Origin of the sequence: Sphingomonas sp. SAFR-052 (assembly GCF_051965015.1) — a bacterium.
Classification (GTDB): Bacteria; Pseudomonadota; Alphaproteobacteria; order Sphingomonadales; family Sphingomonadaceae; genus Sphingomonas.
The window spans coordinates 226,382-434,421 of sequence record NZ_JBQCMO010000004.1 but is presented as its reverse complement, the minus strand read 5'-3'; the positions used below and the strand labels follow the sequence as shown (position 1 = coordinate 434,421).

Annotated in this window: 177 protein-coding genes (1 of these 177 cut by a window edge); 96 read left to right on the top strand and 81 right to left on the bottom strand. The window is 66.9% G+C overall.

Annotated features, from left to right (window positions below; genetic code table 11):
* Positions 1-295 precede the first annotated feature (295 nt).
* Positions 296-1,192 (bottom strand): AraC family transcriptional regulator, encoded by an 897-nt coding sequence (locus ACTHQV_RS09790; RefSeq protein WP_440489958.1) that lies wholly within the window; start codon positions 1,190-1,192, stop codon positions 296-298.
* A 149-nt stretch (positions 1,193-1,341) separates the two neighbouring features.
* On the opposite strand from ACTHQV_RS09790, the gene ACTHQV_RS09785 reads away from it, so the two are divergent.
* Complete coding sequence (locus ACTHQV_RS09785) at positions 1,342-2,067, top strand: SDR family oxidoreductase (protein ID WP_440489934.1); 726 nt, start codon at positions 1,342-1,344, stop codon at positions 2,065-2,067.
* 46 nt (positions 2,068-2,113) lie between these two features.
* Here ACTHQV_RS09785 and ACTHQV_RS09780 read toward each other — a convergent pair whose 3' ends face one another.
* Positions 2,114-2,848 (bottom strand): SDR family oxidoreductase, encoded by a 735-nt coding sequence (locus ACTHQV_RS09780; protein ID WP_440489956.1) that lies wholly within the window; start codon positions 2,846-2,848, stop codon positions 2,114-2,116.
* A 131-nt stretch (positions 2,849-2,979) separates the two neighbouring features.
* Between ACTHQV_RS09780 and ACTHQV_RS09775 the strand changes: the two genes are divergently transcribed.
* Positions 2,980-3,291, top strand: a complete 312-nt coding sequence (locus ACTHQV_RS09775; RefSeq protein ID WP_440489933.1) for an ArsR/SmtB family transcription factor — start codon at positions 2,980-2,982, stop codon at positions 3,289-3,291.
* Here the strand turns inward: ACTHQV_RS09775 and ACTHQV_RS09770 are convergent, their stop codons facing one another.
* Entirely contained in the window at positions 3,292-4,155 is an 864-nt protein-coding gene (locus ACTHQV_RS09770) for an aldo/keto reductase family oxidoreductase (protein WP_440489932.1), read from the bottom strand.
* Between the two features lie 91 nt (positions 4,156-4,246).
* Between ACTHQV_RS09770 and ACTHQV_RS09765 the strand changes: the two genes are divergently transcribed.
* Positions 4,247-5,143 (top strand): LysR family transcriptional regulator, encoded by an 897-nt coding sequence (locus ACTHQV_RS09765; RefSeq protein WP_440489930.1) that lies wholly within the window; start codon positions 4,247-4,249, stop codon positions 5,141-5,143.
* On the opposite strand, the gene ACTHQV_RS09760 is transcribed toward ACTHQV_RS09765, so the two are convergent.
* The gene (locus ACTHQV_RS09760) at positions 5,140-5,970 is read right to left on the bottom strand and encodes an aldo/keto reductase (protein WP_440489928.1); all 831 of its coding nucleotides are present in this window, start codon (positions 5,968-5,970) and stop codon (positions 5,140-5,142) included. The genes ACTHQV_RS09765 and ACTHQV_RS09760 overlap by 4 nt on opposite strands.
* A gap of 72 nt (positions 5,971-6,042) precedes the next feature.
* Between ACTHQV_RS09760 and ACTHQV_RS09755 the strand changes: the two genes are divergently transcribed.
* Genes ACTHQV_RS09755 through ACTHQV_RS09745 form a run of 3 tightly spaced genes read left to right on the top strand, consistent with a single transcriptional unit; the run spans position 6,043 to position 7,213 of the window.
* A complete protein-coding gene (locus ACTHQV_RS09755) occupies positions 6,043-6,534 on the top strand; it encodes a nucleoside deaminase (RefSeq protein ID WP_440489926.1) in 492 nt (163 codons plus the stop codon).
* 11 nt (positions 6,535-6,545) lie between these two features.
* Complete coding sequence (locus tag ACTHQV_RS09750; protein ID WP_440489925.1) at positions 6,546-7,031, top strand: cupin domain-containing protein; 486 nt, start codon at positions 6,546-6,548, stop codon at positions 7,029-7,031.
* Positions 7,028-7,213, top strand: coding sequence for a helix-hairpin-helix domain-containing protein (locus ACTHQV_RS09745; RefSeq protein ID WP_440489923.1), 186 nt, complete (start codon positions 7,028-7,030; stop codon positions 7,211-7,213). Before ACTHQV_RS09750 ends, ACTHQV_RS09745 begins: the two co-directional genes overlap by 4 nt.
* 865 nt (positions 7,214-8,078) lie before the next feature.
* Here the strand turns inward: ACTHQV_RS09745 and ACTHQV_RS09740 are convergent.
* The 4 genes from ACTHQV_RS09740 to ACTHQV_RS09725 all read right to left on the bottom strand — a co-directional run bounded on the left by ACTHQV_RS09740 (position 8,079) and on the right by ACTHQV_RS09725 (position 15,306).
* Positions 8,079-9,671 carry an amidohydrolase gene (locus tag ACTHQV_RS09740; protein ID WP_440489921.1) on the bottom strand — a complete coding sequence of 531 codons (1,593 nt, stop codon included), beginning with the start codon at positions 9,669-9,671 and terminating at the stop codon, positions 8,079-8,081.
* A gap of 21 nt (positions 9,672-9,692) precedes the next feature.
* On the bottom strand, positions 9,693-12,452 hold the full coding sequence (locus tag ACTHQV_RS09735; protein WP_440489954.1) for a TonB-dependent receptor plug domain-containing protein: 2,760 nt from the start codon (positions 12,450-12,452) through the stop codon (positions 9,693-9,695).
* A 521-nt stretch (positions 12,453-12,973) separates the two neighbouring features.
* Positions 12,974-13,459: an Lrp/AsnC family transcriptional regulator gene (locus ACTHQV_RS09730; RefSeq protein ID WP_440489920.1), complete on the bottom strand. Its 486-nt coding sequence runs from the start codon at positions 13,457-13,459 to the stop codon at positions 12,974-12,976.
* Between the two features lie 125 nt (positions 13,460-13,584).
* Positions 13,585-15,306 (bottom strand): tetratricopeptide repeat protein, encoded by a 1,722-nt coding sequence (locus ACTHQV_RS09725; RefSeq protein WP_440489918.1) that lies wholly within the window; start codon positions 15,304-15,306, stop codon positions 13,585-13,587.
* A 305-nt stretch (positions 15,307-15,611) separates the two neighbouring features.
* On the opposite strand from ACTHQV_RS09725, the gene ACTHQV_RS09720 reads away from it, so the two are divergent.
* The 14 genes from ACTHQV_RS09720 to ACTHQV_RS09655 all read left to right on the top strand — a co-directional run bounded on the left by ACTHQV_RS09720 (position 15,612) and on the right by ACTHQV_RS09655 (position 35,517).
* Positions 15,612-17,441, top strand: coding sequence for a hypothetical protein (locus ACTHQV_RS09720; RefSeq protein ID WP_440489917.1), 1,830 nt, complete (start codon positions 15,612-15,614; stop codon positions 17,439-17,441).
* A 469-nt stretch (positions 17,442-17,910) separates the two neighbouring features.
* Complete coding sequence (locus tag ACTHQV_RS09715; RefSeq protein WP_440489915.1) at positions 17,911-18,597, top strand: TetR/AcrR family transcriptional regulator; 687 nt, start codon at positions 17,911-17,913, stop codon at positions 18,595-18,597.
* A 142-nt stretch (positions 18,598-18,739) separates the two neighbouring features.
* The gene (locus tag ACTHQV_RS09710; protein WP_440489914.1) at positions 18,740-21,046 is read left to right on the top strand and encodes a TonB-dependent receptor; all 2,307 of its coding nucleotides are present in this window, start codon (positions 18,740-18,742) and stop codon (positions 21,044-21,046) included.
* A 3-nt stretch (positions 21,047-21,049) separates the two neighbouring features.
* Positions 21,050-22,360, top strand: a complete 1,311-nt coding sequence (locus ACTHQV_RS09705; RefSeq protein ID WP_440489912.1) for a spinster family MFS transporter — start codon at positions 21,050-21,052, stop codon at positions 22,358-22,360.
* Entirely contained in the window at positions 22,357-23,988 is a 1,632-nt protein-coding gene (locus ACTHQV_RS09700; RefSeq protein WP_440489910.1) for a carboxylesterase/lipase family protein, read from the top strand. Before ACTHQV_RS09705 ends, ACTHQV_RS09700 begins: the two co-directional genes overlap by 4 nt.
* Positions 23,985-25,553 carry an AMP-binding protein gene (locus tag ACTHQV_RS09695; protein WP_440489908.1) on the top strand — a complete coding sequence of 523 codons (1,569 nt, stop codon included), beginning with the start codon at positions 23,985-23,987 and terminating at the stop codon, positions 25,551-25,553. Before ACTHQV_RS09700 ends, ACTHQV_RS09695 begins: the two co-directional genes overlap by 4 nt.
* Before the next feature lie 20 nt (positions 25,554-25,573).
* On the top strand, positions 25,574-26,476 hold the full coding sequence (locus ACTHQV_RS09690; RefSeq protein ID WP_440489907.1) for an SDR family NAD(P)-dependent oxidoreductase: 903 nt from the start codon (positions 25,574-25,576) through the stop codon (positions 26,474-26,476).
* A gap of 303 nt (positions 26,477-26,779) precedes the next feature.
* A complete protein-coding gene (locus ACTHQV_RS09685) occupies positions 26,780-27,634 on the top strand; it encodes a TorF family putative porin (RefSeq protein ID WP_440489905.1) in 855 nt (284 codons plus the stop codon).
* Between the two features lie 108 nt (positions 27,635-27,742).
* A complete protein-coding gene (kdpF, locus tag ACTHQV_RS09680; protein WP_440489903.1) occupies positions 27,743-27,832 on the top strand; it encodes a K(+)-transporting ATPase subunit F in 90 nt (29 codons plus the stop codon).
* Between the two features lie 13 nt (positions 27,833-27,845).
* Entirely contained in the window at positions 27,846-29,549 is a 1,704-nt protein-coding gene (gene kdpA / locus ACTHQV_RS09675) for a potassium-transporting ATPase subunit KdpA (RefSeq protein ID WP_440489902.1), read from the top strand.
* 11 nt (positions 29,550-29,560) lie between these two features.
* The gene (gene kdpB, locus ACTHQV_RS09670) at positions 29,561-31,591 is read left to right on the top strand and encodes a potassium-transporting ATPase subunit KdpB (protein ID WP_440489900.1); all 2,031 of its coding nucleotides are present in this window, start codon (positions 29,561-29,563) and stop codon (positions 31,589-31,591) included.
* Positions 31,592-31,604: 13 nt separating this feature from the next.
* The gene (gene kdpC / locus ACTHQV_RS09665; RefSeq protein ID WP_440489898.1) at positions 31,605-32,177 is read left to right on the top strand and encodes a potassium-transporting ATPase subunit KdpC; all 573 of its coding nucleotides are present in this window, start codon (positions 31,605-31,607) and stop codon (positions 32,175-32,177) included.
* The gene (locus ACTHQV_RS09660) at positions 32,177-34,843 is read left to right on the top strand and encodes a DUF4118 domain-containing protein (protein WP_440489896.1); all 2,667 of its coding nucleotides are present in this window, start codon (positions 32,177-32,179) and stop codon (positions 34,841-34,843) included. Before kdpC ends, ACTHQV_RS09660 begins: the two co-directional genes overlap by 1 nt.
* A complete protein-coding gene (locus ACTHQV_RS09655; RefSeq protein ID WP_440489895.1) occupies positions 34,843-35,517 on the top strand; it encodes a response regulator transcription factor in 675 nt (224 codons plus the stop codon). The genes ACTHQV_RS09660 and ACTHQV_RS09655 overlap by 1 nt, the downstream gene beginning before the upstream one ends.
* Here ACTHQV_RS09655 and cobA read toward each other — a convergent pair.
* The 10 genes from cobA to ACTHQV_RS09605 form a co-directional block, all read right to left on the bottom strand.
* Positions 35,496-36,275 carry a uroporphyrinogen-III C-methyltransferase gene (cobA, locus tag ACTHQV_RS09650; RefSeq protein ID WP_440489893.1) on the bottom strand — a complete coding sequence of 260 codons (780 nt, stop codon included), beginning with the start codon at positions 36,273-36,275 and terminating at the stop codon, positions 35,496-35,498. The two genes, ACTHQV_RS09655 and cobA, sit on opposite strands and share 22 nt — an antisense overlap.
* On the bottom strand, positions 36,265-38,853 hold the full coding sequence (locus ACTHQV_RS09645) for a molybdopterin-dependent oxidoreductase (protein WP_440489892.1): 2,589 nt from the start codon (positions 38,851-38,853) through the stop codon (positions 36,265-36,267). The genes cobA and ACTHQV_RS09645 overlap by 11 nt, the downstream gene beginning before the upstream one ends.
* A gap of 109 nt (positions 38,854-38,962) precedes the next feature.
* Positions 38,963-39,301 (bottom strand): nitrite reductase small subunit NirD, encoded by a 339-nt coding sequence (gene nirD / locus ACTHQV_RS09640; protein ID WP_440489890.1) that lies wholly within the window; start codon positions 39,299-39,301, stop codon positions 38,963-38,965.
* Positions 39,298-41,778, bottom strand: a complete 2,481-nt coding sequence (gene nirB / locus ACTHQV_RS09635; RefSeq protein ID WP_440489888.1) for a nitrite reductase large subunit NirB — start codon at positions 41,776-41,778, stop codon at positions 39,298-39,300. Before nirB ends, nirD begins: the two co-directional genes overlap by 4 nt.
* A gap of 29 nt (positions 41,779-41,807) precedes the next feature.
* On the bottom strand, positions 41,808-43,049 hold the full coding sequence (locus ACTHQV_RS09630; protein WP_440489886.1) for a nitrate/nitrite transporter: 1,242 nt from the start codon (positions 43,047-43,049) through the stop codon (positions 41,808-41,810).
* Between the two features lie 313 nt (positions 43,050-43,362).
* Positions 43,363-43,719: a hypothetical protein gene (locus tag ACTHQV_RS09625; protein ID WP_440489885.1), complete on the bottom strand. Its 357-nt coding sequence runs from the start codon at positions 43,717-43,719 to the stop codon at positions 43,363-43,365.
* Positions 43,720-43,760: 41 nt separating this feature from the next.
* Positions 43,761-44,972: a CmpA/NrtA family ABC transporter substrate-binding protein gene (locus tag ACTHQV_RS09620; RefSeq protein ID WP_440489883.1), complete on the bottom strand. Its 1,212-nt coding sequence runs from the start codon at positions 44,970-44,972 to the stop codon at positions 43,761-43,763.
* On the bottom strand, positions 44,972-45,550 hold the full coding sequence (locus ACTHQV_RS09615; RefSeq protein WP_440489881.1) for an ANTAR domain-containing response regulator: 579 nt from the start codon (positions 45,548-45,550) through the stop codon (positions 44,972-44,974). The genes ACTHQV_RS09620 and ACTHQV_RS09615 overlap by 1 nt, the downstream gene beginning before the upstream one ends.
* A 65-nt stretch (positions 45,551-45,615) precedes the next feature.
* Positions 45,616-47,175, bottom strand: a complete 1,560-nt coding sequence (locus ACTHQV_RS09610; protein WP_440489952.1) for a family 43 glycosylhydrolase — start codon at positions 47,173-47,175, stop codon at positions 45,616-45,618.
* A 23-nt stretch (positions 47,176-47,198) separates the two neighbouring features.
* Entirely contained in the window at positions 47,199-50,042 is a 2,844-nt protein-coding gene (locus ACTHQV_RS09605) for a TonB-dependent receptor (RefSeq protein WP_440489879.1), read from the bottom strand.
* A 230-nt stretch (positions 50,043-50,272) separates the two neighbouring features.
* Here ACTHQV_RS09605 and ACTHQV_RS09600 point away from each other — a divergent pair, with 230 nt between their 5' ends.
* Both ACTHQV_RS09600 and ACTHQV_RS09595 read left to right on the top strand, forming a co-directional pair.
* Positions 50,273-51,652 (top strand): pectate lyase family protein, encoded by a 1,380-nt coding sequence (locus ACTHQV_RS09600; protein WP_440489877.1) that lies wholly within the window; start codon positions 50,273-50,275, stop codon positions 51,650-51,652.
* The gene (locus tag ACTHQV_RS09595; protein WP_440489876.1) at positions 51,649-52,737 is read left to right on the top strand and encodes a ThuA domain-containing protein; all 1,089 of its coding nucleotides are present in this window, start codon (positions 51,649-51,651) and stop codon (positions 52,735-52,737) included. The genes ACTHQV_RS09600 and ACTHQV_RS09595 overlap by 4 nt, the downstream gene beginning before the upstream one ends.
* On the opposite strand, the gene ACTHQV_RS09590 is transcribed toward ACTHQV_RS09595, so the two are convergent.
* The gene (locus ACTHQV_RS09590; protein WP_440489874.1) at positions 52,734-54,278 is read right to left on the bottom strand and encodes a carboxylesterase/lipase family protein; all 1,545 of its coding nucleotides are present in this window, start codon (positions 54,276-54,278) and stop codon (positions 52,734-52,736) included. The two genes, ACTHQV_RS09595 and ACTHQV_RS09590, sit on opposite strands and share 4 nt — an antisense overlap.
* A gap of 141 nt (positions 54,279-54,419) precedes the next feature.
* Positions 54,420-55,451, bottom strand: a complete 1,032-nt coding sequence (locus tag ACTHQV_RS09585; RefSeq protein ID WP_440489872.1) for a LacI family DNA-binding transcriptional regulator — start codon at positions 55,449-55,451, stop codon at positions 54,420-54,422.
* A 118-nt stretch (positions 55,452-55,569) separates the two neighbouring features.
* On the opposite strand from ACTHQV_RS09585, the gene ACTHQV_RS09580 reads away from it, so the two are divergent.
* Both ACTHQV_RS09580 and ACTHQV_RS09575 read left to right on the top strand, forming a co-directional pair.
* Positions 55,570-56,361 carry a 2-keto-4-pentenoate hydratase gene (locus tag ACTHQV_RS09580; RefSeq protein WP_440489871.1) on the top strand — a complete coding sequence of 264 codons (792 nt, stop codon included), beginning with the start codon at positions 55,570-55,572 and terminating at the stop codon, positions 56,359-56,361.
* A 336-nt stretch (positions 56,362-56,697) separates the two neighbouring features.
* On the top strand, positions 56,698-57,975 hold the full coding sequence (locus ACTHQV_RS09575) for an MFS transporter (protein WP_440489870.1): 1,278 nt from the start codon (positions 56,698-56,700) through the stop codon (positions 57,973-57,975).
* Positions 57,976-58,146: 171 nt separating this feature from the next.
* Here ACTHQV_RS09575 and ACTHQV_RS09570 read toward each other — a convergent pair whose 3' ends face one another.
* On the bottom strand, positions 58,147-58,545 hold the full coding sequence (locus ACTHQV_RS09570) for an EVE domain-containing protein (RefSeq protein WP_440489950.1): 399 nt from the start codon (positions 58,543-58,545) through the stop codon (positions 58,147-58,149).
* A gap of 144 nt (positions 58,546-58,689) precedes the next feature.
* On the opposite strand from ACTHQV_RS09570, the gene ACTHQV_RS09565 reads away from it, so the two are divergent.
* Both ACTHQV_RS09565 and ACTHQV_RS09560 read left to right on the top strand, forming a co-directional pair.
* The gene (locus ACTHQV_RS09565; protein ID WP_440489869.1) at positions 58,690-59,121 is read left to right on the top strand and encodes a hypothetical protein; all 432 of its coding nucleotides are present in this window, start codon (positions 58,690-58,692) and stop codon (positions 59,119-59,121) included.
* Positions 59,122-59,195: 74 nt separating this feature from the next.
* Entirely contained in the window at positions 59,196-59,483 is a 288-nt protein-coding gene (locus ACTHQV_RS09560) for a DUF3297 family protein (RefSeq protein ID WP_440489868.1), read from the top strand.
* Positions 59,484-59,582: 99 nt separating this feature from the next.
* Here the strand turns inward: ACTHQV_RS09560 and trhO are convergent, their stop codons facing one another.
* From trhO to ACTHQV_RS09530, 6 genes are all read right to left on the bottom strand, one after another.
* Complete coding sequence (trhO, locus tag ACTHQV_RS09555) at positions 59,583-60,518, bottom strand: oxygen-dependent tRNA uridine(34) hydroxylase TrhO (RefSeq protein ID WP_440489866.1); 936 nt, start codon at positions 60,516-60,518, stop codon at positions 59,583-59,585.
* A complete protein-coding gene (locus ACTHQV_RS09550; protein WP_056506582.1) occupies positions 60,518-61,330 on the bottom strand; it encodes a LytR/AlgR family response regulator transcription factor in 813 nt (270 codons plus the stop codon). Before ACTHQV_RS09550 ends, trhO begins: the two co-directional genes overlap by 1 nt.
* Complete coding sequence (locus ACTHQV_RS09545) at positions 61,327-62,427, bottom strand: sensor histidine kinase (RefSeq protein ID WP_440489865.1); 1,101 nt, start codon at positions 62,425-62,427, stop codon at positions 61,327-61,329. Before ACTHQV_RS09545 ends, ACTHQV_RS09550 begins: the two co-directional genes overlap by 4 nt.
* Before the next feature lie 148 nt (positions 62,428-62,575).
* Positions 62,576-65,077: a TonB-dependent receptor gene (locus ACTHQV_RS09540; RefSeq protein WP_440489864.1), complete on the bottom strand. Its 2,502-nt coding sequence runs from the start codon at positions 65,075-65,077 to the stop codon at positions 62,576-62,578.
* A gap of 152 nt (positions 65,078-65,229) precedes the next feature.
* Entirely contained in the window at positions 65,230-67,368 is a 2,139-nt protein-coding gene (gene ligA / locus ACTHQV_RS09535; protein WP_440489863.1) for an NAD-dependent DNA ligase LigA, read from the bottom strand.
* 45 nt (positions 67,369-67,413) lie between these two features.
* The gene (locus tag ACTHQV_RS09530; protein WP_440489861.1) at positions 67,414-69,462 is read right to left on the bottom strand and encodes an EAL domain-containing protein; all 2,049 of its coding nucleotides are present in this window, start codon (positions 69,460-69,462) and stop codon (positions 67,414-67,416) included.
* Between the two features lie 117 nt (positions 69,463-69,579).
* Here ACTHQV_RS09530 and ACTHQV_RS09525 point away from each other — a divergent pair, with 117 nt between their 5' ends.
* The gene (locus ACTHQV_RS09525; RefSeq protein ID WP_440489949.1) at positions 69,580-71,100 is read left to right on the top strand and encodes a fumarate hydratase; all 1,521 of its coding nucleotides are present in this window, start codon (positions 69,580-69,582) and stop codon (positions 71,098-71,100) included.
* Positions 71,101-71,360: 260 nt separating this feature from the next.
* Here ACTHQV_RS09525 and ACTHQV_RS09520 read toward each other — a convergent pair whose 3' ends face one another.
* The 3 genes from ACTHQV_RS09520 to otsB are packed head-to-tail and all read right to left on the bottom strand — an operon-like array spanning position 71,361 to position 75,276.
* On the bottom strand, positions 71,361-72,743 hold the full coding sequence (locus ACTHQV_RS09520; protein WP_440489859.1) for an alpha,alpha-trehalose-phosphate synthase (UDP-forming): 1,383 nt from the start codon (positions 72,741-72,743) through the stop codon (positions 71,361-71,363).
* The gene (locus ACTHQV_RS09515) at positions 72,740-74,536 is read right to left on the bottom strand and encodes a glycoside hydrolase family 15 protein (RefSeq protein WP_440489857.1); all 1,797 of its coding nucleotides are present in this window, start codon (positions 74,534-74,536) and stop codon (positions 72,740-72,742) included. The genes ACTHQV_RS09520 and ACTHQV_RS09515 overlap by 4 nt, the downstream gene beginning before the upstream one ends.
* Entirely contained in the window at positions 74,533-75,276 is a 744-nt protein-coding gene (gene otsB / locus ACTHQV_RS09510; protein ID WP_440489856.1) for a trehalose-phosphatase, read from the bottom strand. Before otsB ends, ACTHQV_RS09515 begins: the two co-directional genes overlap by 4 nt.
* 195 nt (positions 75,277-75,471) lie before the next feature.
* On the opposite strand from otsB, the gene folD reads away from it, so the two are divergent.
* From folD to ACTHQV_RS09490, 4 genes are all read left to right on the top strand, one after another.
* Positions 75,472-76,347, top strand: coding sequence for a bifunctional methylenetetrahydrofolate dehydrogenase/methenyltetrahydrofolate cyclohydrolase FolD (gene folD / locus ACTHQV_RS09505; RefSeq protein WP_440489855.1), 876 nt, complete (start codon positions 75,472-75,474; stop codon positions 76,345-76,347).
* On the top strand, positions 76,344-76,964 hold the full coding sequence (locus ACTHQV_RS09500; RefSeq protein WP_440489853.1) for a MarC family protein: 621 nt from the start codon (positions 76,344-76,346) through the stop codon (positions 76,962-76,964). Before folD ends, ACTHQV_RS09500 begins: the two co-directional genes overlap by 4 nt.
* Positions 76,965-77,135: 171 nt before the next feature.
* Entirely contained in the window at positions 77,136-80,144 is a 3,009-nt protein-coding gene (locus ACTHQV_RS09495) for a TonB-dependent receptor domain-containing protein (RefSeq protein ID WP_440489852.1), read from the top strand.
* 451 nt (positions 80,145-80,595) lie between these two features.
* Positions 80,596-83,553, top strand: coding sequence for a TonB-dependent receptor plug domain-containing protein (locus ACTHQV_RS09490; protein ID WP_440489850.1), 2,958 nt, complete (start codon positions 80,596-80,598; stop codon positions 83,551-83,553).
* 59 nt (positions 83,554-83,612) lie between these two features.
* Here the strand turns inward: ACTHQV_RS09490 and clpB are convergent, their stop codons facing one another.
* Entirely contained in the window at positions 83,613-86,189 is a 2,577-nt protein-coding gene (gene clpB, locus ACTHQV_RS09485) for an ATP-dependent chaperone ClpB (RefSeq protein WP_440489849.1), read from the bottom strand.
* Positions 86,190-86,284: 95 nt separating this feature from the next.
* Here clpB and ACTHQV_RS09480 point away from each other — a divergent pair, with 95 nt between their 5' ends.
* The 7 genes from ACTHQV_RS09480 to ACTHQV_RS09450 all read left to right on the top strand — a co-directional run bounded on the left by ACTHQV_RS09480 (position 86,285) and on the right by ACTHQV_RS09450 (position 94,788).
* Positions 86,285-87,478, top strand: coding sequence for an MBL fold metallo-hydrolase (locus ACTHQV_RS09480; RefSeq protein ID WP_440489847.1), 1,194 nt, complete (start codon positions 86,285-86,287; stop codon positions 87,476-87,478).
* Positions 87,479-87,743: 265 nt separating this feature from the next.
* Positions 87,744-88,904 (top strand): acyl-CoA dehydrogenase family protein, encoded by a 1,161-nt coding sequence (locus ACTHQV_RS09475; protein WP_440489846.1) that lies wholly within the window; start codon positions 87,744-87,746, stop codon positions 88,902-88,904.
* Positions 88,901-90,496, top strand: a complete 1,596-nt coding sequence (locus ACTHQV_RS09470) for a carboxyl transferase domain-containing protein (protein ID WP_440489844.1) — start codon at positions 88,901-88,903, stop codon at positions 90,494-90,496. The genes ACTHQV_RS09475 and ACTHQV_RS09470 overlap by 4 nt, the downstream gene beginning before the upstream one ends.
* 135 nt (positions 90,497-90,631) lie before the next feature.
* Complete coding sequence (locus ACTHQV_RS09465) at positions 90,632-91,534, top strand: DUF3088 family protein (protein WP_440489843.1); 903 nt, start codon at positions 90,632-90,634, stop codon at positions 91,532-91,534.
* 112 nt (positions 91,535-91,646) lie between these two features.
* A complete protein-coding gene (locus ACTHQV_RS09460) occupies positions 91,647-93,506 on the top strand; it encodes an acetyl/propionyl/methylcrotonyl-CoA carboxylase subunit alpha (protein ID WP_440489841.1) in 1,860 nt (619 codons plus the stop codon).
* On the top strand, positions 93,503-93,952 hold the full coding sequence (locus ACTHQV_RS09455) for a MaoC family dehydratase (RefSeq protein WP_440489839.1): 450 nt from the start codon (positions 93,503-93,505) through the stop codon (positions 93,950-93,952). The genes ACTHQV_RS09460 and ACTHQV_RS09455 overlap by 4 nt, the downstream gene beginning before the upstream one ends.
* Positions 93,949-94,788: an HpcH/HpaI aldolase/citrate lyase family protein gene (locus ACTHQV_RS09450; RefSeq protein WP_440489838.1), complete on the top strand. Its 840-nt coding sequence runs from the start codon at positions 93,949-93,951 to the stop codon at positions 94,786-94,788. The genes ACTHQV_RS09455 and ACTHQV_RS09450 overlap by 4 nt, the downstream gene beginning before the upstream one ends.
* Positions 94,789-94,795: 7 nt before the next feature.
* Here ACTHQV_RS09450 and ACTHQV_RS09445 read toward each other — a convergent pair whose 3' ends face one another.
* The 8 genes from ACTHQV_RS09445 to ACTHQV_RS09410 all read right to left on the bottom strand — a co-directional run bounded on the left by ACTHQV_RS09445 (position 94,796) and on the right by ACTHQV_RS09410 (position 103,282).
* Positions 94,796-95,464, bottom strand: coding sequence for a hypothetical protein (locus tag ACTHQV_RS09445; RefSeq protein WP_440489836.1), 669 nt, complete (start codon positions 95,462-95,464; stop codon positions 94,796-94,798).
* Between the two features lie 70 nt (positions 95,465-95,534).
* A complete protein-coding gene (locus ACTHQV_RS09440; RefSeq protein WP_440489834.1) occupies positions 95,535-97,304 on the bottom strand; it encodes a diguanylate cyclase in 1,770 nt (589 codons plus the stop codon).
* A 47-nt stretch (positions 97,305-97,351) separates the two neighbouring features.
* On the bottom strand, positions 97,352-98,245 hold the full coding sequence (locus ACTHQV_RS09435; protein WP_440489832.1) for an RDD family protein: 894 nt from the start codon (positions 98,243-98,245) through the stop codon (positions 97,352-97,354).
* Positions 98,238-99,224, bottom strand: a complete 987-nt coding sequence (locus ACTHQV_RS09430; protein WP_440489830.1) for a stage II sporulation protein M — start codon at positions 99,222-99,224, stop codon at positions 98,238-98,240. Before ACTHQV_RS09430 ends, ACTHQV_RS09435 begins: the two co-directional genes overlap by 8 nt.
* Positions 99,221-100,450: a DUF58 domain-containing protein gene (locus ACTHQV_RS09425; protein ID WP_440489829.1), complete on the bottom strand. Its 1,230-nt coding sequence runs from the start codon at positions 100,448-100,450 to the stop codon at positions 99,221-99,223. The genes ACTHQV_RS09430 and ACTHQV_RS09425 overlap by 4 nt, the downstream gene beginning before the upstream one ends.
* On the bottom strand, positions 100,447-101,403 hold the full coding sequence (locus tag ACTHQV_RS09420; RefSeq protein ID WP_440489828.1) for an AAA family ATPase: 957 nt from the start codon (positions 101,401-101,403) through the stop codon (positions 100,447-100,449). Before ACTHQV_RS09420 ends, ACTHQV_RS09425 begins: the two co-directional genes overlap by 4 nt.
* Positions 101,400-102,611: a hypothetical protein gene (locus ACTHQV_RS09415; protein ID WP_440489826.1), complete on the bottom strand. Its 1,212-nt coding sequence runs from the start codon at positions 102,609-102,611 to the stop codon at positions 101,400-101,402. The genes ACTHQV_RS09420 and ACTHQV_RS09415 overlap by 4 nt, the downstream gene beginning before the upstream one ends.
* On the bottom strand, positions 102,608-103,282 hold the full coding sequence (locus tag ACTHQV_RS09410; protein ID WP_440489824.1) for a DUF4129 domain-containing protein: 675 nt from the start codon (positions 103,280-103,282) through the stop codon (positions 102,608-102,610). The genes ACTHQV_RS09415 and ACTHQV_RS09410 overlap by 4 nt, the downstream gene beginning before the upstream one ends.
* A 123-nt stretch (positions 103,283-103,405) precedes the next feature.
* Between ACTHQV_RS09410 and ACTHQV_RS09405 the strand changes: the two genes are divergently transcribed.
* The 27 genes from ACTHQV_RS09405 (at position 103,406) to ACTHQV_RS09275 (ending at position 123,860) form a co-directional block, all read left to right on the top strand.
* Positions 103,406-104,236: a hypothetical protein gene (locus ACTHQV_RS09405; protein ID WP_440489823.1), complete on the top strand. Its 831-nt coding sequence runs from the start codon at positions 103,406-103,408 to the stop codon at positions 104,234-104,236.
* 42 nt (positions 104,237-104,278) lie between these two features.
* Positions 104,279-105,682, top strand: coding sequence for an amidohydrolase (locus ACTHQV_RS09400; RefSeq protein WP_440489948.1), 1,404 nt, complete (start codon positions 104,279-104,281; stop codon positions 105,680-105,682).
* On the top strand, positions 105,679-106,980 hold the full coding sequence (locus ACTHQV_RS09395; protein WP_440489822.1) for an amidohydrolase family protein: 1,302 nt from the start codon (positions 105,679-105,681) through the stop codon (positions 106,978-106,980). The genes ACTHQV_RS09400 and ACTHQV_RS09395 overlap by 4 nt, the downstream gene beginning before the upstream one ends.
* A gap of 80 nt (positions 106,981-107,060) precedes the next feature.
* The gene (locus ACTHQV_RS09390; protein WP_440489821.1) at positions 107,061-107,411 is read left to right on the top strand and encodes a hypothetical protein; all 351 of its coding nucleotides are present in this window, start codon (positions 107,061-107,063) and stop codon (positions 107,409-107,411) included.
* Positions 107,412-107,738: 327 nt separating this feature from the next.
* Positions 107,739-108,386 (top strand): flagellar hook-basal body protein, encoded by a 648-nt coding sequence (locus tag ACTHQV_RS09385; protein WP_440489820.1) that lies wholly within the window; start codon positions 107,739-107,741, stop codon positions 108,384-108,386.
* Complete coding sequence (locus tag ACTHQV_RS09380) at positions 108,383-109,156, top strand: flagellar hook-basal body protein (RefSeq protein WP_440489819.1); 774 nt, start codon at positions 108,383-108,385, stop codon at positions 109,154-109,156. The genes ACTHQV_RS09385 and ACTHQV_RS09380 overlap by 4 nt, the downstream gene beginning before the upstream one ends.
* Positions 109,157-109,178: 22 nt before the next feature.
* Positions 109,179-110,123 (top strand): flagellar basal body L-ring protein FlgH, encoded by a 945-nt coding sequence (locus ACTHQV_RS09375; protein ID WP_440489818.1) that lies wholly within the window; start codon positions 109,179-109,181, stop codon positions 110,121-110,123.
* A complete protein-coding gene (gene flgI, locus ACTHQV_RS09370; RefSeq protein WP_440489817.1) occupies positions 110,123-111,244 on the top strand; it encodes a flagellar basal body P-ring protein FlgI in 1,122 nt (373 codons plus the stop codon). The genes ACTHQV_RS09375 and flgI overlap by 1 nt, the downstream gene beginning before the upstream one ends.
* 10 nt (positions 111,245-111,254) lie before the next feature.
* Positions 111,255-111,599, top strand: coding sequence for a flagellar basal body protein (locus tag ACTHQV_RS09365; protein WP_440489816.1), 345 nt, complete (start codon positions 111,255-111,257; stop codon positions 111,597-111,599).
* Positions 111,599-111,985: a flagellar basal body rod protein FlgC gene (locus ACTHQV_RS09360; protein WP_440489815.1), complete on the top strand. Its 387-nt coding sequence runs from the start codon at positions 111,599-111,601 to the stop codon at positions 111,983-111,985. The genes ACTHQV_RS09365 and ACTHQV_RS09360 overlap by 1 nt, the downstream gene beginning before the upstream one ends.
* Positions 111,982-112,287 (top strand): flagellar hook-basal body complex protein FliE, encoded by a 306-nt coding sequence (locus tag ACTHQV_RS09355; RefSeq protein ID WP_440489814.1) that lies wholly within the window; start codon positions 111,982-111,984, stop codon positions 112,285-112,287. Before ACTHQV_RS09360 ends, ACTHQV_RS09355 begins: the two co-directional genes overlap by 4 nt.
* On the top strand, positions 112,284-113,471 hold the full coding sequence (gene fliF, locus ACTHQV_RS09350) for a flagellar basal-body MS-ring/collar protein FliF (protein ID WP_440489813.1): 1,188 nt from the start codon (positions 112,284-112,286) through the stop codon (positions 113,469-113,471). The genes ACTHQV_RS09355 and fliF overlap by 4 nt, the downstream gene beginning before the upstream one ends.
* Complete coding sequence (locus tag ACTHQV_RS09345; RefSeq protein ID WP_056454483.1) at positions 113,458-113,748, top strand: hypothetical protein; 291 nt, start codon at positions 113,458-113,460, stop codon at positions 113,746-113,748. The genes fliF and ACTHQV_RS09345 overlap by 14 nt, the downstream gene beginning before the upstream one ends.
* A gap of 1 nt (position 113,749) precedes the next feature.
* Positions 113,750-114,364 (top strand): hypothetical protein, encoded by a 615-nt coding sequence (locus ACTHQV_RS09340; protein WP_440489811.1) that lies wholly within the window; start codon positions 113,750-113,752, stop codon positions 114,362-114,364.
* Positions 114,361-115,656, top strand: coding sequence for a FliI/YscN family ATPase (locus ACTHQV_RS09335; RefSeq protein ID WP_440489810.1), 1,296 nt, complete (start codon positions 114,361-114,363; stop codon positions 115,654-115,656). Before ACTHQV_RS09340 ends, ACTHQV_RS09335 begins: the two co-directional genes overlap by 4 nt.
* A complete protein-coding gene (locus ACTHQV_RS09330; protein ID WP_440489809.1) occupies positions 115,649-116,092 on the top strand; it encodes a hypothetical protein in 444 nt (147 codons plus the stop codon). Before ACTHQV_RS09335 ends, ACTHQV_RS09330 begins: the two co-directional genes overlap by 8 nt.
* Positions 116,089-116,781, top strand: coding sequence for a hypothetical protein (locus ACTHQV_RS09325; RefSeq protein ID WP_440489808.1), 693 nt, complete (start codon positions 116,089-116,091; stop codon positions 116,779-116,781). The genes ACTHQV_RS09330 and ACTHQV_RS09325 overlap by 4 nt, the downstream gene beginning before the upstream one ends.
* Positions 116,781-117,215 (top strand): flagellar hook assembly protein FlgD, encoded by a 435-nt coding sequence (locus ACTHQV_RS09320; protein WP_440489806.1) that lies wholly within the window; start codon positions 116,781-116,783, stop codon positions 117,213-117,215. Before ACTHQV_RS09325 ends, ACTHQV_RS09320 begins: the two co-directional genes overlap by 1 nt.
* A complete protein-coding gene (locus ACTHQV_RS09315) occupies positions 117,215-118,381 on the top strand; it encodes a flagellar hook protein FlgE (RefSeq protein ID WP_440489804.1) in 1,167 nt (388 codons plus the stop codon). Before ACTHQV_RS09320 ends, ACTHQV_RS09315 begins: the two co-directional genes overlap by 1 nt.
* Positions 118,382-118,386: 5 nt before the next feature.
* Positions 118,387-119,085: a FliM/FliN family flagellar motor switch protein gene (locus ACTHQV_RS09310; RefSeq protein WP_440489802.1), complete on the top strand. Its 699-nt coding sequence runs from the start codon at positions 118,387-118,389 to the stop codon at positions 119,083-119,085.
* Between the two features lie 8 nt (positions 119,086-119,093).
* Entirely contained in the window at positions 119,094-119,357 is a 264-nt protein-coding gene (locus tag ACTHQV_RS09305; RefSeq protein ID WP_440489800.1) for a FliM/FliN family flagellar motor switch protein, read from the top strand.
* Positions 119,345-119,710, top strand: coding sequence for a hypothetical protein (locus ACTHQV_RS09300; protein ID WP_440489799.1), 366 nt, complete (start codon positions 119,345-119,347; stop codon positions 119,708-119,710). Before ACTHQV_RS09305 ends, ACTHQV_RS09300 begins: the two co-directional genes overlap by 13 nt.
* A complete protein-coding gene (gene fliP / locus ACTHQV_RS09295; protein WP_440489797.1) occupies positions 119,653-120,306 on the top strand; it encodes a flagellar type III secretion system pore protein FliP in 654 nt (217 codons plus the stop codon). The genes ACTHQV_RS09300 and fliP overlap by 58 nt, the downstream gene beginning before the upstream one ends.
* Entirely contained in the window at positions 120,303-121,034 is a 732-nt protein-coding gene (locus ACTHQV_RS09290; RefSeq protein WP_440489795.1) for a sigma-70 family RNA polymerase sigma factor, read from the top strand. The genes fliP and ACTHQV_RS09290 overlap by 4 nt, the downstream gene beginning before the upstream one ends.
* A 4-nt stretch (positions 121,035-121,038) precedes the next feature.
* Entirely contained in the window at positions 121,039-121,581 is a 543-nt protein-coding gene (locus ACTHQV_RS09285) for a tetratricopeptide repeat protein (RefSeq protein WP_440489793.1), read from the top strand.
* The gene (locus ACTHQV_RS09280) at positions 121,578-121,922 is read left to right on the top strand and encodes a hypothetical protein (protein WP_440489791.1); all 345 of its coding nucleotides are present in this window, start codon (positions 121,578-121,580) and stop codon (positions 121,920-121,922) included. Before ACTHQV_RS09285 ends, ACTHQV_RS09280 begins: the two co-directional genes overlap by 4 nt.
* Positions 121,923-122,120: 198 nt before the next feature.
* A complete protein-coding gene (locus ACTHQV_RS09275) occupies positions 122,121-123,860 on the top strand; it encodes a hypothetical protein (protein ID WP_440489789.1) in 1,740 nt (579 codons plus the stop codon).
* A 3-nt stretch (positions 123,861-123,863) separates the two neighbouring features.
* Here the strand turns inward: ACTHQV_RS09275 and ACTHQV_RS09270 are convergent, their stop codons facing one another.
* Genes ACTHQV_RS09270 through fliQ form a run of 5 tightly spaced genes read right to left on the bottom strand, consistent with a single transcriptional unit; the run spans position 123,864 to position 129,104 of the window.
* Positions 123,864-124,964: a tetratricopeptide repeat protein gene (locus tag ACTHQV_RS09270; RefSeq protein WP_440489788.1), complete on the bottom strand. Its 1,101-nt coding sequence runs from the start codon at positions 124,962-124,964 to the stop codon at positions 123,864-123,866.
* Positions 124,964-127,009 carry a flagellar biosynthesis protein FlhA gene (locus ACTHQV_RS09265; protein WP_440489786.1) on the bottom strand — a complete coding sequence of 682 codons (2,046 nt, stop codon included), beginning with the start codon at positions 127,007-127,009 and terminating at the stop codon, positions 124,964-124,966. The genes ACTHQV_RS09270 and ACTHQV_RS09265 overlap by 1 nt, the downstream gene beginning before the upstream one ends.
* Before the next feature lie 6 nt (positions 127,010-127,015).
* On the bottom strand, positions 127,016-128,080 hold the full coding sequence (locus tag ACTHQV_RS09260; protein ID WP_440489784.1) for an EscU/YscU/HrcU family type III secretion system export apparatus switch protein: 1,065 nt from the start codon (positions 128,078-128,080) through the stop codon (positions 127,016-127,018).
* Positions 128,080-128,835: a flagellar biosynthetic protein FliR gene (locus tag ACTHQV_RS09255; protein WP_440489782.1), complete on the bottom strand. Its 756-nt coding sequence runs from the start codon at positions 128,833-128,835 to the stop codon at positions 128,080-128,082. The genes ACTHQV_RS09260 and ACTHQV_RS09255 overlap by 1 nt, the downstream gene beginning before the upstream one ends.
* The gene (fliQ, locus tag ACTHQV_RS09250; protein WP_440489781.1) at positions 128,835-129,104 is read right to left on the bottom strand and encodes a flagellar biosynthesis protein FliQ; all 270 of its coding nucleotides are present in this window, start codon (positions 129,102-129,104) and stop codon (positions 128,835-128,837) included. The genes ACTHQV_RS09255 and fliQ overlap by 1 nt, the downstream gene beginning before the upstream one ends.
* Before the next feature lie 176 nt (positions 129,105-129,280).
* Here fliQ and ACTHQV_RS09245 point away from each other — a divergent pair, with 176 nt between their 5' ends.
* The gene (locus ACTHQV_RS09245; RefSeq protein ID WP_440489779.1) at positions 129,281-140,578 is read left to right on the top strand and encodes a LysM peptidoglycan-binding domain-containing protein; all 11,298 of its coding nucleotides are present in this window, start codon (positions 129,281-129,283) and stop codon (positions 140,576-140,578) included.
* On the top strand, positions 140,575-141,285 hold the full coding sequence (locus tag ACTHQV_RS09240; protein ID WP_440489777.1) for a hypothetical protein: 711 nt from the start codon (positions 140,575-140,577) through the stop codon (positions 141,283-141,285). The genes ACTHQV_RS09245 and ACTHQV_RS09240 overlap by 4 nt, the downstream gene beginning before the upstream one ends.
* Before the next feature lie 211 nt (positions 141,286-141,496).
* Here ACTHQV_RS09240 and mutS read toward each other — a convergent pair whose 3' ends face one another.
* On the bottom strand, positions 141,497-144,067 hold the full coding sequence (gene mutS, locus ACTHQV_RS09235) for a DNA mismatch repair protein MutS (RefSeq protein WP_440489946.1): 2,571 nt from the start codon (positions 144,065-144,067) through the stop codon (positions 141,497-141,499).
* A gap of 169 nt (positions 144,068-144,236) precedes the next feature.
* On the opposite strand from mutS, the gene ACTHQV_RS09230 reads away from it, so the two are divergent.
* Complete coding sequence (locus ACTHQV_RS09230) at positions 144,237-146,492, top strand: NADP-dependent malic enzyme (protein ID WP_440489775.1); 2,256 nt, start codon at positions 144,237-144,239, stop codon at positions 146,490-146,492.
* Positions 146,493-146,709: 217 nt separating this feature from the next.
* Here ACTHQV_RS09230 and ACTHQV_RS09225 read toward each other — a convergent pair whose 3' ends face one another.
* Positions 146,710-147,429, bottom strand: a complete 720-nt coding sequence (locus tag ACTHQV_RS09225) for a hypothetical protein (protein ID WP_440489773.1) — start codon at positions 147,427-147,429, stop codon at positions 146,710-146,712.
* Between the two features lie 150 nt (positions 147,430-147,579).
* Here ACTHQV_RS09225 and ACTHQV_RS09220 point away from each other — a divergent pair, with 150 nt between their 5' ends.
* Positions 147,580-148,290, top strand: coding sequence for an SDR family NAD(P)-dependent oxidoreductase (locus tag ACTHQV_RS09220; protein ID WP_440489771.1), 711 nt, complete (start codon positions 147,580-147,582; stop codon positions 148,288-148,290).
* A gap of 1 nt (position 148,291) precedes the next feature.
* Here ACTHQV_RS09220 and ACTHQV_RS09215 read toward each other — a convergent pair whose 3' ends face one another.
* From ACTHQV_RS09215 to aceA, 3 genes are all read right to left on the bottom strand, one after another.
* On the bottom strand, positions 148,292-149,074 hold the full coding sequence (locus ACTHQV_RS09215) for an SDR family oxidoreductase (RefSeq protein ID WP_440489770.1): 783 nt from the start codon (positions 149,072-149,074) through the stop codon (positions 148,292-148,294).
* A gap of 126 nt (positions 149,075-149,200) precedes the next feature.
* Positions 149,201-149,350 (bottom strand): hypothetical protein, encoded by a 150-nt coding sequence (locus ACTHQV_RS09210; protein WP_200909444.1) that lies wholly within the window; start codon positions 149,348-149,350, stop codon positions 149,201-149,203.
* 22 nt (positions 149,351-149,372) lie between these two features.
* Positions 149,373-150,647: an isocitrate lyase gene (gene aceA / locus ACTHQV_RS09205; protein ID WP_440489768.1), complete on the bottom strand. Its 1,275-nt coding sequence runs from the start codon at positions 150,645-150,647 to the stop codon at positions 149,373-149,375.
* 152 nt (positions 150,648-150,799) lie between these two features.
* Here aceA and ACTHQV_RS09200 point away from each other — a divergent pair, with 152 nt between their 5' ends.
* Genes ACTHQV_RS09200 through ACTHQV_RS09190 form a run of 3 tightly spaced genes read left to right on the top strand, consistent with a single transcriptional unit; the run spans position 150,800 to position 154,401 of the window.
* Positions 150,800-152,176 carry a helix-turn-helix domain-containing protein gene (locus ACTHQV_RS09200; protein WP_440489767.1) on the top strand — a complete coding sequence of 459 codons (1,377 nt, stop codon included), beginning with the start codon at positions 150,800-150,802 and terminating at the stop codon, positions 152,174-152,176.
* A gap of 51 nt (positions 152,177-152,227) precedes the next feature.
* Positions 152,228-153,469, top strand: a complete 1,242-nt coding sequence (locus tag ACTHQV_RS09195; RefSeq protein WP_440489766.1) for a TIGR04063 family PEP-CTERM/XrtA system glycosyltransferase — start codon at positions 152,228-152,230, stop codon at positions 153,467-153,469.
* Positions 153,466-154,401 (top strand): hypothetical protein, encoded by a 936-nt coding sequence (locus ACTHQV_RS09190; protein ID WP_440489765.1) that lies wholly within the window; start codon positions 153,466-153,468, stop codon positions 154,399-154,401. Before ACTHQV_RS09195 ends, ACTHQV_RS09190 begins: the two co-directional genes overlap by 4 nt.
* A gap of 131 nt (positions 154,402-154,532) precedes the next feature.
* On the opposite strand, the gene ACTHQV_RS09185 is transcribed toward ACTHQV_RS09190, so the two are convergent.
* Both ACTHQV_RS09185 and ACTHQV_RS09180 read right to left on the bottom strand, forming a co-directional pair.
* Complete coding sequence (locus tag ACTHQV_RS09185) at positions 154,533-154,832, bottom strand: hypothetical protein (protein WP_440489764.1); 300 nt, start codon at positions 154,830-154,832, stop codon at positions 154,533-154,535.
* Positions 154,829-155,014 carry a hypothetical protein gene (locus ACTHQV_RS09180; RefSeq protein ID WP_440489763.1) on the bottom strand — a complete coding sequence of 62 codons (186 nt, stop codon included), beginning with the start codon at positions 155,012-155,014 and terminating at the stop codon, positions 154,829-154,831. Before ACTHQV_RS09180 ends, ACTHQV_RS09185 begins: the two co-directional genes overlap by 4 nt.
* 98 nt (positions 155,015-155,112) lie before the next feature.
* Between ACTHQV_RS09180 and ACTHQV_RS09175 the strand changes: the two genes are divergently transcribed.
* The gene (locus ACTHQV_RS09175) at positions 155,113-155,727 is read left to right on the top strand and encodes a S24 family peptidase (protein WP_440489761.1); all 615 of its coding nucleotides are present in this window, start codon (positions 155,113-155,115) and stop codon (positions 155,725-155,727) included.
* A gap of 169 nt (positions 155,728-155,896) precedes the next feature.
* On the opposite strand, the gene ACTHQV_RS09170 is transcribed toward ACTHQV_RS09175, so the two are convergent.
* The gene (locus ACTHQV_RS09170) at positions 155,897-156,067 is read right to left on the bottom strand and encodes a hypothetical protein (RefSeq protein WP_440489760.1); all 171 of its coding nucleotides are present in this window, start codon (positions 156,065-156,067) and stop codon (positions 155,897-155,899) included.
* Positions 156,068-156,236: 169 nt separating this feature from the next.
* Between ACTHQV_RS09170 and ACTHQV_RS09165 the strand changes: the two genes are divergently transcribed.
* From ACTHQV_RS09165 to ACTHQV_RS09155, 3 genes are read left to right on the top strand one after another with little or no spacing between them, the layout of a single operon-like run.
* Positions 156,237-156,461: a hypothetical protein gene (locus tag ACTHQV_RS09165; protein WP_440489759.1), complete on the top strand. Its 225-nt coding sequence runs from the start codon at positions 156,237-156,239 to the stop codon at positions 156,459-156,461.
* Positions 156,462-156,507: 46 nt separating this feature from the next.
* Positions 156,508-158,427 carry an autotransporter assembly complex protein TamA gene (locus ACTHQV_RS09160; RefSeq protein WP_440489757.1) on the top strand — a complete coding sequence of 640 codons (1,920 nt, stop codon included), beginning with the start codon at positions 156,508-156,510 and terminating at the stop codon, positions 158,425-158,427.
* The gene (locus ACTHQV_RS09155; RefSeq protein ID WP_440489756.1) at positions 158,424-162,578 is read left to right on the top strand and encodes a translocation/assembly module TamB domain-containing protein; all 4,155 of its coding nucleotides are present in this window, start codon (positions 158,424-158,426) and stop codon (positions 162,576-162,578) included. The genes ACTHQV_RS09160 and ACTHQV_RS09155 overlap by 4 nt, the downstream gene beginning before the upstream one ends.
* A 259-nt stretch (positions 162,579-162,837) precedes the next feature.
* Here ACTHQV_RS09155 and ACTHQV_RS09150 read toward each other — a convergent pair whose 3' ends face one another.
* From ACTHQV_RS09150 to map, 4 genes are all read right to left on the bottom strand, one after another.
* Positions 162,838-163,791 (bottom strand): metallophosphoesterase, encoded by a 954-nt coding sequence (locus ACTHQV_RS09150; protein WP_440489754.1) that lies wholly within the window; start codon positions 163,789-163,791, stop codon positions 162,838-162,840.
* A gap of 369 nt (positions 163,792-164,160) precedes the next feature.
* Positions 164,161-165,573, bottom strand: a complete 1,413-nt coding sequence (gene glnA / locus ACTHQV_RS09145; RefSeq protein WP_440489752.1) for a type I glutamate--ammonia ligase — start codon at positions 165,571-165,573, stop codon at positions 164,161-164,163.
* 89 nt (positions 165,574-165,662) lie between these two features.
* The gene (locus ACTHQV_RS09140) at positions 165,663-166,001 is read right to left on the bottom strand and encodes a P-II family nitrogen regulator (protein ID WP_440489750.1); all 339 of its coding nucleotides are present in this window, start codon (positions 165,999-166,001) and stop codon (positions 165,663-165,665) included.
* 307 nt (positions 166,002-166,308) lie between these two features.
* Positions 166,309-167,136: a type I methionyl aminopeptidase gene (map, locus tag ACTHQV_RS09135; RefSeq protein ID WP_440489748.1), complete on the bottom strand. Its 828-nt coding sequence runs from the start codon at positions 167,134-167,136 to the stop codon at positions 166,309-166,311.
* A gap of 64 nt (positions 167,137-167,200) precedes the next feature.
* Between map and ACTHQV_RS09130 the strand changes: the two genes are divergently transcribed.
* From ACTHQV_RS09130 to ACTHQV_RS09120, 3 genes are all read left to right on the top strand, one after another.
* Positions 167,201-167,956, top strand: a complete 756-nt coding sequence (locus ACTHQV_RS09130; protein WP_440489747.1) for a competence/damage-inducible protein A — start codon at positions 167,201-167,203, stop codon at positions 167,954-167,956.
* 68 nt (positions 167,957-168,024) lie between these two features.
* Complete coding sequence (locus tag ACTHQV_RS09125; protein WP_440489746.1) at positions 168,025-168,954, top strand: Gfo/Idh/MocA family protein; 930 nt, start codon at positions 168,025-168,027, stop codon at positions 168,952-168,954.
* Between the two features lie 39 nt (positions 168,955-168,993).
* Positions 168,994-169,452 carry a hypothetical protein gene (locus tag ACTHQV_RS09120; RefSeq protein WP_440489745.1) on the top strand — a complete coding sequence of 153 codons (459 nt, stop codon included), beginning with the start codon at positions 168,994-168,996 and terminating at the stop codon, positions 169,450-169,452.
* On the opposite strand, the gene ACTHQV_RS09115 is transcribed toward ACTHQV_RS09120, so the two are convergent.
* The 7 genes from ACTHQV_RS09115 to ACTHQV_RS09085 form a co-directional block, all read right to left on the bottom strand.
* Positions 169,437-170,171 carry a lysophospholipid acyltransferase family protein gene (locus ACTHQV_RS09115; protein WP_440489744.1) on the bottom strand — a complete coding sequence of 245 codons (735 nt, stop codon included), beginning with the start codon at positions 170,169-170,171 and terminating at the stop codon, positions 169,437-169,439. The two genes, ACTHQV_RS09120 and ACTHQV_RS09115, sit on opposite strands and share 16 nt — an antisense overlap.
* A 4-nt stretch (positions 170,172-170,175) precedes the next feature.
* On the bottom strand, positions 170,176-170,598 hold the full coding sequence (locus ACTHQV_RS09110) for a Fur family transcriptional regulator (RefSeq protein ID WP_056004519.1): 423 nt from the start codon (positions 170,596-170,598) through the stop codon (positions 170,176-170,178).
* Between the two features lie 116 nt (positions 170,599-170,714).
* Positions 170,715-171,128, bottom strand: a complete 414-nt coding sequence (locus ACTHQV_RS09105) for a MucR family transcriptional regulator (protein ID WP_440489742.1) — start codon at positions 171,126-171,128, stop codon at positions 170,715-170,717.
* A 104-nt stretch (positions 171,129-171,232) separates the two neighbouring features.
* Positions 171,233-171,745 carry a GNAT family N-acetyltransferase gene (locus ACTHQV_RS09100; protein WP_440489741.1) on the bottom strand — a complete coding sequence of 171 codons (513 nt, stop codon included), beginning with the start codon at positions 171,743-171,745 and terminating at the stop codon, positions 171,233-171,235.
* Positions 171,742-172,359 (bottom strand): tRNA (adenosine(37)-N6)-threonylcarbamoyltransferase complex dimerization subunit type 1 TsaB, encoded by a 618-nt coding sequence (gene tsaB, locus ACTHQV_RS09095; RefSeq protein WP_440489740.1) that lies wholly within the window; start codon positions 172,357-172,359, stop codon positions 171,742-171,744. The genes ACTHQV_RS09100 and tsaB overlap by 4 nt, the downstream gene beginning before the upstream one ends.
* 7 nt (positions 172,360-172,366) lie before the next feature.
* On the bottom strand, positions 172,367-172,957 hold the full coding sequence (locus tag ACTHQV_RS09090) for a malonic semialdehyde reductase (RefSeq protein WP_440489738.1): 591 nt from the start codon (positions 172,955-172,957) through the stop codon (positions 172,367-172,369).
* Positions 172,957-173,532 (bottom strand): NifU family protein, encoded by a 576-nt coding sequence (locus tag ACTHQV_RS09085; RefSeq protein ID WP_440489736.1) that lies wholly within the window; start codon positions 173,530-173,532, stop codon positions 172,957-172,959. The genes ACTHQV_RS09090 and ACTHQV_RS09085 overlap by 1 nt, the downstream gene beginning before the upstream one ends.
* A 135-nt stretch (positions 173,533-173,667) precedes the next feature.
* On the opposite strand from ACTHQV_RS09085, the gene ACTHQV_RS09080 reads away from it, so the two are divergent.
* Both ACTHQV_RS09080 and ACTHQV_RS09075 read left to right on the top strand, forming a co-directional pair.
* Positions 173,668-174,387 carry a Crp/Fnr family transcriptional regulator gene (locus ACTHQV_RS09080; protein WP_440489734.1) on the top strand — a complete coding sequence of 240 codons (720 nt, stop codon included), beginning with the start codon at positions 173,668-173,670 and terminating at the stop codon, positions 174,385-174,387.
* A 104-nt stretch (positions 174,388-174,491) separates the two neighbouring features.
* Positions 174,492-177,395 (top strand): M16 family metallopeptidase, encoded by a 2,904-nt coding sequence (locus tag ACTHQV_RS09075; RefSeq protein ID WP_440489732.1) that lies wholly within the window; start codon positions 174,492-174,494, stop codon positions 177,393-177,395.
* Positions 177,396-177,525: 130 nt separating this feature from the next.
* Here ACTHQV_RS09075 and ACTHQV_RS09070 read toward each other — a convergent pair whose 3' ends face one another.
* The 3 genes from ACTHQV_RS09070 to ACTHQV_RS09060 all read right to left on the bottom strand — a co-directional run bounded on the left by ACTHQV_RS09070 (position 177,526) and on the right by ACTHQV_RS09060 (position 181,488).
* Positions 177,526-178,740, bottom strand: a complete 1,215-nt coding sequence (locus ACTHQV_RS09070; RefSeq protein ID WP_440489731.1) for an MFS transporter — start codon at positions 178,738-178,740, stop codon at positions 177,526-177,528.
* 54 nt (positions 178,741-178,794) lie between these two features.
* The gene (locus ACTHQV_RS09065) at positions 178,795-179,121 is read right to left on the bottom strand and encodes a hypothetical protein (RefSeq protein WP_440489729.1); all 327 of its coding nucleotides are present in this window, start codon (positions 179,119-179,121) and stop codon (positions 178,795-178,797) included.
* A gap of 576 nt (positions 179,122-179,697) precedes the next feature.
* Positions 179,698-181,488 carry an AMP-dependent synthetase/ligase gene (locus tag ACTHQV_RS09060; RefSeq protein WP_440489728.1) on the bottom strand — a complete coding sequence of 597 codons (1,791 nt, stop codon included), beginning with the start codon at positions 181,486-181,488 and terminating at the stop codon, positions 179,698-179,700.
* A 114-nt stretch (positions 181,489-181,602) separates the two neighbouring features.
* Here ACTHQV_RS09060 and ACTHQV_RS09055 point away from each other — a divergent pair, with 114 nt between their 5' ends.
* A complete protein-coding gene (locus ACTHQV_RS09055) occupies positions 181,603-183,336 on the top strand; it encodes a gamma-glutamyltransferase family protein (protein WP_440489727.1) in 1,734 nt (577 codons plus the stop codon).
* A 32-nt stretch (positions 183,337-183,368) separates the two neighbouring features.
* On the opposite strand, the gene ACTHQV_RS09050 is transcribed toward ACTHQV_RS09055, so the two are convergent.
* Together ACTHQV_RS09050 and ACTHQV_RS09045 are read right to left on the bottom strand one after the other, a co-directional pair.
* Entirely contained in the window at positions 183,369-184,046 is a 678-nt protein-coding gene (locus ACTHQV_RS09050) for an HPP family protein (RefSeq protein ID WP_440489944.1), read from the bottom strand.
* Positions 184,046-185,032, bottom strand: a complete 987-nt coding sequence (locus ACTHQV_RS09045) for a quinone-dependent dihydroorotate dehydrogenase (RefSeq protein ID WP_440489726.1) — start codon at positions 185,030-185,032, stop codon at positions 184,046-184,048. Before ACTHQV_RS09045 ends, ACTHQV_RS09050 begins: the two co-directional genes overlap by 1 nt.
* Positions 185,033-185,491: 459 nt before the next feature.
* Here ACTHQV_RS09045 and ACTHQV_RS09040 point away from each other — a divergent pair, with 459 nt between their 5' ends.
* The 9 genes from ACTHQV_RS09040 to ACTHQV_RS09000 are packed head-to-tail and all read left to right on the top strand — an operon-like array spanning position 185,492 to position 193,603.
* The gene (locus tag ACTHQV_RS09040) at positions 185,492-185,920 is read left to right on the top strand and encodes an RrF2 family transcriptional regulator (protein WP_440489724.1); all 429 of its coding nucleotides are present in this window, start codon (positions 185,492-185,494) and stop codon (positions 185,918-185,920) included.
* Positions 185,920-187,383 (top strand): Fe-S cluster assembly protein SufB, encoded by a 1,464-nt coding sequence (gene sufB, locus ACTHQV_RS09035; protein WP_242116085.1) that lies wholly within the window; start codon positions 185,920-185,922, stop codon positions 187,381-187,383. Before ACTHQV_RS09040 ends, sufB begins: the two co-directional genes overlap by 1 nt.
* Entirely contained in the window at positions 187,380-187,676 is a 297-nt protein-coding gene (locus ACTHQV_RS09030; protein ID WP_440489722.1) for a hypothetical protein, read from the top strand. The genes sufB and ACTHQV_RS09030 overlap by 4 nt, the downstream gene beginning before the upstream one ends.
* 45 nt (positions 187,677-187,721) lie before the next feature.
* Positions 187,722-188,465, top strand: coding sequence for a Fe-S cluster assembly ATPase SufC (sufC, locus tag ACTHQV_RS09025; RefSeq protein WP_440489721.1), 744 nt, complete (start codon positions 187,722-187,724; stop codon positions 188,463-188,465).
* Positions 188,465-189,541, top strand: a complete 1,077-nt coding sequence (locus ACTHQV_RS09020) for a SufD family Fe-S cluster assembly protein (protein ID WP_440489719.1) — start codon at positions 188,465-188,467, stop codon at positions 189,539-189,541. The genes sufC and ACTHQV_RS09020 overlap by 1 nt, the downstream gene beginning before the upstream one ends.
* The gene (locus ACTHQV_RS09015; protein WP_440489717.1) at positions 189,520-190,743 is read left to right on the top strand and encodes a cysteine desulfurase; all 1,224 of its coding nucleotides are present in this window, start codon (positions 189,520-189,522) and stop codon (positions 190,741-190,743) included. The genes ACTHQV_RS09020 and ACTHQV_RS09015 overlap by 22 nt, the downstream gene beginning before the upstream one ends.
* Complete coding sequence (locus ACTHQV_RS09010) at positions 190,740-191,204, top strand: SUF system Fe-S cluster assembly protein (RefSeq protein WP_440489715.1); 465 nt, start codon at positions 190,740-190,742, stop codon at positions 191,202-191,204. The genes ACTHQV_RS09015 and ACTHQV_RS09010 overlap by 4 nt, the downstream gene beginning before the upstream one ends.
* On the top strand, positions 191,204-191,551 hold the full coding sequence (locus ACTHQV_RS09005; protein ID WP_440489714.1) for a HesB/IscA family protein: 348 nt from the start codon (positions 191,204-191,206) through the stop codon (positions 191,549-191,551). The genes ACTHQV_RS09010 and ACTHQV_RS09005 overlap by 1 nt, the downstream gene beginning before the upstream one ends.
* Before the next feature lie 21 nt (positions 191,552-191,572).
* The gene (locus tag ACTHQV_RS09000; RefSeq protein WP_440489712.1) at positions 191,573-193,603 is read left to right on the top strand and encodes a TonB-dependent receptor plug domain-containing protein; all 2,031 of its coding nucleotides are present in this window, start codon (positions 191,573-191,575) and stop codon (positions 193,601-193,603) included.
* Between the two features lie 3 nt (positions 193,604-193,606).
* On the opposite strand, the gene ACTHQV_RS08995 is transcribed toward ACTHQV_RS09000, so the two are convergent.
* The 9 genes from ACTHQV_RS08995 to ACTHQV_RS08955 all read right to left on the bottom strand — a co-directional run bounded on the left by ACTHQV_RS08995 (position 193,607) and on the right by ACTHQV_RS08955 (position 199,998).
* On the bottom strand, positions 193,607-193,891 hold the full coding sequence (locus tag ACTHQV_RS08995; RefSeq protein WP_440489711.1) for a hypothetical protein: 285 nt from the start codon (positions 193,889-193,891) through the stop codon (positions 193,607-193,609).
* 97 nt (positions 193,892-193,988) lie between these two features.
* The gene (locus tag ACTHQV_RS08990) at positions 193,989-194,198 is read right to left on the bottom strand and encodes a hypothetical protein (RefSeq protein WP_440489710.1); all 210 of its coding nucleotides are present in this window, start codon (positions 194,196-194,198) and stop codon (positions 193,989-193,991) included.
* A gap of 62 nt (positions 194,199-194,260) precedes the next feature.
* Complete coding sequence (locus ACTHQV_RS08985; RefSeq protein WP_242194904.1) at positions 194,261-194,473, bottom strand: cold-shock protein; 213 nt, start codon at positions 194,471-194,473, stop codon at positions 194,261-194,263.
* A gap of 182 nt (positions 194,474-194,655) precedes the next feature.
* Positions 194,656-195,072 (bottom strand): hypothetical protein, encoded by a 417-nt coding sequence (locus ACTHQV_RS08980; RefSeq protein ID WP_440489708.1) that lies wholly within the window; start codon positions 195,070-195,072, stop codon positions 194,656-194,658.
* Between the two features lie 85 nt (positions 195,073-195,157).
* Entirely contained in the window at positions 195,158-195,340 is a 183-nt protein-coding gene (locus ACTHQV_RS08975) for a hypothetical protein (protein WP_440489707.1), read from the bottom strand.
* Positions 195,341-195,478: 138 nt separating this feature from the next.
* Positions 195,479-195,850, bottom strand: coding sequence for a hypothetical protein (locus ACTHQV_RS08970; RefSeq protein WP_440489705.1), 372 nt, complete (start codon positions 195,848-195,850; stop codon positions 195,479-195,481).
* Positions 195,851-195,866: 16 nt separating this feature from the next.
* Positions 195,867-198,830: an excinuclease ABC subunit UvrA gene (gene uvrA / locus ACTHQV_RS08965; protein WP_440489704.1), complete on the bottom strand. Its 2,964-nt coding sequence runs from the start codon at positions 198,828-198,830 to the stop codon at positions 195,867-195,869.
* Entirely contained in the window at positions 198,827-199,195 is a 369-nt protein-coding gene (locus ACTHQV_RS08960; RefSeq protein WP_440489702.1) for a GCN5-related N-acetyltransferase, read from the bottom strand. Before ACTHQV_RS08960 ends, uvrA begins: the two co-directional genes overlap by 4 nt.
* Complete coding sequence (locus ACTHQV_RS08955; RefSeq protein ID WP_440489701.1) at positions 199,192-199,998, bottom strand: DUF1206 domain-containing protein; 807 nt, start codon at positions 199,996-199,998, stop codon at positions 199,192-199,194. Before ACTHQV_RS08955 ends, ACTHQV_RS08960 begins: the two co-directional genes overlap by 4 nt.
* A gap of 129 nt (positions 199,999-200,127) precedes the next feature.
* On the opposite strand from ACTHQV_RS08955, the gene ACTHQV_RS08950 reads away from it, so the two are divergent.
* Positions 200,128-200,940 (top strand): energy transducer TonB, encoded by an 813-nt coding sequence (locus ACTHQV_RS08950; RefSeq protein ID WP_440489699.1) that lies wholly within the window; start codon positions 200,128-200,130, stop codon positions 200,938-200,940.
* Positions 200,941-200,943: 3 nt separating this feature from the next.
* Here ACTHQV_RS08950 and ACTHQV_RS08945 read toward each other — a convergent pair whose 3' ends face one another.
* Together ACTHQV_RS08945 and ACTHQV_RS08940 are read right to left on the bottom strand one after the other, a co-directional pair.
* Positions 200,944-201,402 (bottom strand): vgr related protein, encoded by a 459-nt coding sequence (locus tag ACTHQV_RS08945; protein WP_440489697.1) that lies wholly within the window; start codon positions 201,400-201,402, stop codon positions 200,944-200,946.
* Positions 201,399-201,830, bottom strand: a complete 432-nt coding sequence (locus tag ACTHQV_RS08940) for a copper chaperone PCu(A)C (protein ID WP_440489696.1) — start codon at positions 201,828-201,830, stop codon at positions 201,399-201,401. Before ACTHQV_RS08940 ends, ACTHQV_RS08945 begins: the two co-directional genes overlap by 4 nt.
* Positions 201,831-201,984: 154 nt before the next feature.
* Here ACTHQV_RS08940 and dnaK point away from each other — a divergent pair, with 154 nt between their 5' ends.
* The 3 genes from dnaK to ACTHQV_RS08925 all read left to right on the top strand — a co-directional run bounded on the left by dnaK (position 201,985) and on the right by ACTHQV_RS08925 (position 205,621).
* Positions 201,985-203,895, top strand: coding sequence for a molecular chaperone DnaK (gene dnaK / locus ACTHQV_RS08935; RefSeq protein WP_440489695.1), 1,911 nt, complete (start codon positions 201,985-201,987; stop codon positions 203,893-203,895).
* Between the two features lie 120 nt (positions 203,896-204,015).
* Positions 204,016-205,140, top strand: a complete 1,125-nt coding sequence (dnaJ, locus tag ACTHQV_RS08930; RefSeq protein WP_440489694.1) for a molecular chaperone DnaJ — start codon at positions 204,016-204,018, stop codon at positions 205,138-205,140.
* Entirely contained in the window at positions 205,133-205,621 is a 489-nt protein-coding gene (locus tag ACTHQV_RS08925; protein ID WP_440489693.1) for a GNAT family N-acetyltransferase, read from the top strand. Before dnaJ ends, ACTHQV_RS08925 begins: the two co-directional genes overlap by 8 nt.
* Before the next feature lie 96 nt (positions 205,622-205,717).
* Here the strand turns inward: ACTHQV_RS08925 and purB are convergent, their stop codons facing one another.
* Entirely contained in the window at positions 205,718-207,028 is a 1,311-nt protein-coding gene (gene purB, locus ACTHQV_RS08920; RefSeq protein ID WP_440489691.1) for an adenylosuccinate lyase, read from the bottom strand.
* 211 nt (positions 207,029-207,239) lie between these two features.
* Between purB and ACTHQV_RS08915 the strand changes: the two genes are divergently transcribed.
* Positions 207,240-207,707, top strand: a complete 468-nt coding sequence (locus tag ACTHQV_RS08915) for an EF-hand domain-containing protein (RefSeq protein ID WP_440489690.1) — start codon at positions 207,240-207,242, stop codon at positions 207,705-207,707.
* 266 nt (positions 207,708-207,973) lie between these two features.
* Here ACTHQV_RS08915 and ACTHQV_RS08910 read toward each other — a convergent pair whose 3' ends face one another.
* Positions 207,974-208,040, bottom strand: the 3' end of a protein-coding gene (locus ACTHQV_RS08910) for a sugar O-acetyltransferase (RefSeq protein ID WP_440489688.1). Its footprint extends 479 nt past the window's final position; 67 of the gene's 546 nt are visible here — the last part of the coding sequence; the start codon falls outside the window, past its right edge; it ends in the stop codon at positions 207,974-207,976.

Sequence of the window (208,040 nt, the reverse complement as noted above, 5' to 3'; positions counted from 1 at the left end):
TCACCAAGATCTGGACGTCAGAGCCAGACCGGTTCATCGTAAATCCGATCCACCAGATGCCGGGACTGAACACCTAGGCGACCATAACCGATTGTCCATGATGGATTTCTGCTGTGGCGCATGATCCGTCAAACATGCACATCGATATATCCGAACGAACGTCCGAAAATGGAGTTTGCCGCGCTCGCGCTGAGGGGCGGCTTATGGGTCATTCTGCTTGTGCGGTGACAAACGCCAGCGGAGCGCCTCATTCGGCGCAACCACCGCGATGAATCATTGCTAGCGTCGGTCAACATCAGAGGGCGATCCCCGCCGAAGGGACGGCGTGCAGCCGTTCGATGTCCTGACGCGGCGGTGCGCCGAACAGGCGGCGATATTCGCGGCTGAACTGCGACGGGCTTTCATAGCCGACCGCGAACCCCGCTGTGCCCGCCGTCGCGCCGCCGACCAGCATCAGCCTGCGCGCTTCCTGCAAGCGCAACTGCTTTTGATATTCGAGCGGCGTCATACGCGTGATCGCCTTGAAATGCGCATGGAGCGAGGAGGGGCTCATGCCCGCCTCGGCGGCGACCTCGTCGATGCGGATCGGCGCGTCGAACCGGCGGCGGATCGCGGCGATAGCGCGGCTGATCTGGTTGAGGTGACTACCTGCTGTCACGAGGTGGCGAAGCATCGGTCCGTGCGGCCCCGTGAGCAGCCGGTAGAGGATTTCCCGCTCGATCAGGGGCGCCAGGGCGCGGATCGTGTCCGGCCGGTCGAGCAGTCCGACCAGCCGGCATGCGGCGTCGATCAGGTTGGGGTCGCTGGGATAGACGCCTAGGACCGGCAGGTCGGTGTGTGGCACAGCGCCGCCCTCCGCCACCATCAGGTCGGACAGCATCGCGGGATCGAGGTCGATCTTGCAGCAGAGATACGGTCGGTCGGGGCTGGCATCGATCACATGGCCGACCAGCGGGAGGTCGACGGAGACCAGGAGATAATGCGCGGCGTCGTAGACGACGCTATGGTCGCCGATCGAGACGCGCTTCGATCCCTGGGCTATCAGGCAAAGCGATGCCTCGTAGACGGCCGGCGTCGGGGTGCTCGGTTGATCGGCCCGGATCAGGGACACATGCGGCATCGCGGTCGTGCAAATGCCTGAGCTGGTGACATGGCGATCGATGACGGCAGCAAGTTCGGTGATCCGGTCCATGCCGATCGTCATCCGTCAGCCCATCGACATGCGCAAGCGAGTAGAGCGGGTTCTGGAGGATCGTGCAAAGCGTTAGGACGATCGCTTTACCGCTGCCCGACGCTGCGGCATCATCTTGCTGGCTGTCACTTCAAGGCAAGGATAGCATCATGACAGCCAGCATCGACAAGGTCGTCCTCATCACCGGGGCTTCCAGCGGAATCGGCGAGGCGACGGCGCGCGAACTGACCGCGGCCGGGGCGCGCCTCTTCATCGGCGCGCGGCGCGGGGATCGTTTGCAGGCACTGGCCGAGGAACTGGGCGAAACCGTCGCGTGGCGCACGCTCGACGTGACGGACGGCGCCGACTTCGACGCCTTCGTGGAAGCCGCCGAAGCGCGGTTCGGGCGCGTCGACGTGCTGGTTAACAACGCCGGCGTGATGCCGCTGTCGCCGCTCGCCGCGCTGAAGCGGGACGAGTGGAAACGGATGGTCGACGTCAATATTCACGGCGTCCTCAACGGCATCGCCGCCGTATTGCCCCGGTTTGTGGCGCAGAAGGGCGGCCATATCGTCAACGTCGCTTCGGTCGCCGCGCACATGGTGATGCCGACCGCCGCGGTCTATTGCGGCACCAAGCATGCGGTGCGCGCCATCACCGAGGGGTTGCGGCAGGAGCATGACGAGATCCGGTCGACGCTGATCTCTCCGGGTGTCGTCGCAACCGAACTGGGCCACGACATCACCGATCCGGCAGTGGCCACGGCGCTGACGGGATGGCGGAAGAAGGCGCTGACCCCGGATGCGATCGCGCGGGCGGTCCGCTACGCGTTGGAGCAGCCCGAGGGCGTCGACATCAACGAGGTGATCGTCCGCCCGACCGCAGCGGACATGTAACGCCGTCGGCGTGCCGGCTCTTGCGGCCGGCACGCCCTCGCTGTCGTCAGGCCGTCGCGCCGCCATCGATGTTGAGCGTGGTGCCGGTGATGTAGCTCGCATCGGGGCCAGCGAGGAACGCCACTGCCCCCGCAATCTCCTCGACCTTGCCGTAGCGGCCGAGCGGGATCGCTTGCAGCACCTGTCCGGCGAATTCGCTATCCGCGGGGTTCATGTCGGTGTCGATCGGCCCCGGCTGGACGGTGTTCACCAGGATATTGCGCGAGGCGAGATCCTTGGCCCAGCCTCGCGCCAACGCTGCCACGGCGGCCTTAGTCGCGCTGTAGACCGTGGTCGCCGGGAAGGCCGTCTCCCCCGAGATGCTGCCGATCAGGATGATCCGCCCGCCGTCGCGGAGATGCGGCAGGGCGGCGCGGGTGCCGACGTGGAGCCCCTTCACGTTGACGCCGAACTGGCGATCGTAGGTGTCGTCGGTATCCTCAGAGAGCGTGGAGAATTCGGCCACCCCGGCATTGTGGACCAGGATGTCGATCCCGCCCAGGGCAGCGGCGGCCTGTTCGACGCCCGCGCGCTGCGAGGCGGGATCGGCAGCATCGGCCTGGAAGGCGAAGGCGGTGCCGCCGGCGCTCTCGATCGCTGCCACGGTGGCGTCGGCGGCGGCCTTATTGCCGGCATAGGTGATCGCCACCGCCGAGCCATCGGCCGCCAGCCGCTTGGCGATGGCCGAGCCGATGCCGCGCGATCCGCCGGTGACGAGCGCTGTCTTGCCCTGAACTGACATGTGCATTCTCCAAAAATCAGGCCCGCGATCACGGCATCGTGCGCTGTCGGCAGACGGGGAGATGGGAGCACGGTTCGATAGTTCAACAATTCCGAACTATTAAATTTACTGTGAAGCCCTATATGTGTCGCATGCCTCGCTTCACCCATCCCCGGTTGGAGGACGTTCCGCTCGATCTGGCGCTGCACGCGCTGGCCGATCCCAATCGGCTGGCCATGGTGGCGCGGCTCGCCGCGACCGAGCGGCTGAGCTGCACCGATGCCGCGCCGTGCGAGTCCATTCCGAAGAGCACGCTGTCCAACCATTTGAAGCTGTTGCGCGCGGCCGGGCTGATCGAGACCACGCAGGCCGGCCGCGAGATGATCAACACGCTGCGCCGCGCCGAATTCGACCAGCGCTTTCCCGGCCTGCTCGACGCGGTGCTTGCCAACCGGACGGCCTGATTACCCGCCGATCGCGTCGAGCTCGGCCACGGCGCCGTCAGACAGTGTCAGCGAGGCTGCGGCGAGGTTTTCGTGGAGGTGCGCGACCGACGAGGTGCCGGGGATCAACAGGATGTTGGGCGATCGCTGGAGCAGCCAGGCGAGCGCCACCTGCATCGGCGTCGCGTCCAGCCGTGTCGCCACGTCAGACAGCGCCGCGGACTGGAGCGGGCTGAACCCGCCGAGCGGGAAGAAGGGGACGTAGGCGATGCCCTCCGCCGCCAGCGTGTCGATGAAGGCATCGTCGTCGCGGTGGGCGAGGTTATACTGGTTCTGGACGCAGACGATCTCGGCGATGTCGCGGGCTTCCTCGAACTGGGTCGGCGTCACGTTGCTGAGCCCGATGTGGCGCACCAGCCCCTGCCGCTGCAGGCCCGCCACCGCCGTCAGCGGCGCGGCGAGCGATCCTTCCGCCGGGCCGTGCACGTCGAACATCAGCCGCAGGTTGACGACGTCGAGCGTCTCCAGCCCGAGGTTCGTCAGATTGTCCTCGACCGCGCGGGCCAGCTCGTCCACCGCGAACGCGGGCAGCCAAGATGCATCGTCACCGCGCCGCGCGCCGATCTTGGTCACGATCAACAGGTCGTCGGGGTAGGGGGCCAGCGCTTCGCGGATCAGCCGGTTGGTGACGTGCGGGCCGTAAAAGTCGCTGGTGTCGATGTGGTTGACGCCCGCCTCGACAGCGGCGCGCAGGACGGCGAGCGCCGCATCATGGTCGCGCGGCTCGCCGAACACGCCGGGGCCGGCGAGTTGCATCGCGCCATAGCCGAGCCGCTTCACGGCGCGTCCAGCGAAGGAATAGGTGCCTGCCTGATCGATCGTCATCGTCATTCTCCTGAGCTGGCCCCGAGATACGGCTTGCCGATCATCGCGATAAGCCGGAGTGATCCGTACGGGTTGTACGGAAAACCGAACGATGAAGGCTGATCTTGCCGATCTGAACGCGTTCCTGGCGGTCGCGCAGGCACGCGGGTTTCGCGATGCGGCGCGCACCGTCGGGTCGAGCGCCTCGACGCTCAGCGAAGCGGTACGGCGGTTGGAAGCGCGGCTGGGCGTCCGGCTGCTTCATCGCACCACCCGCAGCGTTGTGCCGACCGAGGCGGGGACGCGGCTGATAGAGCGGCTGGCGCCCGCGCTGGTCGAGGTGGAGGCGGCGCTCGACGTCGTGAACCTGTTCCGGGACACACCGGCGGGCACGCTCAAGCTCAATGTGCCGGTCAGCGCGGCGCGGCTGGTGCTGCCAGCGATCCTGCCCGGCTTCCTCGCCGCCTATCCCGATATCCAGGTCGAGATCGTCGCCGAAGACGGCTTTGTGGATATGGTGGCGTCGGGCTGTGACGCGGGCATCCGTTATGACGAGCGGCTGGAGCAGGACATGATCGCGGTGCCGATCGGCCCGCGCATCCAGTGCTTCGCAACGGCCGCGTCGCCGGCCTATCTCGACGCACGCGGACGGCCCGACCATCCGCGCGACCTGCTCGACCACGCCTGTCTACGCGGCCGGTTCACCAGTGGCGCGCTCACCAGCCCTTGGGAGTTCGAGCGTTCGGGCGAGATCGTGCGGATCGAGCCACAGGGGCCGCTGATCGCCAGCGTGTCCGGTGCGGCGGACCTGCTGGTCGATATCGCCGTCGCGGGCGGCGGGATCATCCACCTGTTCGAGGATTGGCTCCGGCCGATGCTCGCCAGCGGCGCGCTGGAATCGGTGCTGCCCGACTGGTGGCAGTCCTTCTCCGGCCCGTTCCTCTATTATTCTGGCCGCCGTCTGGTGCCGCCGCCGCTGCGCGCGTTCGTCGATTACATTCGCGCCTAAAGCATCGCGAGCGGCTCGAGGCCGCGTGGCGGCGAAAACAGGTCGTCGAGGCGTCGTAGCTCGGCTTCGGACAGCGTGAGGTCCAACGCCGCCCGGTTGTCTCGAACATGGGCAATAGACCCGGCCTTGGGGATGGGGAGGATGCCGTCTCGCGCCAGCAACCAAGCGAGAGCGAGTTGCGCGGGCGTGGCGTCGCGTTCGGCAGCCATCTGGGTAAGGCCGCGATGCGCGACCAGGCGGCCTTGCTCGACTGGGCTGTAGGCCATGACCGGCACCCGATGACGCACAAGCCACGGTATCAGATCGTATTCAGGGCCACGCCGGGTCAGGTTGTAGAGGATCTGGTCGGTCTGACAGCCTTCGCCGCCGCTCGCGACGAGTTCCTCCATGTCGTCGGTGTCGAGATTGCTGACGCCCCAGCGCAGGATCTTGCCCGCCACGACCAGCCGCTCCATCGCCTCGACCGTCTCGGCGAGCGGAACATTGCCGCGCCAATGCAGCAGGTACAGGTCGAGCCGGTCGGTGCCGAGCCGTTTGAGGCTCGCCTCGCACGCCCGCGGCAGCCGGTCGCGCGAGGCATTCTGGGGATAGGCCTTGCTGACGAGGAACACCTCATCGCGGACACCCGCGATCGCCTCGCCGACGAGCCGCTCGGACTCGCCATCGGCATACATCTCGGCGGTATCGATCAGGGTCAGCCCGAGCGACAGCCCTTCGCGCAGCGCGGCTATCTCGTCCGATCGGCGGGCAGGGTCTTCCGCCATCATCCAAGTGCCCTGGCCGAGCGCGGGGACGGTCGTGCCGTCGGGAAAGCGGATCGTCTTCATGCGGCGGTCAACGCCCGACGCCGCGGATCGGCACAAGTCCGGCTCGGTGGCGTTGAGCCGCCGGAGGTATGAATGACCGAAGACGATGAACGCTGGATGCGCCGCGCGATCGAGGTGGCGCGATCGAAGGGAACGGACCCCTCGACGTCGCCGCTTGGGTCGGTGATCGTGCTCGGCGGCAAGGAGATCGCGGCCGAGCGCAACCAGACCGAAGAATTGCCCGACGCGACCGCCCATGCCGAGATGATGGCGATCCGCCGCGCGTGCGAAGGGATCGGCGAACTGGAGCTGCGGGGGGCAACGCTCTACTCGACGCTTCAGCCGTGCGGCATGTGCACCATGGCCTCGATCTGGTCCAAGGTCGGCCGGGTCGTCTATGGTGCCGAGCGCGAAGATGTGCACCCGATGTATTTCGAGGCACGCCATGTTGATACGCTGGCGTTCATCGCCGACGCCTATCGCGACGACATCGTGATCGAGGGCGGCTGCCTGCGCGCGGAATGCGCCAGCCTCTATTACCCGCCCGACGCCGATCTGCCGCGCGAAGAGCAGGCGAACCTGTGACGGAACCCGAGATGTTGACACTCGGCCCGAACGGCGGGATGCCCAACAACCCGGCATTGCCGGTGCTGATGTATCGCGGCGTCGTCCCCAAGGGCGACCCTGACGCGATCGAGGGCACACTCCGTGGGAATGGCTGGCGCCCGGATTGGCGCGATAGCGTCTATCCGTATCACCATTATCATTCGTCCGCGCATGAGGCGCTCGCCTGTGTCGACGGCTCGGCCGACGTGATGCTGGGCGGGGAAGATGGGCACATGGTGCCCATCGCCGCGGGCGATCTGCTCGTGCTGCCGGCGGGGACCGGGCATTGCCGGATCACCGCCAGCACCGACTTCCTGCTGGTCGGTGCCTATCCTGATGGGCAGGTGTGGGATGTCTGCCGCGAAGCCGCCGATGCGCCGACACTGGCGCGCATCGCCGCCGTACCGGTTCCCGCCGCCGATCCGATCGGGGGCCGAGACGGTCTTCTTCCTCATCGGTGGAGCGACAAGTCATGATCGACATCAACACGGCATCGGCGGACGAGATCGACGCCGTGCCGCAGCTCAAGGGACATGGGTTCGAGATCGTCCGCTACCGCGAGGAGCGCGGTCGTTTCGAAGCCGTCCGGCAACTCGAAGAAGTGCCGGGCCTCGCCGGTAAGATCGACGGCCTGAATGGGTCCGTGCGCGCCGGCTGATCGCAAATCGTCGGTATCGGTCCAAGTGCGAAGTGCATCATCTCCGCACGCGGAAAGGACAGCCCAAACACGCGTTGCAAATTGTGCCAATGCACTGTAGCAACGTGCTGTGCAGGCGGTACCTGCACGCTAGTGGAATCAAGTACTTAGCTAGCAGCTTTGCTGGGATGGGAATCCTGCCGCCCCAGCCAATTTTATGAAGTTGAGTAATAACAACATTTAGGCTGCGAAAGTTCGCCTTAGTGGCGAAGGTCTGGGTTCTCCGGCATTTAAAGTGGGTGACGTCTACGCGGCTATCTTTGGTACCGGCCGGGGTCTTGACGATTGCTGTCGTCTTCGCGTTGGAAGGGTGACCTGTAATTCTTCCGCAGTCTTATACCTAAGAGGGCGTTCGAGGTTGCTCGAAAGCGCCTAATGACGTCCGATACGTCGACCGCTGACGACATTAACCAAATTAATTGATCTGAAGCGGGTCGACATTCACCGTAGCCAGATCATGGCAGCGGCGAAGCGGCGGAAGTGCGTGGGGTGGCTGAAGCATCGCTCGATCTGGTTGGGGGGCTTTTAGATGCGGCCCTTGTGCGGGACGGCGGGCTTGCGGTTGCACCTAGACGGAATCACTGCTTCCGCGTGCCTCGCAGCGATCTAGCTGCGTACGTCGATGCCGTCATATGCTTTGTCGGCGAGTGCTGCTCCGCCGGGGCTGACCTTCGAGCAGACCGGGTGTCGAAGCGATGCCGCTGGCTTGCCTAGGCGTCTTGCTCAGCCGCAAGGGGCGACCGAACCGCCGTCACCGCCCTCCGGACGGGCCGTCGAGCGGGGGTGGGGGGCCGTCCTTCGGTGAACCGGCGATGGCCCCGCCGGATCATTTCGAAGGAGCGGCGCCGGGATAGGCGATGCCGAGTTGCTGGAGATAGGTCGGGTATTTGCCGGCGTCGTAGTAATATTTCTCCATCTCGGGACGCATTTCGCGCATCAGCTTTTCGTTCAGCCAGATGGCGGGTTTGTCGTCCGGGCCGATTAACGGCGCGTAGCGGTCGGTCTTGAGCTGGACGTCGCGGAAATAGGTCTTGGCGGCGCTCACCAGCTTTGGCGTGGTCATCAGGTCGAGAACGGTCATCGCCACCGCCTTGGCACCCGCCTCGACACCCTTGTGTGCGATCGGTGTCGCCATCGCCATCGCCGAGGTGATGTGGTGGCCGATCATGTTGGGAATGTTCGACGGGAAGCGGATGGTAATGGTCGGCACGGTCCACATGATGTCGCCGATATCGTCCGACCCGCCCCCGAACACGGCGGTGCGGTTCTCCGGCGTGCTGAGCGGGGCGGGGACGCTGCGCAGCGGCTCGACCTTGCGGCCGTTGGCTTCCTGTACCGCCTTGGCGAAGCTCTGGTCGGCGGGGGTCCATTTAGGCATGCCGACCGCGGTGATGTTGGCATAGGCGACCTCGGCCAACGGCTTGTTGCCGAAATTGGGGGCGGCATAGCCGAGGATCTGGCGGGTAACCGTCGTGCCGCTGGCGCGCGCGGCGCCCTCGGCGATCTCGTTGCCGGTGTCGAACAGCGTCTTGACCCCGGCAAAGGTGCGGTCGCGGAAATAATACCATACCGACGCGGTGTCGGGGACGATATTGGGTTGCCCGCTGCCATTGGTGATGACGTAATGCGACCGCTGCGTGACCGGCAGATGCTCGCGCCGGAAATTCCACGCCGTATCCATCAGTTCGACGCCGTCGAGCGCCGAGCGGCCCTCCCACGGCATGCCGCCGGCATGGGCGGTCTTGCCATGGAACGTATATTCGACCGACACCATGCCGTTCATTCCGAGTTCGCCGTACGCGGTGCCGAAATCGCTGCTGACGTGCGAGAAGATCGAGGCGTCGACATCCTTGAACACGCCGGCGCGGACATAATAGGCCTTCGTCGCCAGCAATTCCTCGGCGACGCCGGGCCACAGCATCAGCCGGCCGGGGATCTTGTTCTTTTCCATCACCTGCTTGGCAGCAATGGCGGCGGCGATCATCATCGGCATGCCCGAATTATGGCCCTCGCCATGGCCAGGCGCTCCTGCCACCAGCGGCTTCTGCTGCGCCACGCCGGGCGTCTGCGACAGGCCAAGCAAGCCGTCGATATCGCTGCCGAGCGCGATCAGCGGCCCGCCCGAACCCCAGGTCGCGACGAAGGCGGTCGGCATGCCCGCCACGCCGCGTTCGACCTTGAACCCGTTCTTTTCGAGGATATCGGCCAGATAGGCCGAGGTCCGCACCTCCTGAAAACCCGGTTCGGCAAAGCTGAACACGGTGTCGACCATCACCTGAATATCCTTGGCCTGCGCGTCGACGGCGGCGGCGGCCTCGGTCTTCAACGGCTTGGACGCCTGTGCCATGGCCGGGGTCAGGGCGGTGCCGGCCATGGCGGCGATCATCAGCGCGGCCGCGCCCTTGTGCAGATAGGTCATGTCGTCATTCCCCTGTGAAATTTAGAATTTGATGGTGAAGGCGACGCGGAACGTCCGTCCGATCACGTCGTACATCGACCGTGCGGTCTGCGGATAAGCGGGCACGTTGTTGCCGTCCGGCCCGTTGCCGACCAGAACCGGATCGCGGTTGGTCAGATTGTTGACGATGAAGTTCAGGCTGCCCTGATGTCCGGCGGCGTTCAGCTTCACCCCGACCGAAGCGTCGAGGTACAGCATGCCGGGAATGTTATTCTCGTTGATCGTCCGCGCGCGCGTCGTCGAGGTCGGACAGCCGCTGGTGCATTCGACATAGTCGTTGCCATAGACGCCGTTGCCGAAGCCGCGCGCGACGAGGTTCAGACTGACCGGATCGAGTTCGTAGAAGGCGCCGACCCGGTAGCGCCATTTGGGCACCGAGAAGCCGCCCGATAGGCTGCCGCCATTCACCCCGGCATAGTCGATCGGGAAGATCCCGTTGTCGATCACGTTCGAGATGTAATGCGTCGCCGCGCCATGGATACTGATCCGGCCGGGCAACGATCCGCTGATCGCCGACAAGTCGGTGCGATAGCTCGCCTCGATATCGAAGCCGCGCTCATGCTGGCTGGCGAAGTTGAACGGCTGGATGATGATCCGCTGCAACGTGCCGCCGGTATAGACGATGTTGCTGCAATATTGGTTCGACCCGGTATAGCAGAAATCGACCGTATTCTGCGACGTGATCGATCCGATCGCATCGTCGATGGTGATGTCGAAATAGTCGAACGAGGCGGTGAAGCCGGGCATGAAGCCGGGGCTGACTACCGCGCCCAGCGTCCAGGTCTTGGCCCGTTCGGGGTCGAGGCTGGTATTGCCGATCGTGGTTTCGAGGAATTGCTGCGACCCGGTCAGCGGCGCGTTCGACGGCAGGATGACCGTATTCGTCCGTGCCGTGCCGGCGGCGAACAGTTCCTGAAGATTGGGGGCGCGGATGTCGCGGCTATAGGTGCCACGCAGCTTGATGTCGGGGATCGGCTGCCATGTCGCGCCCGCTTTCCATGTCTGGACGGTGCCAGAGGTGGAATAATCGGTATAGCGCCCGGCGGCGTTCAGGTTCAGCCCCGGCAGCACCGGCAGGTCGACTTCGAGAAAGCCTTCCTTCACCGAATATTCGCCGCGATTGACCAGATAGTTGCCGTACAGCCAGCCCGAAGAGAATTGCGGGTCGACGGTACCGTCAATCTGTTCCTTGCGCCATTCGCCGCCGAACGCGATCGCCGCGACCCCGCCGGGCAGTTTGAACAGTGCGCCGTTGACGCTGGCGGCGGCGACATCCTGTTGGATCGTCTGGTCGCGTTGTGGCTGCGCGGCGCCATAGATATAATTGAGTGCCGCCGCCGACACGCCGCCAGTGCCCAGCCGATCGATCGGTACGCAGCCATTGGTCGGGTTGGTCAGCGTCGAGCGGCAGACGATCTGGCCGCCTGACAGCACCGCATCCTGCGCCAGCGCCATGCGGGCGTTGTTCCAGGTATTGGTCAGTTCCTCGTGCGACTTGGTGGCGCCATGCTGATAATAGCTGTCCCACGTCCATCGTTGCCCGAACAGCTCGAACTTGCCCTTGGCACCCAGCACGTAACGATAGACTTCGCGGGTATTGTCGCTACCCGGTACCGGCAGGCCGAAGTTCGACGTGCCGATCGCGATCGAGGCGAGCCCGTTGGCGCGCATCGCCGCGGCGACGGTCGGATATTGGGTCAGCAAATACGCGTTGTCGGCACGGATGGTGACGCCGGTGCTGGGCGTCTGCTGGTAGAAGCTCTGCCCGCGATAGCGGTTGTACGACGCCTGCCCATAGACCTGCAGCGCGTCGCTGACGTCGAAGGCGATCCGGTCGAAGAAGCTGATCCGTTCCTCGTGCGGGATCAGCGAGTTGGTGCCGACATGCCCCTCCAGCGTCGTGCGCCAGTCGCCGCCGATCATCCATGGCGACGAGGTGGCGTTGGTCGTGCCGAACGCCAGTTGCGCCGTCTGTCCGTCGCCGAGGAAATAGGTGCCTCGCAGCGGCCCGGCGGTGATAAGGCCGCCCTTGGTATAGCCCGCCGGCCCGAAGCCCGCGCCGACCAGCCGCTGCGGCAGGCCGTTGGTCGCGGTATAAGCGGGGTTGTTGATCTGGAAATAGCCATTGTCGTTCCAGTCGCGCGCGATCGTGTCGACGCCCTCCTGCCGGAAATATTCGCCGCTCAGCAGGACGTGCAGGCGGTCGTCGAACCCCGAGACGCCGACCGTCGCAGCCAACCGATAGTTGCGCCCGTCGCCATAGGTAGAGATGCCCTGATCGGCCGAAAGCTTCAGTCCCTTGAACCGTTCGTCGAGGATGAAGTTGACGACGCCGCCGACGGCGTCCGAACCATATTGCGCCGATGCGCCGCCGGTGACGACCTCGACCCGCTCGACCAGGTCCTGGGGAAAGGTGTTGATGTCGACCACGCCGTTGACCGCCGACGCGACCGAGCGCTGCCCATTGAGCAGCACCAGCGTGCGCCCAGCGCCCAGCCCGCGCAGATTGACCGAAGCGATCCCGGCGATGCCGTTCGACAGCGATCCCGAACTATTGCCCGACGTGCTGCCCTGTCCGATGGCGGGCAACTGATTGACGAAGTCGGAGATGTTGGCGGGTTTCTGCGCCTGGATATCGGCGGCGCCGAGCACCGTTACCGGCGTGGGCGCGCTGTAGCCGTCGCGGACGATGCGGCTGCCGGTGACGACGATGTCGTTGTCGCCCCCTTCCTCGTCCGCCATGTCCTGCGGCGGGTCCGATGCCTCTATGGGCGTGGCGGAGGTAGCGGGCGGTGCCGTCCCGGTGGTGTCGGCAACCTGCGTCACCTGTCGCGCCAGCCCTGGCGTCGGTGCGACCAGCGCCGCCGCGACCGTTGCCAGCAATGCCGCGCGCAGGCTGAGGGCATGGCCCGCATCCCGCCCGTTCGCGTCCGTAAGCGTCTGTGTCCCCGCCATGTCGACTCCCCGAAGCTCTTTCAAAAGCCTTCGGGCATCGCTCTCCCCGACATTTTTCGGCGGCGTCTGCGAAAGGGTCGAACGTCGGCATCGACGTCCGACTGATTTCACGAAGTCCGCTGCCTAAGACAGGATGTTTCCCCCTGATCCATCTCGTGAAGCGAATATTGCACGAACCGGCACGCATGATCTTCGCAAAATGTCACGCATATTGCACCAAAGCCGACGATAAGCTGCGTCGATCGTCGCTACTGCGCTGGATTCCGTCGTACCATCTGGGCAGGTTTGGTGTGATCCGGCGTTCATCCCTACTGATTCGCGAAGACGACCGGCGGTGCGTTGCGGTCCGCGACCTGCCGCATCACGAAACTGCTGCGGATGCGCGCGACGTGCGGCAGCTTCGATAGCTCGCTGCGATAGACGCGGTCGTAATCGCCGAACGATCGGACATGGACCATCATCACGAAATCGGTGTCGCCTGACACGAAACTGCAAAAGCTCATCGAGGGGCAGCGCACCACCGCTTCCTCGAACTCGTTCAATACGTCCTCCGCCTGTGACCGCAGCTCGATCGAAACCAGCACGGTGACGCCGAAGCCCAGCCGTTCCATATGGAGATTGGCGGTATAGCGTTCGATCGCGCCGCGCTCCTCGAGGAACTTGCGACGGCGCGCCGCCGCCGTGCTCGACAGGTGAACCCGTTCGCCCAGCGCGACGTCGGATATGCGTCCGTCGGCGACGATTTCCTGCAGCAGCCGATAATCGGTCTGATCGAGCGAGAGTGATTCCTCCATCGTGCAAACGGCCTCCGGCTGGGTTGTTGTGCAACGCACAAGAATCTGCGCAGACCGTCAATCCGGAAAATGCAGCCGATCGTCGGGGACGGACGGCGTGGCATGCGCCGCCGTGCGATCGCGCCTTACGGCAGGTTCAGCTGGGTGAGGATCTGCTGAAAGCGTGGCAGCGACCGCAGCGGCGCGAACAACGGATCGGCCTTGATCGCCGGGATATCGGGGCTGCGCCGCGCCAGCACGGTTTCGATGATCGCCATCGCCTTGTCGCGCTCGCCGCGCTGCGCGTGGACGGCGCCGATCACGATCGCCTGATCGTCTGCCACCTTCAGCGCTTCCTGCAACTCCGCGTCGGATGTCGCACGATCGCCGCGGCGTGCGGCGAGCACCGCCTCGCCCACGTTGCGGAACATGTCGTCGGCCGGCATCGCCTGAAACTCGGCCAGCGCCGCATCGGTTCGCCCCAGCCACATGAGCGAAAGGCCGATGTAATAGCGCGCGTAGAACCGCTCGGGTGCCGCCCGCAGCATACGCCGCAGCGCCGTGATCGCCGCTTCATAGTCGCCACCCAGATAATAGGCATTGCCCTGCGCGGATATGGCGCTGGCGTTGAGCGGGTCGAGCGCAACCGCCTGGTTGGCCTTTGCAAGCGCGTCGCGCGCATGGCCAATTTCGGCAAGGAAGAAGCTGTAGCCGATCAGTGCCCCGGCATCGCCACCAAGGGCATTGGCGCGGCGATAGGCGGTAAGGGCGTCGGTGAAGCGAAGCTGGTTTTTGAGCAGGAATCCGAGCACCCGGTACGCGCTCGGCAGGTCCGGGTTCAGGGCGATCGCGCGGCGCGCCACGGCGATCGCCGCGTTCATCGCCGCCGGCTGCTTTTCGGCGGTGGTGTAGAAGGTGGCGATATTGGCCATCGCCCCCGCTTTGGCGGCGAGCGCCTCGGCATAGTCGGGGTCCAGCGCCAGCGCGGCGTCGAGCAGGCCGCGCACCTTGCGAGACACCGCCTCGCCGTCCTGATTCCTGCCCAGTTCGTTGGCCCGCAGCACCAGGTCGTGCGCCTTGACGTTGGTCGTGCCGACATTGGCGACCGCCGCCAGTTGGGCGGGGGCCAGCGAATTGCGCAGCGCCGTCGCGACCCGCGTGGCGATATCCGACTGCACCGACAGGACGTCCTGATTCTGACGGTCGTAGCTTTCCGACCAGCGTTCGACTCCGGTACGGCCGTTGATGAGCTGCGCCGTCACGCGCACGACGTCCGCCGATCGCCGGATGCTGCCCGCCAGGATGTCGCTGACGTCCAGCCGGGCCGCCGCCGCCCCGGCGTCGAGGTCGCGGACGGTTTCGGACGACAGTCGTGATACGATCTGGAAACCGGGAATGCGCGACAGCGCAGTGCGCACCTCCTCTGCCATCCCGTCGCCCAGATACGCCTGCGCCGGATCGCCCGACAGGTTGGCGAAGGGCAGTACCGCCATCCGGTTGTCCCCGGCATCGGTGCCGCGCATCCACCACCAGCCGCCCGCACCGGCCGCCGCCACCGCAGCCGTGCCACCGCCGATCAGCAGGCGGCGGTCGATCCCGCGTCTGGGCAGCTGTACCGGCGGGGCGGGCCGTTCCCTGCCAGCGAGCACCGCCTGCACCGCCGCCAGCACCGCGACATAGCGCGGATCGTTGCGATTGCCCTTCCACCCGATCAGCGGCAGCGCCTGGGTTTCGCCGAAGCCGAGCGGGGGTTCCACCGGATCGATGCAGACCGGCATATACGCCCCGCGCCGGAGCGCGCGCGTCGCCTCGTCACGGACGAAGCTGCCCTCCGGTCCGGTCGAACGGTTGCTCCACACCACCAGCACGCACCGCGCGGCGGCCAGTTCGCGTCCGATCGTCTCGCGCCATTCGGTGCCGCCGCCGATATGTGCGTCCTACCACACGCCGATCCCGTCGGCTTCGAGCGCCGCGACCAAGGGCGCGACCCGCGGCCGGTCTTCCGACTTGTACGACACGAACAGATCGGTCACGGCCTGAACCCCCAAATGCCCCGCACATCTTTTACCGGTATATTTCGTTAAGCATAAGCGTCTTGTTGTACACGCGTACTTGGCGGGTGTCGGGAACAACTCTACCATTCTGCGACGGGCATGGACGTAAGGGGCGGCGGATGAATGGCCAGGACGTACGAACGCGCGTGGTGCCGGAGCCTGCCGGCGGCGCGCCGATCGATCGACATCCGCGATCCGATGCCACGTCCGGCATCGAAACCATCGACGGCGCGCCGATCGCGGTCGGCGTTACCGGGCATCGTCCGGGCCGACTGAGCGGGGTCGACCCCGCCATGTTGCGCGCCCGGATCGACGCGACACTGGCGGCGCTGGCCGCCGCCGCGCCGAACGATCGTTTCCGCCTGGTCGGCAGCCTTGCCGAAGGGGCCGACACGCTGGCCGCCGATGCCGCGCTTGCCCTGGGGTGGCAGCTCGACACGGTCCTGCCCTTCGCGCACGAGGAATATGCGCAGGACTTCGCCGGAGCCAAGGCGAGCGAACTGACCGCGCGGATCGATCGTTCGGCCAATGTGCTGGAACTGCCCGGACGGCGCGACGGTCCGGGCGGCGCGGCTGCCGCCTATGAACGGGCGGGCCGGGTCGTTCTCACGCAAAGCGATATCCTGCTGGCGATATGGGACGGCGAACCGGCGCGCGGACGCGGCGGCGCGGCGCAGATCGTTGCCGAGGCCGTCGCCCATTCGATCCCGGTCGTGGTGCTCGATCCCGATGCGTCCCGGTCGCCGGTGCTGCTGTGGAGCGGCCTGAACGACCATGATGCGGGACCGGAGGCGGTGGACAGCGTCGCGCGCGGCGGGCTGGACGACCTGCCGCGGCTGATGGTCCGGCTGGCTTCGAGCCCGCCGAACGGCGAGGGGGATCGGCGACGGCGTACCGGGGGAAGGACGCCGCCGCTGTTCGCGATCGCCTATCCGCTGCTGCTGGCCTGCACCGGCGTCCGCAAGTTTCGCTTGGCCGATCTGCGCCGGCCTTGCCCGCTACCCCGCGCAGCGCAGGACGGCCCGGCGACGACGTTGCGGATGCGGATCGATGGCCTGCTATGGCCGCGTTTCGATCAGGCGGATTGCGAAGCGAGCCTTGCCGCGCAACTGTTTCGCAGCGCCTTCGTCAGCAGCTTTGCGCTAACGGCGCTGGCCGTCGTGCTGGCGCTGTTCGCCCTGATCGTGCCGGTTGCGGTCAAACCGCTGCTGGCGGCGGGCGAATTCGTGTCGATCGCCACGATCCTGTTCGTCATCCGCTGGGGATCGCGGGCGGGGTGGCACAATCGCTGGCTCAGTCAGCGGACGCTTGCCGAGGAACTGCGCTGCCTTGCGGTATCGGCATCGCTCGGCGACCTGTTCCTGCGCGGGGTGCGCGCGGAGAATGGTGATGTCGCCGGACGCGAGCGGCGCGACCTCGCACGTCGCATTGGTTTGCCCTCGACACGGATCGATGCCGCCTACCTCGCCGAAACTCATGCGAACCTCGTCGCGCTGCTCGACGACCAGATCGGCTATGTCCGCCGCGAGGCCGGTCGGATGCACAAGCTCGAACACCGGTTGCACCGCGTGGGCGGCGCCTTGTTCGCGATCACCGCCATCGTCTGCGCCGGTGTGCTCGGGATCGAACTGGTCTGGACGTTCCTCTCGCATGGGGAGGGCGGCGGCGATCATCACATGCCGGTCGGCGTGACGATCGTCAGCGCCGCGCTGCCGGCGATTGGTGCCGCCATCTACGGCATCCGCATGCAGGGCGACTTTGCGGGCTCGGCTGAGCGCAACGGCGCGCTTGCCCTCCACCTGACCGAACTGCGCCGGATCGTGCAGGACGAGGCGCCGGGGTTCGACGGATTGCGCCGCCTGATCCGACGCACCGCGGAACTGCTCACCAGCGACGTTTCGCAATGGTCGAGGGCCACGCGCGCGCGTCCGTTGAGCCTGCCGGGGTGACGCCGGCACGCAGCGATCAGCGGGCTCGCCGTTTCACGGTCTGACCCTGGTTGCGGAGCGATGCGGCGGATCGGCACCACAGTCAGTCGATAATGCTTCTCCGGCTGCGGGAACCGACAGCGGATCGTCTGTCCGCCGAACGCGCGCCCGCGGAGCGGATGCCTGATCGCCGCCTGGTTTGACAGGCACTGATGGTAGGCTCCGCCGAGCCAGCTTTCATGTCGACCCTGCAATACACGCCGTCCAAGACGATCCGGTCGTGGCACACGGCCGCGGCCTGAAGTTCCGGTACCCGTCGCGACGTTCAGCATGAATGAACGTCCGAAGTCGGTAAGCGAGTAACGAGCTTCGAATGACCGTAGGTGGCTCGAGGCCTTCACCAGCATTGATGTACATCTGCTCCACGGCGTATCGATTTTCGACTGTGCCTCGCTTGACGCGGGATTAGGGAAGCTGACAGGACAAGGGCGTGACGACCGCCAAACCGACCAAACGCGCTTCTCGCAAGGCCGAGCAACGCGCCGATATGATCGAACAGATCCTCGATGTCGCCGAGGCACTGTTCTCGAAGCATGGCTTGTACGGCGTGACGTTGGCCGATGTCGCGCAGCAGGTGGGCGTTCACCGCACGTTGCTGAGCTATTATTTCCGCGACAAGAAGGAACTGTTCGATCAAGTGTTCGCCCGCCGTGCTGTCGTAACCAGTGAAACGCGGATGCGCGCGCTCGACGATTACGAACGCGCCGCTGGCGACGCCCCGACCGTCGAGGGTGTGTTGCAGGCGTTTCTCGACACCGACCTCGATCTCTACATTCAGGGTGGGGAGGGCTGGAAAAACTATGCGGCGCTCGGCGCGCAGGTTGCCAATACCCCCGAATGGGGCGCGGAGATGATGGACGATTATTTCGATCCGGTCGTGCTGCGGCTGATCGACATCCTGCAACGCGCCATGCCCGAATGCAGTCGGACCGATATCTTCTGGGGATATCACTTCGTTACCGGCGCGCTGATGCTGACGCTGGCGCGGACCGGGCGAATCGACAAATTGTCGGGCGGATTGTGCCGGTCCGAGGATTTCGTTGCGGTGAAGCAGCGCATGGCGCGGTTCATGGCGGCAGGGTTTCGTTCGATTTGCGATGAACACAAGGCACTTTAAATAAGCGTAAAAACGACCCATCCCGCTGCCTTGGAATAATACTAACGGTCGCGATAGTGAATGTTGACTTTGGCGTGGGACCTGCGATGATTGACTGATCGAGGACCGGCGCGAACAGCCGGCTTCGCTCAGGAGAGTGAGCATGCGGGTTGCCCTGTATGCGTCGGCGTGTGCCGGCGCCCTTGCGGTTATGTCTGTATCGTCGGCTTTTGCGCAGGAGGCGGCGCCGCCGGCCGAACAGACGTCCGACCAGTCGGGACAGGTCGCTCGTAGCGACCGCGCCGAAGCAGACGACTCCTCTGCCGAGATCGTCGTCACCGCGACCCGCCGCGAGGAACGCATCCAGGACGTGCCGATCAGCGTCACCGCGTTCCAGCAGGGCGAACTGACCCGCGAAGGGATCGTCGGGTTCGAAGGGATTGCGCGTGAAACGCCGGGCGTGGTGCTCAATCGCCCGACCCAGAATTTCAACAACTTCACGGTGCGCGGCATCGCCACCAACGGCTATGGCGCGAACCTGCAAAGCACGGTCGCGGTCTATATCGACGAATTGCCGGTCTCGACGATCGGCAACACCACGGTCGTCGACCCCAATCTGTTCGACGTCGAGCGCGTCGAGTTCCTGCGTGGGCCACAGGGGACGCTGTTCGGATCGGGTTCGCTGTCTGGCGCGATGCGCATCCTGACCAAGAGCCCCGACCTGAACGACGTCCGGACCGCCGCCGTGGTCGATCTGGGGCTGACCGGCAAGGACAGTTTCCGTCAGCGCTATAACGCGATGGTCAACGTGCCGATCGTCGAGGACAAGTTGGCGCTGCGGGCGGTCGGTTTCTATCGCAACGAGGAAGGTTATCTCGACAATGTCGGGACGGGCGTGAAGAATTCGAACACGCTGATCGATTATGGCGGCCGCGCAATACTGCTGGCCAAGCCGACCAACCGCTTGTCGGTGCGGTTGCTGGCGTCGTACGAGAACAGCGATCCCAAGGATTCGTCGCTGACCAGCCCGTCGCTGGGCCGCGAAAAGCGCGTGTCGGATCAGCCCGATCGCTTCACCGGCAAGCAGACGATCCTGAACGCGACGATCGATTACGACTTCGATTTCGCGCGGCTGACCAGCAGCAGCACCTATTCGGATTTCGACCAGCGCTTCTATGCCGATCTCGCCAACACCTTTGGCGGGGCGATCGCCTTCGGGCTGGATGCCGATGCGTTCGACAAGGTGTTCGTGCAGGAAACGCGCCTCGCCTCGACGTTCGACGGACCGCTCCAGTTCGTGGTCGGCGGCTTCTATCTCGACCGGCGGCGCGACGTGGACTTCAAATACCGCTCGTCGCTGCCGTTCCTGCAGGCGCGCGGGATCACCGGGCTGCCCGACCAATATTATCAGAAGCAGTTCACCCACCAGTATAACCGCGAACTGGCCGGGTTCGGCGAGGTCACTTATCGCTTCTCGCCGCAATTCTGGCTGACCGGCGGTTTGCGCTACGGCCGGATCACCGCGCAGGCGTTCACCGAGGCGGGCGGGTATAACAGCAACTATTTCGTCGCGGCGCTGACCGGGCGGCGTGGGCCCCTGACGCTGACCCCCTATGCCGCCGCCGAAGGGCGCGAGGCGCGCGGGTCGAAACCGTCGTACAAGGCGAGCGCGAGCTTCAAGCCGGTCGATCACATCACGACCTATGCGACGTTTGCGACCGGCTATCGCGGACCCGTGGTCAACGCCTTTGCGGGCCGGGTCAGCACGGTCAATCCGGCCGATCTGGTGATCCCCGACGGGGCATCGTCGGACGATCTGAAAAGTTACGAAGTTGGCGCGAAGGGGCGTTGGCTGGATGGGCGGGTGACGATCAATGCCGCCGCCTATGTAATCGATTGGAGCAACATCCAGGTCCAGGCCAATCGCATATCGGATTCGGTGCAGTTCGCGACCAATGTTGGCGCGGCGCGCAGCAAGGGGTTCGAGGTCGAGATGGCGGTCATCCCGACCACCGGCCTCGTCCTCGGCCTCAACGCCGCCTATAACGATGCCAAGATCACCGAACTGACCGCGGCGGAGGCGGCGATTTCGGGGGCGGTGCTCGGCCACCGGCTGTCGGCGCCGCGGTTGCAGGGATCGACGTCGATCACCTATGGCTTCGATCTGAAGCCCGACTGGAACGCCAACTTCGCGGTCAACGCGCAATATGTCGGGTCGTACAACAGCTCGTTCCCCAACGTTCCCGGCAATCCGCGCGCGCGCCTGCCGACCTTTGGCGAGACCGACGAATATGTGAACCTGAACGCCAGTGTCGGGCTGCGCCATGGCGAGTGGTTCGGGCAGTTATATGTCGAGAACCTGACCGATGATCATTCGATCACCTACATCCACCCCGAAGCATTCTTCGCCAGCCGGTTCGGGACGCTGCGTCCGCGGACGATCGGCATCCGCCTGGCCAAGGGGATCTGAGGCGTGGCGACGATCGCCCCGGTCGGCGTCGGCGCCGCCCATCCATCCGCGAGCCGCCGTGCGTGGTTCGTCCTCGCCATCCTCTGCTTCGTCTATGTCCTGAACTTCCTCGACCGGCAGCTGCTGGCGATCCTCGCCAAGCCGATCCGCGACGAACTGGGCCTGACTCATGGCCAGATCGGGCTAATCAGCGGCCTGTATTTCGCGCTGTTCTACTGTGTGTTGTCGGTGCCGGTCGCGTGGTTCGCCGATCGCAGCAACCGGGTGCGGGTCGTCGCCTTTGCCTGTGGATTGTGGAGCGCGGCGACCGCCGCCTGCGGGCTTGCCGGCAATTACGGGCAGTTGGCCGGCGCGCGGATGATGGTCGGGGTCGGGGAGGCGGGCGGCGTGCCGCCATCCTATGCGATCATCTCCGATTACTTCCGTCCCGGCACACGCGGTACCGCGCTCGGCCTTTACAATCTGGGGCCACCGATCGGCAACGCGCTGGGCGTGGCGTTCGGCGCGTCGATCGCCGCTGCCTATAGCTGGCGCGACGCGTTCATGGCGCTTGGGCTAGTCGGTGTCGCGACCGCGGTCATCGTGTTCGTGACGGTGCGTGAGCCCAAGCGCGGCGGTCTGGATGTCGCCGACCCCGGTGCGGTCGCAGCACCCGTCGAGCGCGCGCCGTTCTGGCCGACCTTCCGCATGTTCTTCACGCGTCGGGTCCTGTTGCTGACCGCGCTGGCGACCGGTGCGAACCAGTTCATCACCTATGCCGCCGCCAATTTCACCACCCTGTTCCTGATGGAGGAAAAGGGGATGACGCTGAACCAGGTCGCGATCTGGTATGCGCTGCTGGTGCTGGTTTCGATGGGCGGCGGCATCTTCATTGCCGGGCGGATGGTCGATCGCTTCGTACCGCGCGACCGGCGCGCCTATGCCTATATCCCCGCCTTCGCCCTGATCGCAGCCGCGCCGTTCTTCGCCGGGTTCATCGCCGCGCCGGGCTGGCAATTGGCGATGGTGTTGCTGGTGCTGCCGATGGGGCTGAATTACTTCTACCTCTCGCCCGCCGTCGCGCTGGTGCAGGAGGCGGTGCCGCCCGCACAACGGGTGATGGCTGGCGCGTTGCTGCTGCTGGTCATGAACCTGATCGGGCTGGGCCTGGGTCCGACCTATCTGGGCGCGGCGAGCGACTGGTTCGCGAGCGCCGGCCATACCCGGCCGCTGCAAATGGCGTTCTACACGCTGCTGCCCTTCTATGTGGTCGCGGTGCTGCTGTTCCTGGCGCTCGCCCGTGCGATCGCCAAGGAAGCGGGAGAAAGGCAATGAATCGCGCTTTGGCGTTCAGCGCGGCACTGGCGGTGCTCTCGGCGGGCGCGGCACATGCTGCCCCTGGCCCGGTAGCGACGCTGCCGGTCGGCAAGGTCGAGGGTGTCCGGCTGGGCAAGACCGATGTGTTTCGGGGCATTCCCTTTGCCCAGGCGCCGGTCGGCGATCTGCGCTGGAAACCGCCGGTCCCGGCCGCCGACTGGACCGATACCCGCAAGGCGACCGAGTTCGCCGATGCCTGTGTCCAGCCGGCGCCGCGCGCGGGCAGCATCTATGCCGATCCGCCGCGCCGGATGAGCGAGGATTGTCTTGCACTCAACGTCTGGCGGCCGCGCAAGCCGGGTAGCTATCCGGTGTTCGTGTGGGTGCATGGCGGATCGCTGATCGCCGGGTACGGCCATGAATCGATGTTCGACGGGCGGCGGCTGGCCGAACAGGGGATGGTGGTCGTGTCGATCAACTATCGCCTCGGCGTGCTTGGTTACCTCGCGCATCCGGCATTGAGTGCCGAGAACGACCAGCGCGTCTCCGGCAATTACGGGCTGATGGATCAGGTCGCGGCGCTGCGCTGGGTCCAGCGCAACATTGCCGGCTTCGGCGGCGATCCGGGCAATGTGACGCTGGCGGGTGAATCGGCGGGGGCGCTCAGCACCGTGTATCTGATGGCGTCGCCGCAAGCCCGCGGCCTGTTCCACAAGGCGATTGCGCAGAGCGCCTATATGATCTCCACCCCCGAACTGCGCACGACCGCCCATGGCACGCCGTCGGCCGAAGCGGAGGGCGTGCGGGTCGCGGCGGCGGTCGGTGCCGGCGACGTGGCGGCACTACGGGCGATGCCGGCGGCGACGCTGGTGCAGAAGGCGGCGGCATCGGGCTATATCCCGTGGGGTAGCGTCGACGGGGTGTGGTTGCGGCGGCAACTGGTCGACACCTTCGATCGCGGCGAACAGGCGCGGGTGCCGATCCTGACCGGGTTCAATGCCGGCGAGATCCGCTCGCTGCGCTTCCTGTTGCCGCCGGCGCCCGCCGACGCGCAAAGCTATGTCGCGACGATCAGCGCGCGTTATGGCGACCTCGCCCCGACCTTCCTGAAACTTTATCCCGCGGAGATGATGGCGGAATCGATGCTCGCGACCACGCGCGACGCAATGTATGGCTGGACATCGACCCGTTTGGCGCTGCGCCAGACGGCGGTTGGGCAGAATGCCTATCTCTATTATTTCGACCATGGTTATCCAGCGGCGGACGACAAGGGCTTGCACGCCTTCCACGCCGCCGAAATTCCCTATGTCTTCGGCACCGCGCGCGACATGCCGCCGGCCTGGCCGACCGTCCCCGACAGCCAGCGCGAACGGGCGCTGTCGGAGGCGATGATCGGATATTGGGCGTCGTTCGCCAAGACCGGGGTGCCGCGTGCGAAGGGCGCACCAGCATGGCCGGCATATGGCGAGGACGCGCATTACATGGCCTTTGCCGGCACGCCGCGGCCCGGCACCTATTTGCTGCCCAACATGTATGCGCTGCACGAGGCCGCGACCTGTCGTCGTCGCGCGGCAGGCGATGAGCCATGGAACTGGAATGTCGGCGTCGCTTCGCCGGTGCTCGCCAAGCGGGGAGGGTGCCAATGAGCAACGACGTGATCCCCGGCGCGATGCAGGATTTCGCGCTGACGCTCGACCGGTTCCTGACTCATGCCGGCAAATGGCACCCGATGGTGGGGGTGGTGACCGCCATGCCCGACGGCACGACGCAGCGGATCGGCTATGCCGAACTGGAGGCGCGGGCGCGGGCGATATCTGCGGCGTTGGTCGCGCAGGGTATCGGCGTCGGCGATCATGTCGCAACGCTGGCATGGAACAGCCAGGCGCATGTCGAAACCTGGTATGCGATCATGGGAATTGGCGCGGCGTGCCATACGCTCAACCCGCGACTGACGGCCGCGCAACTGGCCGACATGCTGGCGCAGTCGCGGGCGCGGATCGTGGTGGCGAGTGCCGATCTGGTGCCGTTGGCGCAGGACGTGCTGGTGCTGCTCGATCAGCCGCCGTTGCTGCTGGCGATCGACGGGGCGGCGGGGGTCGAAGCGCTCGATACGCTGGTCGAACCGGGCGCCTTTGCGGCATGGGGCGGGTTCGACGAACGCACGCCGTCGGGGCTGTGCTTCACCTCCGGCACGACCGGACGGCCCAAGGGGGTGACCTATACCCATCGCGCCTGTTTCCTCCACACGTTGCGCAGTTTGCAGGCGGATGTGATGGCGATCACGGCCAGCGACCGGGTGCTGGCGGCGGTGCCGATGTTCCATGCCAATGCGTGGGGGCTGCCGTTCGCGGTGCCGGCGGCCGGGGCGACGCTGGTGCTGCCCGGACGCAGCACCGACGGCGCGAGCCTTGCCCGGTTGATCGCGGACGAAGGGGTAACGATCGCGGTCGGCGTGCCGACGGTGTGGCTGGGGCTGGTCGAATATCTCGATCAGACCGGCGGCGAGGTGCCGAGCCTGCAGCGGATCATCGTCGGCGGGGCGCCGATGCCGCCGGCATTGATGGAGCGCCTCGAACGGCGGCTCGGCGTGACGGTGCAGACTAGCTGGGGCATGACCGAGCTGTCGCCCGCCGGGACGTTTGCCCCGCCGGGCCTGCGCGATCAGCCGGCGTCGTCTTCGGGACGCCCGGCGATCGGCATCGACCTGCTGCTGACCGACGCCGATGGCACCCCGCTTCCCGAACAGCACGAGGTCGAGGGGCATTTGCGGGTGCGCGGCGCGGCGGTGGTCGAACGCTATTTCGGACAGACGGAGCCGGCGACCGATACGGCGGGATGGTTCGCGACCGGCGATCTGGCGCGGATCGGCCGTGATGGCAGCCTGTCGATTACCGGCCGCGCCAAGGACCTCATCAAGTCGGGCGGCGAATGGATCAACCCGGCGGAGATCGAAGGGGTGGTCGGCGCACTGCCGCAGGTATCGATGGCAGCGGTGATCGGGCGCAGCGACGTCAAATGGGGCGAACGGCCGATCCTGGTCGTCGAACTGCGCGATGGCGAGGATATCCGCGACGAAGCGCTGCTGGCGGCGCTCTGTGGGCGGGTGGCGCCGTGGTGGATTCCCGATGCGGTCGTGCGCCTGCCCGCCATGCCGCTCGCCGCGACGGGCAAGATCGACAAGCTGCGGCTGCGCGCCGAGCATGGACAATGAGTTTCAGGAAGGAAGAACGCATGCAGCTACAGGATCGGGTCGCGATCGTTACCGGGGCCGGCGGGGGATTGGGGCGGACCCACGCACTGTTCCTTGCGAGCCATGGCGCGCGGGTCGTCGTCAATGACGTTTCGGCGGCGCAGGCGGAGGCGGTTGCGCAGGAAATTCGCGACGCTGGCGGCGTGGCGATGACGCTGCCCGGATCGGTGACCGACGAGGGGGCGATCGGTGCGGGCGTGGCGGCGGTGCTGTCGGAATGGGGACGGGTCGACATTCTCATCAACAATGCCGGCATCCTGCGCGACAAGAGCTTTGCCAAGATGACGATGGCGGATTTCCGGACCGTGGTCGACGTGCATCTGATGGGGGCGGCGATCTGTTCGCATGCGGTTTGGGAACCGATGCGCGAACAGCGCCATGGTCGGATCGTGATGACGACGTCCTCGTCGGGTCTGTACGGCAATTTCGGGCAGGCCAATTACGGCGCGGCGAAGATGGCGCTGGTCGGGCTGATGCAGACGTTGGCGATCGAGGGCGCGAAATACGGCATCCGCGTCAATGCGCTGGCCCCGACCGCCGCGACGCAGATGACCCACGGCGTGCTCCCCGACGACAGCCTGTCGCGGCTCGACCCGGCACTGGTCAGCAACGGGTTGCTGGCGCTGACCGGCGATGCGGCACCGACCCGCGCGATCCTGTGCGCCGGGGGCGGGCATTTCGCCGTCGCGAACGTGACGCTGACCGAGGGCACCTATATCGGCGACGGGACGGATGCGGCCGAGCGGTTGATCGAGCGATGGGATGATGTTTGCGACCGGCGTGGCGACGTGGTGCCCGAATACGGGTTCTTCCAGGCGGAGCGGGAGGTAACGAGCGCGCAGCATGCGGCGCGGCGGGACGAAGCAGCGAAGTCGGCTGCCTGATCTGGGCTGCATCGAGGTGAAGGCATGGCCGGTTAGCGCGCGGATCATCGGTGCGACGGCAGAGCCGCAAGCCTGACGACCGGAATCTTCCGCAGGGTGATGCAGGGGATGCTCGGGAAGCCACGATGCTGCGGCGCGAACCCGAATAGCCGCCGCCGGGCATGGAGGAATGTCCAACTCTATGCCAGCACTATGCGAAACCCCGAAACCGCTCTCGAATCGCTACGCCATCCGCGCCTAATCGCACGTCCCTGAAAGGCACCCCGACGCTCGGCGGTCGCCTGTCCGACAAGGGGACTTGGGATGAAGTGGTTGGGTCCGGCGGTTGCCGGGATGCTGTCGGCATTGCCGGTGACCGCGCACGCGCAGGACGGTACGAGCGGGAACGACCCCGCGCCGGCGGTGACGGTCGGCGGATCGGCAGCGGTCGTGTCCGATTACCGGTTTCGCGGCGTATCGCAATCGGACGGCAACGTCGCGGTGCAGGGCGGCGTGACGGTGGCGCAGGACAGCGGCATCTATGCCGGCTTCTGGGGATCGAACCTGGCCGGATGGGGAACGTTCGGCGGCGCAAACCTCGAACTCGATCTGATCGGCGGCTATCGCACGCCGGTCGCCGGCGGCACGCTCGATGTCGGGCTGACCTGGTACATGTATCCGGGCGGCGCCGACCGGACCGATTTCGCCGAACCCTATGCCAAGCTGTCGGGCACCGCCGGTTCGGCCAGCCTGACCGCCGGCGTCGCCTATGCGCCGCGGCAGCAGGCGCTCGGCCGCTGGTACCGCACCGGTGCCGATGCCGCCGCCGGCGTCTATACCGGGCCGGGGGCGAAGGGCGACAATCTGTATCTCTGGGGTGACGGGGCGCTGGCCATCGCCGGCACGCCGCTGACCGCCAAGGCCCATATCGGGCACAGCCGGGGACAGGACGGGCTCGGCCCGAACGCCACCGCGGTCGCTCCCACCGGCAGCTATTGGGACTGGTCGCTGGGCGCGGATGCGACGTGGCACGGCCTGACGCTCGGCATCGCCTATGTCGACACCGACATTTCCGATCGCGACGCCGCCTATCTGCGGCCGTCCTTCAGCAAGGGGCAGGACGGCACCGGCAACATCGCCGGCGGCACGGTTCTGGTCTCGCTGACCGCCGCATTCTGAAGGAAGTTCCGATGGAAGACCTGTTGTGGATTACCGTCCTGCTCGGGCTGGTCGCGCTGACGCTCGCCTATGCTCGCCTGTGCGACGCGGCGTGAGAGGGGGCGCACGATGACCATCGACCTCGTGCTCGCCGCGATCGCCGCGCTCGGGCTGCTTGTCTATCTGGTGGCGGTGCTGATCCGCCCCGAACGTTTCTGAAGGGGGTGTCGTCATGACCGTACAGGGCTGGATGCTGATCCTCCTGTTCGTCGGCGTGCTGATCGCGCTGACCAAACCCGTCGGCCTGTGGCTGTTCGCGCTGTATGAAGGACGGCGGACGCCGCTGCACGGCGTGCTCGGCCCCGTCGAACGCGGTTTCTATCGCCTCGCCGGGATCGATCCGGCGGTTGAGCAGGGGTGGCGGCGCTATGCGTTGCAGATGCTGATGTTCAACGTGGCGCTGCTGGCGCTGACCTATGCGGTGCTGCGCCTGCAAGGCATGCTGCCGGGCAATCCGCAGGGTTTGCCGGGACTTGCGCCGCATCTGGCGTTCGATACCGCGATCAGTTTCACCACCAACACCAACTGGCAGAGCTATGGCGGGGAATCGACCATGTCGAACCTCAGCCAGATGCTGGGGCTGACCATCCACAATTTCCTGTCGGCCGCGACCGGCATCGCGCTCGCCTTCGCCCTGTTCCGCGGGTTCGCGCGGCGCGAGGCGAAGGCGATCGGCAATTTCTGGGCCGATGTCACGCGCGTCACGCTGTACCTGCTGCTGCCGGTATCGATCGTCTATGCCGTGTTCTTGATCGCGAGCGGCGTGCCGCAGACCATGGCCGGCGTCGTCGACGTCTCGACGCTGGAGGGCGCACGCCAGTCGATCCTGCTGGGACCGGTCGCCAGCCAGGAAGCGATCAAGATGCTGGGCACCAATGGCGGCGGCTTCTACAACGCCAATTCGGCACACCCGTTCGAAAACCCGACCGCGCTGACGAACTTCGTGCAGATGCTGTCGATCTTCGTCATCGGCTTCGGCCTGACATGGACCTTCGGCAAGGCGGTCGGCAACCCGCGACAGGGCTGGGCGATCCTCGCCGCCATGCTGCTGCTGTTCGTGGGCGGCGTGGCCGTGACCTATGCACAGGAAGCCGCGGGCAATCCGCTGCTCCACAGCCTGGGCGTCGCCGGCGGCAACATGGAGGGCAAGGAGGTCCGCTTCGGCATCGCCGCTTCCGCGCTGTTCTCGGTCGTGACCACGGCCGCATCATGCGGCGCGGTCAATGCGATGCATGATAGCTTCACGCCGCTGGGCGGCATGATCCCGCTGTTCAACATGCAATTGGGCGAGGTCGTGATCGGCGGCGTGGGCGCGGGTATCTATGGTTTCCTGCTGTTCGCGATCCTTGCCGTATTCGTCGCTGGGCTGATGGTCGGCCGCACCCCCGAATATGTCGGCAAGAAGATCGAGGCGCGCGAGGTCAAGCTGGCGGTGCTCGCCATCGCGGTGCTGCCGCTCGCGATCCTCGGCATGACCGCGCTGTCGGCGGTCCTCGAACCGGGGCTGGCCGGGCCGTTGAACAAGGGGCCGCACGGCTTTTCCGAAATCCTCTATGCCTTCACCAGCGCGGTCGGGAACAACGGGTCGGCCTTTGCCGGGCTTACCGCCAACACCCCCTATTATAACGGGCTGCTGGGGGTCGCGATGTGGCTGGGTCGGTTCTTCGTGATCGTGCCGATGCTGGCGATCGCCGGCTCGCTCGCCGCCAAGAAGGTCGTGCCCGCCAGTGCCGGGTCGTTCCCGACGACCGGCGCGCTGTGGATCGGCCTGCTGGTCGGGATCATCCTGATCCTGGGCGGCCTCACCTTCCTGCCGAGCCTCGCGCTCGGTCCCATCGCCGATCATCTCGCGATGATCCGCGGCCAGACCTTCTGACGGGGGCCATCATGGCAAAGACCCACAATAACAGCCTGTTCACCGCCGAGCTGATCGTACCGGCGATCCGCGAATCGTTCGTAAAGCTCGACCCGCGCGCGCTGGTCCGCAATCCGGTGATGTTCGTGACCGCGGTGGTCGCCGCGCTGCTGACGATCCTGCTGATCGTCGGACAGGACCCGATCGGCATCGCGTTCAAGGCGCAACTGGCCCTGTGGCTGTGGCTGACGGTGCTGTTCGGCACCTTTGCCGAAGCGCTGGCGGAGGGGCGGGGCAAGGCGCAGGCGGCATCGCTGCGCGCGACCAAGGCGGAACTGACCGCCAAGCGCATGACCGAGGGTGGCCGCACGCAACAGGTCGCCGCCAGCGAATTGCGCGCGGGCGATCTGGTGCTGGTCGAGACCGGTGACCTGATCCCGGCCGATGGCGAGGTGATCGCCGGCGTCGCATCGGTCAACGAAGCCGCGATCACCGGCGAAAGCGCGCCGGTGATCCGCGAGGCCGGCGGCGACCGGTCGGCGGTGACCGCCGGCACCCGCGTCATTTCCGACCAAATCCGCGTGCGGGTGACCGCCGATCCGGGGCAGGGGTTCCTCGACCGGATGATCGCGCTGGTCGAAGGGGCCGAGCGGCAGAAGACGCCGAACGAGGTCGCGCTGACCATCCTGCTGGTCGGTCTGACCGTCATCTTCCTGATCGCGGTCGCCACCATTCCGGGGTTCGCCGCCTATGCGGGCGGCGGCATTCCGGTGGCGATCCTCGCGGCGCTGCTCATCACACTGATCCCGACGACGATCGCGGCGCTGCTGTCGGCGATCGGCATCGCCGGCATGGACCGGCTGATGCGGTTCAACGTCCTCGCCAAATCGGGCCGCGCGGTGGAGGCGGCGGGCGATGTCGACGTGCTGCTGCTCGACAAGACCGGTACGATCACCATCGGCGACCGGCAGGCGAGCGAGTTTCGCAGCGTCGGCGGGGCGAGCGCCGCCGAACTGGCCGAAGCCGCGCTGCTCGTTAGCCTGGCCGACGAAACGCCCGAGGGACGTTCGATCGTGGTGCTGGCCCGCGATCGGCACGGCCTGACCCAGACCCTGCCGCCGGGGGCGGAGGTGATCCCGTTCACCGCCCAGACGCGCGTATCGGGCATCCGCTTCGGTGCGACGCTGATCCAGAAGGGCGCGGTCGATTCGATCCTGCGCGCCAATGCCGGATCGGGCGAGACCGCGGCGGCAACCGAACTGCGCCGCATCACCGACGAGATCGCCCGCGCCGGCGGCACCCCGCTAGCGGTGGCGAAGGACGGGCGGCTGCTCGGCGCGATCTTCCTGAAGGACGTGGTGAAGGCCGGGATACGCGAGCGGTTCGGCGAATTGCGGGCAATGGGTATCCGCACGGTGATGATTACCGGCGACAACCCGCTGACCGCCGCCGCGATCGCCGCCGAAGCCGGGGTCGACGATTTCCTGGCGCAGGCCACGCCCGAGGACAAGTTGGCGCTGATCCGCAAGGAACAGGCGGGCGGCAAGCTGGTCGCGATGTGCGGCGACGGCACCAACGATGCGCCCGCGCTGGCCCAGGCCGATGTCGGCGTCGCGATGAATACCGGCACGCAGGCCGCGCGCGAGGCGGGCAACATGGTCGATCTCGACAGCGATCCGACCAAGCTGATCGAGGTAGTGGGTCTAGGCAAGCAATTGCTGATGACGCGGGGCAGCCTAACGACCTTTTCGGTGGCCAACGACGTCGCCAAATATTTCGCGATCATCCCGGCGATGTTCGTAGCGCTCTATCCGGGGCTGGGCGTGCTGAACGTCATGGGGCTGGCGACGCCCGAAAGCGCGATCCTGTCGGCGATCATCTTCAACGCGCTCATCATCCCGCTGCTGGTGCCGCTGGCGCTGAAGGGCGTGGCGTATCGGCCGATGCCCGCCGGCCAGCTGCTGGCGCGCAACCTCGGCATCTATGGCCTTGGCGGCCTGATCGCGCCGTTCATCGGCATCAAGGCGATCGACCTGTTGGTCGCCGGCCTCAACCTCGCCTAAAGGAAGTTCGACCATGGGCAATGACCTGACCTCCGCGCTGCGCCCGGCATTGGTGCTGACCATCCTGTTCGCACTGCTGCTCGGCCTCGCCTATCCGCTGGCGGTCACCGGCATCGGGCAGGCGCTGTTCCCGGCCCAGGCCAATGGTAGCCTGATCCGCGATGGCGGCGGCCGCGTGATCGGTTCGACCGTCGTCGGACAGGCGTTCACCAGCGCGCGTTATTTCCAGACGCGCCCGTCGGCGGCGGGCAAGGGCTATGACGGCCTCGCTTCGTCGGGATCGAACCTCGGCCCGACGTCGCAGGCGCTGATCGACCGGGTGAAGGACGATGTCGCCGTACGGCATTCGGACGGCCTTGCCGGGGCGGTCCCCGCCGATCTGGTCACCGCCAGCGGATCGGGCCTCGACCCCGATCTGTCGCCGGCCGCCGCGCTGGCGCAGGTGGCGCGGATCGCCCGCGTGCGGAACCTGCCCGAAGCGCGGCTGCGCACGCTGGTCGCGGCCGAGACCGAAACCTCGCCGTTCGGCGACCCGCACGTCAACGTGCTGGCGCTCAACCGCGCGCTGGACGCCCTGCCGCGCTGATGGCGGCGGCGCGACCCGATCCCGACGCCCTGCTGCGCGCCGCCGCGCAGGAAGGGCGCGGCCGGCTGAAGATATTCCTCGGCGCCGCGCCCGGCGTCGGCAAGACGTTCGAGATGCTGTCCGAGGGACTGGCGCGGCGGCGCGACGGCGTCGACACCGTCGTCGGTGTGGTCGAGACGCATGGCCGCGCCGAGACCGAGGCGCTGACGCGCGGGCACGAGATCGTGCCGCGCCGTACCGTCGCCTATGAAGGGCGCACGCTGCACGAAATGGACCTCGACGCGGTGCTGGCGCGCGCGCCGCGACTGGTGCTGGTCGACGAACTCGCCCATACCAACGCCCCCGGCAGCCGCCATCCCAAACGCTATCAGGATGTCGAGGAACTGCTGGGCGCCGGGATCGACGTCTACTCGACGGTCAATATTCAGCACGTCGAAAGCCTGAACGACGTCGTCGCCAGCTTCACCCGCGTCCGCGTGCGCGAGACGGTGCCCGACAGCATCCTCGAAGCGGCCGAGATCGAAGTCGTCGACATTCCGCCCGACGAACTGATCGAGCGGCTGAAGGCGGGCAAGGTCTATCTGCCCGACGAAGCGACGCGCGCGCTCGACCATTTCTTTTCCCGATCCAACCTGTCGGCGTTGCGCGAACTGGCACTTCGCCGTGCGGCGCAGGCGGTCGATGCGCGGATGCTGGAGGATGTCCGCGCGCTGGGGCTGGGCGGTACCTGGGCGGGCAGCGACCGGATCGTCGTCGCGATCAACGAACTGCCCGGCTGCGACGCGCTGGTCCGTGCCGCCAAGCGTGTCGCCGACGGGCTGCGCGCGCCCTGGACCGCGCTGTTCGTCGAAACCCCGCGGGCCGCGACGTTCGGCGATGCCCAGCATGGGCGGGTGGCGGCGGCGATGACGCTGGCGACGCAGCTGGGCGGCATGGTCGCGACCGTGCCCGCGCGCAACGTGGTCGAGGGCATCCGCTCGTTCCTGGCCGATGCCCGCGCGACGCAGCTGGTGGTCGGCAAGTCGCGCCGATCGCGCTGGTTCGAACTGTGGCACGGATCGATCGTCGACCGGTTGGTGCGCGACACCCCCGACGTCACCGTCCACGTCCTGCCGATGCCGTCCGCGCCGCAGGGCGAGCGGCGCGGCGGGCGCCCGGCCGGGTCGTGGGGATCGCCGGTCGGCTATGCGATGACGACGGCGCTGGTCGCGGCGGTGACCGCGCTTGCGACCGCGCTGTTCCAGATACTGAACCTCGGCAATGTCGCGCTGCTCTACCTGTTGCCGGTGATGGCTGCGGCCAGCCTGTTCGGACTGCGCACCGGGCTCTATGCCGGGATCGCGTCGAGCCTCGCCTACAACTTCTTCTTCCTGCCGCCGACCGGCACGCTGACCGTCAGCGACCCCGAAAACCTGGTGTCGATCGTCGTCCTGCTGGGCATCGCGGTCGCCACCAGCCAGTTGACCGCGCGGGTTCGGGCGCAGGCCGATCTCGCCGCGCACAGCGCGCGGACCAACGCGACGCTCGCGGGCTTCCTGCGCCAGATCGCGGGGGTGACCGATCCGAATGTCGCGGCGCAGATGATCTGCGACGATGTCCGCCGGTTGCTCGACGTCGACGTCGTACTACTGGCGCCGGGCGCGGGGACGCAGATGGCGATCCTGTCGGCCAGCGATCCCGATTACCGGCTGGAGACGATGGACCTCGCCGCCGCACGCTGGGCGGCGGATACCGGTGCGGCGGCGGGCAAGGGGTCGGGCACGCTGACCGCGTCCGAATGGCTGTTCCAGCCGCTGCGCACCGGCGATCGGGTGCTGGCCGTCCTGGGCGTCGCCAGCGAACGGCCGGGCAATCCGGTGCGGGCCGATCAGTTGCCGTTGCTCAGCAGCCTGATCGATCAGGCGGCGCTGGTGCTCGAACGCCTGCGGCTGCAGGCGGAGATGCGCGACATCGATGCGGTGCGCACGCGCGACCGGCTGCGCAGCGCATTGCTCTCGTCGGTCAGCCACGACCTGCGCACGCCGTTGACCGCGGTCATCGCCGCCGCCGCGCAACTGCACCATGGCGCCACCCCCGACCTGATCGCGACGATTGAGGGGGAGGCGGCGCGACTGAACCGCTTCGTCGCCAACCTGCTCGACATGGCGCGGGTGGAGGCGGGGGCGCTGAAACTCGCGATCGAGCCGATCGACCTGAGCGATGCGGTCGCCGGTGCGGCGCAGGATGCGCGCCGCGCGCTGGAGGGGCATGCGGTGCAACTGGACGTGCCGCCCGACCTGCCGCTGGTGCGCGCCGATCCGCAGTTGCTGCATCACTGCCTGCTCAACCTGCTCGACAATGCCGGCCGCTATGGCGCAGCGGGCAGCGCGGTGGTGGTGACCGGGCGCAACCATTATGGCGAGATCCGCCTGTCGGTGATCGATCACGGTACCGGCCTGCCCCCGGGGCGCGAGGCGGAGGTGTTCGAAACCTTTCGCCGGCTGGCGGGATCGGACCGGGTCGCGGGCGGAACCGGCCTCGGCCTCGCGATCGTGAAGGCCTTTGCCGAGGCGATGGGCATGGCGGTGACCGCCGCCAACCGCCCCGATGGCAACGGTGCGATGTTCACCCTGACCTTTCCCCCCGCGCTGGTCGTGCGCGACCCGTCGCCCGAAAGCCTGATGTGATGCCGAAGATACTGGTCGTCGACGACGATGCCGCCATCCGCCGCCTGCTGCGCAACACACTGGTCCGCGCCGACTATGCGGTGGTCGAGGCGGCGAACGGGCGCGAGGCGCTGGCACAGGCGGGGGCGGAGCATCCCGATGCGGTGCTGCTCGACCTGGGCCTGCCCGACCGCGACGGCCTTGCGCTGATCCCGTTGCTCGCGGCCGGGCGGGTGATCCTGGTCGTATCGGCGCGCGATGCGACCGATGAAAAGGTCGCGGCGCTCGATCTGGGTGCCGACGATTATGTCACGAAACCGTTCGACAGCGAGGAACTGCTCGCCCGGCTGCGGGTGGCGCTGCGCCATCGCCGCGATGCGGACGCGGTGCAAAGCGTCGTGACGCGCGGCGACCTGACCATCGATCTCGACCGGCGAAGCGTGCGGCGCGGCGACGCGGAGGTGCACCTGACCCGCAAGGAATATGAGGTACTGGCCGTACTCGCGCGGCAGCAGGGGCGGGTGGTGCTGCACAAGCAGATGATCGCCGCCGCCTGGTCGGGCGACGAGGATCCGCGCATCGAATATCTGCGCATCCTGATCCGCAACCTGCGCCAGAAGCTCGAGGCGCCCGGCCCGATCGGCAGCGTGATCGCCAACGAACTGGGGGTGGGTTACAGGCTGCTCGGCGCATAGCGATCGACACGGGCGGCGACGGGCATCGGGGCCGCCACCGCTTCGCCGATTAGCAGCAGCGCGGGATCGCTGTCGCTGATCGCCTCGACCAGAAAGGCGAGTGCCGACAGGCGACCACGGATGATCCGCTCGCTCGGCAGCGACACGTTGACCGCGACCATCACCGGCGTGTCGGCGGCGCGGCCGGCGGCGATCAGTTCGCGCGCGACCTCCTGCGCGGCGGCACGGCCCATATAGACGGCCAGCGTCGCGTCGGGCGCGGCGAGGGTGTGCCAGTCGAGGTCGAGCGCTTCGCCCGCGCGCGCATGGGCGGTGACGAAGGTCAGCTTGCGGGCGAGGCCGCGCAGCGTCAGCGAAACGCCGCCCGATGCCGCCGCTGCGCTGGCGGCGGTGATGCCGGGACAGATGCGGGTGACGACGCCGTGTGCCGCCAGATGCTCGATCTCTTCGGTCGACCGGCCGAAGATCGATGCGTCGCCGCCCTTCAAGCGGACCACACGCTTGCCGGCCAGCGCGGCGTCGGCGAGCAGATCGTTGATCGATCGCTGCTCCTTCGAATGCCGGCCCGATCGCTTGCCGACCGATATCCGTTCGGTCTGGGGGCTGATCAGGTCGAGCACGCCGGGGCCGACCAGCGCGTCGTAGAAGACGATGTCGGCGGCGGCGATCAGCCGTTCGGCCTTGCGGGTCAGCAGGTCGGGATCGCCGGGACCGGCCCCGACCAGCCAGACCATGCCGGGCGTGAAATCATGCGGCATGGGTCGTTCCTTTCGTGGCGAGGAGTTTGGCAAGCGCCGGGCGGCACGACCCGCAATTGGTGCCGGCGCCGATCGCCTTGCCGATCGCAGCGACGTCGGTCAGCCGTTGGTCGGCGATGGTGCTCAGGATGGTGTTGAGGCCGATATCGAAACAGGCGCAGACGATCGGGCCGCGATCGACCTGCACCCCCGGCGCGCGACCGGCGAGCAGGGTCGGCGCCGCGCTCGCCTCGGCCAATTGCGCGACCAGCCAGTCGCGCGGTGGCAGCGATCCGTCGCGGGTGACGAACAGCGCGGCGGCCAGTCTCCCTTCACGGAGGATCGCGATGCGGCGGGTGCCGCGCGCGGCGTCGATGGCCTCGATCCGCTCGCCGCGTGGCAGGAGCGCGTCGAGCTTCGCCGCATCGCCGTTACCCGCCAGATCCCAGACGGTGCCGCACGGCACCGCCACGCGCGTCGCCCACAGGCAGTTAGGACGAGGGGTTTCGTCGCGCACGATCAGGAAGCCGCGCCAGTCGCTCGCCACCGCTGCAATCCGCGCCGGGGTCGCCTTGAAGCCCGGCTGGCCCGATATCGGGTCGGTCAGCGGGCGGGGCAGGCGGCCCGAGCGGCCACCGGTCGCATTGCGGTCGGTCCAGTGGATCGGCACGAACAATTCGCCCGGCCGCTGGGTCGGCGTGACCCGCGCCCGGTACAGGCTGTCACCCTGCGGCGTCGCGACGCGGGCAAGGCCGCTATCGGTTATGCCCAGACGGGCGGCGTCGTCGGGATGGACCTCGACCAGCGGTTCCTCGCGGTGGCGGGCCAATTTGGGGCTCAGGCCGGTGCGGGTCATGGTGTGCCACTGATCGCGATAGCGCCCGGTGTTGAGCGTCATCGGCCAGGCGTCGAGCGTGCCCGCGACCGGCTTTTGCGTAACCGACACCATGCGCGCGCGGCCATCGGGAGTCGAGAAACGGTCATCGGCGAACGGCGTCTCGTCCCAGCGGAACGGCTGCATCGCATCATATTCGGCGTTGCCACGCGCGGCGTGCCCCGGCAGCGCGAAGCGCCGCGCGCCGTCATTCTGATAGGTCGACAGCCGGCAATGCTCGCGCCAGATATCGGCCGGCCGGTCATAGGCGAAGGCGCTGCGCCAGCCCATGCGCTGCGCGACTTGGGCGATAATCCACCAGTCGGGTTTGGCTTCGCCGGGCAGGGCCATGAAGGCGCGCTGGCGGCTGATGACGCGTTCCGAATTAGTCACCGTGCCGTCCTTTTCCCCCCATGCGGCGGCGGGCAGGCGGACATGCGCGTAAGCCGACGTGTCGGTGTCGGCGATCACGTCGGACACGACGACGAACGGACAATCGGCCAGCGCGGCGCGGACGCGGTCGGCATCGGGCATCGACACGGCGGGGTTGGTCGCCATGATCCACACCGCCTTGACCCGGCCTTCGCCGACGGCGCGAAACAGGTCGACCGCCTTCAGCCCCGGTGCGGACGCCATGGTCGGTGCGGCCCAGAAACGGCCAACCCGTGCCACGTCGTCGGGCGCGAACCCCATATGCGCGGCGAGCGTGGTGGCAAGGCCGCCGACCTCGCGCCCGCCCATCGCATTGGGCTGGCCGGTGATCGAGAAGGGCGCGGCGCCAGGCTTGCCGATGCGACCGGTGGCGAGGTGGACGTTGACGATCGCATTGACCTGATCGGTGCCGGTCAGCGACTGGTTGATGCCCTGGCTGAACATGGTGACGGTGCGGGGCGTTGTGGCGAACAGTTCGTAGAAGCGGCGCAGATCGGCAACGGGCAGGTCGCAGGTCTTGGCAACCGACCACAGGTCATAGCCCTCGGCCAGATGGTCCCAAAAGCCTTCGGGCGCCGCGACATGCGCGTCCAGATAGGCCTGGTCCAGCGCACCGGCGTCGCGGCACCACGCCAGCAACCCGTTCATCAGCGCGACGTCGGTACCGGGCTTTACGGGCAGATGCAGGTCGGCTTCGTCGGCGGTCTCGGTGCGGCGTGGATCGATCACGACCAGCTTCGCCCCGGCGTCGCAGCGGGCCCGGATGCGCTGGTAGACGATCGGATGGCACCATGCGGTGTTCGACCCGACCAGCACGATCAGGTCGGCGGCGTCGAGGTCGCTGTAATTGGCGGGCACGACATCCTCACCGAACGCGCGCAGATGCCCCGCGACCGCGCTCGACATGCACAGGCGCGAATTGGTGTCGATGTTCGCCGATCCGATGAACCCCTTCATCAGCTTGTTGGCGACATAATAGTCCTCGGTCAGCAACTGGCCGGAGACGTAGAAGGCGACGCTGTCGGGGCCGTGCTGGGCGATGGTGTCGCGGAAGCGTTTGGCGACGAGGTCGAGTGCCTTGTCCCACGTCGCCTGCTTGCGGCCGATCATGGGGTGGAGCAGGCGGCCGTCGAGGCCGATCGTTTCGCCGAGATGGGTGCCTTTCGAGCAGAGGCGGCCGTTGTTGGCGGGGTGGTCGGGGTCGCCGGCGATGGTCGCGGTGCGCGGGCCGGTCGGGGTGGCGACGATGCCGCACCCGACCCCGCAATAAGCGCAGGTGGTTTTAACACTCATAGCCCTCTCCCCCCTGGGGGAGAGGGTTGGGAGAGGGGGAGTACGAGACGACCGCGATTAAGCGACTCCCCCTCTCCCCGACCCTCTCCCCCAAGGGGGAGAGGGAGATTCATGCCGCCACCTTCAGCGCGCCGGCGCGGCAGATCAGGACGCGGCCGGCGTCGATCTTGACCGGCACCGTCGGGGTGCAGCCCTTGTCTTCGCCCATCGCCTCGCCGGTCGCGAGCGCGATGCGCCAGTTGTGCAGCGGGCAGGCGACCGCGCGGCCATGGACGATGCCCTGGCTCAATCGCCCGCCCTTGTGCGGGCAGCGATCGGCCAGCGCGAACACCGCACCCTCGCCGGTGCGGAACACGGCGATGTCGTCGCCGCCGGTGACCTGTACCGTGCGGCTGCCGCGCAACGGGATTTCATCGACCCAGCCGATGTCGAGCCATTCGCCGGTCATGCCAGCACCTCCTGCTTCGGGGTGAAAGTCGCCATCGGCGCGTGCTGTTCACGGTCGGCCCCCGCGACCCGTGCTGCCCAGGGATCGTCCTGCATGAATTGCTGCGAGAACAGGAAGCGTTCGGCCAGCGCGTCGCGGCCCGCCGCATCGTCGACGATCCGCGACCGGACATAGTCGACGCCGACGCGTTCGATCCATGGCGCGGTCCGCTCGAGATAGCGCGCTTCCTCGCGGTACAACTGGATGAAGGCGGCGCAGTAGTGCATCGCCTCTTCCTCGGTCGCGACCTTGCAGAGGAAATCGGTGGCGCGGACCTTGATACCGCCATTGCCGCCGACCGACAGTTCGTATCCGCTGTCGACGCAGACCACGCCGAAGTCCTTGATGGTCGCCTCGGCGCAATTGCGGGGGCAGCCGCTGACCGCAATCTTGAACTTGTGGGGCATCCACGATCCCCAGGTCATGCGTTCGACCTTGACCCCCAACCCGGTTGAATCCTGCGTGCCGAAGCGGCACCATTCGGACCCGACACAGGTTTTCACCGTGCGGAGCGACTTGCCATAGGCGTGGCCGCTGACCATGCCGGCGGCGTTCAGATCGGCCCAGACGGCGGGCAAATCCTCGCGCTTGATGCCGAAGATGTCGAGCCGCTGGCCGCCGGTGACCTTCACCATCGGCGCGTCGTACTTCTCGACGACATCGGCGATCGCACGCAGCTCGCGGGGGTTGGTCAGGCCGCCCCACATGCGCGGCACGACCGAATAGGTGCCGTCCTTCTGGATGTTGGCGTGGAGGCGTTCGTTGACGAAGCGGCTCTGCTGGTCGTCCGTGTACACGCCGGGCAGCGCGCAGAGCAGATAATAGTTGAGCGCGGGGCGGCACGACGAACAGCCATCGGGCGTCGACCAGTGCAGCTTCTGCATGACCTCGGGGATCGAGCGCATGTCCTGGGCCACGATCTCGCGGCGGACATCGTCGTGGCCGAAGCTGGTGCACTTGCACATCGTCTTAGGCCCGGCCTCGACCTCGCCGCCCAGCCGCAGCGCGAGCAGCGTCTCGACGATGCCGGTGCATGACCCGCAACTCGCCGACGCCTTGCAGCCCGACCGGACCGCATCGAGGCTGTGCGCCCCGCCGTCGATGCACGCCAACACCTTGCCCTTGGTCACGCCGTTGCAGCCGCAAATCTCCGCATCGTCGGAGAGCGCCGCAACGGCGGACTTAGGGTCCGCCTGGGCCCCTCCCGAAGCGAAGGCCTGTCCGAAGATCAGCAGGTCGCGAATGTCGGCGACGCTTTCGCCCTTCTTGAGCAGGTCGAAATACCAGTTGCCGTCGGCGGTATCGCCGTACAGCACCGCGCCGACGATGCGGTCGTCCTTGACCACGACGCGCTTGTAGATGCCGCGGCTGGCGTCGCGCAGAACGATGTCCTCCGCGCCGTCGCCGCCGGAGAAATCGCCGGCCGAAAAGACGTCGAGCCCGGCGACCTTCAATTTGGTCGAGGTGACCGATCCGCGATAGCCGGTGTGTGCGTCGGTCAGCCCATCGGCCAGCGCACGGCACATGTCCCAGAGCGGTGCTACGAGGCCATAGACATTGCCGTCATGCTCGACGCATTCGCCGACCGCGAGGATGGCGGGATCGCTGGTGACCATATGATCGTCGACCTGGATGCCGCGCCCGACCGCAAGGCCGGCGTCGCGCGCCAGTGCCACCGACGGGCGGATGCCGACCGCCATCACCACCAGCGACGCGGGGATCAGCGTCCCGTCCTTCAGCCGCACGCCCTCGACATGCTCGCTGCCGACGATCTCGGCGGTATCGGCGCCGGTCAGGATCGTCTGTCCGCGCGCTTCGAGTGCCGACTTGAGCAGCCAGCCCGCCGCTTCGTCCAACTGCCGCTCCATCAGCGTCGGCATGATGTGCAGCACGGTGACCTTCATGCCGCGCAGCGACAGGCCATGCGCCGCCTCCAGCCCCAGCAGGCCGCCACCGATCACCACCGCATCGCCACCGCGCTCGGCGGCGGCGAGCATATGGTCGACATCCTTCATGTCGCGGAACCCGATCACGCCCGGCAGGTCCTTGCCCGGCACCGGGATGATGAACGGATCGGACCCGGTTGCGATCAGCAGCCGGTCATAGCCGGTGACCCAGCCCGACCGCGCGGTGACAGTCCTGGCCGCGCGGTCGATGGCGACGACCGGATCGCCGGACACCAGCTCGATCGCGTTCTGCGCGTACCAGTCGGCGTCGTTGATGACGATCTGTTCGAACGTCTTCTCTCCGGCAAGTACCGGCGACAGCATGATCCGGTTATAGTTCACATGCGGTTCGGCGCCGAAGATGGTGACCCGGTACCGATGGGGATCGCGCGCCAGCAGTTCCTCGACCGCGCGGCACCCGGCCATGCCGTTGCCGATCACGACCAGATGGTCGCGGGTGTCGACGCCGGGGGTGAGAGGTTCGTGTTTCATGGCTAGGGTCCGTGACAGGGGGATGGGGTTCAGATCCGGACGCCGTCGGCGGCGGTCCATTCGCGGCGCCAGCGGCCCTTGACGACGGTCAGCGCGGCGAAGGCGATCAGCGCGAGGCTGGCGAAGATCAGGAACCCGCTCTGGAAGCTGCCGGTCAGCTGCTTGGCGAGGCCGAGCGAGGAGGCGAGGTAGAAGCCGCCGATGCCGCCGGCCATGCCGACCAGCCCGGTCATCACCCCGATTTCCGCCGAGAAACGCTGCGGCACCAGCTGGAACACTGCGCCGTTGCCGGTGCCGAGCGCCAGCATGGCGAGGACGAACAGGGTCAGCGCCGCCTCGACGCTGTTCGCCTGTCCGACGCCGGCAAGGGCTGCCGCGGCGACCACGAACACCGCCGACAGCGCCTTCACGCCGCCGATCTTGTCGGCGAGCGCCCCGCCCATCGGCCGCACCAGCGACCCGGCGAACACGCAGGCGGCGGTGCAGTAACCGGCGGTGATGGTCGTCAGCCCGAACCGGTCGGTGAAGTAGATCGGCAGCGACGCGGCCAACCCCACGAACCCGCCGAAGGTGACGGCATAGAAGCCCATCAGCCACCACGCGTCGCCCTGCTTGAGCGGGCTGAAATATTCGGTCAGCTTGCGCGCCGGCGGTGCGTTCGGCGCGTCCTTGGCCATCACCATATAGGCGAGGAAGACCAGCGTCAGCGGGATGCAAGCGAGGCCCAGCACCGCGTTCCAGCCGAACAGCTTCGCCAGCGTCGGCGCGAACAGCGCGGCCAGCACCGTGCCTGAATTGCCCATGCCGGCAAGGCCCATCGCCTTGCCCTGATGCTCGGGCGGATACCAGCGGCTGGCAAGCGGCAATGCGATCGCGAAGCTGGCTCCGGCGAACCCCAGGATGACGCCCAGCGCCAGCGTGCCGGCAAAGCTGTTCACCCCCAGCGCCCATGCGCAGAACAGCCCGGCGATGACGATGATCTGACTGATCGCGCCGGCCCGCTTCGGTCCGATGCGGTCGACCAGCAGGCCGTTGACCACGCGCAGCAGCGCGCCTGCCAGCGTCGGCACCGCGACCATCAGTCCCTTTTGCGCCGGCGTCAGGCTCAGCGTCGCGGCGATATCGGGCGCGAGCGGCCCGAGCAGCACCCACACCATGAAGGCGAGGTCGAAATACAGGAATGCCGCGATCAGCGTCGGCGTATGGCCGCTCGACCAGAAGCTGTCCGGTTTGGCGGCGGCGGTATCGTCTTTCCAATAGGCGGTAGCCATGGCAGTTCCCCGAATGCGATGGACAAAGAAAAAGCCGCCCCGACGCGGCCCTGTTCGGGCGCATCGGGGCGGCTTCGTTGCCGTGTGGCGATCATCGATCGCCCGACGCTATCGGTCCCGCCGTTGGAACCGCATCGCGCTTATCTCGTGCCCGACGCCATTGCCGGACACAGGGAAGATGACTGATTCGCAGCCGCCGTGCAAGATGGTTTCGCAGTGCAGCACATTTTGCGACGAATGGAGTGGCCGGAGAACCGTTCGATCGCCCCGCCGGGTGTTCGACAGGCTACCCCCCACTGTGCATCAAGGTACATCAACGTGATGTAATCCAGTAGGCGTCGTCAGCAACAGCGTCGGCCACGACTCTGACACCGTTGCGGGTAGCTTCTTCGTAGCTTTTGCCGTCAACGCGCCGAAAATTACCGGTGACGCAAATACGGCCGGCGATGATGTCCGGATCGACATCAGGCGATATGATTACCGCAACTTCGCCATAAGGATTTTTGTCGAAGAGAAGTATTCTTCCGTTGTATGTACTTAGCTTTTCGCCACAGGCACGGACCGCCATCCCGATATGATTTTCGGGCATACTCCGGAGGGTGCTCACGCTCGGTTCCGTAATCTGCGTCGCGAACATAACTGCTACAATCATGCCCGTCGATATCTTCACGGCCATCCTCCTTCGACTCAAAGACAGTCGGGCAGTTGCGTTTATGGCCGCCCTGCCAGATACCCGGCAATATCATCGGGATCGAACGACCGTCCATCGAAGAATGGATCGCTGCCTAGCAACAGCCGCCCCTGCGTTGAACCGGCCGCCACTGTCCCGCCGATCGCGCCTTCCAGCTTCGAACTGGCGCCGGGCAGGGGCGCGTCCGATCCGGCCAGCGCCGCGCGGTACAGGTCGGGGCGGAACGTCGCTTGCGCGATGCGGGCCGCTTCGGCGTCGAACGGGGTCCCGTCCCAGCGGACCATCTGTGAATAGAGCCATGCCGCCTGGCTGCGCCATGGGAAGTTGGCGGCCTCGCGATACTGGAACATGAAGTCGGGGACGTGGAGCGGTTCGGCACCCGGAACGATCCGCACCCGGTCGCCGATCGCACGGGCGATCGGGTCGACCGGCGCGTCGAGATAGTCGGGGCGGGCGAGGATCGCGGCGCTGGCATCGCGTGTCGCGGGATCGATGAAATGCGCAGCGGCGGCGTGCAGCGCGCGGATCAGCCGCTGCACGACGTCGCCGCGCTCGACCACCGTTTGCTCACGCAGCACCAGCACCTTCTCGACGCCGCGCCGCCAGATCTGCGCGGTGACCAGTGCGATCCGCCCGACACCGCGATCGACCGCGACGCTGTTCCATGGTTCGCCGACGCAGATGCCGTCGACCTCGCCCACCGCCAGTGCATCGGCGGCGAAGGTCGGGCTGGTCGTTACGATCTCCACGTCATGGTCGGGACGGATGCCGACCGCCGCCAGCCAGTAGCGCAGCATATAATTGTGGCTCGAATAGCGATGGACGACGCCGAAGCGCAGCGGTCGCCCCGCCGCTGCCCGTGCCTGCGCCACCGCCTTTAAACGCGCGCCGAGCGTCACCGGATCGCCGAGGCCCTCGCCGTCGAGCACCTGTTGCGCCAGCGGCAGTGCCAGCGTGATCGCATTGCCGTTCAGTCCCAGTACGAACGGCACTGCGATCGGCACCGCCGGCCGTCCGCGACCTAGCGCGGTGGCGATGGCGAGCGGGGCGACCATGTGCGCGGCGTCGGTATGGCCATAAAGCAGCCGGTCGCGCACCGTCGCCCAGGTCATGTCGCGGACCAGTTCGATCTCCAGCCCCTCGGCCTCCGCAAATCCCTGTTCGCGGGCGAGGATGGGCAGGGCGGCATCGACCAGCGGCAGGAAACCGATGCGGACCTTGTCGTTGGCCATCACAGCCCTCCCATCAATGCGTCACTGGTCAGGATCGCATCGGCGATCTCGACGATCCGCCGGTTCGACCGCATCGCCTGTGCGCGCAGCAGCGCATAGGCGGCGGGTTCGTCGATCCCGCGCCTTTTCATCAGGATCGCCTTCGCCTTGTCGATCGTGGTGCGGTCGGCCAGCGCGCTCTTCGCCTCGACCAGTTCGGCCTGCAGCCGGGCGAATGCCTGAAACCGGCGGATGGCCAGGTCGAGGACCGGCTTGATCCGCTGTTTGGCGAGGCCGTCGACGATATAGGCCGAGACGCCGGCATCGACGGCGGCGGCGGTCGCCTCGGCATCGCTCTGATCGACGAACATCGCGATCGGGCGGGCGAGCGCGCGCGATACGGCGAAGAATTCCTCCAGCTCGTCGCGACTGGGATTTTCGAGGTTGATCAGGATCACCTCGGGCGCGGCCGCCTCGACATCGGCGACCAGCCGGCGGGTGCCGTCGATAACGACGATATCGTCGAGCCCCGCCTCGCGCAGCCCGTCCGAAATGATCGCGGCGCGTGTGGTGCTGGTGTCGATGATCGCGATCCGCATGATCCCGCTACCCCCCGGCTGTCGGTCCGATACGGCTGTGCCCCGCCATGCTGCGGTGCGTCAAGCTATAGCGCGGTGAAGCGGAAATCGCGGAAGCGCGCGGTGCCCTGTCCCGCCGAATATAGGCCGGGACGAAGCATCAGGAACCCGCCGCGGACATTGTGGTGATAGCCCGACACCTCCATCCCGCGATCGAAGCGCTGCCACGTCCGCCCGTCATCGCCGCTGGTGTGGTACGACACGATATGCCGGTCGTTCGTGACGCGCATCCGCATCCGAATTCCATGCGGATTAACGGGACGCCCGCGTTCGATGCCATATTGATGGGTGACGAAGCGCTGCGCGTCGAACCCCAGCCCGCAGTAGAGCTTGTCGTCGTAGAACAGGATAAGCCCTGCGGTCCCGCCGGGCGCGATTTCTATATCGCATTCGAAGCGATAGCCGGTATCGCCCGCGATCAGCAGCAGCGGCGCACCGTCCGACGGCGCCTTGCCCTTCGCATCCAGCAGCAGCGCGCCGTCCCGCACGCGCACCCGCGCCCGGTCGTCGGGCGCGGGGCGGAAGAAATTCCATTTGGTGCCGAGCGCCAGCGTCGTGAAATCGTCCGACAGTGCCTGCCCATGCCGCAGCGCCTGTCCGCCCTTCGGCTTGGCGATCGGTTGCGACAAGTCGCCGCCGGTCATGCGGAACCAGCCATCGGGCGTCCATTCGACGGGGTCGAGCAACGCCTGTCGCCCCAGCGTCCAAAAGCCATTCTCATAGCCATGATAGACCGACCACCAGCTGCCATCCGGTCCCTCGACCAAAGTCGCATGGCCGCGCGACCACCATCTTTCGGCGAGCGAGGTGGTGCGGACGATCGGGTTACCGGGATGATGCTGCCACGGGCCGTGGATCGATTTCGACCGCGCGGCGATTACCATATGCCCGGTCGGCGGTCCCGCGGTGCCGCCCACCGCGGTGACCAGATAGAAATAGTCGCCGTGGCGCGTGACCTTCGGTCCCTCGGGGCTGAACCCCTCGACATCCCAGCTGTCGGGATAGCGCCATGGATCATAAACATGCTCGACCTTGCCGACCGTTCTCAGTCCGTCGTCGGACAGGCGGATCCGGTCGCCGCCCGACAGGAACAGCCAGCGCGATCCGTCCTCGCCGACCGCATGGCCCGGATCGATATGGTCGGGCAGTTTCAGGTCGATCGGTTCCGACCATGGCCCGTCGATATGATCGGCCCAGATCACCCAGCTGGTCGTCGGGTTCTTGGTCGGGATGTATAGGTAATAGCGCCCCTTGTGCTTCGTCAGTTCGGGCGCCCACACCGCCCCGATATTTGTCGTCAGTGCGGCGGTGCGCGGCGTCCAGTTCACCAGATCGCGCGAATGCCAAATGACCAGCCCCGGATAGGAATCGAAGGTCGAGAAGGTCATGTAGTAATCGCGACCATCCTTCAGGATCGTCGGATCGGGATGATCCCCCGCCATCAGCGGGTTGAGGAACCGCCCGTCGCCCAGATCGGCAACACGCTGGTTGTCATAGCCGCGCCGATAGGACGGGGCGGGGGCAGATGCCGGAGCACCCGCTACGGGCAGGGCGGCGAGCGCGCCACCCAGCGCCGCGCCCGCCATCACCCCCCGCCGCGAGACGCCGCTCACATCTTCACCCGCGCGCCGACCAGCAGCGTGCGCCCGAAATGATTGTTCTCGTAATTGCGCCGCGCATCGACGTCGACGATGCGGCGGCGATAGGCGTCGGTCAGGTTCGTCCCCTCCAGCGACAGTTCGAGGAAGTCGGTCAGCTTGTAGCGGATCGACGCATCGACGTTCGCGATCGAGTCATAGCCTTCGAAGATATTGCCGGTCCCCGACCCGCCATCGACATAGGGTCCGCGATAGGCGACCGAGGTGCGCGCGCTGAACCGGTCGTCCTCGTAATAGAGCGTCGCGTTGAACTGGCGCTTCGACACATTGTAGAGCGTCTCGGTCCGCGTGACGGTCGGCAGCGCGCCGCCGGGCGTCGTCGCCGGACCCTGTTGCGTATAATCGGCTTCCGACCGGACGAAGGTCGCGTTCACAATCCCGCCGAAATTGCGCAGCATGCCCGGCAGGAAGCGGAACGGCGCCTGCAACGCGATTTCAATCCCGTCGAGCGACGCGCCCTGCCCGTTGCCGGTGGTCGAGATCGTCCAGATATCCTGCGATTGCAGCGCGGGGTTCAGTGCGGCGGGCGACGACGACACCAGCACCGATGGCGACAGACCGGTTTCGGTGAAGGTCCCGCTGCGCGCGACCGCGACCGGGAAGCTCGCGACGTCCTTGCGGAACAGCGCGACCGAGAAGGCCGATTGCGGGGCGAAATACCATTCGGCGGCCAGATCGTAATTGGTCGCGCGGAACGGGTCGAGGAACGGGTTGCCGGTCGTAACCCGGAAATTGAAGCCGTCCGCCGATCCCCCCGGCGTCAGATTGCCGAGCGACGGGCGGGTGATGACCTTCGCGATCGCACCGCGCACGATGATGTCGTTGGTCGGATACAGCGCGACGTTCATCGAGGGCAACCAATCCTCGTAATTGCGCTTCACCGTCACGTTGACGCCGCTGTTGATGCCGTAGGACGACTGGTTGGTGCGGACGTAGCGGATACCGGCATTGGCGGCATATTCGAGACCGAACACAGTGCCCTTGGCATCGAATTGCAGATAGCCGCCCTTCGTCTCCTCGACCACGCCGCGATTATTGCCGACGTCGAGCGCGAGCGGGCGGTCGTATAGGCCGGTAAAGTCGGTCACCGCATCGAAATTGGGAATCAGCCATTGCAGCGAGGTGCCCGATGGTGCGTTCGATCCCTTGAGGGTGAACAGTTCCGACAGCGCGTTGGTCGCCTGGAAGCCATAGATGGCGGTCGGGCCGAAGGCGGTGCTCGCCGAACAGGTGATGGTGCCGAGTACCAGATCGCGCCCGCCATTGCCGCACACCGCCGTGTCGCGGGTGAAGGCGGTGATATCATAGTCGTAGCGCCGCCACATGCCGCCGGCACGGACCTGGAACCCCTCTGCCACGTCCCATTCGGTGCGTAGCTGTGCCGTCTTGAACTGGTTCACCACGTCCGAGGGCCGGTCGCGGATTTCCGCGAGCTGGAAATTGGCGGGATCGGTGACGCTGGTGCCAAACGCTAGCAGCGGTGAGTTCTTGTCGCTGTAGTCGTAGCGATAGCCCTGCGCATCGCGATCGTCGAACACCAACGTCGTTTCGACCGGCACGCTGGCATCCGATTTGGAAACACCGCCGAGCAGGGTAAAACGGAACTTGTCGCTGACGTCCTGATCCCAGGTACCGCCGATCTGGTAGAATTCGGTCTGCGACTGGCGGAAATAATGTTCGGTGCGGACCCAGGCATCGTTCAGCGTCGCCGACACCATGTTGTTATTGTCGTCATAGGTCGGGTTGAGCACGTCGATCTGCCGCTCGTTCGATCGCAGCAGCACCTCGCCCCATTTCTCGCGACGATCGGCGCGGAAGCGCGAATAGAGACCGTCGATCGACACCTTGGTCGCATCGGTCGGCGACCATTGCACGCTGCCGGTCAGGCCCAGCCGTTCGCGGCTGTGCTCGACCTCGCCATAGCGCGGGATGCGCGGGTGGAAGGATAGGGCGGCTTGGTCGCAAGCGGCGCTGGCAATATAGGTGCCGCCCCGGTTCGGTGCGGTCCAACAGCGGGTGCCGTCGACCGAATCGAAGCGCGCCTGTGCCCAGCGGACGGTGTTGTTGCCGATCTCCTTGGTACGTGTGTCCTGATAGGCGGCCGAGATCGACGCGCCGAGCGTGCCGTCGGGCGACTTCCACCCGATCAGCCCGGCGAAGCGCGGACCGACCGTTTTCGACAGGTCGTTGTAATTGGCGACGGCGGACGCGGCGACGGTCAGGCCGGTCTTGCCCGCCAGCGGATTGCCGGTGTTGAGGTCGACGACCGCCCCCAGCGATCCTTCGTCCAGATCGGCCGACGCCGTCTTGTGCACGACGATCGAGCTGAACAGTTCGGATGCGAATACGTTGAAATCGAACGACCGGTCGCGATTGGCCGAGGCGCCATCGCTCGATGTCGTGACGGTTTCCAGCCCGTTGACCCGGACGCGGGTGAATTGCGCGCCGAGACCGCGCACGGTGATCGCGCGCCCTTCGCCGCCATCGCGCTGGATGGCGATGCCGGGAATGCGTTGCAGCGATTCGGCAAGGTTCTGGTCGGGGAACTTTGCGATATCTTCGGCGACGATCGCGTCGACCGCACCGACCGACTGGCGCTTCACGTTGAGCGCGGCGTTGAGCGACGCGCGAAAGCCGGTGACGACGATCTCCGCCTCGGCATCCTCGGTGGCCGTCGGTGCCGGATCGGTCCCGGTCGGCGCGGCGTCCTGCGCGTGGGCGGTGCCGGCCAGCGTGACCAGCGACGTGGCAGCCAGCAGTACGCAGACGATATGGCGGCGGTGACGAAATTGCATTGCAAACCCTCTCCCTGTCATGATGACACCGGGCGCATTCTGCTGGCGCCTGACCCCATCAACTGGTCGGCAAGGCGGAGAAAACCCCCCGCGCCACCGTCGAACCTTCTCCAGAACCACATTTCGGTCCCAAGAATCCGGTTTTGCCGTTTTCGGCTTGAGAAACCGGTGTCAAAGCGACATTGTGCCGTCACGACGAAGCTGTCAAGAAGCGCGCGGAGAGGAAATTTATGAACCGACTGACCTGCTTGGCCGTAATTGGCCTGCTGTCGATCGCGGGCACCGTGCTGTCGGCGTCGGCGCAGACGGCCCCGACTTCCACCACCGCAACCGCCTTCCCCGGCGCACAGGGCTGGGCGGCGGTGACGCCTGGCGGACGCGGCGGGCGCATCCTTCGCGTGACGACGCTGGCCGCTGATGGCGCCGGATCGCTCAAGGCCGCGCTGGAGGCGAAGGGGCCGCGCATCGTCGTGTTCGAGGTCGGTGGGGTGATCGATCTCGGTCGATCGACGCTGACCATCACCGAACCGTTCCTGACCATCGCCGGGCAGACCGCGCCGTCGCCCGGCATCACCCTGATCCGCGGTGGCATCGACATTCGCGCGCATGACGTGATCGTCCGCCACTTGCGCGTGCGCCCGGGCCTCGACGGGCAACCCAAGCGATCGGGGTGGGAGGTCGATGCGATGAACACCGTTTCGGCCCACAATGTCATCGTCGACCATTGCACGATGACGTGGGCGCTCGACGAAAACCTGTCCGCTTCCGGCCCGCGTTTCGACGGGGCGACGCCCGACGACTGGAGGCGCGGCACCAGCCACGACATCACCTTCAGCTACAATCTGCTGGCGGAAGGGTTGGCCGATGCCAGCCATCCCAAGGGCGAACATAGCAAGGGGTCGCTGATCCACGACAACGCGACCGGCATCCTGATCTGGCGCAACGTCTACGCGCATAATGTCGAGCGCAGCCCGTTGCTGAAGGGCGGGGTGCAGGCGGCGGTGGTCAACAACCTGATCTACGATCCGGCCAAGCGCGCGGTGCACTACAACCTGATGGCGCTCGAATGGGCGGGGCATGAATATCAGGAAGGCAAGCTGTCGGCGGTCGGCAACGTCATGCGCGGCGGGCCGTCAACCGATGCCGGGCTGCCGTTCCTGATGCTCGGCGGTGATGGCGACCTGCGCTATCACGGGCGCGACAATGTCGCGGTCGACCAGCATGGCAATCCGCTGCCGATGTTCGGGCGTTATGGCGTGACCCGCGCGAAATTGATCGAAGCGAAGACGCCGCCGGTCTGGCCGACGGGGCTGCCGGTGCTGCCAACGCAGGATGTCGAAACGCACGTGCTGGCCAATGCCGGGGCGCGGCCATGGGACCGCGACGCCGACGATATCCGCGTGCTGTTTTTCGTGGCCGAGGGTCGCGGAAAGGTGATCGACGACGAGCGCGAAGTAAGTGAATATCCGCATCCGGTGCCGACCACGGCACCTTTTGTCGATGCGGAATGGGATCTTACCACGATGGAGCCGAAATCGGGACGCTATCCGGGACAGAAGGGGCCGATCCAGGAATCGCTGTCGGCGCGCGACCGGGCGATGCGGCAATGATCCGGCGGATCGTCGTCGCGCTGGTGGCGCTGCTGTGTGCGGTGCCGGCGGTCGCAGCGCCGCGGGTGCTGCTGTTCCACCGCGCGACCGGGTTCGTACATGACTCGATTCCGACCGCCGTGGCGGCGCTTGACCGGTTGGCACGCGAGCGCGGGCTGGAACCGGTGGCGAGCGACGATCCGGCGGTGTTCGACGAGCCGATGGACTATGCCGCGATCGTGCTGGTGTCGACGACGACCGATCCCAAACGTGCCGAGAGTGAATGGTTCGTGGGGCCGCGCCGGGACGCGCTGCAACGCTATGTCGAGGGCGGCGGCGGGGTGGTCGCGATCCACGCGGCGGCGGACTCGCATTACAACTGGCCATGGTATGCGAAGATGATCGGCGGCCGCTTCGCCCAGCATCCCCCGGGCGTGCCGGAGGCGGAGGTGACGCGGTCGGCTGAGCGCCATCCGGCGATCGACACGCTGCCTGACAAGTTTCGTATCCCCGACGAATGGTATGGCTTTCGCGACCTGTCGACCGGTCTAGATTCGCTGCTAACCTTTGACCCACAGTCGATCGGGGCGAGCGACGTGAACCCCAAGCCGCTGGCGTGGGCGCACCGTGTCGGACAGGGGCGCGTCTTCTATACCGGGCTGGGCCATCGTAAGGAGAATTGGGCCGATCCGCGGCTGTTGGCGCATGTCGGCGGGGCGCTCGACTGGGCGACGGGACGGGCGAAGGCGCCGGCGATGGTCGTGATCGATGAGGCATCGACGCGGGTGGCGGAAGCGCCGCCGCATGGGCAGATCGGTTCGGGGACGGCGTGGCGGATCACCGACCGGGTGCCGGGCCGGACGATGGAGTTCCGCCGCCGGACGCTCGACCGGGGTGCCGCGATCGGGCTGCACCGGATCGACCATGACGAGGTGTATCAGGTCGTGGCCGGCGAGGGCGAGGTGACCAGCGACGGCGCCACCCGGCGCATCGGCGCGGGGACGACGGTGTATCTGTACAGCGGCGCCACGGTCGGGATCGCGCAGCGGGGGACGAAGCCGCTGGCGCTGGTCGTCGCCTACCCGATGGCCGCACCGGTGCGTTAGGTCCCGGGCTGGATATAGGGGAAGCGGGCGAAGAGTTCGCGTTCCCAGCCGCGGGGGTTGTCGGCGACGCGGCTGACGGTGTCGAAGAGCATCGTCTGGCGGCGGGGCAGGGTGTAGCGCGGCCAGTTTCCGCCGGGATTGCCGTGCCTTGCCAGCGAGACGAAGGCGGCCTGCATACGCTGCGACACTGCGCGGGCGGCGGGGCCGGTGCCGCAGACGGCGCCGGGGGCGTCGAGCGTGCCGAAGACCAGCGGGATGTCGTCGGTATGCGCGGCGCCGCCGCCGGGACGGATGGGCGAGCTGTAGTCGAGCTGATAGACCCAGGCGGGGACACCGGCGTCGGCACGCTGCTCCGCCTCGATCACCTGCCCCCGCCAGCTGCGCGCGGCTGTGGTCGCGGCGTAGAACAGGTCGTTGGGGGACAGGGTCGGGAAGCGTTGGCGATACTGGGCGACGACCCATTCGGGCGGGGCGTCGATCCGCAGCTGCGGGGCCATGCGGACGGCGAGATTGTCCCAGTTCAGCCCGCGCAGCACCGGGCCGTCGAGGGGGAGGAAGGCGCGGGTTTCGTCGCGGGTATTGCCGAGAATCAGCGGAATTGCGCGGCCTTGCGGGTGTGCGTCGGGCCAAAAGGGATGGCGATCGAGCGACCGCATGTCGAGGACCGGACCCATATAGACGCCGCCGCCGAGGATCGGGTCTTCGGCGTCGAGCGCGTCGATCAGGCGGGCGACGGGGAGGGTGGCGGCTTCGGCCGGGGTCGCTTTCAGGCGGGTCAGGAAGGCCTCTGCGCGGCGGGTGGCGTTTAGGGGGCCGGAAGCGGTGACCTGTTGGCCGCTCATCGTCGCGGCGGCGTGGAACAGCCCGCGGGCGGCGGGCATGGCCATGAGGGTCGCGATCTTCGCGCCGCCGCCCGATTGGCCGAACAGCATGATGCGGTTCGGGTCGCCGCCGAAGTTGACGATGTTACCACGTATCCATGCCAGTGCGAGCAGTTGATCGCGTTGTCCGACATTGCCGCTGTCGGGAAAGCGCGGGTCGAGCCGGGCGAGATAGAGATAGCCGAGCGCGTTCAGCCGGTGGTTGACGGTCACCACCACGACATCGCCCGAGGCGGCGAGATGATGGCCGAAAACCTGCGGTTCGACGACGGTGCCGTTCGAGTAGGCGCCGCCATGGAGATAGACCATGACCGGGCGGTCGGCCCCGGCGCGGGCCTCGGGCGTCCAGACGTTGAGGAACAGGCAGTCCTCGTCCTGGTTGCCGATGTTGGCACGTTGCGGACAGGAGGGGCCGAATTCGGTCGCAGCCTGTATCTCGCGCGATGGGGCGGGAGCGCCAACCGGTTGAAAACGCTGGCGGCTGGGGTCGGTGCCGTAGCGGATGCCGCGAAAGACGTGGATGCCAGCTTCGGTGGTGCCCCGCCAGCGGCCGGCAGGCGCGGTGACGACCGGGTCGGCGGGCGCGGCGCGGGCGGGGCGGACCAGCGCGAGGGCGGCGGCGCCGGCGATCACGTCGCGGCGGGTGGTCGATGGGGTCATGGGGCCTCTCCCTTACGTCCGAAGCCCGCGACCGATCGTGGGTGCTTCGATACGGGTCTTCGACTGCGCTCAGCCCCTACTCAGCACGAACGGGGGGTGGCGTTTGGGAGAAGGGTAATCGGTGTCATCCGCGCCCGCAAGTCATGCCTGCGGCTTGGCGACCGAGGCTCTGCGGATCAATGTCGAGACGAACATCGTCGGTTCGGCGGGCTCGGTGGCGTCGTCGTCATCCTCCTCGCCGATCAGTTTCAGCGCGGCGGCGCGGGCCATGGTCGCGATCGGCCAGCGGACGGTGGTGAGCGGCGGCCACAGGTGCGAGGCGATCGAGGTGTCGTCGAAGCCGACGATCGAGAGGTCCTCGGGCACGTCGAGCCCGCGCTGGCGGGCGATGTGCAACGCGCCCGCCGCCATTTCGTCGTTCGAGGAAAAGATCGCGGTCGGGCGCGGTGACAGGTCGAGCAGGCGTTCGGCGGCGCGCATCCCCGATTCGAACTGGTAATTGCCCTGCGCGATCCACGTCCGCTGCACGCCGAGACCGGCGGCCTCCATCGCCTCCTCATAGCCCTGTTGCCGTTCGAACGCCGAGCGAAAGCCGTGCGGGCCGGCGATCATGCAGATGCGGCGATGCCCGGCGGCGAGCAGATGGTCGATCGCGCCGCGCACCGCCTCGCGATCGTTCGACGATACCATGTGGGCGGGATCGTCGAACGCGGCCGAGCCCATGCGGACGTAGCGACAGCCGATCTGCGCACACAGATCGGCGAGCAGGTCGTTTTCGGAGATCGGCGGCAACAGCATGACGCCGTAGGGTCGCTGGCGTTCGAGGAAGCGGCGGATTTCGTCGCGCATGTCGGGCGCGCCGCGATCGACCGGGTGGACCAGCAGTTCGAATTCGGTGTCGCGCAATACCTCCAGCAAGCCCTGCTGCACGCGCAAGACCATCTGCGCATTGGGATTGTCGTGGATCAGCGCGATCAGGAAGTTGCGGCGCAACGCCAGTGCCCGCGCTTGCGGATTGGGGATATAGCCCAGCTCGGCGATGACCGCCTGTACCTTTTCCCGGGTGTCGTTGTTCAGCAACGGCGACTGGTTGATGACGCGGCTGACCGTCTTTTTCGAGACGCCGGCAAGTCGGGCGACGTCGTTGATCGTCGGTTGGCCGCTTTTCTTCATGGATCAGCGATAGCTTGGGGCGCGGCATCCGCCAATGTCCCACCCGGACGATTTTGTACCCTTGTTACTGACACCGGTTTCCGTTAGCCAATGCAGGACTATGGAGCGAGGCAGGGGCATGGATAATCGCGATCGGATCGCGCACGCATTCGTCGGTGCGCGGCAGCAGGCACGCGGACTGCCGGCCTATCCGGGCGAGCCGCCGACGACACTCACGGAAGCCTATGCGATTCAGGACCGGGCGATCGCGATCGACGGCCGGCAGGTGGTCGGGTGGAAGGTCGGGCGGATCAACGCACCGCTGGACGCTACGCTCGGCAGCAACCGGCTGGCCGGGCCGATCTTCGTCGATCAGGTCGTCGGGGTCGAGACCGAGGACTTGCCGGTGATCGCCGACGGGTTCGCCGCGGCCGAGGCGGAATATTGCGTACGGATCGGGCGGTCGTCGGGCGGGCTGTCCTCCCTGACGCTCGATCAGGCACTTGACCTGGTCGATGCGGTGCATGTCGGGGTCGAGATCGCCAGTTCGCCCTATCCGGGGATCAACGCCGACGGGCCGGTGGTGACGATCAGCGATTACGGCAATAATTTCGGGTTGTTGATCGGTGAGGAAGTGCCGGGTTGGCGCGACCTGACGTTCCTGGACTGGCCGGTGGAGGCGCGGATCGACGGCTCGGTCGTCGGCCGGGCAAGCGCACGGACGATGCTCGACGGGCCGATCGGCGCGGTGGCGTTTCTGGTCGATTGTCTGGCGGTGCGCGGGCGGACGCTGGAGCCGGGGCAGTGGGTGTCGTCGGGCGCGGTGACGGGGGTGCACCAGATCGCGCCGGGGCAGCGGTTCGAGGCGGAGTTCGGGGATATGCGGGTCGCGTGCGGGATCGTGGCGGCGGGGGAGCGGGTTGCGGGGTGAGGTTGGTTGGTTTTGTCCCGAACGAAAAGCGTGCCGATTTAGGCCCTGTCCGTTCGTGCTGAGTAGGGGCTGAGCGAAGTCGAAGACCCGTATCGAAGCACTCGTGGCGGTCCTTCGATACGCCCTTTCGACTTCGCTCAATGGCTACTCAGGACGAACGGTTACCTGCTCCATCGCGCTTGGGTGGCTCCTGATGCGCCGGACCAGGCAAGTTCCCGGTCTTCGCCGGACGATGCGAGGCGGGATGGGAAGGAAGACACACGAGATCCCCGGCCAACGGGGGCGCGAAAGAAGCGATCGGTAATCGTCCGATCGCAACGCAAGTGGAGGCGAGGCATGGAAGGTGACGGGATCGAGCGCGCGGCAGGCCGGGCGGGGCGGTATCGCTGGGGGATCGTCGCGCTGCTGTTCATGGCGACGGTCATCAACTACGTCGACCGCCAGATGATTGGCGTGCTGAAACCCACGCTGTCCAAGGATCTCGGCTGGACCGAGACCGACTTCGCCAACGTCATCTTCTTTTTCCAGCTGGCCTATGCGATCGGCTATATCGGGTTCGGGCGGATCGTCGACGTGATCGGCGCGCGCATGGGCTATGCGGTCGCCTTCGTCATCTGGCAGGTCGCGCATATCGCCCATGGCGGCGCGTATAGCGTGACGCAGTTCGCGCTGGCGCGCTTTGGCCTGGGCATCGGTGAGGCGGGCAATTTCCCGGCCGGCATCAAGGCGGTGACCGAATGGTTTCCGGCCAAGGAGCGGGCGTTCGCGATCGGCGTGTTCAATGCCGGGGCCAATGTCGGTGCGATCATCACGCCGCTGGCGGTGCCGTTGCTGACCGTCGCCTATGGCTGGCGGATGGCGTTCGTGGTGACGGGCGTGGTCAGCCTCGTGTGGCTGGTCGCGTGGCTGATCTTCTATCGTAGCCCACGCGAGCATCGGAAGGTGTCGTCGGGTGAGCTGGCGTGGATCGAACAGGACCCCGCCGATCCGGTGCAGCCGCTGCCGTGGCGGCGGCTGATCGCGAAGCGCGAGACCTGGGCCTATGCGCTCGGCAAATTCTGTATCGATCCGATCTGGTGGTTCTTCCTGTTCTGGCTGCCGGGCTATCTGGGCGACCGTTATGATCTCGACCTGTTGAGTTTCGGGCCGCCGTTGGTCGTGATCTATCTGTTGTCCGATCTGGGCAGCGTCGCCGGCGGGTGGCTGTCGTCGCGGCTGATCGCGCGGGGGCGGACCGTCAATTATGCGCGCAAGGTAACGATGCTGGTCTGCGCGATCGCGGTGCTGCCGGTGTTGTTCGCGCAGTCGATCGACAATCTGTGGGTGGCGGTGCTGGTGATCGGGATCGCGACCGCGGCGCATCAGGCATTTTCGGCGAACCTTTATACGTTGCCGTCGGACCTGTTCCCGCGCGCGGCGGTGGGATCGGTGGTCGGGATCGGCGGGACGGTCGGTGCGGTCGGCGGCATGTTGATGGCGAAATATGCCGGCTATGTGCTGGATAGCATCGGCAGTTACGCGCCGTTGTTCTTTGTCGCGGGGTCGGCGTATTTCGTGGCGTTGGCGTTGGTGCATGTGTTGTCGCCGCGGTTGGCGCGGGTGGAGGGGGCGTAAGGCCGTCCAGTATCATTCCGTTCGGTTCGAGCAGCTTCGAGCGAAGTCGAGAAGTGACCGTCGAGAACGGGTTGCCCCAAACGGCGGGTTCTCGACAGACGCTTCTCGACAGGCTCGAAGCTGCTCGAACCGAACGGGGTTGTCCGGGGAATGGGTTGGAAAATGGCGCGGTCAGCCCTTTGCCAACCCCATCACCACGTCCCATTCCGCTTCCGTCACCGGCGACACCGACAGCCGCGACTGGCGGAGCATTGCCATGTCTTGCAACCCGTCCGCGTCCTTCATAGCCTTGAGCGTCACCGGGCGGGGCAAAGGCCGGTCGGGTTCGACGCGGACCGATACCCAGCCTTCGTCGCCATCCGCCTGCGCCGTTCGCGCGATGCGGGCGATGCCGACCGCGGCCTTGTCCTTGCCCGAATGATAGAAGAGCGCGCGGTCGCCGGCCGCCATTGCGCGCAGGTGCTTGGCGGCGGCATGGTTGCGTACGCCGTCCCATTCGGTGCCGCCGTCGCGGACCAGATCGTCCCAGCCATAGCTGTCGGGTTCCGATTTCAGCAGCCAGTACGCCATTGCCATGCCCCTCCACGATAAACCGCCGGTGAATATAGCATTCCGCGTGCGTTCAGTCGCTTCCTGCCATCACCCGACCATCGGCGCAGGTGCGTCGACGTGAGACGGGGCGGCACGGCCCCCACGCATGTTGAGGAGATTGGCATGAAGACCTTGCTGACCAAGGCGGGTTTGGGGCTGTCGCTGGCGGCGACCGCGCTGACCGCCGCCGCCCCGGCCGAGGCGCAGTGGCGTCGCGGTTATGACCGTGGCTGGGACCGGGGCTATGATCGCGGTTGGGACCGCGGCTGGCACCGCAATCGCGGCAATGGCGGCGCGGCCGTCGTGGCGGGCATCGCCGGCCTGGCGATCGGTGCGGCGCTGGCGTCGAGCGCGAACGACCGGCGCTATCGCGACCGCTATTATCGCGATCGCGGCTACGCCTATGATTATGACGATCGTTTCTATCGCCAGCGCGGCTTCTATCCGAACGACGGCTATTACGCCTATCGCTACAATGATTACCGGCGTTGCTGGGTCGAACGGCGCTACGATCCCTATTACGACCAGACGGTGCGCGTCCGGGTGTGTAATTGATAGCTGGGGCGGGGGACGGTTCCCCCGCCCTTTGCACTTGGCGGGCGGGCCGTTTTGCGGCATGGGCCGCGCCCATGACTGATACGCCCCCCGATCGCCTCTCGATCAATCCGCGCAGCCCGCATTTCGACCAGCCCGTGCTGGAACGCGGCATCGGCATCCGCTTCAAGGGTGTCGAGCGCAACGATGTCGAGGAATATTCGATCTCCGAAGGCTGGATCCGCGTCGCGCTCGGCAAGAAGGTCGACCGCAAGGGGCAGCCGCTGACCATCAAGCTGACCGGGCCGGTCGAGGCCTATTTCCAGACGCCGGCCGAAGGTGCGGAAGCTGCCGACGAGGCGAAGGCGGACGACGCCGAGTAAGCCGCTTCGGTAGGGGCGTCGCCCCAGCGCAGGCTGGGGCCTCGTGCGGCTTGGAGCGCGCTCAATTACCGGGAGATCCCAGCCTGCGCTGGGATGACGCTATTTTTCTTCCCGCTCCATCCGCTTGCCGACATGTTGTTCGCCGCGTTTGGCGGCGAGCGTGACCTGCCGGTGGCGCTCCGCCTTTGCCGCGAGCGTTGCTGCGTCGCGGGTACCGGCGCAGGCGGGGCATTGGACGCCCTCTTCGAACAACGGCGAGGCGCGGTCGTTGCCGTTGATCGGCATGCGACAGCCGCGGCACAGATCGTGGGTGCCCTGCGCCAGCCCATGACCGATGGCGACGCGTTCGTCGAACACGAAACATTCGCCCTGCCACGCGCTTTGCTCGGCCGGCACTTCCTCCAGATATTTCAGGATGCCGCCGTCGAGGTGGTAGACCGCGTCGACGCCCTCGCTCTTCAGGAAGGCGGTCGATTTTTCGCAGCGTATGCCGCCAGTGCAGAACATCGCGACCTGTTTCTTGCCGGCGAGCAGGGTTTCGCGGTTGGCGCGGAACCAGTCGGGAAAGTCGCGGAAGCTGTCGGTCTGCGGATCGACCGCGCCCGCGAAGGTACCGACCTTCACTTCATACGCATTGCGGGTGTCGATCACGACGGTCTCCGGATCGGCGATCAGCGCGTTCCAGTCGGCGGGCGCGACATAGGTGCCGACGATCGCCGTCGGATCGGTGCCGGGCACGCCCATCGTCACGATCTCGCGCTTCACCCGCACCTTCAGCCGGTGGAACGGCATGGTGTCGGCGGTGCTGAACTTCGGCGTCAGGTCTTCGCAGCCGGGCAGGGCGCGGATCGCGGCCAGCGCGGTGGCGATGCCGTCGGCGCTGCCGGCGATGGTGCCGTTGATCCCTTCGGAGGCGATCAGCAGCGTGCCGCGAATGCCGGCGCGAACAAGAACCGCCTCCATCGCGTCGCGAATGTCCTGCGGATCGGCTACGCCCGTGAAGCGGTATAGCGCCGCGACTTGAATGTCGGTCATCAGTGGACGAAGCGCGCCACCACGTCGCGATACGAGCGGCTGACCTTCACCTGCGCGCCCGATTCGAGGATCAGGAAACATTCGCCATTGGTGTGCGGCTTGACCTGCTTGACGAGGTCGAGGTTGACGATGGTCGAGCGATGGACGCGCTGGAACCGGCGCGGATCGAGGCGCTTTTCGAGGTCCTTCATGGTTTCGCGCAGCACCAGCGAATTGTCGCCGGTGTTGATTACCATGTAATCGCCCGCCGCCTCGATCATCTCGATCGTGTCGACGTCGACACGGAAGATCTGGCCGCGATCCTTGATGTTGATGAGCTTTTCGAAGCGGTTGGCGCCGTGCGCGTCGTCGCCGCCGCCATCAGCCGCCTCCATCTCCGCCGCGGTGTCGGGGGCGACCTCGGCGAGCACTTCCTTAAGCTTCTCGACCTCGGCCTGCCCCCGCTTTTCGGACAGGCGCTGACGTACGCGGTCGAGCGTGTCGGCGAGGCGCGATTCCTCAACCGGCTTCATCAGATAATCGACCGCCTGCGCCTCGAACGCGCGGATCGCGTGGTCGCTGTACGCGGTCACGAACACCACCAGCGGCGGTTCGACCTCCATCAGTCCCTGCACGACCGAGAAGCCGTCGAACCCGGGCATCTGGATGTCGAGGAAGACGAGGTCGGGCTTGTGGGTCTTGATCGAACGGATCGCTTCGCGGCCGTTCTGGCATTTGTCGATGATCTCGACATCCTCATGCGCCTGCAACCGCAGTTCGAGGCCCTGAATCGCCAACGATTCGTCGTCGACAAGGATGGTACGGATGGTCATGCAGCCTCTTTGGTAACGTCTTGCGTCTGGAACGGCAGTTCGATCTCGACCACGAACCCACCCCCGCTGCCCGAACGGGTGTCGAACCGATGGTCGGGGCCATAGGCCTGCGCCAGCCGGTCCCGGATATTCTGAATGCCGACACCGGTGGAAAGCGTCGGCCGCTTCGGTCCGTCGATCAAGCCGGGGCCGGTATCGGACACGGCGATCTGCACCCGATCCCCGGCCAGTCGAGCGGTGATCGCGATATCGGCGCCATCCTCCTGCGGCGTCACCGCATATTTGATCGCGTTTTCGACCAAGGGCTGGAGCAGGAGCGAGGGCAGCCGCGCATGCGCGACGCGGGCGTCGATATCGAAACTGGTACGCAGGCGATCTTCGAACCGCATCTTTTCGATATCGAGATACAGTTTCAGCGTTTCAACCTCCTGCTCGAGCGTGACGTGCGCGGTCGGTTCGTTGGCGAGGGTATAGCGCAGGAACGACGACAGGCGGCTGAGCATCACATTCGCCTTCTCGGTCTGTTTGAGCAGTACCAAGGTCGAGATCGAATTGAGCGTGTTGAACAGGAAATGGGGGTTCAACTGATAGCGCAGCATGGCGAGCTGCGCGGTCGATGCCTGCATCTCCAGCATCCGCATCTCGTCGACCTGTTGTTCGACGACCAGATAGAAATTGATGCCGAAATAGGCCGCCGACCAGCCGGCCAGCACGGTGAAGTTGATGAACAGCGTGCCGAGCACCAGCGAGAAGCTGACATCGGGCGATACGTTGCGGATGAAGGTGAAGACGAACGCGTCGATCAGCGAATAGGCGAAGGTCGCCGCCGACAGGGTGCACAGCGTCAGGAAGATCGCCGGCACGCGCGGCAGCGAGCGGTAATAGCCGTAGAGCACGCTCATCAGCAGCGTCAGGCAATAGCCGACGATGACCTCGACGATATTGGCCAGCACGCTCTTGAGCGACGCGGCATTCGACAGCGTCGAGACGGAGCGCAGGATCAGATAGCCGGTCCAGCCGGCGGCCTGCAGCAGCCAGAAGGCGCGGTTCTTCTGTTCGAAGAAGGGGCGCGAGAAAATGGCGGGCTTAAGCGTCATGCGCTCCGTCGCAAGTGTGGCCCCCGGCTGCCGTCATATCGCGGCGGGGGCGGGATGGGAACCGGGCTTTAGCGGAAGCGCCCCCGAAACGAAAACCGCCGCCCCGTTGCCGGGACGGCGGTTTCGCGTCGATTGGTTCGGGTAGGGCTTAGAAGCCGAACTTGACCGAACCGATGACGGTACGCGGGAAGCCGACCGAGAAGTTCGGGTTGCCCGAGCGCGCATCGACCTGCGTGCTGATGTTGCCGAAATAGCGTTCGTCGAACAGGTTGCGGACGTTCAGCGCAAGGCTGGTCTTCGGCAGGCCATAGTCTTCGAGGCTGAAGCGGGCGTCGAGGTCGACCAGCGTATAGGCGCCGACTACGACGTCGTTCAGGTCGGTGGCGAAGCGTTCGTCGACCCACTTGCCCTGCACGCCGAGGTTCACCGGACCGTAGTTGAACTCGGCACGACCGCCGAACTGCCATTCGGGAGTTTCGGTGACCTTCTTGCCCCGGGTCGCGACGACCGTGGTGCCGGTGGTCTGCACGTTCGAGAGCAGTTCGGTGTGGGTGTACGACGCGATCGCCGTCAGCCCGACCCAGCTCGCCGGACGCACGGTGACGGTGCCGTCGAAGCCATAGCTTTCCACCGCACCGATGTTGCGGTCGAACGAAATGCCCTGTTCGAAGTCGAACGAGGTCACGATGCGGTTCTTGTACCCGATGTACCAGCCCGTCAGCTGCGACTGCACGACGCGGCTGTTGTAGCGGAGGCCGAGGTCGAACGAGTCGGTCTTTTCCGGCTGCACGTCGATGAACGGCGCGCGGTACAGGTTGTCGGTACGCGGCGCCGAGAGACCCTTGGCGTAGCTGCCGAACATGCTGAGGTTGGTGTCGACGAAATTGTAGGTGAAGCCGACGTTCGGCAGGATCGCGTCGTACTTATAGTTCTGCGCATAGGGTGCGTAGAGCGGCTGCGGATTGCCCGTGCTGGTGAACGTGCTGCCCGGCTGAATAATGACATAGGGCTGCGTGCCGGTGACGGTCGGGTTCGGAATCGGCTGGCTGGAGCAATAGGCGAAGCCGTCGCGTGCCTGGATCGGGCAATAGGTTTCCAGATCACGCTTGAAGAACGGCACGCGCACACCGGCCTGGATGGTAAAGGCGCGATCGAAGAAGCGGCCGATATATTCGCCCGAAATCTGGTTCAGCAGGGCGACCGACTTGCGGTCGCGCTGGGTGATCTGGAACCCGTCGGCGGCGAGCACCGGGCGACCGTTCCGACCCGAGAACGGGTTTTCCGGCATACCGTTCGAATAGAGATAGCCCCATTCGCCGGTCTGACGATGCTGGGCATTGTCATAGGTATAGGCGACGCGGACGCGCTGATCTTCGGTAATGTCGTACCGCAGCGACGCGATGCCGGTATAGCGGTTGGTGTTGGTGATGTTCGGCGAGAAGAAGCGCACGGTGTCGCGGAAATCGCCGTCTCCGTTGAAGTCGACGCCCTGCGAGCCGGTCAGGCTACCCTTGGCGCGCGCATCGTTTTCGGCCAGCGTCGACGTACCGCCGCCATGGGCGAGGACATACTGGTACGACCCGTCGAGGGTCAGCGTCAGCCGGTCGGTCAGCGAGAAGCGCGAATTGGCGCGGACGTTGCCGGTGTTCGACGGGTTGATGCGGACGCCGTAATAGTTCGAACAGTTCGCGGCGGCCTGCGCCGTGCCGTTCACCGGGGTCGGTACCGTGCAGAACGCATCGTTTTCGATATTGTTGACCGTTTCGAACTGGCTGTTGTTCAGGTCGAGGCGGATCGGGTTGTCCGGGGTCGCCGCTGCGTTGGCGGCGATGACACCGGCGGGTAGGGCGTTGCGGATATCGCTGAGCGTCGGGTTGCGATACTGGTTGTTCCGGTTCTCGTTATAGTGACCCGAGACGCGGATGAAGTCGCCGTTGTCGCCCAGCGGCTGATAGATGCCGGCGTTGAACTGCTGCTTGCGGATTTCGCCCGGACCGCGGAACTTGTCGTTCGACGCCTTCGACGCCGACAGGAAGGCGCGGGTGCCGAACGAGGTCAGGTTGCCGGTTTCGATCAGGCCGAACACGCGGTGGAAATCGAAATCGCCGTACGATGCGACCATCGTCGCCGACAGCTTTTCCGACGGGATCAGCGTGCGATAGTTGATCGTGCCGCCCGACGACGACGCGGTCGGGCTGTCGATGTCGGTGGCGCCGAGATTGACGTTGATCTCGTCGACCAGCTCGGGGTCGAGCTGCTGGTTCGAATAGATGGCATAGTTGCCCGAATCGTTCAGCGGGAAACCGTCGAACGTCAGCGAGACGCGGTTGCCGTCGAAGCCGCGGATACGGATGTTGCCGCCCGACGAACCGAACGGATCGCTCTGGGTGAAGTTGACGCCGGGAACGATGTTCAGCGCGTCGAGGACCGTGTTGCCCGGTGCCTGCTTGGCGAGGAATTCCTGATCCAGCACGACCCGTGCCTTCGGACCGTCAGGGATCTTGATGCCGTCGACGCCATTGTCGGCGCGCGTGCCGGTGACGACGATATCTTCCGATTCGAAATCGGTCGAACCGGTCGACTGCGCAAAGGCCGAGGCCGGGAGCAGGAGCGCGGCAAAGGCCACGCCGGCATAGAGCTTGGTGTTCATAGGTCCCCTTGGGTCGCTAATGGGTGGCGCGACTCGGTACGCTGGTTCAGGCGGTGTCGTTCACCGTCCCGGCGCCAATGGACGCCCCATATTTCTATTTTGCGACAACCGGAAGCGGGGGCGTCAGTCTCTTTTGATGCGTTGCAAAAACGTCACGTCGTCGCGGCGGATACGATCTGCGCCCATGCCGCTTCGTCGATGACGCGGATGCCCAGTTCCTCGGCCTTCGCCCGTTTCGAACCGGCATCGGCACCGACCACGACGAGGTCGGTCTTCTTCGATACCGACCCGGCAACGCGGGCGCCGAGCGCGTCGGCCTGCGCTTTCGCCTCGTCGCGGCTGAGCGTTTCGAGCTTGCCGGTGAAGACCACGGTCTTGCCGGTCAGTTCGCTCTGCGTGGTCGTGTGGACGATGTCTTCCGGCCTTACCTCGCGCAGCAGGTCGGCGACGACGTCGCGATTGTGCTTTTCGGCGAAGAAGGCGAGCAGCGCGTCGGCGACTTCGGGGCCGATGCCCGCCGTCTCGACCGCCGCGACCAGCGCGCGGCCGCGCCGCAGCGCGAACTTGCGGTCGTCCTCGCCGATGGCGGGCAGGGTCGTGCGGCGGACGTGCAGCGCGCGGCGGATCATCGCCGCGAAGTCCCTGGCCGAGGTCCAGCGGCGGGCGAGGTCGCGCGCGGTCACTTCGCCGACATGGCGGATGCCGAGCGCGAACAGGAAGCGGTCGAGACCGATGGTGCGGCGGGCATCGATCGCCGCCAGCAACTTGTCGACGACGAGGTCGGACATGCGCTCGCGTTGGACCAGCGCCGTGCGGTGGGTGTGCAGGCGGAAGATGTCGGCGGGCGAGCCGATCAGTCCGTCGCGAAAGAATTCCTCGACCCGCACCAGCCCCAGCCCGGCAATGTCGAAGGCGTGGCGCGAGACGAAATGGATCAGCCGCTCGACCCGCTGCGCCGGGCAGACGAGCCCGCCGGTACAGCGCACCACGACTTCGCCTTCGCCGCGTTCGGCGAGCGAGCCGCAGTCGGGGCATTCGGTCGGGAAGGTCCAGGGCGCGCGGGCTTCGTCGCGGGTCAGGTTGTCGACGATCTGCGGGATGACGTCGCCGGCGCGCTGCACGACGACGCGGTCGCCGGGACGCACGCCGAGCCGCTCGATCTCGTCGGCATTGTGCAGCGTGGCGTTGGTGACGACGACGCCGCCGACCGTCACCGGCTCCAGCCGTGCGACCGGGGTGAGGGCGCCGGTGCGGCCGACCTGAATGTCGATCGCCTTCAGTGTCGTCTGGGCGCGTTCGGCGGGGAATTTGTGGGCGATCGCCCAGCGCGGCGCACGACCGACAAAGCCGAGCCGCTCCTGCCAGTCGAGCCGGTCGAGCTTGTAGACGACGCCGTCGATATCGAAGGGCAGGTCGGCGCGTGCCGCCTCGATCGTGCGATAGACGGCGAGCGCCTCGGCCGTACCGTCGCAGCGTTGAAAGGCGTCGGCGATCGGGAAGCCCCAGTCCTTCAGCGCGGCGACGACGCCGCCCTGGGTATCGGCGGGGAGCGCCGCGACCTCGCCCCAGCCATGCGCCAGGAATTTGAGCGGGCGCGACGCGGTGACGGCGGCGTCCTTCTGTCGCAGCGAGCCGGCGGCGGCGTTGCGCGGGTTGGCGAACTGGCGCGCCTTGGCCGGGTCGACGGCGTCGGTGAGCAGCCGGGCGTTCAAGGCAGCGAAATCGTCCTTCGCCATATAGACCTCGCCGCGGACCTCGAACACGTCAGGCGCGGCGGCGGGCAGGGTCTGAGGAATGTCGGCGATGGTCGCGACATTGGCGGTGACGTCCTCGCCCACCGCGCCGTCGCCGCGGGTCAGCGCGCGGACCAGCCGGCGCCCTTCATAGCGGAGCGAACAGGACAGGCCGTCGATCTTCGGCTCGGCGGTCAGCGCCACCGCCGCGTCGTCGGACAGGCGCAGGAAGCGGCGGATGCTGGCGACGAATTCGGCGACATCCTCGTCGGCGAAGGCGTTGTTGAGGCTGAGCATCGGCCGGGCATGCGCGACCTTCGCCAGATGCCCCGACGGGGCGGTGCCGACGCGCAGTGAGGGGGAGTCGGTGCGGACCAGCGCCGGAAACGCCGCCTCGACCGCGCGATTGCGGCGGACCAGCGCGTCATAGTCGGCATCGGTCAGGACCGGCGCATCCGCCCCGTGATAGGCGGCATCGGCCTCGGCGATCCGTTCGGCCAGTTCAGCCAGTTCGGCGGCGGCTTCGGCGTCGGTGGCGGGCAGGGGCGCGGTGGTCATGGCCGATCGCTACCCGCTGTGCGGGCGGGCGATCAAGGGGAAGGGCTATTCCTTGCGGCGGATGGTCATGCGCCGTTCGACGACGATCGGGCGGTCGAAATGCAGCCCGGCGCGGCCGTCCTCCGCCCAGCGGACGGTGGCGGCGGTCCAGTGGCCGCCGCCGGTGTCGATGCGGATGACCGATCCGATCGCGCTCTCGCCAAAATCGACGAGGTCGATCAGCGCGCCGGTGGTCGACAGATCGCGGATACGCGCCGGGCGGCGGCGGCCATCGACCTCGATCGTGGTCGAGCGCAGCATCCGCGTCCGCGCGGCGCGTTCGGCCTTGGGCCCCTGCGGGCTGAGCGCGCCGCCCTCGCCCAGCAGCCGTGCGGCGGCGGCCGCCCCGTCGAGCGGTGCGCCATAGACCGGTCCGGCGACGTCGGTGCAGCCCAGATCGCGCAGCACCGCCAGTTCGTCATGATATTCGACGCCCTTGGCCGTGGTTGCGATGCCGAGCAGGTCGGCGAGCGTCACGATCGATCGGACCACGGCGGCGTTGCGCCCCTCGGGATCGCTGACCCCGCGCACGAACGAGCGGTCGAGCTTGATCCGGTCGAAGGGCAGGCGGCGCAGGCACGACATCGACGCCTGTCCCGCCCCGAAATCGTCGAGTGCCAGGCCGACTCCGACCCCCTGCAACGCGGCGAAGGTCGCGACGGCGCCGCGCATGTCGCGCAGCACGCTCGCCTCGGCGATGCTCAGTTCCAGCCGCCCGGCGGGCAGGCCCGAGCGCGCGACGGCATTGGTCAGGATCGCGGGCAGCGCCGGATTGGCGAGTTGCGCCCCCGACAGATGGATCGACAGCCGCGTATCGCCGGCCCATTTCGCCGCATCGTGACAGGCGGTGCGCAGGACCCATTCGCCGATCGCCTCGATCAGCTTGCATTCCTCCGCTACGCCGAGGAACGCGTGCGCCGGCAACGTGCCGCGCGTCGGATGTTCCCAGCGGACCAGTGCCTCGAACCCGGTGATCCGGCCGCCGTCAAGCGTCACGACCGGTTGGTAGACGAGGCGCAACTGGTCGAGTGATAGAGCGAGGCGCAGGTCCTCCTCCATCTGCTGGCGCGAACGTGCACCCTCCAGCAGCGTGTCGTGAAAGAAGCGGTGGACGCCGCGCCCGGCATCCTTGGCGGCATAGAGCGCGAGGTCGGCATGGCTGACCAGCACGTCGGGCGTTGCGCCGTCGTCGGGCGCCACAGCGATGCCGACCGAACAGCCGATCGACACGGTATTGCCGTCGATGAAATAGGGTTGCGACAGCGACGCGATGATCCCTTGCGCCAGCGATGCCATCTGCGTCCGGTTGCCCATGCGCGGCAGGATTACCTGAAACTCGTCGCCGCCCAGCCGCCCGACCAGCCCGGCATTATCGACGATGCGCAGCAACCGCTCGGCAACCTGTTTGAGCAGCGCGTCGCCGACCGGATGGCCGAGCGTGTCGTTCACCGCCTTGAACCGGTCGAGGTCGAGCAGGAACAGCCCGGCGCCGTCATAGCCCAACTGGGCCAGCGTCTGGTCGAGCGAAATGCGCATCCGCTGCCGGTTGGCGAGTCCGGTCAGGCTGTCGAACAGCGCAAGGCGGGTGATTTCCGCGTCCGACTGGCGCACCGCCGCCATGTCGGTGCCGGTGCCGACGAACCCCTCGAACCGGCCATACGGGTCGGTGAACGGGCTGCCGGACACGCTCCAGCTGCGCTCCTGCTCGCCGGCGATGGCGGGGGTGACCGCATAATCGGTGAAGGCGGTACGCGCCGAAAGGTGAAAGGCGATGGTACGTTCCGAATCATCGGGTCCAGGTTCGGCCCCGGCGATGCGCAGCAGATCGGTCAGCGCGGCACCGAGCGGATCGACGTCGCCGGCGACGAATATGTCGGCGATCTTGTCGCTGAGATAGACGACCCGGCCATGGCGATCGGTCTGCCAGAACCAGTTGGGGCCGTGATCCTCCGCCTCGCGGATCAGCCGCGCGGCGCGGTCGTCGGGCAGGCGCACCGAATCGTCGGGGCGCTGAACCCACGATCGCAACGCCGCCTTCATTCCACCGATCGCCAACTGCCCGCCCCTTCGCTTGTGGGGTGTAGGATAGCGGCGCATCGTGAACGAATTCTTTGCATGGCGCGGCTTCCTGCCTGTAGGGCAGTACGGAAAATGACCGATATGGACCCGCAGATGACCGTCACCATCACCGAAGCCGATCTGATCGACAGCGTCGCCGATGCGCTGCAATTCATCAGCTATTACCACCCGATGGATTATATCCGCGCGCTGGGCGAAGCCTATGCTGCCGAAACTTCACCGGCGGCCAAGGACGCGATTGCGCAAATTCTGACGAACAGCCGGATGTGTGCCGAGGGGCATCGCCCGATCTGTCAGGACACCGGCATCGTCACGGTGTTCGTGAAGTGGGGCCAGAATTGCCGCCTCGACAGCGAGCGGTCGTTGCAGGAGGTCGTCGACGAGGGTGTGCGCCGCGCGTACCTGCACCCCGAAAACAAGCTGCGCGCCTCGATCCTCGCCGATCCGGCGTTCACCCGTCGCAATACCAAGGACAATACGCCGTCGGTGCTGCACGTCGAAATGGTGCCCGGCGACAAGGTGCATGTCGATGTCGCGGCCAAGGGCGGCGGGTCGGAGAACAAGTCGAAGTTCAAGATGATGAACCCCAGCGATTCGATCGTCGACTGGGTGCTGGAGATGATCCCGCAAATGGGCGCCGGCTGGTGCCCGCCGGGCATGATCGGCATCGGCATCGGCGGCACCGCCGAAAAGGCGATGCTGCTCGCCAAGGAATCGCTGATGGCGCCGATCGACATGGGCCAGTTGAAGGCGCGCGGGCCCCAGACCGATGTCGAGGCGCTGCGCATCGAACTGATGGACAAGGTCAATGCGCTCGGCATCGGTGCCCAGGGCTTGGGCGGGCTGTCGACCGTGCTCGACGTGAAGATCCTCGACTGGCCGACCCATGCCGCGTCGAAGCCGGTGGCGATGATCCCGAACTGCGCCGCGACCCGCCACGCACATTTCACCCTCGACGGCTCCGGTCCGGCCTATCTCGAACAGCCGAACCTTGCCGACTGGCCCGAGGTCCACTGGACGCCGGACAAGGCGGCGATCCGCGTCGATCTCGACACGCTGACGCCCGAGGTTGTCGCGACGTGGAAGCATGGCGACCGGCTGCTGCTCAACGGCAAGATGCTGACCGGCCGTGACGCCGCGCACAAGCGGATCGCCGACATGCTGTCGAAGGGCGAGGAACTGCCCGTCGATTTCCGCGGCCGTGTGATCTATTATGTCGGGCCGGTCGATCCGGTGGGCGAGGAAGTGGTCGGGCCGGCCGGCCCCACCACCGCTACTCGCATGGACAAGTTCACGCGCATGATGCTCGATCAGGGCCTGCTGGCGATGGTCGGCAAGGCCGAACGCGGCGCGGATGCGACGAAGGCGATCGCCGACGCCAAATCGGCCTATCTGATGGCGGTCGGCGGCGCGGCGTATCTCGTCGCGCGGGCGATCAAGGGCTCGAAGGTCGTCGGCTTCGAAGATCTCGGCATGGAAGCGATCTACGAGTTCGAGGTGCAGGACTTCCCCGTAACCGTTGCGGTCGACAGCGAAGGGCAGAATGTCCACCACCTCGCGCCCTTGGTGTGGCGCGAGAAGATCGCGAAGGAACGGTTGCTCGAGGGGGCATGAGGCTCGCCGTCGTCCTTCCCGCCGGTGCGAGAAGGACGATGGGGCAGGGGTGCGCCTGCCCCGGCGAAGGCGAGACTTGCCCAAGAAGCCAATCCGCCGTGTCCCCGCGAAGGCGGGGACCCAGGGCCACATTCGCAAGCCGTTGTTTTGCTCGGCTCTGGACCCCCGCTTCCGCGGGGGTACGGCGGACTCGGCAGTATAGGTAGCGAACGTCCGCAAAGGGCTCGCCTCCGCTGGAGGGCGCCTCTGTCGGCCGGGCGCTACACCGGGTTCGTCTCCGCCGTCAGCGCATCGATGAACCGCTTGCGCCACCAGATCACGTCCTCGTCGACGACATTGTCGATCATCGCCTGCCAGCGCTCGATCCGTTCGGCGCGCGGCATGCGCAATGCCTTGTCGATCGCGTCGGCCATGTCCTCGGCACTGTACGGGTTCACCATCAGGGCGCCGACCGACAACTGTTGCGCCGCCCCGGCGAAGCGCGACAGGATCAGCACGCCCGGATCGCGCGGGTCCTGTGCCGCGACATATTCCTTCGCGACCAGGTTCATGCCGTCGCGTAAGGGAGTCACCAACCCGATCCGCGCCGCGCGGTAGATGCCGGCCAGCACCTCGCGCGGATAGCCCTTGTTCACATAGCGGATCGGCACCCAGTCGGTATCGGCGTACGCGCCGTTGATCCGGCCCGACAGCTGCTCCAGCGTGTTGCGGATGTCGCGGTACGTCTGCACCGCAGTGCGCGACGGCGGCGCGATCTGCAACAGATAGACCAGCGCCCGCCGGTCGGGATGGTTCTGCAGGAAGCGTTCGTAGCCGGCGAAGCGTTCGGGCAGCCCCTTCGAATAATCCAGCCGGTCGACGCCGACGATCAGACTGCGGCCGACCGCGCTTTCGAGCTGGTTGAGCTGTGCCGCGCGCGCGACCGGACCGGCGGCCCCGGCGATGAAGTCCTTCGCCTCGATCCCGATCGGGCAGCTGATCGCGCAGATGGTGCGACCGCCGACGGTGACCGAATTGCCGTCGATCGTCCCGTCCATCTCTTCGCGGACATAGTTGAAGAAGCTGTCGAGCCATTCCTCGTTCTGGAACCCGACCACGTCATAGGCGAACAGCGCCTCCACCATGCGGCGGTGATCGGGCAGCGCGGTCAGCAGCCGGCGCGGCGGCCACGGAATGTGCAGGAAGAAGCCGATGCGGTTGGTGATCCCCTGTTGCCGGAGCACCCAGCCGAGCGGGATCATGTGATAGTCATGGACCCAGATCAGGTCGTCGGGTTCGATATGCGGGCCGATGCGTTCGCCGAACACCCGGTTGACGCGCTCATAGCCGCCCTGGAAATCGCGTTCGAACTCGGTCAGGTCGAGCCGGTAGTGGAAAAGCGGCCACAAGGTGCGGTTGGCGTACCCGTCATAATATTCCTCGACGTCCTGTTCGGACAGATCCATCACCGCGCTGGTGACGCCGCCATAGGTCTGGAACCGGAGGTCGCGATTGTCGCCGGTCTCGCCCGACCAGCCGAACCAGATACCGTCCTCTTCCGCCAGCGCGGCGTTGAGTGCGACGGCCAGCCCACCCTGCGCCCCGCCGCCGGTGCCGGGCTGGGGAGCCTGCACCCGGTTCGAGATGACGATCAATCGACTCATCGTACGACATTCCATGACTTGCTCAGCAGGACGGCGGAATTGATCATGCCGACCAGCGAGTAGGTTTGGGGATAATTGCCCCAGAGTTCCCCGGTTTCGGGGTCGATATCCTCGGACAGAAGCCCGGCGGGCGTGCAGCGCGACAGCATCTCCTCGAGCAATTCGCGCGCATCCTCGTCGCGGCCGGTCGCGTGCAGCGCCTCGATCAGCCAGAAGGTGCAGACGTTGAACGCGGTATGCGGCAGTCCGAAATCATCCTCGATCGCATAGCGCAGCATGTGGCTGCCGCGCCGCAGCCCCTTTTCCACCGCATCGAGCGTGCCGATGAAGCGCGGGTCGTCGGGGTCGAGGAAGCGCAGGTCGAGCAGCTGGATGATGCTTGCGTCGAGATCGTCGCCGCCGAAGGTCGCCGACATCCGGTTGGTCTCCGGCCGCCACGCCTCGCGCTCGATCTTGGTGCGCATCGCGGTCGCCCGGTCGCGCCAGAAGGTCTCGCGCTCGGTGAGGCCGAGCGTGCCGGCGACATTGGCCAGCCGGTCGCACGCCGCCCAGCACATCGCCGCGCTATAGGTATGGACATGGCTCTTGGTGCGCAATTCCCACAGGCCGGCATCGGGCTTGTCATATGCCTGCCAGGCCCGCTCGCCGATCGGCTCCAGCGCCTCGAAATCGGCCTGCTTGCCGACACGGAACAGCCGCTGGTCGAAGAAGCCCTGCGCATTGGACAGGATGATCTGGCCGTACGCGTCGTGCTGGACCTGTTCATACGCCTGGTTGCCGACGCGCACCGGGCCCATGCCGCGATATCCGTCGAGCCCCTCCGCCTCGCGCTCAACCAGCGTCGCCTCGCCACCGACGCCATAGAGCGGCTGGATCTGCCCATCGGCGGCATTGTCGACGATGTTGCGGAGATATTCGAGATACCCCTCCAGCACGTCGAGCGCGCCCAAGCGGTTCAGCGCCTGCACCGTATAATAGGCGTCACGAATCCAGCAGTAGCGATAGTCCCAGTTGCGCCCGCTATCGGCATGTTCGGGGATCGAGGTGGTCAGTGCGGCGACGATCGCGCCGGTTTCCTCATGCTGGCACAGCTTCAGCGTGATCGCGCTGCGGATCACCGCCTGCTGCCATTCGACCGGCGTGGCGAGGCCGCGAACCCAGTGACGCCACTCGTCGATCGTGTTCTTCAGCATCCGTTCGATCGATGCCGGAATTTCGTCCGAAAAACTCTCGTCCGGTCCGAGAAAGAAATGCAGCGTGCGTTCGACCCGGAACAGCCGCTCGTCCTCGATCCAGCCGACCGGTGCGCTGGTCGAAAGGCGGATCGCCTCGCCATCCAGCAGATAGCGGATATGGTTCGACCCGCGGGTGCGCGGGGCGGGGGCGCTGCCCCAGTCGATCGACGGGCGCAGCCGCATGCGGATGCGCGGGGAACCGGACAGCGGCCGGACGATCCGGCAGAACGCGACCGGTCGATACATGCGGTCGTGCCGTTTGAAGCGCGGGCAGAAGTCGACGACCTCGATCGCATTGCCCGCGGCATCGACATGGCGCGTGACCAGCACCGGCGTGTTGCGGATATAGCTTTGCTGCGTCTCGACACAGCCGTCGAGGTCGATCTCCCAGAAGCCATAGGCGCCGTCCGAACCGCGCCGCCGGTCGTCGAGCAGCGACGAAAACGCCGGGTCGCCATCGACCCGCGGCAGGCATCCCCACACGAACCGGCCGTTGCGGTCGACCAAAGCCGACACTTGGCAATTCCCGATCGGCCACAGGTCCATCGTCGCGGTCATGCGTTCGTCTCCAGCCAGCCCAGAAAGGATGCGACATCGTCGAGGCGATAGGTCGCAGCGGTATCGCGCATCGGCCCGATCAATATGCCGGCCCCGCCATGATGCGCCGCAACGATCATGCCCGGTTCGTCGGTCAGATCATCGCCGACGAAGATCGGCGGATGCCCGGCAAAGGGGGCGCTTTCGCACAGCGTCGCGATCGCCGTGCCCTTGTCATGGCCGTCCATGCGCAACTCGATCATCATCTTGCCAGCCTGCGTCGTCAGCCCGTCGCGCTGCGCGAAGGCATCGACCAGGGCGTGCGCCTCCTGTTCGACCTCAGGAGCGCCGCGATAATGGATCGCGACGCCCAATGTCTTGATCTCGATCACAATGCGCGGATCGTCGCCGAACCGGTCCTCGAACGCGCGTTCGGCGGCGGTCAGGCTGGCGGGGCGATCGGGCAGCAGCGTGGTACCCCCGGCAGGGCGGATCTCCGCGCCATGGCTGCCGACCACTGCGTAACCAGCGATCGTCTGTCCCAGGAACCCGTCAATCTGTTCGATCGACCGCCCGCTGACGATCGCCACCCGCCCGTCCAGTCGCTCCGCCAGCCGATGCAGCAGCGAGCGCAATGCGTCGCCGACCACCACGCCATCGGGGCGTTCGGCCAGTTCGACCAGCGTGCCGTCGAAATCGAGGAACAGGCCGGCATCGTCGAGCAGGCCGGCGGGCGGAGCGGGAAGGTCTGGGTACGCCATCGGTCCGATGAACGCGGCGCGGGTCGGAATCGTTTCGCAGGTGCAGTGTATTTTGGTGAACGGTCTTCGGCGCGTACGGTCGCTCGAGGGTTTTGATCCGGGGACCTGCTGTCTGACCGAAGGACCAGCCGAAGACGTAGGTGACCGCCAATCCGGGGGTGGCGAACCCGGCGTGCAGCCAGTATGCACGGGCGCATGACAGCCCGGATCATCGACGGAAAAGCCTTTGCCGCCCGATTGCGCGCGCGGGTCGCCACCCACGCCGCCGCCTTTGCCGAAGCCGCCGGCCGTCCTGCCGGCCTCGCCGTCGTGCTGGTCGGCGAGGATGCTGCGTCGGCGGTCTATGTCCGGTCGAAGGGGAAGGCGACGCGCGAGGCCGGCATGGCCAGCTTCGAACATCGCCTGTCGGCCGACGTGTCGCAGGACGTGCTGATCGCGCTGGTCGAGCAGTTGAACGCCGATCCCGCGGTCGACGGCATCCTCGTGCAACTGCCGCTGCCGAACCATCTCGACAGCGATGCGGTGCTGCTGACCATCGATCCCGACAAGGATGTCGACGGCTTCCACCCGGTCAATGCCGGGCGGCTGGCGACCGGGCTGCCGGGGATGGTGCCGTGCACGCCCTATGGCTGCCTGTTGCTGCTGCGCGACGAACTTGGCGACCTGTCGGGCAAGGATGCGGTGGTGGTTGGCCGCTCGAACATCGTCGGCAAGCCGATGGCGGCATTGTTGACCGCCGAGAGCTGCACCGTCACCATCGCCCATTCGCGGACCCACGACCTGCCCGGCCATGTCGTGCGTGCCGATATCGTCGTCGCCGCGGTCGGGCGGGCGAATTTCGTGAAGGGCGAATGGCTGAAGCCCGGCGCGACCGTCATCGATGTCGGCATCAACCGTACCGATGTCGGGCTGGTCGGCGATGTCGATTTCGCCTCCGCCGTGCCGGTCGCGGGCGCAATCACCCCGGTGCCGGGCGGGGTCGGGCCGATGACCATCGCCTGCCTGCTGCGCAACACGCTGGTCGCGGCGCATCGGCGCGAAGGACTCTCGTTCGACGATAGCGCGCTGTGATCGAGCTGTTCGTCTCGTCGCTCATCACCTTCTTCGTGGTGATCGATCCGCCGGGCTGCGCGCCGATTTATGCCGGGTTGACGACCGGCGCGTCCGACGTGCAGCGTCGGTCGATGGCGATCCGCGCGGTCGGCATCGCCACCGCTATCCTCGTCGTCTTCGCGCTGTTCGGGCAGGCGCTGCTCAAGGCGCTGGGCATCAGTCTCGACAGTTTCCGCATCGCCGGCGGCATCATGCTGTTCCTGATCGCGCTCGAAATGGTGTTCGAAAAGCGCACCCAGCGCCGCGAGGATCGCGCGCAGAAGATCATCGAGACGCATGAGGTCGAGGACGTGTCGACCTTTCCGATGGCGATGCCGATGATCGCCGGGCCGGGATCGATCGCATCGGTGATGCTGCTCATGAGCCAGGTCGGCGACTGGAGCGCGCGTGCCGTGGTGCTGGGCGCGCTGGCGTCGATCCTGCTGCTGACGCTGCTCGCACTCCTCGCGGCGGGGCCGCTGATGAAACTGCTCGGTGCGCGGATCGAGGCGGTGATTACCCGCCTGCTCGGCGTGCTGCTGGCGGCATTGGCGGCGCAGTTCGTGATCGACGGGCTGCGCGCGAGTTTTCTCTAGACATTGCGATGTGTTGCTGATTGGTTACAGCCAGCAGGTAATTTTAATAATACGTTCACCCGTATTTACAAATCCCCTTGTATCGACGGATACTTGCCGCCGTTCGAGCCGCCCGATGCGCGGCCCGACTGCTTGGAACGCCCGCCAGGGTTAAAGGGGATTGCTGCTTCCATGATTGCTTTCTCGATGCGCACGTCGTTGCGCCGCGGAACCGCTTTGTCCGCGCTTGCCGCAGCCAGCACCGGTCTGTTCGCCGTGCCGGTATCGGCGCAGGAAGTCGCGCCGGCCGGCACCACCGTGCCCGTGCCCGCGACCCCGGCAGACGATACGTCGCAGGACATCATCGTCACCGGATCGATTTTGCGCGGCACCGATAGCGGCATCTCGCCGGTCACGACGCTGACCGCCGAAAATCTCGACGCGCGCGGCATCAACACGGTGCAGGACGCGATCCAGCTGCTGTCGTCAAACAACGGCCCGGCGCTGACCAACTCGTTCACCGCCAACGGCGCGTTCGCCGGCGGTGCGTCGGCGGTGTCGCTGCGCGGCCTGTCGACCAGCTCGACGCTGGTGCTGTTCGACGGCCTGCGCGCCGCCTATTATCCGCTTGCCGATGACGGTTCGCGCAACTTCGTCGACCTGAACACCATCCCCGACGACATCGTCGAGCGCGTCGATGTGCTGCGCGACGGCGCCTCGTCGAGCTACGGCGCCGATGCGATCGCGGGCGTGGTCAACATCATCACCAAGCGTTCGTTCAAGGGCATTGGCGGCCGGGTCGAAGCCGGCATTTCGGAAGACGGCGTCGCCGCCAACCAGCGCCTGACGCTGACCGCCGGCACCGGCGATCTCGATGAGCAGGGCTACAACGCGTACATCAGCGGCTTCTATTTCCGCAGCGAAGGCGTCGCCAACAAGGACCTGCCCGGTATCTTCGCCACCGATGACCAGCGCAGCATCGGCGGTCCGAACGGCATTCTGAACGGTCAGAATGCCGCCGGTGAAATCAACGGTTTCAACGTTGGCAGCACCTTTTACGTGCGCCCGGGCACGACCGGCCGCTATCAGATCCTGAACCCGACGGCTGGCTGCTACGCTGGTCCTTCCGTCACGCCGACCCAGGCCGATCTGACACGGACCAACTCGAATGGGCAGCTCGTCAACGGAACGCTGCCGGTTTCGAACGTCTGTCAGGAGGACCTGACCTACAATTACGGCAACGTGACCCCGGACATCGAACGCTTCGGCGGTTCGGCCCGCTTCACCGCGAAGGTGGGCGATACGTCGGAAGCGTATCTGTCGGTCAACTTCCAGCAGACGCGGTCGAGCTATTACGGCCTGACCGGCGTGATCCGCGGCAATGCCCCGACCGGCATCCTGTTCCCGCAATTCTCGACCTCGTCGGGCGCGGCGACCTTTGCACCGGGTTCGGCGGTTCTGACGCTGCCGGTCTATGTCTGCGCGGCACGCGTCAATTGCACCGCGGCCAACGGCACGCTCAACCCGAACAACCCGTTCGCGGCGTCGGGCCAGACCGCGCAGATCCTCGGCCGCAACCAGGAGCGTACCTATAACGAGACGCGCAGCCGCGTATATCGTGCGGCGTTCGGCCTGAACGGCACGATCTTCGACGATATCGACTATAACTTCAGTGCGACCGCGATGCACACCGACCTGCGTCGTCTGCAGGATGGCTATGTCTATATCCAGAACCTGCTGAACGTCATCGCTGACGGTTCGTACAACTTCGTGAACCCCGGCCAGAACACGCAGGCGGTTCGCGACTATCTGACTCCGGTCAACATCACCGACACCTCGTCGGATCTGTACCAGACGCAGGTCACCTTCTCGAAGGAACTGTTCAACCTGCCGGGTGGTCCGGTCCAGCTCGGCGTCGGCGGCTCGATCTTCTACGAAGCGGTCAACGCGCCCAGCGCCAATCCGGACAACAACGGCCCGACGCAGCGTTACTTCACGATCAACGCGTTCGGCACCGAAGGCAACCGTACCGTCAGCTCGGCCTTTGCCGAAATCCAGGCGCCGGTCTTCGATCAGTTGGACGTCAACGTGTCGGGCCGTTACGATCACTATTCGACCGGGCAGAGCAACTTCTCGCCGAAGGTCGGTGCGCGCTTCACCCCGATCCGGCAGCTGTCGGTACGTGGTACCTGGTCGCGCGGTTTCCGTATCCCGAGCTTTGCGGAAGCCAATGCGCTGCCGACGACTGGCTATGTCAGCCAGTCGATCACCAACGTGCCGGCCAGCTTCCGTGCGCAATATGGCGCGGCCTGCGCCGACGACGCGACGGCAGCCACTGCCTGCCCGACCTATCTGACCAGCTATTCGATCGGGTCGACCACGCTCGCCTCGCCGAACCTGCAGCCCGAAAAGTCGCGCAGCTACACCGCCGGTATCCAGTTCTCGCCGGTGCCGAACTTCACCTTCACCGCCGACTATTTCAACATCAAGAAGACCGGCGCGATCACTTCGCCGTCGAACGCCGCCGCGATCGCCGCCTATTATGCGGGCCAGCCGATCCCGGCCGGGTTTAACGTCATTCCGGACGCGCCCGACGTCAACCTGCAGAACGGCCGCCCGCGCATCGGCTTCGTCGAATCGCAGCTCATCAACTCCGACACGATCTTCTCGGAAGGTATCGATTTCGGTCTGACGGGTCGCGTCGATTTCGGCGGCTTCCAGTGGCGCACCGCCGCCAATGTCAGCTGGCTGATCGAACTGAGCACGACCTTCCCGGACGGTACGAAGGAAACCTATGTCGACACGCTCGGCAACTTCAACCTGACGGCGGGCAACGGCACCTTCCGCTGGCGCGGCAACTGGTCGAACACCTTCTCGTTCGACAAGGTCGACGTGACCGGCACCGTCAACTACGTGTCGGGCTACGACCTGTCGGCCGAGGACCAGGGCGGCGATTACGGCGACTGCTCGCTCAACCCCGGCTATGTCGATTGCCGTGTGAAGAGCTATCTGACTGCCGATCTGAACGTCAGCTTCAACGTCAACGACAACGTCACCTTCTACGTCAACGCGCTGAACGTGTTCGATCGCCTGCCGCCGATCGACCCGGTCACCTATGGCGCCCACCTCTACAACCCGGTGCAGGGCGGCAACGGCATCTTCGGCCGCAGCTTCCGTGCGGGTGCGAAGTTCGGCTTCTAGTCGCTTCGACAGATACACAGCCTGCGGAAAGGGCCGCTTCCCGATGGGAGGCGGCCCTTTTTGCGTTCCAGTTCGATCAAGGTCGAGCTCTGCTGCGCCGGGCTATGTTGCTGGGCGGCGCCACGCGCAGTGCCGTAACACCAGCGCGAATTACAGTTGTAATACAGTAATTCTCCAAAAGTCGAAGGTTTGGTACTTATCGATCTTCGATCAATGGTCCTGAGCTACCAGAGAAATAAATACATAAGGATTTCTTATCGGCATTATTTTTCAACGGCTTGAATGTCCGTGGACCGAAACTCCCTTCAAACGTAGCGACTGTTACCAAAAAACCACGTGGGCGTGATTTCTATTCTAGGACTGCGTTGCCAGATTGCGCCAAAACTTAAACGCCTCCTAATCTTCATATGTTGCATCGTGTTGACGATGTGCGGAAGCAACAGGGGTAAATATGAAGACAAACATGCGGACGGCGTTGCTCGCATCCACGCTGTTGATGGGGGTCGCGGCACCCGCGGCGGCACAGGTTGCGCAGGGTCCGGAGAGCCCGACCAGCCAGACGACCGGCGAACCGGAAGCCGATGCCGACGTCATCACCGTTACCGGTTCGCGCATCGCGCGCCCCGACCTTGACGCACCCAGCCCAGTGACCACCGTCACGGCCGAACAGTTCAATCTGACCGGCACCGTCACCGTTGAAACGCTGCTCAACGAACTGCCGCAGTTGATCCCGGGCAACACCCGCGTGTCGAACAACCAGGGCGGTGAAAGCTTCTCGACGCTCGATCTGCGCGGCCTCGGTCCGCAGCGCACGCTGATCCTGATCGACGGCGAACGCGTTTCGGCTTCGTCGGTCAGCGGCGTCGTCGACATCAACAGCATCCCGACCGGCCTGATCGAACGCGTGGACGTCGTTACCGGCGGTGCCTCGGCGGTCTATGGTTCGGACGCGATCGCCGGCGTCGTCAACTTCGTGCTCAAGGATCGCTACGACGGCGCGGAACTGACCGCGCAATACGGCATCAACGAACAGGGCGATGGCGCGACCTTCAACATCCAGGGTCTGATCGGCGGTAACTTCAACGACGATCGCGGTAACCTGACGCTGTTCGGCGGCTATTCGACCCGTGCGGCGATCGGGCAGGGTTCGCGCCGCATCACGACGCCTGCTTCGGTTCTGATCTATAACGATGCCGGCACCGACAGCGAGGAAGACGATCGCATCCGCGTCGCCAATCCGCTCGAGCTGATTTCTGCGGGCAACAACGACTCGCTCTACGCCAATGGCGGTTCGGCTACCCCGCCCTGGGGTCAGGTGTCGAACAACGCCAGCAACCCGTTCCGGAACCTTTCGACGCTGCTGCCCGGCACGTTCGCAGGGGCGAATACCGATTGTAATCCGGCGACGGCAGGCGTGAACGTCAACAGCGGCACGCTGTCGTTCAACGATGCGGGCCAGCTCTCGCCTTACTTCGGCAGCGGTCTGTGCGGCTATGCCGTCCGCTCGACGGGTTCGAGCCGTTACAACTTCAACCCGGCTAACCTGTTGCAGACGCCGCTCAACCGCCTGCTGCTATCGTCGACCGCACGGTACGAAGTCACCGATGATATCGTACTGAAGGTGCTGGCGAACTATGTCGATACGCAGCAGACCGTGAATCTGGCGCCGACCCCGGCGACCGGCATCAGCGTGCCGTATAACAGCCCGCTGCTGCCCGCCGATCTGCGCACCGCGCTCGCCAGCCGACCGAACCCGACCGCGCCCTTCACCTATGCGCGTCGGTTCAGCGAAACCGGTCCGCGTGTCGGCATCTACGATTCGACCACGTTCAACATCCGCGGCACGCTGTCGGGCAAGATCGACGACAATTTCCGCTGGGATGCGACGCTCAGCTACGGCAAGGTCGATTCGCTGGCGACCTCGCTCGGCAACATCAACCGGACGGCGGTTGCGCAGGGCCTGAACGGCTGCCCCACGGGCTCGCTGCCGGGCTGCGTACCGGTCAACATCTTCGGGGCGAACACGCTGACCCCGGCGATGCTGTCGTTCGTGCGCATCGATACGAAGGAAGCGCGGACCTTCGAACAGGTTCGTGCGGCCGCCAACGTCTCGGGTTCGCTGTTCAAGCTGCCCTATGGCGACGTGCAGATCGCGCTGGGCGGCGAAGTCCGCACCGATCGTGGCGCTATCAACGTCGATGATGCGCAGCGGACCGGCAACATCTACGGCTTCAACGCGGTGCAGAGCCAGGCCGGTACGATCAACGTGAAGGAAGGCTACGGCGAAATCCGCGTGCCGCTGCTCGCAGAAATCCCGTTCTTCCACGACTTGTCGCTCGAAGCGGGTGCGCGCTACTCGGACTATTCGACGATCGGCAACCTCTTCAACTGGAAGGCCGGCGCGCAATGGGCCCCGATCAGCTGGATGCGGTTCCGCGGTATCTATAACAAGGCGGCGCGCGCTCCGGCGATCGTCGAACTGTTCCAGAACGGCGACCAGGGCTTTCCGAGCTATGTCGATCCCTGCAACGCCGGCGCCAGCCGGACCGCGCAGGCGCTCGCCATCTGTCAGGGCCAGACCCCGGCCTTCGCTGCGGCGGGCGGCTATGCCGACTTCCAGCAGCTCAACAGCCAGGTCGAAGCCTTCGCGTTCGGCAACCCGAACCTGCGCGAGGAACGTGCCGAGACCTATACGCTGGGTACGGTGCTGACCCCGAAGATCGGCTTCGGTACGCTGTCGATGACCGTCGACTATTACAACATCAAGATCGAGAACCTCATCACCACGCTCGGTGCCGGGTTCTTTATCAACCAGTGCTATGTGCAGAATGTCTCGACGGCGTGCGACCGCATCCGTCGTAACACCGGTACCGGCCAGATCGACGCGATCAACACGGCGACCGGCAACCAGGGCACCCGCCGTACCGATGGTATCGACACGGCCGTCAACCTGACGCTGCCGTTCGATCAGTTCGGTGCGGACGGCCGTCTGCGCGTGCAGGAGGTCTTCTCCTGGACCCGCAGCTACAAGCTCGACGATACCGAGTTTGCCGGTCGTTCGAGCGGCGGTAACGGCGGGGCGATCCCGGCGTACAAGTCGACGCTGACCGTTGGCTACGACCTTGATCGGTTCTCGATTCAGGGTCGCTGGAACTTCGTGTCGCGCGTGATCGAAGACTTCGGTCTGCCGGTGAACCCGGTGACACCGACGCTCAGCTACTATGACATGACCATTCGTCAGGGCATCAATGACAAGTTCGACCTGACGCTGATCGTCAACAACCTGCTCGATGCCAAGGCGAAGCGTACGCCGAACGGCTATTTCGATCAGGGTGGTGTCGACACCACTTGGTATGGCCCGATCATCTTCGGCCGGTCGTACACGGTACAGGCGCGCGTCGTCTTCTAAACGCGCGTTCCGGTTCGGACGCACAGGGCGGCGGGGAGCGATCCCCGCCGCCTTTTCGTTTACCCTACGCTGAGCGTCAGCGCGCCATCGCCCTCATCGACCCGCACCGTCGACCCGTCCTTCACGCTGCCGCGCAGGATCAGGTCGGCCAGCGGATCTTGTAGATATCGCTGAACCGCGCGCTTCAATGGCCGGGCGCCATAGACCGGGTCGTAGCCGACGCGACCGAGCCAAGCCCGAGCGGCGTCGGTCAGTTCGACCTTCACTTTGCGATCCGCCAGCAACCGCCCGACGCGGCCGACCTGGATGTCGACGATCGGCGCCATGTGATCCGCCGCCAGCCGGTGGAACAGGATGATCTCGTCCAGCCGGTTGAGGAATTCCGGGCGGAAATGGGCACGGACCACGTCCATCACCTGCGGCTCGACCGTCTCGACGCCTGCGCCATCGGGCAGGTTGGTCAGATATTGCGAGCCGAGGTTCGACGTCAGGATCACGATCGTGTTCGAGAAATCGACCGTGCGCCCCTGTCCATCGGTCAGGCGACCGTCGTCGAGTACCTGGAGCAGGATGTTGAAGACGTCGCCATGCGCCTTCTCCACCTCGTCGAACAGCACGACCTGATAGGGGCGGCGGCGCACCGCTTCGGTCAGCTTGCCGCCTTCCTCATAGCCGACATAGCCGGGGGGGGCGCCGATCAGCCGTGCGACCGCGTGCTTTTCCATGAACTCGCTCATGTCGATGCGCACCATGGCGTTGGGATCGTCGAACAGGAATTCGGCGAGCGCCTTGGTCAGCTCGGTCTTGCCCACACCCGTCGGCCCGAGGAACAGGAAGCTGCCCAGCGGCCGGTTCGGGTCCTGCAGCCCGGCACGCGAACGGCGGACAGCGGTGGCGACGGCGCGCACCGCCTCGCTCTGGCCGATCACCCGCTTGCCGAGCGCATCCTCCATATTCAGCAGCTTCTCGCGCTCGCCCTCCAGCATCCGATCGACCGGCACCCCGGTCCAGCGGCTGACGACGCCGGCGATATCGTCGGCGGTCACTTCCTCGCGCAGCATCGCACCGCCGGCATCCTGTTGCGCCTCGACCAACCGCTTTTCGAGCGTCGGGATCGTGCCATAAGTCAGTTCGGACATGCGGGCGAGGTCGCCAGAGCGCTGCGCCTGTTCGAGCGCGACGCGCGCGGCGTCGAGCTGTTCCTTGAGCTTGGCTTCCGACGCGATCTTGTCGCGCTCGCCCTGCCAGCGGGTGGTCAGTTCGGACAATTGCTGTTCGAGATTGGCCAGTTCCTCCTCCAGCGTGTCGAGCCGGTCGATGCTCGCCGCGTCGCTCTCGCGGCGCAGCGCCTCGCGCTCGATCTTCATGCGCAGGATGCGGCGGTCGAGGCTTTCGATTTCCTCGGGCTTGCTCTCCACCTCCATGCGGATGCGGCTGGCGGCCTCGTCCATCAGGTCGATCGCCTTGTCGGGCAGGAAGCGGTCGGTGATGTAGCGGTTCGACAGCGTCGCCGCCGATACCAGCGCACCATCGGTGATCCGCACGCCGTGATGGAGTTCGTATTTCTCCTTCAGGCCGCGCAGGATGCTGATCGTATCCTCGACGGTCGGCTCGCCGACGAACACCGGCTGGAACCGCCGCTGGAGCGCCGGGTCCTTTTCGACATGCTTGCGATATTCGTCGAGCGTCGTCGCGCCGATGCAGTGCAGCTCGCCGCGGGCCAGCGCAGGTTTCAGCAGATTGCCGGCATCCATCGCCCCTTCGGATTTGCCCGCACCGATCAGCGTGTGCATCTCGTCGATGAACAGGATGATCTGCCCGTCGCCGGCCTTCACTTCGTCGAGCACGCCCTTCAGCCGCTCCTCGAACTCGCCGCGATATTTCGCGCCCGCGATCAGCGAGCCCATGTCGAGCGACATCAGGCTGCGGTCCTTCAGGCCGTCGGGCACGTCGCCATTGGCGATGCGCAGCGCGAGGCCTTCGGCGATCGCGGTCTTGCCGACGCCCGGCTCGCCGATCAGCACCGGATTGTTCTTGGTCCGACGCGCAAGGATCTGGATCGTGCGGCGGATTTCCTCGTCGCGGCCGATGACGGGGTCGAGCTTGCCGTCGCGCGCCGCCGCGGTCAGGTCGCGGGCGAATTTCTTGAGCGCGTCATAGCGGTCCTCGGCCCCGGCGGTATCGGCGGTGCGGCCGCCGCGCAGCTTGTCGATCGCGGCGTTCAGATTCTGCGGCGTGACGCCGGCAGCGGTCAGCGCCTTGCCCGCCGGCCCCTGCGACATGGCGAGTGCCAGCAGCATGCGCTCGACGGTGACGAAGCTGTCGCCCGCCTTGGTCGCGATCTGTTCGGCCTGGTCGAGCAGGCGGACGCTGTCATTGTCGAGGCCGGGATTCTGCTGTGCGCCCGACCCGGATACCGCCGGCATCTTGGCCAGCGCCGCATCGACATCGGCGATCGCGCGGCGCGCATCGCCGCCCGCGGTGGTGATAAGGCCCGCAGCCATGCCCTGCTCGTCGTCGAGCAGCGCCTTCAGGATATGTTCGGGCGTGATCCGCTGGTGCGAATTGCGGATCGCCACCGTCTGTGCCGCCTGCAAAAAGCCCTTTGCGCGGTCGGTGAATTTTTCGAGGTTCATGTTGCTCCCCTGTGGTGTTGCCGGCGATATGGTGTGGTAAAAGGGCAACACAAGAGGGCGTGCATCGTTTGGCACGGCACGGCGTTGGAGGCGCGATGGCACGTGGCGTTCGCATCCTTGGCTGGGCATTGGTGTGGATCGGCGCGGTCCTGTGCCTTGCCGTGACGGTCGTGCCGCGCTTCCTCGACCGTATCTATTATCGCGGCGTCGCGGGCGACCATTTCGACGGCGCGCGCTTCTTCAACCCCGATGGCGACGATACCTCGGCCCCGCCGGGTGGCAGCCGCAGCGGCTTTTTTTGGCGACAGGCGACGGGCAGCGACGGCCGCCCGCCCTGGCCCACACAGGTGCCGGTCCAGCCCGCACGGCCCGCCGAACTGCTGCCCGCCGCGACGCCCCCGGCGAGCGATCCCGCGCAGACGCCGTTGCGGGTGACATGGGTCGGCCATGCATCGGTGCTGGTGCAGACGCCCGGCCTCAACATCCTGACCGATCCGGTGTGGAGCGAGCGCGCCGGTCCGTTCGGCTTCGGCCCGAAACGGGTCGCGGCTCCCGGCATCGCGCTCAACGACCTGCCGAAGATCGACCTGATCGTCATCAGCCACAATCATTACGACCACCTCGACCTCGCGACGCTCAAGACGCTGGTCGACCGCGACCGTCCGGCGATCGTCACGTCGCTCGGCAACGATGCGATTCTGCGCAGCGCCGGTATCGCCGCGACCGCGCTCGATTGGCGACAGGTGCAGCGGGTGGCGGGCGCCAACGTTCATGTCGTGCGCAACCATCACTGGTCGAGCCGCTGGTTCGTCGACCGCAACCGCGCGTTGTGGTCGGCGTTCGTCGTCGAATTGCCCGGCGGCAATCTGTTCTTCGCGGGCGATACCGGCATGGGCGACGGCGCATGGGTGGAGGAGGCAAGGGCGCTTGGCCCGATCCGCCTTGCCCTGATCCCCATCGGCGCCTTCCGTTTCCAGCCCGGACAGATGGCCAGCGGCGCGCATATCGGACCAGTCGATGCGCTCGACGTGTTCCGGCGGCTGGGCGCGTCGCACGGGGCGGCGATCCATTGGGGCACGTTCCGCCTGTCGTACGAAGGCTATGCGACCCCGCCGAAACTGCTGAGCGCGGCGAAGGGCTGTGCGGGGATCACCGATCGCCGCTTCGGAGCGATATTGATCGGCCGCCCGGTCGATATCGCGCCGATGCGCGCGCCAACGGCGGCGTCGTTCGACCGGGCGGCCGTGCTGCGCTGTCTGGAAGGCCCGGCGGGCAACGGCTTGCGGTGATCGGAGAAGCCCAGCGGCAACGCACTGAACCAGTAGCGTACCCCCGCGCAGGCGGGGGTCCAGGGTCCCAAGTGCAAACCGTTGTTTTGCTTGGCTCTGGGCCCCCGCCTGCGCGGGGGTGCGGTGTGTTCGTGGCGCGGCTCGCGACGTTCGCCGAAGCCGCGCCAGTCGACGGCGACGAACCCCAGCTTGCGCTGACGACCCCATCCGCCCTATTGGTCACAACAGATACGATCCGGCACAGACCGGACCACAGGAGAGAGACATGCTCGATTTCGCGCTCGGCGAGATGGCCGACGCCATTCGCGAGACTACGCAGCGCTTCGCCGCCGACCGCATCGCGCCGATCGCCGCGGCGGTCGATGCCGAGGATCGCTTTCCGCAAGAGCTCTGGCCCGAAATGGGCGCGCTCGGCCTGCACGGCATCACCGTCAGCGAGGAAGATGGCGGCCTGGGTCTCGGCTATCTCGAACATGTCGTCGCCTGCGAGGAAGTGGCGCGCGCCTCCGCCTCGGTCGGCCTGTCCTATGGCGCCCACTCCAACCTGTGCGTCAACCAGATCGCGCGCTGGGGATCGCCTGAGCAGAAGGCGAAGTATCTCCCCAAACTCATCAGCGGCGACCATGTCGGCTCGCTCGCCATGTCGGAGGCGGGGGCGGGGTCCGACGTCGTCTCGATGAAGCTGCGCGCCGACAAGGTCGATGGCGGCTACCGCCTGAACGGTACGAAGTTCTGGATCACCAACGCCCCCTATGCCGCGACTTTGGTCGTCTATGCTAAGACCGATCCGCAAGCGGGATCGAAGGGGATCACCGCCTTCCTGATCGAACGCGATTTCGCCGGTTTCTCGATCGGGCAGAAGATCGACAAGATGGGCATGCGCGGATCGCCCACCGCCGAGCTGGTCTTCGACGACTGTTTCGTGCCGGACGATAACGTCATGGGTCCGCTGAACGGTGGCGTCGGCGTGCTGATGTCGGGCCTCGATTACGAGCGCGTCGTGCTGTCGGGCATCCAACTCGGCATCATGCAGGCGTGCCTCGAGACCGTCCTGCCGTACGTCGCCGAGCGCAAGCAGTTCGGCAAGCCGATCGGTGCGTTCCAGCTGATGCAGGGCAAGATCGCCGACATGTCGGTCGCCCTCAACAGCGCGCGGGCCTATGTCTATGCGGTCGCCCGTGCCTGCGACGCCGGCCGCACCACGCGGCATGACGCGGCGGGCGCGATCCTGCTGGCGTCGGAAAATGCGGTGAAGGTCGCCAATGACGCGATCCAGGCGCTGGGCGGCGCGGGCTATACGAAGGACTGGCCGGTCGAACGCTATTTCCGCGATGCGAAGCTGCTCGACATCGGCGCGGGGACCAACGAAGTTCGCCGGATGCTGATCGGCCGCGAATTGCTGGGTGAGGGAACGCGCGCACAATGACGGTGCTGCCGACACTGGTCGATCGCGGCTCCGAAGCGTTCGCCGCCAATGCTGCGCATAACGAAGCGTTGGCCGACGAACTGCGCACCCGGACGGCCACTACCGCACGCGGCGGACCCGAGCGCAGCCGTGAACGCCATGTCGCGCGCGGCAAGCTGTTGCCGCGCGACCGCATCCACCGCCTGCTCGACGCCGGATCGCCCTTCCTCGAAATCGGCGCGCTGGCAGCGGGCGGCATGTATGATGACGAGGCCCCGGCGGCAGGCGTGATCGCCGGCATCGGTCGGGTGCATGGCCGGCAGGTGATGGTCGTCGCCAACGACCCGACCGTAAAGGGCGGCGCGTACTTCCCGATGACGGTCAAGAAGCATCTCCGCGCACAGGAGATCGCATCGGAAAACCATCTACCGTGCATCTATCTGGTCGACAGCGGCGGCGCGAACCTGCCGCACCAGGCGGAGGTGTTCCCCGACCGCGACCATTTCGGCCGCATCTTCTTCAACCAGGCGCAGATGTCGGCCAAGGGCATTGCCCAGATCGCTTGTGTGCTCGGCAGTTGCACCGCCGGCGGCGCATACGTCCCCGCCATGTCCGACGAAACGGTCATCGTGCGCGGGCAGGGGACGATCTTCCTCGCTGGCCCGCCCCTCGTGAAAGCCGCGACCGGCGAGGTCATCAGCGCCGAGGAACTGGGCGGCGCCGACACCCATGGCCGCAAATCGGGCGTGGTCGATCATGTCGCGGAGGATGATGAGCAGGCGCTGCTGATCGTCCGCGACATCGTCGCGACCTTGCCCCCGCCGCGTCGTGCGGAACTGGCGCTGGCCGAACCGCGTGCCCCGCTCCACGATCCCGCCGACCTGGCGGGGATCGTCCCCACCGACGTCCGCGCGCCGTACGATGTGCGCGAGGTGATCGGCCGCATCGTCGACGGCTCGGAACTGCACGAATTCAAGCCGCTCTACGGCACGACGTTGGTCTGCGGTTTCGCCCGCATCTGGGGCATGCCGGTCGCTATCCTCGCCAACAACGGCGTGCTGTTCTCCGAAAGCGCGCAGAAGGGCGCGCATTTCATCGAACTCGCCTGTCAGCGGCGCACGCCCTTGCTGTTCCTCCAGAACATCTCGGGCTTCATGGTCGGCGGCAAGTACGAGGCGGAGGGGATCGCCAAGCATGGCGCGAAGCTGGTCACTGCCGTCGCCACCGCACAGGTGCCGAAGCTGACCGTGCTGATCGGCGGCAGCTTCGGTGCCGGCAATTACGGCATGTGCGGCCGCGCCTATTCGCCCCGCTTCCTGTTCACCTGGCCCAACAGCCGCATCTCGGTGATGGGCGGTGAACAGGCAGCGAGCGTGCTGGCGACCGTCCACCGCGATGCGGAAACGTGGACGCCGGAGGAAGCCGAAGCGTTCAAGACCCCGATCCGCGAACGCTACGAGGCGGAGGGAAGTCCGTATTACGCCACCGCCCGGCTATGGGACGACGGCGTGATCCTACCCGAACAGACCCGCGACGTGCTCGGCCTCGCCTTGTCGGCGACGCTGAACGCGCCTATCGCCGACCGTGCGCAGTTCGGCATCTTCCGGATGTGATGAGGTGCGATCCGCCCCCCATCCGTATCCCCGCGCAGGCGGGGATCCAGAGCCAAGCCGACGGACGTCGGTTACGGGTAACCCTGGACCCCCGCCTGCGCGGAGGTGCAACCATAAGTGGATGGGGCGGACCGCATGACCACCATCTCCAACCTCTCCCCGATCCGCCCGACCAAACTCACCGAACCGGCCTTCACCCCGGCCAAGACCCCGGCCGGCCCGGCACCCGGCTTCACCCCCGGCCCCAATACCGGGCTCGACAGCGTTGCCTATGACGCGATCCTCGCCATGGTCACCCGCGCCATCGCCAGCCTGCCGCCCGGCACCGCGCTGTCGAGCTTTCTCCACACCGTCGCCCGCGTGACGGCGGAGGTCGAGGCGCAACTCGCCGCGTCCCCCGCGGCGCGCGACGGCGGCACCCTGTCGCCCGAAGCGCGCACGACCACCGCCCAGGCCGAGGCGATCGCCCAGCGCCTCGCCGCCGCCTTCGCCCCCGATCCGGTCACCGCCCGCGCCGCGATCGCCGATGCGTTTCGGCCCGATGTTCACACCGGCCCGGAAGTCAGCGCCCGCGATCTCGCACTTGCCGCCGCGGCGATGCTCGGCACCCGCGCCGACTTCACGCCACAGCCGCCCGCCTCCTCCCCGACCGCGGTCGATCCCGACACCGACCCCATGCCCCCGGAACAGCCCATGCGCGACCGCCTTTATCTGCTCGACCCGCAGTTCGACGACCCTGCCTATCCCGGCCGCAGCTTCTATTGCCGCGACTGTGTCACCATCGACGGCCTGCTCGCCCGTTTCCCCGCCAAGGCGTCGGAGCTGGAGGTGATCCGCATCCCCTATCCGCGCCCGCGCGACGCCGTGATCGCATTGGTCGGGGAGGCGCACCAGAACCTGCCGCTGCTGGTACTCGCGCCCCATGCCGATGCGTCGCTGGCGGACGGCCGCCATGGCGGCACCCGCTTCGTCAGCGACTTCAAGGGGCTGCTCCACGCGCTCCATATCCGCCACGGTTTCCCGGAGGCGCATCCATGACGCTTTCCTATCCGATCCACGCGACCTATCCTGTCCCGCCCGCCGGGCGCATTGCCGCCGGGCTCCGCGAAACGCTTATACGTGGCACCTTCGCCAACTTCGGGGCGGGCAAATGATCGAATCGCTCCTGATCGCGAATCGCGGCGAAATCGCCCGCCGCATCCTGCGGACCGCCCGCCGCCTGGGCATCCGCACCATCGCCGTCCATAGCGACGTCGACGCCAACCTGCCCTTCGTCACCGAAGCCGACCAGGCCGTCTGCATCGGCCCGGCCCCGGCGCGCGAAAGCTATCTCGACGGCGCCAAAATCCTTGCGGCCGCCCGCCAAACCGGCGCAGCGGCGATCCATCCCGGCTATGGCTTCCTGTCCGAAAATGCCGTGTTTGCCGAAGCCGTTACCGCCGCCGGCCTGATCTGGGTCGGCGCCCCTGCCTCCGCCATCCGGGCAATGGGCCTAAAGGACGCGGCCAAGTCGCGGATGATCGCCGCCGGCGTCCCCGTCACCCCCGGCTATCTCGGCGAGGACCAGTCGCCCGACCGGTTGCGGGCGGAGGCCGACGCGATCGGCTATCCCGTGCTCATCAAGGCGGTAGCCGGCGGCGGCGGCAAGGGCATGCGCCGCGTCGACGCCCCCGCCGCCTTCCTCGAAGCGCTCGACAGTTGCCGCCGCGAAGCCGCCGCCGCGTTCGGCGACGACCGGGTGCTGATCGAGAAATACATTCTTTCTCCGCGGCATATCGAGGTGCAGGTCTTCGGCGACACGCATGGCAACGCCGTCCACCTGTTCGAACGCGACTGCTCGCTGCAACGCCGCCACCAGAAGGTGATCGAGGAAGCCCCCGCGCCCGGCATGGACGCGGCGACCCGTGCCGCCGTCTGCGACGCCGCCGTCCGCGCCGCCCGCGCGGTCGACTATGTTGGGGCGGGGACGATCGAATTCATCGCCGACGGATCGCAGGGACTTAGCGCCGACCGCATCTGGTTCATGGAAATGAACACCCGGCTGCAGGTCGAACACCCGGTGACCGAGGCGATTACCGGCACCGACCTCGTCGAATGGCAGCTCCGCGTCGCATCGGGCGAACCACTGCCGCTGCGGCAGGACCAACTGTCGATCAATGGCTGGGCGATGGAGGCGCGCCTCTATGCCGAAAACCCGACGACCGGCTTCCTGCCCTCTACGGGCACGCTGACCCACCTCAAGCTCCCCGACGATATCCGCGTCGATGCCGGGGTGCGGCAGGGCGATGCGGTGACGCCGCATTACGACCCGATGATCGCCAAGCTGATCGTCCACCGCCCGACCCGCACCGCCGCCGCCGCCGCGCTGGCGAAGGCCGCCGCATCGGTGCAGGTCTGGCCGGTCCGCACCAACGCCGCCTTTCTCGCCCGCTGTGCCGGCCATGCGGATTTCGTCGCCGCGCGGATCGATACCGGCTTCATCGAACGCCATCTGGACGCGCTGGTCCCGACCGGCACTCCGCCCGAAACGGTAATCGGTGGCGCAGCGGCGGCGCTGGTCGCGACCGATCGTGGCGACCCGTGGCAGGCGCTGGCCGGCTTCCGCCTCAACGCCGCCGCCGACCGGAATGTCGCGGTGGCGATTGGCGGCACGACTCATCTCGCCGAAGCCAATCCGGCGGGCGAGATCGCGCAGGTCGCCCATGAACGCGTCCTGTTCGCCGACGGCGAAGCCTTCCCCTTCGCCGCGCCGGTCGCGGGGCAGGGCGGGGCGGCGAGTGCCGGTGACGGCGCGATCCTCTCCCCCATGCCCGGCCGCATCGTCGCGGTTGCGGTTTCCGCCGGCGACCGCGTCACCGCCGGGCAGCGGCTGGTGGTACTGGAGGCGATGAAGATGGAGCAAGCCCTGCTCAGCCCGTTCGACGGCACCGTCGCCGACCTGTCCGCCCGCGAAGGGGCGCAGGTCGCCGAAGGAATTTTGCTCGCCCGAATCGTGAAGGACGACGCATGACCGGCCGCTTCTACGACGAATGGCGGATCGGCGAACGGATCGAGCATCCGATCCGCCGCACGGTAACCGAAACCGACAATCTGCTGTTCTCGGCGATGACCCACAACCCGCAGCCGCTGCACATCGATGCCGAGGCGGCGAGGGCGTCGGAGTTCGGGCAGATCCTCGTCAACGGCACCTTTACCTTCGCGTTGATGGTCGGGCTGTCGGTGGGCGAAACGACACTCGGCACGCTGGTCGCCAATCTAGGCTACGACCAGTTGGTGATGCCCAGGCCGGTCTTTCTCGGCGACACGCTGCGTGCCACGACCGAGGTCACTGCGCTCAAAGACAGCCGCTCGCGCTCCGATGCCGGGATCGTGACCTTCACCCACGAACTGCACAATCAGCGGGACGAAATCGTCTGTCGCTGCCTGCGCAGTGCCTTGCTGAAGCGCCGGACATGACGCTGCGTTCGCTGCTGTTCGTGCCGGGCGATCGGCCCGACCGCTTCGCCAAGGCGGCGGCGAGCGGGGCGGACGCGCTGATCCTCGATCTGGAGGACGCGGTTGCTGCTGCGAACAAGGACGTTGCCCGCGCCGCGGTCGCCGATTGGCTCCGCGAACCGGCGGCGGTCCCACGTTTCGTGCGGATCAATCCGGTCGGCGGTCCGCTCGCGATCGGCGATCTCGACGCGCTGGCCGGTACCCGCCCCGACGGCATCATGGTGCCCAAGGCCGAGGGGGCGGCCACGATCGGCCGTATCGATGCGCTGCTTGCCGAGCGTGGCCTCGGGCATATCCGGCTACTGCCGATCGCGACCGAGACTCCCTCGGCGATCTTCCAGATCGGCAGCTATGCAACGGTCGCAAACCGGCTCGTCGGTCTGACCTGGGGGGCGGAGGACCTGCCCGCGTCGATCGGTGCAGCAAGCTCGCGCGAGGCGGACGGCGGCTATACCGCGCCCTATGAACTCGCCCGCTCGCTGACCCTGTTCGGCGCGCATGCCGCCGGGGTGGCGGCGATCGACACCGTCTATCCGGCGATCCGCGACGAAGCCGGGCTAGCCGCCTATGCCGCCCGCGCCGCGCGCGACGGTTTCACGGCGATGATGGCGATCCACCCGGCACAGGTCGCCGCGATCAACGCCGCCTTCACGCCGACGGCGGAGGCGGTGGCGCGGGCGCAGGCGATTATCGACGCCTTCGCCGCGCAGCCCGATGCCGGCGCGTTGCAGGTCGATGGCCGGATGGTCGACGCGCCGCACCTGAAACAGGCGCGGCGGGTCCTGGGGTTGGGGTAACAGGTCCTTATTCGAACGGGATCGCGGGCGGCGGCGCGGCCAGCTTGCGAAGCGCCGCGCGCCGCTCGCGCTCGACCAGCGCCCGGTCGGCGGTCAGCCGCTTGCGGACCGCCAGATAATGGAGCGCGGCGCGGCGGTCGTCCTCCGACAGCGGCGTCGCCGGCAGATCGGCGGCGGCTTCCTCCAGCGCGGTCGCGCTCGGCGTCGGCGTGGCATGGGGCAGGCCGGCATGGCCCTGCGACGCGATGTCGTACCAATAGGCGGCCGAGCGGGAGAAACCGGGCAGCGCCTCCGCCACGGCGGTAAACTGCTCGACCGCCATCGCATGTCGGACTAGTTCGGCCTCGATCGGGATCAGCGCGCGTTCGGCCAGCAACATGCGCAGCATCGTCGCGTCGCGATCGAATCGGCCCCATGCCGCCTGGTTGAAATTCTGTTGCGCATTCTGCAGCGTCAGCGCCTGCAGGATCTCACGCCGGTCGGGGCGCCGCCACAGCCAGCCGATGCCCTGGATCGCGAACCAGCCCCAACCGATCAGCGCGAACCCGGCCATCGCCAGCAACAGCACGCGCCACAGCGGTTCGGCGGTCGATCCGGCCGCGATGCCGACCGCGACGGCCGCGATCGTCGCCAGCGCCAGGCCCAATCGCGGGTCGCGATACCATGTCTCGCGCAAACCGCGCCTCCTCTGCTCACCCAAGGTCGTCGAGTCTAGCATCAATCGCGCCGCCATCGCCACCGGGCCGTCATGCCGCCAGTTGCAGCCGGTCGCGGCCCTCCGCCTTTGCGGCGTATAGCGCACGGTCGGCCGCGCGCAGCACCGCGGCAGCGCTGCCCCCGGAATCGATCGACGCGATGCCGGCGCTGACGGTCAGCAGGACCGTCGCCTCCCCATGGCGCAGCTGCGTTGCCGCCAGCGTCGCGCGCAGCCGCTCGCCCAGATGTCGGGCCTGTTCGACGGTGGCGCCGGGGAACAGGATGCCGAATTCCTCGCCGCCCAACCGCGCGACGACGTCCTCCTCGCGCACCACTCTGCGCGCGATCCGGGCGAAGGATTGCAGGACATGATCGCCGACCGCATGGCCGAACCGGTCGTTGACCGCCTTGAAATGGTCGAGGTCGAATACGGCGACGCTGCCGGCCCGCCCGCCCTCGGCCGCGACCGCGATCCGGGCGGCAAGCGCCGCGTCGAACACCCGCCGGTTGGCGAGGCCGGTCAACGGATCGGTCGAAGCGGCACGCGACAATTCGGCCTCCAGCGACTTGCGATGCGAAACGTCGCGGATCATCGATACGGTGCCGGTGACCGCGCCGTCCTCATCGGTCACCGCACGGGTATGTGCTTCGAACCAGCTGAGCGCCCCGCCGGCGACGCGAGCGCGATATTCGACGATCTGAGTGCCGGTCGGTGCACGAATGGCGTCGCGGTGCGCCACCAGCACGAGATCGCGGTCGGTCGGATGCACCAGTTCGAGTGCGCGGCTGCCGAGCAACTGGCTCGGCGACTTGCCAATGACCGGTTCGATCGATGGCGACAGATAGACGATGCGCCCGCCCCGGTCGATGCTGAGGACGATGTCGCTCGAATGATCGGCCAGCAGGCGATAGCGGGCCTCGCTCTCGCGCAACCGGCGGTAGAGCGATTGCCGCCGGCTGAGATCGGCAGCGACCGGAAAGGCGGTCAGCACGGTACTGGCGATATAGAGTTGCAGGAATTCGAGCCGGATATGGACGTCGCCGCCGAGGAAATTGGCCGGTCCCATGCCGTGCAGTGTCGCATAGCTGCCGACGGCGGCCAGCACCATCGTCGACGTTGCGGCGCCGATCAGTCCTAGCCGGAAGGTGGTGAGCATGACGGGCAGGATCGGCAAGAACAGCAGCGGCAGGCGATCCTGCCCGAATACGCCGGCCGCAACGATCGTGGTCGTGACGAGCAGGACCGTGCCTTCGACCCGCGTCGGCCCAGCGGCGCTCCGCCACCACCGGGGGATCACGCCGGAGAACAGCATCGCGAACAGTGGCGTCAGCGCGATCATCCCCAGCCCATGGCCGACGAACCATGTCCGCCACTGCCCGGTAAAGGGCTGGTCGTATTGCAGCGCGGCGACGGTGGCCGCGATCGTCGCGCCCAGCGCCGGTGCGACGATCCCGATCGCCACGACATAGCGGCCGATCCGCGCCAGCGTGCCAAGGAAACCGCGGCGCATCTTCATACGGTGAAACAGCCACATGGCGACCACGACCTCGCCGATCTTGGCGATGGCCATCGGCACGGCGGCCACCATGGCGAAATCGAGCACGACCGAAGCCGCCAGGCTGGCGATCGTCGCGCCGATCAGGATCGCCGCCCATTCCCGGCGCGACCGCACGATCAGCAGCGCGAGGAGGGCAGGGGAGGCGAGCCACATCGTCGCGACGCCCTTGTTCAGCACCGGGTCGATCGCCAGCATTGCCGACAAGAAATAGACCAGTCCCGAAAACAGCCCGATCCCGATCCTGCGATTTCGCTTCGACATGGTGCCGATCGTGACGAGGATCGGTTAATTCGCCGTATAAACTATGGTCAATTCAATCCATTACGGTCAAATTTGTCACGTTTGCGCTGGCCGAACAGTAATTTGCGCTCGAGATGGCGGCGAAGGTCGCCATAATAGGCTTCGAGGAAGGCGAGGTCGGCGCCGTCGTCGGCCCGGCCCAGCTTGCGCCGGATCGCGCCGGCGACCGCGAACAGGTCGGCACGATCGTTGCGGCGGAGCACGTCCTCCAGCCGCTGCAATTCGAACGCGCCATAGGCGTCGAGTTCGGCGGCGGTGAACGGCACGATCCGGGCACGGTCCTTTTCGTGCGCGGTCTGGATCAGCAGGTCCTCGCCCAGCTTGCGCACTTCGCGCTCGACGACCCAGGTGCCGGCGATCAGGTCGCCGGCGCGCAGCCGGTCGCGATTGAACAGCGGCAGAAACAACAGGATCAGCGCCCAGCCGAGCGCCAGCACTGCCGTCCATCGCGACGCCATCCCCTCGGCAAAGGCGAAGCCGAGAAAGGCAAGCGGCAGGAACACTTCTATCTCGCGCATCAGGTTGCGGGCCAGCACCGCCGCGCCGGTCAGCCGCGCGCCGTCACGCGACACGACGCGCAGCTTCATCAGCCGCTTGCCCGGCGTCGCCGCCCGCCGTCCGGCTTCGTGTAGGACGAAATAGAAGTTGCGCAGCACGAAGAAGCCGAGCAGCCAGACGATCGCATAGAGCGATTGCGCTCCCTTCGGCCCGCCGATCGCCAGTGCGGCGATCAGCAGCGTGGTGCCGATCAGGATGGCGAGCATGATGATCGCATCGATCGTGAACGCGCCCGCGCGTGCCCCGGCCGAACCGAGCCGCAGGTTGAGCGGCACCCCTTCGGGCGTCACCAGTTGCCGGTCGAGCGTGCGCGGCGCGCGGGGCTTGCGCGCTCGCCTAGCCACGCCGGCCGCCGAAGCTGAAATAGGCGATCCACAGCGCGAGCATCCCGCCGCCGATCGCGAGGCGCGCGCTGTCGTCGTTGACCAGTTGCCGCGCGAACCCTTCGAGCAACCCTGCGATCAACAGCATCAGGATGACGCCGATCATCACGATCGCGCCGCGCCGCCCGGCCTGCGCCGCCGCGGCCATGCGCGATCGGTCGCCGGGAAAGGCGACGGCCCGGCCGATATGGATGCCGGCGGCGCTGGCGATGGCGATCGCGGCGATCTCGGTCGTGCCGTGGATCATCAGCCAGGCGAACAGCCCCCAGCCAAGGCCGTGCGGCACGAAGGCGGCAAACATCGCGCCGCCCATCGCGCCATTCTGTACGGCGAGGATGATCGTCGGGATGGCGAACAGGAAGCCGAGGGCGAAGGCGAGGATCGCGACTTGCGAATTATGGGTGAACAGCGAGGTCGCGAAGATTTCCAGCGGCGTCTCGCCCGGCTTGCCGTAGAGCGATTCGCGCAGCGTCGCGGGCGTCGCGTTCATATCGCGGCCGTTGGCGAGTTCGGGGGAGATCATCGCCGAATACCATGCCGGATCGGTGCGGACGAGGTGGTAGGCGGCGACCGCGCTGAGCAGGAGCAGCGCCGTCGACAGCAGCAATTCCCACGCGATCGCGCGGACGGCGCGTGGCCAATGCGTTGTGAAAAAAGCCTTTACCTGCCGGCCCCAGGGTTCGCGGGCGGAATAGAGCGCGAAATAGGCGCGGGTCGACAGCGCCTCGAGATAGCCGACCAGCGACGCGTCGAGTGAGGTGGCGCGGGCGATCGAAAGTGACGAAAGTGTCGCGCGGTAGAGTCTTGGGAGGTCGATCAGGTCGTCATCGGACAGGCGGCGGGGGGACTTTGCCTCTAGCTTGTCGAGGAGTTCCTCCAGACGCGCCCAGTCGGCCTCGCGTTCGTGGCGGAAATGATGGGCGCCGAAGTTGACACTCATCGGCCGCGCTCCCGGTGGTTTACATAGCGTTCGACCAGCGCGAGCGGCATCGCGTCCGCCGCGGCCTCGATCACGTCGATGCCCATGCGCCGCAGCCGTTCGACGACGATCGCCCGCTCGCGCAACAACATTTGGGCGACATTGGCGCGGACCAGATCGTCGGCGGTATCGGGCACGGCATCGCGCAGCCCCTCCAGTTCGAGGTCGCGGAAGAGGACGAACAGCACGCGGTGCCGCTTCAACATCCGCTGCGCCGCCGCCAGCAGCAGCTCGGCGCTGGTCGTGTCGGTAAATTCGGTGAACAGCACCACCAGCGCGCGCCGGTCGAGCTTCTGGTCGAGCGTGACGAGGCCGAGCGTGTAATTGCTCTCCTCCACGCCGTAATCGATGTCGGCGGCGGCGTGGTGCAACCGGGCGAAGCCGCGCGTGCCGCCCGATATGCTGCCGCTGTCGACCTGCGGCCGGGCGGCAAAGGAATAGAGCCGCACCCGGTCGCCCGATTTCAGCGCGACGAACGCCGCGAGCAGCGCCGACGACACCGCGCGGTCGATGCGCGGCACATCGCCGACCGGATCGGTCATCGCGCGGCCGGCATCGACCGCGAACACGATCATATTGTCGCGTTCGGTATGGAATTCGCGCGCCAGAAGCGATGCGTGGCGGGCCGATGCCTTCCAGTCGATCGAGCGGCGCTCCATGCCCGCCTGGAAATCGGTCAGGACCTGGAAATCCTGCCCGTCGCCATGGTCGCGGCGCAGGCGGTTACCCGCCGACACGCTGTTGAGATACTGGCGCATCCCCTGATCGCGGACCGGGCGGATGTCGGGCAGGATGGCGATGGTGCGGTCGGTTTTGCGGCTGGCCTGTCGCCAAGCCAGCCCCAAGGGACCGATGCTGCGCGTCCACAGCCGGTGCAGCCGCGCCCGGCCGCGCCGGACCGCGCGATATTCGCCGGGGGCGGAGCGTTCGACCGGACCGTCGATCGCGGCGGCGAGGTCGGCGCCACCCAGCCGGAAGGTCTCGCCGATGTTGAGCGTCGGTGGAAGGTTGGGCAGCGCGGTCGCCGGCTGCTTCGCCAGCATGGCATCGGCGACGATCAGCGCCACCATGCCTGCGATCCAGATCGGCGCGGCGATCCACGCCGCCGGGGCCAGCACCCCCAGCGCGAGCCCGACCGGCGCGGCGAGCGCGGTCAGCTGGATCGCACGGGGGCTGGGAACGATCATCGCGGTGCTTCGACCGATGCGATCAGACCGGCGACGACATCGTCGATGCGGCGGCCATCGATCTCCGCGCTGGGCGACAGGATCAGCCGGTGGCGCAGCAGCGCGGGGACGAGCGCTTTCACATCGTCGGGCAGGACATAATCGCGTCCGTCGAGCGCCGCGCCGGCCCGCGCCGCCGCCGCCAGCGCCGATGCCGCGCGCGGCGAGGCACCCGAGGACAGGTCGCCATGTTCGCGGGTCGCGCGGATCAGGCGGACGATATAGTCGATGACCTCGTCGACCAGCCGCACCTGTCCGACCGCGTCGATCGCGGCGGCGATCGCACCGGCATCGGCGACCTGTTCCACGCCCGAATCCTGCGGGGCGGGGGTGCCGGTGCGGGTGCCATATTGCGCGACGATGGCGCGTTCGGCGTCGAGATCGGGCCAGCCGATCGCGATCTTGAACAGGAACCGGTCGAGCTGCGCCTCAGGCAGGGGATAGACGCCCTGTTGTTCGATCGGGTTCTGCGTCGCAACGACGGTGAAGCGGTCCGACAGTTGTTCGGTGCGGCCGTCGATGGTGATGCGGCGTTCCTGCATCGCCTCCAGCAGCGCCGCCTGCGTCTTGGGCGGGGTGCGGTTGATTTCGTCGGCCAGCAGCAATTCGCAGAACACCGGCCCGCGGGTCAGCGCGAATTGCGACGTTTGGAAATTGAACAGGTTGGAGCCGATGATGTCCCCGGGCATCAGGTCGGGCGTGAACTGAATGCGCCCGAAATCGAGGCCCAGGGTCCGGGCGAAGCTCTGCGCGAGCAGCGTCTTGGCGGTGCCCGGCGGTCCTTCGAGCAGGACGTGACCGGCCGAGAACAAGGCGATGGTGAGCAGCCGGACGGCGTCCGCCTGTCCCACCACCGCCTTGCTGATCTCCCGGTCGATCGCCGATCCCAGCGACCGTACCTCGTCGAGCGTCATGCGCCTGTTTCCTTCTTCCATGCGTGCAGGTCTTTCGCCGCGGCCAATGCCTCGCTTTCGGTGTCGGCATTGCGCAGGCGGCGGTCGATGTCGGAATAGCCGGGATGGATGCGGTCGAGCCGTTCGGGCGAGGGGACCTCCCCCGCCAGCAGCCGCCGCGACGTCACCTCCAGCATCGTATCGGCATAGCGTTCACCGGATCGCGCCGTGCGCCGCGCCAGCCGGGTCAGCGCGACGATGTTGTCGATCAGCGCGCGCTTGCCGAGCGCCACCCCGCGCGGATCGGCGACCGGCGGGCCGAAGCGCCCGGCGGCGGCGATGCCGGCAAGGATGGCGGCGGCGATCAGCGCGAGCGTCACGCCGAGGAACGGCGGCAGGAACAGCAGCTTGACCAGATTGCGGTCGCCGCGCGTGTAATGGAGCGAGCGGTCGAATACCGCGCGCCCGTCATGTTCGGGATCGATCGCGCGCAGCATGGCCAGCGCAGCCTTCGCATTGCGTTCGTCCGCCATGGCGCGGTTGTTGGCCAGATCGGGGTCGACCAGGACGAACGTGTCGCTGCTGCCGATCTGTCCCAGCACCGCCGCACCGTCGCGGGCGACGATCAGCGGTTCGACGGTATCGCCCTTCACCGCATAGAGTGGCCGGTCGGGGACGGCGAAGGGGCGGATTTCGGGATAATCGGCGCTGACGCCGACATTCTCGCGATCTTCGTGATGCCATTCGACGTCGGCGGGGACCAGTTTCTCGACACGATTGAGGTTCACGACGCCGGTACGGCGGACCTTTCCCCCTCCCAGCGGAATTGCCTCGGTCTGCCATTTGGGCAGGATGATGAGGGTAGGATAGCGGTCGGACTTCGCGTCGTCCTGCCCATCCTGCATCGCTTCGTTGGCGAGCGAGATGCGACGTGCGACGATCGCCTTGACGTCCTCGGGCCGGGTGGTTTCGGTCGGGGTGAGGATGACGATCGCCGGATTGTCCAGCGTATCCTTGTCGTTGCGCTCGGGCGGCTGCACCGCATCGACCAGCCGGCGCAAGGCGTGATAGCCCGACCCGTCCTTGCGATCGGCAGCGGGCGCGTCGCCAACGGCGCGCGACAGTTCGTCGCCGAACCCCGACATCAGGATCGAGGCGAGCAGCAGCAGCGCCCCGCCGATCACGAGAATGAAGACGGTGCGGACCGCAAAGGGAGAGGACTGGTTCACCGCCCGCCCTTCAGCGCGAAACCGGCATAATCGGCGCGCGCGCGTTGCCAGTCGCCGTCGTCGAGCGCCCGCCGGCCGAACAGGCTGCGTTCGACCGCAGCGACGATGCCGGCGAATACGCCGCGCGCCGTCGGCGGCAGCGCGTCAGCGCGGGCGATGTCGCGGCTGGTATCGGCCGGGCGGACCACGTCGCCGCGCCATGCGACGATGTCGTCGATGCTGCGGAACAGCAGCAGATGGACCGCTTCGTCAAACCGCCCGGCGGCGGCGAGCGCGTCGGCATCCTCGAGCAGCGCGCGGGCGCGGGTTTCGGTCGGCGCCCATTGCGGTTCTTCGGTCGGGGTCTTGCCGGCGAAGCGTTCGCGCAGCCACTCGCGCAGGCCCGGGAAGAGCGCGAACAGGAGCGCGGCGGCGATGCCGATGCCGACGATCCACAGGATCAACTGCCATCCGCCACCGACCCACTGGATGAAGCTGCCGATCGCGCGCAGCACCGGTTCGAGCCAGCCGGGCGGCGGTTCACGGGGTTCGATCGGTTTGGGCGGCAGGTTGAACTGGATCGACGGATCGGCACGGATCGTCTTCCATGCGGCGGCCACGCGGTCGGAATCGAGTCCGGGTGCTGCCGACGCGGCATCGTTCACGCTGTCCGCGATCTGCCCCCGCGCCACGTCCGTCCCTTCGGTACGCCCCCGCGGCGTGTTGCCTGCTTGGAGCAAATCGCCGATTTACATGCAACGCTTTTCCACCCAGACTTTCGGCCGATGCCGGGGCAGGCATCGGGGGGAAGGGTTATGCTGGCAACGGCGTTCATGTTCGTGTTCCTGCTGGTGCCGCTGTTGTTGCTGGCGATCGCCTTAAGCGGGGCATGGATGGAGGGTCGCCGGTCGCCGTACAGTTTCGGGATCGGACGGGTCATCTCGAACGCATTCGGTGCGATCGGTGGCGCCCCGCTCGCCTTGCTGGCGGGCAGCGCGGTGCTGAACGCGCCGGCCCAGTTCGCGCTGCCGATCATGGTGCAGCGCATGGGCGACACGTCGCGGATGGAGGGGCTGATCTATTTGCTGGCGCCGCTCTGGCTGATCGGGCTGTTCCTCTATCCGTTCGTGAAGCTGTTCATGATGGGGATCGCGCTCGATACGCTTGCCGGGCGGCCGATCGAATTGGGTGCGACGCTGCGCATGGCATTGCGGCGGACACTGCCCGCGCTGGCACTGCTCATCCTGTTCGGCATTGCGCTGGTCGTCGGCTTCGCCCTGCTCGTGGTACCGGGCATCATCCTCGCGCTGACATGGTTCATCGTCCTGCCGGTGATGGTCGGCGAGGGGCGCGGCATCTTCGACTGTTTCGGGCGGAGCGCCGACTTGCTGCGCGGGATGCGGTGGCGGCTGTTGCTGCTGATCCTGATCGCGGTCGTCCTGTGGATGATGGCCAGCGGCCTGATGCAGGGGATCGCGCTGGCGGCCGGGGGCGCGCAGAATCTGTGGCTGGTGGCCGGCGTGCAGGCGGTGTTCGCCACGTTGATCGGCGTACTGACGACGACCGGCACCGCCGCCGTCTATCAAGAGGCGCGCACCGCGAAGGAGGGCATGGGCAGCCATGACCTAGAGGCGGTGTTCGCCTGAACGATATAACGAAGGGAGTAAGGCGTGATCCGAACATTGACGATGGTGGCGCTCGCCGCCGGGCTGGTCGCCTGTACCGGCGACAACAAGGAGGTTCGGTCGGCCTCGGCCGATGCGCCGAGGGGCAAGGGGCCGGGGGCGGGCAAGGGCTATGACCATGACCCGTACCCGTCGACCTATCGCGCCTATCCGGGGCGGGCGACGCTGGTGACCAACGTCACCATCTATGATGGCGAGGGCGGGCGGATCGATCGCGGATCGGTGCTGTTCCGCGACGGCAAGATCGTCGAGGTCGGACAGTCGATCGCGCCGGCCGACGGCGTGACGGTGATCGACGGGCAGGGCAAATGGGTGACGCCCGGCATCATCGACGTGCACAGCCATTTGGGCGACTATCCCAGCCCCGGCGTCGAGGCGCATAGCGACGGCAACGAGATGACCGGGCCGGTCACGGCGGACGTCTGGGCCGAACACAGCGTCTGGCCGCAGGACCCCGGTTTCTCGCGCGCGTTGACCAATGGCGGGGTGACGACGCTGCAGATTTTGCCGGGGTCGGCCAACCTGATGGGCGGACGGTCGGTGACGCTCAAGAACGTCTATGGCCGCACGATGCAGGCGATGAAGTTCCCGGGCGCGCCCTATGGCCTGAAGATGGCGTGCGGTGAGAATCCCAAGCGGGTCTATGGGTCGAAGGGGCGGATGCCCTCGACCCGGATGGGCAACCTCGCGGTCGATCGCGCGACATGGCTGCGCGCGAAGGACTATGACCGCAAGTGGGACAAGTATGAGGCCGATGGCGGGGAGGCGCCGGCGCGCGACCTCGCCATGGATACGCTGCGCGGGGTGCTCGACGGCGAGATCCTCGTCCACAACCATTGCTACCGCGCCGACGAAATGGCCATCGTCATGGATATGGCCAAGGAGATGGGGTATAAGGTCACCGCGTTCCATCACGCGGTCGAGAGCTACAAGATCGCCGACCTGCTGAAGGCGCAGGGCGTGTGTTCGGCGGTGTGGGCCGACTGGTACGGCTTCAAGATGGAAAGCTATGACGGGATCGGCGAGAACCTGCCGATCCTCGACAAGCAGGGCGCCTGCGCGATGATCCATTCGGACGACGCGAACGGTATCCAGCGGCTCAACCAGGAAGTGGCGAAGGTCATGGCTTCCGCCAAACGTGCCGGCATGCCGGTCACGCCCGAACATGCCTGGACATGGCTCGGCATCAATCCGGCGCGCGCGCTGGGCATCGACAAGGTCACGGGATCGCTCAAGGCCGGCAAGATGGCCGATGTCGTGCTGTGGAACGGCGATCCGTTCAGCGTCTATACCCGCCCGCAAATGGTGTGGGTCGATGGCGCGCTGCTCTACGACGCGAACAACCCGCGGCTGCGGCCGGTGTCCGATTTCGAACTTGGCCAGCCCGGCGAAGGGGATGTGAAGTGAAGCGCCTGATCCTTGCCGCACTGCTTGCCGGCAGCACCGCTCTTCCCGCCGCTGCGCAGGATGTGACCATCACCAATGCCCGGCTGGTGCTGGGTGACGGATCGGCACCGGTCGAGGGCGGCACCGTCGTCATTCGCGGCGGGCGGGTCGTATCCGCCGGGCGCGGCGGCGCCTCCACCGGCGGAAAGACGATCGATGCGGGCGGGCGCTATGTCACGCCGGGCATCGTCGCGGGCTTCACCCGCCTCGGCATCGTCGAGGTCGATGGCGTGGGCCCCACCAACGACGCTTCCGCGCGCGACAGCGTGTTCAATGCCGGGCTGGACGTCACCGCCGGCCTGAACCCGCGCGCGACGCCAATCGCGATCAACCGCACCGACGGCGTCACCCGCGCCGTGGTCGCGCCCGACAATGGCGGGTCGATCTTTGCCGGGCGGGGCGCGGTCATCGATCTGGGCAACGACATGGATGCGGTCACCCGCCCGCACGCCTTCCAGTTCATGGAATGGGGCGAGGCGGGCGCGCGGGCCGCGGGCGGCAGCCGTCCGGCGGCGATGGCGATGTTCCGCAACGCGCTGTTCGAGGCACAGGCCTATGGCCGCAACCCGGCGAGCTTCGCCAATCGCGGCAAGGAAGCGCTGCTGACCCGCACCGATGCACAGGCGTTGCAGGGCGTGCTGTCCGGACAGGTTCCGCTGCTGATCCATGTCGAACGCGCGTCGGACATTCTGGGCGTGCTGGCCCTGAAGCGCGAGTTTCCGGGGCTGAAGCCGGTGCTGGTCGGCGCGGCCGAGGGCTGGACCGTGGCACAGCAGATCGCGGCGGCGGGGGTGCCGGTGCTCGCCAGCGCGCTGGCCGACCTGCCCGCCAGCTTCGAGCAACTGGCCGCGACCCAGTCCAATATCGGGCGGATGAAGGCGGCGGGCGTGACCGTCGGCATCGGCATGATCGGCGACGACGAGGCGCGGCAAGCACGGCTGGTGCGGCAATATGCCGGCAATCTGGTCGCGCTGTCGAAGATTCCGGGTGCGGCCGGGCTGGATTGGGGGGCGGCGTTCGCGACGATCACCTCGCTGCCCGCCCGCGCGATCGGCATGGAAAGCGAGATCGGGACGCTCGCCGCCGGGCGGCGCGGCGACGTGGTAATCTGGGACGGCGATCCGCTGGAGATCGGATCGGTGCCGACGCAATTGTTCATCGACGGCGTCGAACAGCCGCTGACCAACCGCCAGACGCGGCTGCGCGACCGCTATCTCGTGCCCGAGGAACAGGGGCTGCCCAAGGCGTATCAGCGCTGACCTCGGGAACCGTCGGCGCGGTCGTTGATTGTCCGAAACGGATGACGGCCGCGCCGGCGGTGTTTTTGGGAGAAGGAAGCATGCGTGCGTTGCTGGTGGTGCTGGGTGGATCGCTGATGCTGGCGGCCTGCGGGCCGAGCGCCGAGCAGCAGGCGGCCGCCAATCAGGCGGCAATGGCAAATGCGCAGCAAGCGTCGGAGATGGCGGCAAAGGTCGATGCGCTGGCACCCGGACAGCGCGAGGCGGTGTTCATCCGCGCGATCCGCGATGCCGGCCTGCCGTGCCAGGGCGTGACCTCGGCCGAACGCGGCGACCAGCCGGGCAGCTGGGTCGCGACATGTCAGGAAGGATCGCGGCATGTCATCACGTTCGGGGCAAACGGCATGGCGAACGTGACCAGCTTCACACCGCAGCCGGCGGCGCAGCGGTAAGGTCGCGCGGGAGATAGCGTCCCCCCGGACCTGATCCGGGGTCACGCAAAATTCGCTTCCTCCAATGGAACGACGCCGGAACCGCGAAGGGGTGACGCGGTCCAACTCTTGGGCCTAGCGCGACGTCCCGCGACGTCGTCACCGGGATATGCCGGCCTTCGCTGGCACGGACGTTTGCGGCGTCTTCTGACCTGCTCAATTGCTTCCGCAACCCTCGATCCCATCCGCTTCGGAGGAAACGCCGCTCCGAACCGGATTCGCTTCTCCTGTTCGTTCGCTAAACACTGCGGCATCAGCGTCGCATCGCGGGGTTGGCGGGGTTGGGGCATGACGGGGTTGGTGGATTCGGCGACGGCGGTGATGCGCATGGCGCAGGCACGGCTCGATGTCGCGGCGCATAATATCGCGAACGTGGCGACGCCGGGGTATAAGCGACGGGTCGGATTTGCCGATACGGTCGCGGCGCGCAGCGAGGTTGCGCTGGCAACGCGGATCGATGCGGCGCAGGCGTCGCTGACCGAGACCGGCAATCCGTTCGACATGGCGATCAGCGGCGACGGATATTTCCGCGTCCGGGATGGCGAGCAGACGCTGTACACGCGGCAGGGACAGTTCCGCCGCGACGCCGATGGCGCACTGGTCACGCCGCAGGGCTATGTACTGCAACAGGTGGGCGGCGGCGATCTGGTGCTCGACGGCGCGACGATCGACAAGGCGCGCATCGCCATCGAACGCTGTGACGACCCCGCGGGCATGACCGCGGTCGGCGAGAGTTTCTTCGTCGGGCAGGCGATGGTCGATACCGACGCGGCCGAGGTGCGGACCGGCATGCTCGAAGCGTCGAACGTGACGCTGGGCGACGAGATGACCCAGACGATGGTCGCGATGCGGCAGGCGGAAAGCGGCGCGCGGCTGATCCAGCTGTACGACGAACTGATCGGCCGTGCCGCCGCCACCTTCGGAGGCAAGGCATGAGCGACGCCTATCAGATCGGCGCGATCGGGCTGCGTACGCAGCAACTGGCGCTGGACGCGATCGCCAACAACATCTCGAACATCAACACCGCCGGTTTCAAGCGGTCGGAGATACGCTTCGCCGACGTCGTTGCCAGCCGGCCTGATGCGACGTTGCTGCCCGCCGACCTGCAATCGGCGGCACCGACCTTGGCCGGGGTGGCGCTCGACCTTCAGTTCATGGTGAACGATCCCGGCGAGTTGCAGCGGACCGGGGCGGCGATGGACGTGGCGATCGACGGCGCGGGCTTCATCGAATTGATGGGACCGGATGGACAGAGCGTGCTGTGGCGCGGCGGTCGGTTGCTGGTCGGCGACGATGGCTTGCTGACCGGGGCGGGCGGCTTTGCGCTGAAGGCCAATATCACCGTGCCCGACGACGTGACCGCGCTGACGATCGCCGCCGATGGCGCGGTCCGGGCGCAGGGAGCCGATGGCACGGCGTCGGTCGAACTGGGGCAGATCCGGCTGGTGCGGCTGAACGATGCGGCGGAGGTGACCCGGATGGACGGTGGGCTGTACCGGGTAGCGGACGCCACGCGGCTGGAGGAACTGGTGCCCGGCGAGGACGGCACGGGCCAAGTGATTCAGGGCGCGGTCGAGCGGTCGAACGTGCAACTGACCGAGGAAATGGTGCGCATGATGCTGGTCCAGCGCGCCTATGCGGCGAATGCGCAGATATTGCAGGCGGCCGACCAGATGATGGGGATCGCGAACACGCTGCGGCGCTGACGCGGACACGGGGAAACGGACAATGCTGATGACGGTGGCGGCCGGGCTGATGCTCGTGGCCGAAGCGAAGGTGCGCGTGCGCGAGGTGACGCTGGCCGATCTGGTGCCGGGCGCGGGTGCGGCAGGTGAGCGGGTCGTGCTGCGACTGCCGGCCGGGCGGCGGCAGGTGACGTTGCCGGCGGCGACGGTCGCGGCGATGGTGCGGCGGGCGACCGGCGTGGAGGTCGGCGGGACCGGCACCGTCGCCATCACCTTCCTCGCCCCCGCGCCGGTGCGCCGCGAGTGGACGCCCGCGCCGGTGCTGCCCGGCGGTAGCGAACTGACGCTGCGCTCGGTGGCGGGTCCGGTCATGATCGAGCGGCCGGTGACGACGCTGCAACCCGGCCGGTCGGGGCGGTCGGTGTTCGTGCGCGATGGGCAGGGACAGGTGTTCGCCGTGCCGCTGGCCGTTGGCGACGACCTGTACCGGCCGGGCGGCTGGGGAGCGCTCGCCACCGATCAGCGCGCGGCGCAGGTCGGCGATGCGCTGACCATCGTCGTCTATCAAAGCGCCGATGCGAGCAATTCGGCGCAGAATGCGACGCGTAAGGCAACCGATGTGTCGGCGTCGATCGATGCCGGATCAGTCAATGAAGGCGGTCGTGCGACGCTGGGCGGCGGGTTCAGCGGGCGGGGCGAGGCACGACGCAGCGAGCGGTTGGTCACGCGGCTGAGCGCGACGGTCAGCGCGGTGCTGCCCAATGGCGACCTGATCGTAACCGGGCGGCAGCGTATGGCGATCAATGGCGAGCGGACCGAGGTCGGTGTGCGCGGACGCATTCGCGTGGCGGACATCGGACCGGACAACAGTGTGTTGTCGTCGCGCATCGCCGATGCCGAGATCGATTATGGCGGGCGTGGCTTCGTATCGCGCGGCAGCCGGCCGGGGCTGCTCAATCGCCTGTTCGGCGCGCTGGGGCTCGGCTGATGCGGTTCCTGTGTCTTCTTGCGCTGCTGCTGCTGGCCGCGCCGGCGGGGGCGCAATCGGTGCCGATCAAGGCGCTCGGCCGGTTCGACGGCTGGCGGCAGAATGCGCTGGTCGGATACGGGCTGGTCGTCGGCCTGTCGGGATCGGGCGATACGCGGCGCAGCGTGGTGACGCGGCAGGCGCTGCGCAACGTGCTCAATCGCCTCGGCACCAATGTCGCCGAGGCGGAGATCAGCAGCCGCAACGTCGCGGTGGTGATGGTAACCGGCATGTTGCCACCATCGGCCAATGTCGGCGACCGGATCGACGCCACGATCGCCTCCATCGGCGATGCGCGCAGTCTGGCCGGGGGTACGCTAGTCATGACGCCGCTCATGGGGCCGGATGGCAAGCCCTATGCGCTGGCGCAGGGGCCGCTGCTGGTCGGCGGGCATCGCTTCGACAGCGATCTGAACCGCGAGCAGCGCAACTATCCGACCTCGGCGATCCTCGAAGGCGGGGCGACGATCGAGACGGCGGTCGACAGCAACATCCTGAAACCCGGCGGGGAATTGTCGTTCCTGTTGTCCGATCCGAGTTTCGAGACTGCCGAGCGCGTCGCGGCCGGGATCGTGCGGCGCTTCGGTGCGGGCATCGCATGGGCGCGCAATGCCGATGAGGTGCGGGTGCGCTATGGCGGGGGCGCCGCGGGGCTGACCGGGTTTTTGGCGGCTCTGGAGAATGTCGGGGTCGAACCGGCCGCGACGCGGCGCGTGGTCATCAACGAACGCACCGGCACCGTCGTGGCGGGGGGCGACGTGACGCTGTCGTCGGTCGTGATCGCGCAGGGCGATATCAAAGTGTCGGTCGTCGCCGACAATTTCGCGTCGCAGCCCGATTTCTATGCCGGCTTCGCGAGCGACATCGAAGCGGGGGCGGGGGTACGCAGCCTGGTCGTCACCAATACCAAATTGGATGTGCGGCAGGGCAGCGGCGACGCGACGATCCGCTTCGGCAACACCACCATCGCCGATCTGGTGCAGGGCCTGTCGCGCGCGCGCGTCGATACCCAGCGGATGATCGGCATTTTGCAGGCCATCAAGGCTGCCGGCGCTTTGCACGCCGACCTGATCGTAAAGTGAGGAAGCTCGAATGGATGCGCTGACATCGGTCGTCATCGCCAAGGCGCTCGACGGGCTGACCGCCCGGGCCGAGGCGACCGCGGCGAATATCGCCAATGCCAATTCGCCCGGTTATCGCCCGATGCGGGTCGATTTCGAGGAAGCTCTGCGCAGCGCCGCCGGGCGCAGTGCCGCTGCGGTCGCGGGCGTCCGGCCGGCAACGTCGTGGGGCGTGACGCCTGCGTTCGGGACCGAGGCGCGGCTTGACCTCGAACTCGCGACCGCATCGGAAACCTCGCTGCGTTTCGCCGCGCTGATCGACGTGCTGGGCCGCGAAATGGGGCTGATGCGCGCCGCGATCGCGGGAGGGCGCTGATGGACGCCGCCAGGATCAGCCGTACCGGCCTCGACGTCGAATGGCAGCGGTTGCAGGTGATCGCCGCCAATATCGCAAACGCCAATACCACCGGATATCGCGCGCAGCGGCTGTTGACCCGACCGGTGGCGGGCTTCGGGTCGCTGGTGCGATCGGGTGTCGGGGTGATGGGCCTGCAACCCGTCGCGAACGGGGTGCGCCGCGTCCACGAACCCGGCCATCCGCAGGCCGATGCCGAGGGGTTCGTTGAATATCCCGACATCGACCAAGCGGGCGAAATGGCACTGATGATCCGCACCGCCCGCGCCTATGAGGCGAACCTGACCGCGATGGGGATCGCCCACCAGCTGTACGCGCGTGCGCTGGAACTGGGGAAGCAGTCGTGAGCGGCGCTATCCCGCCGCTGGCCGGCGTGACCGCCGCGCCGCTCGCGCTGCAACTGGGGCCGGTCGCGGCGCCGCCGCCCGTGCAGGGGTTCGGCGCGCTGCTGCTGTCGGGACTGCATGGGCTGGATGCGAAGCTCGATCAGGCCGATGCGCTGGTGCGGCGCTTCGCGGTCGATGACGGCATCCCCGTCCATCAGGTGACGATGGCGCTGGAGGAAGCGCGGCTGTCGGTCGAACTGGCGATGCAGGTGCGCGCCCGGCTGGTCGAAGGGTACCGCGACCTGATGAACATGCAGCTATGAGCGACGCCGTCCCTTCGCCGCGCCGGCAATGGTTGTTGATCGGCGGTGTGTTCGTGGTCGTGCTGGGGCTGCTTGGCGGGGCGTATTGGGCGTTTTTGCGCGACGGATATTCAACCTTGGCCGATCATGTCCGGCCGGGGGAGGCGGCGGCGATCGTCGCCGAACTCGACAAGCGCGGGACCCCCTATGAACTGCGCGACGGGGGCACCACGGTGCTGGTGCCGAGCGGCGAGGCGGATGCGACGCGGCTGGCGATGGTCCGGGCCGATGTGGGCGAGGTCGGGTTCGAACTGTTCAACAAGTCTGACATGGGCCTGACCAACTTCGCCCAGAAGATCAATTACCAGCGCGCGTTGCAGGGGGAACTGGTCCGCACCATCGCGCTGATGGACGGCGTGGAAAGCGCGCGCGTCCACCTCGCGCTGCCCGAACGCACGCTGTTCCGCGACGACCGGATCGAACCAAGCGCGGCGGTGACGGTGCAGATGCGGGGGGCTGCGGCGCCCGATGCGGCGAAGGTGGCCGGGATCCAGCGACTGGTCGCAGCTGCCGTGCCCGACCTGCCCGCCCAACGGGTGGTGGTGCTCGACGCCGACGGCCGGGTCGTCAGCGCCGATGCCGCACCGCAGCCGGTCGAGGGCGATGCGACGACGGCGGTCGAGAATTATTACAAGGCCCGTGCCCGCGCCGCGATCGAAGGCATCCGGCCCGGCCTGCGCCACGAACTGCGCGTCAAGGTGCTGGCGCAGGGCGATGCGATCGTCGATCCGGCGAACTGGACGCCGGGCGAGGCGGACGACGCACGCAATTTCCGGCTGCGCATCGCGCTGGTGACGCCGAAGCCGCTGGATGCGGGCGAGCAGGCGGCACTGGCGGCGGCGATCCGGCCGGCGGTCGGTCTGGACGATGCGCAGGGCGACATGCTGTCGTTCCAAACGGGCATGTCCGCGCCACCGGTCGCGCCGACGGTGCCGACCTATGTGCCACCGATCGAGGCGAGCGAGCCGGTGGCGGCGCCGGCATGGTGGCCATGGGCGCTGGCGGCATTGGGTATCTTTGCCCTGATCGCCGTGGCGCTGCGTCGGGTGCGGGCGACGCGGTTGTCGGGTGCCGAACAGGAAGCGTTCGCGGCTTTGCTGCGGCGGCGGATCGAGCCGGAGGGGGGCGAGCATGTCGCCGGCTGACGATCCGATCGCACGGTTGCGCGCGTTGCCGCCGGCCGATCGGCGCGCGGTGCTGGCGCGGCTGACTCCGGCCGAGCGGCTGCGGGTCGAGGCGGTGCCGCTGGCGACGCCGTTTGCTGCCGATATCGCGGCGCGGCTGGCCGATCCGGGCGAAGCGATGACGGCCGCCGGGCGGGTAGCGCTGGCCAAGGCGGCGGAAGCGTTCGCCACGCCGGTTCTGCCGGGACCGGGGCCGTCGCTGCTCGGCCGGTTGCGCGGCGCGATCGGGGGGCGCTGACATGGCGGTGCTCAAACCGACCGATGCTACCTCGGTTCGCGCACTCGTTGCGCCGCCGACGGTGGCGATCGACGAAGCCGAGCGTCTGCGCGCCGAACTCGCGGCATTGCGCGCGGATGCGGTCCGGGCGGCGGAGGCGGCCAGGGTCGCCATCGCCAAGGCGCGCGAGGAGGGTCTGGCGGAAGGGCGCAAGGCCGGAATCGCGTCGGTCGAACGTAGCGAGCGCGAGCGGGTCGACCTGCTGGCCAAGGGACTGGCGGCGGAAGCGAAGCGTCTGTCCGAACGGTTGCAGGCGCTCGATGGTCTCGCAGCGGCACTGGCGCGCGCCTGTCTCGACCGGGTGTTCGCCCGGCCCGAGGCGATGGCGGCAATGGTCGGAGATGCGCTCGATCACCGGCTGGCGATGTTGCGCGACCGGACCGGGCTGACGGTGCGGGTGAGCGGCAAGGATTTCACCGACGCGGCGGCACTGACGGGGCACGGCGAGGTGACGATCGATCCCGACCTGCCATCGGGTGCGTGCCGGATCGGCGTGCGGCTGGGGCAGATCGATCTCGACGTGCCCCAGCAATGGGCGGCGATCGCGCGGGCGCTGGATGAGATGGCCGGGACATGACCGTGCATCCTTACCTGACCCGGATCGCCGAACTCGACCCCGCCTTGCCCTATGGCGAGGTGCGGCGGGTGATGCCCGGCCGGATCGAGGCGAGCGGACCGATGGCGACGGTCGGCGACCTGTGTCGGGTTGGCCGGCAATTGGCCGAGGTGGCGGCGGTCGATGCCGATTCGCTGGTGCTGGTGCCCGTCGAGGACGGGATGGCGGTACCGATCGGTACACGCATCGAGCCGGTACCGCATAACGGCGTCGGGGTCGGCGACGGCTATGGCGGCCGCGCGATCGATGCGCTGGGGCGGCCGATCGACGGCGGTGCCGCGATCCGCCCCGATACGCGCGTCGCCCTGCGCGGGGTCGCGCCGGGGCCGCTCGACCGCATCGCGCCGACCACGCTGCTGGAAACCGGGGTGCGCGCGATCGACGGGCTGCTGACGCTGGGACAGGGGCAGCGCATCGGGGTGTTCGCGGCGAGCGGGGTCGGCAAGACCAGCTTGATCGAACAGATCGTCGCGCAGACCGCGGCGACGCGGCGCATCGTCTGCCTGGTCGGCGAGCGCGGGCGCGAGGTGTCGGGTTTCTGGCAGGCGCTGTCGTCGCGGGGCGAGGCGGCGACGCTGGTCGCTGCGACGTCGGACGAGAGTGCGGCGATGCGCGCGCGGGCGGTGTCGACTGCTTTGTGCTTGGCCGAATATTGGCGCGATCGGGGCGAGCATGTCCTTCTGGTCGTCGATTCGATCACCCGGTTGGCGATGGCGCTGCGCGAAATCGGGCTGGCGGCCGGCGAGCCGCCGACGGTGCGGGCCTATACGCCCAATGTCTTTGCCGCCCTGCCGCGCATCGTCGAACGGTGCGGCGCGGTGCGGGGTGGTGGCGCGATCACCGCGATCCTGACCGTGCTCAGCGAAACCGACGAGATCGACGACCCGATCGTCGAGACGATGAAGGCGTTGCTCGACGGACATATCCTGTTGTCGCGGACGCTGGCGGATCGCGGGCATTTCCCGGCGATCGATCCGATCCGCAGCATCAGCCGACAGGCAGCGCGGCTGATGAAGCCCGACCATGCGCAGGCGGCCCGGGCGGTGACGGCGCACCTCGCCACCTATGACGAAGCGCGGGTGATGGTCGACAGCGGGCTGTATCAGGCAGGCGCGAACCCCGCGATCGATGCGGCAATCGCCGCGCGCGACGGGATCAACGCGTTTCTGCGGCAGGAGCAGGGGGTGGCCGTGCCCTTTGCCGAAACGCTGCGGCATCTGTCCAGGCTAGCGCCGGGGAAACGGCATGGCTGATCGGATGGGACGCGCGTGGCAAGCGCTGCGGACGATCGCGGCATTGCGGGCCGACCGGGCACAGGCCGAGCATCGCCGGACGGTGCTGGCCGAGCGTGATGCCGCGCGGGAATTGGCGGAGGCCGATACCGCGTTGGTCGAGGCGGCGGATGCATGGCAGCGGCAGGTGGTCGAGCGGTTCGATCCGGCGCTGCGCGGTGCGTATGCCCGCGTGCTGACAGCCCGAGCCGAAGCACAGATGGCGGCAACGGATGCGCAGAGAACTGCAGCGCAGGCGGTCGAAGCGGCGGCGGCGACGACGCGGCGGGAACAGGCGCGCGCCGAGGCGGTCGCGATGCAGGCTGACGTCGCTCTCCGTCAAGCGCGACGCCATGCCGACGAACGCGTGCTGATGGCGATCGCCGATCGCGCGGCGCTGAAGTGGATGCAGCGATGATCCCGCCGTTGACCGATCTGCCGACCGGATCGAGCGGCGAGACGCCGATGGTCGCGGGCGTGCCCGTTGTCGCGGCGCCGACGCTGCGCTTTGCCGACCTGCTGGTGGCCGACCCGGCGTCGCCGGCGAAAGTCGAGGTGCAGGCCGAGCGGTTCAATCTGGACGGGTTCTTCGGCACGTCGGTCGCGATGCCGGTGGCGGCGGGGGTTGCAGTTATGCAGCCGGTGGCGCCGGTGGAGCCGGCTGGCGAGGTTTCGGTCGCGGCTCCGGTCGAGGGAACAGCCGCGTCCGTTGCTTCATCGGCCCGCATTGCCAAAGCGGCAGCGCCGGTTGTGCCGCCCATGTCGCCCGGTTTCCCGAAACCGGCCGTCTCGCAGCTGATCGCGTCCACGCCAACGACTGCGCCCATGACTGCACCGCGCGGGCCATCGTCCTGTTCGACCCCCGCCGGGCCGGTTCAGCCGCGGCCGCCGATCCGTCAGCGTCCGCTTCCGACCGGATCTTTCGTGGCGGTCGCGGTGCAGGCGGTCGCGCACGGGATCGAGGTCGTGGCGCAGGTCGCCGGCCTCGACGAACGCGACCGTGCCGCGCTGGCTGACGAGGTCGCCGCGCTGCTTGCCGCGCATGGTTACACACCCGCGCACATCATCATCACCGCCACGTCCGGCACCCGACAGGAAGCCCGCTGATGCAGACCGCCCCCGTTTCGTCCGTCACGCCCGCTAGCGAGACGAGCGCCGCCCAGACCGCGACCAGTGCCTTCGGCCTCGGCTTCGATGCGCTGCTGAAGATCATCCTGACGCAGCTGACGTATCAGGATCCGTTGAAGCCGATGGACAATTTTCAGTTCGTCTCGCAGCTCGCGCAATTCTCGCAGGTCCAGCAGGGGCAGACCGCGAACGAGCGGTTGCAGGCGCTGACGGCGATGCAGGCGACCAATCAGGCGACCGGACTGCTCGGCAAGCGGGTCGATATCGCCGCTGGTGCGGCAACGCTGTCGGGCATGGTCACCGCCATCGCGCTGTCGGGCGGGGCGCCCAGCATCACCATCGAAACCGACGACAAACGCACCATCGCCGGGCTCGCCATCGGCAATATCGTCCAGATCCGGGAGAAGAATTGATGTTCGGCGCGATCTATATCGGCCTGAGCGGCCTCAACGCCTATTCGAAGGGGTTGCAGCAGGTCAGCAACAACGTGTCGAACCTGAACACGACCGGGTTCAAGGGGTCGACGGTCAGCTTCCACAATCTGTACGCGACGCCCGATCGCGGCGGCATGTCGCTAACCGGACAGGGCGGCAGCGACGGCTATGGCGTCGAGGTCGATGACGGTACGCTGAACTTCAAACAGGGCGAGTTGCGCAGCACCGACCGCGATCTCGACCTGTCGGTCGATGGCAATGGCTTTCTCGTGCTGCTCGACGGCGATCGGACGCTGTACGCGCGGACCGGCAGTTTCGAGGTCGATCCGGCCGGGTTCATCGTGCTGAGCGGGACGAATTACCGGCTGGCGACGCTGGATGCCAACGGACGCGCGGTCAGCCTGTCGGTCGATGCGCGCCGGACCAGCGCGCCCAAGGCGACGACCGCCGTGACCTTTGCCGACAATCTGTCGTCGACCGCGACCAGCTATACCGTCAGCGACATCCGCGTGTTCGACGCGAGTGGCGCTGCGCATGTGTGGAAGGCCGGTTTTGCCAAGAGTGCCGACGGGTGGACGGTGGCGGTCACCGACGACAAGGGCGCTACTGTCGGCACGCAGATGCTCAAGTTCAACGCCGGCATCGTCGATCCGGCGACGGCGAAGCTCGACTTCACCGATGCCGCATCGGGGCTGACGGTGCAGTTCGACTTTTCGAGCGGCGTCACGTCGTTTTCGGGGGGCGAAGTGTCGACGCTGCGCGCGGCGAAGGTCGATGGCTATGCGGCGGGCACGATCACCGGCATCGCCGCCGATGGCGCGGGCAAGCTGCAACTGACCTATTCGAACGGGCAACGGCACGATGGCGGCGCGATCGCGCTGGCCGATTTCCGCGATCCGACCCGGCTGGAACAGCGCGACGGGCTGTTCGCCGAGCGTGAGCCGGGCCAGTCGATGCTGCTCGCCAGCGACGATCCGCGCGTGGGGCAGGTGCGCTCGAAACGGCTCGAGGCATCGAACGTCGACCTGTCGCAGCAATTCGGCGACCTGATCCTGATCCAGCGCGGCTTTCAGGCTTCGTCGCAGATCGTCAGCGTGTCGAACGACATGATCCAGCAGCTCTTCGGCATTCGGGGGCAGGGATGAGCGCGGTGGCGTGGCTGCCCGCCGATACGCAGCCGCCCGCGGCGCTCGACGCGCTGTTCGCGGGCGTCGTGGCGGCGTGGGAGGTGCAGTGGTTCGTGGGTGCCGCGGCGCAGGCGCCCCGGTTGCGGCGGGGTGGCGGATCGGGCTGGCGATGCAATGTGGCCGGGCTGGCGATCGGCACCGCGCCCGATACGGCGCTGCGGATCGGGGCGCGGATCGTCGGGGTGTCGGCGGAGGCGCGTGACGGTGTCGACCGGGCCGTGCTGGAAGCCGTGGCCGAACCGTGCCTGCTCGACCTGCGCGCCCGACTGATCGCCGTCGCCGGCGGCGATGACGGGTTCGTTGCCGCGGCTGGAGCGGACTGGGTCGCGACGCTCGGCGACGGGCTGGCGTTCGGCCTGTCCGATGCGCTGTTCGCGGCGCTGGTGCGGCGGGTATTGCCGGCAGTGGCGTTGCCGCGGCTGGGGTCGGGGGCACCGGCGTTGGCGGCGATCCCGGTCGCGGTCGGCGCGGCGGTGGGACGGGCGGCGATGCGGCTGGCCGACCTGCGCGCGCTGGAGGTCGGCGACGTCGTCGTGCTCGACCGGGCACTAAGCGACCCAGTGCCGATCGAACTCGACGGGCGGCCCTCGCCGCGCGGGCGGGTGCGGATCGTGCCGGCCGAGCCGATCCCGTCGCTGCAAATCGTCGATGTCGCTGCGTGAGTATGTCCATGTCCGAAACCAAAGCCGCGCGCGTCAGCACGACGTTGATCGACAGCGTCGCGGTCGAACTCGACGCCCATCTGGGGCAGGCGAAGATGACCGTAGGCGTGCTGACTGCGCTCAAACCCGGCGCCGTCGTTCCGTTGGAAGCGGCGCTGAACCGTCCGGTCGAATTGCGGCTGGGCGAAGCGATCGTCGCGCGTGGCGAGCTGGTCGCGGTCGACGACAGGTTCGGCGTGCGGCTGACGGAGATCGCGGCGTGGCCGGAATGATCCTGGCGGCCGCGCCTGCGCGGCTCGGCGGTGGTGCGGCGCTCGACATATCGCTGACGCGAATCGTCGTCGCGCTGCTGGTCTGTCTCACACTGGCCGGACTGGCGGCGCTGCTCATCAAGCGTGGCGGCGGGCGGCTGGCGCTGCCCAGTCGGGCGGAACGGCGGATCGCGGTGATCGAGAGCCGGCGGATCAGCCCGCATGCCGATCTGTGCCTGCTGCGCTGCGACGGGCAGGAATATGTGATCCTGTCGTCCGCCACCGGGCAGCAGGTGCTGCGCGAGGGGCCGGCGGCATGGACGAGATGCTGGCCGGCGGCGCGATCGGCAACGACGTCGTGCGCACCGCGCTGATCCTGACGCTGCTGGCGGTGATCCCGGCGGTGGTCATCAGCATGACCAGTTTCGTGCGCACCGTCATCGTGCTGTCGATGGTGCGCCACGCGTTCGGCATGCCCGAAACGCCGCCGACGCCGGTGCTGGTCGCGCTGTCGATGATTCTGACCGCGTTCACCATGGCGCCGACCGCGACGCGGATCAACGCCGATGCGCTGCAACCGCTGCTCGCCGGGCGGATCGGGGTGGAGGCGGCGATGAGTGCCGGCGCCGCGCCGCTCCGCCGGTTCATGCTGGCGCAGACGCGCGATGCCGATCTGGAATCGATCTACGCGATCAGCCGTACGCCGCTGCCACGCCGGGCCGAGGACGTCGAAACGCTGAAGCTCGCCCCCGCCTTCATCCTCAACGAGCTGCGCGTGTCGTTCACCATCGGCTTCGTCATCCTGCTGCCGTTCCTGCTGATCGACCTGGTGGTGGCCAGCATCCTGCTGGCGCTGGGCATGATGATGGTGCCGCCCGCGACGATCGCGCTGCCGATCAAGATATTGATGTTCGTGCTGATCGACGGCTGGGGACTGGTGCTGCAAGGGGTGCTCGGTAGTTTCCGATGATGCGGCGCGTTGGTTTCGACCTGTTGCTGGTGCCGCCGCGCGTCGAGGCGTCGCTGTGGCGGCGGCTGCGCTTCGAGAACGAGAAAAGGTGTCGCGAACAGATCTTCACCCGCTACCGCCTGCTCGCCCGCGCCATCGCCCGGCGCCAGCATGGCCGTCGCCCGAAACATGGCGCGGACTTGGGCGACATGGAGCATTTCGCGTACGAAGGGCTGTTGCAGGCGATCGACCGCTACGATCCGCTGCGCGGCATCCCGTTCGGCGCCTATGCACGGCGGCGGATCGTCGGCAGCATTGCCGACGGATCGGCCCGGATGAGCGAGAGCGACGCGACCTGGTCGCAGCGCCGCCGGGCGGAGACCGACCGTGCGCGATCGCTGTGCCATGGTGAGGAGGAGGACCCGGTCGCGGCGCTGGCGGCGTTGGTGTCGGGCCTTGCCATCGGGTTGATGCTGGAGGAAAGCGCGCTGGTGGTCGGCGCCGACGGCATCGATCCGCGTCCCAATGCGTATCAGAGCCTCGAATGGCGCGAACTTCATGCGGTGCTGGCCGGCGGCATCGCCGCATTGCCCGAGCGTGAGGCGATGATTATCCGCCAGCATTATGAGGCGGGCGTCAGTTTCGCCCAGATCGCAGACCTGCTGAACCTGTCGAAAGGGCGGGTGTCGCAACTGCATGCCGCAGCACTCGGCCGGTTGCGGCGGCGGCTGCACGGATATCGGAGATAGGATCATGTGCGACGACGATGACATCCGCCAGTTGCTGGCGGTGGCGGAAGCTTCCCCGAACGACGCGCTGCCGATGGCAGAGCGGCTGATCGCGGCGCATCCGGACGATGCGCGCCTGCATTTCTTTCGCGGGTCGCTGCTGGCCGGCAGCGCTCGCCCGATCGAGGCGCATGCATCGCTGTCGCGCGCGGTAACGCTGGCCCCGGACTTTGCGCTGGCGCGGTTCCAGCTCGGCTTTTTCGAGCTGACCTCCGGCGAGCCGGCACGGGCGCAGGCGACGTGGGAACCGTTGTCGACGCTGCCGGACGACCATTATCTGCGGCAGTTCGTGACCGGGCTGATCCACCTGATCCACGATCGTTTCGCCGACACGATCGCCGCGCTGGAAAGCGGGATCGCCGCGAATGACGAGGCGCCGCCGCTCAACCACGACATGCTGCTCATCATCGATCAGTGCCGGCCATTGCTCGACCCGGCGGTCGAGACCGAGGAGGCATCTCCGACCTCGTTCCTGTTGGGGCAGTGGGGGCGGGGCAGTCTGCATTGAAGGTTGCCGGTACCGACCATGTCCTGTTGCTGTTGCGCGCGAAGCTGGCGCGCCTGTCGCGCGAACGGGCGGACAAGGCGGGTCGGACGGCACGGAGCGGCGATCCGCGCCCGGTCGACCGGTTGCGGGCGATGGCGGGGTTCGATGCGCTCGGCGACGACGAACGCCGTCGCGCGGTGGTGCACGGGCTGTTGACCGAGGAACTGGGCGAAGCGGTCGCCAACGATGCGGCGTTCGCGGCGGTGCTCGACGAGGTACTGCGGATCGTGGGCGAGATGCCGGGGGGTGTTGCGTTGATCGACCGCGCCGCGGCGGCAATGCGGGGAGGGTTAAGTAGCTGACGAAGAATGTCCGCTTTCGTTCTATTGTGCGATGCCACAATAGATTTTGAGCGACATTTTATTTGAACAGTCATCCGAGGGATAGTGATCGGTTCTATTCGTTAGCGTTGCCGATGAATATTTGCGGGCTCCACTTGCTTTGATCGATGGCGCAGTGTTTGATGTCGATCAAAGCTGTCGAAGGCGGAGCCCCGAGCCATGTTGCGATCCCTGGTTTGCGTCCTGACCCTTGCGATTAGTCTGCCGGCGCAGGCCCAGCTTACCGGCCCGGTCAAGAATGGGGATCAGACGATCACGGTCACCGGTGCCCGCACTCGCGCAAACAAGGTCGAGTTGAGCGATTGGCGCATGGCGGAAACGCCGCATGTCGTCGTGTTCAGCCAGGGCGGCGAGAAGGAATTGCGTGAGACGGCGCATAATCTGGAAAAGCTGCACTTCCTGTTGTCAGCTCTGTTCGACCGCGTCGATAAGCCTGATGATACGATCAAGATTGCAGTGACGATGATCGGTGATGTCGGCGAGTTCGAGCAACTGCGGCTGACCGACCGGCGCTGGCAGTATGGGCCGTTCCCGGCCGCATTCACCAAATCGATCTACTACGACCCGCGCAAGGATGGATCGGTACTTGCGACGACCGAGGAAGGGGTCAACCTTATCCTACAACCCTCCGATGGTCGGCCGACGAGACGAAATTGTACCGAAAATGATGGCCCGTTGGTCGATAATTTTCTTGTAGCCGGCCCGAGCGGTGAATTGACCGCAGAAGACTTTGCCGCGCAAATACGGAAAAACGAAATCGCCGTCTGCCAGTCGGCCCAATCCCGCCTCTATGCCGGCTTCGCGCAAAACTATCTGATGACCTACTTTCCGGCGGCCTACCCTCGCTGGTTCGTGCAGGGGTTCGGCGAACTGTTCGCGCCATTGGTCGCCGACAAGGATTTCGTCGACTACGGCCAACGCCCCGAAGGCTATTTCAAGGTCCTCGACCGCTATGGCGATTATCCAGTCAAGGATGTGCTGAACGGCCGCTATCTGTCGGGCGAGGGCAAGGCATGGACGCCGTTCCACGCATGGCGGCTGGTCCATTTCTTCTACTTTTCCGATACGTGGAAACCGAAGCTAGAGAAATATCTCGCGGATATTGCGGCCGGGGTCGATCCGAAGCGCGCCGCCGCCGCTTTTGGTGACCCGCGCGCCTTGCAGCGGGCAGTCACGTTGTTTCGGGGCAGCAAGGCGCCGTATGACCGACTGAGCTTCCCCGCCGAACGGGCCCCCGAACCCAGCATCCGCCGCTTGACCCGAGCCGAAGCAGGATTGATCCGCGGTCGCCTTGAACTCGGGGCGCGGATCGAGGTGCCCGATGCCGGTCCCGATCGTGCCGCGGCACTTGCCCGGCGGACGGCATGGCTCGACCGCCTGCGTAGCAATGCGACGCGCTTTCCCGACCTGATCGAGAACCAGTTGCTGCTGGCGGAGGCCGAATGCCGCGCCGACCAGCCCGAGCAATGCCTCGCCGCCGCCGACCGGGCGCTGGCGCAGGCCCCGACCGATACCCGCGCTCTGGTGTGGAAGGGCAGCGCGTTGACCCGGTTGGCGGCACGCGCGCCTGTCGCCGAACGGCCCGCGAAACTGGCCGAGGCGCGCGGCTATCTGGTCAAGGCCAATCGGCTCGACCCCGAGGGGGTCCTGCCGCTGATCGCTTATTATGACAGCTTTGAACTGGCCGGGGACCGGGCGACCGATGCCGCGGTCGGTGGGCTGTACAAGGTGGTCCAGTCGGCGCCGGCCGCGCCGACGTCGCGGCTGTCGCTGGGCAAGGAACTGATCGCGCGCGATCTTCGCGAGGACGCGCGCGATACGCTGCTGCCGGTTGCCAGGGGCGCGTTCGACACGCCCGAGCAACCGGTCGCGGCGGCGCTGCTGCCCAAGGCGGGATAGCCGCTACCCCCGCGCACCCATCCGGGCCAGCGCCTGCGCGATGGTGGTGCCGCTATCGTCGAGCGGGGTGGACAGCGCCAGCGTCACGATCCGCTCGGCCTTGGCGGCGTCGCCGTCGCCCGCCGCCAGCATCGCCGCTGCCAGCCCGCCGGCGAAGCTTTCGCGGTCGAGCCGCAGCGCCACCGCCGTGCGTCGCCGCGCGGCGTCGAGGTCGCCGGCGAGCAGGTCGAGCACCGCCAGCGATCCATGCGCCTCGGCGAACGTGTCGTCGATCGCCAGCGCCCGCTCGAACCGCAGCCGCGCCGTCGCCGCGTCGCCGGCAAGCAGATGCGCCCAGCCGGCGGCGATCCACGATCCCAGATGCGAACCGAACCCCTCCGCCCCGCGATCGAGATCGGCGGTCGCGGCGGCGGCATCCTGTGCCGACAGCGCCAGCAGCCCGCGCCCGACCCGCGCGCGCGGATTGTCCGACTGCACTGCCAGCACCCGGTCGAACAGCGGCCCCGCCGCCGGATCGGCCGCCTCCATCGCCAGCGTCGCCTGCGTCACCAATCCCTCCGGATGATCTCCGGCGCGATCGGCAGCGGCACGGGCGAGGGCAAGGTCTTCGAGATCGATCGCCAGCGTCGAGATGGCGGCATTGACGCCGGCATGGTCGGGAAAGCGGTCGAATGCCGCGCGGGCGACCGTCTCGGCACGGTCCATCTCGCCGCGATCGTGGAGCAGGGCGATCAGCAACTGCGCCGCCTGCGGCAAATGCGCCGCGAGCTCGTCGTCGAGCAACGCCAGCGCTTCGTCGGCCTCGCCTTGCATCGTCAGCGATCGCGCCAGATTGTAGCGGACGCCGGGGGCATCGACCCCCGCCTCGGTCAGCGCGCGGAACGCGGCGGTGGCCTCCGTCCAATCCTGCGCTGCCATCGCCGCCAGCCCGGTCAGATGATCGATCGCCGGCGATGGCCCCTCGATCTCGCGCAGTCGTTCGATCAACGCCCGCGCCTCGGCCGGACGACCGGCGGCGATCGCGGCGTGCGCGGTGTCGGTCAGCAGCGCGACATTGGCGGGATCGACGGCAAGGAAGCCGGCAAGCTGGTCGTAATCGGTCATCATGTCCCCTGGTCCAACCGGACGATATCGAAGGATTTGAGCGTGATCCGCATCGGAATTTCGGCGACCGACAGGACCGACAGCGTCGGCAGGCTGCGCCTGGTCAACGCCTTCAGATGGCGGCGCAGTTCCGACCCGCACAGCAACACCGGCGCGCGACCCTGCTGGAACATCGCCTCGGTCAGCGGCATCAGCCGGCGGATAAGCTGTTCGGCGAGGCGCGGCTCGACCGCCATCGATCCGCCGCCGCTCGCCGCACCGATGCTGGCGGCCAGCTGGTTTTCGAGGCGGGGATCGAGGCTCAGCACCGCCAGATCGGCATGGCGGCCGCGCAACTGGTGGCAGATCGCGTAGCTCATCCGCTGGCGGATCAGCTCGGTCAGTTCGATCGGGTCCTTCTGCGTGCGGGCCAGGTCGGTCAGATGCTCGACGATCAGGTCGAGATTGGCAATCGACACACCCTCGGCCAGCAATGCCTGCAACACGCGCTGCACGTCGGATACCGACAGCGTCTGCGGTACCAGTTCCTCGACCAGCCCCGGCTGCCGCCGCCGGACGCCGTCGAGCAGGCCGACGACGGTGGCGCGGGTCAGCAGCGTGCCGACTTCGCCGCGCACGATCTCGCCGAAATGGGTGGCCAGCACGGTCAGCGGATCGATGATCGTGCAGCCGGCGGCCTTGGCGGCATCGGCTTGTTCGGGCGCGATCCACCACGCCGGCAAGCCAAAGGCGGGGTCGGTGGTGGCGATGCCGTCGATCGCCGGTTTCTGCCCCTGTCCGGCCGCGGCCAGCACCCGATCGGGGTGGATCTCGCTGGCGCCATAGCGGGCGCCGAACAGGCGTATTTCATAGCCGTGGCTGCCGAGGCCGGCCCCGTCCTCCAGCCGCACGGCGGGGAAGGGCAGGCCGAACTGTTCCTCATGGACCCGGCGCAGCCCCGCGATGCGGTCCATGACCAGCGCGCCTTCGCCGGCCCAGGCGCCCGACAGCGCCTCGCCCAGCCGGATTTCGAGCGGCGGCGCGGCGGTCGATTCCGCCGCGACTTCTTCGTCGACCGGTTCCGCCGGAGCGTCCGCCGCCGACTTGCGGATGCGTCGCCATGCGACGAAGGCGATGGTGCCGATCACGACGATCGGCCATTTCGGCATGCCCGGCAGCAACAACAGCGCGCCGAGCACGGCGGCGACGATCAGCGGGATGCGCGGCACCGACCCCAGCTGACGGAACACCTCGGTCGACAATTCGCGGTCGGAGGCGGAGCGGGTGACGATGATGCCGGTCGCGATCGAGATGATGAGCGCCGGCAGCTGCGTTGCGATGCCGTCGCCGATCGTCAGGAGGGTGAAGTGGCCGAGCGCCTCGCCCCATTCCATGCCCATCTGCGTCACGCCGACGATCCAGCCGGCGATGATGTTGATGAGCAGGATGATGATCCCGGCGATCGCGTCGCCCTTTACGAATTTGGACGCGCCATCCATCGCGCCGTAGAAGGATGCTTCCTTTTCCAATCCCTTTCGCCGCGCGACCGCTTCGTCGCGGTCGATCAGTCCCATGTTCAGGTCGGCGTCGATGCTCATCTGCTGACCCGGCATCGAATCCAGCGTGAATCGCGCGGCGACTTCGGACACGCGCTGCGCGCCGCTGGTGATGACGACATATTGCACGACGACGAGGATCGCGAACACGACCAGCCCGACGACGAAATTGCCCCGCACCGCAAACGCACCGATCGATCCGATCACCGCCCCGGCATCGCCGCCGGTCAGGATCAGGCGCGTGGCGGCGACGTTCAGCGACAGCCGGTACAGCGTCGCCACCAGCAACAGTGAGGGAAAGGTCGAGAATTCGACCGGCTTGCCGACATAGAAGGTCAGCAGCATGATCGTCAGCGCGAGCCCGAAATTGGCGATGATCGCGAGGTCGAGCAGCGCCGGCGGGATCGGGGCAAACAGGATGACGAGGATGCCGATCGTCGCGGCGACGAGCGCCAGATCGCGATTGGCGGCGGGAAGCGCGGAAAGGCACGGCAGGATGCCGGTCGACATGGCGGATCAATCCAGTGGAACCGCGCGGGCGCGGCGAAGGTCGATATAGAGGTCGGCGACCGCCGCATAGCGGTCGGGCGGAATGGCGCTGCCAACCGTACAGGCGCGGAACAGCGCACGGGCGAGCGGCGGGTCGGCAATGATCGGCACGCCGCGCTGCACCGCGTCCTCGCGCAGACGCAGCGCTTGGAGATTGCGGCCCTTCGCGGCGACTTCGGGCGCGATCATCGCCGCGTCGTCATAGCGCAGCGCGACCGCGAAATGTTCGGGGTTCACGACCAGCAGGTCGGCATCGTCGAGGCTGCCCTTGCCCTGCGCCGCCATTTCGCGGTGCAGCTCCTTGCGGCGCTGCTTCTGACGCGGCTCGCCCTCGCGTTCGCGCGCCTCGCGGGTGACTTCGCGACGGCTCATCCGCATCTGGCGGGTGAATTCGCCGCGGGCGAGAATCTGGTCGAGGATGGCGATGGCGACCGCGACGATCAGGAACGCGAACACCAGCCGCAGCCCGGCGGCCTGCATCGTCGCGACCAGCCGTTCGCCGTCGGTCGCGTTCTCGGCCAGATGCGTCACCGCCCAGCGGACCACCATCCAGGTCGCCGCGGCGTAGAGCGCGAATTTCAGGATGCTCTTAAGCGTCTGTTTGAGCATGAGAAGCGAGAACAACCGCTTGATGCCCTTGGCCGGGTTGAGCCGGCTCCAGTCGGGTTTGAGCGGGTGAAAGGTCAGCAGGAAGCCGCGCAACTGAATCAGTTCGAGCAGGATGACGATCCCCGCCATCGTGCCCCCCAGCAACGCGACCGGCGCGATCGCGCGGCGACCGAGCGTGCCGAGCAACTCCGCCGCACCGCCCGGCTCGCTCGCCGCCGCAAAGCCGCCCGCCAGCGCCATGCGCATCGCCTGCGCCAAAGTCGCCATCAGCGCGGGTCCGGCGATCAGCACATAGGCGGCGATCGTCAGCAGGCTGGCGAGGAAGCCCAGTTCCATGCTGCGCGCGACATTGCCCTTCTCACGCGCCTTTTGCAGCTTGAACGGGGTCGGCGCCTCGCCGCGATTCTGATCCTGTTCGGCCATCAGCCGATCCGCGCCATGGTATCGAACGCACTCGACAGGATGGTGACGAACAGCGACCCCGACAGCGCGAGTGCGATCGGCAGCACGATCATCGTCGCCAGCGTCTTCACCTGAAACCCCAGCAGCAACACGTTCATCTGCGGCAGGGTGCGCGACATGAACGCGATGGCGAGGTCGAGCACTAGGAGCACGACCAGCAACAGCCCGGCCAGCCCCAGCGCGATCAGGAAGACGCCCGACACATAGCCGATCAGCACCTGCGGATCGGTCGCGGTCAGCGCGCTGCCCATCGGCGCGCGTTCCAATGACGTGGCCCAGATCGCCAACAGCCGTGCTGGCCCCTCGGTCGCGAAGAAGATCGCGCCGCCGGCATAGGCCAGGATCGTGCCGACCAGCGGCAACTGCGCGCGCGTCGCCGGATCGACCAGCACGGCAAGGCCATAGCCCGCCTGGATATCGATCGTCCGCCCCGCCACTAGCAACGCCGCGAACGCCAGCTGCAATGCCAGCGCGAGCGCGGTGCCGAGCAGCAGCTCACCGGCCGCCAGCGCGACCCAGCCGCCGGCCGGCGGCGGCGCGGCCCAAGTCGCCGCCGGATTGCCCGCGACGAGCCATGCGGCCAGCGCGATGGCAAGGCCGACGCGGACAATCGCGGGAATGCGGATCAGCGTGAACGGCTGCGCGAACGCGAGCGTCGGCACGATGCGCAGCGACAACAGCAACGTCGCCACCGCCTGCGAAACCAGCGGCTCCATTAGTGCACCAGCGCCGGGATGGCGAGGTACAGACCGCGCGCGAAATCGGTCATCCGCGTCATCATCCAGGGTCCGAGCAGGATCAGCAGTCCCGCCGCCACCAGCAGTTTCGGCACATAGCTAAGCGTCGCTTCCTGAATCTGGGTCGCGACCTGGAACACGCTGATGACGATGCCGATCGCCAGCGTCGCGATCAGGATCGGCGCGGCGACCATCAGCGACTGCCACAGCATGTCGTCGAGCAGATTGAGCGCCCGGTCGGCTTCCATCGATCATCCCGCTGCCTGCGAAGCCCCGGCTCCGCCCCTGCCGTCCCTCTACCGTGCCGCGCCCGATCACGCCCGTCGAACTTAGTCCTAAACGAACGAAAAACCTCCCCGACAAGGATCAGGAGAGCGGCAGGGCGCAGGCGCCGGCCGCGGGATTTCTTGGGGGATATTGGACCATGGTGGCCATTTTCACGGGCGCGGGAACGGGGTTCGAGCGCGGGTCGGGCAATGTGCTGGGCGGGGCGGGAACGCTGGGGCAGGCGGCACTCGGCCGCTCGGGCGAACAGCTGTTGCTGAACGCCGCCAACGGCAATCTGATGCTGATGCAGCAGGACGAATTGCTGCTCGGCCGCGGCCCTGATGCGGCGATCAGCCGGACCTATAACAGCCAGGGCGATCTTTCCGACGAAAATGGAGACAATTGGCGCCAAAGCACCGATCGGCGGCTGTTTTCGCTTGTCGGCACCGCGAACACGTTCGGTTCGACCATCAAGCGGGTATCGTCCGACGGATCGGTCGTCACCTATGCCTATAACGGCACCAATTACCGCACCACCGACGGCGCGGGCGCGCATGACAGCCTTACCTATGCTGACGGGACCGGCTGGACTTGGACCGACGGCGATAGCCAGGTCGTTGAGCGCTATGGCTATCAATTCGCCGGGCAATCCTACATCACCGAACAGCGCGACCCGAGCGGCAATGCGCTGACCTTCACCTATGCCAATGGCAAGCTGACCGAGCTTCGCACCGCGAACGGCGAACGCATCCAATATGGATGGAGTGGCAGTGCGATCACCGACATCCGCACCTTCACGCTGCAAGGCGGTGCGGAGCGGATGCAGACGCGGACCCGCTATGCCTATGACAGTCTCGGCCGGTTGAGCCATGCAACCGTCGACCTGACGCCCGCCGACAACAGCATCGCCGATGGCAAGAGCTATGGCAGCGCCTACACCTATGTCGGCGACACCCGCCTGATCGCGTCGGTCGCGCAGACCGACGGCACGCGCGTCGATTTCGAATATGACGCGCACAACCGGGTGACCTCGGTCACTCAGACGGTCGACGGGTCGACGACGCGGGTGACGCGGCTGAGCTATGGCGCTGACTTTACGTCGATCACCGATCCGGCAGGACAGGTAACACGGCTGGATTTCGCGCCCGGCGATTTCGCGATCGATGAGAAGGCGTGGGGCAGCGCCAATCTTGCCCGACAGGCTGCGACGATCAACGGCGCAGCGGCGGTCCGCTATACCGTGCAGACCGGGGGCAGCTGGGCAGGCTCCTCCCAAACCTTTGCCGTGACGGCCGGCGAGACGATCAGCTTCGGCATCGATCTGCAAGCGGTCGGCGACCTAACCACGCAGGACCTTGGCCTGTATTCGGAACAGACCGGCTGGGGCGGGCCCGGCGTCTCGACGGCGCGGATCGTGTCGGGTCCGGGGACCATCGAACATCTGGGCGGCGGCTTCTGGCGTGTCGTCGGTCTCTCGACGACCACCGGTACGCGCGTCGAGATCACCCGCACCTATGACAAGACCGGTTCGGGCGGCGCCTATTTCTACGTCGATCAGGGCAGCAACTTCCGCGCCGGCACTTCGCTGATCGCCGGCGGACAGACGCTGGTCCGCAGCAGCGACGCATCGTCGCTCGACCGGATGAACGCGACCAAGTGGAGCGCGAGCAACCTGAACCGCGCGACCGACAGCGCGATCGGCGGCGTGCCCGCCTATAAATTCACGGTCAAGACCGCGAACACCGCCGCGAACCTGCAACGCACCTTCACCGCCAGGGCGGGCGAGACCTACAGCTTCCTCATCACGCTGAAGGCGACCGGCTTCGACCAGGGCCACCATCTGGGGCTGGGCGGTTCGGCATCGGGCTGGGGCCCGGACGACCTGGCCAGTGCGCGGGTCCTGTCGGGGCCGGGCGCCATCGATCCGCTGTCGGGCGGCTTCTATTCGGTACGCGGCCTGTCGACGACCGAGGCGACCACCATCCTCGTTACCCGCACCTATGCCCGCGACGATTCCGCCTTTGCGCGGCTGTTCGTAGCGCTGGGCGCCGACGAACCGGCCGGGGCGGGCGTCATCGTCGCCGGCATGAACCTGATCGGTCCGGTCGACGAACCCGAAACGTCGCGGCTGCTGACCAAGATCACCGCGCCCGCAAGCGAGGCGGGCGGCGTGCAGCAGGTGACGCAATTCACCTACAGCACCACCGGCAACGTCGCGACCGTCACCGACCCGACCGGCGGCGTGACGAAGATGACCTATGACTCGGCCGGCAACCTGCTGACCACGACCGACCGGCTCGGCAACGTCGTCACCCGCACCTATGATGCGAAGAACCAGTTGCTGCGCACCTCCGCCACCGCGGTATCGACGGGTGCTGCCGAGACGATTGCCAGCAACAATATCTACGACAGCGCCGGCCGCCTGCGCTACGCAATCTCCGCCGACCGGCGGGTGACGCGCTACACCTACAACGCCAACGGCCTGCTGGTCCGAACCGACAGCTTCACCGCCGATACGCTCGGCACCTCGGTATCGCTGACCGAAACCGCGCTGAACAACTGGGTCGGCGGACTGGCCGACAAATCGGCGCGGATGATCGTCCGCTACGAATATGATGCCCGCGGCGAAGTCTCGCGCATCCTGCGCGACGGGGCGGCGGATGCCAGCGGCGAGCCTTCGACGGCGCAGGGCTATGCCGAGACCGTGTTCGTCCGCGACGCATCGGGCCGGTTGCTCGAACGGGTGACCGGCGGGCAGCGCGAGTTGTTCGTCTATGACGGCATGGGCCGGATGATCGGGTCGACCGACGTGCGCGGCGGCCAGACGACGATCGCCTTCAACGACACGGGTGCGCAGACGGTGGTGACGCTGGCCAGCGGCGCCGTGCAGACCTCGACCTACAACCGCGCCGGCGATCTGGTGTCGAGCAGCGAGGCAGGCAGCTATAGCGGCACCGGCAGCGCCAGCTATCGCTACGACCGGGTCGGCCGCGTCCGCATCGCCACCGACAGCTTCGGCAAGAACCGCTATGTCGTCTACGACCCGACCGGACGAAAGACCGGCGAGGTCGATCCACTCGGCCGGCTGACCGAATATCGCTACGACCGCAACGACCGGCTGGTCGCGACGATCGGTTGGAGCACGGCGTTGTCCGCCGAACAGATGACGCGACTGGGCGACCCGGCGGTCGATATCGATATCGCCACGCTGCGCCCGGCCGCGTCGGCGGCCGACCGCTGGAACTGGACCGTCTATGACCGCGAAGGCCGCGTCGTGCAGCGGATCGACGCGACCGGCGCCAGCGTCACCTACGACTATGACGCGTCCGGCCGCCTACTGAAGGAAACCGCCTATGCCAACCGGCTGGCGGTGGAGGGGCTGAAGACGACGCTGCCGACCGCCGTCACTCGTCCGACGGTCGACAGCGCCCGCGACAATGTCAGCCGCAGCTTCTACGACCGCGACGGCAATCTGGTCGGCATGCTCGACGGGGAGGGGTATCTCAGCCGGTCGGCCTATGACGCGGCGGGCAACCGCGTGTCGGCGACCAGCTTCGCCAAGCGCACCACCGATACGTTGCCCGCCTCGGCCAGCTTCGCCGCGCTGCTGTCCGACGTCGGCAGCAGCGCGAACGATCGCATCGTCCGCTCGGTCTATGACGGGCAGGGGTTGCTGCGCTTCACCATCGATACCGTCAACCGCGTCACCGAATATGTCTATGCCGGGCCGCGGGCCGGCGATGCGACCGGCACGGTGCGCCAGACGATCGCCTATGCCCGCCCGATCGCGGCGCTCGGCAGCTACAATGTCGCCACCGTCACGCAGGGGTTGGCCAATGCCGGCGCGACGAACGATCCGGCCAACCGTCGCAGCTTCGCGGTGTATGATGGCAAGGGCAATCTGACCTTCGCGATCGACGCCGCCGGTTCGGTCACCGGTTACGGCTATGACGCCGCCGGCAATGTCGTGAAGACGACGCGCTTCGCCACCGCCTATGCGACCACCGTCCTGCCGACGCACGAGACGATGGCGGCATGGGGCAGCGCCAATGGCGGCCATGCCGACAACCGCATCACCCGCAGCTATTATGCGGCCCGCGGCGAACTGCGCTTCACCATCGACCCGATGGGTTATGTCAGCCGCTATGATTACGACGCCGCCGGGCGGGTCGTCGCGGTCGTCCGGTTCGATACGGCGATGGCCAATGCCAGCGACGCCACCACCATCGCCGGCGTCGCCGCATGGCAGACCGGCAGCTCCGTCACCACCGCGACCAGCTATGACGCCGCCGGGCGGGTGTTCGAGACCACCGACCCCGCCGGCACCGTCACCCGCTACAGCTACAACGTCAACGGCACCGTCCAGTCGACGACGGTCGCCTTTGACACCGTCGATCAGGTCCGCACCCAACTCGGCTATGATGCCGCCGGTCGCGTCGTTACCCGGATCGAGGATGCCGACGGGCTCCAGTCGACTACCCGCTACAGCTATGACGGCCTCGGCAATCTGCTGAGCCAGATCGCGCCCGACGGTACCAGCACGACCCGCTTCACCTATGACCGCGAAGGGCGGATGCTGACGCGCACCGATGCGCTCGGGCAGGTCCAGTCCTACGACTATGACTCGTTCGGACAGCGGGTGCGGATCGTCGACGAGGCCGGTCGCGCGACCTACAGCCATTATGACGCCGCCGGTCGCGTCATCGCCGTGCGCGATGCCGAGGATTACGTCACCGAAACCAGCTATACCGCGTTCGACCAGATCGCGACCGTCACCCGGCGCAGCCAGCGCGCGACCAACGCCGCCGCGATCGGGACCCTGCCGACCGTCACAGCGGGTCCGAAGGACGCCGTCACCCAGTTTTTCTACGACAAGCTCGGCCGCGTCGTGCGCACCGTCGATGCCGAAGGCCATAGCGAGAACAGCCGCTACAACAGCTTCGGCGAAGTTGCGCAGGCGACCAACAAGCTGGGCGGCGTCACCAGCCGCCGCTATGACCGCCGGGGGCAGGTGGTTGCCGAAACGGTCGCCAAATCGGTCTTCAACGCCGCCGGCGACCGCATCGTCGCGCCGGTCGCGGTCGGCAGCTTTGACCCGGTCTATTATGCCGCGACCTATTCCGACCTTGCCAGCAAGGCCGGCGATACCGTGTGGCTCACCTGGCATTGGGAGAATTACGGCTGGCGCGAACGCCGCAATCCCAATGCGGTATTCGATACCAATTTCTACCTGTCGGCCTATTCCGACATCGTCGCCGCCGACGTCAATCCACTCAACCACTACGCCACCTGGGGATGGAGCGAGGGGCGCAGCGTTAACGCCCAGACCGTCGACGGCGCGACCGAGACCGGCGGCGTCAGCACCCGGTACGAATATGACGCGCGCGGCAACCGTACCCGCATGGTCGAAGCTGCCGGCCTGACCGAACAGCGGGTCACCGACTATAGCTATGACGCGCTCAACCGGCTGGTCGAAAAGCGGGGCGAGGCGATCGATTACGGCGTTCCCGGCTCCAGCGTGAACGCGGGCAATGCGCAACCGACCGAGAAATATCTCTACGATCGCCACGGCAACCTGACCCGGCGCACCGACGCCAATGGTCGTCACACCTGGTATTATTACGACGCGCTCGACCGCAAGAATGGCGAGGTCGATGCGACCGGCGCCTATGTCACCTATGGCTATGACAAGAACGGCGGCCTGATCCGCAGCCGCGCCTATGCGACCGCGGTCAGCACATCGCAGCTGACGACCGACAGCCGTCCGGCCGCCACCGGCGACTATCGCGAAACGACCTACGTCAACGACGCGCTCGGTCGCCGCGTGTCGACCAGCATCGCCGGAATCCGTACCGGCGGGTGGGACGTGGCGAGCAGCAGCTATGTCTATGGCACCGGCACGCTGACCGACAGCGTCGCCTATGACGCGGTCGGCAATGTCATACGCACCACCGATGCCACCGGCGCGTCGGTCCTGTCCTATTACGACAAGCTGGGCCGAAAGGTCGCGCAGGTCGATCAGGAAGGATTTCTGACCGACTGGACCCGCGACGCCGAAGGCAACGCCTTGACCGAGCGTCGCTATGCGCTTGCGGTCGCCAATGCGACCGCCGGCGAACGCCCGGCCGGCACTGCCCATGCCGATGATCGGGTGACCGACTTCACCTATGACCGCAACGGCCGCCGCCTGACTGAAACACGCCGCGACGTGGTCGCGTGGAGCGTCGATCCGACCAGCGGCGCGCTGACCAACGTGACCGGCGATGCGCGCATCACCTACACCTATAACGGCCTTGGCCTCGTCACCTCGAAGCGGGAAGCGACCGGCGATACCACGCTCTATGCTTATGACCGCGCCGGACGGCTGGTCGGCGAACAGCGCCCGAACCTGATCAACAGCACCACCGACGATGCGATCCCGCAGGTCGCCTATCAGTATGACGGCAACGACAATCTGGTCCGTACCGTCGAGGGCGCCGACCGCGTCACAACCCATCGCTATGACGAACTGGGTCGCAAGGTCGCGATGACCGATGCGATGGGCTCGACCCGTTTCTACTTCTACGACCGCGTCGGCAACATGGTGGCGGAGGCGTATTCACGCCGCAACAGCGCCAATACGACCGTGCGCGAAGGCGCGATCTATCGCTACGACCCGGTCGGGCGACTGCGCGGACAAACCTCCGCCACGAACTGGACGCAGTCGAACGGCAAGCTCACCAGCCTCACCACCTCCGGCGCACCGCCTGAAGTTGCCTTCACCTACAACGTCTTCGGCGAGCTTGTTTCCCGTTCGATCGGCGGGCTGGTGCAGGAACAGCATGAATATGACGATACCGGCCGCATGTGGCGCAGCACCGGCGGCGACGGGACGTGGCGCTATTTCCTGTATGACGGAGCCGGTCGCCAGACGCTGACGCTCGAGAGCGATGGCGCCACCAACGTCCAGAACTCCTCGCTCGGCAACGTCCTGCGCCTTGCCACGCTCGACGGGCGGGTGCTCGGCGATCCCGCCAACGGCATCGCCGTCACCGCCACCCAATATGACCGCCGCGGACAGGTCACGCGCGTCCACAGCCTGCAACGCGAATTGGCCAGCGGCGTAACCGGGGGCAGCGACCTGCGCACGTCGCGGAGCTACACCGCCTTTGGCGAGGTCGCGACCGAAACCGATGCGCGCGGTGCCACCACCTACTACGCCTACAACCGGATGGGCCGGGTGACGTCGATCGCGCGACCCGTGGTGCTGGGTGCCGATATCGGCGAGACCGGCATCGCCGAAACCCGCTATTACGATATTTCGGGACGGTTGGCCGGGACCAAGGACGGGAACGGCAATATCACCACCCGGCGGCTGGCGGGCGGTACCGGCTATGGCGGGGCGGCCGAACTGGTCACCGCCGAATATCATGCTGATGGCGGCCGCGTGTTCCAGCGCTACGACGATGCCGGCAATCTGGTGACGCGCACCGACGAACTCGGCCGCGCCACCTATTCGACCTATGACAAGCTCGGCCGGCTGCTGACCACCAGCAACGTCAACAGCCGCGACGTCGCGCACAGCTACACCTATGACTCGCTCGGCCGGCGGCTGACCCATAGCCAGACCGGGCGCGCCGCGACCGACCGCGAGACCACCGACTACGATGTCGCCGGCCGCGTCACGACCAGCCGTGCCTTCGGTGGCGAGGTGACAACCAATGCCTATGCCTGGGACAGCGCCATCAACAGCGGCCTCGGCGCCACCGGGGGCTGGCGGCAGACCACGACCTACGCCAATGGCAAGCAGACGGTGGAGGCCAAGGACACGTTCGGCCGCCTGACCAGCCGCACCGACATGGGCGGCAACGTCGCCACCACCAGCTATGACCAGGCGGGGCGGGTGGCGACCATCGCCGGCCTCGAAACCCAGAACTTCACCTGGCTGAACTCCGGCCTGCTCGCGACCCAGACCAGCGACCTCGGCTCGGGCACGGTCCGTTCGGTCGCGACCTTCGGCTATGACCAGGTCGGCAACCGCACGACCGAGACCTTCACCCGCGACGGCGTTGTCTATCGTCGTACCGAAGCGGTCTTCGACATGCAGAACCGGATGCGCACCTGGGCCGATACCGGCGATGCGGTACCCGCCGCGTCGATGGGTTGGACCTATGACGCCAACGGCAACATCACTCGGACGATCGCGACCCGCGCCTCGCTGACCGCCGCCGGCGGCGTCGCATCGACCAACACCGAGGAACGCTGGTTCCGCTACGATTCGATGAATCGGGTAACGCTCGACGGTGGTCGCATGGGCGCCAACGGGGTCGAGCGCGGCAGTGGTACGGAAATCACCTATCGCGTCGACGGCAGCCGGGCGAGGGCGCTGACCAGCTTTACGGCCTATGCATGGGTCGAGAACCCGAACTACGGCGATGGTGAGATCAATCCCCGCTTCCGGCCATCGGCAGCGCCCGACGATGGCGCCGGCGAAGGGTCGACCCGACCCTCCGCACCCGGGAACGGCGATCGGATGATTCAAGTTGCCTATGCCGCCGAACGTCGGGAAACCTATGCATGGCGCGACGACGGCCAGCTTTCGACCGTCCTGTCCGAACAGACCGGCTATTACGACAATTACGACGGCACGGTCATATCGGACGGGATCTTTGCCGTCGTGGGATCGGGCACTTACGAATATGACGCGCTCGGCCGGGTAACCCGTCAGACCGACCGGGATAGTGGCAACGCGGCGGTCTACGACCGTGTCGTTACCTATGACGGCAATGGCCGGGGCCAGATCGTCGCCGAAACGACCGTGACCAAGCAGGGCACGGACACGATCAACACGACGACCACCAACGACTACGGCACCGGCACCGACTATGCGCTGGGCGCGGTTAGGAAGGTGACGTCGACCACCACCGTCAACGGCGGCAGCAGCACGACGACCACCAGCACCAACAGCTATGAATGGCGCGACGCCGCGCAGCTGACCGGTACGGTGACGACGAAGACGAACGCCAACACCGCCTACACCAATTACTATTACAGCGGCGTCGGCCAGCTCGATAGCGTATCGATCGGCGGCGATCGGCCGCGGACCGTGACCTTCATCAACGACCTGTCCGGTCAAGTCATTCGCCGTGACGAGGCGGACAACAAATACGATACCGGCGATCCGCACGAAATCTGGTACCGCCATGGCGGTCGCGAGATCGGCTATGTCGGCAATAACGGCAGCGCATCGGACAGCTATGCCGAATCGATCCGCCGCCGCGCGACCAAGCCCAGCGACACATCGACCTTCGCGCCGCTCGGCGGCCAATCGCGCGGATCGCATTTCGCCGAGACGATCGATCGCATCAACAGCTTCGAAACCGGCAGCGCCGGGCGCAGCTACACCGTGCAGGCCGGCGACACGTTGAGCGGTATCGCCGAGCAAGTCTGGGGCGACGCCTCGCTCTGGTACAAGCTCGCGACCGCCAACGGCCTCGGCGCCGACAGCATGTTGGCGGCGGGCCAGGTCCTGACCATACCCGCCGGCGTCGTCCGCTCGACCTACAATGCCGACACGTACAAACCCTATGACCCGACCGACGTCCTCGGCGACGTCAACCCGAACCCGAAGGCGAAGCGCGGGAACAAGTGCGGCGGGTTTGGGCGGATATTGGTAGCCGCGGTGGCGATCGCGGTAGCCGCCGTCGCTACCGCCGGTATCGGCGCGCTTGCGACGGGTGCTTCGTTCGCCGGCTCGTTGAGCGCGCTCGGTACCGGCAGTCTGGCCACGTTCGCTGCGTCGAGTGGCGCGACGCTGGGGGTGACCGGTACCATCGCTGCCGGCGTAGCGGGGGCGATGGTCGGCTCGGCGGCGAGCCAGGGCCTCGCCATCGGCATGGGAATGCAGGACAAGTTCAGCTGGGGCGGGGTCGCCATGGCTGGCTTGAGCGCAGCGGTCGGCGGCACGCTGGGCACGCTTCCACTCGGAAGCGGGGTGCAGGGGGCGGTCGTTCGGGGCGTCCTGGGCAACGTCGTAACGCAGGGCGTTGCCATCGCGACGAAGCAGCAAAGCCGGTTCGACTGGGCCGGGCTTGCAGCGGCGGCAGTAACTGCCGGGGTCGGCCAGGCGGTTGCGGGTAACGGTACGTCGGGTTGGCGACAGGAGGCTGCGGGCTTTGCGTCCGGGCTTGCTGGCGCAGCAACGCGTAGCATCCTTACCCGAACGAGCTTCGGCGATAACCTCCTGGCGGTATTGCCTGACGTGATCGGCGCCACGGTCGGCCGAATGGTGGCGAGGGGCATAGAAACTGCAACGTCGCCGCAGCTTTCGATCGACGTCGGGGCGCTACTCGCAGATGACAACGTGACCGGTGGCGGCTCCGGTTCGCCGGTCCGGCCGGCAAGTCCGGCGACCGTGGCAATACTGTCTTCAGCGACTCCGATGGGTACCAGCGCCGCGATGGAAAATGAGGCCGCCGCCAAGCCTAGTATCTTACCCCGCGGAAGAGTGACCGTTCAGGAAGTGCCAACGTACCAGGGCGGTCCAGCGAGCGGAAACGCGGCGATCAATGCCGGTTATGTCGATCATTACGATCCTTACGTCGCAACTGACCCAGCAGGTCGGATGCTGTTTGGGCGGTACGAAGGTTTGCCAAACCAGGATCCTGTTTGGCGCGATTACGGCAGTCCTGAACAGTATAACACGCTGCTTCGCGAACGGGCGATCACAACGGCGGTCGACGGCTACGTAAACCTCGGTACGGATATCGCAGGCGGCCTGAAAGATTTGGTCATGGCACCGTTTGCGGCGGGGCTTTACGTCTCTGACATCGTGCATGGAGGTCAGGCTACTGCTGACCGGATAGCGCAGGCCGTACGGTTCCAGCGGGCCGTATCCAACGATCCAATGTTGTTAGTGCGCGGCGCGCTCGAGCCTCTCAGACAAATGTTTGATGAGGGCAGTGTCAGGGGCATTACCACTTATGTTTCCGGCGCAGCTGTTGCCGGTGGCGCAAGTACGATAGCTTCTTTAGCGAAGAATTTTGGAAGGATATCCGCCCCAGAAAGTATGGTAGCGGGGCCGATCAACACTCGGCTCGCTCTGCAGGGCGTCACCGATCGGGCTGTGGCGGATCTAGCGGCCAACCCTGGGCTGGCTCGCGACTTGATGAGTCCGGGCAGCTATCAGCATCTTGTTGATGGAACCAGCCTAGCACCGGCAAGCTACGGCAAAGCCATAGAGCGGTTGTCAGCGCGCTACATCCAGGCCGATCCTGAGCTTAGCCAAATTCTTTCTTATCAATCTCGTCCCTTCGTTTCGACGCCGGACTTCTTCGGGTATGAAGGTTATAATCTCAGGGTTCTCGACATCACCACCGAGGCGTCGCGAGCGAGCCATTCGGCAAGGCGGTATGGAGCATACACAGAGTATGCTATACATCCTGGTCTGCCTTCTAATTTGGTGTTCCCACGATGAAAGAGTTCAAAAACGAGACGTTCTCTCGACTGTTCGATCGCGGTGATCGCCGTCGGATAGAGGACATGGCTTTCCACGAATGCCAATTCGAAAACTGCGCGCTCTCGCTGACCGAGGATATTGCGCAGATGTCCGAGGTGCGCAGAGTGGAGATGGTGGATTGTGCTATAAACGGCTGCCATACGGGGCCGATGGTCGCATCAGAGGTAACGATATCTGGCCTTAAAACGAATGACCTACTTATTTTCTGGAGTCCGTTTCTAGATCGCGTCGTATTGTCCGGCGAGATTGGAAAAATAAAAATCAATGCTAATGGGGGAACATCTACCGTCAGTCGTAGGCAGCAACAGTTTTTTGATGAATATAGGGCCAAGTTTTACGCAGGAGTCGAATGGGCGCTTGACATCAGCAAGGCGAGTTTCAAGGAATTTGATATTCGTGGTGTTCCAGGGAAGTTGATCCGCCGCGATCCTGAGTCGCAAATACTAATCACCCGGGAGCGTGCTCTAGAATTTGCTACTCGAGGTTGGGAAAAACAGCTCGATTCGTCAAACAAAATTTGGCCATTCATGGTCAACCTCTTTCTCAGTGACGGCGATGCGGACACGGTCTTCGTTGCACCGCTTGGTGCCGCGAAGGCTAAGCGTGATGTCATGTTGAACGGGTTGCATGAGTTAAGGCGGATCGGACTTGCTGAGCCGGACTGAATCAAGCCAGCCCTACGTGGAGTCCATTCCGTTATGCCTGCCGATCGGTTGGCGGACCGTATGGTTTTGCGAATTATCTAGGGGAATATGATAAGAATCCGGGCAAGGCGATGATGTCGGCGTCATGAATTCCGAAGAATCACTTAAACGCCATCGGCTGCCTCAATGTATCGGTGCTGACGCAGATTGAGCCGGTGTTCTCTTTAAACTCTCAAACCAACCCCTTCAACCGATACAACGCCTCCATCGCCTCCCGCGGCGACATCGCATCGACGTCCATCCCCCCCAACACCTCGCGCAGCGTATCGACCGGCGTTTCCTCCACCTGCGCGACGGCGGCGAAGAGCGGCAGGTCGTCGAGGCCTGCCGCAATCCCGCCGGTCTTCGCCTTGCCGGCCTCCAGCTTCGCCAGCACCGCCTTGGCGCGCTGTAGCGTGGCGGGGGGCAGGCCCGCCAACCGCGCGACGGCGATGCCGTAGCTGCGATCCGCCGGTCCGTCGGCCAGTTCGTGGAGCAGGACCAGATCGCCCTTCCATTCGCGCGCGCGGACATGGTGGAGCGACAGCGCGTCGCAGCGCTCGGCCAGACGGGTCAGTTCGTGATAATGCGTCGCGAACAGGCAGCGGCAGCGATTATCCTCGTGGATCGCCTCGACCACTGCCCACGCGATGGCGAGCCCGTCATAGGTCGAGGTGCCGCGCCCGACCTCGTCGAGGATCACGAACGATCGCGCTGTCGCCTGCGCCAGGATCGCCGCCGTCTCGACCATTTCGACCATGAAGGTCGACCGGCCGCGCGCGAGATTGTCCGACGCGCCGACCCGGCTGAACAACCGATCGACCAGCCCCAGCGTCGCCGAGGTCGCCGGCACGAAACTACCCGCCTGCGCCAGCACGACGATCAACGCATTCTGCCGCAGGAAGGTCGATTTGCCGCCCATGTTCGGACCCGTGACCAGCCAGAGCCGCGAGCTTTCCGACAGGCGGCAGTCATTGGCCACGAACCGCCCGCCGCTCTTGGCGACCGCGCTCTCGACCACCGGGTGCCGCCCGCCGACGATCTCCAGACAGCTATGATCGACCAGGGTCGGCCGCGACCAGCCGCCCTCGGCCGCGCGTTCGGCGAGCGCCGTCGTCGCGTCGATCCGGGCCAGCGCGTCGGCGGTGGCGGCGATGCCCTCGCGATTGGCCAATGCGGCTTCGGTGAACGCCTCGAGATGCGCGGCCTCGGCGGCTAGCGCATGGGCGCCGGCCTGCGTGACCTTGAGCGCCGCTTCGTGCAGGTCGGGGGCGTTGAAGCGCACCACCCCGGCCAGCGTCTGGCGATGGGTGAAGCCGCTGTCGGCCGCCATCAGTCTGTCGGCGGAGCGCGCCGGCACTTCGACATGATAGCCGAGCACGCCGTTATGCCGGATCTTCAGCGCGGCGATGCCGGTCCGTTCGCGATATTCCGCCTCCAGCGCGGCGATCGCCCGCCGTCCGCCGGCCCCCGTATCGCGCAAGGCATCGAGTGCGGCATCGAAGCCGCTGGCGACATAGCCGCCCGCGCTCGCATCGATCGGCGGCATCGGTACGAGGCCGCGCGTCAGCAGGTCGATCAGCTCGCCATGCCCGCGCAGCCGGGGTGCCAGATCGGCGATCAGCGCCGGCACCGCCGTCAGCTTGTCGAGCCGCTGCCCCAGCGCCAAGGCCGCGCCCAACCCGTCGCGCAATTGCCCCAGATCGCGCGGGGATCCGCGCCCCGCCGCGATCCGCCCCAGCGCCCGCCCGATATCTGGCAGCGCGCGCAGCGTGGTGCGCAATTCGTCGCGCAGCCCGGGATCGTCATGCGCCCAGTTCACGGCTGCCAGCCGCGCCTCGATCGCCGCCCGGTCCATCAGCGGCGCGGCGATATCGCCCGCCAGCAACCGCGCGCCCGCGCCGGTCACCGTCCGGTCGACCTCGGCCAACAGGCTCCCGGCACGTGCTCCTGCCGCCGTCCGCGTCAGCTCGAGGCTCTCGCGCGTCGCCGCATCGATCGCCATGCACTGGCCATCGGCGGCGCAGACCGGCGGCCGCAGGAACGGCAACTGCCCGCGCGCGGTATGGTCGAGATAGGCGATCAGCCCGCCCGCCGCCGCCAGCGCCGCGCGCGAAAACTGGCCGAACCCGTCGAGCGTGGCGACGCCGTGCAGCGCCTTCAGCCGCGCCTCGCCCGCCGAACTGTCGAAGTCGCCCCGCCCACGCAGGCAGGTCGCAACCTCGGCGAAACCGCCGGCGTCGGCCGCGACGACCTCGACCGGCTGCAACCGGGCGAGCGCGGCGGTAAGCCCTGCGGCGTCGGTCTCGATCACCTCGAACTTGCCCGTAGAGACGTCGGCGGCGGCGATGGCGACCCCGCCCGCCGCCTCGCCGATGGCGACGCACCAATTGGCGGCCCGAGCGTCGAGCAGCGCTTCCTCGGTCAGCGTCCCCGCCGTCACCACCCGCACGATCGCGCGCGCGACCAGCGCCTTCGATCCGCGCGCCTTCTTGGCTTCCTCGGGGCTTTCGACCTGTTCGGCGATGGCGACGCGGTGCCCCGCCTTGATGAGCCGCGCCAGATAGCCTTCGGCCGAATGGACCGGCACGCCGCACATCGGGATCTTGGCCCCCTCATGCTCGCCCCGCGCGGTCAGCGCGATGTCGAGACAGGCGGCGGCGATCTTCGCATCGTCATGGAACAGCTCGAAGAAATCGCCCATGCGATAGAACAGCAGGCAATCGTCCGCCTCCGCCTTCAACGCCAGATATTGCTGCATCATCGGGGTGGGGGCGGGGGAATCGGTTCCCGGAGCCTTGGTTGCCATCGCGCGGCGATACCGTCCCGGCGCTCCCGCACGCAAGCGTATCAAAGCGTATTCGCTCCGAGCTTCACCCTTGCCCGATCCGCCTTCCCCTGCGTAAAGCCCCAGACAAACGGGAGAAGCGCCAGTGTCCGAAGCCACCGACCAGTTTTCCGAGCGCGAGGCGCTGCTGTTCCATTCGGAAGGGCGTCCGGGCAAGATCGAGATCATCGCATCCAAGCCGATGGCGACGCAGCGCGACCTCGCGCTCGCCTATTCGCCGGGCGTCGCGGTGCCGGTCCGCGCCATCCACGAAGATCCCGCCACCGCCTATGACTATACCGCCAAGGGCAATCTGGTCGCGGTCATCTCCAACGGCACCGCCATTCTGGGCCTCGGCAATCTCGGTGCGCTGGCGTCAAAGCCGGTGATGGAGGGCAAGGCGGTGCTATTCAAGCGCTTCGCCGACGTCGATTCGATCGATATCGAGCTGAAGACCGAGGATGTCGACCGCTTTATCGACGCGGTCGAACTGATGGAACCGAGCTTCGGCGGCATCAACCTCGAAGACATCAAGTCGCCCGAATGCTTCATCATCGAGCAGACGCTGCGCGAACGCATGAACATTCCGGTGTTCCATGACGACCAGCACGGCACCGCGATCATCTGCGCCGCCGGCCTCATCAACGCCTGCCTGCTGACCAAACGCAAGCTGTCGGAAGTGAAGGTCGTGGTCAACGGCGCAGGCGCCGCCGCCATCGCCTGCACCGAACTGATGAAGGCAATGGGCGTCGCCCACGACAATGTCATCATGTGCGACCGCACCGGCGTCATCTATCAGGGCCGCGACGATGTGAACCAGTGGCAGTCGGCGCATGCCGCCGCCACCGACCGCCGCACCCTGACCGAAGCGTTGCACGGCGCCGACGTGTTCCTGGGGCTCTCGGCCGCAGGGGCGCTGAAGCCCGAAATGGTCAAGGACATGGCCCCGTCGCCGATCATCTTCGCCATGGCGAACCCGGAGCCGGAAATCCGCCCCGAACTGGCCAAGGCCGCGCGTCCCGACGCGATCGTCGCGACCGGTCGTTCGGACTATCCGAACCAGGTCAACAACGTCATCGGCTTCCCCTTCATCTTCCGCGGGGCGCTCGATGTGCGCGCGACCGGCATCAACGACGAGATGAAGATCGCCGCCGCCACCGCCATTGCCGAACTGGCGCGCCAGCGCGTGCCGGAGGAAGTGGCGCTGGCCTATGGCACGCAGCACAGCTTCGGCCCCGAATACATCATCCCCGCGCCGTTCGATCCGCGCCTGATGGAACTGGTGCCGTCGGCGGTCGCCAAGGCGGCGATGGATTCGGGCGTGGCGACGCGCCCGATCCTCGACATGGACGCCTATCGCCAGCAGCTGCGCGCACGGCTCAATCCGACCACCTCGGTTCTGACCATGGCCTATGAGGGCGCCCGCGCGCATCCCAAGCGCGTCCTGTTCGCCGAAGGCGAAGAGGAAGTCGTGCTGCGCGCCGCGATCGCGTTCAAGGAGGGCGGTTACGGCATCCCGGTGCTGGTCGGCCGCGACGACGTCCATGACCGGCTGCGCGCGCTGGGCGTCGCCAATCCGGAGGAATATGAGGTCCACAACAGCCGCACCAGCGAGATGGTGCCGCAGATGGTCGACTTCCTCTACCAGCGCCTGCAACGCCGCGGCTTCCTGAAGCGCGATGCCGAACGGATGATCAACCAGGACCGTAACACCTTCGGCGCGGTGCTGCTGCAGCTGGGCGTCGCCGATGCGATGATTACCGGCATCACCCGCACCTATGCGCAGACCTTCCGCGACGTGCGCCGGGTGATCGATCCGGTCGGGGGCAAGGTGCCGTTCGGCATCCACCTGCTGGTCGGGCAGAGCCATACCGTGTTCATGGCCGACACCACGATCAACGAACGCCCGAGCGCCGAGGAACTGGCCGACATCGCCGAACGCACCGCCGCCGTCGCCCGCCGCATGGGCCACGAACCGCGCGTGGCGTTCCTAAGCTATTCGACCTTCGGCAATCCCTCGGGCCAGTGGATCGACAATGTCCGCGACGGCGTGGCCGCGCTCGATAAGCGGCAGGTCGGCTTCGAATATGAAGGCGAAATGGCCCCCGACGTCGCGCTCAATCCGCGCCAGATGGCGAACTTCCCCTTCGCCCGCCTGTCGGGTCCGGCCAATGTGCTGGTCATGCCGGGGCTGCAATCGGCCAATATCTCGGCCAAGCTGCTGCGCGAACTGGGCGGCGACGACGTGATCGGCCCGATGCTGATCGGCATGGAAAAGCCGGTCCAGATCGCACCGATGACCAGCACCGCCAACGAACTGGTGACGCTGGCGGTGCTGGCGGCGGGCGGCATGGTGGGGTGAGGGTAGGGGCGCTCGCCGGCCGAGCGCCCCTACCGCCGCATTGTCGTGAACCGTCGACTACACCGTATCCCCACGCAGGCGGGGATTTACGGCCTCACCCGCAAGCCGTTGTTTTGTTCGGCCTTGGCCCCCCACCTACGCGGGGTGCGGAGAGGGCCGGGGTAGGACGAAGACGTTTGCCGAGGTCCCACGACCATAAGAACCGCGAAACCGCCCGTCAAAACTCCTTAATCAGCCGCACCCCGCCGACCGGCCGCGCCGGTTCACCGCGCTGACGATCCACGCCGGCACCCAGTTGCACATTCACCTTGTCGGCCAGCGGCGCATGGAATTGCGGGATCAGCGCGATGCCGCCGTCGCGATGCGACTTGTAATTGACCTCCAGCCCGACGACCCGGTCGCGGGTAAGGTCGTAAAAGGTCGAATGATTGACCAGCAGCCCGGCATCGCTTTCCGACTGCCCCAGCCGCACGTCGCCAACCCCGACCATCGTCATCGTGCTCAACCGTTCATTGTGCCGCCGCCCCAGCATATAAAGCAGCGCTTGCGACGTCCGCCTGCTCTCGCGTTCGTATATGCCGAGAAACTGGACGCCGTGGACGATCCGCCCCTGGTCCATCGTACCGAACGTCGCCTGCGCCCCCATCTTCAGTTCCGCCAGCCGCGTCCCTTCGAACGGCAATTCGAACTCCAGCGCGAAACCATCGGCGATCGTATATTCGACCTCCGGTGCCCATTCGAGCGCGCGCTCCTGTCCCGACAGCGGAGACAGCGCGAGCACATTGGTCTCCAGCTCCCCGCGCCGTGCGCCCATCGGGCGAACCATGTCGAACACCATCGGTTCGGGAATGTCGGGATAGGCATTTGCCTCGGCACCGAATGCCGGGGCGGCGGTGGCAATGGCGAGCGTAAGCGCAGCGAGACGGCGACTAAACATCGATAGATCAAACCCTTTTCGTGAGCGGGCGGTGTAGCGCAGGATCACGGGGCCGCAAACCGCAGCGGTCCCGAACGCCGCTCGCCCGGCCGCAGGGACATCTGCGGCGCTATCGAACGTTCGTGCGATGGATCGACAGGGGAGAGGCCAATGACGACCGCGATGGTGATCGGCGCGAATGGCGGGATCGGCGCGGCATTGGTCGCGGCGCTCGCAGCCTCCGGGCGCTATGATCATGTCATTGCCGCCGCGCGACGCGAACCGGCGACGCTGCCCGCCGGGGTGACTTATGCCGCGATCGATGTCGCCGATCCGGCCTCGATAGCTGCCGCGGCCGCGCGGATCGACACGCCGCTGACCCGAGTGATCGTCGCCACCGGTATCCTGCACGACGAAGCGGGCGGACCGGAGCGCTCGCTGCGCGATCTCGACGCCGCACGCCTCGCGCATCTGTTCGCGGTCAACGCCATCGGCCCGGCGCTGGTGCTGAAGCATTTCGTGCCGCTGCTGCCCCGGGATGCGCCCGCCGCCATCGGCTGCATCTCGGCCCGGATCGGCAGCATCTCCGACAATCGCCTCGGCGGCTGGTACGGCTATCGCGCGTCGAAGGCGGCGCTCAACCAGATCGTCCGCACCGCAGCGATCGAACTCGCGCGCAGCCGGCCGCAGGCCGTATGCGTCGCGCTCCACCCCGGCACCGTCGACACGGGCCTGAGCAAACCGTTCCAGCGCGGCGTGCCGGCGCAGAAGCTGTTCACCCCCGCTTATAGTGCCGAGCAGCTCCTCGCCGTGCTCGACGGCTTGACCCCGGCACAGAGCGGTCGCATCTTCGCCTGGGACGGCAGCGAAATCGCACCATGACCTATCCGTCGATCGACCCGCCCAGCGATGCGTTCACCAATCCGCCATCGACGGTGATCGTCTCGCCCACCACATAGTCCCCGCCGCGCGACGCGAGGTAGATCGCCGCCGCCGCCATATCCTCATCGACCCCGATCCGCCCGGCAGGAATACGCTTCGCCACTCCGTCGCCATGGTCGCGCGCGGCCTTGTTCATGTCGCTGGCAAACGCCCCCGGCGCGATCGAGCTGACATGGATCGCATCGGCCACCAGCCGCGCCGCCATCCGCCGGGTCAGGTGGATCAGCGCCGCCTTCGACGCCTGATAGCTGTACGTCTCCCACGGATTGACCCGCTGTCCGTCGATCGAGGTGATGTTGATGACCTTGGCCGGCCGCGCGCGCGATGCCGCGGCCTTCAGCATCGGGTGCAGCGCCTGCGTCAGGAAGAAGGGCGATTTCACGTTCAGGTCCATGACCTTGTCCCAGCCGTTTTCGGGGAACGTCTCGAACGCCTCGCCCCATGCTGCGCCGGCATTGTTGACGAGGATGTCGAGCCGGTCGGTCTGCGCCGCCAACCGGTCGGCGAGCGCACGGCATCCCTCGACGCTCGACACGTCCTGCGGCAGCGCGGTCGCGCCGATCGCCTCCGCGGTCTCGATGCAGGCATCGGCCTTGCGCGCGGAGATGAACACGCGTGCCCCCTGCGCCACGAACCCCGCCGCGATCATCCGCCCGATGCCGCGCGATCCCCCGGTGACCAGCGCGACACGTCCGTCGAGGCGGAACAGGCTGGCAGTGTCCATAAACGCTCCTGTGGCAAACCGGATCTTCGAATCGTCCGGTTCGTCAGGATGGCAGGCGATACCCGATCACGCAATCGGGCGCGCCGCCCGCAAGCGACGCGCCCGTCCGCGCTTAGGTGGCGTGGATCAGATCCGACCGAGCCGGTGGTACAGATGGGCGAATTTGCTCGATTGCGGCTGGTCGGCGATCGTCTGGATATGCGTCGCCAGCGCTTCCTTGAGCAACCGGAAATCCTCGGTCGAGAACACGGCGCGGCTGCGGGTCGGTTCGGGCATCGTACTTCTCCTCTCTGATGGTTCAGGCGGCCCTGTCGAACTGGGCCGTTTCGGTGGATTCTTTCAGCGCAGTGGTCGAGCTGCTCCCTCCGGCCAGCGTCGTCGCGACCAGATCGAAATAGCCGGTGCCTACCTCGCGCTGGTGACGGGTCGCGGTATAGCCATTGGCCTCAGCGGCGAATTCGGCCTGTTGCAGCTCGCTATACGCCGCCATCCCCCGGTCGCGATAACCGCGCGCCAGTTCGAACATGCCGTAGTTGAGCTGGTGGAAGCCGGCCAGCGTCACGAACTGGAACTTGTACCCCATCGCCCCGATCTCGCGCTGGAAGCGGGCGATGTCGTCGCGGTCGAGATTCTTCTCCCAGTTGAACGACGGCGAACAATTATAGGCGAGCAGCTTGTTCGGATATTGCGCCCGGATCGCCTCGGCAAAGCGCCGCGCATCGGCGAGGTTCGGCTTGCTCGTCTCCCACCACAACAGGTCGGCATGTTCGGCAAAGGCGAGGCCGCGTGCGATGCAATGATCGACCCCGGTCCTGTCCTTCAGCCGGAAGAACCCCTCGGGCGTCCGCTCGCCGGTCAGGAACGGATGATCGCGCTCGTCGATGTCCGAGGTAATCAGCCGTGCGCTCTCCGCATCGGTCCGCGCACAGATGATCGTCGGCACGCCCGCCACATCCGCCGCCAGCCGCGCCGCATCGAGGTTGCGGATATGCGCCTGGGTCGGGATCAGCACCTTGCCGCCGAGGTGCCCGCACTTCTTTTCCGATGCCAGCTGGTCCTCATAATGCACGCCCGCGACGCCGGCGGCGATATAGGCCTTCATGATCTCGAAACAGTTGAGTGGTCCGCCAAAGCCAGCCTCGGCATCGGCGACGATCGGCGCATACCAGTCGCGCGTCGCACCGCCCTCCATATGCTCGATCTGGTCGGCGCGCGCGAGCGTCGCGTTGATCCGCTTCGCCAGTTCCGGCCCGGCGTTCGACGGATAGAGCGACTGGTCGGGATACATCTGCCCGGCGGTGTTGGCATCGGCCGCCACCTGCCAGCCCGACAGGTAGATCGCCTTCAGCCCCGCGCGCACCATCTGCATCGCCTGATTGCCCGACAGCGCGCCCAGCGCATGGACATAGTCCTCGCTGTGCAGCAATTCCCACAACCGGTTCGCGCCACGCCGCGCCAGCGTATGCTCGACCGCGACCGACCCGCGCAGCTTCGCGACGTCGGCGGCCGTGTAAGGGCGGGTGATCCCGTCGAAGCGGCCGGGCGGGGCGGGGACCAGATCGGCGATGTCCATTGTCATGTCCTTTACAGCGCAGGTTTTCGTTGACACCGATATGCCGCTGGCGAACCTGGTCTGTCAGTCGTGACGCACCGAAATTCCGGTTGCACTGTCGCGCACGCTGGTGTTGCTGTTGTCATAATGTAAATTCATGACAGGGGCGGCCCATGGAAACCAAGCTCTTCGCCGGCCACGCCGTCCGCCGCTTGCGCCGCGGACAGGCGCTGACGCAGGCGGCAATGGCCGACCTGCTCGGCGTCTCGCCCAGTTATCTCAACCTGATCGAGCGCAATCAGCGTCCGTTGACCGCGACGTTGCTGGTGGCGCTCGCCGAACGCTTCGGCTTCGACGCGCGCACGCTGGCTGCCAGCGAACCGGCAGGGGGCGCCGATGCGCTGCGCCGCCGCCTCGCCGACCCGATGTTCGCCGACCTCGCGCTCGACCGTGGCGACATCGCCGAGTGGCTGGCCAGCGCTCCGGGCGGTGCCGAAGCCTTTGCCCGCGCCTTCGACCGGTTGGGCGGCGGGGCAGGGGAGACGATCACCGCCGACCCCGCCGTCGAAGCCCGCGCCGCGATCGAGCGCTGGCGCAACCACTTCCCCGACCTCGACGCACAGGCCGAAGCACTCGCCGACGAGCTGCGCCAGAGCGGCGGCGATGCGGCGGCGGCGATGGCCGATCGCCTGCGCGTCCGCCATCACCTGTCGGTCCGCCTGCTGCCGGTCGAGGCGATGCCCGACCGCCTGCACCGCACCGACCTGCACGCCCGCCAGTTGCAATTGTCCGAACGCCTCGACCCCGCCTCGCGCAGCTTCGCGCTCGCCCGCGCGTTGGGTCATGCCGAGGCCCGCGCCGAAGTCGATGCGGTGGTGCGCGGTGCCGGCCTGACCGATCGTACCGCCGAACTCTGGCTGCGCCGCCATCTCCACGGCTATTTCGCCGCCGCGGTCATGATGCCCTATGCCCGCTTCCTGCGCGCGTGCGAGGCGACCGGCTACGACATCGCGCTGCTCGGCCGCCGCTTCGGGGCGGGGTTCGAACATGTCGCCCATCGCCTAACCACGCTCCACCGCGTCGGCGCGCGGGGCCTGTCCTTCTGCCTGCTCCGCCTCGACCGCGCCGGCCAGATCTCGAAGCGTTTCGCCGGCGCCAGCCAGTCGCCGCTGGTCGAAGGCGCGCCATGCCCGCTGCTCGGCGCGTTCGACGCCTTTGCCAGAAGCGGGGAAGCGATCGTGCAACTGGTCGAACCCGAAGCCGGTGGCCGCTGGCTGACCATCGCCCGCACCGTCACCCCGCCCGGTGCGCTGGCCGGCGAAGTCCGCGCGCGCTTCGTCGTCATGCTCGGCATCGCCGCCGAACAAGCCGCAGGCCTCGCCGCCGCGCGTGGCCTCGACCTGACCGCGCGCGGCGTACCCGTCGGGGCGGGGTGCCGCGCCTGCACCCGTGGCGACTGTCCGCAACGCTCCGCTCCGCCCGTCGGCCGCGCCATGCGCCTCGACGATCGCGATGGCGGCCTGACCCCCTTCGCCTTTGCCGGCGATTAGGATTATCGTGCGTTTACATCTCCGTTAACCAAGTTCTGGCAGGAACAGGCCATGCGAGTCCTCCATATCCTCGATCATGGTCTGCCGCTGCACAGTGGGTACAGCTTCCGCACCCGCGCGATCCTGACCGCGCAGATGGCGCGCGGCTGGAGCGTCGCCGCCGTCACCGGCGCACGGCAGGGCGCGCGCGACCGCGCGGCCGAGACGATCGACGGCATCGACTTCCACCGCACCGTGCCGCCGCGCAGCCTGCCGGCACCCTTGGCCGAACTCGCCGAAATCCGCGCCTTCGCCGCACGCATCGACGACGTGGTCGCGCAATTCCGCCCCGACATCCTCCACGCCCATTCGCCCGTCCTCGACGCACTCGCCGCACTGAAGGTCGCCCGCAAGCGCGCTCTGCCTTTGGTCTATGAGATCCGCGCATTTTGGGAAGACGCCGCGGTCGGCAACGGCACCGGCACCGAAGGCTCGTCCCGCTACCGCGCGACTCGCGCGCTCGAGACCTGGGCGGTGCGCCGCGCCGATGGCGTCGCGGTCATCTGCGAAGGATTGCGCGGCGACCTGATCGCGCGCGGCATCGATCCGGCCAAGATCATGGTCTCGCCCAATGGCGTCGACCTGACCCTGTTCGGCGATCCGCCCGTGCCCGACGCCGCGCTCGCCGCCGAGCTCGATCTGACGGGCAAGGAGGTGCTGGGGTATCTCGGCAGCTTCTACGATTACGAAGGGCTCGACACGCTGATCGCGGCGATGCCCGCGCTGGTCGCCACGCGCCCGAACGTCCGCCTGCTGCTGGTCGGCGGCGGCCCGATGGAATCGGCCCTGCGCGCCCAGGCCGCAGCGTCCGACGCCGCGCACGCGATCCGCTTCATCGGCCGCGTCCCGCATCACGAAGTCGAACGCTACTATGGACTCGTCGATCTACTCGTATATCCCCGTAAAGCGATGCGCCTGACCGATCTCGTCACCCCGCTCAAACCGCTCGAGGCGATGGCACAGCGCCGGCTGGTCGCCGCGTCCGATGTCGGCGGCCATCGCGAACTGATCCGCGACGGGGACACCGGCACGCTCTTCGCCCCCGACGATCCCGCCGCGCTCGCCGCCCGCGTCGCGGCACTGCTCGCCGACCGGTCGGGTTGGGAGCCGATGCGCGACCGCGCGCGCGCCTTCGTCGAATCGGAACGCAACTGGGCGGCGAACGTCGCCCGCTACCAGCCGCTCTATCAGCGGCTGATCGGTCCTACCGCCGACGCTGCCGTCACCACCGCCCGCCCGCTGGTCGACGCATGAAGCGCGCGCAGGTCCCCGTCGTCGCGATCTTCACCGCGCTCACTGTCGCGCTGGTCATCGCGCTGCTGCCGGTCTGGCGGATCGAGGCTGCGGTGGAGGCAAGCGGCCTGCCGGCGCTGCTCCCCGCCGCCGCGCCGCCGCTGGGCATGACCGCGCGGGTCGTGCTGATGCTCGCCGCCGCGACGCTGATCGCCGGGCCGCTATGGATCGGGCTGTGGCTGTTGCTGCCCGTCAAGCGCAAGCGCCGCCCCGCCACGGCCGAACCCAGCGTCCGCCGTGCCGACGCCCATCCCGACGCCCCGCCGCGCCCGCCGGTCCGCGCGACTCGCGACCTCGGCAAGCCGTTCCTCGATCCGCTCGACCCGGTCGAGACCGAAATGGACCTGCCGCGCGACCTGAACGTGCCGATGGCGATCTTCGACCCTGCCGCCGTGCCGCCGGTCCCCGCCGCCCCGGCCCAGGCGGTCCGCCCGCTGTTCCGCCCGACGCCGGTACCTGCCGAAGAAACCACTATCGACACCGACGCCGTCTCCGCGCCCCCCGAACCGGAGGCGTCGATGCCGCCGACCCCGCTCGAAGCGCCGCCCGCCGAACCGATCGCGGCAACGCCAGAGCCTGAGCCGGAGCCCGAGGAGGTCGTGCCGCTGCTCGCCCCCGAACCGCCGGTCGCACCGGTCGTGACCGAAGCCGTCGCCGCCCCCGAAGCCGACGAACCGCCGGTCGAGGCAGCGGCCCAACCCGACATCCCGCCCGCCGAACCGGTCATCGAACCCGCGCCCTTGCCCAGCCTCGACGCGCTGCTCGACCGCCTCGACCACGGCCTGCAACGCCGCCGCTCCGCCGAGATCGAGCGTCAGGAAGCCGCCAAGGCCCAATCCACCGGCCTAGCGTCCGCCCTCGGCGCCCTCCGCCGAATGGCCGGCGGAGAGTAACGAAAGGCCCTCTCCCCGAACAGGGGAGAGGGATACCGAAGCTTGCCGGCTAAGCTGGCTAGCGCAGGTTGGGAGAGGGGCGAGCGAGCCTACCGACTCGCGCGCTCGCCCAAGCGAGCGCCCACCAACCCTCACCGCTCCTCGACCGTCAACACCTCCACCACGACCCTATCCCCCGACCGCGCCACCACCGCGACATCGGCGACCAGATGCCCGCGCAACGGCAGTTCCGCCTCGGCCAGCGCCGCGACCCACGCATCGAACGCGACGCCCGAACCGCCGATCGGCACGCGATGCCGCGCCCCGACAAAGGTCGCGCTCGCCCAGCGCGTCCAATCCGACTCGCCGACCGTCGCCGCGACCCCCGCTGCCTCCGCCGCGATCCGCAGCCGCCGTTCGAGCAGCGTCGCCGCATCTGGCCCCCGGCTCAATGCCGCTGCTCCTGCGCGTCGATATACGCCTCGATCTTCGCGATCAGCGGCGGGCGCGGCTGCCGCCCGTTGCGCAGGTCGCCGACCAGTCGCGGATCGCCCGCCGCGCGCCGCCCGAACAGCGTTTCCGGTGTACCCGTCGCCTGCAAATGCTGGCTGATCCGCTGCAATATCGTGTGCATCCATGCCTCCCGTCCGTCACTCCAACTCTGTTCCCGTTCTTGATCTGTTCCTTGAAATCCAACTTGTCTAGGAAAAATCCTATGGGTAGGATTGCACCATGGAATCGAACGATATTCGTGCCGCGATTGCGCGGCTGGCCGGGGAACGGGGCGTCAGCCTTGCCGAACTGTCGCGCGTGCTCGGCCGCAACCCGGCCTATCTCCAGCAATTCATCGAACGCGGATCGCCGCGCCGGCTGGCGGAGCGGGACCGAGCGACGCTCGCCCGCTATCTGGGCGTTGCCGAATCGCTGCTCGGCGGTCCGCCCGACAATCCGCTGATCGCAATTCCCCGTATCGACGCTGCCGCTTCGGCCGGGCCGGGGGGACTGGTCGAGGACGATCGCGGTGACGGCGCGCTCCGCATCGACGGCGCGCTGCTGCGCCAGTTGCGGGTGCGCCCCGACAACGCCTCGATGATCACCGTCGCCGGCGATTCGATGCAGCCGACCCTATCCGATGGCGACGCGATCCTAGTCGACCGCGGCGACCGGCGCGGCGTGTCGGGCGCGATCCATGTCGTGCGCCATGACGGCGTCCTGCTCGTCAAACGCCTCGCCCGCACCCGCGACGGCGTCGAACTGGTCAGCGACAACCCGGCCTATCCGCCGATCGCGGTCGCCGGCCAGCCCGATATCGTCGGCCGCGTGGTCTGGCTGGCGCGCACGCTGTAGCATTTCCTACAGCCCCGCCCTTTGCGATGGTCGCCGCGTTCCTTGAAATGTCCCGAACCGCCAGGACACCCCCGTGTCACCTTATCCGCCGAAAAATGCGCCTAAATCATTACAAAACAACAAATAATACCGCCGAACAATCTTGACGCAGTGTCAACTTCGTCAACTTTCAGACCCGGTCGCGCCGCCAGATAATCACGGCAATTCCGACGCCTAGCGCCAGCCCGACCAGCAACCCGATCGTCGCCTCGCCGAACATCGCGCCGATGATGGCACCGCCCAGCGTGCCGAGCGCGATCGGCATCCCGCCGGCCTTGGGGCTTTGCGAAGGTCTGTTCATGCCCGATCCCTTGCCACACCCGCCGCGCCCGCGCCACCGCGTCCCGTCCGTGCCACCCCGGCACGCCCCGCCGTCCCGCATCGGGATAGTCGGGGAGGCGGTAACCATCGTCTCCCGCGGCAAACGCGGTCGGTACGGTTCCGGCACGAACCGTGTTACAAGCGCCGCCATGCTCGATTCGATCGCCCTGCCGCCGTACATCTCCGACGCTTCCGATCTGGCGACGGCGCATGAGCTGATCTCCGATTTCGGCGCGCGCGCCGCCGACGAAGCCGTCGCCCGCGCCGCCGATGCCCGCGACAACGACAATGTCATCCAGTTCTGCCGCTGGCGACAGGTCGCTCGGCTCGTCAATCTGCTCGCACGGCCCGGCGTCTGGGGCACGATTCACTGACCTTGGCCCTTGGCGGGGGGCGGGCTGCTCCGCTAGGACCGCTGTCATGTCGAGCTGCCGGCTTGCCGTGCTGTTGAGCGCCGGATGGCTCGCCTTTGCGGGCCCGGCGGCGTTCGCGCAGGAAACGCCGCTCGATCCCAATGCGCCGATGGCCGATCTGCCCGACATCGGCGTCGCCTGGCCCGACCTGTCGACCGCGCCAACCGATCCCGATGCGACCGCCGGACCGCAGCGCGCCGGCGGCGAATTCCGCTATAATTACCGCATCACCGGCATCGACAGCATCAATACCGACCTGTTCCGCCAGCGGTTCAACGAACTCTCGACACTGCGCGCCAACGAAGGCGAACCCGCCAACGCCGCGCAGATCGACCGCCGCGCGCGCGAGGATGCGCGGCTGCTCGACGAACTGCTTCGCAACGAAGGCTATTTCGACGCGCGCATTTCGACCAGTGTCCGTCCCGAAGGCGAGCGGCTGATCGTCTATCTCGAGGTCGAACCCGGTCAGCTCTACCGCTTCGCGCAGGTCCGCACCCCCGGCATCGCCGCCGCGGGCGACAAGGCGCCGGAGTTGCGCGACGCTTTCCCGATCAAGCCCGAAACCCCCGTACAGGGCGACAGCGTCGTCGCCGCGCAGGACCAGCTGACCCAGACGATCGGTCGCGAAGGCTTTCCCTTCGCCAAGGTGGGCGCGCCCGAGATCACCGTCGACCATGCCACCCGCACCGCGACGCTCGACATCGCGGTCGCGCCGGGTGGCGAGCGTCGCTTCGGCCGGATCGTCACCGCGCCCAACCGCATTTTCGACGGCGACCATGCGCAGGACATCGCCCGCTTCAAACCCGGCGAGACCTATGACTCGACGCTGGTCGACGATCTACGCCGAGCCATCGTCCAGACCAGCCTCGTGTCGCAGGTCCGCCTGACCCCGGTCGAGGGGGCGACGCCCGGCACCGTCGACCTCGACCTCGCCATGGAGCCTGCCCCGCCGCGGACCATCGCCGGCGAGATCGGCTATGGCACCGGCGAAGGCGCGCGGATCGAGGCGAGCTGGACCCATCGCAACCTGTTCCCGCCCGAAGGCGCGCTGACGCTACGCGGCGTGCTCGGCACGCTCGAACAGGTCGCGGCGGTCACGTTCCGCCGCAACAATTTCCATGGCCGCGACCGGGTGCTGACCGCGCAGGTCGCTGCGACCCATCTCGTCCGCAACGCCTTCGAAGCGAACACCGTCTCGCTGTCGGCCGGGTTGGAGCGGCAGACCAATATCTTCTTTCAAAAGACCTGGACCTGGTCGCTCGGCGGCGAACTGGTCGCGACCGACGAACGCGACGTGATCGTCGCCACCGGCGAACCGCGCCGCCGCACCTATTTCATCGGCGCGCTGCCCAGCAGCCTGAATTACGACGGCTCCGACGACCTGCTCAACCCGACGAAAGGCTTCCGGCTGGGCGGGCGGATCAGCCCCGAATTGTCGCTGCAGGGGCAGGTGTTCGGCTATACCCGCGCCCAGATCGACGCGAGCGTCTACCGCCCGGTCACCGGCCGCGTCGTGCTGGCCGGGCGCACCCGCATCGGATCGATCCTCGGCGCCCCGCGCGATGCCGTCGCGCCGTCGCGGCGTTTCTATGCCGGTGGCGGCGCATCGGTGCGCGGCTATGGGTTTCAGGACATCGGCCCCCGCGATCCGAACAACGATCCGATCGGCGGCCGCAGCCTCGCCGAGTTTTCGCTCGAGGCCCGCGTCCGTGCCTTCGGCAATTTCGGGGTCGTGCCGTTCCTCGACGCCGGCAATATCTACACCTCGACGCTGCCGCGCTTCACCGGCATGCGCTTCGGCACCGGCATCGGGGTCCGCTACTACAGCAATTTTGGGCCGATCCGCGTAGATGTCGGCACCCCGATCAACCCGCAGCGCGGCGACCCGCGCGTCGCCGTCTATGTCTCGCTGGGGCAGGCCTTTTGACCGAGGCGCTAGCCGACACCGCACCTGCGCCGAAGCGCCGGATCGGTTGGGGGCGTCGCCTCGCGCAGTTGGTGGCGGCGATCGTCATCGCCATTGCCGGGCTGCTGGTCGTCATCGATACCGGCCCCGGCCACCGGCTGATCGCGAACAAGATCGCGACGCTGAAACCCGCCAACGGCATGCGCTATCGCATCGGCCGCATCGACGGGTCGATCTACACCCGCGCGCGGCTGATCGACGTGCGCATCTACGATCCCAAGGGGCTGGTGCTGCGCGCGCCGGCGGCCGATCTCGACTGGCGGCCTTGGGAATTCTGGTCGAACCGGCTGGCGATCACCAGCCTGACCATCCCGCGCGCCATCCTCGCCAAGCTCCCGCAACCCAACCCGACCGGACGCAAGGGCCCGATCCTGCCCGGTTTCGACATCCGTATCGGCCGGCTGAGCGTCGAGCGCCTCGAACTCGGCAAGGGCGTGACCGGCACCGCCCGCATCGGTCGCCTTGCCGGACAGGCCGATATCCGCTCGGGCCGGGCGCTGGTCGATCTGGCGCTCGACATCGCCAATAGCGACCGGCTGCGCCTGCGCCTCGATGCCGAACCCGATCGCGACCGGTTCGATGTCGATCTGCGCGCCCGCGGCGTCGCCGACGGCCTGCTCGCCACCGCCAGCGGTATCCGCCGGCCCCTGTCGGTCGAGGTGTCGGGTGACGGCCGCTGGTCGGCATGGGACGGTCGCGCCGTGGCCGATGCCGGCCGCGCCCGTCTGATCGACTTGACGCTCGGCGTCCGCGCCGGCCGCTATACGCTCGGCGGCACGCTCGCCCCCTCGACGCTGTTGCAGGGCAAGCTGCAACGCCTGACCGCGCCGCAGGTCCGCGTCACCGGCAGCGCGACCTTCGCCAATCGGCGCATCGGCGGCGTCCTCGCGCTGCGCAGTCCGGCGCTGGCGCTGGAAGCCGATGGCATCGTCGACCTCGGCACCAGCGCTTTCCGCGATCTGCGCCTACGCGCGCGCCTGCTGCGCCCCGCCGCGCTGTTCCCCAACATGACCGGCCGCGACATCGAACTCCGCGCGATCCTCGATGGCGAATTTTCGACCGCGCGCTTCGACTATCGCCTGCGCGCCGCCCGGCTCGCTTTCGACCAGACCGGCTTCGAGAGCGTCGTGGCCGCAGGGCAGGGGCGTTTCTCCAAGGCACCGGTGATCGTCCCGATCCGGCTGGCGGCGGCGCGGGTGACCGGGGTCGGCGATGTCGGGGGCGGCATCCTGCGCAACCTGTCGGTCACGGGCAGGCTCGCGGTCGGCACGCGTACGCTAGTCGGCAACGACCTGATCGTCCGGTCGGACAAGCTCAACGGGCGCATCATGCTGACCCTCGATCTGGCGACCGGCCGCTATGAGGTCGGGATCAGCGGCGCGCTGCAACGCTATCTGATCCCCGGCCTCGGGCTGGTCGATGTCCAGACCCGGCTGACCGCGGTGCCGATCCCCGGGGGCGGTACCCGTATCGTCGGGCGCGGACTGGCGCAGGTCCGCCGGCTCGACAACGGCTTCTTCCGTTCGCTGACGCAAGGGTTGCCGCGGATCGAAACCGCGCTGGAACGCGGCAATGACGGCATCCTCTATCTGCGCGGTCTGCGGCTGACCTCGCCCGGCCTGACCCTTAGCGGCAACGGTTATCGCCGCCGCGACGGCACCTTCCATTTCGAAGGCAGCGGGCGGCAGGCGACCTATGGTCCCGTCCAGCTTGTCCTCGACGGCAATATTTCGAAACCGACGCTCGACCTGCGTTTCGCGTCGCCCAACGTCATGCTCGGCCTTGCCGATGTCGTCGCGCATCTCGACCCGACGCCCGAAGGCTTCGCCTATCGCGCCGCCGGCGGATCGCGGCTGGGGCCGTTCACCGCCAATGGCCGCATCCTGTTGCCAAGCGGCGGCACCGCCCGCATCGCCGTCGACGAACTGGAGGTCAGCGGCACCCGCGCCAACGGCGCCGTCGATATCGTCGAGGACGGCTTTCTCGGGCAACTGAACGTCGATGGCGGCGGCATCGCCGGCACCATCGCCTTCCGTCCGCAGGGCAGCGACCAGCGCATCGACATCGCGCTCGATGTCGCCCGCGCCCGGCTGGGGGCTGCGGGCATGGTCCGGCGCGGGCGGCTGGAGGCGGGGATCGTGCTGGCGGAGGGCGGCACGACCCTCGACGCGACCGTCACCGCGCAAGGGTTCCGCCGCGGCCAATTGTCGATCGCGCGGTTGGCCGGCAGCGCGAAGCTGGTGAACGGCGTCGGCGAAGTCCGCGCAGCCATCGCCGGATCGCGCGGTCGCGCCTTCTCGATCCAAAGCGTGACGCAGGTCGCAACCGACAGCTATACGATCTCCGCCGAAGGTACGCTCGACCGCCGCCCGCTCAAACTCGAAACCCCGGCGGTCCTGCGCCGCGAAGGGGAGGGCTGGCGCCTTGCCCCGACTCGCTTCAGCTTCGCCGGCGGCACCGCCACGGTCGGCGGCGCGTTCGGCGCGACCGCCGGCGAACTGACCCTCGACGTCGCGCGCATGCCGCTGGCGGTACTCGATATCGGCTATCCGGGACTGGGCCTGGGCGGCACCGCGTCGGGCAGGATCGCCTATGCGCTGAGTGGCGATACGCCCAGCGGCCGGGTCGACATGACCGTGCGCGGCCTCAGCCGGTCGGGACTGGTCCTGTCATCGACCCCGATCGATGTCGGCATCGCCGCCGTGCTCGACGCCAACCGCGCCGGGGTGCGCGCGGTGATGGCCAGCGGCGGCAAGACGATCGGTCGCGCCCAGGCCCGCTTGGCGCCGCTGGGGCAGGGCGACCTCGCCACCCGTATCGCCAACGCGCCGCTGATCGCGCAGCTTCGCTATGGGGGCCCCGCCGATACGCTGTGGCGGCTGACCGGCATCGAATTGTTCGACCTGTCCGGCCCGGTCGCGGTCGGTGCCGACGTGTCCGGGCGCCTTGCCGACCCGCGCATCCGTGGCGTCGTCCGCTCCAGCGGCGCGCGCATCGAAAGCGCGATCACCGGCACCGTGCTGACCGGGGTCGAGGCGCAGGGCCGCTTCGACGGATCGCGGCTGGTCATCGATCGCTTCGCCGCCAGTGACGGGCGACAGGGGCGGGTGACCGGCACCGGCGCGTTCGAATTCGCATCGGTGCGCGGCTTCGGCATCGACCTGTCGCTCAACGCCGATCGCGCACGGCTCATCAATACCGATTCGATCGGCGCGACCGTTACCGGCCCGATCGCGATCCGCAGCGACGGGGCGGGCGGCACCATTTCCGGACAGGTGCGGATGGATGGCAGCCGCTATCGCCTCGGCCGTGCTACCGCCACCGCGCCGCTGCCGCGCCTCAATATCCGCGAGATCAACCGTCCCGATGGCGACGACGAAACCGCCGCTGCCGTCGTGCCGTGGAAGCTCGACCTGAAGGCGCGCGCGCCGGGCGGGCTGATCGTCACCGGCCTTGGCCTCACCAGCGAATGGTCCGCCGACCTCGCCATCACCGGCGAACCGACCAACCCGATCATCAACGGTCGTGCCGATCTGGTCCGCGGCGATTACGAATTTGCCGGCCGCGAATTCCGCGTCGATCGCGGTGTGTTGCGCTTCAACGGCGAAAGCCCTGCCGACCCCGCGCTCGATATCGTCGCCGCCGCCGACACCCAGGGGCTGAACGCCACGATCCGCGTCGCCGGCACCGCAACCCGCCCCGAAATCAGCTTCCAGAGCGTACCCGCGCTGCCCGAGGACGAATTGCTGTCGCGGCTGTTGTTCGGCACCTCGATCACCAACCTTTCGGCCCCGGAGGCGCTGCAACTCGCCGCCGCCGTCGCCGCGCTCCAAAATGGCGAGGGCGGCCTCAACCCGATCAACGCCGTCCGCCGCGCCGCCGGCCTCGACCGGCTGCGCATCCTCCCCGCCGATCCGCAGACGGGGCAGGGGACGTCGGTCGCGGCCGGCAAATATCTGACGCGGCGCTTCTATGCGGAGATCGTTACCGACGGGCAGGGCTATTCCGCCACCCGCATCGAGTTCCAGGTGACCCGCTGGCTGTCGCTGCTCGCCTCGATCTCGACGCTCGGCCGCCAGAGCACCAACGTCCGCATCTCCCGTGACTATTGACCTCCTCGGCTTACCCCGTTCGGTTCGAGCAGCTTCGAGCTTGTCGAGAAGCGTCTGTCGAGAACACGCCCCCGCCCTTTCCTACAAACCGGAAGATGGTCAGAGTGCCCGCGCTCTTTGACACGTCCAGCCCATCAACGCCTTCTCGACGGACGCTTCTCGAATTCTCTTGAAGCAAACGGGGGGTAATTGCTTACTCAGCAAAGCCACCCACCGCGCAAGACGCGAGCAAGTATGAACTTAGTGAACTTTGACCCGATCAAGCCAACGCGCGCACCGGCACGGATGCGCTGTACAGGCTCTTGCCCGCCTCGTCGCGCAGGTCGAACGACAGCAGGTCGCCCGCCACCTGCACCATGCCGAACCCCGCCGCCGCGCGGCAGAAGCGGGTGCCCTCGACCGGCGAAACCGGCCGCGCCTCCATGCCGCCGCCGCACTGGATCATGTCGATCCCGTCGCGGCGGATATGCTGCAGATCGTGGTCGTGCCCGGCGATATAGGCCTGCACCCCGTGTCGGTTTAGGATCGGCAGCACCTGCGCGATGATCTCCGGCTGATCGCCATGGCCGCTGCCGCCCGACCGGATCGGATGGTGGCCGGTGACCAGCTTCCACTTGGCGCGCGACTGCGACAGCGCGTGGTCGAGCCATGCCAGTTGCGCCTTGGTATCCTGCGACCGGGTATTGCTGCCGATCGGGCCATCGTTGCTGCGATAGCGTTCGACGAAGGGCGAGGTGTCGATCGCGAACAGATCGGCATCGGCGCGCACCAGCGCCGCATCGGCGACCTGATAATAACGCGCCGGCATCCGCCACCGCTTGCTGCGCGCCGCATAGTCGAGCTGCGCCTGCGGATTGCCGCGATAGTCGTGATTGCCAAGCAGCGCATACCACGGCACCTGCAACGCCGGGTGGGTATAGACTCCCTCGAACACCGACTGCCACAGCGGGTCATCGACCGACGCCACCCCGTCGCTGTAGAAATTGTCGCCGATCGCCAGCACGAAATCGCTCCGCGCCGCCGCCGCCGCCCGGCCCATCGCCGCCGCGACATGATGCTGTTCGGGCGTATCGCGCCCCCAGTCGCCCAGCACCGCGAAGGTGCAGCCTTTCGACGGCTTCTCCCGCGCAGCTGCCGCCGGCGGCACGGTCAGCCCGGCGGCCCCGACGGCGAACCCGCTTAGCAAGGTGCGACGGTCGAGGAGGATGGTCATGCGGGCTGGTCCTGCTGGCGGGTTGCTGGAAAGCGATAAGACACGGAGATGTGACGTTTCTGTGGCAGGCGGAGTGGTTGACGGGGGCGCCCGCTTTCTCTCTCGCGGCGGGAGAGGGACGGAGCGGCGCAGGCGCGGAAGGGCGAGGGTGCTTCTTCAGCGGCTGCCGCCGATCCCCGACCGCGAACCCGTCCGCCCCGCAAGGCCAACCTCGTGGGCTATGAAAAGGGCGCCGGGATCGCTCCCGACGCCTCCTCTCAACCCAAGCGCGACGTGGCGAAGCCAAGTCGTCGGTCCTCGCCCGTGGGCGAGGCCGGCCGACAGCGCCTGTGGTACGCTTGCGTGCCACCGGTTGCCGGCACGGCAACCTCAGGCGCTGTAGTACATATCATATTCGACCGGGCTCGGGGTCATTTCCCAGCGAGCCACTTCGCCACGCTTGATCTCGATATAGGCTTCGATCTGGTCCTTCGAGAACACGTCGCCCTTCAGCAGATAGTCGTAATCGGCTTCGAGGCTGTCGAGCGCTTCGCGCAAGCTACCGCACACGGTCGGGACCTGCGCGAGTTCTGCCGGCGGCAGGTCGTACAGGTTCTTGTCCATGGCCTCGCCCGGATGGATCTTGTTCTGGATGCCGTCGAGGCCGGCCATCATCAGCGCCGCATAGGCGAGATACGGGTTGGCCATCGCGTCGGGGAAGCGGACTTCGACGCGCTTCGACTTCGGGCCCGTGCCATACGGGATGCGGCACGATGCCGACCGGTTGCGCGCCGAATAGGCGAGCAGCACCGGCGCTTCGTAACCGGGAACCAGGCGCTTGTAGCTGTTGGTCGTCGGGTTGGTGAAGGCGTTCACCGACTTCGCATGCTTGATGATGCCGCCGATGAAATACAGGCACATGTCCGACAGGCCGGCATAGCCGTCACCCGCGAACAGCGGCGAACCACCGTTCCAGATCGAGAAGTGGGTGTGCATGCCCGAGCCGTTATCTTCCTTGATCGGCTTCGGCATGAACGTCGCGGTCTTGCCATAGGCATGGGCGACCTGATGCACGACATACTTGTAGATCTGCATGCGATCGGCAGTCGTGGTCAGCGTGCCGAAGGTCAGGCCCAGTTCGTGCTGCGCGGCGGCGACTTCGTGGTGATGCTTGTCGCAGGGCAGGCCCATTTCGAGCATGGTGCTGACCATCTCGCCACGGATGTCGACGGCGCTGTCGACCGGGGCGACCGGGAAATAGCCGCCCTTGGCACGCGGGCGGTGACCCATATTGCCGGCTTCGTACTCGCGACCCGAATTGCCCGGCAGTTCGATGTCGTCGATCTTGTAATAGCTGGTCGAATAGGTGTTTTCGAACCGGACGTCGTCGAACATGAAGAATTCGGCTTCCGGTCCGACATAGACGGTGTCGCCGATGCCGGTGGTCTTCAGATACGCCTCGGCGCGCTTCGCAGTCGAGCGCGGGTCGCGGGCATAGAGTTCACCGGTCGACGGCTCGACCACGTCGCAGAAGATGACCAGCATCGGCGTCGCCGAGAACGGATCGGTATAGACCGCGTCCAGATCGGGCTTGAGCACCATGTCGGACTCGTTGATCGCCTTCCAGCCCTCGATCGACGAACCGTCGAACATCAGGCCGTCGGTCAGCTCGTCCTCGCCCAGGATCGACGCGACCATGGTCAGGTGCTGCCACTTGCCCTTGGGATCGGTGAAGCGAAGATCGATCCATTCGATCTCCTCGTCCTTCACGCGCTTCAGGATGGTGCTGGCGGAAGTAGCCATCGAAAACTGCCCTTTCTGATTAAACCCCGCATTCCGACGCAACGTATCGTGCCGGAACGCCCCTCGATTCGAAACTTTGCTGCGTTGCGTCAGATCGCGTCGTCGTTGCGCTCACCGGTGCGGATGCGCAAGGCGGTCTCGACCGGAATGACGAAAATCTTTCCGTCGCCGATGCGGCCGGTCTGCGCGGCCGCCGCGACCGCCTCCACCACGCGCTCGGCCAGCCCGTCCTCGACCACGACTTCCAGCTTCACCTTGGGTAGGAAGTCGACGACATATTCGGCGCCGCGATACAGTTCGGTATGGCCCTTCTGCCGGCCGAAGCCCTTGGCCTCAGTCACGGTGATGCCGCTCACGCCGACTTCGTGCAGCGCCTCCTTCACCTCATCCAGCTTGAACGGCTTGATGATGGCCTCGATCTTCTTCATGCGCCTTGCCGATCCCCTCGGACACCGGCCGGTGTGGCCGTTTACGTCCCGTTAAACAAAGATTGTGCCAACCGGCGATTCGCCTCGGATACGATCATCGGGGATTTGGTCGGGGGTGTCGATATTGCCCGCAGAAGGGGCAGGGTGCCGGTTTTTCGGGCAGTAGATTTCCTCCCCGGCACGGGTAGGGCAACCGCCGCGAAGCGGTGGTGGAGAGGGGTGTCCTCCTCCACGAAGGACGCGGTTGGGGACATGCCCCTCCACCAGCCTGCGGCTGGTCCCCCTCCCCGCGAGCGGGGAGGATTTCTTACAGATACGGCGGCTTCGTGAAGCCCTTCGGACTAAGCGTAAAGATCTCGCAGCCATCCTCGGTGATGCCGATCGAATGCTCGAACTGCGCCGACAGCGACCGGTCGCGGGTCACTGCTGTCCAGCCATCGTCGAGCATCTTCACGTCGGGCCGGCCGATATTGATCATTGGCTCGATCGTGAAGAACATGCCCGGCCGCAGCTCCGGCCCGGTCCCCGGACGCCCGGCATGGATCACCTCGGGCGCGTCGTGGAACAGCCGCCCCAGCCCATGGCCGCAGAAATCGCGGACGACGCCGTAACGATGCGCCTCGGCATGGCGCTGGATCGCATGCGCCACATCGCCCATGCGGTTGCCGGGCTTCGCCTGTTCGATGCCGATCATCAGGCATTCATAGGTCACGTCGACCAGCTTGCGCGCCTTGATTGGCACATTGCCGACCAGATAGGTGCGGCTGCTGTCGCCATGCCAGCCATCGAGCAGTGGCGTGACGTCGATATTGGCGATGTCGCCGTCCTTCAGCGTCCGGTCCGACGGGATGCCGTGGCACACGACATGGTTGATCGAAATGCAGGTCGAATGGGCATAGCCGCGATAGCCGAGCGTCGCCGGCACCGCGCCGCCCTCACGCATCAGGCGATAGATGATCGCGTCGAGCTCAGCGGTGGTGACGCCGGGCACGACATGCGGCGTGATTTCGTCGAGGATGTGCGCGGCCAGCCGCCCGGCGCGACGCATCCCTTCGAATCCGGCGGCGTCGTGCAGCTTGATCGCGCCGGTCCGGGCCAGCGGCATGTCGGTGGTGACGGTCTGATATTCGGTCATGCCCCACATATAAGCGAGGAAGTGGTGCTAGGCGAGGGCGGGCGCCCACGCTATGTCCGCGCGCATGACCGACCGCATCTGGACCGCCGCTTTGATCGTCATCGGTGACGAGATCCTGTCGGGCCGGACGCAGGACCGGAATATCGCGCAACTCGCCACCTGGCTGAACGTGCAGGGCATCCGGCTGGGCGAGGTCCGGGTGGTCGCCGATCACGAGGAAGCGATCGTCGAGGCGGTCAACACCTTACGCGCACGCAACGACTATGTCTTCACCACCGGTGGCATCGGCCCGACCCATGACGACATCACCGTCGATTCGATCGCGGCGGCGCTGGGCGTGCCCGTCATCGTTCATCCCAAAGCGCGCGCGATCCTTGAATCCTATTACGAGACGCGCGGCGGCCTCACCGACGCCCGGTTGCGCATGGCCCGCGTGCCCGAGGGCGGCGATCTGATCGAGAACCGCATGTCGGGCGCCCCGGGCATCCGCATCGGCAACATCTTCATCATGGCCGGCGTGCCCCACATCGCCGCGGCGATGCTCGACAGCCTGACCGGCACGCTGGAGGGCGGGCGACCGGTCGTCTCGGCAACGCTCGGCTGCTGGGTGGGCGAAAGCGAGGTCGCCGAACTGTTGCGCGACGTCGAACGCGCCCATGATGGCGTAGCGATCGGCAGCTACCCGTTCTTCCGCGAGGGCCGCACCGGCGCGAACTTCGTCGTCCGCGCGACCGATCCGGGCGTGGTCGACGCCTGCATCGCCGATTTGGCCGATAGATTGCGCGCCGCCGGACGCGAACCGGTGACCGGCGGAATCTGAGCAAAGCGCAGTTGCAAGGCCGCGGTCCTCCCGATATGTCGGACTAATAACCTATCAGGAGAGTGACGTTGGCTAACGCCCCGACCCGCATCGCGTTGGCCGGTATCGGCAAGATCGCGCGCGACCAGCATATCCCGCACATTGCCGCCAGCCCCGATTTCGAACTCGTCGCCGCCGTCACCGGCCACACCCCGCCCGACGGCGTCCCCGGCTTCAAGACCATTGACGAGATGATGGCGGCGATGCCCGACGTGCAGGCGATCTCGATCTGCACCCCGCCGCGCGGCCGGCTGAACCTGATCCAGCAGGCGCTCGACCACGGCCTCGACGTCATGATCGAAAAGCCGCCCGCCGCGACCCTGTCCGAAGCGCAGGCGTTCGCCAAGGCCGCCGAAACCGCCGGCAAATTGCTCTTCGCCACCTGGCACTCGCGCGAAGCCGCTGCCGTCGAACCGGCCCGCGCATGGCTCGCCGAGCGCAATATCCGCCGGGTCGAGGTCAATTGGAAGGAAGACGTCCGCGTCTGGCATCCGGGACAGGCATGGATTTGGGAACCGGGCATCGGCGTGTTCGATCCGGGCATCAACGCGCTGTCGGTCATCACCCGCATCCTGCCGCGCCCGCTGCTGCTCGACACCGCCGAACTGCGTTTCCCCTCGAACCGCGACGCGCCGATCGCCGCGGATCTCGACTTCACCGACACCGCCGGGGTGCCGGTGCGCGTCGAATTCGACTTCGACCAGACCGGGCCGCAGACCTGGGACATCGATGTCGAAACCGACAACGGTCATCTGAAGCTGTCGATGGGTGCCTCGCAGATGGCGGTCGATGGCGTCGCGGTCGATGTCGGTGACGAACCCGAATATGCCCGCCTGTATCGCCGCTTCGCCGAATGCCTGCGCGACCGGGTCAGCGACGTCGACCTGTCGCCCTTCGTCCATGTCAACGACGCGTTCCTGCTGGGCCGCCGCGTGACGGTCGGCGAATTCAGCGAGTAATCTTGCCAAGCTGCCATGGTCGTGGAAGACTTCGCGACCATGGCAGCGATAACGTCCTTCCTGACGGCGGCGAGCGCGCCGCACCGTTGGGGCGGGCTCGCGCTGGCGTTGCTGGCCCATTGGCTATTCTATTGGTTCACGATCGAACCACGCTATCGTTATGTCTGCAAATGCGCCGAGGACCTGCTCGTTTTCGACGTGCCCTTGTCGAAGGACTCGGTGGCGCCGGCAATCGCTGGACGTGGCGACACGACAGTGACCGCGCCCCGTCCACTCGCTTCGAATGCATCAGCGGCCGCGCATATCCTGTCGACGCTTTCGGCCCTCGAATCCGTGAGCTTCGTCGTCGATGCGGAAGGACGCGTCCGCGACTGTACCATCGATGGCCGGACGCCGAGCGCCAACGATCGCCATTCGATCTGTCGCCGCATCCGTCCGCAGCGGTTCAGCCCGGCCTTGAATGCGGACGGCCAACCAGTGGCCTATATCTTCCCCTGAGCCATTGCCGCCGCGATCGCCTCGCGCGCGCACATCGCCACCGCCTTGCGCCCCATTCCCGCCGGATCGAACGGCGGCAGGAAATGGATGGTCAGCCCGATTTGCCCCCTCCGCGCCAGGACACGCGCGGCATTGGTCGTGCCCGGCTCGTCACCGATCCACGCGACCTCGTGCGCATCGCCATAATCGAGATAGACCGGCTGCACGCGCAATCCCGGCGGCGGCGGGTCGATCGCACCGAGCAGCGCCGCCTTGAACGGCAGCAATTCGCCCGGCCGCGCCGTGGTCCCCTCCGGAAACACCGTCACCGGGTGATCGGCGAGCAACGCCTGTCGCAGCGTATCGATCTGCCGCGCCACCCCCAGCCGATCGCCGCGATCGACGAACAGCGTGTGGTTGAGCGTGCACAGCCACCCGACCAGCGGCGCATCGCGCAACTCGCCCTTGGCGACGAACGCGCTGCCACTTGCTCCGGCAATGGCGAGGATGTCGATCCAGCTCTGATGGTTGGCGAGGTACAGCACGTCGCGCGTGACCGGCGTGCCGACCACGCTAGTCCGCACGCCCACTACCCGCGCGATCGCGCCGAGGAAGCGCGGCGGCCAGGGCGAACGCAACCGCAACAGCCGCCAACTGCCATGCAGCAGCAAATAGAAAAGCAACGTCGCCAGCATCGCCGCCGCGCGCGCCGTCAGTCGCAGGCGCGCGGCAAGCGGCATCGGCTCAGCCCTTGCGTTCGAGGCTGACGCCGTAGAGTTCCATGCGATGGTCGACAAGGCGGAAGCCGAGCCGCTCGGCAATCTGCTTCTGCAGCAGTTCCAGTTCGGGATCGACGAATTCGATTACCCGCCCGCTTTCGACATCGATCAGGTGATCGTGATGCGCCTCGGGCGCGGGCTCGTAGCGGGCGCGACCGTCGCCGAAATCATGGCGATCTAGAATGCCGGCCTCTTCGAACAGGCGCACGGTGCGATACACGGTCGCGATCGAGATGCCCGGATCGATCGCCGATGCCCGCTCATAGACCTTCTCGACATCGGGATGGTCATCGGCTTCGGACAGCACACGCGCGATCACGCGGCGCTGTTCGGTGATGCGCAGCCCTTTTTGTTGGCACAATGCTTCGAGGTCGATCTTGCGGGGCATGCGGTCCTGTACGTCCAAAGAAGGTGCGCCGACACTAACGCGCCGCGCCGCCGAGCGAAAGCCGCTAAGTGGCGCCGGGCCGCCATCGGTGCGAACCGATGCAGCCCGGTGCAGGATCAGCGCGTGCGGCGTTGCGTGCCGAGGCCGATCTTCTTGGCCAGCGTCCGGCGCTGCTCGGCATAGTTGGGCGCGACCATCGGATAGTCGGCGGGCAGGTTCCACTTGGCGCGATACTGTTCGGGCGTCAGGTTGTAATGCGTCATCAGGTGACGCTTGAGCATCTTGAGCTTCCGCCCATCCTCCAGACAGACGATGTAATCGGGCTTGACCGACGCGCGCACCGGTACTGCCGGCTCGGCGGGCGGGGCCGCGGGTTCGGCGGCGGTGCCGAGGTCGTTCAATGCGTCATGTACGCTGCGGATCAGGACGGCGATATCGCCGACTTCGACATGATTATTCCCGACATGGGCGGCCACGATATCCGCCGTCAGGGCAATGAGCGTGTCGTCGCGCTCCGCATGGATGTCCATTCTCTTCCCTCGTTACTCAACCGCACCGGCGGTTCCCGACCGCTATCGGACCAGAATGGAGGTGGTGCAACAATATTCCCGACTTTTTTGGAATGTCGCCGACGTCATTCAGCCTGTGTTTGGTTTCTGGTCAAAACGGGATTGGAAAGCGATCGGACATAGGTATGGGCGTCAAATCGCTCGCCGCCGCGACCGCCATAATAGTTGCGACGCTCGCCGCGTTTTTCGAAACCTTCACTGACATATAGCCGGGTTGCATCGTTTCCGGCCCGCATCTCCAGGCACAGGCGCACCGCACCGCGCGCCTGCGCTTCGTCGGCCGCGTGTTGCAGCAGCGCGCGTCCGATGCCGCGCCCGCGCCGCTCGGGCCGTACTGCCAACAGCAACAGTTCGGCATCGTCGGCAACCGTCCGGGTCAGCGCGAAGCCGGTGAGTCCGTCCGCATCGCGCGCCAGGGTCAGCCAGACGCCGGGCAGCGACAACATGCCCAGGCATTGCGACGCGGTCCACGCTTCGCCGAAGCGCGGATCGAACGCCGCTTGCATCACCCGGTCGACCGCATCGACATCGGCGACGCTGCCCGTCGCCAGCGCGATATCGCCGCGCACGTCGCTCATGCCCGCACGCTCGGCACCGCATCAGGGGCGCGGCCGTAGAGCGGGGCGGGGGGCAGACTGCGCTGTTCGCTGCCCAGCAGCACCGCGTCGGCGGCATCGGGCAGCCGATCGCACGCCGGAAGCGAAGGCTGAACGGTGCGCAATCGAGCCAGCCCCTGACCGACGACCCGCCGCCCCTGCAACGCCGCCACCGCGTCGGCGGGCTTGCGCGAGACGGCGGGGCCATCTGCGTTGAGCGCGGCGTCGAACCCTTGCTGGAACACCTCGCCATGGCCGCCGTCGAGCACCGCGACGATCGCGTCGCCCGGCTGTTCGGTCAGCGCGGCGGCGGCGATCGACGCCAGCGACGAATAGCCATGCACCGGCACGCCCCAGCCGATGCCGAGCCCGCGCGCTGCCGCCAGCCCGACGCGCACGCCGGTGAAGCTGCCAGGTCCGCAATCGACGAGGATCGCGTCGGCACGGCCCTGATCCGGCAGCGCGGCGATCATCGGTACCAGCCGTTCGGCATGGCCGCGCCCGACCACGACATGGTCGTGCGCAATTACCACGCCGTCCTCGATCAGCGCGACCGAACAGGCGGCGGTGGCGGTTTCGATGACCAGCGTGCGCACGTGCCGGTCAGGCGATCCGATTGAACTTGGCGAAGTCGGGACGCGGCGACCGCGGGTGCAGCGTACTGGTGTCGCCATAGCCCAGCGTCGTGATGAAATTGGCGTGGACTGCCGGTGTGTCGGCAAAGAACGCCTTGTCGACTGCCCCGGCATCGAAGCCCGACATCGGCCCGGCATCCAGTCCCAATGCCCGCGCGGCGAGGATCAGATAGGCGCCCTGCAACGACGAATTGCGGAATGCCGATGCCTGCCGCAACTCGGCATTGCCGTCGAACCACGATTTGGCGTCGGTATGCGGGAACAGCTCGGGCAGATGCTCGTGGAACTCGGTGTCCATGCCGATGATCGCGGTCACCGGCGCCGCACGGATCTTGTCCGGATTGGTGCCGCTGGCGCACGCCGCCAGCTTTTCCTTGGCCTCCGCGCTGGTGCACCAGATGATCCGCGCCGGCAGCTGGTTGGCGCTGGTCGGACCCCATTTCATCAGGTCCCAGATCGCCGTCAGGTCGGCCTCGGTGACCGGCTGGTCGGTATAGTGGTTGAAGGTGCGCGCGCTGCGGAACAGCGTGTCGAGCGCCTGATTGTCGAGCTTGGCCATCAGACTGCACGAACCTCCGTAACTTCGGGGACATAATATTTGAGCAGCTGCTCGATCCCGTTCTTCAACGTCGCGCTCGACGACGGGCATCCCGAACAGGCGCCCTGCAACTGCAGATACACCTTGCCCTGGTCGAAGCCGCGATAGACGATGTCGCCACCGTCATTGGCGACCGCGGGACGGACGCGGGTCTCGATCAGTTCCTTTATCTGTTCGACGATGTCGGCATCGGCCGGATCGTCGGCAAAACTCGTCTCTTCCGAAGGAACCAAGAAGCCGGCACTTCCGGTCGGGTTGAACAACGGCATCCGCCCGCCGAAATGATCCAGCATCAACGCCAGCACATCGGGCTTCAGATCGGCCCACTCGCTGCCCGGCGCCTTGGTCACCGATACGAAGTCGCGACCGAAGAACACGCCGACGACATCGCCCAGTGCGAACAGCTGCGTCGCGAGCGGCGATGCCTCGGCCTCTTCGGGGCTGGCGAAATCGCGTGTGCCCGCGTCCATCACGACCTGCCCCGGCAGGAACTTCAGCGTCGCCGGGTTGGGCGTGGATTCGGTTTCGATCAACATGGCGCCCATTTGGCGTCCGCCGGACCGGGGATCAAGGGCGTGGCGGGAAACGGTCCGTTCGCACCGGCAGGCCGCGCGTTGCCTCGATTGTTACGCTCCTGTACGAGCCGGCAACTGCAAGAGGGGAAAGTGCCCGTGATCGAGACGCACCTGGCGAAACTGCGCGCACGCGACACGATTTCGGCGGAGGAGGAACGGGTGATCCGCGACTCGCTGGGCGAAGTGCGGTCGCTGCCCGCCCACAACACCTGCATCCGCGCGGGCGAGCGGCTCCATGCCAGCACGTTGCTGCTCGAGGGAGTCATGTGCCGGTACAAGGATCTGCCTGGCGGCGACCGGCAGATCACCGAGCTTCATGTCGCGGGAGATTTCCTCGACCTGCACAGCTTTTCGCTGAAACAGCTCGACCATAATGTCATGACGCTCACCCCGTGCCGGGTGGTACTGGTCCCGCATGCGAAGCTGAAGGACATTACCGAACAACAGCCGCACCTCGCCCGCGTCTACTGGTTCATCACCGCGCTCGATGCCGCAATCCACCGCGAATGGGAATTGTCGCTCGGCCGACGCAACGCGATCCAGCGTATCGCTCATCTGATCTGCGAGCTGCGCGTCCGGCTGGGGCTGATCGGGGAAGCCGACGATACCGGCTTCGCGCTGCCGTTGACTCAGGCCGATCTGTCCGACTGTACCGGGCTGACCCCGGTGCACGTCAACCGGACGCTGCGCGACCTGCGCGAGCGGGGCCTGATGGATTTCCGCAGCAAGCGCGTGACCATCACCGACCTCGCGGGACTGAAGGCGGTCGCCGATTTCGACGATTCATATTTGTATCTCCGCCGCGAAGACCGCTGATACAAAGATGAGCGGAGGCTGAACGGCGAAGGTCCGACAGCTTTATATTTCGCGTCGGTTGTCGATGCTGGTCGGGGCGTTGCAACGACGCTACACCTTGGCGCATGGCATTTCCGTTCCGCTTGGTCACGGGCGCGTTCTCGACCCTGGCCCTGATCGCCGCGCCGCTCGCTGCGCAGACCCCGCCCGCTTCGCCGGCGCCCTCCCGCCAGCTTCCACCGCTCGAACCGGTGGCACAGGGACCCGACACGCCGTGGCTGTTCAAGGGCAGCGACATTCCGCCCGACCGGTCGTGGACGTACGGCGTGCTGTCCAACGGCCTGAAATATGCGGTGCGCAAAAATGGCGTGCCGCCGGGGCAGATCGCGATCCGCGTCGCGATCGGTGCGGGCTCGTTGATGGAAACCGACAGCGAACGCGGTTTCGCCCACCTGATCGAGCATCTCTCGTTCCGCGGCTCGGCCTATGTCCCGGACGGCGAATCGAAACGGGTATGGCAACGGCTCGGCGTCACCTTCGGCTCCGACAGCAACGCATCGACCAGTTTCACCCAGACGGTCTACAAGCTCGACCTGCCCTCGGCGACGCCCGCCGGCCTCGACGAGAGCATGAAGATCCTGTCGGGCATGATGACCGAACCGACGCTCAGCCAGGCGGCGCTCGACGCCGAACGGCCGGTCGTCCTGTCCGAACAGCGCGAACAGCCCGGGCCCCAGGTACGGCTGGGCGATGCGACCCGCGCGCTGTTCTTCGCCGGACAGCCGCTCGCCGACCGCTCGCCGATCGGCAACGTGGAGACGCTCCAGGCCGCCACCGCCGCCAGCGTGAAGGCGTTCCACGACCGCTGGTATCGCCCCGACCGTGCGATCATCGTCATCGCCGGCGACGCCGACCCGGCGATCCTCGAAGCGATGGTGAAGAAGCATTTCTCCGCCTGGACCGGCACCGGCCCGGCACCCGCCGAACCGAAATTCGGATCGCCCAAGGCGAATGAGCCGGTCGCGGCGACGGTCAGCGAACCGACCATCCCGACGCTGTTGCAGATGGCGGTGCTGCGGCCATGGACGGTCGGCGACGACACGATCCTGTTTAATCAGGAGCGGATGGTGGACCAGATTGGGTTGCGGATACTCAACCGGCGGCTGGAGAGCCGGGCGCGCAGCGGAGGAAGTTTCATCTCCGCGGGCGCCAATCTCGACGACGTATCGCGATCGGCGAACATCACGCAGGTGTCGATCCTGCCGCTGGGCGACGACTGGGCGGCGGCGCTGCGCGACGTGCGACAGGCGATTGCCGACGCGATCAGCACCCCCCCGACCCAGGCCGAGATCGACCGCGAAGTCGCCGAGATCCGCGCCGGCATGGAAAACGAGGTCCGCACCGCGCCGGTGACGGCGGGCGCGCTGCTCGCCGACAATCTGATCGCCGCGACCGATATCCGCGAGACGGTCGCCGGGCCGGAGACGTCGCTGCGTATCTTCGAAGGGGCGGTGACCAAGAAGTTCTTCACCCCGGCACGCGTCCAGGCGGCGACGAAGAAGGTGTTCGAGGGCACCGCCACCCGCGCGCTGGTCAACACCCGCACCCCCGATCCGACGACGCTGGCGAAACTGACTGCCGCGCTCAATGAAAAGGTCACCGGCACCAACGCCAAGCGCAGCGGGCAGGCGGCGATCGGCTTCGATCGCCTTCCGTCGCTCGGCAAGCCTGGCACGATCACCACGCGCAGCATGGCGCTGGCCGATCCGCCGGTCGAGCGCGTCGATTTCGCCAATGGATCGTCGCTGCTGCTGTTCCCCAATGAATCGGAGACGGGCAAGGTCTATGTCCGCGTCCGTTTCGGCCGGGGGCTGAACGCGTTGCCGACCGACCGCCGTACCCCGGCCTTCGCCGCCGATCTCGCGCTGGTCGCATCGGGCATCCAGACGCCGAAGGGCGTGCTGGGGCAGGAGGAGCTCGACCGGCTGACCGGCGGGCGGCAGATCGGGCTGTCGTTCGGAATCGACGACGACGCGTTCATCATGGCCGGGACCACCACCGCCGCCGACCTGACCGACCAGCTGAAGCTGATCGCCGCCAAGCTGCAATCGCCCGCCTGGGACCCCAAGCCGGTGGCACGCGCGCGAGCGGTGATGCTGGCGAGCTATGACGCATTGGGCGCTTCGCCCGATGGCGTCATGGGCCGCGATCTCGAAGGACTGCTCCACGCCGGCGACGCGCGCTGGGTCAGCCCCGACCGCAAGGATATCGAGGCGTTGACCCCGGCCAGCTTCAAGGCGTTCTGGGCGCCCCTGCTCGCCACCGGCCCGGTCGAGGTGCAGGTGTTCGGCGACGTGACCCAACAGGCGGCGATCGATGCGGTCGCCGCGACGATCGGGGCGATGGCCAAGCGCACGGCGGACACCAGCCCGCCACCGCCGGTCCGCTTCCCCGCGCATGTCGCCCAGCCGGTGACGCGCACGCATAGCGGCCAGCCCAACCAGGCGGCAGCGGCGATCGCTTGGCCCACCGGCGGCGGCAGCGCCGGCCTAACCGAAAGCCGCAAGCTGGAGGTGCTGGCGGCGGTGTTCCGCGACCGGCTGCTCGACCGGCTGCGCAGCCAGGCGGGGGTCAGCTATTCGCCGAACGTCGACAATAACTGGCCGGTCGGCCTGCCCGGTGGCGGGCGGATCATGGCGATCGGCATGGTGCCGCCCGATCGGACCGGCTTCTTCTTCGACCTCGCCCGCGAACTGGCCGCCGATCTGGTCAAGACGCCCGTACCGGCCGACGAACTCGACCGCGCCAAGCTGCCGGTGATCCAGCTGATCGCGCGCATGTCGAGCGGCAACATGTTCTGGATGAACCAGACGCAGGGCGGCACACGCGATCCGGCGCGGCTGGCGGCGATCCCCGGCATCATCAACGACATCCGCGGCACGACGCCCGAGGAACTGCAGGCGCTAGCCGCGAAATATCTGGTGCCGTCGAAGGACTGGTCGATGGCGGTGGTCCCGGAGAAGAAATAATCCTCCCCGGCACGGGGAGGGGGACCGCCGCGAAGCGGTGGTGGAGGGGGGCTTCAACAATCGCATCGCCTGCGGACACCCCCCTCCACCATCCTGCGGATGGTCCCCCTCCCCGTGCCGGGGAGGAGCTTCAGGCCGTCGCCCGCGGCCGAACCGGCGCCCCGGCCATCACTGCCAGTCCCCAGATTGCAAACCCGCCCAGCGCCAGCCCGGCCCCGACCACCCCGGTCGACGTCCAGCCATAGCCAGCGGCGATCGCCAGCCCGCCGGCCCATGGCCCGATCGCATTGGCGGTGTTGAACGCCGAATGATTGAGCGACGCGGCAAGGCTCTGGCCGTGCTCGGCAATATCCATCAGCCGCGTCTGAAGCACGGTGCCGAGCGCCCCGCCGATGCCAATCAGGAACACGATCACCAGCATCGACCACAACTGCCCCGCCGCCAGCGGATAGAGCGCCAGCGTCACCGCGCTCCACAGCAACAGCGCCCCGGCGGTCGGCATCAGCGCGCGGTCGGCGAAACGCGGCACGACCAGATTGCCGACGGTCATGCCGATGCCGAACACCGCCAGCACGACCGGCACCATCGCCGCCCCCGCGCCGGTCACCTCGATCAGCGTCGAGGCGAGATAGGTATAGACCGCGAACATCCCGCCGAAGCCGATCGCGCCGATGCCGAGCGTCAGCCACAACTGGCCCGAACGCAGCACACCCAATTCGGCCAGCGGACTGGCGGTGCGGTCGGGCCGGTCGTGCGGCGCGGCCCAGGCGACCATCGCCATCGTCGCCGCCGCCAGCACCGCCACCACGCCGAAGCCCCAGCGCCACCCGATCGCCTGTCCCAGCGCATTGGCCAGCGGCACGCCGACGATCGTCGCCGTCGTCAGCCCGAGCATGACCCGCCCGACCGCCTGCGTCCGCTTCTCCGCCGGCACCAGCGACGCCGCGACCAGCGCCGCGATCCCGAAATAGGCACCATGCGGCAACCCGCTGAAGAACCGCGCGACCAGCATCGCCTCATAGGTCGGCGCCAGTGCGCTTGCCGCATTGGCGATCCCGAAACATGCCATCAGCACGATCAGCACCGTCCGCCGCGCCATCCGCGCGGTCAGCACCGCCAGCAGCGGCGCGCCGACCACCACGCCCAGCGCATAGGCACTGATGACATGCCCCGCGGTCGGTTCATCGATGCCGAGCCCCGGCGCGAAGAACGGGACGAGGCTCATCGTCGCGAACTCGGTCGTCCCGATCGCGAAGCCGCCAAGTGCGAGCGCGAGATGGACGAGGGCAGGGTTACGGGTCACGGGCACGCTCCTTGCTGCGACGCAGCATTTCGAGCGGGCCATATGGTAGGGGATGGCGATCGATCAACCGGTCAAACGGCTATCCATACGTATTCGTCATTTTAGGGCCTTGAGGATGCCTCGGGCGGCTTCGCCGTAGAAGGAGCTAATATCGAACCACAATTCGCGACCTTTGCCATCGGCATCGGTACCCATCAGCATGTCGAACATCCTCCCATCCTGTTCGATCAGCGCCTGCCCATGGGTTCGCACGCCGAGCTTGCGGGCGATCCGATATTCTTCAGCGACGCTGTCGACTTTGTAGGCGGTTGCCGCCGACGCGCCATCACGACCGACATTCACCTTTTCCAGCCGACGCGGCAGTCGCGGATCGACCAGTTCGGCCGGCGTTCCGGTGAACGCGAGAAGGAGAGCCAGCAGCATGATCTTTTTCCCCGGTTTTTGCGAAGGCTGTCGCAAGCGGGTCTTGCCGTCAATCGGAAAGGGTGATGCTGCCGCGAGTTATTCTATTTGAATCGATGGGGTATGGCGGGGCGCGTTTGAACGTTGACCCAGCGGGGCCTTTGCAAAGTGCCTACGCCGATCGCAGAACCCTTCGATACCCCGGTAAAGGCGAGACCCCTTCGAACGTCCACTACCTGTCCCCGGACCCTTGCGTACCCCCGCGGAGGCGGGGGTCCAGCGCCACGCACAACAAAGGCTTGCGAATGTGGTCCTGGGTCCCCGCCTCCGCGGGGACACGGGGTAGCGGACCTTCGGCAGGGCTTCGCAAGGGCGGGACCCGGGATGGAGCCCGGCGTGACGATCTGGCTGCTGGGTAGCGTCTAAGACCTTCCGAGCGCCACCGGCCTGCAAACGCCTTTCCTACAGCCCGGATCGCATGCGATGCGCGAGGCGCGCTCTCTCTCACCGTCGATCCCGCATATCCCGCCGTCGCCAGCCGAGCGCGCGCCGCGCAACATGTGCGCGAGTGTGAACCTCGTGAACTTTGGCGCTCCGTCACCCCCGGTACAGCGCGTCGAGCCGCTCGCCATACACCTGTTTCAACACATGCCGCCGGATCTTCAAACTCGGCGTAAGTTGCTGATTCTCGATCGTGAACGGTTCGTCGGCGATGATGAAGCGGCGGATGCGTTCGGTGACCGACAGGTCCTTGTTGACCCGCTCGACCGCCGCACCCAGCAACGCGCGATAGTCGCTGTCCTCGCGCAGCCGGGCGAAGTCGCAGCGGGCGCCGCCCTTCGCGCAGAATTGCTGCGTCCATTCGGCGTCGGGCACGATCACCGCGACCATGTACGGCCGCCGGTCGCCGGCAATCATCGCCTGCGCGATCTCGTCCTGCAGGGTCAGCATCCCCTCGACCTTTTGCGGCGCGACATTGTCGCCCTTGTCGTTGACGATGATGTCCTTCTTGCGATCGGTGATGCGGATGCGGCCCTTGTCGTCAATCTCGCCGATATCGCCGGTGTGCAGCCATCCGTCCTTCAGCACGCGCGCGGTCTCCGCCTCGTTGCGCCAATAGCCGTGCATGACCAGCTCGCCGCGCACCAGGATCTCGCCGTCTTCGGCGATGCGGACCTCGGTTTCGGCGAGCGGCGGGCCGACCGTGTCCATCTTGACCCCCGCCGCCGGGCGGTTGCACGAAATGACCGGCGCGGCTTCGGTCTGGCCATAGCCCTGGAGCAGGCACAGTCCCATCGAGTCGAAGAAATTGCCGATATCGGGGTTGAGCGGTGCGCCGCCCGATACCATCGCCTTCAGCCGTCCGCCGAACCGCTTGGCGACCTTGGGCTTGAGCAGCGTGTCGACCAGCAGCTTGGCAGGACGGTCGGTCAGGCGCGGGCCGCCCTCGCGACCGCCGATCTCGATCGCTTGGTCGAGCAGCCACGCCGATAGCCGCCCCTGTTTCTGCACGCCCTTCGTGATCCGCGTGCGCAGCACCTCGAACAGGCGCGGGACCACGACCATCAGCGTCGGGCGCACTTCCTCGATATTGCTCGCCAGCTTGTCGAGCCCTTCGCTGTAATAGATTTGCCCGCCGACCCCGATCGGGAAATACTGCCCGCCGGTATGTTCGTATGCGTGGCTGAGCGGCAGGAACGACAGGAACACTTCGTCGCCCCAGCCGAAATCCTCGGCAATGACGACGCAACAGCCATTGACGTTGTGCAGGATCGCACCGTGATGCTGCATCACCCCGCGCGGGGACCCGCCGGTGCCGGAGGTGTAGATGATGCAGGCAAGGTCGTCGCGGGTGAAGTCGGCCTGCGCCGCGACCTGCGTCGGATCGGCCGGGTGCCGCGCGATCAGGTCGTGCCAGTCGTGGAATTCGAGGCTGCCCTGCTGCGCGGTCTTCATCGGCTCGATCGTAATGATCTTTTCCGACGAATTGGTCGCGCGCAGCGCGGCGGGCAGGACGGTGCGCGCCAGCTTCTCGGTCGATACGATGATCGCGCAGGCGCCCGAATTCTCGATGATATGGCCGTGGTCGCGCACGGTATTGGTGACATAGGTCGGCACGGTCACGCACCCCGCCGCCATGATGGCGAGGTCGGAGATGCACCATTCGGGCCGGTTCTCGCTGACCAGCATCACCCGGTCGCCGCGTTTCAGCCCGATCGCCTTCAGCGCGGTCGCGAGCGATGCGACTTGTCGTGCCGCCTCGGCCCAGCTGATCGACACCCACTCACCGCCGGTCTTGCTCCACAGGAACGGCGCGTCGCCGCGCTCGATGGCGCGGGTAAAGAACATCGTGACCAGATTGGGGAATCGTTCGAGTTGCCGGGCCATTCGTCGTCCTTCTCCTGGCTACAGGGTGTAGGCAGACGCTACGGCCTCGGCAATGTCCGAACGTGGCCCGAACGCGGGTGACGGGGCGGATCGTCTTGGGTAGACACGGCGGCCATGAGGAAACTGACGATCGCCGCCGCCCTGCTCGCCACCTTGTCGCTGGGGGGCTGCAACCTGCTGCCGTTCGGCAAGCGCGATATCGCGACCCCCGTCGCCCCGGCCGCGCCGGTCGCGGGACAGCAGCAGAAGTTCGTGGTGTCGGCCAATCCGCTGGCGAGCGAGGCGGGCATGGCGGTGCTGCGCCGCGGCGGCAGCGCGGTCGACGCGGCGATCGCGGTGCAGGCGATGCTGTCGCTGGTCGAACCGCAGAGCTCGGGCATGGGCGGCGGCGCGTTCATGACCTATTTCAATGCGAAGACCGGCAAGGTCGAAATCTATGACGGGCGCGAGGTCGCCCCGGCGGGTGCCACGCCGACGATGCTGATGGGGCAGGACGGCAAGCCGCTGCCCTTTGCCGAGGCGGTGCTGGGTGGTCGTGCCACGGGCGTGCCCGGCGCGGTGCGGATGCTGGGACAGGCGCATGCCGATCATGGCGCGCTGGCGTGGGGCCAGCTGTTCGACGATGCCGAGCGGACCGCGCGCAAGGGCTTCGTCATCTCGCCGCGGCTCGGCCGGTTCCTGACCGGGCGCTTCCCGCAGTTGCAGGCGGAGGATGTCCGCCGCTATTTCCGGGGGAAGGGCGGGGCGCTGGCCGCGACCGGCGACGAGATCAGGAACGGCGCCTATGCCGATTTCCTGAAGCGGCTGGCGAAACAGGGGCCGGACGCGCTCTATACCGGCGAGACCGCGAAACGCATCGTCGCGCGCACGACGACAGGTACGCTGCCCGGTACGATGACGCTCGCCGACCTCGCCGGCTATCGTGCGATCAAGCGCGATCCGCTGTGTGCCAACTGGCGTGTCTATATCGTCTGCACCCCGCCGCCGCCCTCCAGCGGGGTCGGGCTGATCGAGCTGCTCGGCATTCTCGGCCGCACCGATATCGACCGGCGCGGACCGAACGACCCGCAAAGCTGGTATCTCTTCGCCGAAGCGAGCCGGCTGATGTACGCTGATCGCGACCTGTATGTCGGCGATCCGAAGTTCGTGAACGTGCCGGTCGCCGGGCTCTTGGCGCCCGCCTATCTGTCGGAACGCGCGAAGCTGATCGGCGCGACCGCCGGTCCGGCCCCGGCGGCGGGTGTCCCGGCTGGCGCGGTGACCGCGGCAGCGGACACGACCCGCGAACCGGCGGGGACGTCGCACTTCATCGTCGGCGATGCGGCGGGCAATGTCGTGTCGATGACGACCACGGTCGAAAGCATCTTCGGCAGCGGGCGGATGGTCGACGGCTTCTTCCTGAACAACCAGATGACCGATTTCGCCTTCTCCCCCGTCGACGCGCAGGGTCGCGCCGCCGCCAATGCGGTTGCACCCGGCAAACGGCCGCGATCGTCGATGACGCCGCTGGTGATGATCGACCGGCAGGGCAAGTTCGCGGGTGCGCTGGGGTCGGCGGGCGGCAACGCCATCCTCGCCTATGTCGGCAAGTCGCTGATCGGCGCGGTCGAATGGAAGCTGCCGATGCAGCAGGCGCTGGCACTCCCCAACCTCGTCGCGCGCGGCGACAGCTTTCAGGGAGAGGTGACGAAATTCTCGCCCGAAATCCTGAGCGCGCTCGCCGCCAAGGGTATCCGCTTGCAGCCGGGGCAGGGCGAGGATTCGGGCCTGCACGGCGTGATCGTGCGTGACGGCAGGATCGACGGCGGCTTCGACCCTCGGCGTGAGGGCAAGGTGATTGTCGAGTAGGTTCGTTCACGCGGAGGCGCGGAGGAGAACCCTTATTTCCTCCGCCGCACCTGCGCGAAATGCTCGGCCCGCTCCAGCAACAGCGCCAAATCCTCGCGCGCGATGTCATAGGCATCCGGCGTCTCCGCCAGCGCTGCGTCGATGTCCTCTACCCGAACCCCGCCCGGCTCGACCGCCGCGGCGATCGCGACCGGCGACGCCGGTTCGTGCGGATAGCTGAGCGCGGTCATCTGGTGATAGAAGATGCCGATCGACACCAAAGCGATCGAATTGATCCCGACCGGCGCGAAGGCGAAGGCATAGCCCGCATCGTGAATGCCCGCGCTGCCGATCACCGCGGTCAGCGCCGCCGCCCCGCCCGGCGGGTGCAGGCAGCGGCACAGCGACATGGCGAGGATCGCGCAGCCGACCGCGACCCCGGCGGCGAGCGTGACGTTCGGGATCGCCTGAAACACCGCCACGCCGACCAATGTCGACAGGATGTTGCCGCCGACCACCGGCCATGGCTGCGCCAGCGGGCTGGCCGGTACCGCGAACACCAGCACTGCCGATGCGCCGAGCGGCGCGACGATGATCGGCAGGTCGCCCTTGATCCACGGCACCTGCGAACACACGACCATGGTCAGCGCGATGCCGATCGCGGCGCCAATACAGGCGACGACCCGCCGCCCGAAGCCGGCATTGGCGAGCAACGGCCGGAACAGCCGGATCACAGCCCGTCGACGATCCGCCGCGCCAGACCCGGCCCTTCATAGACCAGCGCGCTGTACAGCTGGACAAGGCTCGCGCCCGCATCCAGCCGTCGCCGCGTTTCGTCCGCCGACCCGATCCCACCGGCCGAGATCAGCGGGATCGCGCCGTCCGCGATCTCGCGCGCCTCGATGAGCTTGGCGAGCGCCAGTGGGGCAAGCGGCGCGCCCGACAGCCCGCCGGTCTCCTTCGCATTCGCCGACCGCAGCGTGGTAGGCCGCGAGATGGTGGTGTTCGACACGATCACCGCATCCACCCCGCCATCGACCGCCGCACGGATCGCGACCTCCAACCCGTCGCGCGACAGATCGGGCGCGACCTTCAGGAACAACGGTACGCGCTTGCCCCCGACATGGCGCGCTGCGTCGCTGGCAGCGATCAACTGGCCCAGTTCAGGCTGCGATTGCAGGTCGCGCAGGCCCGGCGTGTTGGGGCTGGAAATGTTGATGGTGACATAGTCGGCCAGCGGCGCCGCCTTCGCGACCGCCGTCCCGTAATCGGCAATGCGGTCGGTCGAATCCTTGTTCGCGCCGACATTGATGCCGATGATGCCGGGGCGGGGGGTGAGCGCTGCGACCCGCGCCAGCGCCGCGTCAATCCCGCCATTGTTGAACCCCAGCCGGTTCACCACGCCCTTGTCCTCAGGCAGGCGGAAGATGCGGGGCTTGGGATTGCCCGGTTGCGGCTTCGGGGTCAGCGTGCCGACCTCGACGAAGCCGAAACCGAGGCCGAGAAAGCCCGTGACCGCGCGCGCATCCTTGTCGACACCCGCCGCCAGCCCGACCGGATTGGGAAAGCGGATGCCGGCGACCGTCACCGCATGCGCGTCATCAGTGCCCGGCGCCATTGGCGTCCCGGCCTTCCCCCATGCCTCCAGCATGGCGATCGTCAGCGAATGCGCGCGTTCGGCGTCGAGGGCGAAGAGGAGCGGGTGATACCAGGCCATGTGCGGCGCTCTATCGTCGGCGGGCGTCGGAAGGAAGATTCGGTTTCACGCGAAGGCGCGGAGGCACGAAGAAGATCGGTTCGCGCCGAGGCGCAGAGGTCGCAAAGGGGTTGCTCTTGGGATTTCCGGCCGACCCTGTAGCGGACCAGCTATTTCGTCGCCCCAGCGAAGGCTGGGGCATTCTGCGGCGAGGCGCACGCCATTATCGGAGAGATCCCAGCCTTCGCTGGGATGACGTGTGCGGCAGAAGAGAAGCGTCGAAGGCTCCTGGCACCCCCTCTGCGTCCTTTGCGCCTCTGCGCGAACCAATCCTGTTCTTTGCGCCTTCGTACCTTCGCGTGAAACCGAATCCTTCCCGTCCCAAACAATCGATCACAACGATCGAAACAAACCCGGTTGACCTTACGCCCCGCCACGACCACATGCCAATCCGACCGGAATGATCCGATTAAGGACCAGATGCGCCTTTCCAGCCTTGCCGACTATGCCGTCGTCCTACTCGCCGCCACCGCGCGGCGGGGTGGGGATGCGCGCGCGACGGCGACCGTCCTGGCGGAGGAGACCGGCCTGCCGCTGCCGACCGTGCAGAAGCTGGTCAGCCGTTTGTCCGCCGCCGGGCTGATCGAAACCGGGCGCGGTACCGGCGGCGGTTTCCGCCTTGCCCGCGCGCCCCACGCGATCGACCTGGCGCAAATCATCGAGGCGATCGAGGGGCCGATCGCGCTCACCACCTGCGTCGATGCCGCGCGGCATGATTGCGCGGTGGAGACGAACTGCATGATCCGACCCCATGCCGGCACGGTCAACGCCGTGGTCCGGGGCGCTCTGGCGGGCGTGACGCTCGCTCAACTCGCGAACACCGGGGCGATGCCCCAAGAGGTAGTGTGATGGCCACCAAGAATGCCGAGGCGCTCGCCGCCGCGAACAAGAAGTACGAGTGGGGTTTCTCCTCGGACATCGAACAGGACTTCGCGCCCAAGGGGCTGAGCGAGGATACGGTCCGCTATATCAGCGCCAAGAAGAACGAGCCCGAATGGATGCTCGACTGGCGGCTGAAGGCGTTCCGTCTGTGGCAGACGATGGAGGCGCCCGACTGGTCGAAGCTGAACATCGATCCGATCGATTATCAGGACGCCTATTATTACGCGGAGCCGAAGAAGAAGCCGACTTTGTCGTCGCTCGACGAGGTCGATCCCGAAATCCTGCGCGTCTACGAAAAGCTCGGCATCCCGATCGAGGAGCAGAAGGTGCTCGCCGGGGTCGAGGGATCGCGGAAGGTCGCGGTCGACGCGGTGTTCGACAGCGTGTCGGTCGCGACGACGTTCCGCAAGGAACTCGAAGCCGCCGGCGTCATCTTCCGTTCGATCAGCGAAGCGATCCGCGAATATCCTGACCTCGTCCGCAAATGGCTGGGCAAGGTCGTACCGCAGCGCGACAACTTCTTCGCGACGCTGAACAGCGCGGTCTTCTCGGATGGCACCTTCGTCTACATTCCGGAGGGCGTTCGCTGCCCGATGGAGCTGTCGACCTATTTCCGGATCAACGCCGAGAATACCGGCCAGTTCGAACGCACGCTAATCGTCGCCGACAAGGGCAGCTATGTCAGCTATCTCGAGGGCTGCACCGCGCCGATGCGCGACGAGAACCAGTTGCACGCGGCGGTCGTCGAACTGGTTGCGCTGGACGATGCCGAGATCAAATATTCGACCGTCCAGAACTGGTATCCCGGCGACGAGAACGGCAAGGGCGGCATCTACAACTTCGTGACCAAGCGCGCGCTGTGTCAGGGCAAGAACTCGAAGGTATCGTGGACGCAGGTCGAAACCGGTTCGGCGATCACCTGGAAATATCCGTCCTGCGTGCTGGCCGGTGAGAACAGCGTCGGCGAATTCTATTCGGTCGCGGTCACCAACAACCGGCAACAGGCCGATACCGGCACCAAGATGATCCATTTGGGCAAGGGGTCGCGTTCGACCATCGTGTCGAAGGGGATCAGCGCCGGTCGCAGTGACAATACCTATCGCGGGCTGGTGCGCGTCGGCCCCTCGGCAGAGGGCGTGCGCAACTTCACCCAGTGCGACAGCCTGTTGCTCGGCGACCAGTGCGGCGCGCACACCGTGCCGTATATCGAGGTCAAGAACCCCTCGGCACAGATCGAGCATGAAGCAACCACCTCGAAGATTTCCGAAGACCAGATGTTCTACGCGATGCAGCGTGGGCTGGATTCGGAGGCGGCGGTTGCGCTGATCGTCAACGGCTTCGCGCGCGAGGTGCTGCAGCAGCTGCCGATGGAATTCGCGGTCGAGGCGCAGAAGTTGCTCGGCATCAGCCTCGAAGGGTCGGTGGGGTGATTCTGCTCGCACTGGCGCTACAGGCGGTCGCGCCGACCGCGCCCTATGCCGAATGCCTGTCGGAGCGGATCAATACCGATCCGCGCATGGCCAAGCCGCCGACCGAGGCGGCGGCGCGGGTCGCAATTTTCGACGACGCCGCGAAGGGCTGCGCGGCCGTCCGGGCGAAGGTTGCGAAGGCGCATGCTCCGATGCTCGACAAGATCGATGCGTCGATGAAGGCGGTGCTGACCAACCCGGATGCCGCCGAGGCCGAGTTCGGCACCGAACCGGTCGCTGGCGAGACGCCCTAAGCTTTTGAGATACGCGGGCGCGGCCCCGCACGAACAGGACGGAACATGCTGAACATCGACAATCTCCACGCCGAAATCGACGGCAAGGAAATTCTGAAGGGCCTGTCGCTCACCGTGAATGCGGGCGAGGTCCATGCGATCATGGGGCCGAACGGCGCCGGCAAGTCGACGCTCGGCTATGTGCTGGGCGGGCGGCCCGGATACGAAGTGACCGAGGGCAGCGTGACCTTTGCCGGCGAAGACCTGCTGGAGATGGAGGCCGACGCCCGTGCCGCCGCCGGCCTGTTCCTCGGCTTCCAATATCCGGTCGAGATCCCCGGCGTGTCGAACGTCCAGTTCCTGCGCGAGAGCCTGAACAGCCAGCGCCGCGCGCGTGACGAAAAGCCGCTGTCGGGCGCCGAGTTCCTGAAGCTCGCCCGCGCGCAGGCCGACGCGCTTGGCATGGACATGGACATGATGAAGCGTCCGGTGAATGTTGGCTTTTCGGGCGGCGAGAAGAAGCGCAACGAGATGGTGCAGATGGGTATTCTCGACCCGAAGTTCGCGATCCTCGACGAAACCGACAGCGGCCTCGACATTGACGCGCTGCGCATCGTCGGCGACGGCATCAACCGCATCATGCGTAGCCCCGACAAGGCGGTGATCCTTATCACCCATTATCAGCGGCTGCTCGATTATGTGCAGCCCGACTTCGTGCACGTGCTGGCCGATGGCCGCATCGTGCGCTCGGGCGGGCCGGAATTGGCGCACGAGCTGGAACGCGAAGGCTATGGAGCGGTGGCGGCGTAATGGCGGCGCTTCCTACCAACTCGCAAGAGGCGTTCCGCTGGACAGACCTTGCCGCGCTGACCGCCGCCGCCGCTTCGTCGCGGAGCGAAGCGGCGAGTGCGGACGGCTATTGGCTCGACCTTGCCGGTCCGCGCCTGTTGTTCGTCGACGGCGTCTATGCACCCGATCACAGCAGCCCCGGCCATGTCGCGCTCTCTCCGCTGACACTCGACACCGCGCATCCGCTGGGCGTGCAGGCATCGGGCGCGGCGGGCTGGTCGATCGACCTGTCGGCGGCGGAGATCGTCGATCCGGTGCAGATCGTCCATATCGCGACCGGTGCCGAGAATCATCTGCCGGCGCGGCTGACGCTCGATGAGGATGCTGTCGCGTCGGTCGTCGAGACCTATGTCGGCAGCGGCTGGACCAACCGCCTGACGCAGATCGACCTTGAACGCGGTGCACGGCTGATACGCAGCGTCCGCCTGCTCCAGTCGGACGGCTTCGTGTCGATCCGTGACGAAGCGGTGGTGGGCGAAGCCGCCAGCCTCGTCACCCAGTTCCTCGGCGCCGGTGGCATGGGCAGCCGCATCGACGCGCAGCTGACGCTAGACGGCGATGCAGCGTTCGTCGACTATGGCGGCGCGCTGCTGACCCGCGATCAGCAACGGCAGGAATGCGCCGTCGCCGTCCGCCACGCCGCGCTCAACGGCTCCAGCCGCCAGACCTGGCGCGCAGTCGCCGCCGATCGCAGCCAGGCGAGCCTCGCCGCCCGTGTCGAAGTGGCGCGGGGCGCGCAGAAGACCGATGGCGAACAGTCGCTGCGCGGCCTGCTGTTGCAGCGGACGGCGACGGTGAATCTGAAACCCGAGCTCGAAATCTTTGCCGACGACGTGAAGTGCGCGCACGGCGCGACGGTCGGCGAACTCGACGCCCGTGCGCTGTTCTACCTGCGCAGCCGCGGTGTGAGCGAGGCGCGGGCCAAGGCGTTGCTCACCACCGCCTTCGTCGCCGACGCGCTCGACCGGATCGGTGACGACACGGTGCGCGAAGCGTTCGCCGCCGATGCCGATGCATGGCTGGAAGCAGCACTTTGACCGGCGCGACCCCCCTCGAACGCGTCAGCGACTTTCCGGCGATCCCCGCCGGCTGGTCGTATCTCGACACTGCCGCGACCTCGCAAAAGCCGCGGGCCGTGATCGACGCGATCACCCGCGCCTATGACACGACCTATGCCACCGTGCATCGCGGCGTGTATCAGCGCTCGGCCGACATGACGCTCGCCTATGAAGCGGCACGCCGTCGCGTTGCGACCTTCCTCGGTGCCGGCGCGCCGGAAGAATGCGTGTTCGTGCGCGGCGCGACCGAGGGGATTAATCTGGTCGCACAGGGATGGGCGGAGCGCCACCTGAAGGCTGGCGACCGCATCCTCTTGTCGATGCTCGAGCATCATTCGAACATCGTGCCGTGGCAGTTGGTCGCCGAGCGGATCGGCGTGGCGATCGACGTCGTCCCGTTGACGCAGGACGGGCGGATCGATCTCGATGCGATGGCGACGATGATCCGGCCGGAGCATAAGCTGGTATCGCTGGCGCATGTGTCGAACGTGCTTGGATCGGTCCTCGACGCCCGCCGCGCCGCCGACATCGCCCATTCGGCCGGTGCAAAGCTGCTGCTCGACGGGTGTCAGGCGGTGCCGCGGATCGCGGTCGATGTCGCCGCGCTCGACTGCGACTTCTACGTCTTTTCGGGCCACAAGCTGTACGGCCCGACCGGCATCGGCGTGCTGTGGGGCCGCGCCGACCTGCTCGAGGCGATGCATCCGGTGCAGGGCGGCGGCGCGATGATCGATCGCGTGACCTTCGAACGCACCACCTATGCCCCGCCGCCCGCACGGTTCGAGGCGGGGACTCCACATATCGTCGGCGCGCTGGGCCTGCATGCCGCGATCGACTATGTCGAGAGCATCGGGCTGGACGCGATCCACGGCCATGAAGCAGCTTTGGTGACCGCGACCCGCGAAGCGCTGGGCCGGATCAACTCGGTCCGGCTGCTGGGGCCGGACGATGCCGCCGGAATCGTCAGTTTCGTGGTGGAGGGGGTGCATCCGCACGATGTCGGCACCATCTTGGACGAGGAACGCGTCGCGATCCGTGCCGGCCATCATTGCGCACAGCCGCTGATGGATGTGCTGGGCGTCACCGCCACCGCGCGGGCAAGCTTCGGCGTGTATAACGGTCGGGCCGATGTCGATGCGCTGGTGCGCGGACTGGAACGGGTAAGCAGGATTTTCGGATGAACGAGGAACGCCATTTCGAAGTCGAGGAGGTGAGCGCAGTGCCCGCGCCGCCCCGCGCGCGCGTGACCGATGCGGAGGAGGCGCCGCCGCGTCGCCGCGACTATCTCGAAGGATTTCTGGCACAAAAGCCCGAACCGCAACCGGCGGGAGAGCCGGGCGGTGATCTGTACGAAGCGGTCATCGCCTCGTTGAAGGAAATTTTCGATCCCGAGATCCCGGTCAACATCTATGATCTCGGCCTGATCTACGGCGTCGACGTCGCGGACAACGGCCATGTCGCGGTAACGATGACGCTGACCACGCCGCATTGCCCGGTCGCGGAGTCGATGCCGGCCGAGGTCGAACTGCGTGTCTCGGCGGTGCCCGGCGTCTCGACCGCCGACGTCAACCTCGTCTGGGATCCGCCATGGGACCCGCAGAAGATGTCTGACGACGCCAAGCTTGAACTGGGAATGCTGTAATGGCCACGCGCGTCCGCCCTGCCGCGATCAACCTCACCCCGAACGCCGAACGCCGCGTCGCCGATCTGATGGCGAAGGCGCCGACGGACGCGATCGGCGTCAAGCTGTCGACGCCGCGCCGCGGCTGTTCAGGGCTCGCCTATTCGGTCGATTACGTCACCGCCGCTAATCCGATGGACGAACGGATCGAAACGCCGGGCGGCACCTTCTTCGTCGATGGCGGATCGATCCTCTACCTCATCGGTTCGACGATGGACTGGGTCGAGGACGATTTCACCGCGGGCTTCGTCTTCGCCAATCCGAACGCCAAGGGCGCGTGCGGGTGCGGGGAGAGCTTTACGGTCTGATCGTCCCATTGGGGGACAGGCGTGAAGCGTATCTTGTGGGTGCTGGCCGCATGGCCGGGCGTGGCGGCGGCGCAGGACGTGCCGGAGATCGTCGTCACCGGACGCGGCCTTGCCGATGCGCCGGGCGACCGCGTCTATGACATCGTTACGATCGACCGCGACCGCATCCTGTCGTCGGCCAGCGGCCGGGTCGAGGATGTGCTGCGCGATGTGGCCGGGCTGCAGCAATTCCGCCGATCGGACTCGCGTACCGCCAACCCGACCAGCCAGGGCATTACCCTGCGCGGCCTCGGCGGCAATGCGTCGAGCCGTGCGCTGCTGCTGCTCGACGGTGTGCCGCAGGCCGATCCGTTCGGCGGCTGGGTCGCCTTTCCCGCCTATGCCACCGATCGGCTGAGCCGGGTGCGCGTCACGCGCGGCGGCGGCAGCGGCGTAGCGGGGCCGGGCGCGCTGGCCGGCACGATCGAACTCGACAGCGCCACCCCCGACGACCTGTCACCGCTCGACGGATCGCTGAGCGTCGGTAGTCGGGAGTCGCTCGATGCGCGGGGCGCCGCTGGCCTGACCCGCAACGGCGGCTTCGCGACCGTGTCCGGCGCCTATGCCCGCGGCGACGGCTTCATCCCCATCGTTGCCGGCAGCCGTGGTCCCGCCGATCGCGCCGCCCCGTATGAACAGGCCAGCGCCGCAGCTCGCGCGGTCGTACAGGTCGGCGCGGCAAGCGAGTTGCAGGCGAACGTCTCCGCCTTCACCGACCGTCGCGACCGCGGCCTCGACTTCACCGACAATCGCAGCGAGGGCGCCGACGCCAGCATCCGGCTGGTCGGGCGCGGCACCACCGGCTGGTCGCTGCTCGGCTATCTCCAGACCCGCGCCTTTGCGAGCCGCTTCGCCAGCGTCGGGGCAGGGCGCGCGACGACGGCATTGACGCTCGACCAGTATAATGTCCCCGCGACCGGCATCGGCGGCCGGGCAGAGATCGCGCCCACACTCGGCCCGGTATCGTTGCGCCTCGGCGGCGACGTCCGCGTCGTCTCCGGCGAGACGCAGGAACTTTATAGCTATGTCGCCGGTAACCCGACCCGGCGGCGGGTGGCGGGCGGACGCAACACGACCGGTGGGCTTTTCGCCGATGCCAGTCTGGTGACCGGCGATGTCGTCGTCAGCGCCGGTGGCCGGATCGATCGCTGGACGATCGGTCAGGGGCGCTTGCAGGAGGCGCTGCTGACCGGCGCGGCGCTGACCGACCAGCGTTTCGCCACTCGCAGCGGTTGGCAGCCGACCGGGCGGGCAGGGGTGGCGTGGACGCTCGATCCCGCAGTCACGCTCCGCGCGGCGGGCTATCGCGGCTGGCGGCTGCCGACGCTCAACGAACTTTATCGCCCGTTTCGGGTCGGCGCCGATGCGACCGCCGCCAATGCCGCGCTGTCGCCCGAAACCTTGTGGGGCGGGGAGGTCGGCGTCGAACTGCGTCCCGCCGCACGTACCCGCATCGCCGCGACCGGTTTCGCCAACGATCTGCGCGACGCGATCGCCAACGTCACCGTCGCCAATGGACCCGGCACCTTTCCGGGCGTCGGCTTCGTCTCGGCCGCCGGAGTTTTCCGCCGCCGTGCCAATCTCGACCATGTCCGGGTGCTCGGGGCCGAGCTCGACGCCTCGACCGGCTGGGGCGCGTGGGAAGCGCGCCTTTCCTACGCCTATACCGACGCGCGGGTCGTCGACGGTGGCGCGCTGGACGGCCTGCGCCCGGCGCAGACCCCGGCGCACAGCGGCTCGGCGACGCTTGGCTGGCGGCAGGGCGGGTGGCAGGCCGCAGCGACGCTACGCTACCTGTCCGATCAGTTTGAGGATGATGCTAACCTCCGACGGCTGGCCGCTGCGACCACGCTCGACGCCGTCGTGACCGTCCCACTGTTCCGACGGCTGTCGCTGGAGGGCAGGGCGGAGAACATTACCGACACCCGGATCGAGGCGGCGGTCGGCGGCGATGGCGTGGTCGAACGCGCATCGCCGCGCACCTTGTGGATTGGGGTCCGCTTCGGCGCGTAGCGCTTACGCGCCAGTCTGCGACGCCATGCTGCCGCGCGGCTCGACCATTGACGGGACCGGCCCGGTCGCGGGACGCAGCGCCTCACGCTCCGATTCCGGCACCGCGGCGGTCGGATCGGGGCGGAAGGCTTCGGGGGCTCGGTCGGTTGCGGTCGGATGCGGCTTGTCGAGAGCGAGATCGGGTGCGGCATGGCCTTCGCTCGGGGCCTTGCGCCTGGCGAGCAGGACGCCGAACAGCCCGATCGCGATCCCCCCCACGCCCAACGCCACGGTCCGGAGCGTCGACACCCCGGCCTTCCGCGATTTCGGCTTTTGTTTCTTATGCTTGGCCATCGATCTTACCTTTCGCTTGTCGTCCGGTCCAACGACCGGACGCCGCGCAGGTTCAATCCTGCGCCAGCGTTTCGGCCCGGCGCACGGTGGCGGCTTCACGGATCAGGCGCTGTTCGGTCGTGCGCTCCGCCCGCTCGGCCATTTCGGTCCAAGCGAGTTCGGCACGGCGGCAACGGTCGCGGACATTGTCGAGCGTCGCGGCATCGGCATTGGCGCGTTCGACGGCGGCGCGGGCGCGGTAGGCTTCGGCGGTATCGGCCAAGGGGCGGGACCTTTACGTGCTGGAGGGATGCGCGGGCGGACCGTCCGCCCGCGCAAGGCAGATCAGTCGGCGGCGGTCAGGTTCACCGCGCTCACGCGACCGCGGCGATCCTCTTCCAACTCGTATCCGACGCGCTGGTTCTGGTTCAGCGTCACCATCCCGGCGCGCTCGACCGCCGAGATATGGACGAAGGCATCGCCGCCGCCATTGTCGGGCGCGATGAAGCCATAGCCCTTGTCGATGTTAAAGAATTTGACGGTGCCAAGCGTGGCCATGCAGGTTCCTTTCGTAGAGCGGGCGGCGGAACGCCCGTCACCCGTGCCGTAGGCAGCAGGGAAAGAAGGAACTTGCCGCAAAGCAGGACACCATCGATTTGCGACTGTAGCATGAATTAAATGGGGATCGGCCCGCCCCCTTGCAAGGGAACGGACCGATCGACAGGTCTCGAGGGGAAGGATCAGCGGCAGCGCACGTTGTTGCGATCGATCGCCTGCCCACCGGCGGCACCCGCCGCACCGCCGAGCAGCGCGCCCAGCAGTCCCGACCCGCCCGGCCGCAGTGCCGTGCCCAGCACGCCGCCAGCGATCCCGCCGACGATCAGGCCGGTCGTGCCGTCGTTGCGGCGGCAATAATAGCGGCCATCCTGTCCGACATAGACCCGGTCGTTCTGCGACAGACGCCGTTCGCGATAGCGACGGTCGTCGCGATAATAGCGCGCGGCATCATAGCCGTTATAGGCGGGGTCGGGCCGGTCATAGTCGTAGCGGCCATAGCCGGCATCGGCATAGCGCGGACCGCCGCCGCCCAGACCATAGTCGGAACAGCCGGAAACCAGGGTAGCAGCGGCGACGAGGCCGAGGGTAAGCGCACGCATGTCGACAGGTCCTTCGCTTGATATCGATCAAGCCCGAATGCCGTGCGCGGGGGGTTGTTCCGTGAATCTTATGCGGTGTCGGGCTTTACCAGCGCCCGCCCGCCGCCTCGATCGCGGCCAATAGCGCACGCTTGCTCTCGGTCCGGTTGTTCCCGGCATTGCGCGGCAGCTCGGGATTGCCGAGCGCGGCGCGGCGACGCGTCAACTCACGCCCGAACGCCTCGAGCGTCATCGCCTTGACGGCGGGAGCGGAGGGTTGCGATGCCATGTTCGTTCAACGTTTCTTCGCGTATCCGGCGTTCTAGATAGTCCATGTCCGCATCGTAATAAAGGTCGAACAGTATTTCCGCCTGCCCCAGCATATCCGGGGCGCTGCCCGACGCATATTGACCCATGCGATCCGCGATCAGGTCTTCGACCGAAATGATTTCGAAATTGTCTTCGGCGCGGGAGGAAAACATTCGCACCCGGCTGCGATCGGCAGCACGGAGTCTACGATCTCGAACCCCAGCTGCAAATCGCGATACACCCAGCCGCGGGTGGCGACACCCGCACCACGCGGTCGTTCGAATCCCATCGCGACGAACACATCCTCCAACACGTCGTCACGACCGACGACGATGTCGAAATCTCCGGTAGCGATAATGCCGCCCGAATAGATTTCGACCGCCGCCCCACCGACCAATACAGGCCGGGTACAATCCCGCCGCTGCATCTCGGCGCTTACCCGCCCGAACAGTTCCAGTCCCGCGACGAAATCCTCCCGCCAAGGACCCATATTCCCTCCGCTGCCCTTACTCCGCCGCCTGCGCCCGCGCCGGATCGAGCAAGGGCCGGAGATATTTCCCCGTAAAGCTGCCCTCGACCGCCGCGACCTTTTCGGGCGTGCCTTCCGCGACCACGCGGCCGCCCTTGACGCCGCCTTCCGGCCCCATGTCCAAAATCCAGTCGGCGGTCTTGATGACGTCGAGATTATGCTCGATCACCACCACCGTATTGCCCTGCTCGACCAGCTGGTGCAGCACTTCGAGCAGCTTGCGCACGTCCTCGAAATGCAGCCCCGTCGTCGGTTCGTCGAGGATGTACAGCGTGTTGCCGGTCGCGCGCCGCGCCAGTTCCTTGGCCAGCTTCACGCGTTGCGCCTCGCCGCCCGACAGCGTCGTCGCCTGCTGCCCGACCTTCACATACCCCAGGCCGACCTCCGCCAGCATCGCCATCTTGTCGCGGATCGGCGGAACCGCCTTGAAGAACTCGACCGCGTCCTCGACGGTCATGTCGAGCACGTCGGCGATGCTCATCCCCTTGAACTTCACCTCCAGCGTCTCGCGATTATAGCGCGCGCCGTGGCACACATCGCACGTCACATAGACGTCGGGCAGGAAGTGCATCTCGATCTTCAGCACGCCATCGCCCTGGCACGCCTCGCACCGGCCGCCCTTCACATTGAAGCTGAACCGGCCGGGCTTGTAGCCGCGCGCCTGCGCCTCGGGCAGCCCGGCGAACCAGTCGCGAATCTGCGTGAAGGCACCGGTATAGGTCGCCGGGTTCGACCGCGGGGTACGGCCGATCGGCGACTGGTCAATGTCGATCACCTTGTCGAGATGCTGCAAGCCCGTAATCTTGTCATGCTTGCCCTGCACGATCCGCGCGCCGTTCAGCGTCCGCGCGGCGGCGGCATAGAGCGTGTCGATGGTGAAGCTCGACTTGCCCGACCCCGACACACCGGTGATGCAGGTAAAGGTACCGAGCGGCAGCGACGCGGTAACGCCGGTCAGGTTGTTGGCGGTGGCATTGTGCACCGTCAACTTCTTGCCATTGCCCTTGCGCCGCTTCTCGGGCAGCGGCACCATGCGCGTGCCGTTCAGATAGTCGGCGGTGATCGACCCCTTCGACTTCAAGATCTGCTTGAGCGTCCCCTTGGCAACGACCTCGCCGCCATGGACACCCGCACCCGGACCCATGTCGATGACATAGTCGGCGGTGCGGATCGCATCCTCGTCATGCTCGACGACCAGCACCGTGTTGCCGAGGTCGCGCAGGCGGCGCAGCGTCGCCAACAGCATGTCGTTGTCGCGTTGGTGCAGCCCGATCGACGGTTCGTCGAGCACGTACAGCACCCCCGACAAGCCGCTGCCGATCTGCGACGCCAGCCGGATACGCTGACTCTCACCGCCCGACAACGTGCCGCTGGTCCGGTCGAGGTTCAGGTAGTCGAGCCCGACATTGTTCAGGAATCCCAGCCGCTCGACGATCTCCTTCAGGATCGACTGGGCGATCGCCTTTTGCTGGTCATTGAAATGCTCGGGCAGCGACTGGAAGAAGGCTAGGGCGTCGACCACCGACAAGCGGGTGGCATGGGCGATGTCCTGCATCGCGACCTTCACCGCCAGCGCCTCGGGCTTCAAGCGAGCACCGTGGCAGGTCTCGCACGGCTGCGACGCCTGATATTTCGCCAATTCCTCGCGCATCCACGCGCTTTCGGTCGACAGCATCCGCCGGTTGAGATTGCCGAGCACACCCTCGAACGGCTTCTTGACGTCGTACGACTTCTTGCCGTCGATGAAGGTCAGCGTCACCGGCTTGCCGGCGGTACCGTGCAGGATCACCCGCTGCGCTTCCTCGGGCAGGTCCTTCCACGCCGCATCGAGCGAGAAGCCGTACGCCTTCGACAGCGATCCCAGCACTTGCATGTAATAGGGGGAGGGCGGGTTCGACTTCGCCCACGGCACCACCGCGCCCTTCTTGATCGACAGTTCGTGATTGGGGACGATCAGGTCCTCGTCGAACTCCAGCCGCTCGCCAAGGCCGTCGCACGCCGGGCACGCCCCCTGCGGTGCGTTGAAGCTGAACAGCCGCGGTTCGATCTCGCTGATCGTGAAGCCGCTGACCGGACAGGCGAATTTTTCGGAGAAGACGATGCGGTTGTCGGGAATGCCGGCGCCCTTCAGCTTGCCGGTCTGCGGCGCGGCCTCGGTTGCGCGGTCACCCTGTTCGCTCGGGATCGGCGGGTTGCCCGACTGCGCCTGCGCCACCGTCGTATCGACCAGATCGACATAGGCGAGGCCATCGGCCAGCTTCAACGCCGTCTCGAAACTCTCCGCCAATCGCGTTGCCGCATCGGCATTCACCACCAGCCGGTCGACGACGATCTCGACATCATGCTTGAATTTCTTGTCGAGCGCGGGCGCATCCTCGATCAGATGAACTTCGCCGTTCACCCGCACCCGCTGGAACCCGGCCTTCTGCCATTCGGCCAGTTCCTTGCGAAACTCGCCCTTGCGCCCGCGCACGACCGGCGCGAGCAGCAGCAACCGCGTTCCCTCGGGCAACGCCAACACCCTATCGACCATCTGGCTGACCGTCTGCGCGCTGATCGGCAGGCCGGTGGCAGGGGAATAGGGCACGCCGACCCGCGCCCAGAGCAGGCGCATATAGTCGTATATCTCGGTGACCGTTGCGACGGTCGATCGCGGGTTGCGGCTGGTCGTCTTCTGCTCGATCGAGATCGCCGGCGACAGCCCCTCGATATGCTCGACATTGGGCTTCTGCATCAGCTCGAGGAACTGCCGCGCATAGGCCGACAGCGACTCGACATAGCGCCGCTGCCCCTCGGCATAGATGGTATCGAAGGCGAGGGAGGACTTGCCCGAGCCCGACAGGCCGGTGATGACCGTCAGCGTATCGCGCGGGATGTCGATATCGACACCCTTGAGGTTATGCTCCCGCGCGCCGCGGACGGAGATATGGGTCAGGCTCATGCGGTCCGTTCTATCTTCGTTCTTATGGATTTACCAGCGGGTGACATGGGGGTGGCCGCCCGTGGTTTCGAGGGGGTCTTGCCGCGCCAGTTAAGCGAGCGGCGGTTCAACTCGCCCAGGTCGACCGTTCCCGCGATCGCCGCTTCGCCCAGCGCGACCGCACGCACCAGCGCCGCCGGATCGGCATGGACATAGGCCGGACGCCCGGCGACATGATCGTACCACACCCCGCCGAACGCATTGTCGAGCAGGATGCGCTGGAAACAATGGTCGGCGCGTACCGGCCAGCCGCGCGCGACCGCCAGCCCCGGCAACTCGCGCCGCGTCAGGTCGAGCCAGCGCGCCTGTACCGTGTCGCGGCTCATGCCGGCAGGTCGACCGAGATGCGCCGCCAGCGCGCCTCGACGAAGCTGTAGATGCCGAACGCGACGAAGCCCAGTCCGGTTGCGGTCAGCAACCACCGTCCGCCCGTCTGGTTCTGCAACACCGCCAGCGCATGCGCCATGCCGCCGACCTCATCGGCATCGGCCGCCCAAGCCGCGCTGACGAAAAATAGCGCGATCAGCGCGAACACCAGCGCGCGTGCGCCATATCCCACGCGACCGATGGTGCAGACATGGTCGGGCACCGGCGTGTCACGCCCAAGCTCGCGGGCGAAGCTGCCATCCCATGCCTTTTTCGCCTGTTGCGCCGCCGCGCCGATCAGCCCTGCCGCCACCAGCGCCACCAACATCCGCCCCATCGGCTGGTCGAGCAGCCATGCGGTCCAGTCGCGCGTGCTTTCCTCGCCACCGACCCGCCCGCCGGCTTGGCGGGCATGGACCGCCAGTTTCGCTGCGGTCCAGGCGAGGATGACATGGGCGATGCCGCTGACGGCATGGCCGGCGCGCTTGAACGCGCCCTTCGCGGTCGTGCCCTGCGCCTCGGGATCGGTGATCGCCTCGGCCAGCCGCCACAGCGCATAGCCGGCAAGGCCTGCCGCCATCGCCGCCAGGATCCATTCGCCGAACGGCTCATCGGCCAGACTGGCGATCGCCCCCTGATTGTCGCCGACCTTGCCCCCGCGCAGCGCCGCATCGACCGCGAACCATCCGACCAGGCAATAGACGACCCCGCGCGCCGCAAAACCCAGCCGGGCAAGGAGCGTGGCGCCATAGCGGGTGGTCATCGCACGCAAGCCTTTCGAATCGTTTCGCGCAGCCAACCATTTGCGGAGGGCTGCGGTTCCGAACGCACCGACGCTTGCGGTTTGGCGAGGGCGCTGTCAGCTTCTGGCTGGGAAATGGGGGAGATTACGATGCGACTGTTGCTGTCGGCTGCGCTGTTGTTCGGGCCGTCAAGCGCGACACCGCCGCCATTGGCCCCGGCCAGCCGTTGGACGGTCGAATATGCCGAAAAAATGTGCGTCGTCGCTCGCGGCTATGGTGATCCCGCGCATCCGGTCGTCATCGCATTCAAGCCCACGCCGTTCGGCGAATTCATGCAGTCGGTAATCCTCGGTAGCCGTGCGCAACTCGGCAAGGAGGGGTGGTTCGATCTGACGTTGGAGGCGCCCGGACGTACCTTTGATAAGAAGCAGACCGGAACCCGAGTCTATTTTCCGGAAGGCGATAAGGCGGTACTGACCTTTTACATCAGCCGTGCTGAATTCGAAGGGCTGGTCGATGCGCCGACCTTTACCGTGCGTCCGAAGAACGGGCCGGTCGTCTCCGTCGCGCTGGCGATGAGTAAGGCGCTGCTTCCGGCACTTAAAAAATGTGAAGTCGATCTGATGGAACAGTTCGGATATGATCCGGCAAAAGTTGCCGCGGTGGTGACTCGCGCGGAAGGCGAACGTCCGGCCGAATGGATTAATCAGGACGACTATCCGGCATCCTCGCTGTCGAAGCATGAGCAGGGCGCAGTGGTGATTGCTTGGACTATCGCTGCCAACGCTCGCGTAACCGATTGCAAAGTAATTGAATCATCTGGATCGAACGATCTCGACAAGGCCGCTTGCGGCGCCATTCTTCGCCGTGGCCGCTACCTTCGCCCGGCACTCGATGCTGCGGGCAAGCCGGTGGAATCCTATTCCACACGTCGCGTGATGTGGCAGCTACCGCGCGGATAGCTGTCACCGCCCGAACGGCAACAACGCCTCGTACACCCCGAGCGGCGGCTTATCCTTCACCGCCACGCCCTGCCGCAAGAGAAAGGCATGGCGGACGATCTCCGCCTGCTGTTCGATGCCGTACGCCTCGAACGGCTTTCCCGGTACGATGTCGTAGCGATAGGTGCACAGCGGATGCCGCATCAGCGGCAGCCAGTATCGCCCGCGATGCTGCGTCTGATGGATATGCATCATCTCGTGCAGGAACAGCGCGGCCAGATCGCGCCCGGCGCTCGCGAAGTCATCGCGGTACAGCGTGCCGCGTGGGTGAAAATGGATGCAGCCGGTCGGCGCCATCGCGACCTGTTTCGGCTGGAAGAACGCCCATTTCGCATTCGCCACCCGCGCCCGGTCATACTCGATCGTGTCGCCGAACATCGTCCGGGCAAGCTCGACTTCGGCAGGGGTGAGGGGGCGTTTCATCGCGGCGCCGGATCGCCTGCGCCGACCAGTTTTGCGTCGACCGTCACCTTTGACCCGTCACCGAAGGCGAAGGTCAACGGAATCATGCCGCCCGCGCGCAGTTCGCTCGACAGGCCGAACAACATCAGGTGCTTGCCACCCGGGCCGAACCCGACGGTCCCCTTGACCCTAACGCTGTCGAGCGGGCGCATTGCCATCATCCCGCCATGGCTTGCCATGCTTTCATGCAGTTCGATGCGTTCGACCGCCGGGCTGGCGACCCTGGTCAGCACGTCTTTTCCGCCCGACCCGCCATGAACGATCGCATAGCCCGCCGCCGGCCGTCCCGGCACCGCGGGCAGGCGCACCCACGCATCCTCGACGCTTGGCCCCTGCTGGCATCCGGCCAAAGCCACCGCCGCCATCAACGCCGCCCACCGTGTCTTCACGCCCACGCTCCTCGCCCGATACGGTTCCCTATGCCGCACATAATCTTGCGGCAAGCCGAACCCTGCCTATATCCGCCTCCGGAACGACCCGCTTGGCACCTCCCCGTGCCGGTCGGGCCACGCATTATTTCAACCCGGGGGCCAATGAGGGACCATGGCTAAAGTTATCGGTATCGATCTGGGCACGACGAACAGCTGCGTCGCGGTGATGGAGGGCGGCAGCCCCAAGGTCATCGAGAACGCCGAAGGCGCGCGGACCACGCCGTCGATCGTCGCCTTCGCCAAGGATGGCGAGCGTCTGATCGGCCAGCCGGCAAAGCGTCAGGCAGTGACCAACGGCGACAACACGATCTTCGCGGTGAAGCGCCTGATCGGCCGCCGCTTCGACGATCCGGTCACCAAGAAGGATACCGAACTGGTTCCCTACACCATCGCACGCGGGCCCAACGGCGACGCGTGGGTGAAGGCGGGCGGCGAGGAATATTCGCCGTCGCAGATCAGCGCCTTCATCCTGCAGAAGATGAAGGAAACCGCGGAATCCTATCTGGGTGAGACGGTCACCCAGGCGGTCATCACCGTCCCCGCATACTTCAACGATGCCCAGCGTCAAGCGACCAAGGACGCCGGCAAGATCGCCGGTCTCGAAGTGCTGCGCATCATCAACGAACCGACCGCGGCGGCGCTCGCCTACGGCCTCGACAAGGACAATAACAAGACCATCGCGGTCTATGACCTTGGCGGCGGCACGTTCGACATCTCGGTCCTCGAGATCGGCGACGGCGTGTTCGAGGTGAAGGCGACCAACGGCGACACTTTCCTCGGCGGCGAAGACTTCGACGCGAAGATCGTGCAGTTCCTCGCGGACGAGTTCAAGAAGGTCGAGGGCATCGACCTTACCAAGGACAAGCTGGCGCTCCAGCGCCTCAAGGAGGCCGCCGAAAAGGCGAAGATCGAGCTTAGCTCGGCGCAGACCACCGAAGTCAACCTGCCGTTCATCACGGCGGATGCGACCGGTCCGAAGCACCTCGTCAAGTCGATCAGCCGTGCCGACCTCGAACGGTTGGTCGAAGATCTGGTGAAGCGCACGCTCGAACCCTGCAAGAAGGCGCTGGCCGATGCTGGCGTACAGGCGAGCGCGATCGATGAGGTCGTGCTGGTCGGCGGCATGACCCGTATGCCGCGCGTCCGCGAAGTCGTGAAGCAGTTCTTCGGCAAGGAACCGCACACCGGCGTGAACCCCGACGAAGTCGTGGCGATCGGTGCCGCGATCCAGGCCGGCGTGCTGCAGGGCGACGTGAAGGACGTGCTGCTGCTCGACGTGACCCCGCTGTCGCTGGGTATCGAGACGCTGGGCGGCATCATGACCCGCATGATCGATCGCAACACCACCATCCCGACCAAGAAGTCGCAGGTCTATTCGACCGCCGACGACAATCAGGGTGCGGTGACGATCCGCGTGTTCCAGGGCGAGCGCGAAATGGCTGCGGACAACAAGATGCTGGGCCAGTTCGATCTGGTCGGCATCCCGCCTGCGCCGCGCGGCGTGCCGCAGATCGAGGTCACGTTCGACATCGACGCCAACGGCATCGTCAACGTGTCGGCCAAGGACAAGGGCACCGGCAAGGAACAGCAGATCCGCATCCAGGCATCGGGCGGTCTGTCGGACAGCGACATCGACCAGATGGTCCGTGACGCCGAACAGTTCGCGGAAGAGGACAAGAAGCGTCGCGCTTCGGCCGAAGCCAAGAACAATGCAGAATCGCTGATCCACACGACCGAGCGCCAGCTGGCTGACAATGGCGACAAGGTCGACGCCTCGCTCAAGTCCGAGATCGAAGCCGCCGTTGCCGAGACGAAGGCGGCGGTCGAAAGCGGCGACAGCGATCGCATGACCGAAAAGAGCCAGGCGCTGGCACAGGTCGCGATGAAGCTGGGCCAGGCGATCTACGAACAGCAGCAGCAGGCCGAAGCCTCGCCCGCTGCCGACACCGCGCAGGAGAAGAAGGCCGACGACGACGTCGTCGACGCCGAATTCTCGGAAGTCGACGACAGCCGCAAGGCGTAAACCAACGCCCCTCCCTCTCCCCCTTGGGGGAGAGGGCCGGGGAGAGGGGGTGTGTCGGGCGGTTCGTTGCGGACAGCCCCTCTCCCAAACCCTCTCCCCCTTGGGGGAGAGGGCTTTTTAATGACCACCGAAGTCGATTTCTACGAACTGCTCCAATGCGAGCGCACCGCGGACGCACAGACGATCAAGTCCGCGTATCGCAAGCTCGCGATCAAATATCACCCGGACAAGAATGCCGGCTGCAAGGATTCCGAGGCGAAGTTCAAGGCGATCAACGAAGCCTATGACTGCCTGAAGGATCCGCAGAAGCGCGCGGCGTACGACCGCTATGGCCATGCCGCCTTCCGCCAGGGTGCGGGCGGCGCCGGCGGTGGTGCGCAGGATTTCAACGGTTTCTCCGACATCTTCGAAAGCGTGTTCGGCGAATTCATGGGCGGTGGCCGCCAGGGTGGTCGCGCCGGCCCACGTCGCGGCGCCGACCTGCGCTACGACATGGAAGTCACGCTCGAAGAGGCGTTTCACGGCAAGAGCACGCAGATCACCGTCGACGTCTCGACCAGCTGCGCCCCGTGCGGCGGCAGCGGCGCGTCGCCGGGGACCAAGGCGCGGACGTGCCAGACCTGCGCCGGCCACGGCAAGGTCCGCGCGCAACAGGGGTTCTTCGTCGTCGAACGCGCCTGCCCGACCTGCCACGGCGCCGGACAGGTGATCGCCGATCCTTGCCCCGTTTGCCACGGCGAAGGCCGGGTCGAACAGACCAAGACGCTCGAGGTCAACGTGCCGCCCGGCGTCGACGAAGGCACCCGCATCCGGCTGTCGGGCGAGGGCGAGGCGGGGGCACGTGGCGCGCCGGCTGGTGACCTCTACATCTTTCTTCACGTCAAACGCCATCCGCTGTTCGAACGCGAAGGGACCGCGCTCCACGCGCGCGCGCCGATCAGCTTCACGACGGCGGCGCTGGGCGGGATGATCGAGATTCCCGGTCTCGACGGACAGAAGCACAACATCCGCATCCCGGCGGGTATCCAGTCGGGCAAGGAACTGCGCCAGCGCGGTGCGGGCATGCCGGTGTTGCAGGGGCGCGGCCATGGCGACATGGTCATCCATATTGAGGTCGAGACCCCGACCCGCCTCTCGGCCCGGCAGAAGGAATTGCTCGAAGCATTCCGCGAGACCGAGACCGGCGACGAATGCCCCGAATCGAGCGGTTTCTTCAGCCGCCTGAAGACCGCACTCGGTGGCTGATTGGCGTCCGGCGGTGGCGAGCGACGCCACCGCCATCGCCGCACTCGCCCGCGCCGAACTGGGCGACTATGGCGAGGCGGCCGAGCTCTACGCCGAACGCATCGCGCTTGCTCCGGCAGGTTGCTGGATGCTGGTCGACGAAGCCGACACGATCCTCGGCCACTGCATCAGCCATCCGTGGCGGCGGCGTGCGCCTCCGGCGATGCACAAGCTTCTCGGCAGCCTCCCGGCGAACCCCGACTGCTGGTACCTCCACGACGTGGTGGTCGCCCCACCCGCGCGCGGCACGAAAGCGGTCGAACGCCTGCTCCCGATCCTGTCGGGCATCGCCGCCCGCCACAACGTCGTTACCCTCGCCCTGATCGCAGTCGGCGGGGCCGATGCTTACTGGTCGCGACAGGGTTTCGTGGCCACGAACGGCGGTGCCGACGGGTTCGGCGCAGATGCGGTCTATATGGAGCGCCCGGTCGCGACCGATTGAGAACGGTCCCCCACACCCGTCGGCGCCTTTTCCCTCGCCCGGCGGGAGACCACAACCGCCCCCGCCGGACCCGATGCCCGGCGGGGCGCGCTTCAATCACGCCTGTCCGAACACCCGCGCGAAGATCGTGTCGACATGCTTGTAGTGATAGCCGAGGTCGAAACGGCTCTCGATCTCCTCCGCCGACAGCGCGGCGGCGACGTCCGGATCGGCCTTGAGCAGTTCGAGCAGCGACAATGCGCCGTCCGATTCCCACACTTTCATCGCGTTGCGCTGCACGTAACGGTATGAATCCTCGCGGCTCACCCCCGCCTGGGTCAGCGCCAGCAGCACGCGCTGCGAATGGACCAGCCCGCCCATCTTGTTGAGATTCTTCTCCATCCGCGCCGGATAGACGACCAGCTTGTCGATCACGCCGGTCAGGCGGGCGAGCGCGAAGTCGAGCGTGATTGTCGCGTCAGGGCCGATGTACCGCTCGACCGACGAATGCGAGATGTCGCGCTCATGCCACAAGGCGACATTCTCCAGCGCCGGGGTCACGTAACCGCGGACCATGCGGGCGAGGCCGGTCAGATTCTCGGTCAGCACCGGGTTGCGCTTGTGCGGCATCGCCGACGACCCCTTCTGCCCCGGCGAGAAATATTCCTCGGCCTCCAGCACTTCGGTGCGCTGCAGATGGCGGATTTCGGTCGCCAGCCGCTCGATCGACCCGGCGATCACGCCCAGCGTCGCGAAGTACATGGCGTGACGGTCGCGCGGAATGACCTGCGTCGACACCGGCTCGACGGTCAGCCCCATCTTCTCGGCGACATGTTCCTCGACCCGCGGGTCGATGTTCGCGAACGTCCCCACCGCGCCCGAAATCGCACAGGTCGCCACTTCCGCCCGCGCATTCTTCAGCCGGGTGCGGCAGCGATCGAACTCGGCATAGGCCTGCGCCAGCTTCAGCCCGAACGTCACCGGCTCGGCATGGATGCCGTGGCTGCGGCCGATCGTTGGGGTCAGCTTGTGTTCGCGTGCGCGCCGCTCGATCACCGCCAGCAGCTTGTCGAGATCGGCGAGCAATATGTCCGACGCGCGCGCCAGCTGCACCGCCAGACAGGTGTCGAGCACGTCCGAACTGGTCATCCCCTGATGCAGGAACCGCGCTTCCGGCCCGGTCCGCTCCGATACATGCGTCAGGAACGCGATGACGTCATGCTTCGTCTCCGCCTCGATCGCGTCGATCCGCGCGACGTCGAAATCGGCGTCGTTCATCGCCCAGATCTTCTCGGCGGCTTCCTTTGGCACCACGCCGAGCTCGGCCAGTGCGTCGGTCGCATGCGCCTCGATCTCGAACCAGATGCGGAATCGCGACTGCGGCTCCCACAGGGCGGTCATTTCGGGGCGGGAATAGCGCGGAATCATGGGCGAGCCTTTCAAAACGGGCGAACGGTTGGCCGCGCCCTAGCAACAAGTCGCGGACGAATCGAGCCTGTCCTGCGATAGACGAGATGCGAAAGGGGGTTCAATCGAACCTGAAACGACCTAGATAGTTTGTGTCATCGCACAGTCGTTCGAACGTTGTTTGGACAGGCTGGATGAAAGACCGAAGCAATCCGAAAGGAGAAATTCGATGATGAAGCGTATTCTTCTCGCCAGTGCCGTTCTGATGTCGACCCCGGCATTTGCGCAGGACGCTGCACCGGCGCAGACCACTGCCCCGACCGCGCAGACGGTACCCGCCGAACCGGCGACGACTGCGACTGATCCGGCGGCGACCGCGACACAGGCGGCCCCGGCCGATCCGTCGACGCAGACCGCACAGACCACCGCCGAAGCAGGCCAGCCCGCCAGCGGCACGCAGATCGCACAGATCGTCGAGGCCGAATTCCCGAAATACGACAAGGACGGGAAGGGGCAGTTGAGCGAGCAGCAGTTCGGCGAATGGATGGTCGCGCTGCGCTCGGCGAGCGAACCCGGCGTGACCGCCGAGAAGCCCGAGGTCAAGAAGTGGGTGAAGCAAGCGTTCGCGCAGGCCGACAAGGACAAGTCCAAGGCGGTTTCGAAGGCCGAGCTGACCAGCTTCCTCAGCCAAAGCGCCTAATCGCTGAACGCTGATATCGATACGACCGCCGGGAGCGATCCCGGCGGTCGTTTTTTGTTCCGACCGCGCCCGACCGAGATCGCATCAAACGAAGAAGTTGGTTCACGCGGAGGCGCGAAGGGATCGCGCACCGGGCAGGCTGACCGCGACCGGGAGACCATTCTGCCCGTTGCAACCGGAATAAAGGCCGTTGACGCGGATGACGTCCCCCCGAGCGCAACCGCTTCGCGCCTCCGCGTGAACCCACTTCTTCTTCTAAACCCAGACTACCGGACCCGAGCCGGATTCCCCACCACCGTAGCGCCCGCCGGTACATCGCGGGTCACCACCGAC

Excerpts from the sequence above, each read along its gene's own strand:
- ACTHQV_RS09790 (WP_440489958.1), bottom strand. The coding sequence starts at position 1,192 with ATGGACCGGATCACCGAACTTGCTGCCGTCATCGATCGCCATGTCACC.
- ACTHQV_RS09785 (WP_440489934.1), top strand. The coding sequence starts at position 1,342 with ATGACAGCCAGCATCGACAAGGTCGTCCTCATCACCGGGGCTTCCAGC.
- ACTHQV_RS09780 (WP_440489956.1), bottom strand. The coding sequence starts at position 2,848 with ATGTCAGTTCAGGGCAAGACAGCGCTCGTCACCGGCGGATCGCGCGGC.
- ACTHQV_RS09775 (WP_440489933.1), top strand. The coding sequence starts at position 2,980 with ATGCCTCGCTTCACCCATCCCCGGTTGGAGGACGTTCCGCTCGATCTG.
- ACTHQV_RS09770 (WP_440489932.1), bottom strand. The coding sequence starts at position 4,155 with ATGACGATCGATCAGGCAGGCACCTATTCCTTCGCTGGACGCGCCGTG.
- ACTHQV_RS09765 (WP_440489930.1), top strand. The coding sequence starts at position 4,247 with ATGAAGGCTGATCTTGCCGATCTGAACGCGTTCCTGGCGGTCGCGCAG.
- ACTHQV_RS09760 (WP_440489928.1), bottom strand. The coding sequence starts at position 5,970 with ATGAAGACGATCCGCTTTCCCGACGGCACGACCGTCCCCGCGCTCGGC.
- ACTHQV_RS09755 (WP_440489926.1), top strand. The coding sequence starts at position 6,043 with ATGACCGAAGACGATGAACGCTGGATGCGCCGCGCGATCGAGGTGGCG.
- ACTHQV_RS09750 (WP_440489925.1), top strand. The coding sequence starts at position 6,546 with ATGTTGACACTCGGCCCGAACGGCGGGATGCCCAACAACCCGGCATTG.
- ACTHQV_RS09745 (WP_440489923.1), top strand. The coding sequence starts at position 7,028 with ATGATCGACATCAACACGGCATCGGCGGACGAGATCGACGCCGTGCCG.
- ACTHQV_RS09740 (WP_440489921.1), bottom strand. The coding sequence starts at position 9,671 with ATGACCTATCTGCACAAGGGCGCGGCCGCGCTGATGATCGCCGCCATG.
- ACTHQV_RS09735 (WP_440489954.1), bottom strand. The coding sequence starts at position 12,452 with ATGGCGGACGAGGAAGGGGGCGACAACGACATCGTCGTCACCGGCAGC.
- ACTHQV_RS09730 (WP_440489920.1), bottom strand. The coding sequence starts at position 13,459 with ATGGAGGAATCACTCTCGCTCGATCAGACCGATTATCGGCTGCTGCAG.
- ACTHQV_RS09720 (WP_440489917.1), top strand. The coding sequence starts at position 15,612 with ATGAATGGCCAGGACGTACGAACGCGCGTGGTGCCGGAGCCTGCCGGC.
- ACTHQV_RS09710 (WP_440489914.1), top strand. The coding sequence starts at position 18,740 with ATGCGGGTTGCCCTGTATGCGTCGGCGTGTGCCGGCGCCCTTGCGGTT.
- ACTHQV_RS09700 (WP_440489910.1), top strand. The coding sequence starts at position 22,357 with ATGAATCGCGCTTTGGCGTTCAGCGCGGCACTGGCGGTGCTCTCGGCG.
- ACTHQV_RS09695 (WP_440489908.1), top strand. The coding sequence starts at position 23,985 with ATGAGCAACGACGTGATCCCCGGCGCGATGCAGGATTTCGCGCTGACG.
- ACTHQV_RS09690 (WP_440489907.1), top strand. The coding sequence starts at position 25,574 with ATGCAGCTACAGGATCGGGTCGCGATCGTTACCGGGGCCGGCGGGGGA.
- ACTHQV_RS09685 (WP_440489905.1), top strand. The coding sequence starts at position 26,780 with ATGAAGTGGTTGGGTCCGGCGGTTGCCGGGATGCTGTCGGCATTGCCG.
- kdpF (WP_440489903.1), top strand. The coding sequence starts at position 27,743 with ATGACCATCGACCTCGTGCTCGCCGCGATCGCCGCGCTCGGGCTGCTT.
- kdpA (WP_440489902.1), top strand. The coding sequence starts at position 27,846 with ATGACCGTACAGGGCTGGATGCTGATCCTCCTGTTCGTCGGCGTGCTG.
- kdpB (WP_440489900.1), top strand. The coding sequence starts at position 29,561 with ATGGCAAAGACCCACAATAACAGCCTGTTCACCGCCGAGCTGATCGTA.
- kdpC (WP_440489898.1), top strand. The coding sequence starts at position 31,605 with ATGGGCAATGACCTGACCTCCGCGCTGCGCCCGGCATTGGTGCTGACC.
- ACTHQV_RS09660 (WP_440489896.1), top strand. The coding sequence starts at position 32,177 with ATGGCGGCGGCGCGACCCGATCCCGACGCCCTGCTGCGCGCCGCCGCG.
- ACTHQV_RS09655 (WP_440489895.1), top strand. The coding sequence starts at position 34,843 with ATGCCGAAGATACTGGTCGTCGACGACGATGCCGCCATCCGCCGCCTG.
- cobA (WP_440489893.1), bottom strand. The coding sequence starts at position 36,275 with ATGCCGCATGATTTCACGCCCGGCATGGTCTGGCTGGTCGGGGCCGGT.
- ACTHQV_RS09645 (WP_440489892.1), bottom strand. The coding sequence starts at position 38,853 with ATGAGTGTTAAAACCACCTGCGCTTATTGCGGGGTCGGGTGCGGCATC.
- nirD (WP_440489890.1), bottom strand. The coding sequence starts at position 39,301 with ATGACCGGCGAATGGCTCGACATCGGCTGGGTCGATGAAATCCCGTTG.
- nirB (WP_440489888.1), bottom strand. The coding sequence starts at position 41,778 with ATGAAACACGAACCTCTCACCCCCGGCGTCGACACCCGCGACCATCTG.
- ACTHQV_RS09630 (WP_440489886.1), bottom strand. The coding sequence starts at position 43,049 with ATGGCTACCGCCTATTGGAAAGACGATACCGCCGCCGCCAAACCGGAC.
- ACTHQV_RS09620 (WP_440489883.1), bottom strand. The coding sequence starts at position 44,972 with ATGGCCAACGACAAGGTCCGCATCGGTTTCCTGCCGCTGGTCGATGCC.
- ACTHQV_RS09615 (WP_440489881.1), bottom strand. The coding sequence starts at position 45,550 with ATGCGGATCGCGATCATCGACACCAGCACCACACGCGCCGCGATCATT.
- ACTHQV_RS09610 (WP_440489952.1), bottom strand. The coding sequence starts at position 47,175 with ATGGCGGGCGCGGCGCTGGGTGGCGCGCTCGCCGCCCTGCCCGTAGCG.
- ACTHQV_RS09605 (WP_440489879.1), bottom strand. The coding sequence starts at position 50,042 with ATGCAATTTCGTCACCGCCGCCATATCGTCTGCGTACTGCTGGCTGCC.
- ACTHQV_RS09600 (WP_440489877.1), top strand. The coding sequence starts at position 50,273 with ATGAACCGACTGACCTGCTTGGCCGTAATTGGCCTGCTGTCGATCGCG.
- ACTHQV_RS09595 (WP_440489876.1), top strand. The coding sequence starts at position 51,649 with ATGATCCGGCGGATCGTCGTCGCGCTGGTGGCGCTGCTGTGTGCGGTG.
- ACTHQV_RS09590 (WP_440489874.1), bottom strand. The coding sequence starts at position 54,278 with ATGACCCCATCGACCACCCGCCGCGACGTGATCGCCGGCGCCGCCGCC.
- ACTHQV_RS09585 (WP_440489872.1), bottom strand. The coding sequence starts at position 55,451 with ATGAAGAAAAGCGGCCAACCGACGATCAACGACGTCGCCCGACTTGCC.
- ACTHQV_RS09580 (WP_440489871.1), top strand. The coding sequence starts at position 55,570 with ATGGATAATCGCGATCGGATCGCGCACGCATTCGTCGGTGCGCGGCAG.
- ACTHQV_RS09575 (WP_440489870.1), top strand. The coding sequence starts at position 56,698 with ATGGAAGGTGACGGGATCGAGCGCGCGGCAGGCCGGGCGGGGCGGTAT.
- ACTHQV_RS09570 (WP_440489950.1), bottom strand. The coding sequence starts at position 58,545 with ATGGCGTACTGGCTGCTGAAATCGGAACCCGACAGCTATGGCTGGGAC.
- ACTHQV_RS09565 (WP_440489869.1), top strand. The coding sequence starts at position 58,690 with ATGAAGACCTTGCTGACCAAGGCGGGTTTGGGGCTGTCGCTGGCGGCG.
- ACTHQV_RS09560 (WP_440489868.1), top strand. The coding sequence starts at position 59,196 with ATGACTGATACGCCCCCCGATCGCCTCTCGATCAATCCGCGCAGCCCG.
- trhO (WP_440489866.1), bottom strand. The coding sequence starts at position 60,518 with ATGACCGACATTCAAGTCGCGGCGCTATACCGCTTCACGGGCGTAGCC.
- ACTHQV_RS09550 (WP_056506582.1), bottom strand. The coding sequence starts at position 61,330 with ATGACCATCCGTACCATCCTTGTCGACGACGAATCGTTGGCGATTCAG.
- ACTHQV_RS09545 (WP_440489865.1), bottom strand. The coding sequence starts at position 62,427 with ATGACGCTTAAGCCCGCCATTTTCTCGCGCCCCTTCTTCGAACAGAAG.
- ACTHQV_RS09540 (WP_440489864.1), bottom strand. The coding sequence starts at position 65,077 with ATGAACACCAAGCTCTATGCCGGCGTGGCCTTTGCCGCGCTCCTGCTC.
- ligA (WP_440489863.1), bottom strand. The coding sequence starts at position 67,368 with ATGACCACCGCGCCCCTGCCCGCCACCGACGCCGAAGCCGCCGCCGAA.
- ACTHQV_RS09525 (WP_440489949.1), top strand. The coding sequence starts at position 69,580 with ATGACCGTCACCATCACCGAAGCCGATCTGATCGACAGCGTCGCCGAT.
- ACTHQV_RS09520 (WP_440489859.1), bottom strand. The coding sequence starts at position 72,743 with ATGAGTCGATTGATCGTCATCTCGAACCGGGTGCAGGCTCCCCAGCCC.
- ACTHQV_RS09515 (WP_440489857.1), bottom strand. The coding sequence starts at position 74,536 with ATGACCGCGACGATGGACCTGTGGCCGATCGGGAATTGCCAAGTGTCG.
- otsB (WP_440489856.1), bottom strand. The coding sequence starts at position 75,276 with ATGGCGTACCCAGACCTTCCCGCTCCGCCCGCCGGCCTGCTCGACGAT.
- folD (WP_440489855.1), top strand. The coding sequence starts at position 75,472 with ATGACAGCCCGGATCATCGACGGAAAAGCCTTTGCCGCCCGATTGCGC.
- ACTHQV_RS09495 (WP_440489852.1), top strand. The coding sequence starts at position 77,136 with ATGATTGCTTTCTCGATGCGCACGTCGTTGCGCCGCGGAACCGCTTTG.
- ACTHQV_RS09490 (WP_440489850.1), top strand. The coding sequence starts at position 80,596 with ATGAAGACAAACATGCGGACGGCGTTGCTCGCATCCACGCTGTTGATG.
- clpB (WP_440489849.1), bottom strand. The coding sequence starts at position 86,189 with ATGAACCTCGAAAAATTCACCGACCGCGCAAAGGGCTTTTTGCAGGCG.
- ACTHQV_RS09480 (WP_440489847.1), top strand. The coding sequence starts at position 86,285 with ATGGCACGTGGCGTTCGCATCCTTGGCTGGGCATTGGTGTGGATCGGC.
- ACTHQV_RS09475 (WP_440489846.1), top strand. The coding sequence starts at position 87,744 with ATGCTCGATTTCGCGCTCGGCGAGATGGCCGACGCCATTCGCGAGACT.
- ACTHQV_RS09470 (WP_440489844.1), top strand. The coding sequence starts at position 88,901 with ATGACGGTGCTGCCGACACTGGTCGATCGCGGCTCCGAAGCGTTCGCC.
- ACTHQV_RS09465 (WP_440489843.1), top strand. The coding sequence starts at position 90,632 with ATGACCACCATCTCCAACCTCTCCCCGATCCGCCCGACCAAACTCACC.
- ACTHQV_RS09460 (WP_440489841.1), top strand. The coding sequence starts at position 91,647 with ATGATCGAATCGCTCCTGATCGCGAATCGCGGCGAAATCGCCCGCCGC.
- ACTHQV_RS09455 (WP_440489839.1), top strand. The coding sequence starts at position 93,503 with ATGACCGGCCGCTTCTACGACGAATGGCGGATCGGCGAACGGATCGAG.
- ACTHQV_RS09450 (WP_440489838.1), top strand. The coding sequence starts at position 93,949 with ATGACGCTGCGTTCGCTGCTGTTCGTGCCGGGCGATCGGCCCGACCGC.
- ACTHQV_RS09440 (WP_440489834.1), bottom strand. The coding sequence starts at position 97,304 with ATGTCGAAGCGAAATCGCAGGATCGGGATCGGGCTGTTTTCGGGACTG.
- ACTHQV_RS09430 (WP_440489830.1), bottom strand. The coding sequence starts at position 99,224 with ATGAGTGTCAACTTCGGCGCCCATCATTTCCGCCACGAACGCGAGGCC.
- ACTHQV_RS09425 (WP_440489829.1), bottom strand. The coding sequence starts at position 100,450 with ATGATCGTTCCCAGCCCCCGTGCGATCCAGCTGACCGCGCTCGCCGCG.
- ACTHQV_RS09420 (WP_440489828.1), bottom strand. The coding sequence starts at position 101,403 with ATGACGCTCGACGAGGTACGGTCGCTGGGATCGGCGATCGACCGGGAG.
- ACTHQV_RS09405 (WP_440489823.1), top strand. The coding sequence starts at position 103,406 with ATGCTGGCAACGGCGTTCATGTTCGTGTTCCTGCTGGTGCCGCTGTTG.
- ACTHQV_RS09400 (WP_440489948.1), top strand. The coding sequence starts at position 104,279 with ATGGTGGCGCTCGCCGCCGGGCTGGTCGCCTGTACCGGCGACAACAAG.
- ACTHQV_RS09390 (WP_440489821.1), top strand. The coding sequence starts at position 107,061 with ATGCGTGCGTTGCTGGTGGTGCTGGGTGGATCGCTGATGCTGGCGGCC.
- ACTHQV_RS09385 (WP_440489820.1), top strand. The coding sequence starts at position 107,739 with ATGACGGGGTTGGTGGATTCGGCGACGGCGGTGATGCGCATGGCGCAG.
- ACTHQV_RS09380 (WP_440489819.1), top strand. The coding sequence starts at position 108,383 with ATGAGCGACGCCTATCAGATCGGCGCGATCGGGCTGCGTACGCAGCAA.
- ACTHQV_RS09375 (WP_440489818.1), top strand. The coding sequence starts at position 109,179 with ATGCTGATGACGGTGGCGGCCGGGCTGATGCTCGTGGCCGAAGCGAAG.
- flgI (WP_440489817.1), top strand. The coding sequence starts at position 110,123 with ATGCGGTTCCTGTGTCTTCTTGCGCTGCTGCTGCTGGCCGCGCCGGCG.
- ACTHQV_RS09365 (WP_440489816.1), top strand. The coding sequence starts at position 111,255 with ATGGATGCGCTGACATCGGTCGTCATCGCCAAGGCGCTCGACGGGCTG.
- ACTHQV_RS09360 (WP_440489815.1), top strand. The coding sequence starts at position 111,599 with ATGGACGCCGCCAGGATCAGCCGTACCGGCCTCGACGTCGAATGGCAG.
- fliF (WP_440489813.1), top strand. The coding sequence starts at position 112,284 with ATGAGCGACGCCGTCCCTTCGCCGCGCCGGCAATGGTTGTTGATCGGC.
- ACTHQV_RS09345 (WP_056454483.1), top strand. The coding sequence starts at position 113,458 with ATGTCGCCGGCTGACGATCCGATCGCACGGTTGCGCGCGTTGCCGCCG.
- ACTHQV_RS09340 (WP_440489811.1), top strand. The coding sequence starts at position 113,750 with ATGGCGGTGCTCAAACCGACCGATGCTACCTCGGTTCGCGCACTCGTT.
- ACTHQV_RS09335 (WP_440489810.1), top strand. The coding sequence starts at position 114,361 with ATGACCGTGCATCCTTACCTGACCCGGATCGCCGAACTCGACCCCGCC.
- ACTHQV_RS09330 (WP_440489809.1), top strand. The coding sequence starts at position 115,649 with ATGGCTGATCGGATGGGACGCGCGTGGCAAGCGCTGCGGACGATCGCG.
- ACTHQV_RS09325 (WP_440489808.1), top strand. The coding sequence starts at position 116,089 with ATGATCCCGCCGTTGACCGATCTGCCGACCGGATCGAGCGGCGAGACG.
- ACTHQV_RS09320 (WP_440489806.1), top strand. The coding sequence starts at position 116,781 with ATGCAGACCGCCCCCGTTTCGTCCGTCACGCCCGCTAGCGAGACGAGC.
- ACTHQV_RS09315 (WP_440489804.1), top strand. The coding sequence starts at position 117,215 with ATGTTCGGCGCGATCTATATCGGCCTGAGCGGCCTCAACGCCTATTCG.
- ACTHQV_RS09305 (WP_440489800.1), top strand. The coding sequence starts at position 119,094 with ATGTCCGAAACCAAAGCCGCGCGCGTCAGCACGACGTTGATCGACAGC.
- fliP (WP_440489797.1), top strand. The coding sequence starts at position 119,653 with ATGGACGAGATGCTGGCCGGCGGCGCGATCGGCAACGACGTCGTGCGC.
- ACTHQV_RS09290 (WP_440489795.1), top strand. The coding sequence starts at position 120,303 with ATGATGCGGCGCGTTGGTTTCGACCTGTTGCTGGTGCCGCCGCGCGTC.
- ACTHQV_RS09285 (WP_440489793.1), top strand. The coding sequence starts at position 121,039 with ATGTGCGACGACGATGACATCCGCCAGTTGCTGGCGGTGGCGGAAGCT.
- ACTHQV_RS09275 (WP_440489789.1), top strand. The coding sequence starts at position 122,121 with ATGTTGCGATCCCTGGTTTGCGTCCTGACCCTTGCGATTAGTCTGCCG.
- ACTHQV_RS09270 (WP_440489788.1), bottom strand. The coding sequence starts at position 124,964 with ATGACCGATTACGACCAGCTTGCCGGCTTCCTTGCCGTCGATCCCGCC.
- ACTHQV_RS09265 (WP_440489786.1), bottom strand. The coding sequence starts at position 127,009 with ATGTCGACCGGCATCCTGCCGTGCCTTTCCGCGCTTCCCGCCGCCAAT.
- ACTHQV_RS09260 (WP_440489784.1), bottom strand. The coding sequence starts at position 128,080 with ATGGCCGAACAGGATCAGAATCGCGGCGAGGCGCCGACCCCGTTCAAG.
- ACTHQV_RS09255 (WP_440489782.1), bottom strand. The coding sequence starts at position 128,835 with ATGGAGCCGCTGGTTTCGCAGGCGGTGGCGACGTTGCTGTTGTCGCTG.
- fliQ (WP_440489781.1), bottom strand. The coding sequence starts at position 129,104 with ATGGAAGCCGACCGGGCGCTCAATCTGCTCGACGACATGCTGTGGCAG.
- ACTHQV_RS09245 (WP_440489779.1), top strand. The coding sequence starts at position 129,281 with ATGGTGGCCATTTTCACGGGCGCGGGAACGGGGTTCGAGCGCGGGTCG.
- ACTHQV_RS09240 (WP_440489777.1), top strand. The coding sequence starts at position 140,575 with ATGAAAGAGTTCAAAAACGAGACGTTCTCTCGACTGTTCGATCGCGGT.
- mutS (WP_440489946.1), bottom strand. The coding sequence starts at position 144,067 with ATGATGCAGCAATATCTGGCGTTGAAGGCGGAGGCGGACGATTGCCTG.
- ACTHQV_RS09225 (WP_440489773.1), bottom strand. The coding sequence starts at position 147,429 with ATGTTTAGTCGCCGTCTCGCTGCGCTTACGCTCGCCATTGCCACCGCC.
- ACTHQV_RS09220 (WP_440489771.1), top strand. The coding sequence starts at position 147,580 with ATGACGACCGCGATGGTGATCGGCGCGAATGGCGGGATCGGCGCGGCA.
- ACTHQV_RS09215 (WP_440489770.1), bottom strand. The coding sequence starts at position 149,074 with ATGGACACTGCCAGCCTGTTCCGCCTCGACGGACGTGTCGCGCTGGTC.
- ACTHQV_RS09210 (WP_200909444.1), bottom strand. The coding sequence starts at position 149,350 with ATGCCCGAACCGACCCGCAGCCGCGCCGTGTTCTCGACCGAGGATTTC.
- aceA (WP_440489768.1), bottom strand. The coding sequence starts at position 150,647 with ATGGACATCGCCGATCTGGTCCCCGCCCCGCCCGGCCGCTTCGACGGG.
- ACTHQV_RS09200 (WP_440489767.1), top strand. The coding sequence starts at position 150,800 with ATGGAAACCAAGCTCTTCGCCGGCCACGCCGTCCGCCGCTTGCGCCGC.
- ACTHQV_RS09195 (WP_440489766.1), top strand. The coding sequence starts at position 152,228 with ATGCGAGTCCTCCATATCCTCGATCATGGTCTGCCGCTGCACAGTGGG.
- ACTHQV_RS09190 (WP_440489765.1), top strand. The coding sequence starts at position 153,466 with ATGAAGCGCGCGCAGGTCCCCGTCGTCGCGATCTTCACCGCGCTCACT.
- ACTHQV_RS09180 (WP_440489763.1), bottom strand. The coding sequence starts at position 155,014 with ATGCACACGATATTGCAGCGGATCAGCCAGCATTTGCAGGCGACGGGT.
- ACTHQV_RS09175 (WP_440489761.1), top strand. The coding sequence starts at position 155,113 with ATGGAATCGAACGATATTCGTGCCGCGATTGCGCGGCTGGCCGGGGAA.
- ACTHQV_RS09170 (WP_440489760.1), bottom strand. The coding sequence starts at position 156,067 with ATGAACAGACCTTCGCAAAGCCCCAAGGCCGGCGGGATGCCGATCGCG.
- ACTHQV_RS09165 (WP_440489759.1), top strand. The coding sequence starts at position 156,237 with ATGCTCGATTCGATCGCCCTGCCGCCGTACATCTCCGACGCTTCCGAT.
- ACTHQV_RS09160 (WP_440489757.1), top strand. The coding sequence starts at position 156,508 with ATGTCGAGCTGCCGGCTTGCCGTGCTGTTGAGCGCCGGATGGCTCGCC.
- ACTHQV_RS09150 (WP_440489754.1), bottom strand. The coding sequence starts at position 163,791 with ATGACCATCCTCCTCGACCGTCGCACCTTGCTAAGCGGGTTCGCCGTC.
- glnA (WP_440489752.1), bottom strand. The coding sequence starts at position 165,573 with ATGGCTACTTCCGCCAGCACCATCCTGAAGCGCGTGAAGGACGAGGAG.
- ACTHQV_RS09140 (WP_440489750.1), bottom strand. The coding sequence starts at position 166,001 with ATGAAGAAGATCGAGGCCATCATCAAGCCGTTCAAGCTGGATGAGGTG.
- map (WP_440489748.1), bottom strand. The coding sequence starts at position 167,136 with ATGACCGAATATCAGACCGTCACCACCGACATGCCGCTGGCCCGGACC.
- ACTHQV_RS09130 (WP_440489747.1), top strand. The coding sequence starts at position 167,201 with ATGACCGACCGCATCTGGACCGCCGCTTTGATCGTCATCGGTGACGAG.
- ACTHQV_RS09120 (WP_440489745.1), top strand. The coding sequence starts at position 168,994 with ATGGCAGCGATAACGTCCTTCCTGACGGCGGCGAGCGCGCCGCACCGT.
- ACTHQV_RS09115 (WP_440489744.1), bottom strand. The coding sequence starts at position 170,171 with ATGCCGCTTGCCGCGCGCCTGCGACTGACGGCGCGCGCGGCGGCGATG.
- ACTHQV_RS09110 (WP_056004519.1), bottom strand. The coding sequence starts at position 170,598 with ATGCCCCGCAAGATCGACCTCGAAGCATTGTGCCAACAAAAAGGGCTG.
- ACTHQV_RS09105 (WP_440489742.1), bottom strand. The coding sequence starts at position 171,128 with ATGGACATCCATGCGGAGCGCGACGACACGCTCATTGCCCTGACGGCG.
- ACTHQV_RS09100 (WP_440489741.1), bottom strand. The coding sequence starts at position 171,745 with ATGAGCGACGTGCGCGGCGATATCGCGCTGGCGACGGGCAGCGTCGCC.
- ACTHQV_RS09090 (WP_440489738.1), bottom strand. The coding sequence starts at position 172,957 with ATGGCCAAGCTCGACAATCAGGCGCTCGACACGCTGTTCCGCAGCGCG.
- ACTHQV_RS09085 (WP_440489736.1), bottom strand. The coding sequence starts at position 173,532 with ATGTTGATCGAAACCGAATCCACGCCCAACCCGGCGACGCTGAAGTTC.
- ACTHQV_RS09075 (WP_440489732.1), top strand. The coding sequence starts at position 174,492 with ATGGCATTTCCGTTCCGCTTGGTCACGGGCGCGTTCTCGACCCTGGCC.
- ACTHQV_RS09070 (WP_440489731.1), bottom strand. The coding sequence starts at position 178,740 with ATGGCCCGCTCGAAATGCTGCGTCGCAGCAAGGAGCGTGCCCGTGACC.
- ACTHQV_RS09065 (WP_440489729.1), bottom strand. The coding sequence starts at position 179,121 with ATGCTGCTGGCTCTCCTTCTCGCGTTCACCGGAACGCCGGCCGAACTG.
- ACTHQV_RS09060 (WP_440489728.1), bottom strand. The coding sequence starts at position 181,488 with ATGGCCCGGCAACTCGAACGATTCCCCAATCTGGTCACGATGTTCTTT.
- ACTHQV_RS09055 (WP_440489727.1), top strand. The coding sequence starts at position 181,603 with ATGAGGAAACTGACGATCGCCGCCGCCCTGCTCGCCACCTTGTCGCTG.
- ACTHQV_RS09045 (WP_440489726.1), bottom strand. The coding sequence starts at position 185,032 with ATGGCCTGGTATCACCCGCTCCTCTTCGCCCTCGACGCCGAACGCGCG.
- ACTHQV_RS09040 (WP_440489724.1), top strand. The coding sequence starts at position 185,492 with ATGCGCCTTTCCAGCCTTGCCGACTATGCCGTCGTCCTACTCGCCGCC.
- sufB (WP_242116085.1), top strand. The coding sequence starts at position 185,920 with ATGGCCACCAAGAATGCCGAGGCGCTCGCCGCCGCGAACAAGAAGTAC.
- sufC (WP_440489721.1), top strand. The coding sequence starts at position 187,722 with ATGCTGAACATCGACAATCTCCACGCCGAAATCGACGGCAAGGAAATT.
- ACTHQV_RS09020 (WP_440489719.1), top strand. The coding sequence starts at position 188,465 with ATGGCGGCGCTTCCTACCAACTCGCAAGAGGCGTTCCGCTGGACAGAC.
- ACTHQV_RS09015 (WP_440489717.1), top strand. The coding sequence starts at position 189,520 with ATGGCTGGAAGCAGCACTTTGACCGGCGCGACCCCCCTCGAACGCGTC.
- ACTHQV_RS09010 (WP_440489715.1), top strand. The coding sequence starts at position 190,740 with ATGAACGAGGAACGCCATTTCGAAGTCGAGGAGGTGAGCGCAGTGCCC.
- ACTHQV_RS09005 (WP_440489714.1), top strand. The coding sequence starts at position 191,204 with ATGGCCACGCGCGTCCGCCCTGCCGCGATCAACCTCACCCCGAACGCC.
- ACTHQV_RS08985 (WP_242194904.1), bottom strand. The coding sequence starts at position 194,473 with ATGGCCACGCTTGGCACCGTCAAATTCTTTAACATCGACAAGGGCTAT.
- ACTHQV_RS08980 (WP_440489708.1), bottom strand. The coding sequence starts at position 195,072 with ATGCGTGCGCTTACCCTCGGCCTCGTCGCCGCTGCTACCCTGGTTTCC.
- ACTHQV_RS08975 (WP_440489707.1), bottom strand. The coding sequence starts at position 195,340 with ATGGCATCGCAACCCTCCGCTCCCGCCGTCAAGGCGATGACGCTCGAG.
- ACTHQV_RS08970 (WP_440489705.1), bottom strand. The coding sequence starts at position 195,850 with ATGGGTCCTTGGCGGGAGGATTTCGTCGCGGGACTGGAACTGTTCGGG.
- uvrA (WP_440489704.1), bottom strand. The coding sequence starts at position 198,830 with ATGAGCCTGACCCATATCTCCGTCCGCGGCGCGCGGGAGCATAACCTC.
- ACTHQV_RS08960 (WP_440489702.1), bottom strand. The coding sequence starts at position 199,195 with ATGAGCCGCGACACGGTACAGGCGCGCTGGCTCGACCTGACGCGGCGC.
- ACTHQV_RS08955 (WP_440489701.1), bottom strand. The coding sequence starts at position 199,998 with ATGACCACCCGCTATGGCGCCACGCTCCTTGCCCGGCTGGGTTTTGCG.
- ACTHQV_RS08950 (WP_440489699.1), top strand. The coding sequence starts at position 200,128 with ATGCGACTGTTGCTGTCGGCTGCGCTGTTGTTCGGGCCGTCAAGCGCG.
- ACTHQV_RS08945 (WP_440489697.1), bottom strand. The coding sequence starts at position 201,402 with ATGAAACGCCCCCTCACCCCTGCCGAAGTCGAGCTTGCCCGGACGATG.
- dnaK (WP_440489695.1), top strand. The coding sequence starts at position 201,985 with ATGGCTAAAGTTATCGGTATCGATCTGGGCACGACGAACAGCTGCGTC.
- dnaJ (WP_440489694.1), top strand. The coding sequence starts at position 204,016 with ATGACCACCGAAGTCGATTTCTACGAACTGCTCCAATGCGAGCGCACC.
- purB (WP_440489691.1), bottom strand. The coding sequence starts at position 207,028 with ATGATTCCGCGCTATTCCCGCCCCGAAATGACCGCCCTGTGGGAGCCG.
- ACTHQV_RS08915 (WP_440489690.1), top strand. The coding sequence starts at position 207,240 with ATGAAGCGTATTCTTCTCGCCAGTGCCGTTCTGATGTCGACCCCGGCA.